Consider the following 186,353-nt stretch of genomic DNA (forward strand, 5'->3'; position numbering starts at 1 on the left):
AGTCACGCCAGTCACACTCGCGTTGTCACCGAAGGTGTCATTATCCAGCACGTTGATGCTGCCCGCGGTGTCTTCATCGGTATTGAGGACGTCGTTCTTCGCGTCATCTACAGAGCCGACCGTCACATTCACGGTCGCCGTTTCAACATTGCCCGCCGCCGTCGTCACTGTGTAAGTGAAGCTGTCGCTGCCGTGGTAGTCCTCATTTGGTGTGTAGGTCACGGTGCCATCAGCATTGAAGGTCACGGTGCCGTTCGCACCTTGAGTCACGCCAGTCACACTCGCGTTGTCACCGAAGGTGTCATTATCCAGCACGTTGATGCTGCCCGCGGTGTCTTCATCGGTATTGAGGACGTCGTTCTTCGCGTCATCTACAGAGCCGACCGTCACAATTGACCCTAAAGCACTTTGAGAATAGCTTTCTAATAGCGTTAAACTTTGTGTTTCAGAGAGGCCTAGCGCGGTGAGTGCTGACGTGGAGAATTCTGTTGCGGCTATGGTTTCCGAAGCGTCGCGAGCGATGCTGACTGAACCCGTCGGGCTTGAACCGTTCGATTCACCCGCTGCAGTTGCAAGATCTTCGCCTAGCTGTGTTGGGTCTTGGCCTTGCTCTAATGCTGCGAAAATTTCATTGATGTCATTGGTTATGTCTACGTTGCGACCATCGGCGTTAACTTTTGATATTTGTACATCATTATTATTGCCTACATCGTTTTGGGGGGCGTTACTGGCACTGATGATTATTTCACCAGGCAAGATTTTTTCTCCTGGCTGAAGCACCCGTACATTGCCATTTGCATCCACAACGATCATCTGGCCGAAAGTTAATGTTGTACCTAAAGAAAAAGAACCAAGTTCCATATAATGCCTCTAATAACTTCCGAATTCACAACGATGCGACTGTTTACATTCCTACATCTTTGCTACGTAATTTGTCATTTCTAATGGTAATAAATTAGCATTTAACACCTGTAATACAAAGGAAAAACCATTTTTACACCTTCTTATGTGACGTAGGTGGAGACTTAAGTCACACATTTATAGTTTGAATCAATATCACACTAAAGATGTACTTTATTATAAAAATAATCAACAATGTTTAATAAATGTTAATTGATGATTTGGTGTATGATTCTTTGCTAAAATCACGAATGTAATGAATATGTTACTGTTTACTGATGAGAATTTAATGTTATTTTGTTGCGTTTTTCCATCAAGCGTCTCGATAATGAAACAGCTAATGCCGTACTATTGCGGCTTAAAAGAAGTAGAAGTCCCTAGAGGAGTGCCCAAGTGAATTGGATGAATATGAAAACGTTGAGCTACGCCATCGCACTCAGCTTCCCGATCTCTGTATATAGCCAGACTCTTGAGCAAGCGGTATCAATAACGCTTGCAACCAATCCAAATATTAAAAATGCATATAACGAATATGTGAGTAAGCGCTATAATAGCGAAGCCTCTTCTGGTGCTTACCTTCCAAGGATCGATCTCGATGCTGGTATTGGCTACGAAGCGGTAGATTTAGCCTCTGGTACTGAAAATGAACTTACCCGTAAAGAAGCCACCATTACCTTGACCCAACTGATTTGGGATGGATCTTCGACTTTAAACGATATTGATCGTACTTCGGCTGATGCTGAATCGGTTCGTTTCCAACTCTTAGCTGACGCTCAAGATATCGCATTAGAGGTCACTAAGGTGTATCTCGATGCAACGAAAGCGTTTGAAATACTGACACTTTCTGAAAGCAACCTCTCAGTACATAAGAAAATATATCGTGATATACAAAAGCGTGTGGAATCAGGCATTGGTTCAACCGCTGATCTTTCTCAGGTTGAAGCTCGTTTAGCTAAAGCCCATGGCAATCTTTTAGCTGCACAGAATAATCTGTTTGATATACATACCCAGTTTAAACGGTTGGTAGGTCAACCTCCTCAAGATTTAATTTTCCCTAGAGCAGACCATTCTGCTTTGCCTTTTACCGTTGATGACGCTTTAGAAAAAGCCTACCAAGATCACCCGGTTATCAAAGTAGCGCAAGCCGATGTTGATTCCGCAAAGTTTCAATATAAACAAACTCAGGGAACAAATTACCCAACGTTATCTTTCGAAGCTGCACAAACATGGCGTGATGATGCCGGTGGGATAGAAGGTAGCAGCGATGAATTCTCGGCCATGATTAGGATGCGTTACAACCTTTACAATGGTGGTTCAGATTCTGCGCGCACCGACAGTGCTGCCTACCAAATGAACAAAGCGAAAGATTTAAGAGATCGGACTTATCGTAGTGTTGAAGAGGGGTTGCGTTTATCTTGGAGCGCTCTCGATTTGACATTACAACAAAAAGAATTTTTAGCCGACCATGTTGATTCTGCTTCAGATACGGTTATTGCTTATGAAAAACAATATAAGCTCGGCAAGCGAACACTATTGGATGTGTTGAATACTGAAAATGAGCTTTTCGAAGCAAGAAAAGGTTATCTCGATGCCAAATACGATGAACAGTATGCAAAATACCGTGTTATGAATGCAACTGGGTCATTGTTGAGTTCGTTGAGAGTGGATACACCCAAAGAGTGGCATGATGCGGTGGAGTACTAACATGTTGAAATACTTATGGCCAATGATAGCGAGCTTACTCTTTATCACCTCGACGACTTCATCTGCTAGAGATGATTATCCATATATTGATATGCCACTCGCTGATCAAATAGACGATTTACGTGACGATGATTTTGACGGCGTGATTAATGCCAGAGATTTGTGCCCCGAAACACCATTGAAGTCAGAGATCGATAATGATGGTTGTGGCACTTTCATTAAAACCGAAGAGCAACTCCAGCTTAGAATTCTGTTTGCGAATGATTCAGCGACAGTCAACCCTGTGTTTCTAAGTCAAATACGGTCAATGGCCAATTTTCTCAAGCAATACCCTTCAGCTTCGATTGAATTACAAGGTTATGCCAGTAAGGTTGGGAATCCAGGTTATAACTTAGAGTTATCGAAAAACCGAGCTTATAATGTCGAGAAGGCGCTTGTTAGTTACGGCATTAGCCATACTCGTGTCCGTATTGTTGGTTTTGGTGATACTGAACTGACAGAAAATGGTGATGATGATATTAGCCATGCGATGAATAGAAAAGTTGTCGCCACTGTCGTCGGCCACAAAGGTTCGGTGAAAGAAGAGTGGACCATTTTCACCAAACGCGAGCGTTGAAATCGATATTTATCGAGGATTGGGGCGTTTTCGCCCCTTTTTTCTGTCTAAAATTGTAATGAGTTTACTAGCACAAAATGCTATCCTTGCGCGTCATCACCTTATGAGATAAAGATAATGAGCAAATTAACTGCTGACCTTCAAGCAAACTTAGAATTGTTTATTGAACAAACAAAAGAGACCCAACTAGTATGGGGCTTAAAAAATGAAGATGGTTGGCTGGCATGCGACTCGACAGAATTTGAAAGTAGTGAAGTTATGCCCTTTTGGTCAACCAAAGAAGATGCACAAACTCACAACGTTGAAGAGTGGTCTGACTTCGAAGTGTTAGAAATCCCTCTCGATATTTTCGTAGAAGATTGGTTGATTACCCTTGATGAAGATGGTGTATTAATTGGCACCAACTGGAATGCAAGCTTAGAAGGTAAAGAAGTAGAACCTGCAGATTTGGCCAAAATGTACCTTTAGTACCTTGAACTATTTAGTACCTTGAGCTAAATAATGGGTGTTCTATTTGCACGCTATTCCATTCGCAAACACTAGAACACCCGTTTAGATTTCACTTGATCTATGCGTTGATTATTAGATACATCATAAAGTTACAGATTGCTTTTGGTGAAGCGCATTCATCACCAACGCTTTGTTTACTAAATAATCGTTTAAACCCGCTTTACGTAGCTCACATGATGGGCAATCGCCACAACCATCACCAATAATACCGTTATAACAAGTCAGTGTTTCGTGTCTTATGAGTTCGAGAGCATCATGTTGATCCGCCAATGCCCAAGTTTCTGCTTTGTTTAGCCACATTAAAGGAGTACGAATGTTGAATGGGCGATCCATCCCTTGCACCAAAGCACTGTTCATCGCTTTAACAAAATCATTTCGGCAATCCGGATAGCCAGAAAAGTCTGTTTCACAAACACCAGTAATCACCTCATCTGCACCTATTTGATACGCGTAAATACCCGCAAGGGTCAAAAACAGAATGTTACGTCCCGGCACAAACGAGTTCGGTAACCCATTCTCTTGTAACTCGTGTGATACTGGAATATCGTCACGAGTAAGTGAACTGATCGCCAACTCATTGAGTAAGCTGACATCCATGACTTTATGTGCAGCTACACCTAACTTTTTCGCTAAGGTGCTGGCAACCTCAATCTCGAGTTTATGGCGTTGGCCATAATCAAAAGTGATGGCGTGCACTTCATCAAACTCTTTTAATGCCTGAACCAAACAGGTTGTTGAATCTTGGCCACCACTAAATACCACAACGGCTTTTTTCATTTTCCTCTCCTCAGGCAATACTTAAATATTTATGCGTTTGAATCGATAAACGCCAGTTCCTCGCAATGCATGTTTCAATGCACAATTGGGTTGCCCGCTCTTTCTGACTAATAGGCTGTAAAGCAATCACTGTTGAATCAGGAACTTGCGCTCGCAGCAATAACGCATCTAGCTGTTCAATATCTTTAGCCGTTGCGACGGGGTGCTTGATCTCATTTGCTCTTAACAGAGCTGAGTCGAGTACAGGCAGTTTGCCCTTCATTGCAATTTTTGGTGACACTGTCACCCATGTATTTGCCGAGGTTTGAACCGGGAATGTGCCGCTGGTTTCAATTTGAATGTGACATCCCATTGCCTCAAATGCTTGCGCAAGTGGACGCAGATCATAAATACACGGTTCACCGCCCGTAATTACAATATGTTTAGCATGATAACCCTGTGTTTTATAGAACGACACCATCTCTTCTGCACTGACTGAGCACCAAGTTGGGCTATCTTGGGTTTTGGCTAGCACATCATTGATTGGGCGTTCATCTTGCGGCGTTGCATCCCACGTCTGCTTTGTATCGCACCAAGCGCATCCCACTGGGCATTCTTGCAAACGAATAAAAACCGCAGGAACGCCGGTATGCACGCCTTCACCTTGAATGGTCTCAAACATTTCATTAATTTTGTACAACGTAAACTCAGCCTAACTCAATATCAAAAAATGCAGGTCGCTGACCTTAATAGATGCCTTGCCTTAGGTCAAACTAAACCCATCACGTGCGTAAAAATTTGACTAAATCAGTGGCGATCACATCTCAACTTGCATAAGCTGCTGGCTTTCTTCTTCACTTAATTTAGGTAAGTCATGTATAAACTCATCGCTTTAGATATGGACGGTACTCTTCTCAATAGCCAAAAACAGATCACAGCCAGAACAAAACAGGCTATAGCCAAAGCTCGTGAAAAAGGCGTAAAAGTGGTGCTGGCGTCTGGACGTCCCATTGATGGCATGCGCGATAAGTTGCAAGAACTGCATTTAAACTCAAATGAGGATTTTGTCCTTTACTACAATGGCTCAATGGTTCAAAACATTGGCAGTGGTGAAATTATTCATCACAAAATTATCGATGGCCGCTCTGCAAAATTAGTCGCTAACCTTGCTAACCAACTTAACGTGAATACGCACGCCTTTAGCCAAGTTCATGGTCTGATCACGCCTAAAATCAGTGAATATACCGAGCTTGAAGCAAGAATCAACGGACTGCCGATCACGGAAATGGATTTTGAACAGCTTGAAGATGATCATCCCATCATCAAAGCAATGATTGTGGCAGAGCCGAGCTTGCTACAGAAAGCCATTGAACAACTTCCTCCGGAGCTCTATCAGCAGTTTACTATTGTACAAAGTGCACCATTCTTTCTTGAATTCTTAAACACACAAAGTAATAAAGGCGTCGGTGTCAAAGCGATTGCCGAGCACTTGGGGATCGAGGCTAAACACATTATTTGTATGGGAGATGCTGAAAATGATCATCACATGCTGCAATACGCAGGACTTGGAATTGCAATGGCAAATGCGATGGAACAAACGAAGCAGCTAGCCGACTATATTACACTCAGTAACGACGACGATGGTGTGGCAGTTGCTATAGAAAAATTTGTACTCGGTGAGTCTCACGAATAGGCATTAAAGACGCCTCAGTCGAGGCGTCTTTAATCGGGATGTTGACTAAACAACCAGGTTAAGCACAGCATTTTCTCATGAACCATGCAAAGATGAGCATGAGTAGTGGCAAGCGTAGCGTTTCAACCATTAAAGAGAAAATACTGCTGTATGAAACGAGCGTGGCACCAAATAACACCACTTGATTGAGTGCTAATAACAAAATGATCAGCAGCCACATTCGTTGAAGAGTGATGTGTAGTGGTTCAGTGCTCTTTGTCATAACTAAAGCCGATGCCGTCAGCAAAATGGCTAACCAAGCGGTGAAACTAGGCAAGGGCCAGATCATAACCAGCAGTGCAACAGTGATCGTTAAACCCCACCATACCCCACGCGAACCCAGCAGTGCTCTGACGTCGGTATAAGATTGTTCATCTAAACGAACAATGTGCCACGCAACCAGAGCGCCCAACAATCCACCTATCACCATATCGCTGATGAAGGCTTCCCCAATATAGAATTTGGCCAACATTAATAGCCCCATCAACACGATAAAACCCACAAACATTCGGTTGAAATCGAGATGATCAAAAGCTCGCAATAGTGATATCCCTACACCAAACCAAACTGCAATCGGTAAACTTGGAAAACCGTACCCGTAACTTTGGCAAAGTTCCAACAATGGTATATAGGCATGAGGTCTTGGTAATGCAAATCCTTGCTGAGCCACCAATGACAATAATGAACTCACGGTAACCACAAAAAATATCTTATAAACAGACTCTTTACCCAGATAACAGGCAATCACTGGAAATAAAACTATCAGCAATAAAGGATCCGTCAATTTGGTGATCCATACTGCGATTTGATAAATCGACGAACTCAGCGTATACGGCCATTCCGCGACCGTATTCTGCAATTTCATCATCCAGCCTAATTCGATTTGGTGAAACCGAGGCGCAGCAGAAACCAGATTCTCTACATAAATCACGGGTTGGCTATCCGCTTCTTGATACATGGTTTTGATCCGATCCCATTGCTCAGGGTAACGATACTGACTTGCATCAATACGATACGGATCGATCAGCATTGCGCTAGCAACCTCGACACCATAATGAGGAGCAAACCAAATAGGCAACTCATGTCCATTACGGCTATTTTTTGACTCAAAAGCAATCACATCGGAATCACTACGACAGCTGTAAACGACAGCCGTATCCGTATACCCCAACGTGCGCCCTACCGTTACAACAAGGCCCGTTTCTTCCCATGTTTCTCTTTGCGCGGCCAATTCTGGAGATTCACCGGGAGATATCGTCCCTCCTGGCAATGAAATCTGCTTGGTGATCACCTCGTTAACGAGCACGATCTTATGATCGGCTTTAACTAGGCATAGAGCACCACGAATATTATCTGGTAGCGTTACGGGTTGTTGAGCGACACCAACACTTGACCAGAACAACGACAGCAAACAGACACTCAACAATGAAAACTGTTTTAACACATTAAAAATCCATGATTATTATTATCGAATTACTTGCTATCGATTGACTTTCTTAACCAATGTATATGCGATGAAAAACCAGAACGTTGATAAAAAGATTGCGCTCCTTGGTTAAAATCCCACACTTCGACAAAGACTTGGGTAATACCGTACTCTTTTAATGTCTGCTCCATTTTTTGAAACAACTGCTGTGCGATATGCTGCTGACGATATTGTGGCTCAACGTAAAGCTCATCAATACTGCCCATTGGTACCGCTTTGCTCACGCTTGAAATTAACTCGCAAAAGTGACCCGATATAAATCCCACAATTTGACTGTCTATTTTGGCAACGTAAACCAAACATTCCGGATCATCTAAATAACGAGCAATACTTTTTTCTTGTTCAATCTCTTCTGCTGTTTTGAAATGCTCAGGGCAAGCAAGGTGATGCTCATGATGAAGGTCATACATCAACTGATTCAGTTGCGGTAAATCACGATCACAAGCAGGAGTTATGATAACTAACGACATATTTCGCGCTCTGAATGAATAAAGCTTTGGCCGTGATTCTATAAGATAGTGATTAAAAAATATATCTTCATGCGTAGTGTTTTTGGTCGATTGAGCGCTAATCTCGTCTTAGAACTAAGACAGATGAACTAAGAGAAACAAATAAAATGCGGATTGCAAATTGGCAATAAAAACGCCTCATTCATCTGAGGCGCCTCGATTAATCGTCAACTATATAGGGTAGCCGCTAGTGATGGAGCGCTTTTTCTAACTCACTCAAGCTCATTGGGTCATCAATTGTTGAAGGGACAGCATACTCTTCGCCATCGGCAATTTGTCGAATGACTCGACGCAGAATTTTACCAGAGCGCGTTTTGGGTAAACGATCAACAATTAACGCATGCTTAAAGCACGCTACCGCACCAATTTCACTACGCACTTTGTTAACAAGTTCTTGTTCCAACTCGCGCTCATCCACCTTAACGCCATCTTTAAGCACCACCAACCCTAGCGGCAACTGCCCTTTCAGCTCGTCATACACTCCAACTACAGCACATTCGGCAACCGCAGGATGAGCACCGACGATTTCTTCCATCTCCCCCGTAGATAAACGATGGCCTGCAACGTTTATCACATCATCAATTCGCCCCATGATGAAGAGATAACCTTCTCCATCCAAATAGCCACCATCACCAGAAACATAGTAACCGTCAAATTGAGCAAGGTAACTGGACTCAAATCGTTCGTGATCACGCCATACCGTCGCTAAACAACTTGGTGGTAAGGGGCGTTTCAACGCCACAAACCCTTGTTGATTGGCAGGCATCACTTCACCTAGCTCATTGAGAATCTCAACCTGATAGCCAGGAATCGGTTTCGTTGCTGACCCCGCTTTAATTGGCATAGACTCAAGCCCTATCGGATTACCAGCAATCGCCCAACCAGTTTCGGTTTGCCACCAATGGTCAACTACTGGCTTTTGAGTGTGTTGCTCTACCCATTCAAGTGTCGGCGGGTCAAGACGCTCTCCGGCCATAAAAATAGTGGTTAAAGTGGATAAATCATAATGTTTGAGTAGATCGCCATTGGGATCTTCTTTTTTGATGGCGCGAAAGGCGGTAGGCGCAGAAAAAAGTACGTCCACCTTATACTCTTGGCACACTCGCCAAAATGCAGCCGGATCGGGTGTGCGTACCGGTTTACCTTCATACAAAATAGTGGTGCAACCGTGAATCAAGGGCGCATAAACAATGTAAGAGTGACCGACTACCCACCCCACGTCCGACGCAGCCCAAAAAACACCTTGTTGAGGCATATTGTAGATGGTTGACATGGAGTACTTCATCGCGACTGCATGACCACCGTTGTCGCGCACCACCCCTTTGGGTTTGCCTGTCGTACCTGATGTGTAAAGAATATAAAGCGGATCGGTCGCCAAAACCGGCACACAATCATGCGACGGTGCTTCTTTAACGGCTCGATTCCACTCTAGATCTCGCTCATTATTTAAGTCAGCCACATGCTCCGAGCGTTGTAATACCACCACTTTTTCCGGCTTCCATTTGCTGTCTAAAATGGCACGGTCAACTAAGGGTTTGTAGGGTAAAATCTTATTGATTTCGATACCGCAAGATGCCGTCATGATCACCTTCGGTTCAGCATCTTCAATACGTACCGCTAATTCATTGGGTGCAAAACCGCCAAAAACGACAGAGTGAATCGCGCCAAGCCGTGCACAAGCGAGCATCGCCATCACTGCTTCCGGGATCATTGGCATATAAATGATCACCCGATCGCCTTTAGCAACACCTTGCATTGCCAACATTCCCGCCACTTTCGCTACCTGATCTCGTAATTGCGTATAGCTGTATTGACGCTTTCTTCCGGTTACTGGGGAATCATAAATCAGCGCGGTTTGCTCACCTCGCCCCTGTTCACAATGGAAATCTAGCGCCAACCAACAGGTATTGAGCACACCATCGGTAAACCAGCGTTCAATGCCATGCTCATCTTTTTGTAAGATAGTTTGGGGAAACTCAAACCACTCAATCTGCCGAGCTTGAGCCTGCCAAAATGATTCAGGTTCAGATTGAGCCCATTGATATTCCTTTAAATATGCCGACATAACATTTCCCTTAACATGATTTGAGGCTTAACGATGGACTCGCACCCAACCTTCCATTAACACCCGCGCGCTGCGGCTCATACTGGCTTTCTCTATTCCCCAATGACCCTCTCGTAAAACGGCTTTAGCGCCCACTTTCAGCGTACCGGATGGATGACCAAAAGTGACCGATTCTTTTGCTCCACCGCCCGCCAACATATTCACTAACGTCCCAGGGACACTGGTCGCTGAAGCGATGGCCACGGCGGCCGTTCCCATCATCGCATGATGTAGTTTTCCCATAGACAGCGCGCGCACCACAATATCGACATCGTTCGCCGATACCGCTTTACCACTGGATGACAAATAGGACTGCGCTTTTGCTACAAACGCTACTTTAGGCGTATGTTGGCGCAGTTGGGCTTGTTCAATATGCTCAATCAAACCCATTTTCACAGCGCCATAAGCGCGAATCGCTTCAAACATCGCCAAGGCATGATCATCATTGTTGATCGCCTCTTGCAGCTCAGTACCTTGATAACCGATGTCGTGAGCATCGATAAAAATCGTCGGAATGCCCGCATTAATGAGCGTTGCATTCAAGGTTCCCATGCCAGGGATTTGCAGTTGGTCGAGCACATTTCCGGTTGGGAACATCACACCGCTATCATCGGCAGGATCGAGAAAATCAACCGCAATTTCAGCAGCGGGAAAAGTCACCCCATCAAGTTCGAAATCGCCACACTCTTGCACTTCACCCTGCTCAATTGGCACATGAATAAGAATGGTTTTGCCAATGTTGGCTTGCCAAACGCGAACCGTCACTACACCGTTATTAGGGATCCGTTCTGGGTCGATAAAACCGCTGTGAATCGCAAATGGCCCTACCGCCGCAGAAAGGTTACCGCAGTTGCCGCTCCAGTCTACAAACGCTTTGTCTATCGAAACTTGGCCGAACAAGTAATCCACATCGTGATCGGCTTGCTCACTTTTGGAGAGAATCACGGCTTTGCTGGTGCTAGAACTTGCGCCGCCCATGCCATCAATTTGTTTGCCATAAGGATCGGGGCTACCAATGACTCGCAACAGCAGTTGATCTCGCGCTTCTCCCGCTTGCTGAGCCTCTTTGGGTAAATCTTCAAGCCGAAAAAACACGCCCTTACTGGTGCCGCCGCGCATATACATCGCCGGAATTTTTAATGAGTTACTCACCTGATACTCCTTTATCCTTAGCGTCATTGAGCCAGAAAATCTTGCGCAAAACGCTGCAATACGCCACCAGCCTGATACACACTGACTTCATCAGCCGTGTCTAAACGACAAGTCACCGTAACCTTCTGCTGTTCGCCCTTATTTGCGCCTTGCGTACGCGTGATCACCAAGCTTAAGTCGACGCTCGGCTTAATATCTCCCACCACATCATAAAGCTCAGTACCATCGAGTTGCAGTGTGTGGCGGTCTGTTCCCGTTTTAAATTGCAGTGGCAGAACACCCATCCCGACTAAATTCGTGCGATGGATCCGTTCAAACCCCTCGGCAACAATGGCTTCAACTCCCGCCAAACGTACACCTTTCGCCGCCCAATCACGTGACGAACCTTGCCCATAATCGGCCCCAGCAATAATGATCAATGGCTGCTTACGATCCATATAAGTCTCTATCACTTCCCACATGCGGGTAACCAAGCCTTCAGGTTCAGTACGCGCCAACGAGCCTTGCTTTACTTTGCCCTCCTCTTGCACCATCTCATTGAACAGTTTGGGGTTAGCAAAAGTGGCGCGTTGCGCGGTCAGATGGTCACCACGATGCGTGGCATAGGAGTTAAAATCTTGCTCCGGAACGCCCATTTTGAGCAAATACTCCCCAGCGGCACTGGTCGCTAAAATAGCGTTCGATGGCGATAAATGATCCGTAGTGATGTTGTCACCTAAAATCGCCAAAGGTCGCATGGCCGACAGACGACGTTCACCCGCTAACGCACCTTCCCAATAAGGCGGACGACGGATATAAGTGCTCATGGGGCGCCAATCATAAAGTGGCTTTTGTTTGGCCATGTGCTCATCTAATTTAAACATCTGAATGTAGATTTGTTTGAACTGTTCGGGCTTAACATGGCGCGCCACCACATCATCGATCTCTTCATCAGTTGGCCATAAGTCATTGAGGTAAATCGGCTTGCCTTGCGCATCTATTCCCAACGCGTCTTTTTCAATATCAAAACGAATCGTACCCGCAAGTGCATACGCCACCACCAATGGCGGAGAGGCAAGAAAAGCCTGTTTCGCATAGGGATGAATGCGGCCATCAAAGTTTCGGTTACCTGATAGCACAGCCGTCGTATAGAGATCGCGTTCAATGATTTGCTGCTCAATCATAGGATCAAGCGCGCCACTCATGCCATTACAGGTGGTGCATGCATAAGCGACGATGCCAAAACCGAGCTGTTCTAGCTCAGGCAGCAGGCCGGCTTCCTCTAAATAAAGTTTGGCTACTTTTGAGCCCGGTGCAAAAGAGGTTTTGACCCAAGGTTTGCGAACCAAACCCAATTGATTAGCCTTTTTCGCCAGCAACGCGGCGGCCACGACATTGCGCGGATTACTGGTATTGGTGCACGAAGTAATGGCGGCGATGATCACTGCGCCATCAGGTAATTCGCCTTCTTTGGTTTGCCACGCCCCCGCAATACCGCGCTCGGTCAGTTCGCTTGTCGGCAAGCGGCGATGAGGATTCGAAGGCCCGGCTAAATTACGCTGTACACTTGAGAGATCAAATTCCAGCACCCGTTCGTATTGCGCTTCAATCAAATCATCGGCCCATAAGCCGGTTTGCTTAGCGTACTGTTCAACCAAGGCTACTTGCTGTGCGTCTCGACCCGTGAGTTTGAGATAGTTGATGGTTTGCTCATCAATATAGAACATGCCTGCGGTTGCACCATATTCAGGTGTCATATTGGAAAGCGTTGCGCGATCGCCAATCGTCAATGCGCGAGCGCCTTCTCCGAAAAACTCCAGATAACAAGATACCACGCGCTGATTTCGCAAGAACTCCGTAATGGCAAGCACAATGTCGGTCGCAGTGATCCCCGCTTGGCGTTGACCGGTTAGTTTAACGCCGACAATATCGGGCAGACGCATCATCGAAGGCCGACCTAACATCACTGTTTCGGCTTCTAACCCACCGACGCCAATCGCCAACACGCCTAATGAATCGACATGAGGAGTATGGCTGTCAGTACCGACACAAGTATCTGGAAATGCTAAACCGTTTTTCACTTGGATGACGGGCGACATTTTTTCTAAGTTAATCTGGTGCATGATGCCATTGCCTGCCGGAATAACGCTGACATTTTCAAAGGCGGTTTTGCACCATTCGATGAAGTGAAAGCGATCTTCATTGCGGCGATCTTCAATCGCACGGTTTTTGTCAAACGCGTCAGCTTCGAAGCCGGCATGTTCAACCGCGAGTGAGTGATCGACAATCAGTTGCGTTTCCACCACAGGGTTTACTTTGGATGGATCACCGCCTTGCTGAGCGATCGCGTCTCTTAACCCCGCCAAGTCCACTAAAGCGGTTTGCCCTAAAATGTCGTGGCACACCACACGCGCCGGATACCACGGGAAGTCGAGCTCGCACTTACGCTCAATCAGCTGTTTCAGTGAATCAACCAATCTGTGTGGCTCACAGCGGCGGACTAAATTTTCCGCCAGTATTCGTGAGGTATAAGGTAGCCGATCATACGCTCCGGCTTGGATATCATTGACCGCTTGTCGTGCATCAAAATACTCCAGCGCGGTCGCTGGTAATACTTTTTTGTATTGGCTGTTGATCGTTTGATGACTCATCAATTCCACCCATAAAACTGTCTATTCGAAACATTGTCTATTCAAAACATCGTCTAGCGAGCTAGGTTTTACCTACCATCAAACCATACACCAAAGGAGCATGGTTTGATTCCATCCCATTAACGCTGCTCTATTGATATCCACTCTTGATGTTCAGGGCCGTCATAATCGGCACTTGGGCGAATAATTCGGTTATTAGCGCGCTGCTCAAACACATGAGCGGCCCAGCCGGTTAATCGACTCATTACAAAAATAGGGGTAAATAATGGCGTAGGAATGCCCATAAAATGGTAGGCCGAAGCGTGGAAGAAATCCGCATTACAAAATAGGCCTTTCTCACGTTTCATCACCGCTTCAACACGTTCTGATACCGCGTACAAATGCGTATCACCCACCGCTTCAGATAACGCTTTTGACCAACGTTTGATCAATGCGTTACGCGGGTCACTTTCACGATAAATAGCATGGCCAAAACCCATAATTTTGTCTTTATTAGCCAACATTTGCAGAATATTGGCCTCAGCTTCGTCCGGTGTTTGCCAGCGTTCAATCATCGCCATCGCCGCTTCATTGGCTCCACCATGCAACGGGCCACGCAGTGTGCCAATCGCCCCGGTTACGCAAGAGTGAATATCTGACAGCGTAGAAGCACAGACGCGCGCGGCAAACGTTGATGCATTAAACTCATGCTCTGCGTACAGAATCAATGAGCAATGCATCACCTGCTTGTGCAGCTCGCTCGGTGCTTTTCCTGTCAGCATTTTTAAGAAATAGCCACCAATGCATGCTTCGCTTTGATCTTCAGTGTCAATCCGGATGCCTTGGTGGCTGAAACGATACCAATAACAGATAATAGCGGGGAAAAGTGCCAACATCCGTTCGGTCGCACTCAACTGCTCAGCAAAACTGTGCTCGGTTTCAAGGTTGCCTAAAACTGAACAGCCAGTGCGCATTACGTCCATTGGATGTGTACTGGCTGGCAGCAGCTCTAGCGCGGCTTTTAACGGCTGCGGTAAACCTCGTAATCCCATTAAGCGGGTTTTGTACTGGTCAAGTTCACTTTGATTAGGTAAATGGCCAATCAATAACAGATGAGCGACCTCTTCAAACTGTGCATGGTTGGCAAGATCGGTGATGTCATAACCTCGATAAGTTAGACCCGTCCCAGTTTTTCCGACAGTACATAAAGCGGTGACTCCCGCGCTTTGACCGCGCAGACCTGCGCCGCCCAGTGGTGCGTTTGACATGTTGAACTCCTTTTCCTTTGTTTTTATTATTCCTTTGATGAAAAAAGCTCGTCGAGCTTATCTTCGTAATCGTGGTAATTGAGATAGTCATACAGCTCGCTACGGGTTTGCATGCTATCGAGCAAAGCTTGTTGGTTGCCCTGCTCTAATAAATGACGATAGACATTCTCAGCCGCTTTATTCATCGCACGAAACGCACTCAATGGGTAAAGCACCATATCCACTTTCACTTGAGCAAGTTCTGCACATGGGTAGAGCGGCGTCTGCCCAAACTCAGTAATATTGGCTAAAATCGGCACTGACTTACCACAAGCTGCGCTTAGCGCGGTGGAGAAACGATCGTACTGCTCAAGAGTGGTCATCGCTTCGGGGAAAATCATATCGGCTCCGGCCTGCACGCAAGCAATGGCACGTTCAATGGCGCTATCAATGCCTTCCACCGCTAACGCATCGGTGCGCGCCATGATCACAAACTCTGGGTTCACTCGTGCATCTACCGCGGCTTTTACGCGATCAACCATCTCTTGCTGGCTGACGATCGCTTTATTAGGGCGGTGCCCGCAGCGTTTCTGCGCAACTTGATCTTCCATATGCACGGCAGCAGCGCCCGCTTTTTCCATCGCTTTGATAGTGCGAGCAATGCTAAATGCACCGCCAAAACCGGTATCAATATCCACCAACAAAGGCAAATCACACGCATTGGTGATGCGCTCAACATCCACCAGCACGTCATTTAATGTGGTGATACCTAAATCGGGCAAACCATACGAAGCGTTAGCGATGCCACCACCCGACAGATAAATGGCTTGGTGGCCTAAACGTTTGGCCATCATTGCGCAATAGGGATTGATCGTGCCGACAATCTGCAGTGGATCATTTTGTTGAACAGCGAGTCTAAATTTCGCCCCCTGACTTAAGCTCATGAGATTCTCCTAATCAGTCGCTTGGTTATCGCCCTTATTCAAGGCCGCTCTATGCGTGGTTCTTGGTTTGCTTCATTGCAGGCATGATTATTTTCTACCCACAGCCCTGTGGCTTACTCTTTTACTATCTGCTGTTCAATCAAGATTCGACTGCCCGAAATATGGCGTCGCATCAACATCTCAGCCAGTTCTTCATCGCCGTTTTTGATCGCTTGTAGAATGTATTTGTGCTCATCCAACGCCTCCTTCGGACGTGAATGTGAGCGTGGCGATTGATAACGATACATGCGCAGTAAGTGATAGAGCTCATCACACAATAAAGTCACTAATTTATGATTACGGCTGGCTTTGATGATGCGGTAATGAAAGTCAAAATCACCGTGTTGATGAAAATAGGAAGCCCCTTCGACTTGCTCAATATGATTCGAATGTGTCGACAATAATGCCTCTAGCCCTTGTAATTCAGAGGGCGAAATGTTGCGCGCCGCTAACCTTGCCGCCATACCCTCTAACGCTTCGCGTACTGCATAAAGCTCTACCAACTTACCGGGTGACAACTCAATGACTCGCGCGCCCACATGTGAAACACGTTCGATCAACCCCAAGCCTTCCACACGCATTATCGCTTCACGCAGTGGCCCACGGCTGACTTGAAAACGTTTGGCGAGTTCGGGTTCTGAAATCTTGCTGCCCGGTGCTATACGCCCTTCAACAATCGCCTCAATCAGATACTCCGTAAGGTTTTCCGATTTGGTGTTCTCTTTTTCTCGTTCAACAGCGTGTGATTTTGTATCAGTACTGTTTAGTGTTAGTGCACTATTCATCTTGTTATCGCTCACAGGTTGGATTCATGCTGAGACGCAAAGCACTCACACACTTATATGTGTTAACAATCATTAAAACTTATTGTTAAAATAGACCATAAAACCATCGATAATCAATAAAATTGTCGACACATTAGACTAATGTATAAGAAACTTAATGATTAAATTTGAACCAGAAGAAGATAAAACTCTGTGAGCTTGAAAAGAGAAAAGTGTCGATTTCGCAGATAGAATAAGCAGTGCAACCCATTACCGATGACACGGCCGTCACTTATGAATATTTGCAAGAGAATCACGCACTCTCCTTTTGGTTACGCTCTCGCCTGCTCGTTGCTCTTATCTGGATGCATTGCTTACAACAGTAAACCGAAAAATCCGCGCAGCTACCCACTACTGAGTGAGGCGATCTATTCTGAAAATGATCTTTCATTGGCAGACAACCCAAATATTATTCGCACGGCAATAGAGCAGAATCAATCGGTTACGATCAATGACCTCAACGCGCTAACAAACCAGTTACCTATTGTTTTTCCTGAATTAAATTTACACATTGAGCAAGAGCACTCATTTGATGCTCGCTTATTTCAAAGCGCAGTACAGCAACTTGTTGCTCAATTTGCTTGTGAATTGTACAGCAGCCAGCAAATGTCCGATTCGGTTCAAATGTGTGCAAACGATGGCCGTGTAACACCGAACAACTTAGGTTATTTGCCTTTCCAGCAAGGCAAGTATTCGGGTGAGCGCTTAACGGTTCATCGATATTCTCAACCGCAAGGTTCTCAATCGCAAAGTGTAGCTGTTGATCTCTATCTTAAAAGCACATCGGAGCGACCACTGAGTTCAATATGGGGCTCGACGCATACTTTAGGGCGGTTCCATGGATCGCACTTTTCATCGGACAGTGTGGTACTCACCGTCTACTTCGAAGGGCATGTGTTAGATGAGCGTCATCAATGGCAAGCCCAATATCCCGAACCTTTGATCTTTTTCTTGCTGCTGCCCAGTATCACGACCTTACTTCAACAAGGTAATGACGCCTTAGCCGCGCAATTTGCAATGAATAACACCCGATTGCTGCTCGTAGATAGTGAGACAAGACGCTAACGAAGACTCGTCACACAACGCAGCAAAATAACGCCGTGAACTTTATGAACAAAAACGTTTTTATGCCCTATATTGTTTTTATCTACGCATTAGAGACAAACCTGTAACAGGTTATTAACTTAACGTATCTGCATTAGATCATTGATGCAGTCATGATAACAACGATAAGCACCCTATCTCCGCCTGTAGCATTCAGTAACAAACGCTCCAAGGTAAAGATGAAGATGCGCCCTACATAAGGAACGTGAATATGTTTAAGCAGTTCAAACCAACCCTCACTGCATCCATTCTGGCTGCAACCTTTTCTATTAGCAGCTTCGCCGCTGATATTGAGAAACTTCACATTTTAGTACCCGGTGGCGCGGGTGGTGGTTGGGACATGACGGCTCGTGGTACAGGTGATGTACTGATGAAAACCGACATTGTCGGCAATGTGTCTTACCAAAACTTATCCGGTGGCGGTGGTGGTAAAGCGATTGCACACTTAATTGAAACCGCAGACCGCCAAGAAGATACCTTGATGGTCAACTCTACACCGATTGTGGTTCGTTCTTTATCCGGTGTTTTTCCACAATCCTTCCGCGATTTAACACCGATTGCCGCCACCGTTTCTGATTATGGCGCTATCGTTGCTGCGGGCGATTCAAAATACAAAACGTGGGAAGATGCGGTTGCCGATTTCAAAGACAACCCGCGTAAAGTCAAAGTCGCTGGCGGTTCTGCTCGTGGCAGTATGGATCACTTAGTCGCCGCGGCCGCCTTCAAAGGGCAAGGGTTGGATCCAAAAGAAGTTCGCTACATCGCCTATGACGCGGGTGGCAAAGCCATGGCGGCACTGCTTTCTGGTGAAACACAACTGCTTTCAACAGGCTTAGGTGAAGTGCTTGAAATGTCCAAGTCTGGCCAAGTGAAAATTTTGGCGATCACCGCCCCTAAACGTTTGGAATCTGCCCCGAATATTCCAACATTAACTGACTATGGCAACCCAACCGTCTTTGCTAACTGGCGCGGCTTCTTCGCAGCCCCAGGGATCAGCCAAGAGAAGATTGATCAGTGGAACGCAGCATTAGCGAAAATGTACACCACCGATGAATGGAAAATCGTCCGCGACCGCAATGGTTGGATCGATAACTATCAAGCGGATAAAGAGTTTTACGCCTTCTTAGAAGCCCAAGAGAAAGAGATGGGTGATCTGATGCGTGAGCTCGGTTTCCTGAAGTAAGGTCGCTAAGGGGACAGTTCCTTGCCTTGTCCCCGCTAGCAACACTTTTGCCGTGTGCAGTTATGCTCAATACTCCTTTGTTTATCAGGCAAATATGGATAGGAAAACCTCCATACACCTATCCCTTTGCCCTTAGTTAATCAATTCATTAACTCGCTGCTACACGGCTCTTTTCTCCCCTATTTTTACCATGGAGTTGGATATGTCGGATCTGCCAACCAAATTTTTCAGCAAAGAATATTTACTGTGCCGCGATCGCGTTGGCGCGTTGATCTTCCTTGTTTTTAGCCTTTGCTACGGCTATCAAACGACTCAAATACCGATGTTTCCCGGTGATGAATACGAACCGTTTAACGCCCAAACCTTGCCGACTCTGCTGACTTACGCTGGAATTGGCCTCTCTTTGTTGATGCTGGTGTTAGGGCAGCCCGATAAACAAAGCGGCGCGGTATTGCACTTCAACTGGAAATTGTTGATTGATTTTTTAGTGTTGATGGCGCTGTACGGACTTGGTCTAACCTATTTAGGCTTCGTACTGGCCACCAGTTTCTTTCTACTCTCTGGCTTTTATATTTTGGGTGAAAGACGCAAATCAGTGTTATTTGGTGCTTCTTTTCCCTTTGTCATCGCGTTTTATCTGCTGCTTACTCAAGGTTTGGACATCTACCTTGAGCCCGGCGTTATTTTCACACTCTGGTAGGAACTGATTATGTTAGATGGAATTTTACAAGGGCTTTCTACCGCCATGATGCCAATGAACATCTTCATGGTGATTGTGGGCTGTTTCGTTGGTACTTTTATCGGCATGTTACCCGGGCTTGGCCCGATTTCGGCCATCGCGTTGATGATCCCGATCACCTATGGCCTTGAACCATCTTCAGGTTTGATTTTAATGGCCGGCGTTTATTACGGCGCTATTTTTGGCGGCTCCACTTCCTCCATTTTGATTAATGCTCCCGGATGCTCAGCAACCGTGGTCACCGCGTTTGATGGCTACCCCATGGCGCAAAAAGGCCAAGCTGGTAAAGCGTTAGCCATCGCCGCTTACGCCTCTTTTACAGGCGGAACCTTGTCAGCGATTATGCTCTTGGTCGCAGCGCCTGCACTGGCCAGCGTGTCACTGAGTTTTCAATCCTCTGACTATTTTGCGTTGATGCTACTCGGTCTATCGGCGGTCGCCGCCTTTGCTGGAAAAGGACAAGTCCTTAAAGCATGGATGATGGTTGTTCTTGGCTTGATGCTCTCTACCGTTGGTATTGATAAAGGAGTAGGTGTGGAACGCTTTACCTTTGGCTTAACTGATTTAATGGACGGTTTTAGCTTCCTCTTGCTGGCGATGGCGACATTCGCTTTAGGCGAGACATTAATGGGTATTTTAAAACCAGAAAACGACACGCGTACAGATGAACAGAATAAAATCAGCAATTTGGGCAGTATGAAAATCACCAAGGCAGAATTTAAAGAAGCGGCTCCCGTTTCAATTCGTGCTTCCATTTTAGGTTTTTTCACCGGCGTGTTACCCGGCGCTGGCGCAACCATCGCCGCATTTTTGAGTTATGGTATGGAGCGCAGCTTAGCGCCCAAAGATAAAAAAGAAGAGTTCGGTAAAGGCTCTTTGCGTGGGCTTGTTGCACCAGAGTCAGCCAATAACGCCGCCTCTAGCGGATCTTTTGTTCCGCTGTTGACACTCGGCATTCCCGGCTCTGGCACCACAGCGATCATGCTTGGAGCCCTGCTCTCTTACGGCATTCAACCTGGCCCTCGTTTATTTGTTGATCACCCCGATGTCTTTTGGTCTGTCATCATCTCAATGTATCTCGGTAATATTGTACTGATCATCCTTAACTTGCCGCTTATTCCTTATATTTCAAGGCTATTGGCAGTACCAAGAACCGTATTGCTGCCGATGATTTTGTTCTTCTCAATCACCGGTGTTTATTTGGTTTCGTTTAACACTATGGATGTTTACGTGATGTTGATCGTCGCGATGGGAGCGATTGCTCTGCGGTTAGCCAACTTCCCACTGGCACCGCTGCTGCTTGGTTTTATTTTGGGTGGATTAATGGAAGAGAACCTTCGCCGCGCGTTGATGATCAGCGATGGGGAGTTAAGCTTCTTGTGGGAACGTCCGATCACTTTCGTGTTTACCGTGCTTGCAGTTGTGATGTTGACTAGCCCACTTGTGGTGATGCTGGCGAACAAACTTCGCTCTTCACCAACCAAAGCAGTTGAATAACAAGAAATTGTATCAATAGAAACTCATCCAACCATACAAAGACCTAGCGAAAATGCTGGGTCTTTGCTTTACTATGCACTTCAAATTTTTCCAATGTCAGCGATTGTCATGTCGTTCATCGTACCTATCTAGGAGTCTCCATGACGGATAGACACTCTTTAATCATCGTTGAAGATGATCTAAAACTCAGAGAAATGTTAACAGAATACTTTGAAAGTCAAGATATTAGCGTCATTGCTCTTGCTGAAGGTGCCAAAGCGAGCGCGGTCATTTTAGAGCAACAACCAGATATCGTGTTACTGGATTTAATGCTACCCGGTGAAGATGGGCTGACAATTTGTAGACAGATCCGTCCTATGTACAACGGTAAGATATTGATGCTAACCGCCAGTGATGACGATTTTGATCACGTTGCAGCACTGGAAATTGGTGCCGATGATTTTGTGACAAAGCCGATTAAACCACGCGTCTTGCTTGCAAGAATGCGTATGCTACTGCGCAGAGTCGACAACGAACCAATTCAAACCGCGAAAACCGTGCTTGAATTTGGGGCCTTGTCTCTCAATCAATCTCGACATCTGTGTGAAATGAATGGTGAGGCCGTAGCGATGACCGACAGCGAATTCGACTTGCTGTGGCTACTGGCATCAACACCAGATCAAGTCCTATCACGGGATGTATTAACCAAAGCGTTACGCGGGATTGAATACGATGGGCTTGATAGAACCGTCGATAACAAGATTGTCATTTTGCGTAAAAAACTCGGTGATGATTCTTCCACACCGAAACGCATTATTACGGTCCGAGGGAAAGGATACCTTTTTGTACCAGACACGTGGTAATGACCACGTATTTTAGAAGAAACCTGTATGCGTCGTATCTACGTTGAATCTTTTGTTGGTTTATTGCTCTTTTTTTTAGCGACACTCATTACCATTGAACTGGTCGTTTACCAGCTTGGTACTGACTACGATTACGTACTTGAAGATTATCAAGCTGAAGCATTTCATGACTTGGTCACTCGTATTTATCAGCATGAAGGTGAAGCTAACACCTTAAATGTACTCAAAGAATATGCCGATAAAACGCGACAACTGATAGAGACGCATACTGAAAAGACCTTACCTTCAGATGTGCGAGCGTTTTTCTTTACTACCGCCCCCAATGCCTACACTTACTACGATGATGACCGTTTTTTATGGTTGCGCCTTACATCCACCTCACCAATTTACAGCTTTAAACCCGATGAAGAATCACCACTGAGGCAAGCCATTTTCTTCGCAGATAATCTCTCACTTTTGCTGCTTGTCGTCGGCTTTGCACTGTACTGTGTGTTGCTGATCTGGTTCATCAGTCGGCGAGTGCGTGAATTGGAAAAAGTGACCTTAGCCTTTGCCGCTGGTGATCTAACCGCTCGAGCCTCCATCAAAAGCGGCGATAAAGTCGGCTCTTTAAACAAAAGCTTTAACTACATGGCGAGCAAAATTTCCGCTTTGGTGCTCAGCAATAAAGCGCTGAGTAATGCCGTGGCTCATGAGTTACGCACCCCTATCTTTCGGATCCAATGGCAAGCAGAAATGTTGGCCGATGAATCTCTGACACCAAAACAAGCGGCGAAAGTCGCCAGTATCATCGAAGATACCGAAGAGATGGAAACGATGGTCGATGAACTTCTTTACTACGCGAAAGTTGAAAGGCCAGAAAACGAACTCAATATGCAGACAATTCAGCTCAATTACTGGCTCGAACCGATACTAGATAAATGGCGCAGCAACAGCGTAGTCGAGATCCAGTTGCTGCCATTAGCACAAGTCGCCACTTTACAGGTCGATCCATACCTTCTCAAAAGAGCTCTGGATAATTTATTGGGTAATGCTCAGAAATACGCCAAAAGCAAAATAGCCGTTGAAACCTCCGTGATCAACGCAGGTCAAGCAGTGCAAATTGATATCCATGATGATGGAGAAGGGATTGACCCGCAGCACTGGCCATTCATTTTTGATGCTTTTTACAGCGCGGATCTCTCACGTGGAGAGCGACAATCAGGCTTCGGATTAGGCTTGGCCATCGTCAAACAGATCGTTTTACGCCACAACGGCCAAGTATCGGTGGCTAAAAGTGTGTTCGGAGGCGCTTGCTTTACTCTTGTACTACCCGTGGTGGGCGTTTAATATCAGGCCACTTAAGAGAATCAGTGAACTGACGTCATTGATTCTCTTTTTTAACATGAGGGTGCGGGGCGAAGCTATTTTACGTCTACACGTAATTCACTCATGCCCATTGTCATAGTTATTCATTATTAGGTTGTTCATTTTATGAAACCAGGTCGTACGGGTATAAAGCGTCTGTTTTATGCCACAGGTTATTCAATACAAGGGCTGAAAGCCGCGTGGCTAAACGAAGCCGCTATTCGACAAGAAACTGTCACTTCAATTTTGTTGATTACCATTACTTTCTTTTTGCCTGTCACTAAAATTGAGCAAATCATGATGATTGGTTGCTTAGTCTTAGTTGTGATTGTGGAGTTGATGAATTCCGCCGTGGAAGCCGTGGTTGACCGCGTCGGTAGCGAATGGCACGAACTCAGTGGCCGCGCCAAAGACATCGGTTCAGCTGCCGTACTGATCGCGTTGATATTTTCAGCATTCACATGGATGTTTATTCTGTGGCCTTATTACCTTTAGCGTATCATTTTGGCGCGCGTTAATGGCTCATTGTTTTATAACGGCCAACCAGCTGTAAAAAAGCCAGCAGAATCATAGAACAAACGACTGCTGGCTATGTCGATTTAGGAATGGTTTGGATAATCTGTATATCCCTTAGTACCTCCACCAAATAAGCAACTTGGATCAAATGCCGATAATGTACGGTTCATTTTCAAACGCTCGACTAAGTCTGGATTCGCAATAAAGGGACGCCCAAATGCGACTAAGTCAGCGTAGCCATTTTCCAAGATTTGGTTTGCTCGCTCAACGTCATATCGGCCTGCAACAATAATGGTATTGGTGAACAGCTCACGTAAATGTCGGCGAAAATCTTCAGGGATTTGTGGAGCATCATCCCAATCAGCTTCTGACAAATGCAGATACGCAATACCGAGTTTCTGTAATTGCTCCGCCGCTTGCAAAATCGTTGGGACGATATCTGGGCAGTTCATATCTTTAAATGTGATGTAAGGCGCCAAGCGAACTCCAACTTTGTCAGCACCAACCTTATCAATGATTGCACTCACAACTTCCATAAGAAAACGTAAGCGGTTTTCTCTGCTGCCACCATATTGATCAGTGCGATGATTCGAATTGGTTCGCAAAAACTGATCGATCAAATAGCCATTACCACCATGAATTTCGACGCCATCAAAGCCAGCCGCAATCGCATTGTGTGCAGCATTAGCAAAATCGCGTACCACTTGGTTAATCTCTTGCAATGTCATTGCTCTTGGTTCAACGCATTCCATCATCTCACCGGCACTCCCCGGCTGTGCAATCCAGACTTTGGTATCGACTGGAGCAATAGCTGAAGGAGCCATCGGCTTTTGACCTTGTTGAAAAACAGGATGCGATACTCGCCCTACATGCCATAACTGATTCACTATTTTTCCTCCGCGGTCATGCACGGCTTGAGTGACCTGCTGCCAACCCACAATTTGTTCTGGCGTGTATATGCCAGGAGTAAATGAGTATCCTTGGCTATCGTCTGATATTTGTGTTGCTTCAGTAATAATCAAACCAGCACTCGCTCGCTGAGCATAATATTGCGCCATGATGTCGTTGGGAACATTACCCGGTTGACTTGTCCGAGCACGCGTCATCGGGGCCATTACCAGCCGGTTATTCAAAGAAAGTGGACCGATTTGTATCGGGAAAAATAAGCTACTCATCATTCAATCGCTCTGTATTGGGTTGTTATCCATAGGCTATAACAAAAGAATCACTAAATAATCTAGCTATAATTAAAAAGAGTATTTAGGATTACTTAACAATAACTGCGATATAGAATCTTAATGAACAAATTATTGAACATGGAGGTCTTTGTTGCCATTGTTGAGCAACAAGGGTTGGCGGCCGCCGCAAAAGCCATCAATATGTCCGCCGCTTCAGTCACACTAAAACTGCAAGAGCTTGAACGCCACTATGGCGTGAAATTGCTGCAAAGAACCACACGTAAAATTGCATTGACGGAAGCCGGCGAACGTTTCTATCCATTATGTTTACAAACCTTAGCCAACATCACTGAAGTCGAGTCTTCGCTATTCGCCGAGAAAACACACTTGGAAGGCAATATAAAAATTTCAGCACCCAAAGATCTCGGGCGACAACATTTGCTGCCACTGCTCGACTCCTTCTTAGCAAGACATCCTAAAATTGTGCCTCAGATTACCTTTAGTGACAGTGTGTTAGGGATATATGAAACAAAACTTGATTTGGTATTGCGTTACGGCACACTCAAAGATAGTCAATTGGTTTCCAGAAAATTAGCAACAAGTCGCCGCGTTCTTTGTGCCTCACCCGCATATTTAGCGTGTCATGGTCAACCGACGCACCCAGAGGATCTCAAACAGCATGCTTGCTTGGGTATGCTACGCAAAAGTGAATCATTAACGCGTTGGTCTTTTCTTAAAGGAGATGTCGTTCAAGATATTCTGATCAAACCATCACGTTTGTCTAATGATGGCGAAGTGATTCGTCAGTGGGCACTCGAAGGCGCAGGTATTGCACTCAAATCACAACTCGATATTCAACCCGACCTCAATGCTGGGAAACTCGTTCTTCTCTTGGAAGATTATCGGCAAAGTTTTAGTTCACACGCTCTGGCCACAGGATCGGACTTGCATCTGCTCTATCCCAATCGTGATCACCAACCGTCACGTATCAAAATATTGATCGAGGAGATTGTGCGCTATTTTGAAAAACGTACGCTTCCTAATGAGCAATAGTAAAAGAGCGCCGATAAAAGCGCTCTTTGTTTATTTTATTTCGACAATTTTCGGCGATTAAATGTCGAAAATTGTATTTTTGCTCTTAGGCGGTTATTTCTTATTCGCGTACTTCATTGAGTCCAACGCGACAGCGAAAATAATAATGCCGCCTTTAATGATGTACTGCCAGTAAGGGCTCACGCCAATGTAGGTCATACCATAGTTGATAACAGTGAAGATAAGCACACCCGTGACCACACCCGCAATACTTCCGACACCGCCAGCAAATGACACGCCACCCACAACACAGGCTGCAATCGCATCCAACTCGTACAGGAAGCCAAGGTTATTGGTCGCACTGCCGATACGGCCAGCTTCCAACATACCGCCAAACGCATAGAACACACCCGATAAAGCATACACTTTCAGTAGCGTCAATGGCACATTAACACCAGAAACTTTTGCAGCTTCTGGGTTACCACCGACCGCGAAAATGTTCTTACCAAAAACGGTCTTATTCCACAAAATCCATGTAAAGATAATCGCGATAATGGCGTAGAAGGTTATGTACGAAAATCTAAAATCTCCAAATCGAATAAAACCTTGAGTGAATGAAGAGAAACGCTCATCAAAACCTGCAATTGGAGATGCACCCACCGAATCGTAGTAGAGAGAGTTAATCCCGTAGACGATGATCATGGTGCCTAATGTGGCGATAAACGGCGTTACTTTTAAATAAGCAACAATCACACCGTTCACTAAGCCGATGATCGCGCCGATCGCGCACACACAAAGAATCACAGCCACAATCGGCACGTCACCAATGCTGGGGAATACTTTGTTGACGTTATCAATTGATTGTAAAAGTGTTGCCGAAATTACAGCGGCTAAACCCACTTGACGTCCAGCAGAAAGGTCGGTTCCTTGCGTTACAATCAGCCCCGCCACACCCAATGCAATAATAACGCGCACTGAAGATTGCGTTAATATATTACTAAAGTTGCGTAAACTTAAAAATGATGGCTCCTGAATAATAATAATTGCCAGAAGAATAAATAGAACCGCATAGATCGCACCTTCCTTTAGGTGCTTCATTGCAAATGTTTTAACTGAATCCATAATAATTTCCCTAGAGGTAACGAGAGGCCAGCTCTAATATTTCATTCTGTGAAGTGTCTTTAGTATTAACGATTCCCGCAGCTCGGCCATTACTCATCACCAATATTCTATCGGTAATGCCTAACAACTCTGGCATTTCGGAAGAGATAATAATAATCCCTTTATTCTTTTTCGCTAATTCCAATATCAATTGATAAATTTCAAACTTTGCTCCGACATCAATACCCCGAGTTGGCTCATCAAGCATTAATATTTCTGGCTGAGTTAACAACCAACGGCCAATAATGACTTTCTGCTGATTACCACCAGACAAAGAACCGATTGATGTTTCATGAGAAGGTGTTTTTACACTCATGGAGTCAATTACCCACTGTGTATCACTCCTCATTTTTTTATTACTCAGTAAACCTAATTTGGTTTTGTATTCATCCACATTGGCAACCAAAGAGTTAAAGGTAATATCTAAATTACTGTAAATGCCGGTTGAACGACGCTCTTCTGTCACCAACGCAAAACCACTATTGATCGCTTCATGTGCATCACGGTTTTTCATCTCTCGGCCATGTAAGATAATGTGGCCGTTACTACGCTCACGAACCCCAAAAATGGTTTCCACAATATCAGTGCGTCTTGAACCGACGAGCCCAGCCACACCTAAGATTTCACCTTCTCTGAGATCAAACGAAATATCCTGAATAGAGGGTTGGTTCAGTGCTGTTAAATTTTTGATTTCGAGGATAATTTCTTTTGGCACATTGGTCTTTGTGGGAAAGCGCTGTGTTAATTCACGGCCAACCATCATCGAAATGATTTTGTCCATATCGAGCCCTTTCAACGGCCTCGTATCAACCCATTGCCCATCACGCAAGATGGTTATCTCATCACAAATAGTAAATATTTCTTCCATTTTGTGAGAGATGTACACCACGCCACAGCCTTTTTCTTTCAACTTGTTAATGATAGTAAAAAGATGCGATACCTCTTTTTCAGTCAAAGAGGACGTGGGTTCATCCATGATCACAATGCGCGCGTTGTAAGAAAACGCTTTCGCTATTTCGACCATCTGCCTTTGTGATACCGATAATTTAGCCACTTTAATTTTCGGGTCTATATCAATATCGAGTTCATCAAAGATCTCTTTGGTATCGCGATACATTTTATCGTGATCGACAAAGAGTCCTTTCTTTGGGTAACGCCCTAGCCAAATATTATCCATTACAGAACATTGTAATACTTGGTTAAGCTCTTGGTGGACCATGGAAACACCCGCTTCCAAAGCTTGCTTAGACGATTGAAAATTCACATGTTCGCCTAAAAATATAATATCACCTTCGTTTTTATCATAAATTCCAAAAAGGCATTTTAATAGCGTCGACTTACCTGCACCATTCTCTCCCATTAACGCATGAATAGAGTGTGGTCGAACTTTCAAATTAACTTTATCTAATGCCTTAACCCCGGGAAACTCTTTACTCACTCCTGTCATTTCTAACAGAAATTCATGCTCTTGATTTACCATGGCATCACTTATTTATTCTTTGATTAATACCATTCAATATTAAATAAAATTTAATCAGCAATTATTTATTATTGATTGTATAAACACCCTATAAGTTAGGGAGTAAAGGGGGAATGACTTCCCCCTTGAACTTTAGGTTACTCGAGTGTCGATTTATCCACACCAACATAAGGAACACGAACAATCTTATTGGCCATTTCCCATTGAGTGCCTTCGGTTGCAGCTTTGCCGTTGGCTAAATTACGTGCAAGTTCAAATGTCGCTTTCGCTTGTGAATCTGCATCATTAAGCACAGTGCCTGCCATGTCGCCAGATTTAACTAATGCTAATGCTTCTGCTAACGCATCAACACCGAATACTGGTACTTTCGCACCCGCACCACGTAACGCTTCAATCGCACCCATCGCCATACCATCATTATTGGCAATCACGACTTCGATTTTGCTACCGTTGGGGCCAGATAACCAAGCATCCATTTTATCTTTCGCCATGGCGGTATCCCACATACCTGTATCCATGTGTAGCTCTTCTGTTTTGATGCCATTTTCGTTAATGGTTTTCACAGAATAAGAAGTACGAGCTTCCGCATCTGGGTGACCTGGTTCGCCTTTCAGCATTACATACTGCAGTACACCGTCACCGTTTTTATCCCAAGCAGGATTGGCTTTCCAGTGTTGCGCAATGAGATCGCCTTGGATGATGCCCGACTCTTTTGAATCTGTACCCACATAATAGGCTTTGTCATATGAAGCGAGCGCTTTAGCACTCGGTTCTTTGTTGTAAAAAACGATAGGAACATCATCCATTTTCGCTTTTTGAATAATACTTGGTGCAGCTGCAGGGTCGACAAGGTTGATCGCCAGTGCTTTCACGCCACGAGCCAACATGACATCCACTTGGTCATTTTGCATTGATTGGCTGTTTTGTGAGTCATTCATCAAAACCTTGGTGTTGCCGTCATTATTTGCCTGTTTTTCAATCGCTTGGCGAACAACTGACATAAAGTTATCATCGTACTTATAAACGGTCACACCGATCGTTGTGTCAGCCATGACTTGAGTGCCGAAACTCATACCAGCCGCAAGCATGGCTAAAGTAGTTAACTTTCTCATTGAACAAGTCCTATTTGTTAGTGTTGTTATTACGTTGTGTAGGGGGAGAAACGTTAACTCTGAGAAACAGCAGTGAAAACGTTTACCTTTCAAAGTATAGTAGTAAAACAAACAATTAATGTGAACCAGTTAAAATTTCAGTTTTGAAATCGCATTTTCATGCAGTTTCTTGTGAATAGTTTGATAACTATTGCAAAACTAAGTAATCATACGTAACGCAATGTAACATCGAGACCTATTTCTCTTTTTAAAAGTGCGATCCACCACGAAAGAGATCATACCTCTCAAAACACTAAGTGTTAACGTTTACACTTGCGAGTTTCCAATATGCAATAGATTTAATTTTCATTTGACCGCTCACAAAGTGTAGGTGAGGCTTGTTACATACGCCTGCAATTTATTCGCGTATTTTTACGCCATATCGGGTCTCGATTTACCAAACAGCACCACGACTTTTAATTAATGAACTCTTAAATTGTCATTTTTATTATTGGCATATGCCAATAATAGGATGTATTTTAAATACAAGAACCCGATAAACTTTAGGAGCCATGATGATTTATGCCATCCCTTGTGATCAAAACTCGCCTTTTAATCACTTTGCCAAAGCGCCTCAATTGATGATTGTGGACGATACCGCCGCCACTAGCCAGCGTATTGACGTTACGAAAACCGAGGGCAGTTGTGGCCACAAAAAACAGCTACTTGCACTGCTAAGAGAGAATAGAGTGGACGCTGTTATCGTCCGCAATATCGGACAAAATATGTTAGCAGCAATTTTAGAAAAGAAGATTGAGGTATATTACGCACCAAGAGGCAGCCAATTAACATCACTTCATCCAAACCATCTTCTGCCCGTCACCGACGTCTCTTTTGGCAAGCCTTCAGCCAATAAATCGAAGAAACGTTGTGCTAGTCAATGTGGATCGAAGAAAGTGGGTAAACATAACAAACTGGCACCCAGAATGCTGTCACCAACTACCATAGAAGCGTTGAAGAAAGTGCTGAAAGTAAAAGCGATTGTCGAGGGAAAATAATGACTTATGTTATAACCTTTGCGTTTTTCATTGGCATTATTGTCTTGATGGCGATCGGTGTTTTGTTTCGCCGCCGCTCGCTGCAAGGCAGTTGTGGTGGATTAGCAAATATCGATATTGAAAGAGAATGTAACTGCGTAGACGTTTGTGATGAGCATCAGAAGGTGTTGTATCAAATTCAAGAACCTGATCACGAGCGTTAGCGCTCAACCAACATCAACGCATGACCTTCCACCAAGCAAGTCGCGACTTTCGCTCTTGCTTGGTTAACGATATTACCAAAGGTTTGTCGCGATATGCCCATCTGCGTGGCCGCTTGCAATTGACTAAGCCCCTCTTTATCAGCCAAACGCAACGCTTCAAGTTCTTCTGGCAGTAAATCTACTGTGTTCAATTCAGATAATTTGACACCGTTGGGTTTGAAGCATGCATACGCCGCTTGACCACAAACACGACGAATTTTTTTGGGTCTTGCCATTTTCTTCTCCTAATCATTTAAAAACAGTTTGGTGAACTTATGAACATTCAACCTCCCATACAACATTGCCACTGCGCGGTTTGTTGTGCCCCGTTCTTTTCTGAAACGCACACACTGCAATTTAACCAAACAGAAACGGGGAGCGTATGCGCACAGATTGTAGCAACAGAAAAGATGCAAGGCTATCAAGGGGTTATGCAGGGTGGACTTATCAGCACCTTACATGACGCTGCCATGACGCATTGTCTGTTTGCACAGTGCATTTATGCGATGACGGCAGAGCTAAACGTACGTTATCTGCACCCTATTCCACTGAATGTACCGTTACAAGTCGAAGCGCATCTTATCAAACAAAAACGTCACATTTACTATCTGTGCAGCACCATTTTTTATGATGGGCTTCCCTATTCTACGGCCAGTGCAAAGTTTATGTGCAAAGCCGAGTAGCCTGAGTGCTACAGCCATTAGGGTGCTGGCTTAGCGTAAACTTCGGTTGAGTCACGCTTTCATCCTCCTTATACTCACTCATCATTTCTCTATTATCTTTCGTTATGAAAATTATCGCAGTAACCGCTTGTCCAACAGGCATCGCGCACACCTATATGGCCGCAGACGCACTCAAAAAAGAAGCGAATAAGCGTAATATCTCAATCAAAGTCGAAACCCAAGGCGCAATGGGTGTCGAGAACCCACTGACAGTGGCAGATATTGTCAACGCGGATCTGATCCTCATCGCTTCAGATATCGACATTGAACAGCGTGAACGTTTTGTTGGTTGCAAAACGGTTCAGGTGTCCATTGAAGAAGTGTTGACGAACGTGCAATCTGTTTTAGATCGTCATTTGTAACCGCCGATGATCACAACGCGCATCACGTTTGTTTTAAAAGCAGGCGGTCTAGTCAGCTGGCAATTAAATGAATTGAAAGATCTCAACCGCCATTTTCGCTCGGTGGTGGTGCTGTTTAACATCACGCGTGACAACAAGGCAATGCTTAACCATACACTGCAAGTGTTAAGCCTTGGTTCAAACCCGGGAGATGTATGCCAAATTGCCATTGAAGGGCTCGATGCCGAGTTGGCCTGTATGGTGATGACAGAGTATTTGCGCGAGCACACACTGCTTATTTCAACATCACACAAACAAAATGCTAAAGCGGAATTGGCGTTCGCCACCCACCTAGCTTTTCAACTGCCTTTTTCGCTACAGTGGCATTACGCCACATTAGGCTCAGTGGTTAGCAAATCAGAGGCACTCGACACGATTGCTAAGCAGATCATGCCCGCACATTGCCATGATATTTTGCATGCGCTGGAAAAAAGAGAAGCCATCTCCCCGACCATTATTGGCCGTGGAATAGCGCTACCCCATATCATTCACGCACGAGTTACCCAGCCAACACTGGCGGTTCACTGGTTAGCAAACCCGCTATCATGGTCAGAAAAATCCGGCGATGTGTCGCTGATCATCACCTTATTACTGCCGACATCAGCGCCGCGAACCGTGATTAAACCGGTCACGCAGTTAACTCGTTGGTTGCTGGAAGAGGAACATCGTCAATGGCTACTTACGGCAAAAAGAGAAGAAACCCTTAAAGCCATTTTGCTGCACGTGATGGCTAAGCCGTGCGACCCAATACAAAATGAATAGCTTTATTGCGACAGAGTTCGATATTCAGATGGAGTCATACCCGCTTTGCTTTTAAATACGCGGAAAAAATAATTCACATCTTGAAATCCACAGCGCGTGGCCACTTCGGCTAAACGAAAGGTGTATTTCTTCAACATAAATTTTGCCCGTTCAATTCTTACCCAAGTGATGTAATCAGCAAGAGTCATGTGTCCTTGTTGGCGAAACATGCGCGATAAATGGTTGGCAGAGATATTAAACCGCTGTGCGATGCTGTCACGGCAAATATTGCGATGAAAATTTTCTTGGATATAGATGCAGATACCTTGATATAAATCTTCACTGCGCTTTTTAGGAGAAGCGGTCGGTTGATCAAGCATTGTGGCGCTGTAACTCAACAGAGCCAACAACAAATGTTCGTCCATTGGGCTTTTCTGAGGCTCACGTGCTAATGCATTTAGCCCTTCGAGCATGTGATCAATCGCGTGCCCAGTACGCGTTGGGATACTGTGTTTCTGAACATCATAAAAACCACTCTCGCCTTTGTGTTTACTGACCAAACTAAACCCCATTTGACGACGGCCAAATAGCAAACTCAAGACCGAACAGCTCTCTTGCCAATCAGGTTTATTCCAGCAGTTCGGAGGTATATAAAGCGCATCACCAGATAAGATGTTGACCTTACTGATACCGTGTTCAATCTCTTCGATTTCGTTGCTATACACGCCGCTTAAAACCAATTCTAGACGAGGGAAATTGACTTGGTAACTGAACGCTGGCGGCGTTATTTTGTCCCCAGCAAACCATATTCGATTAAAACTTTCTCGCTCCGAGAGCAGCACTTCAATCACATTTTTAAATACTGGGATCACAAAATTCACCCTATACCCATCAATAAACGAGGCAACTATAATCCAATACCTCATGAATCACCAATCATTACGCATTCGATAACTCCGATCGAAAAAGCAAAATAATCAATTTATCTAATTGAATTAAAATAAAAAATTAATCATAAATTCAAATTATCACCCTAAAACCAAAATAAGAGCCTGATCACGTTTGCAGCCACAGGTTACAATAATCCAGTAAATGCCAGTTTCGTACACTACCACTGTTCACCCGAGGAGCTCACAATATCTCCAACAAAAAGCGCGGTGCGCAATAACAATATCCCCAAACAGTTTGAAGTTGCAGCCAACATGGCTCAGTTCTACGTGCGAAGGGGATAAAAACCATATAGGGGACGAAACATGATCACTCAACTCATTAATGAGAACTTGATCCTGCTTGATTTGAAAGCAACATCAAAAGATGGCGTTTTCTCAGAGCTGGTCGATGTACTGTTAGAACAAGGACGCATCAGCGATAAATCGCAGTTTTTAGCCGATATCTATGCTCGTGAAGAGCTTGGTAACACTGGATTTGAAGATGGTGTCGCGCTGCCTCATGCCAAAAGTTCCGCCGTTATCTCGCCTGCAGTTGTGATAGGCATCAGCAAAAGCGGTATCGAATATGGCGCGGAAGATGGCTTGCCTTCTAAATTATTTTTCATGATAGCCTCGCCTGATGGTGGTTCAAATCATCATATTGAAGTGCTGGCAGAGCTCTCTTCCAAGCTGATTGAAGAAGGGTTCATTGAACGTTTCTTAGACGCAAAAACAGAGCAAGCAGCGCTAGATTTGTTGCTACAAAAAACCGAAAAAGCAACCGATGTTGAAGCCAATAAAGGCTTTTTGATTGGCGTAACGGGCTGCCCAGCCGGTGTTGCACACACTTATCTTGCCGCTGAAGCGCTGGAAAAAGGGGCCGCCACGATGGGTTATCAAATTAAAGTCGAAACCAACGGTTCGATTGGGGTGAAAAATAGCCCAACGGATGAAGAGATCGCTAAAGCTGATGCGATCATCGTGGCTTGCGACAAGCAAGTTGACATGGTGCGCTTTGCGGGTAAAAAACTGATTGAAACTGGTGTTAAAGCGCCGATTCGTGATGCAAAAGGGTTGATTGAAAAAGCCCTCAGCGCACCAAAATATCAAGCCGATGCCAGTGCCAAGACTTTAGATGGGAAAGGCAAAGCGGCGCAAGCTCGCTCCGATTTATACCGCTATTTGATGAATGGTGTATCGCATATGATCCCATTCGTTGTTACTGGCGGTTTGTTGATTGCTTTAGCACTCGCTATTGGCGGCGAGCCAACCGAAGCTGGTATGGCCATTCCTGACGGCAGTATGTGGAATCAAGTGCTGAACGTCGGTGTGGTTGCTTTTACGTTGATGATCCCCATTCTTGCAGGTTACATCGCGTATGCGATCGCCGATCGCCCCGCTCTGACTCCTGGCTTAATTGGTGGTTGGATCGCTAACAACGGGTCATTCTACGGCGCAGATGCTGGTACAGGTTTTATCGGTGCCATTATTGCTGGCCTTTTAGTCGGTTATTTCATCAAATGGTTAACAAGCATCCATTTTCACAAGTTTATTCAACCACTTGTGCCAATCATGATTGCACCCATCGCAGGCTCACTCTTTATCTCTGGGCTCTTTATTTTTGTTATCGGCGCGCCGATTGCAAGCTTGATGGATGGCTTAACCGCACTACTTACGAGCATGAGCTCAGGTAACGTGATACTGCTCGGTATTGTGCTCGGCGGCATGGCTGGCTTTGATATGGGTGGCCCATTTAACAAAGTGGCATTCCTCTTCTCTGTTGGTATGATTGCCAGCGGTCAAACTCAATTTATGGGTGCAATGGCGTGTGCCATTCCAGTCGCGCCACTCGGCATGGCTTTAGCAACCGTTTTGGGCCGTAAACTGAACTTGTTTGAAGCCTCTGAAATTGAAGCAGGTAAAGCTTCCGGTGCAATGGGCTTGGTTGGTATCTCTGAAGGGGCAATTCCATTTGCCGCACAAGATCCGATGTCAGTCATTCCAGCAAACATCTTGGGGTCGATGGTTGCAGCGGTTATGGCGTTCACTTTTGGCATTACAAACAGTGTTGCCCACGGCGGTCCTGTAGTAGCATTGCTCGGTGCCATGAATAAGCCTTTGCTAGCTTTGCTTTGCATGGCAACCGGTGCTGTAGTGACAGGTGTTGTTTGTATCACTCTGAAAAAAATGCGCCAAGCGAAATTACAACAAGCAACGGCTTAATGATCAAGCACTCTCCCCCGAGAGTGCTTGATGTTCATCAACGCTGAGCTTCTGATTTTATGTTGTACTCCCGCTTTAACTCGGGAGTTTTTTATTTCGCTTACTCTATGTACTGCTGCTTTGTTTTTATTTTGATTTTTTGTGAGATGTACTATGACCAATAACAAACAACCTTTCTTTTTGATGGACAATGTCATCCAAAACTATGCGTGGGGAAGCACGACTTCGATTCAGCACTTGTTTGATATTGCTAACCCAAACAACGCTCCACAAGCAGAAATTTGGATGGGAGCACACCCAAATGGATGCTCACAAATTCATGTGAATGGAGAACCGGTTTCGTTGCTTGAGATGATCAACCAAGATAAAACAGCGTTTCTTTCTGCTGCTACTGCAACAACCTTTGGTGAGCTACCTTATCTTTTCAAAGTACTTGCCGCAGCGAACGCCCTTTCGATTCAAGTTCACCCAAGTAAGCAAGAAGCGGAAATTGGCTTTGAGAAAGAAAACCAAGCGGGGATCCCACTCAATGCCGGACATCGCAACTATAAAGATCCTAACCACAAGCCGGAATTGGTTTACGCCCTTACCCCTTATCAAGCGATGAATGGGTTTCGCCCAATCACAGAGATTGTTGAACACTTTCAAACGCTGAATATCAATGCGATTTCAACCCTAGTCGATGCTTTTGCACACAACCCAACATCACAAGGTTTAAAAACCTTTTTTAGTGCATTGCTATCATTAACTGGCGAGCAAAAAGAACATGCGGTGAATGCATTATTAGCGTATGCCCATCATCATTCAGGTGATGATCTTTTTGGGCTCATTTTAGAGCTGGCACAACAGTACCCCGGTGATATCGGTCTATTTTCTCCATTAATGCTCAATGTACTCACTTTAGCTCCGGGTGAGGCCATGTTTTTAGACGCCAGAACGCCACACGCCTACTTGAAAGGTACCGGGCTTGAAATCATGGCCAATTCAGACAACGTATTGCGCGCTGGCCTAACACCCAAACACATGGATATTGAAGAGCTCGCATCATGCACGCTATTTGAAGAAAAACCCGCTTCAAGCCTGTTATTGAAACCAATCGAAGAAAATGGAGCATTACTGTTCCCTGTCCCAGTCCGCGATTTTAAGTTTGCGATTTACCTCAATGCCGCGCAAGTTAACGTGAAAATCAACAGTGCCGAAATTATCTTTGCCATTGATGCTGATGCGACCTTAACCCATGACAATGGTGAGTCTCTAACCGTGAAAAAAGGTCACTCAATCTTCATCCCCGCATACGCTGAACATTATCAACTGTCATCACTTGGACGTGTCGCACGCGCGTATAATTAACAGCCGACGTGATAAACAAAAAAGCCAGCATCTGTTCTGCTGGCTTTTTATTTGGGATTATTACGAAAATTTGCGCTAATCGATTTGTGGGCAGTTAGATATTCTGCGACTGCTTCCAAACCGCCAGTTCAACCCACATTTGTTCGAGTTGTTGCAACTCTTCTTCTGTGAGCAGTGCTAAGGTCGTTTGAGATTCAGATGTCGGACCGTCTTTGAGAGAGCGAATCTGCGCATAAAAATCCTTCTTTAATTGCGATATCACAGGGTCCACAACCGATTCCTATAAAAACACTAAAATTCTCAAAAATAATACCATTTTTCATAGACATGTCTTATGTCGTGTTAAGTTATGGAATAGTTATCACATTTCTAATATCTAAGCCTAAAGTATCAAAATTACAATTTAAAATTATTCACTAGGCTATCGAGTTGCTTAGAAACTTTTTTCAAATGTTCGCTACTGACAGTGAGCTCCTCAGCCACTGTTGTTGTTTCCATGGTGAGATGATTAATATCTTCAACGGTGCGGTTGATTTCACTGACCACACTTGATTGCTCTTCCGTTGCCGTCGCCACTTGAATGTTCTGATCACTAATATTCTCTATATAAACGCGGATCTGTTTTAGCGAACTATTGGCATTTTCAGCTTGTTCAACCACCAACAAACTCTGCTCTCGGCCTTGGGACATCGCCCCAACCGCCCGTTTCGATTCTTCTTGTAAGTTATTAATGACTCTTTGAATTTCTTCGGTTGATGCAGCAGAACGGCTTGCTAAATTTCGCACCTCATCGGCAACGACCGCAAAACCTCGACCTTGCTCTCCCGCTCGCGCCGCCTCAATCGCTGCGTTCAATGCAAGTAAGTTCGTTTGCTCGGAAATGCTACGAATAGTCTCAAGTATCGAGCTGATGTTAACCACTTGACCAGCCAAAGAGCCTACGACTTGTGCAGCTTGCTCTAATTCAGTGATCAAATCTGCAATTTGCACTTGTGCTTTCTCTACTACAGTGGTGCCATTTTCCGCCTGATGAGTGGCCTGTTTCGCAACGTCGGCAGCTTGAGCTGCGTTGTTTGCAATTTCGCCTACCGTTGCGCCTAATTCATGAATGGCAGTGGCCACTTGAACTGTTCTATCACGTTGCGAAGTGCAGTTGTTTTTGGTTAATAGTGCCCGAGCTGAAACTTGGTTAGCCGTATTCGCTAATTCATAAGAACTTGAAGCCACTTGCTTGATCGCTACATGTACTTTCTCAATGAAGTCGTTAAAACTGTCGCTAATTTTCGATAACTCATCTTGACCACCTAAATCAATGCGAGCATCTAGCGCCATGTTTTCAGCTGCCAAAGCAATCGATTTTTGTAGGCTGGCCACTCGCGTTTTTAGGCCGATAACAATAAAGAATGAAGTGACAAACGAAATTAGCACGCCAATACCAATAATGATAAACATGTGATTTTGCCCTTGGGCATAACTCTTTTGGCTATTGACGTTCTGCTGTTTGGCCTGCTCTAGTAGCGAATCGAGGATCACATTGGCTTTTTTACGCAGTTCACCATAGGTAACCGCGTATTGATCTCGGTATATGTTGCGCGCCGTATCTAGATCGCCCTTTTCAAATGCTGCCAACATAGGATTAAGTTGAGTACTGACCATTTTTTCAAAGTCAGTCAACAGTTGCTGAACTTGTCTACGCTGTTCTGGATCCACTTGTGACTGAACTGCGTGCTCGACAGACTGCCTCATTTCAGGGATATCTTCGTCACGTGTCTCTTTCACGCGTATGAGGACACCCTTTTTATCTCTTAACGACGTCTCTTGAAGTAACATCATATCGATACCAACCCGCATACGGGGAATTCGAGAGGCAACTTCAGCCATTGAACGCATTGGCGCGGCCGTATTGAGATAGAGCTGTTCTGCCTGTCGTTGAATCGTCGACATGCTATTGAAGCTCGCCATTCCAACAATAATCAACGCAACGCAAGGTAATAACACCGCAAAAATTAATCGCGATTGTAAGGTAAACCGATTAGCAAACATCTTTTATATCCTTTTTAGTTGTAGCGCCATTATGTTATGGGGACAGATCTTAACCAATGAATGGTTTCTTATTTATTAAAAAGTTATCTTTTCTAGAACGTTTAAAATTAAATTAATGACTTTTATGACGTTAACTCAATAGCTAAGTATAGGCAATTTTAGGTTGAATGAGAGATGTGGAGTCAGCCGTATTTGTGGCACAGATGATCTTTTCAAAAAGACCACCACGATTTCAACGCTGAATGGAAATCCTTCACTTGTTGGATGGGCTGCTCGCTAGAAGTAAAAAGCCGAAGCAATCAATGCTCCGGCTTTTATTCTTTATCACCTTAGAATAAAGGTGGATATGTGAAACGATTACTCGTCTTCAGAATCGCTGCTCGGTTCAGAGTCAGTCTCTTCTGCGTCACTTTGTACTTCTAAAATTGCAACGCTCGCTTCACCTTCTGGCAATTCCTCACCTTCTGGTAACTCAACATCTTCAATTTCTTCAATACGTTGTAAACCTACGACGTTTTCATCTTCAGCGGTGCGAATCAAGGTCACACCTTGAGTATTGCGTCCCACTTGGCTCACTTCCGCGACGCGAGTACGAACGAGCGTACCGGCATCGGTGATCATCATGAACTCATCGCCTTCTTCAGTTTGCACTGCGCCGACAACTTGACCATTACGCTCAGACACCTTGATTGAAACAACGCCTTGAGTTGCACGACCTTTAGTTGGGTATTCCCCTAAGGTTGTACGTTTACCATAGCCGTTTTGTGTCACTGTTAAGATGTCGCCGTCATTTGAAGGAACAATCAGCGATACCACTTGGTCGCCTTCTGCTAGCTTCATACCACGAACACCAGACGCTGTGCGTCCCATGGCGCGAACACCTTTGAACTTAATTTCTGGCTGGCCATGTTCATCAAGAACAGGCTGACCATTTTCATCCAATACTGGCGTTTCTTCTGATTCTTTAAAGCGAACCACTTTACCAAATTTAGAAAACAGCATAATTTCACTGTTGCCATCGGTAATGTCCACACCAATCAAAGAGTCATCTTCACGCAAGTTAACCGCGATCAAACCGTTAGAACGCACGTTGGCAAAGCTTGAAAGTGATGTTTTCTTCACTGTACCGTCACCGGTCGCCATAAAGATAAACTTATCATCACTAAACTCAGTGACTGGCAAAATCGCAGTAATACGTTCCCCTTCTTCCAGAGGAAGAATGTTAACGATAGGTTTACCACGCGCTGTACGGCTCGCTAGCGGTAATTGATAGACTTTCAAACGGTATGTCTTACCACGAGTCGAGAAGCAAAGAATATGGTCATGAGTATTCGCCACAAGAAGACGCTCAATGTAGTCTTCTTCTTTCATCTTCGTCGCGCTCTTACCTTTACCACCACGGCGTTGTGCTTCGTAATCGCTGAGGATCTGGTATTTCACATAACCTGCATGAGAAAGTGTAACTACCACATCTTCACGAGCAATCAGCTCTTCCATGTCGATATCGTGAGTTGCCGCGGTAATTTCAGTGCGTCGTGCGTCACCAAAAGCATCACGAACAGTTTCAAGCTCTTCGCGGATCACTTCCATCAAACGTTCAGTGCTGGCAAGGATATGCATCAGTTCAGCAATTTCTTCCAGAAGAGCTTTGTACTCATCAAGAATTTTTTCGTGCTCTAAACCTGTCAATCTGTGCAGACGAAGTTCAAGAATTGCTTGGGCTTGTTGCTCAGTTAAGAAATATTTGCCATCACGGATACCGTATTCTGGTTCAAGCCATTCAGGACGAGCGGCATCGGTTCCAGCACGTTCAAGCATTGACGCTACGTTGCCAAGATCCCAACCACGAGCAATCAAGCCTTCTTTTGCTTCTGCTGGCGTTGCTGCGCGGCGAATCAATTCGATGATTTCATCAATGTTGGCTAACGCGAGAGCAAGTGCTTCTAGAATGTGGGCACGATCACGAGCTTTACGCAGTTCAAAAATAGTACGACGCGTCACCACTTCACGGCGGTGATCAACAAAGCATTTCAACATTTCTTTCAAGTTGAATAGCTTAGGTTGACCATTATCCAGCGCAACCATGTTGATGCCGAATGTTGTTTGTAACTGTGTTTGAGCGTAAAGGTTGTTCAGTACCACTTCGCCAACCGCATCACGTTTACATTCGATAACAATACGCATGCCGTCTTTATCAGACTCATCACGTAGTGCACTGATGCCTTCGACTTTTTTCTCTTTAACCAACTCAGCAATTTTTTCAATCAAGCGTGCTTTGTTCACTTGATAAGGGATTTCTCTGACGATAATGGTTTCTTTACCATTCTTCTCGACTTCGATATCCGCTTTAGAGCGCATGTAGACTTTACCGCGCCCTGTTTTATAAGCGTCGATAATTCCTTTGCGGCCACTGATTAATGCTGCTGTTGGGAAATCTGGGCCCGGAATGTAGTCCATCAACTCATCAATGGTGATGTCTTCATTATTTATATAGGCCAAGCAACCCTCGACCACTTCCGTTAGGTTATGGGGTGGAATGTTGGTTGCCATACCTACTGCAATACCGGATGAGCCATTCACCAGTAGGTTAGGAATTTTCGTAGGAAGAACCGCAGGGATCTGTTCTGTACCGTCATAGTTCGGTACATAATCGACCGTTTCTTTGTCGAGATCGGCAAGCAGTTCGTGGGCAATTTTTGACATGCGTACTTCGGTGTAACGCATTGCTGCCGCAGAGTCACCGTCGATCGAGCCAAAGTTACCTTGGCCATCGACCAACATGTAACGCAATGAGAACGGCTGCGCCATACGAACAATCGTATCGTATACAGCACTATCACCATGCGGGTGATATTTACCAATCACATCGCCCACAACACGGGCAGATTTTTTATATGGTTTATTCCAATCGTTACCAAGCACATTCATCGCGAATAGAACGCGACGGTGTACTGGTTTTAGGCCATCACGCACATCTGGAAGAGCACGACCCACGATAACGGACATCGCGTAGTCTAGGTATGAACCTCTTAGCTCATCTTCAATGTTTACGGGCGTGATCTCTCTAGCTAGATCGCTCATAGAGCCATTATCCCTCTATCTTTTGATCGTATATTCGATACGTACAAGGCCGAAAAATATAACACATAATTCACTACTTCGGCATCCCTTTCCCTTTCCTTTTATCAGGTTGTGACCTTTGTTGTGTATCAAGTGCCGAGAAATTGCACATTCATTCCATACCCGGCTGATTAATGGCCAAATTTTAGCCAAAAATTAATGAAATAAAGATAACCTGTAGCCTGTGATAATCAACTGGTTATAATACCCCACACAACTAAAGATGCCTATTTTGACAGCAAGAGCGAATCTAACATGACTAAAGCACAAAACGTTGATCTTAATGAAATTAAAAAGTTTGAAGAGATGGCGTCACGCTGGTGGGATCTGGATGGTGAATTTAAGCCACTTCATCAAATTAACCCGTTAAGATTGAACTATGTGTTAGTCAATGCCAACGGCCTATTTGGCAAGAAGGTGCTCGATGTTGGATGTGGTGGCGGAATTTTAGCCGAAAGCATGGCGCGAGAAGGTGCGCAAGTGACTGGCTTAGACATGGGCAAAGAACCGCTTGAAGTCGCTCGTTTACATGCTTTAGAAACCGGAACAAAGCTCACTTATATTCAAAGTACGATTGAAGACCACGCCGCTGACAACCCACACACATATGATGTTGTCACCTGCATGGAAATGCTTGAGCATGTTCCAGACCCATTGTCCGTTGTTCAAGCCTGCTCTGCGTTGGTCAAACCCGGCGGTCATGTTTTCTTTTCTACGCTCAATCGTAATTTTAAGTCTTACCTGTTTGCCATCGTGGGCGCAGAAAAGTTGCTACGCATTGTTCCAGAAGGTACACATGATCATGAAAAATTCATCCGCCCATCGGAACTGATTAAGATGATTGATAAAACAAACCTGCAAGAGCAAGGAATAACAGGCCTACTTTATAACCCGTTAACCGATACTTACCGTTTAGGGCGCAATGTTGATGTCAATTACATCGTTCATACTCAGCTTTTTTAAAGTCAGTGGTCATCTAATATGCCATTATCGATAGCGTATTGCTCACGTTAAAAATTAAGCCGAATAGCACATTTTTTCTCGGTTTCTAGGCTGTTTTTTGTGCTCTAGATTCCATTTTAACCACATCGAAAATCGCTCCCTTTTTTCCTCAAAGATCAAGAAGTTTTTTTTTGATTGTGGTTACATCTAAACCAAACTCAAAACGGTAATTTTCTACAATCAAATCGGCTCTTTGATCATCAGTAAGTGGGTACTAACTGTTTTTTTTATTTTTGCTAGTTATCCACAAGCTGTCCCAGATCTGTAACTTGAAATGAGCTTCAGATAGCACTATCTTGTAACTCGCAAAGCAAAGAACCCCTATATGTTGTGTTTGAACTACAATATATAGATAAATTCAGATCACAAAGCCGCGATGAAATTTACAACAATTCTACAAAAATACGGCCTTAATCAGTTTTGTTAGGGAAATGAAGCAGAATGAACCAAAAACTTACTGTCACCAAGCGTGATGGACGCAAAGAAACAATTGATCTTGAGAAAATCCACCGTGTAATCGCGTGGGCTGCGGAAGACCTGCACAATGTCTCTGTATCACAAGTAGAACTGAAAGCTCACATTCAGTTTTACGATGGTATTACGACCTCTGACATCCATGAGACTATTATCAAATCCGCTGCCGATTTGATTTCAGAAGAGACGCCAGATTACCAATATCTCGCGGCTCGTCTTTCGGTGTTCCATTTGCGTAAAAAAGCCTACGGACAATACGAGCCACCCACTTTGTACAACCATGTCTCTCGTTTGGTTGAAATGGGCAAATACGATAAGCACCTTATCGAAGATTATACTCGCGCAGAATTTGAAGAACTCGACACTTATATCGATCACGCACGTGACCTTAATTTTTCTTACGCCGCGGTAAAACAGCTTGAAGGTAAGTACTTCGTGCAAAACCGTGTGACGAAACAAATTTATGAGAGTGCCCAGTTCCTCTACATTTTGGTCGCCGCTTGCTTATTCGCGAAATATCCAAAAGAAAACCGTCTCGATTACATTAAGCGTTTTTACGACGCAACATCAATGTTCAAAATCTCGCTGCCAACGCCAATCATGTCGGGTGTGCGCACGCCTACCCGTCAATTTAGCTCATGTGTGTTGATTGAATGTGGTGACAGCTTAGATTCAATCAATGCCACAGCAAGCTCTATCGTACGTTATGTATCACAGCGTGCGGGTATTGGTATTAACGCGGGCCGCATTCGTGCATTAGGCTCGGAAATTCGCGGTGGTGAAGCATTCCACACGGGTTGTATTCCTTTTTATAAATATTTCCAAACCGCAGTGAAGTGCTGTTCTCAAGGTGGTGTTCGTGGTGGCGCAGCCACTGTCTTTTACCCTTTGTGGCACGGTGAAGTGCAGTCGCTACTGGTATTGAAAAATAACCGCGGCGTTGAAGAGAACCGTGTTCGTCATATGGACTATGGTGTTCAGCTCAATAAGTTGATGTATTCTCGCTTAGTCCAAGGCGGTAATATTACCCTATTCTCCCCTTCTGATGTGCCTGGATTGTATGACGCATTCTTCGAAAACCAAGACGAATTCGAACGTTTGTATGTTCAATATGAGAATGACACTTCGATTAAAAAAGAGACGGTGAAAGCGGTAGAACTGTTCTCCCTATTGATGCAAGAACGTGCCTCCACTGGCCGTATCTACATCCAGAACGTTGACCACTGCAATACGCACAGCCCGTTTGATGCGTCTGTAGCGCCTGTTCGCCAATCCAATCTCTGTTTGGAGATCGCACTGCCGACGAAACCGCTGTCTAATGTTGAAGATAATGAAGGTGAGATTGCGCTATGTACGCTTTCGGCATTCAACTTAGGTTCAATTCAATCTCTGGATGATTTCGAAGAGTTGTCTGATCTTGTGGTTCGTGCGCTAGATGCACTGTTGGATTATCAAGATTACCCACTGCCTGCCGCTTATAAGTCAACCATGAATCGCCGTACATTGGGTGTGGGCGTGATTAACTACGCTTACTATCTGGCGAAAAATGGCGTGAAATATTCGGACGGTAGTGCAAATGGTTTGACACACCGCACTTTTGAAGCGATGCAATATTACCTGTTGAAGGCTTCAGTCGCGTTAGCCAAAGAACAAGGCCGATGCCCTCTATTCCATGAAACAAATTATGCCAAAGGCTTGCTGCCTATAGACACCTATAAAAAAGATGTCGACCAAATTTGCGCAGAACCTTTGCATTATGATTGGGATGCGCTGCGCGCAGAGATCATGGAATTTGGCTTACGTAACTCAACGTTAACAGCGTTAATGCCTTCAGAAACCTCTTCGCAAATTTCCAATGCCACCAACGGTATTGAGCCTCCTCGCGGTTATGTTTCAGTAAAAGCCTCAAAAGATGGCATCTTGAAACAAGTCGTGCCGGATTTCATTAATTTGAAAGAGAACTATGAGTTATTGTGGAATATTGGTTCTAACAACGGCTATCTGCACCTAGTCGGCATCATGCAGAAATTTGTTGACCAAGCGATTTCTGCGAATACCAACTACGACCCCAGCGCGTATGAAAGTGGCAAAGTGCCAATGAAACAGTTGCTGCAAGATCTGCTGACGGCATATAAATTTGGTGTGAAAACCTTGTACTATCACAACACTCGTGATGGCGCGAAGGATGATCAAAAAGACGCAGTACAGGCACAAGATGATGATTGTGCGGGCGGCGGTTGTAAGATCTAACTCTATTTCACTCAACGTATTCAATAATGCTCCCCACGCAGGGGAGCTTAAAAGGGATTGAGGCATTTATGGCTTACAGTACTTTTTCTCAAAAAAAGAATGATCAACTCAAAGAACCGATGTTTCTTGGCCAATCGGTTAACGTGGCTCGTTACGACCAGCAAAAGTTTGAAATTTTTGAAAAACTGATAGAAAAACAGCTCTCGTTCTTCTGGCGTCCAGAAGAAGTTGACGTATCGAGTGATCGCATTGATTACAACAAGCTTCCAGATCATGAAAAGCACATTTTCATCTCGAACTTGAAATATCAAACGCTACTGGATTCAATCCAAGGTCGCAGCCCTAACGTGGCACTGCTACCGCTGGTTTCGCTTCCAGAAGTGGAAACATGGATTGAAACCTGGTCATTTTCAGAAACAATCCACTCACGTTCATACACTCATATTATTCGTAATATTGTGAATGATCCTGGCATTGTGTTTGATGACATCGTCGAAAATGAACACATATTGAAACGCGCAAAAGACATTGCACACTATTACGATGATCTGATCCAACTGTCTAATGACTACCACCGTTTTGGTGAAGGAACGCATCAGATTAATGGTGAGAGCGTCAAAATTAGCTTAGGTGACCTGAAACGTAAACTTTATCTTTGCTTGATGTCAGTCAATGCGTTGGAAGCGATTCGTTTCTATGTCAGCTTCGCCTGCTCATTTGCCTTTGCAGAGCGCGAATTGATGGAAGGTAACGCCAAAATCATCAAGTTGATTGCACGTGATGAAGCTTTGCACCTGACTGGTACACAGCATATGATCAACTTGCTGCGTAATGGACAAGACGATTTCGCTTTCTTACAAATCGCTGAAGAGTGCAAGCAAGAGTGTTTTGATTTGTTCAAAGCGGCTGCTGAACAAGAAAAAGAGTGGGCTGAATATCTGTTTAAAGATGGTTCGATGATTGGTTTAAACAAAGACATTCTGTGCCAATACGTTGAATACATCACCAACGTTCGTATGCAAGCGGTTGGTTTAGATATCGCCTACCCCGGCGCAACATCAAACCCAATTCCTTGGATTAATGCGTGGTTGTCTTCAGACAACGTACAAGTTGCACCTCAAGAAGCAGAAATCAGCTCCTACCTTGTAGGCCAAATTGACAATGAAGTTCGTGCCAATGACTTCGAGGACTTTGAGCTGTAATGGCGACCATTAAAATCAACAAAGTTACAACCATAGAATCAAACTCTTCCAATACTTTATTGGAAAGTATGGAGAGTGCGGGGCTAGAGCCAGAGTACAACTGTCGCGATGGTCACTGTGGTGCCTGTCGCTGCACGCTCGTTAAAGGCGAAGTGGAATACGTTGGTTTTGCGATGGCTTACACAGAGCGCAACGAAATATTGCCCTGTATTTGTAAAGCCAAAAGCCATGTGGAACTTGCTGGTGTTAATTATCGACCCAAAGCAAGGCGAGCCTAATCTCGATCTGCCAATAGTGCACTGTTAACGCATCACACATTGGCGCGTTAAAAAGGTAAAGCCAGAGCTATGCTCTGGCTTTATACATTCCTAGAAGAATGCCATCAGCTGTACCCATTGATACGGATTTGTTAGCGATTTCTCTGCCATCCCCATCAAACAATGAAAGTCTATATCCTTGATAGCTAGGCGTATCTAAGTCTGATGGAGCGTTGAGCCACAAAGAAACAACATCACTCATTTCATTACTCAATGCCTCACCTAAGATCACTTTTTGACTTGCAACTTTATACCAAACTAAAATTTTCGATTGGTTAAACATGTCAGCCTCCTGCTGAATTTCATCGAGCGGACTGACAGTGTACAGAGAAAAGATGTGTAAAAAAGACCCAATTTTGAAACAATTTTATCTGATGCGTGAAATCATGAGCTTAGTCTTTAGACGAAATAATCATAAGCTAAGCACCTCACCGAACCTACGGAATAAGCCAAAAAATCATGCAGTTACCACCCGATACAATTTAAATGTAAAGCACTTAATTATCAAAAACTTAGGTTTAAAAATACGCTAACACATTGAGTTAATTAGCCAATAACGCTCGCAGGTAAAAACATCTCTTTGACGGAGATCAATGCCCCATACTGAGCAAAAATAGGCTTATTCGATAAATAGCGGCGTAACATATCAGCCGCGATGGTCCCCATTAACTCCCTCTGCTCATCGGCGCTGTAACGACGCTTGAATTTGAGGATCTGTCCCCACTCTCCCTGCGGAGCCGATAAAGCTAGGCTAAATTGATCATCATTTAATACACCAGTCACGAGCGATAACGAAGTAGAACACTTTTCCTTCGTTGCGCCAGCAAGCGCTAATGACGCCGCGAGTGGATCTTGATCGCCTAAGCCCGATTCAACGTTGCGGCTCAAAATCCAGCAGTGACCGCTCAACGCTTCCACTTGCTCATTACTTAACAACCAACTGGCGAGCCAACCTTTGGTCGCTTGTTCTGCAATAGAGATCGATAATCCTTTGTCTTGCATTAAATGACCGATATGCGTGAGCATAGGTTCATCGACACTCACAACATGTTGTTCCAAATGCTGGTAGATGATCTGTAGTAGTTTTACTCGGCGTTCTAAATCACTTTTCGGACCAAACAATTTCACCTCAATAAAAGGCAGATAAGAACGATACCCCAGCATATACCCTTCCGGTAAGACTAATTTATCCAACTTATCTGAAATGGCCGATTCCGATGAACCCAGAGTGAATAAACGGCTGCACTCTAATCCCGTTTGTTGTGGGTATGTCGCTAGCAAGTCAGGTAAAATCTGTTCAGAGACCATCAGCTTAAACTCTTTGGGTACTCCGGGGGTGAAATAACAAACACAATCATTAATCTGAACTTTAAAGCCGCAAGCCGTCCCTATTGGGTTATCAATGATGTCAGAGAACTCAGGTAACATCGCTTGTTTGAGGTTACTTTCTGGCATCACAACACCACGCTGCGCAAAAAATTCGTCCAGTTTTTGCTTCCACAGCACAGACAACACCAACTTTTGGTCCGCCGCTTGAGCCGCCGCCGCCGCACTTAAATCATCAGACGTTGGGCCGAGCCCGCCATTTACGATCAATACATCATTATTGAAACTAAGCATCAGTAACTCTTCAACCAAGGCTTGCTCGCTATCGCCTACCGTTGATCGTTTTACTAACGAAAAACCCTGCTGGAAGAACTCACTGGATAACCAAGCAGCATTGGTATCGACAATATCGCCATGGAGCACTTCCTCACCCGTGCTTAACATTGCTATTTTCAACATATCATGGTGTCCTTTTGTGTACGCTTACAGGTGTGCTATCAATCAATACGGCAGAGAATAAAGTGCAATATATAACGCTTTGAATGCTATTTTTCTCATAAGTTTCCTTATTTACATAATTTGCTGTTTTCATCACCGCCGCTTTAATGGATAATTGTGATTCTGATCATTAAAAACAAAACTTTGGAGCCCTCCGTGTCAAAGAAAAGCATCATACCATTGATGTTATCGTTTTCGGCTTGTGCTAGTGCCACTGCATACGATTTCAACCAACACATTGAGTTTTCCTATACGGTCGACTGCAATCAAATTTCTTGTTTTAATAACGATCCGAATATTTACCAATCGAACTCTCCATTTTTAGCAAGCTTAGCAGAGTCGCAACCGCTAAACCTTGAAGAGCCCGCGCTGCCTAAATATCTTACCGTGCAAGATACAAAAGACTGGGACTATCTCAAAGGCCAAACCTATACCATCTTAGGATTAAGCGTAGCAACCGTTGGTTTAATGACATTTTTGCCTGCATCCATTACCAAATGGGATGAAGAGGATCGCAGCATAAGCGGCATAGGCAGTAAATGGAAAGATAACGTATCATCCGGCCCCACTTGGGATAGAGATGAGCATTATCTCAACTACATTATGCACCCCTACTTTGGCGGCGTTTACTACACAGCCGCAAGACATGCTGGATTTAATGAGTTTGAATCTTTTCTTTACTCCGGTGTTATGTCGACTTTCTTTTGGGAATATGGCGTAGAATCGTTTGCCGAGATACCGTCATGGCAAGACTTATTTATTACGCCCTTTTTTGGTGCGGTTGTCGGTGAGCTGATGTTTGAAGCGGAACAAGATATTGTTACCACAGGTGGTGAAGTGTTGGGTTCATCGACTCTGGGTGATGTCACACTTTTCTTCCTCAACCCTGTTGGACATATCCATGGCTGGGTATCAAATGCTTGGGGAGGCGATGCCGAAGTAGAATTTAATGGCACGCCTTGGTTTGGCAACCAAGATGCCGCAAAGTTTGCTTTGGACTCAGGCGCTAGCTATGATTCGCAATTTTATGGCCTTAACCTCAAAGTCAGTTTCTAAAAAACAGGGCTAAACACAAGGCCAATGCCTAAAGCCAAGGCTATTTTTGTGGCCCAAGTATGAATACTGACAAGCAAGAGACTGCGTAAATGTAAAAAATTGACTCTCATCAAGTCTTATCTAAGATAGGCCTCTACACTGAAGTGAAAGGAATTCAAGATCAACGATTTATCTTTCGTTAGCTTGCTATGGGAGGCCTATTATGAACAGTACTTTTATCGTCAATTTCGTCGGCAGTGCAACACCAGCCACAATTAAACATCTTGCCGCTATCACTCATGAAAATGGTGGAAAATGGTTAATAAGTAAAGTGAACTTTATTGAAAACCAAGTAGCTGCCGTCATTAAAATAGAGTTACCGACCTCAAATGCCGTTATCGTTCAACAAGCATTTAGAGAACAACCCGATCTTCTGGTGCAGATTGTTGATTCTGACGTACATCAACACGAAAAAGAAACGATTTACCAACTGCGGATTGATGCAAACGACCGTGCAGGCATCGTCAACGAAATCACCCACCTTCTTGATAATCAAGGTATCAATATTTTAGATATGGATTGCCAACGCGTTTTTATTGCGGGTGGCGGTGGTGTCAGCTCAAGTTTATTTACCGCCAACCTAGCCATCAAGCTCCCAGCTGCGATACAAATTGAAGACGTAGCCGATGAGCTTGAAGCGCTCAGTGAAGATACGCGCGTGATATTAGAAGTGTAATCTCGTTTACGACCCCGAAAAAAGGAAGCTGATGCTTCCTTTTTTATCGATCTCACTATCTATTAAGTAAGATTAAAGTTGTGATTCAGTTAACAAAATCAACTAATTGCATTCGCGAAATGACGACCATATTCCAATATTAGAGAGCGGGTAACCATAATTAATCTAAGCCTGCAAATCCTAGATGCCGAATAACTTGAAGACGCCGTCAGATGGATAAACGGATGATTACTAATGAGTATTAACAAACCTTGTGACTCTGGCAATCAAACGTAACCAACATCACGGTAACCTCAAGTACAACAGGTAAACCAATATGCCCAGCAATAAGGTTGGGTTGTTTTAATGGTGGTAACGTCATGTTGAAGCTTGAAAATATTAAGGTCAGCTACAAGCTGACCGCTATTATCGCGGTTGCAATTGTTGGCTTATTGAGCTTACTGTTCATTGCAACTAGCGCGCTGAGAAGTAACTTAGTCGTAGAGCGTGAAGCGAGGTTGAACGCAGTTATCGATACTCTCCTCTCACAAATCTCACACCTTCAGAAAACACTCCCCGAAGACGAAGCTAAATCACAGGCGAAGATACTCATCAACAACACACGTTTTGACAGCAACAACTATCTTTTTGCTATCGATGAGTCTCGTTACACCATTGCCCATCCGATTCGCACTGATTTGGTTGGCAAACAGATGGGAAGCCCAGGAAAAGATACACAAGGCGAGTTTTGGTTCACTATGGTTGAACTTGGCAAAAATGGTCAACAAGGCACGTTGACATATCCTTGGCAGACTAACAGTGGAACACCCGCAGAGAAATTATCGGCAGTCCACGGGTTTGCGCCGTGGCATTGGATTATCGGCTCAGGCATGCTCATCAATGACATTGAAGAGGCGATCAACAAACAGATCCTCAAGATGGGAGGAGCGACATTGGCAGTTGTGTTTGTGATGGCAACGCTTGGGGTGGTCATCAGCCGAGCCATCATTATGCCGTTAGAGTCAATTAAAGAAGTCATGAAAAAAGTGGCAAGCGGCGATTTAACCGCACGGGTCCCCGTAATGGGAGAAGATGAGATTGGCATTGTGGCATGTCGTATCAATGACAGTGTAAGCGCAGTGCGTTTAGCATTAATCGAGTCGGTCACCTCAGCAAACCTGCTTGCAGAGGCCGCCATTCGCATCGCTTCTTCTGCGGAAGAAACTAGCCAAGCGGTGACCAGTCAACGTGACCAATTAAGTCAGCTCGCAACCGCGATGAATGAAATGAGTGCGACAGTTGCCGATGTTGCAAGCCATGCAGAAGAGACAGCAAGAGACACATTGGATGCCAGCAAAGAAGCCGGCTTAGGCGATAAAGACGTACATTCCAGTGTGGACAGCATTAAAGCGCTCTCAAAAGAGCTGGAAGTGGCTACTGAGCAAGTGCACAAACTCAAAGAAGGCGTGATGCAAATCAGTGAAGTTACCACAGTGATCAGCGGCATTTCTGAACAAACCAATTTACTTGCACTAAATGCAGCGATTGAAGCCGCACGTGCTGGAGAACAAGGTAGAGGATTCGCAGTGGTCGCCGACGAGGTCAGAAATTTAGCTAGCCGTACCCATCATTCCACTGACCAAATCCAAACCACCATTAACCGCTTACAGCAACTGGCCGTTAGTACATCAAACGCGATGCAAAAAAGCCAAGATCTCGCTTATAACAGTGTGGAGCGGGCAGAAAATGCAGGCAGCGATCTTTCCTTGATCGTCAGTCATATTCAGCATGTGAGTGATAAAGCAATTCAAATCGCCACTGCGGCAGAAGAACAAAGTGCAGTGGCCGAAGAAATGAACCGTAACGTCAGTGGCATTAACGATTCAGCATTGGAGATGTCACAATCGGCAAACTATTTGGCAGAAGAGAGTGAAACCTTGGCCGCTCTTTCACGCCAATTAGACGAAAGAATGAAAAGCTTTAAACTCTAAGGTGTGATTTTACAAAAATAGGCCTCACCCACTGTATGGTGAGGCCTATTGTCATCAGTTTACCGACCATTGAGATAATGAACGTTTAAAGTCTTCATAGCCAAATTCATTCAGTTTCTGAAGCTCTCCTGTACTGCGTTGACAATACACGGAAGGCATTTTAAGGCCATTAAACCAATTCAATTTCACCATGGTATAGCCCGCGCTATCCATGATATGCAACCGCTGACCAATCGATAATGGCTGTTCAAATGAAGCCACACAAAATTGATCACCCGCTAAGCAAGAACACGAGCCAATGACATACTCATGTTCACCGTTCGCACTCGCTTCTAAGATAGCCGCTGGCTCTTTGTAAATCAGTGTGTCTAAACGATGCGCTTCAGTTGCCGAATCAACAATCGCTGTTTTCATGCCATTTTCAACGATATCGACGACAGTCACCACTAAATCAGCCGTTTTCGTGATGATCGCCTCACCCGGTTCAAGATAAAGCTGAACCTGATGCTTTTCTGAAAAGGCCTTAAGCGCTAATGCTAATTTTTCTAGCGGATAACCAGGCCAAGTGAAGAACACACCACCGCCTAGGCTGACCCAATCTAACTTATCCAGATATTGACCAAAACGCTCAGAGATCGAATCTAATAACGCAATGAACGCATCAGCATCTTTGTTCTCACAGTTCATATGGAACATCACGCCATTGATAGTATCGAACACTGAGTTATCAATATGGTCTGTTTGAACACCTAAACGAGAAAACTGACGTGCGGGATTGGCAAGATCTTGCCCAGCGTAACTCACGCCGGGGTTTAAACGTAAACCCAATGACGCCTTGCCTTCAACTAAATGACGGTAAGCGGCCAACTGGGATTGCGAATTAAAAATCATTTTGTCGCAAATATCGGCCACTTCTTTAACATCAGCTTCACTGTAGCCAACGCTATAGGCATGTGTTTCACCACCAAACGTTTCGTAACCTAATTTTACTTCAAATGGGCCACTGCTGGTGGTGCCATCTAAGTAAGGTTTGATGATGTCAAACACTCCCCAAGTAGAGAAGCATTTTAAAGCTAAGACGAGTTTGACGCCCGACATCTCTTTGAGCTGCTTCGCGATTTCTAGGTTCGCGATCAACTGTGATTCATCAATCATAAAATATGGCGTTTGGAGTTCGCTTTTTTGCATCTATTTATCACTCTCAAATTGAAGAAAGCCGACACATCTGCATCGGCTTAACTATCGAAAACTCTTATTTTAGAATTTTAATCTCTGGTTGCCCGATATCGAGCTCTTGAACATGCCAATCCAAACCTAATTTCGGCATCGTTTCTAAAAACAGATCAGGGTCAAGCTGCTCTAAGTTAAACACGCCCGCTTGTGCCCAATGCCCTTGGAAATACTGCAATGCCGCAGTAATGGCAGGAACGCCCGTGGTGTAAGCGATGGCTTGGTGCTCTACATCATGGTATGCCACTTCATGGTCTGCATTATTGTAGATAAAGACACTGCGCTGTTTACCATCCTTCCAACCTTGCACCCAAGTACCAATACAAGTCAGGCCTTTGTAGCCAGGAGCCAAAGAGGTTGGGTCTGGCAGCATTGCTTTAAGCACTTGAAGTGGTTGAACCACAGTACCATCTTGCAGCGTCAATGGGTTTGGACTCAATAAACCAATATCACGCATACAATTGAAATAGTTGAGATAACGATCGCCAAAACCCATCCAAAATTCAATACGTTTGGCCGGAATAAACTCTTTCATCGAACGCACTTCATCGTGCGACATGGAGTACACCTTGTGCTGGCCGCACTGAGGAAAATCAAATTCTAGCATTCGTGAATGGCAAGGAACACGCTGCCACTGCCCTTCTTCCCAATAGAAAGAGTCACCTTGAATCTCTAACATATTGGTTTCTGGATCAAAGTTAGTCGCAAATTTTTTGCCGTGATCGCCTGCATTAATGTCCATCACATCAATACTGTCGATTTCGTCAAAGAGGTGTTTCACCGCATACGCGGCAAACACACTAACCACGCCCGGATCAAAACCAGCACCGAGAATAGCGGTAATGCCTGCTTGCTTAAATTTTTCACGAAATGCCCATTGAGGATCATACGCTTCAGGCACTTGTTGACCTTCAGAGCAAAGGTCAACAGCAACCGATGTATCTAGATAGGAAACCTTGGCTTGATAACATGCTTCCATGATTGGCACGTTTACCCAAGGAGGGCCAGCGTTGATCACAAGATCAGGCTGGACTTCTTTAATTAATGCAACTAACGAGGCTACGTCATCCGCCTTGACGGTGCGTGCCTCAAGTTTTTTAGTTGGATCTTTAAGGTTATTTTTTCCTTTGATCGATTCAATGATCTTCTCGCACTTTTCAAGAGTACGAGAAGCAAGAACAATATCACCGAGTATGTCGTTGTTTTGGGCCGCCTTATGTGCGACAACCCAGCCAACGCCTCCCGCGCCAATTTGTAAAATAGACATGGTTGTTTGTATTCCTTTATGCCTTGGCTAGCTCAGAGGCTAGTACTTCAATATTATTAAGTAATGCTTTGAAATCTGACAGTTGTAAGCATGGGTTTAAAATGGTGAATTTAAGCGCTGTTTTGCCATCCACAATCGTCTCGCCCAACACCGCGACACCACGTGTCAATGCTTCTAAACGCAACGCTTTGTTCAACTCGTCAAAATCTACCGCTTGTTTATCCACGGAACGGAATAACACGGTGGAGAGAGCAGGCTCAGCCAAGAGTTCAAAAGCATCGTGATGCTGAACTAAATCTGCCACTTGCAGTGTTTGTTCTAGCAGATGATCGTACATTTCACCCAAAGCCTTAGGGCCTACGTTTTGCATTGTCATAAACACTTTCAATGCATCAAAACGCTTGGTCGTAGAAATAGATTTATCCACCAAGTTTGGCAGTTCATCATGTTCACGGTTAAGGTAATCCGCATGATGCAGTAGATACTTGAAGTGACTTTTATCTTTGAGCAACACCGCGCCACAACTGATCGTTTGGAAGAACAATTTATGGAAGTCGACGCTGACCGAGTGCGCACGCTCAACGCCCTGCAAACGTGCTTTATGGCTACTTAGAACCAATGCGCCGCCGTATGCTCCATCCACATGCATCCATAGATCATGTTGCTGTGCTACATCCGCGATCGTCGACAGATCATCAATCGCACCGTGATCCGTTGTGCCTGCCGTTCCAACAATAGCAAAAGGAATAAGACCTTCCGCTTTCGCTTGTGCAACAACCGCTTCCAGTTTGGTGACATCCATTGTGCCGTTTGGATTCGCATCAACCGCCAAAATGGCTTTCTCGCCCAACCCCATCCAAGAGGCCGATTTTTGCACGGTGAAATGCGATTTTTTCGAGCACACAATACGCAGCTTATCGGCATACTCAGGTAAGCCCAGCTTTTGAATAGAATGACCACTTAATTTATCGGCAATCCAGTCACGAGCTAACATTAAACCCATTTGGTTACTTTGCGTGCCACCACTGGTGAAAATACCATCCGACTGAGCGCCGAGTTCGTATTTCTCACACATCCAATCAATCACTTTCTGTTCAACATAGGTAGCAGAAGACGATTGATCCCATGAGTCCATAGACTGGTTTAATGCACCAATCATCGCTTCAGCCACTACTGATGGCATCAAGGGTGGCGTGTGCAGGTGAGCAATACAATCTGGGTGTTGAACGATAATGGAATTTTTGGCTACCAGATCTGCCATTTCAGAGATCACATCCTTCAATGGCGCATTTTTGTTATCCAAATCTACTGCGTAAATCGCTTCTTCAAGCTGCTTTGGATCCAAACCTGAATAAGGCGCTTTGGCTTGTTCAAAAACAGCTTTCATCGCAGAAGTGGCATGGTTCATCACATCGGCAAATTCATTGCTGCCCATTTCACCGGTTTGGATAAAATGCTTCTTCCAGGCTTGATTTTCTGGCTCTGGATCTTTCTCGCCGCCACCTGCGGCTAAAATCGCCGCTTCAAGAGTGCGCAGAGCAAAATCGATCTGCTCGAATGAGATGATAATCGGTGGTAAGAAACGAATAACGGATCCTTCACGGCCACCTTTTTCAACCATCAACCCACGCTCAAGTGCTGCGCGTTGGATAGCGAGTGTTAATTGACCATCGGCCATTGGCTCGCCAAATTTGTTCATTTCACCGTTTGGTTTACGAATCTCGACGCCGAGCATCAAACCTTTGCCACGAACTTCCGCAATACAATTCACGCGGCGTTGAATCGCTTCAAGACCTTGGCGTAGGTACTGACCCGCGACATTAGCGTGTTCAACGAGGTTATCACGTAAAATAATTTCTAACGCTTTCGCACCAGAAACCATGGCCAATTGGTTACCACGGAACGTGCCTGTGTGCTCACCCGGTTTCCAAGTATCGATCTCTTTCTTGAACACAAGAATAGACATTGGTAGACCACCACCAATGGCTTTAGATAAGCAAAGAATATCAGGACAAATACCAGACTCTTCAAATGCAAAGCGGTAACCCGATTTACCCACGCCACACTGAATTTCATCGAAAATTAATAAAATACCGTGTTCATCGCAGATACGGCGTAGTTCACGCAACCAGAATGCTGGAGCGGGAATGACGCCTCCTTCACCTTGAACAGGTTCAACAATAATGGCCGCCGGTTTCATGATACCAGCTTCGTCATCGTTCAGCAGACGTTCGATGTAGCGAATGCTCGCTTTGGCACCTTCATCGCCCCCTAAACCAAACGGGCAGCGCAAGTTGTATGGGAATGGCATAAAATGCACATCCGACATTAATCCTGTGCGACGAGCTTTAGTATTCAGGTTGCCCATCATGCCCATCGTTCCGTTGGTCATGCCGTGGTAAGCACCGCGAAACGCAAACATGGTGTTACGACCCGTTGTCTGCTTCACCAGCTTGATAGCCGCTTCAACGGCATCCGCACCAGAAGGTCCACAAAATTGAATCGCGGAATTTTTTGCAAACTCTTCAGGCAAAAATGCTTTTACTTGCTTGATGAATTTGTCTTTAGCGTGCGTTGTCATATCCAATGTCTGATATGGCAGACCTGAATCTAACTGCTCTTTCAGTGCTTGATTGATCTCAGGATGGTTATACCCAAGCGCCAACGTTCCCGCGCCCGCTAAGCAGTCGAGGAAAATTTGTCCGCGCGTATCTTCTACTAACGCACCATAAGCTTGCTTGATGGCAATCGGTAGACGGCGTGGGTATGAACGAACTTCAGATTCATGCTCAATTTGATCGAGTAGAATTTGGTCCGGTGTGAGATCATAAATACCTTCAACAACAGGTACCTGAGATGAAAAAATGTTTGCGATAGTGTTATCGACTTCAAAGGCTGTGCTCATTTCCCTTCCCCTTGAATGTGAAAATTTCCGCCTATTTCCTTGGTTTGGTTTGAATATAAGGAAATATGACATAGCAATAAGCTCCGTATTAGCCAAAAGGCAAAAACGGAAATTGGTTCATCGTCTTCGATGAAAGATTACTAAATCAGAGAATCAAGGTTCGGTGATAGAACTGTCTTCAAGCACAGGGCATAGAGGAAGTACAAAGCTGATTAACGTCAGTGTGTTAAGTGATGATGAGTTCAATGTTGGGTTTCCCATTCACATGCAGCTCCCGCTGCAAGAGTATCCCGTCTATCAACAAAAGGACTTGCTGATACCTACCCTACGTAATGTCACAATCAGCCTGAATGGTCATTACGCGTGTCCCCCAGAAGCTACTGTCCGAGATTGGTGCGAAAAATATCAAAAAATAATTACGCTGGCAATAATTTTCAATAAATCGATAAAAACTTAAATTTTCTATTGATTAAGAATATTGATAAATCAAATGGTTAGTTTATAAAATGAATCAGCCCTCGTATTACGGAGGGCTGATTATATTCTTATGCGTTTTTTGGCAAAGATAAATGAAGCAATATATAGCCTACAATCGCGGCAGTGGTTGAGCCCATTAATATACCGAGCCTTGCAAACGTATCAAATTCAGCATTGGTCGGTCCAAAAGCCAATGACGAGATAAAAATCGACATTGTAAAGCCAATACCACATAGCACTGACACGGCAAAAATATGCTTGAAATTGATCCCCTCAGGCAATTTAGCAACACCGAGTTTCACCGCAGCCCAACTGAAGGTAAAAATACCCAATGGCTTACCAATAAATAGGCCAAGAGCCACGCCCAAAGGCAACATTGACGTGAGGCTAGATACGGAGATCCCTTCCAGTGAAATCCCGGCATTGGCAAATGCGAACAATGGCAGAATACCAAAAGCGACATACGGGTGTAGCGCATGCTCAAGATGCTTTAACGGAGAATATTCGCCTTTATCACCTTTCAGCGGAATAGCAAAACCAATCACTACACCAGCCAAGGTTGCATGAACACCAGATTTAAGTACGGCAAACCATAAAATCGCACCGACAATTAAGTAAAGGCTGATTTTGGTAACATGCTTGTTGTTTAGTATAAAAAGCACACCAGTCATTAAGAAACCGACGGTTAACGCAATGGTAGAAAGATCACCGCTATAAAATAGCGCAATAATGACCACAACCCCTAAGTCATCAATAATCGCAAGCGCCAGCAAGAACACTTTTAAGCTGATCGGAACACGTTTACCCAATAGCGCCATAATACCTAGCGCAAACGCAATATCAGTGGCCGCTGGGATCGCCCAACCTTGAATCGCTTGTGCATCACCAGCCGTAAACAGCACGTAAATTAATGCTGGAGCAAGCATGCCGCCGACGGCAGCAATGGCTGGAAAAATAGCCGTTTCTTTGGATTTAAGAGCACCTTCCAACAATTCACGTTTGACTTCTAAACCAATCAACAAAAAGAATACGGCCATTAAGCCATCATTGATCCAATGCGACACTGACATTCCAAACACGTAGGAATGTAAAAAAGATTGGTAAACATCATTTAGCGGTGAGTTAGCAATCATCATTGCAATTGCAGCAGCAATAACCAGCAAAATACCACCTGCTGATTCCATCTTGAAAAAGTCGCGAATCACATCACTCATGATATCGTCCTTATAGTTATGCATGTTAATAAACCATTAACAAATGAATATGACAGAGTTTATACAGTAGCTGATAGAAGTAAAAATCGCTTGTTCAGATATTAAGAATCGGAATTTCCGAGTCAAGCATAACAATACAACGTATATTCCTTGGTTTTCACTATTTTCCCATTGTTGATTAGTTTTCATGCATAACAATTTTACAACAAAATAAAAAAGGTTCACAAAAACACAAAAGGCCAAGAACAACTTGACCTTTAGATTCCGCAAATATTTGAACTTAGTTGCTCGTTAGTTGCATGAAACCCGTCACCTTATGACTACCATCGGTGATAATGGGGCCTTCCCAATAAGGGATCAGAAAGGGTGACCACAGATCGCGATTCACCGCTTTCGTCACCAGATGAATATTATATTTAGGGATGTTTACCACCCATTGTAACGGGATGTCACGCTCATTCTCCGACGCGGCAGAAACGACAGGAACTAAATCAATTTCATCAGCAGATAGTGCGATCGTGGTGCCCGAATCTTTCACAATTGCCCCAAACAAATAGGGCTCTTGCTGAAAATAACGATAGCGATTAACCAATAAGGTTGTTTTGCTATCGAGTTTAACGAACAACTTATCCCATCCCTGTTTAGCGTTAGGCAGTAGATTATTACCCCACTCCTTGCTCAGCCATGCATTACCTGTGACTTGAATGGGTTGAGAGTTAACACCTAAGTTGAGCACACCTTTGACCTGCAAAAACGGTGCTTGGAGACTATATGAGGCTAAAGAGAGTGAATCATGCTTTTTTTGGTATCCCTGCTGACCAGGTAATACAAATGGCCCGGAAAGGTTATTTTTTAATGAGAGTGAAAACGTGTCCGTCGCTACATCTAATACTCCAGGAAATGGAGTCGTCCCCGGTGCACGCCAGTCCCAATTATCAATCCACATTTTAAACGGCTTTAATTCTAAGCCGGCTTGACCAATTCCGCCCCGCGCAATCCGCTGTTCACGCCAGACTTCATTCTTTGAAGAGATCACCACATAAGCAAGATAAAGCTGAGGACTAAGCCATCCATTAGCATCTCGAGCTTCGTTAGCGAGACGAAAATAGCTCCACTGGATCCCATATTGCTGCCCATGTTCATCACTGACATTCGCAAAGTAATGCCACCACTCATGTTCAAAACCTTGATGAAAATTGAAATCTTGAGGAAGTCGTACCGGGCGATTAGGAAGCACGAACTCGAATGGGTGCTCCTTCGATATTGATGATGTATCCATTTGCTTAGAAGCTGTTTCAGAAACGGCATATTCTGAAATCGTTTGCTGTGCCTGCCAATACTGGTGCCACGAATAGAGGCAGAACAATACAGCAATCAACAAAGAGCACAAAAGTACGAGGTATCGTTTCATCATTTATAACGCGTCTCTAAATGAGCTGATCGGTGGCCTTCTGACCAAACGAATAACCGGGATTGCACCTGCGCACATCAAGGTCACCATCGCCCATGCTGCCGTTTTCAAATACTCCCCGGGGATCAACTGCAGTTGGATTGTCCAACCAAAGGATTGTTTAATCACGATGTCCACCACAAGACGAGCGAGTGCAAGCCCTAACGGCATTGCAATCACGAGCGCTATCGCCCCAAAAACACACAACTGCAAGCTGCCAATCACCACCAGCTCTTTACCAGAAACACCCAAACAACGCAGTAGCGAAACATGTCGCTGGCGGGAAACCTCTCCGGCTAACGTAGCAAAGAAAATACCACACACGGCAATCAACAAAGTAATACGCCCGAGCGTATCGGCGATGGCAAAGGTTCGGTCAAACACCCGCATCGCTTGAGTGTGGATGTGATTGTTATCAAAAATCCGCTCAGGGCCCAACCTAAATACCGATTCTAGTCGCTTCTTTAATCCTTGGTCATTCACACCTTCGTGCAAAACCACTCCTAGCGCCACATTTCCCGTACTGGCAAACGCAAATAACCAATTTTGGTGTGACAATAAGACTTGGTGGTAAGGGTTACCATAATCGTAATACACCCCCACGACTTGCCACTTTTGGCCCAAAGGCTCAGAAAGGTCAATAAAATCACCAGGCTTAATGCCTAATTTAAGCGCCATGGATTCACTGATCATCAAACTCTTTGAATGGTGTAAATCATACCAATAGTTAGGAACAGCGAGTTTAACCGTCAACGAGTCTAACTCACCATCGGAGATACCTGTGCTGACCACTTGCAATGCACCTTTGTCAGTGGCGAAATCTTTTTCCCAACGCCACCAAACATCATTGACCTCAGGCTGCGCTTTCAACCAACTGCTCATTCTTGATGCCGAACTGTTGGTAGGATAGACATAAATATCGGCCGCTAAACGTTGGTTTAACCATTTTTCAGTAGTGTCTCTAAAGCTACCAACCATGGTTTCAATGCCAATATTCGCCGCCATAGCAATCATAAATGCCATAGTTGCGACACCGCGATAGCTCATACTAGCGGCTGCATCGGCAAAGAACCAACGCGCTTTTACCCAAGCGAGTGAGTAGGAAAAACTGTTGAACAGCGTCCAAATAAGATAAGGCGTAAACAGCGCAACACTGAGTAACATCAACGCAATAATTGCAAAACCAGAAAGTTGCGTTTGTGGAACTTGATACACGGCAATCGCCGCGACAGTCAATGCGCAAGCAACAAGGGCTTGCAGGCGAAATTCTGTGCCAGCAAATCGAAGCAAAGAGAGACGAGCCGAAAGACGAATAGGCTGCGATTTTAGCAACCGGACGAGGGGCCAAGCGCACGCCGCGAATGCACCAATCAACGCCATGGCTAAACTGTAACTACTCCACTGCCAATTCCAGCTAATCGATAAACCGACATTAGCATCATACAAGTCACCCAAACTGGCTGAAACCGCTGGAATAAGTTGATTGGCCAATAATAACCCCAATCCGTTACCGCATATCCAGCTAAGCAGGACCATGCCAAACAACTCAATCACCAATGCTTGGGTAAGCTGCCAGCCAGAAACGCCCGCTTGCCGTAATAACCCGACTAAAGGTTGACGCTGGATTAAAGATAAAGACATGGCTTGGTAGAATATGAATAGCCCGACCAAAAATGCCAACATACCCATTGCATTGAGATTGAGATGAAAAGCACGCGTGAGTGATTCCAGCTCAGTGCGAGAACTACGGACTAGCGTCAAACCATTAGGTAAATTATCTTTTAGTCTTTTCAGTTTCTCTGGCGGCATATCACCACAAGCAATAACAGATAAGCCCGAACTTTTCTTGAGCATACGCACCAAGGATAGATCCGCAATAACGCGTGTGCCGTTGATGAGATCTTGTTGATCGATCTGAATAGGACCTAACTTTGATTCATCATCAAGCACGATAAAATCACCCGTTTGCCAACCTTGGAGACGAGCGAGATCAACACTCACCAAAATAGGATACGGCGGATTCATCAATGATAATGTCGAAAATTCCGATAAAGGAAGGCCGCTATTGGTTGGCAACATCGCGACGGGATCAAGCCCAATCAGCGAAATATCCGTGCCATTTTTTGTCGTCAAACGATGGTTTTCAAAAGGAGCGCACTGAGAAAATCCATCACGGCGCAACTGAATATAGAAACCTTGGGGGATTTTATTGGCAATATGCTTGGAACGAATACGATAAGGTAATGGATTAGAAAACAGCTTTTCGCCATGTTCATAACTTTGACGAGCATGCTGGTTGATGGCCGTCACTCCCACCAACAATGAAACGCCAAGCGTTAAACCCAGCCATACTAGGATGATTTGTAAAGGATAACGCCGATAATGACCAAGTAGCGCCTTAACTACGGGCCATAACATGCAACAACCCTCCTTGTAAACGTACGCGACCATCCATATGCTGCGCGACTTTTTCACTGTGCGTCACCAATAATAACGTGCAATCCAACTGGCGAGTTAAGGTCGTCAATAAACGCATCACCGCCTCGGCATTACGCTCATCAAGACTACCGGTTGGTTCATCTGCTAATAAAATCTTAGGCTCCATGTACAAGGAGCGCGCGATCGCAGCACGCTGCTGCTGCCCACCAGAAACCTCTTCAGGGTATCGGCCTAGCAACGGCATTAAATCAAGCGAAGAAAGAATTTGACGCAGTAAACCTTGGTCTTCCGGCATTCCTTTCAACTGACGACAAAAGCGAATATTATCCGCGAGATTGAGGGTGGGAAGAAGATTAAACTGCTGAAAGATATGACCAATGTTATTTCGGCGATAAGCGGTACGCTTATTTTCTGACGTGTCATGCATGGCAAAACTTGGAAACCAAATTTCGCCAGAATCGACAATATCTAATCCGGCAATAAGGTTGAGTAATGTACTCTTACCCGAACCACTTTCACCCATCAATGCGATTTGGTCGCCTCGGTTTAATGTTAACTCTGCCCCCTGTAGCACGGGATGAAATTCATCGCCATCTAGATAGCCTTTACACAGGTTGGTCAGCTGTAACATCAAATCGCTCGCAATCGACTAAAATTGGATTGTGAATCTACACTAATTCTCCTGCAGTAGAAAGCATTTTGGATACCGGATCACATTATGTGCATCAAATTGCACCACCTAACTGCGTTGTGTCTAATTTTCAATCAAATTTCGCATCCACTTCTTGCTTTTCATTCGATAAAGAGAACCGCCCCATTTAATCAACTCTTCAACGAGAAACAATAAATAGATGGCTTCAGGCTTAGCTCCAAGCACAATCGCACAAAATGCGGCTAACGGAATACCGATCAGCCACTGCGCGACTAAATCTTGATAAAGACAAAACTTTACGTCACCGCCAGCTCGCAACACGCCAACAATCACCGTCATTGGAATGGAACGTAAAATGATGCCAAGGCTAAGTATCACGATAAACTCTTCAGATAAAGCACGGGTTTCATCCGTCAAGGCGGTGAAAGAGTTCAGGATAGGGATCTGCACCACATACAAGGCGGCAGCGACGATCACGCCTACAAGAAGGCTGATGATAGTTAAACCCAAGGCTTGATAATAAACAGCATCGTACTGCTTAGCGCCAAGTTGGTTACCGACTAAAACCGCAGCCGCATTCGACATCCCAATCAGTAAACTCAATGAAATCGATTCTACTGGCGTCATCACCGATAGCGCCGCTAAGCCTTGCACACCACTTTGCCCCATGATGGCATGGTAGACAAATAAACCGCCTGCCCATGCAAGGAAATTAAAGGTGGTTGGCAACGAAAGCTTCAAAAAACGAGAAATGGTAGGCCATTCAATGATGGCTCGGATATCGTCAATTCCAAACGCTAACAGATGTTTCTTGGCATAGAGGTAACCGTATAAACACGCGACTTCAATAAAACCACTGAGCACGGTAGCAATCGCTGCACCTTCGATTCCCATTGCGGGAAAACCCAATTTGCCGAAAATCAGCACCCAGTTTAAAAACACGTTTGAAACAATACCAATACCGCTAAAAAACGTGCTGAGCCCCGGTTTATGCATCGCTCGCAGCCCTACAGCCATACTACTGACGCAAGCTACAGCAAACATACTGAGTGAGGTAATAATCAAATATTGGCTACCTAGCGCATTAACGGTCTCGGAATCCGTGGTTAGTGCCATGATTTGACTTGGAAACAGTAAAAATAGTGCCACCGTCATTACAGCAAATAGGTTAGCGACTAACCACGTAAGTGCCGTACTTTCTCGCACGCCCTGTTTGTTTCCTGCGCCCCAATACTGAGCTGTTAACAGTGCGCCTCCGGTTGTCACGCCCACTAGCATGATGGTGGTGACAAAAGTTGCTCTAGCGGCAACGCCTACCGCAGCAATTTCAGCCTCACCTAATTGCCCTAGCATCAAAACATCCACTAGACCACGGCTAGAAAACATAATACTTTGCAAGGTGATCGGCAGAGCGATAGCCATTAAGCGACGGAAAAAATCGCCTCTTGTATGTAGCATGATTTGCGAAAAAACAGACAACCGATCACCTCAAATTCAACACATTGATAGCACAGAAAAAATGAAGTCGCTATTATACGTCTGTGAGCATAATCTAACCATCTTATTTGAAGGGACCGTCATGAAAAAAGTGTTAGTACTCGGCGCATCAGGCTATGTCGGCTCACAACTGTTACCTTTGCTATTAGCGCAAGGTTTTCAAGTAACGGCCGCAGCTAGGCACATTGACTACTTAACCTCACGTGCCATATCTCATCCCAACCTTACCTTGCGTTATTTAGACCTTACCGATAAAGAGGCGACACTTGCACTTATCCCACAATTTGAACTGGTTTATTTTTTAGTGCACGGTATGGCGCAAGGACATGATTTCGTCGACTATGAATTGTCGTTGGCGGAAAACGTTAAACAAGCCCTTGAGGTTAGCCAGGTCAAACACCTGATCTACTTAAGTGCGATTCAGCCACAAACCGGAAACTCAGAGCACCTCAAAGCACGGAAAATGACCGGCGATCTACTTAGGAAAAGTCCTGTACCAGTGACCGAATTAAGAGCCGGTGTCATTCTTGGACCGGGATCAGCCGCATTTGAAATCATGCGTGATTTTGTTTACAACTTACCGATGCTCATCACTCCCAAATGGGTTGATTCCAAAGCAAATCCGATAGCGCTGGAAAACCTCAATCATTATCTACTTGAATTAGCTAATGAGCAGCCCGTTGCACACCAATTGTTTGAAGTCGGTGGGCCTGACACCCTCTCCTACCGCGAACAATTTGCCATTATTTGTCAGGCAACGCAGAAACCTTTTCGGTTATGGTCTACCCCACTATTAACCCCCAAAATGGCTTCTTACTGGCTAGGTCTTGTCACCTCCGTCCCTTCTAATATTGGCAGAGCACTACTTGCCGGTTTAGATCATGATTACATTGCCGACTCACAAGCCATTGAAGCACGCTATCCCCAAAAACTGACCCCCTATCGTGACGTTGTCACCAAAATAATCGAGCATGAAGGGGAATTTACACGCTCGCAGGTGTGGGGATTTGATCCAAGTGCCCTACAGCGTTGGCAACCCGGTTTTGGCTACTATCCTAAACAGGCAGGAGCAACGATTCAGACCAGCGCTTCTGCTGAGGCTTTATGGGATGTTATCCGAACCATAGGAAGCCGCCAAGAAGGCTATTTTTTTGCCAATGTACTATGGCGTACACGCGAATGGCTCGATCTTTTATTCGGTGGTGGCAAACCTGTGCGCCGCTCCCCTTGTGGCCCGGAACTGCAAGTTGGCGATTTTATTGATTCGTGGAAAGTGATCCGCTGCCAACCTCAACAGTTTTTGTCTCTTCTTTTTGGGATGAAAGGCCCAGGGTTAGGGCGATTGGAATTTACCATTAAAGATCTAGGCGAAACGCGAGAACTCAATGTGACCGCATGGTGGCACCCCAAAGGATTCTTAGGGTTACTTTACTGGTTCGCGATGATGCCTGCCCACCTTTTTATTTTTAATGGCATGGTCAAAGCCATCGTCAAAAAGGCACAAAAAAAGAGCTAGCGAAATCGCTAGCTCTGCAACTTATTGGGTTTCAATTCCATACTAATCAATAGGAAAGCCTAATGGAATTTCAGCCAATTGCACGCCATGGTTGCTTGGGTATATCAAATACTCACCATGATATTTCACATTCGACTTATAATCGGTACGTTTATGCACCATAAAGCCAGCACTGCTGGCCTTTTCGACGAAATCAGCATGATGGCCCCGTACAAACCAGTTCATCGGCTTCACGAGCAGTTCACCATCAAAGCATGATTCACACTGATTTGCGCACAAAGCCAATGAGTTTTGCCCATCGGTAAAAAGCTGTAATTTGCCTTCATTCACCAATGGATCACATGTTGTCACTTCCCAGTGAGCCGCTTCCATGAATTCCAAAAACGCGTCAATTTTCTTATCGGTAATGATGTTATCCGCGTCTTGCGCAAAAAACTGACCGTAAAATGCTGAGATGCGTTTGAAGATAAACAGTAATTCAGATTGGTTGCCTTTCGAACGTCCAGCTTTCTGCCAACGATTTAAATCATCCACCACACAGCGATGAAATCGTTGTGCTTTCAATGCCTTACTCACCCAACGCACCAAAAAGTGATTATTAGCTAAAGGCGCATTCACCAGCTTATTCGCTTGGTGTTCTGCTGTTAACTCTTGCAGCGCTGTATTCACTACACGTTGAATTTCGAGGTAATACTCTGACATTACGCCTTTCTTCCTAATGTCCAATAAAAAAGAGATGAAAGTACCGAGCACGCCGTCATGACCACAATCATCGGCCACTCAACATCACTAGGCATCATCGCGACAATCGCCGCAACCACTGAGCCTGTGCCAAAACGCAACGTTCCAGCCAGTGAAGAAGCGGTACCCGCCATTTTCGGATAACCACTTAACAATAATCCCATTGAATTACTGCCTATCGTTGACAATGTACCAATAAAAAGCACCACAAAAGGCACAATACCCCATAAACCAAGGTTGAGTAACCACGCGATAAATAGCCCGATACCTGCGCACAACTGAATCAATAAACCAAAGCGTAGCATGGCGTGGGAACCGACTCGTTTCACCATTCGACCATTCAAGCTGGTCATGATAATCATCGCGACGATATTGAGGCCAAACAGGTAACCAAATTGATCAGGATCGACTCCATAAATATCAATATAGACAAAAGAGCCTGCGGTCAAAAAGGCAAACATACCAGCGAACGAGAAAGCACCAGAAAAAACAAGCCCCATCGCGACTGGGTTACGGCTTAACTGCACATAGTTGCGAATGGTATTTCGAAAGCGCAGCGGTTGACGATTTTCTGCACTGAGTGTTTCTGGAATTTTCCAAACCACGAGAGCAATCACCACCGCGGCAAAAATAGCTAACACCCAAAATATCGAACGCCAACCAAACCAAATGGCCAAGTGTCCGCCAATCATCGGCGCAGCTAACGGGGCAACGGTCATCACTAAAGTGACAAAAGACATGGCGCGGGCAAAATCTTCGCGATCAAACATATCACGCACCACCGCTTGGATAACCACAGCCGCCGCTGCTCCAGCAAAACCTTGCGCAGCGCGAACATACGTTAACGCTTCAATACCCTGCGTAGTCGCACTCACAGTGGCAGCAATACCAAACAGTAATACGCCGATCAGCAACACTGGGCGACGGCCATAACTGTCGGCCAGCGGGCCATGCAATAGTTGGCCTATCGCAAAACCAGCGGTATAAGCAGTCAGCGTCATTTGTACCGCTCCAGCACTCACACCGAGATCTTTAGCAATCGCTGGCATGGCTGGCAGATACATATCAATCGCCAGCGGCGTTAATGCGCCAATCGCGCCTAATACTAAGAAAAGTAAAAAACTAATGTGCGGCGTATTATTCGCTGTAACAGGTTGAGATGAAGTCATAGTTCTCCAGATAAATAAGGAATGAAGTTGCAGTAAAGCTAGGCCGTTCAAGCCCCAATAGAAGCCACTTCTTGGTCAGTCAAATAACGGTATTCACCGGGCTCTAGTGCCTCATCTAGCACAATATGACCAATGCGCTCACGGTGAAGGCCAACCACTTTATTGCCTAAAGCAGCAAACATGCGTTTAACTTGATGGTATTTGCCTTCATGAATGGTCAGTAAACATTCATTCTCACCGACGACTTCCAATTGCGCAGGCAAGGTTGGCTCACGCTCATTACGCAGTTCAATACCCGTTAAGAATTGTTCGACATAATTCGCTTCAATAGGGTCTGCAAGCCAGACACGGTAGGTTTTGTCGCATTTGTGTTTTGGCGAGGTAATGCGATGAGACCATTGACCGTCATCGGTGATCAGAACCAAACCTGTGGTATCGACATCCAAACGTCCTGCAAAATGCAAGTCTTGAACATTCACTTCATCGAGCAAAATAAATGCCGTATGATTGAAGCCGTCTTCATGTGAGCAAACGTAGCCAGCGGGTTTGTGTAACATGATATAGCGCGGGCCATGCAAGATTAACTCACGGCCTTGCCACTCCACCTCACACTCCTGCGTCACCTGCAATGAACCACTTTTCTGCGTCTTACCATTTACTGTGACATCACCACTTTTGATGATCTTGGTGGCTTCTTTACGTGTCGCACCTAACGCATCACACAAAAATTTATCTAACCGCATGATTACCTCATCTAAATCAAGTCAGGTATTATACGCAGCTAAAATGAAATAGTTGATCTATTTCACTGTTTTTATCCAGCGTTCAACAAGAGACAACGCGAGTTATGTACACACTTCGCCCTTATCAATCGGACTCGGTCAAAGCCGTGATCCACTATTTTCGTCATCACACTACGCCCGCCGTAATTGTACTACCGACGGGGGCAGGAAAAAGCTTGGTTATTGCTGAGCTGGCAAGGCTTGCCAAAGGACGAGTCTTAGTACTAGCGCACGTGAAAGAACTGGTAGAGCAAAACCATGCCAAATACGAGGGCTACGGTTTGCAAGGCGCGGTATTTGCGGCAGGTTTAGGACGAAAAGAGACCGATCAACAAGTCGTCTTTGCTTCGGTACAATCCGTGGTGCGCAATTTAGGTGCCTTTAAAAATCAATTTTCATTACTGGTGATTGATGAATGCCACCGCGTACCGGATGAGAAAAGTAGTAGCTATCAAAAGGTGATCACCCATTTAAGCGAGCTCAACCCGGGGATTAAAGTGTTGGGGTTAACCGCTACGCCTTATCGTTTAGGCATGGGCTGGATTTATCAATACCATACTCGCGGCCAAGTGCGCAGTGAGGAGCCTCGCTTCTTCCGTGACTGTATTTTTGAGCTACCGATCCGTTATCTGCTTGATGAAGCTTTTTTAACGCCAGCGCGAATGGTTGATGCCCCCGTGCTCAGTTACGATTTTTCGCAGCTAAAACCAGCCAATACCGGGCGCTACAAAGAAGCCGAACTCGACATGGTGATTGAGCAATCGAAACGTGCCACACCACAGATTGTTCAACAAATCATCCAACTAGCACAGCAAAAACAGGGAGTAATGATCTTTGCGGCCACCGTTCGCCACGCCCAAGAAATTGTGCAATTACTGCCCAATAACGAAACTGCCATCGTCATTGGTGACACGCCGACCACTGAACGCGACACCATCATCAAGCAGTTTAAACAGCGCAAAATCAAATTCTTAGTTAACGTGTCGGTATTAACCACAGGTTTTGATGCTCCGCATGTTGACCTGATTGCGATTTTACGCCCCACCGAGTCCATCAGTTTATATCAGCAAATTGTCGGACGTGGTCTACGCTTATCCGCAGGAAAAACCGAATGTTTGGTATTGGATTATGCGGGCAATAACTATGATCTTTATCAACCAGAAGTCGGTGAGCCAAAGCCCGATCCCAACAGTGAAATTATTACCATTCCCTGTCCGGCCTGCGGTTTTAATAACAACTTTTGGGGTAAACTCGATGCCGCTGGTTTTTTGCTTGAACACTATGGTCGACGTTGCCAAGGCTATTTTACAGACGAAGAAGACGAAGAAAGTGGCGAACGAGAACACTGTGGTTACCGTTTTAGAGCAAAATATTGCGGTGAGTGTGGGGCTGACAACGATATCGCCGCACGTATCTGCCATGAATGTGACGCAACACTGGTTGACCCTGATAAAAAGCTCAAAGAGGCACTCAACCTCAAAGATGCATTGGTTTTTGAATGTATCGAAATGGATTTGAATGTACATAAAGATGCAAGTGGAAAAGCGCAACTGCGCGTTACCTATCGTGGTGAGAACGATGCGCAAGTCCACGAATTTTGGCCACTAACCACCAAGAAACAGAAACAGGTGTTCCACGACCAATTTGTGCGACCACACCTAGCCGATAAGCATCGCCCTTTTGATCAATCTTCACCAAGCAAAGTGGTGGCTCATCAACACCGTTTTCGTCCACCACAATTTGTCATTGCGCGAAAAGTGGGACGATTTTGGAAAATGCGCGATAAGATCTTTGAAGATGAGCTACAAAACCGATGATTCACTTTCTATTCATGTAAGGTCATTTATACTCTGTTCATCTTATTACAGGGGGGCGCAACATGTTGTTCAAAAAGGGTAAAGCTTTCGCACGCTTACTGCTGCTCTCATCATTATCCTTACCCACTTTAGCTGCAAGCAGTGATGTACACGATTGGGTTCAAGACACTTATAAGCCAGGAACCAAGGTAGAGATTGATGAGGATCAAGACGAGGTCTACGCGGCAGTTCAAAAAGGTTTAATTCATCCATTGTCTGAGCTTTATGCCACGATAGATAAAGAACTCAATGGCCGAGTTATCAAAGTAGAGTTAGATGAAGATGATGGTGAATGGGTCTACGAATTAAAACTGATGCATGACAACCGAGTTATCCGCGTAGAATATAATGCAAGCACATTAGAACTAATGGCTATTCGTGGCAGGAACCTACGCGACATCATCAAAAAATAGAGAATAACCATGAAAATATTGGTAGTCGAAGACGATCCTCGTCTTGGGGAACAAATTGTAGAAGCGCTTGAACAGACCGGCTGGGTACCTGAATTATCACAAGATGGCATTGATGCACTCTATCGCGCTACATCAGAAGAGTGGGATGTGATTGTGCTCGACCTCGGTTTACCCAAGCTCGATGGGCTCACCGTATTGAAAGGCATTCGAGATGAAAACATCAATACGCCCATTGTGATCCTCAGTGCAAGAGACGGTTTGACTCAACGAGTCGAGGGCTTAAATGCAGGAGCGGATGATTACCTCACCAAACCATTTGAGATGGTGGAATTAACCGCTCGTATCCGCGCACAACTGCGCCGAGCATCAGGTAACGCTTCCCCTGTGATGCAAATCGGTGACTTAAGCCTTGATACTCGAACCTCTAAAGTGATGTGGCAAGGTCAAGCGGTGAGCTTGACGGCACTGGAATACAAAGTGGTTGCCTACTTCATGCACAATGCCGACAAAGTCATTTCACGGACTGAACTGGTGGAACACATCTACAAACAAGATTTCGATAGAGACTCCAACACCATCGAAGTGTTTATTGGCCGCATCCGTAAAAAAATCAATAACAACATTATCAAAACCGTGAGAGGACTGGGATACCAGCTTAATGCAAAATAAAACCTCGGCCTTAAAGCGCCTCAGTTTAAAAAGTCGTTTACTGCTCGCGGCAACGTTTTGGTTAGGTACCATGATTTTAGCGGCGGGAATTGGCATTCCCACACTGATCAAAGACTACCTAGTCAATGATGTGCAAAGTCAGCTACGCTTAGCGATGGATGAAATCACGGCGAACTTGGAAGCGACACCGCAAGGAAATCTAGTACTGTCGTCGCGCCTTTCAGACCCTCGTTTTAGCCAACCCTACAGCGGCCTTTATTGGACGGCCTCAAGCCATGATCAATCGCTTCGTTCTCGCTCATTGTGGGATAAGCGCCTTATCAGCGAAAAACATGGCTTGAAAAGCATCGTCAAAGGCGCAAGAGATGAAAAACTGATCGTCATTGAACAAATCATCTACTTACCAGATTTCCCTTCTCCTATCACCATTACCATCGGTCTTGATGAAGCGCCATTACAAGACACTTTAAACAGCGTAATTAGCCAATTGTGGATGATACTAGGCCTACTCTTCAGTGGTGTATTGGTGCTGATTGGCTTGCAAGTCAGTTGGTCATTACGGCCGTTAGGGAAAATGCAAAAAGAGCTGGCCGCATTGCGCAAAGGTCAACAAGCCAGTCTCAGTGACGAGTACCCAAAAGAAGTCTTTCCGTTAGTCAATGATTTGAATGCACTGTTATTCCACTATCAAGAATTGCTTGAACGTGCACGTAATCATGCAGGCAATCTCTCTCACGCTTTAAAAACACCGATTTCTGTACTGCGCAATGAGATCGATCATCTTGATTTCGCACAACAGCAGAAACTCAGAACACCGATTGAACAGTTACAAAAGCAGATTGACTACCATCTAGGCCGCGCGCGCATGGCTGGCTCAATGAATATTCTTGCGGTAAAAGCCAATCCAAGCGAACGGGTAGATGCTATTTCTATGGCATTTGACAAAATTTACGCACAGCGTGAAATCACGTTAGTTAATGAGTTGGATTCTGATCTAGAGGTTGCCGTTGACCCAACCGATCTCGACGAGATGCTCGGCAACCTACTGGAAAATAGCTACAAATGGGCAGCTTCTTTGGTTCGAGTTCATGCAAAAAATCGAGAAGAAGGCTGGGTAGAAATCCACATTGAAGACGATGGCCCAGGTATTGCTGAGCAAGATCTGGCTAAAGCGGTACAACGTGGCGTGCGCTTAGACGAAACAACCTCTGGATCTGGGCTTGGGTTGAATATTGTCAGTGAAATGGCGCACAGTTATCGCGGTACGCTAACCCTATCGACTAGCACCATGGGGGGGTTAAAAGCGGTGCTAACTTTTCGTTCGGTTTAATGGACGAAATCGAACTCGACATTAAGCAATAAAGACTGTCACGGTCCTTCGTAACACTGCAATAAATCGATGCTGCAAGGGATTTTCTATTGCCCCATCTTAGATAGAGTGCTAGTATCCGCGCTCGTTTTGTTAGTAATCATTGATTCACTATCAAAGCTATACCACATCAGCAAGGTCGCATTGCAGATGTGAAGTTTATTTTTACTAATTTGAGTGTAAAAACTATGAAATTCGAAGCAGTAGTACGTACTGAACTAGGTAAAGGTGCGAGCCGCCGCCTACGTCACGCGGGCCAATTCCCAGCAGTTGTTTACGGTGGTGAAGCAGCGCCAGTTGCTATCGCACTGGATCATTCTGACGTGATCAACCAAATGGACAAACCAGAATTCTACGAAGCAATTACTCTAGTAATTGATGGCGCAGAAGTAAAAGTTAAGCCACAAGACGTTCAACGTCACGTGTTCAAGCCAAAAGTTGAGCACATGGACTTCATCCGCATCTAATTTCCTACCAAGGAATTAGTTGGATAAAATCCAACCTTTTGCATAAAGACTATCGGCCTTACCATCCGAGAAATCTAAAAATTCGAAACCCCGATAGCTACCAACTATCGGGGTTTCACCGTTTTATAAGACCGTGTTATAACGGAAAGTCATCCAAACAAGAACATGGCTATTATGATCATCACGATTTCCCTCCCCTCATTGATTCATCGGCTTGGTGGAGAAAATGCGAAAAAAGCAAAAATGCTGGCGAGAGAATATCAGTGCGACCTGAAACGAATACGACGTTCCAGAAATTGGCAAATCAGTGGTGAGATAACGCAACTTGAATTATTGGCAAATCGGCTCAGAGAACTTGATTCACTGGTCATGCAATTTTTAATAACGAGACTCAAAGACAAACTGGCAGAATATCAGGAACAGCTTGAACCCAAATCAGCCAAGTTGGTAAGGCTTGTTAAACAAAACCCATCAATCACTCTCGCCGAACTTATGCACATCACGCACTGCACAATCGCAGAAGCACGCACCGCTCGTTTCAACGCAGACAGTTTTTGATTTAAGCAGAACGTAAAGACGAGAAGTAAGACGGGTATCTTTGGCGAATATAACGCTGTTCTTCAACCATGTGCTTAAAAGCAGGACCATTGGATAGTTGAACCACGACTTCATCTTGTTGAAAGCGCAGTACTTGACCTGCAATTTTGACTGTATTATTGCTGCGTAGCTGCACCGTACCAGACATCGATAGACCACAATATAAGGTAGTCACTCTCGGCATTGAAATACGAATGCCTTGCTCTGATATTTCACAGACATGGAATAGCTGATCATCAATTTTTACGGTAGGTCTTGCCCGCTTTGGATACTTTAAGCGGTAATATTGCCGTTTCTGTACAAAATCTGCATTGTCCATGGCGTCTATGCATCCTTTATCAAGGTTAATTACTTCTGCGTCATCATGATGCTACGCAAGTGTTGAGAGTCTACCATTTATTATCGGCTTCTGAAGTAAAAACATAATAGAAAGATAGGCAACCGCTATGAATCACCAATTCATCTCATTTGTGAACTCAAATACAATTGGTCAATAATGTAGGAAATTTATCACTGATCACGATAAACGTGAGATAAATCACTCTAAATCCTATATAGTGCACGGCTAAAATTAAGAACTGTAGGCTGTCTGCTTAAGGAACCCGTTAAATGTCATTTTCATCTCAAGGTTTTGCACCTGAACTTGTTAAAGCGCTTACTGAATGCGGCTATGAAAAACTTACCCCCATTCAGCGACAAGCCATTCCCGAGGCTCGTAAAGGGCATGATATTTTTGCAACGGCGCAAACTGGCACAGGCAAAACCGCAGCATTCGCACTGCCCGTTATTCAACATCTGTTAGATAGCGGCAAGCAACCTTCGCCTAAAACAGCGCGAGGCTTAATTTTGGCACCCACGCGTGAATTAGTGGCGCAAATTGCCCAGAACATTAAAGACTACGTCAAGTACACCAAACTCAGTGTCGCTGCTGTTTACGGTGGAAATAAAATGTCTTCTCAAGTTCGTCAGCTTGAAATGGGTGTGGACATTTTGGTCGCGACCCCTGGCCGATTAGAAGAGCATTTAAGTGAAGGTAATGTTTCACTCGCCAACCTTGAGTTTTTGGTTTTCGACGAAGCAGATCGAATTTTAGATATGGGGTTCATCAATCCCGTGCGTAAAATCATGCTGGAAGTGGAAACCTCACCACAAATCATGATGTTCTCGGCCACTACATCCACTCAGCTTAACCAACTGGCGGGCGATATTTTACGCAAACCCAAGCGCATTAATGCCGATCGTGCCAATACCACGGCCGCAACAGTGGCGCATGTGGTTTACCCTGTCGATCAAGAGCGTAAAACGGAACTGCTGTCTGAGCTGATTGGCCGCAAAAATTGGCAACAAGTCTTAGTGTTTGTGAACTATAAAGAGACGGCTAATGAAGTGGTGAAAGAGCTGAAACTGGATGGCATCAAGGCCGTGCTATGTCATGGCGATAAAGCACAAAGTGCACGTCGACGCGCTCTTGAAGAATTTAAAGAAGGCAAAGTGCGTGTCATGGTTGCGACCGATGTGGCTGCACGTGGTTTAGATATCGTCGACCTGCCACACGTGGTTAACTATGACATGCCATTTCTCGCCGAAGATTATGTACACCGCATAGGTCGTACTGGTCGTGCTGGCAAACAGGGACATGCTGTCTCATTTGTCAGCCGCGAAGAAGAGTTGACTGTTGTTCAGGTTGAAAACCTTATCCAGCAACGCATCCGCCGTGTTGAACAGCCAGGTTATGAACCTAAACAGCGTGATGCCTACATTGAAAAACTTCACACAAAAGCGGCGTACAAAGATCGCCAAGGCCGTCGTAACAACCCAAATGACGAAAAGCCGGATCAAGCCTCAGCAGAACGTCGTTTGAACATGATGAATCGACTAAAAAATCGTAAGAAGTAAGCCATAACAACGAAAGAGCTGCAGCAATGCGGCTTTTTTCATCTCTGTGCATCCTATCTATGCTTCATCATCCCAAACGGTCATCTTTATTGGTTTCAATCCGTAAGTAGCACTGTCGTCAATTGCACAGCAAAGTGAAATAGTGAAGATTGTAATTAATGTGTATGCTAGAGCTCTTGTCTCTCAACACGGATTGATTAATGAGCAGTACTTTACTTCTGGCATTTATACCAACATTCTTTTTTGTTTCGATTACTCCAGGTATGTGCATGACATTGGCACTGAGTCTTGGGATGAGTATTGGTTATCGCCGAACTTTATGGATGATGATGGGAGAGATCGTCGGTGTGGCGTTCGTTTCCATCGCAGCCGTTTTGGGGATGGCTTCGATTATGCTCAATTACCCTTGGCTCTTTACCGGATTCAAAACCATCGGTGCCATCTATCTTGGCTATATAGGCATTCAGATGTGGCGCTCAAAAGGCAAGCTTGCCCTCAGTAGCGACTCACAAGTCACTCCCCATAACAAAGACTGGGATCTTGTCATGCAAGGTTTTGTGACCGCGATTGCCAACCCTAAAGGTTGGGCGTTTATGATCTCCCTACTTCCGCCTTTTATTAATAGTGAAGCACCACTTGCACCTCAACTGTTACTGCTGGTATCCATTATTATGGTCTCAGAATTTGTCTGTATGACACTTTACGCAACAGGTGGCAAGGGGTTAAAACGAGCTCTAGGGCATTCAAAAAATGTGCGTCTAATGAACCGTATTTCAGGCTCATTGATGATAGGTGTTGGATTCTGGTTATTGATGAGTTAGTCGTTAAAGTAGTAGGCTCTGACTTTTGGCAAGAGCCTTAACCGTTAATTTAAAACTTTAGCTAATCTAAAACATTAGCATTCAATGCCTTGAGCAATACAATCTCTCGATTGATACGCTGTTTTTCAGCATCAGAAGCTTGGCTACTTTGCAAAATACGCGCATTGATCGCCTCTTCAGCCGCGGCCTTATTGGTAAAAAGTAGTGCTTTAACATTGATCGAGGCGATATTGCTATAACGCCCATCATCACTACTTGGTACATCAATTTGGCCACTATTAATTAGAGCTTTCACGATGGCACGTTCCGATTCATACCCTTGCAAACCTTCTAGCTTCCAACGTTGCATTGGTTTCCCTTCGTAGCGGCCTTGCTTCTCTTGGGTGAGATAGCGGATCGTTAGGTTTCTAATAGTTCCTTCCTCTTCGCCATATTCCGCTTCCGAGTCAAAAATAATCGGGAATGACCGCCCTTCAAGGCTACCCCCTTTCTGCGTCAAATGCCCCATTCGGTAACTATTCATACCCAACCGAATATCACTAGTATCATCAATCGGTTGTCCACCAGCAAAACGCAGATCTTTAATTCGCTTACCCGCAGGTTGAGTAAGATCAATGGTGTAAGTGACACCCGCAAAAAAATCATTGGTTGAGTATTTCGATGCGCGCCGCTTTGGATCAAAGCTATAAGTCACATCGCCTGGCAAGACGGAATTAAAATACCCAGCGGCCCATTCCATGTAGGTGCGCAGCTCTTTACCCGTCATTTGGTAAACCGTAATTTCACCACCAGCATATTGATAGTTAAACGCGATATCTTTTGCTTTGATTGGGCCAGTATCAAGTTGAGCTTGGTCATTATCAATTTGCAATGCGATCACGTTTGCTTTTGGCGCGTAGAAAAAACTGGCTTCCTGAAACAGCGCACTGATGCCGGTATCTTGAATATGCACTTGAGGGATACCGCGTATTTCATCATCAGGAACCAAGTCGACTCCGTCAAGTATCGCAATTTCGCGATTGGCATTTTCTCGTAAGCGTTGATGATAAGGTGCGTACAGCGTTTCCATTTTCGAATCAGAATCAACACCTTTTATAGGGTAAGTGAAGCTGTCTTTATGAACGAGCGTGTATTTGCCATCCTTTTCTTCAAATTGGAAATCGATTCGAGATAAAACGCGTCCATATTTGTCAGGCTCGGTAATGATGACACCGTTTACCGTCGCTTTATCAATTTTAGTGTGCATGTGGCCAGCAACAATGGCATCGATTTCCGGGTTAGCATTGGCAATATCAGATACGCCCGTATCTTTGATGTCGTTTTCGTTATCCAGCCCCATGTGCGCAACCAAAACGATCGCATCGACATCATTTTTTATCTGCCCAATCACTTTTTTCACTTCAAGTGTTGGGTTAGTGAAGCTCATGCCTTCAAGGCGATTCGTGCCTTCAGCAAACACTTGTGTCATCGGAGTATCCATTCCAATGATACCGATCTTGACGCCATTTTTTTCAATAATTGTTGCGGCGGGTAAGAATGGATTGCCATCGGGCCTCTGAATATTCCCGGCTAACGCTCGGCCTTTAAATTGAGTCAGGGAGCGATTTAATACCGATAAACCAAAATCAAACTCATGGTTACCCAGCACCCAAACATCGTAGTTCATCTCATTAAAACCGAGCATCATAGGGTCTACGGCTTCATGCTTAAACGTTTCAACAAAGTTTCCCTGAATCGTATCTCCCGCATCCACTAAAATAACATTTTTATCTTGCTCTCGTATCTGTTTAACCTTGGTGGCGATTTGACTTAGGCTCCCCTGCATATTCAGTTTGTCAGCAGCATAATCCCATGGCATAAAATGCCCGTGAATATCGGAAGTACCAAGAATGGTAACCTGATGAATATCGCCATCAGCAGCGAAAGAAGAAGCGGCAATAGAAGCAAGTATTGCGCTAGTAACAATTTTTAGTTTCATAACATACTCATACGTATAAACAGGCTCTCATTAAAACAGAGTGGATATTATTGATTTTATAAATATGTTTATGTGATGGGGTCGCTCATTCGGTTGCAACACTGAAAAGCAATCACAAAATTTCGAGAGCGATCTCTCTTTAAATAGATTCTATGGCTTAAAAAGCTTTAATCGAGCCAAATCAGGTGGTTAATTTTTAATCATAAAATTGAGCAAATTTTAAGCAGATCTTTGATTGACGCTGTACTGGATCGCTTCTATTTTTTCTATTGGTTACCACAACAATGGAGGTCATAGAAATGAAACGCGCAAGTTCCACTTATCGATTACAACTGATAAAAGATGTTGTAACGCGGCACCGACGTACGGATCCAATGGCGAACTATATTCAACAGCTTCTGACAGAAAAACCCAACATGGAACAACCCGATGTGAATAAACGTTTTCACGGTAATCATTTTGATGAACATGCTGGTGGTTGGGTCAGTGATTTTTGGGGAATGAAGTAATTGATTAAAACAGATCGCGCTGTGGGTTCGTTTCTGGCTCGGAATCTGCTTTGTTTTGCGCTTGTTGTTTCTGTTTTTTCCGCTTATAGCGCTGTTGGCATAATTTTATGACATGCAGTTGCTGCGCAGCAGTCATTGAGAGCCAGTTAAAACGCTCTTCCCTTTTACGCATACAGCCTTGGCAATAACCTTTGTCATCAACTGAACATACACCGATACAAGGGCTCAGCACTTTAAAAAATTCGAGTTGCTCCATGGTTACTCAATTATTTTTCCAATTTAATGTCCGCCACATAAGAGTAACGTGTGTCACTTTCTGATTGCAAACTGTGACGCATATAAAACAATCACCTTATACTGACAAAAACAGTACTCAATTTTATATACTGTGCGCGTTTTCCAAATTCTGGGGTCTAATACGATGAAGTTTAGTTCAAAAAAATGGCTAGCCGCAATTTCTCTACCTGTATTGGTGAGTGCCTGTGCAAGTAATGGTGATGTAGAAAGCATCACCGCTCAAGATTTGCAGCATCACAATTGGCAACTGGTGCAAATTGATGGCAAGGACGTGGTCAATAATGACAAACAAAAAGCACCGCGATTAGAAATCGGCGAAAAGATGATGGCTAGCGGTAACGCAGGTTGCAATAACTTTTTTGGGCAAGCCGAGCTAAAAGACAACCAATTCCGCATCGAAAAAATGGGCATGACCATGATGATGTGTATCGGTGATGTCATGGATACCGAGCAGGCGTTTTCTCAAACATTGTCAGATTGGAGCGAGATCAACCTGACTAAAGATAGCCTAACGCTTAAAAATGAGGTTCACACGCTCACCTTTACTTTGCGTGATTGGGTAAATTAATTTCAGTCATTCTTCTCATGGCAGTCTTTTCCATCAGGCTGCCATTTCCGTAGACCACCTCACACATCATTCACCTATCTGCGACTTCTGCTTTTTCTTACCAATTCAGATCTTTTGTTTTTTTTCGTTCATAATGAATGAACATGGAAATATCTCCGGTCTATTCACTAAGTCACTGAATAAAGCGATCTTTAAGGATAATTATGAAAAAGCTCATCACCTTACTCTGCACGTGTGCCTTCGCACTTTCCGCGTCAGCGCAAACTTGGCAACAAACCACAGATGCAGCTAAAGGACAAACCGTTTACTTTCACGCGTGGGGAGGAAGCCAAGAGATTAATGAGTACATCCGCTGGGCAGGCAACGAGCTTCAAGATCGCTACGGTATCGAGTTAAAACAGGTGAAAGTGACCGATATTGCCGAGACAACAACACGGCTTATTGCAGAAAAGGCGGCCGCTAAAAATAATAATGGCAGTGTCGATCTAGTATGGATTAATGGTGAAAACTTTAAGTCCATGAAAAATAATGGTTTATTGTATGGTCCATTTACGGAGCGTTTACCTAGCTGGCAATATGTTGATTCCTCACTGCCGATCGATCAAGATTTTTCAGAGCCGACTCTTGGCCTTGAAGCGCCTTGGGGTGTAGGACAACTGGTGTTTATTTACGATCAGGAAAAGCTCAATAACCCACCCCGTTCATTTTCAGAAATGTTGAGCTACGCAAAGGCGTTTCCGAATCGTGTTAGTTACCCTCGTCCTCCTGAGTTTCATGGCACCAGTTTCCTTAAAGCCTTATTGATTGAACTAACAGAGAACGATGTTGCCCTGTCTAAGCCTGTGGATGAACAAAATTTTGCCATAGTGACAGCACCTCTTTGGCGCTATCTTGATGAATTTCATCCTGTGGCCTGGCGTCAAGGCAAGCAGTTTCCCAGCGGTTCCGCTCAAATGCTGCAATTGCTTGATGATGGTCAGCTTGATCTTTCCATCAACTTTAACCCCAATGCTGTTTTTTCCGCTCAAGCAAATGGAACGCTAGCGGCCTCTACCCGCTCCTACGCGTTTGAAACAGGGGCTCTTTCTAACATTCATTTTCTCGCCATCCCTTGGAATGCGAGCGCCAAAGAAGGCGCATTGGTTGCGATCAATTTCTTACTCAGTCCGGAAGCACAATCTCGTAAAGGAGATCTTTCCATTTGGGGAGATCCATCGGTATTACAAAATGAGTTCTTAAGTGGCAGCGCTAAGAAAACTCAGCTGTTTAAATCAATCGCCGAGCCACATCCAAGTTGGCAAACGGCGCTTGAAGCCGAATGGCAACAACGCTACGGCCACTAAAGAGACTGAGATAAAGCCCGATGTTTAGAGCAAGCTATTTGCTGATTATTGTCATCTGTATTGCACCAGTTGTTCCCGGCCTACTTGGGGTCATACTCTCCTCATTGGGCTATATTCCTCCCGTTGGCTTGCACCACTTTTCTCTAGATGGCTACATCGCCATCTTACAATGGTCGGGAGTCGGGCAATCTCTACTACTTAGCATAGGTTCTGCGTTAATCAGTACCTATCTCGCCGCAGCGATCTGCTTTGTGATATTGCAATCATTATGGCACAGCCGCCACTGGTCAAAAGTAGAGAACGCTTTGTCACCGCTACTGGCTATGCCTCACGTCGCTTTTGCTATTGGTTTTGCTTTTTTATTCTCGCCAAGCGGCATGACGGATCGCCTTTTGTATCATCTGTTTGGAACCTCATTCATGGGAGATGGCGCTTCACTTTTAGTACGCAACCCTTACGCAGTCGGATTAACCTTAGCGTTAGCACTTAAAGAAGTTCCTTTTTTACTGCTGATGAGCATCCCCATTTTGCAGCAATTAAACATTGATAAACTGCAACAAGCAGCGGCTTCGCTGGGTTATTCTCAACCCCAACTATGGCTAAAAGTGATCTTCCCACAGTGGTTAAATAAACTGCGGTTTGCCCTCTTTGCCGTGATTGCCTACGGCGTATCCGTTGTCGATTTGGCGCTCATTTTAGGCCCCAATAATCCACCAACGTTTGCAGTATTGGTATGGCAGTGGTTTAGTGACCCTAACTTAGCCTTAATTCCTCGCGCCGCCGCTGGCGCCGTTCTGTTGTTTATACTTGCCAGCGCCATGTTATTGATCGTTCTCTTCATCGAAAAGTGTTCCACGCAACACTACAAACGCTGGCAATACTCAGGCCGCTATGCGCTTTCCTTGCCAGGAAAATCACTGTTTTTATTCATCATTACCTTATCTCTGCTGATGTTGCCTTTAATGGTGGTTTGGAGTTTTGCACAACGTTGGCGCTTTCCAGATTTATGGCCCAGCCAGTTCAGTACCCGTTTTTGGGACAACGAATGGTTGAATATCGCACCAACCATTTATCAAAGCGTACAATTAGCGCTATTCAGCACTGTGATTGCGCTGGTGTTATCTCTACTCGCTCATGAGTATAAGCTTAAATATCAGCGCCATTTACCCAGTTATTTGATCGCCTTGCCGATGCTCATTCCTCAGCTTTCACTGTTATTTGGCATGCAGATCGCCACACTCTTTTTAGCCAGCGATCAGTATTGGCTTTGGGTTACATGGTCACATGTATTTTTCGCCTTTCCTTTTGTCTATCTTGCTTTGGATGGTCCATGGAAAAGCTACAATCAAAACCTGACTAAAGCAGCGTTAAGTTTAGGAAAAACGCCGTGGCAAGTATTTTGGCAAATTAAAACGCCGCAACTCTTGCCAGCCATCGTTTACGCGGCAGCGGTTGGAATGAGTGTGAGCTTAGCGCAATATTTGCCGACTTTGATGCTCGGCGCAGGAAGGATCGCTACTATTACTACCGAAGCCGTTGCGCTCTCGAGTGGCTTTGACCGCAGAGTCACCGCTATCTATGCCATTTGGCAAGCCCTACTTCCTTTAATTTTTTTCACCTTGGCGATTGTGATCAGCCGCCTACAAACTCATCGCCGTACCATGAACCCTATCGTTAAAAAAACTGCCCGTAAGGAAGCCATTACTCATGACGTTCTGCCTCGAAAACCTCGCCATCCATAAACAAAATGGTGAAGCTCTCTTATCGGATTTAAATATCACCATCTCCCCAGGTGAAATTGTTAGCTTAATGGGGCCGAGCGGCTGCGGAAAATCAACGCTACTTAATGTAATTGCGGGTCATTTGGGGAGGGATTTTAGCTTCCAAGGCAGAGTTATACTGGACGATGTCGACATCACTTTGCGGCCTGCACATCAGCGGCAAGTCGGTATTTTATTTCAAGATGATCTGCTCTTCCCACATCTGACGGTTTGGCAAAATTTGGCTTTTGCCTTACCCAACTCGGTAAAAGGCCATGAACGGCAGTCTCAAGCAGAAAAAGCATTACAGAAAATTTCTCTCGAACCTCTTGCCAATGCTTACCCAGAACAGATATCTGGGGGGCAGCGAGCACGTATTAGCTTGGCTCGCATGCTACTGGCTCAACCTAAACTGGCACTATTGGATGAACCATTTAGTAAGTTAGATAAAGCACTGCGGATCCAATTTAGGGATTGGGTCTTCAATCAACTGGTCGCCGAAGGCATTCCGACCTTGATGGTCACGCACGATAAAGACGATGTTCCGCCTAACAGCCGCATTTTAACCTGCTCATGGGAGAGCGCACATGCTTGATCGATTTAGTGTCAAAATCATTCGTTGGCCACTAGAGAAAACAGCTCAAGGGCTTCATCGCTTAGGCATTACAGCGAACCAAACGACACTCTGGGGTTTTGCTTTAGGTTGCTGTGCACTTCCTGCACTTGCTTTCTCGCAGTACACGCTGGCATTAATTTTCATCATACTAAACCGAATAGCAGATGGCCTTGATGGTGCGTTGGCAAGAATTCAAGGGGTCAGCGATGCGGGAGGATTTCTCGATATCAGTTTAGATTTTCTGTTTTACTCGCTCATCCCGTTTGGTTTTGTGCTGGCTTCACCTGAGCACAATGCGGTAGCTGGCGCCTTTTTGATCTTTTCTTTTATCGGTACGGGAAGCAGCTTTCTTGCCTTCGCCGTGATGGCCAGCAAGCGAAACATCCACAGCCCTATCTACAAGCATAAATCACTGTATTACATGTCAGGCTTGACTGAGGGTACGGAAACGATTGCTTGTTTCGTCCTGTTTTGTCTTTTTCCTCAACATTTTGCCTTAATAGCTTATCTATTCGGCGGCGCATGCTGGTTCACCACCATTACCCGCATTTATTCTGGATTTCAAACACTCTCTAACACTCACTCACGTCAAGAATACAACCATGATTAACGGTATCACTTTTGGCTTCGAACTACGGCTTCAAATCCAGATAATGTAATACATTGGGTAATCGTATAACTCTTCGAAATTCTCATCAATTGAACCAGTGGCATGCTAAACTGCGCACTTACTAACGCAGTGGCATAACGATGCCTAAGGTTGCATTTATGACTTTGACCAGACCCGTTAAAATAGCGATCTTACTCTTTCTGATCCCGACTCTTATTTTTTCGTTAGCCATCCCGATATTAATCAATCCGTTGACACGCTATGTGCTGGAAAGCAAACTCGATACCGTCAATCTTTACTTGGCCAATAGAGCTCAGAGCTTAAATGATATGATTTTAGATCAAGTCGCTCAGATAAATTATGAATGCCAAGCAAGCGATATGTCATTAATTCGTGATTCCAAGTACTACAACCGATTTATTAGAATGATCGCAGTTGTCAACAAAGACGGGCGTAGCTGCTCGACTGTCGGTTTCCCATTACAACTTTCGGATGAGTTGAAAGCCTATGACCTCTCTTCAGGGTTTTACATGTCCACCACTCCCGCACTTTTTAATACAGAAAAAGAGCTACTTATTTATTATCAAAAAGAAGGTAATCGAATTTTTTGGATATTAGACAGTAGCTGGCAAGAAGAGATATTAAAAGGTGATTGTATAAATTGATTTTTATTAAATTTTCATTATTTATCGCCTAGTTTAAATGGATTGAGAATGAGTCGAGGCAATAAAGAGATTGCTTACCAAGACCACATCACAACCATTAGTTACACCATAAAAGAGTTTGATATTCAAGAAACACTCTCTGTTGGTAAAGAATTCAACCAATATCTTTACTACCAATTAATATATTGGGGTTATCCCATTGCGCTAGCAATTGGTATCTTATTATCTATTTTTTATTTAAAGTTCAGAAATTATAAAAACTCAATTCAAGGATTAATTCTTAAAGGCATTAAAGATAAACAATTCATCCCTTACTACCAAGCCATTCTTGATAGCCGAGAAGAGAGAGTTATTGGCTATGAGATCTTAGTTCGTTGGTGCAAAGGCAAGGAGATGGTTCCACCAAATGAGTTCGTTGGTCCGGCGGAAATATCCGGTTTAATCATCCAGATAACGAATCAAATCATAAGAAAAGTAATTGATGATTTAGAACAATTCGATGTGCAGCAATGGGTGAGTATCAATATCGTGCCTGCCCATATTGAAAGTGGTGGCTTAGCAGAAACACTAGAAGAACTCAATTGGCCGACCACCAAACAGATTCATTTTGAAATAACAGAAAGAACGCCATTTATTAATATTGAAAATGCAGGTAGGGCACTATCTCATCTTATGGCAAAAGGCTATAAATTCAAAATTGATGATTTTGGTACAGGCTACGGTGGTTACTCATATATACAAAATCTTGGTATTTCTTGTATTAAAATAGACAAAATGTTTATTGATACGATTGGAACTGACGACTTAAAAATAAAGGTACTCAATTCCATTATTCTCTCAGCACAAGAAGCTAATATTGAAATTATTGCTGAAGGCGTTGAACGCGGAGACCAAGTTGATTATCTTGCTACTCGTGCTGTGTATCTTATCCAAGGATTCATCTATTCTAAACCCTCACCGATTGAACATATTTTGCAAAATTAATAATTCCTGAAGTCGGGAGATATCACACCATAACCAACTTTATTATGGCGTGATCTTACCTAGTCTCCATTCTACTTAGGAGAAAATCAGTGCTTTCAGGCTGGCTTGCGGATCAATATCTTCAAACTCTGGTGGGTTTTCTAGGCGAGCTTGAAAAGTAAGTGATGGCGCTTCCACCTTCATCCCTTCGATTAAAAAGTCGCAGGTTACGGCTGGTGAATTAACGCATGCAAGCACTTCGCCGCCTTGTTCTAACAGCTCAGGTAAACGGCGTAAGATACGTTGATAATCTTTAGTCAGCGCAAAGCTGCCTTTTTGAAACGAAGGAGGATCAATAATAATCAGATCATATGGCCCTGATTTTTTGATTTTTCCCCAAGACTTGAAAATATCATGTCCAAGAAACTTCACTGAATTGAGATTGTGGCCATTCAATTGATGGTTTTCACGACCTTTAGCCAGTGATGCTTTGGCCATATCGACATTCACAACTTGGTCAGCACCACCAGCAATAGCTGCTACTGAAAAACCGCAAGTATAGGCAAATAGATTCAGTACATTTTTATGTTTAGCGTGAGATGAAACCCACTCACGGCCGTAGCGCATATCCAAAAACAGCCCGAAATTCTGGTTACGCCCAATGCTCAATTGGTACTTTAAGCCATTTTCGACCACCACAGGGAAAGGCTCTAATTCTCCCCATACTGTTTCTGAAGGCGCGCCATCGGCATATCGATGCTGAAGTAAAACACAACGACCTTGCTTTTCTAGCCATAACGGACGGGTTGTTAGGTGCGACAAACCCGCTTTTAACTCCGCGAGAAAATCTTCTTCGACATTTTTAAATAAGTTGACGACTAACTGCCCTTGCAACCAGTCACAGGTGAGCTGTTCTAGACCTGGCCACTGACGACCTCGGCCATGAAATAAGCGGCGAATTTCACCTGTATTACAAGAGAGCTGCTGCTCAATATGGGTAAAAAAGTGAGAAAGCGCTGAACGTTGCATTGTTTGTTCTGTCATTTGTTTACTTTCGGCCAAACTAGATTCCAAGGTGTTAACCAAGATTCAATCCCTTGGCTAACAATGTCTGAGTTCCATTTCTGCCCCATCGCTACTTGATTGCGTGGGTCGCAGATAAATTGATACCACAGATCCTGATAGCAAAAACGTAACGCAAAAGCGTGTAGATAGCCTCTATCAGAATCATCATGAGAATGATAAATCGGGTCACCGACAATCGCAGAGCCGAGTGATTTCAAAGCAACCCTAATTTGGTGGGTTTTCCCGGTAAAAGGTTTACATAAAAAGAAACGTTCACCCGGCTCAGCAGAGCAGGAAAAAAACTGCGTTACTGCAGGGTTATTTTGTGTCGCTACTAACTTCCATGACGAACGTCGAGAGCGTTCCATATCACCGCTTATCAAGCCCTGTTTCTTTTTAGGCTTTTTACTGCCAATGGCAAGATAGAATTTCTCGACTTCCCTTGCTGCAAAGTTTTTAGACAACTCACTGGCCGCAGCTTGGTGGCGGGCAAGCAATAAAATGCCGGACGTCATTTTATCCAACCGATGAACTAAGTAGAGCTGGCCATCACCTGAAACCTTACCCACTTCTTGCAGCAGCATTGTATCCCCGTCATCTTTGTGCACAGAAATATTGGGATGCTTGTTGATGATGAGAAAATCGTTGTGAGTATAAAGAATATCAAACATGTGAATCACTAACTGCAGAATAGGCGGCTGAGTATAGCGTTAAACAACACAGATACCAATAAATGCAAGGTTCAAGGCCGTAGGATGATAAAAAGGCTCTCGGATGAGAGCCTTAGGAATGCGCTAAATTAATGAATAAGCAAACACCATTAAAATCGCCACGGGGCAAACAAAACGCACGTACCATGGCCAAATTTTCCAGAATAGGCTTTGTGCAATGTCTGGGTTACCTTGTTTGATCTCATCAAGCAATTTATTACGATGCCAAACCCAACCCACCACAATAGCCCAAACCACACCTAATAAAGGTTGCATATAGACGGTCGAGACGTTAGCCACTAGGTTAAATAACGCCCCAAAGTTAAGGGAAATGATGATGCTCAGCAGCGCAATAGCTCCACCGATCATCCATGTTGCTTGGCTACGAGTCATTTTTAGTTCATCTTGCGCGCAAGATACTGGTACTTCTAGCATAGAAATTGAAGAAGTTAGCGCTGCGATAACCATCAAAATAAAGAAACCAAAGCCGAGCAACACCCCTGCACTGCCCATATTATCAAACATCGCAGGCAGCACGGTGAAGACTAAATCGCCCGAACTCATCAAGTTGCCTGCATCATCAAAAATTTCGACACCATGATTTTTAGCCACAAACATTGCTGGGAGAATCAAAAGGCCTGCTGCAAACGCCACTCCTGTATCAATCGCCGCGACTTGCGCCGCTGTTTTTGGCAAATTAACATCTTTCTTAAGATATGAGCCATAAACGATCATCGCTCCAACGCCTAAAGAGAGAGAGAAGAAAGCTTGCCCCATTGCGTCTACTAATAAACTGGGAGTGATGTGCGCAATATCAGGGATCAAATACATCTTCAATCCTTCCATTGCCCCATCTTGGGTAAAGATATAAGCAATCATGGCGCCGAATAGAATAAAAAGCACTGGCATCAAACGGGTAGACCATTTTTCAATGCCGTCCGCGACACCTTTTCGCACAACATAAATAGTAAGCAAAGAAAATGCGAGAGCCAGTAAAACATTGCGTAAGCCGCTAAAATTCACTAACCAATCGGCCGCCGTCTGTAAACCCAACAGGCCTAATATAGGGGATGCCGCAAAACCCATAAGCCATCCGGCAAGAATGGAGTAAAAACTGAGGATCATCGATGAGGCAATCATCGCGATAATGCCAAACAGTGCCGCCGCCGCACGATTTTTGGTCCAGATACTTCTTAAAGAAGCGATGGGGTTAGATTGTCCATGTCGCCCGATCGTCAATTCCGCAACCAGCATTGGAAACGCCAGCAAGAATACCATCGCCAAATAAATCACTAAAAATGCCGCGCCACCATTACTTGCCGCTTTGGTCGGAAAACCCCACACATTCCCTAGGCCAACCGCAGAACCTGCAGCCGCCATAATAAAACCAAGTCTCGATGAGAAATGACCTCTTGAACTACTTGCCATAAACTATTTACCAATGTTGTGTTTGTTAGGCAGTGCTAAAAGTGAGTGTAAACTTTTAATTACACAAGTTATAATTTTTAGTCGCACTGAGATGGTGGCAAGTAAAACAGTTTGAGATTAAAATTGGAAGTCCGAACGATATAAATTATGGATTAGACCGTAGTTTTATAGTTCAATTGTTGCTTTTTTATCCTCAGATCATTTTTTTAACTGCCATGATCACTTTAGTAACACAATTCATCTGTTACTATTTTCATATTATTCACGCGATAAACTTCCTTACTTTTCCCTTTCCCTTTACTATCGTGACTTATTCTATCGACAAGATTAATGGCATGGACAAGGTTTACCACGTTCTTACTTTAGCAGGCATCGCACTCTATTGGTTTTTGGTCGCCGCAGTCACGCTACGCGTTGTATTGAAACGCCGAGCTGTGAGTGTTTCTCTGGCTTGGCTGATGGTGATTTATATCATTCCGATTGTGGGAGTGATCTGCTACTTTCTTTTTGGTGAGCTAAATTTAGGGCGCAAGCGTGCAGAGCGTGCGAAGGAAATGTTTGCTCCATTTGGTGATTGGTTTAGACAGCTTAACGATTGCCAGGCTCATGCCCCTGAGGGAATGGGTGCTCAAATTTATAAAATTGATGAACTGTGTAACCACCGTATGGGGATTCCGGCCTTAAGTGGTAATACGTTATCACTGCAAACCTCCCCTAACGAAATTCTGCATTCCATCATTGCCGACATCGAACAAGCTCACACCAGTATTCAAATGGTATTTTATATTTGGCACCCAGGTGGATTGGCGGATTCGGTTGCGTCGGCTCTGATCCAAGCGGCCAAACGGGATGTGCACGTTAAGCTGCTGCTTGATTCCGCAGGGAGCCCCCGCTTCTTCAAAAGTCATTGGTATACCATGATGAAAGACGCAGGAGTTGAAGTCGTCCAAGCGTTAGAAGTGAGCCCGTGGCGGATGTTCTTACGCCGCTTAGACCTACGCCAACATCGTAAAATCATTGTTATCGACGATAAAATTGCCTACACAGGCTCGATGAATTTGGTTGACCCAGCCTATTTCAAGCAAAACTCCGGTGTGGGTCAATGGGTCGATATTATGGTTCGTATTACCGGGCCTGCGGTCAATGTGCTGTCCGCAGTACATTGCTGGGATTGGGAGGTGGAAACGGGAACACGTATGTTACCAGCACAACCAGAATGTACAATTGGCCCGGATCAACCCCATCATCCAGTACAGGTTGTCCCCTCAGGCCCTGGTATGCCAGAAAACTTAATCTCCCAAGTGTTAACACTGGCGATTAATCAGTCAAACCAATCCGTTAGGATCACTACCCCTTACTTTGTGCCTAGTGCAGACCTATTAGCAACGCTAAAAATGACCGCTCAGCGCGGTATCAATGTTGAGATCATTATTCCACATAAAAATGACTCATTGATGGTCAAATGGGCATCTCGCGCATTCTATGGTGAGCTACTGGAAGCCGGGGTGAAAATATACGAATTCTACGGTGGTTTGCTGCACACTAAATCCGTCGTGATCGATAACCAGTTCTGTCTTGTCGGTACAGTGAATATCGATATGCGCAGCCTATGGCTCAATTTTGAAGTCACGCTCGCGATTGAAGACCAATCCTTCACTCAGGAAATGAACTGGCTACAGCAACACTATATAGAACAATCTCACTTGGTTGAGCTACCAATATGGGAGCAACGCCCGCTGTATCATAGGTTTTTTGAACGATTGTTCTATCTGTTTAATCCGCTGCTGTAAACTTTTTATCTGATTGGGGTTGCCAAGCTAGGCAACTCCATGTTTTAAATAACGAACTCTCTCCCAGACAAGGATTTCGGATGTCAGAAGGTAAAAAAACACTGTTGGTCAATGCGGGTCGTAGTAAAAAGTGGACCAATGGCGTTGTCAACCCACCTATTCAGCGCGCCTCTACCGTTGTATTTGATAGTGTGGCTGAAAAAAATCAGGCCACTGTCAATCGGGCTAATAAAACACTCTTTTATGGACGCCGTGGTACTCATACGCACTTTGCGTTCCAAGAAGCAATGGTGGAAATTGAAGGTGGCGTCGGTTGCGCGCTTTTCCCTTGCGGTGCGGCCGCCATTGCCAATAGTATTCTTTCCTTTGTGCAAACGGGTGACCATATTCTGATGGTCGACACTTGCTATGAACCTACTCGTGATTTTTGTGAAAAAATCATGAAAAAAATGGGCATAGAAACGACCTACTACCCACCGACCATAGGTGAAGGGATCCGTACTTTGATCCAACCCAATACCAAAGTGTTGTTCACTGAATCACCCGGTTCGATCACGATGGAAGTGCAAGATATCCCAACCTTAGCGCAGGTTGCACATGAACATGACATCATTGTCATGCTGGATAACACTTGGGCGGCGGGCGTTAACTTTTCACCTTTTGAACATGGTGTTGATATTTCGATCCAAGCGGCGACAAAATACATTGTTGGCCACTCAGACGTGATGTTAGGAACAGCGATTGCCAATGAAAAATGCTGGGATCAATTGCGAGAGCAAAGCTATTTAATGGGGCAATGTGTCTCACCTGATGACGCTTATTTAGGGCTACGAGGGCTAAGAACGTTAGATGTTCGCTTACGTCAGCATGCTCAAAATAGCTTAACCATTGCGCACTGGTTAGCAGAGCAACCTGAAGTGGATCATGTTCGCCATCCTGCGCTAGAGACTTGTCCTGGACATGAGTTTTATCAGCGTGATTTCACTGGTGGTAACGGGCTGTTTTCATTTGTATTAAAGAGCAGTGATACAAAAGCTACGACGGCTTTGCTCGATGGCATGCAACATTTTAGTATGGGCTTTTCATGGGGTGGATTTGAAAGCTTGATTTTAGCTAATGAACCCAAAAGCTTTGATAATTTAAGAACCGTCGCACACCCGCACTTTGCAGGTACACTGATTCGAGTACATATTGGTCTTGAAGATGTAGACGATCTGATCGCTGATCTAAAAGCGGGATTAGAACGCTACAGTGCACAGCTTGCTCTGCGTGCATAATATGAGCGGAAGACCAAAAGGCCGCTGAATCTTAAGCGGCCTTTTGCATATTAGGTTACCCTGAAAAATTAACGCTTGGGGCAATCAGCCAAATGATCGTTCACCATACCCACCGCCTGCATAAAAGCATAACAAATCGTTTCACCAATAAACTTGAAGCCTTTTTTCTTTAGAAATTGGCTCATCGCCTTAGACGTGGGCGTCGATGTAGGGATATCACTCATCTGCTGCCAATGATTGAGCACTGGTTGACCATCCACAAACTGCCACAATGCTTTGGATAAGGAACCATACTCTTGCTGCAACAGTAAAGCCGCTCGTGCATTGGAATAGACAGAGGCAATTTTGCCTTTGTGCTTCACCACATCGAAATGTTCGATAATATAAGGTGCCCGCGTTTCGTCGTACTGAGCAAGTTTTTCAAGATCATAGCCGTCAAAGGCTAAGCGATAACCTTCGCGCTTTTTCAAAATCGTAATCCAGCTCAGCCCAGCTTGCGCACCTTCTAACGTCAAAAATTCAAACAACTTGACATCATCGTAAACGGGAATGCCCCACTCATTATCGTGATAATCGCGCTCTAAAGGGTGATTCATCGCCCATGCACAAGTCATTTCTGTATGATGCTTCATTTTTTGTTTCCTTACCCTTACCTTCATTTGCGGTGTCAGTTGAACAATGACACTGCAAATCTACGTGCCTAGCTTTACTTTTTAAAGCTGATTAAACTCACGATTGACTTTAAATGCTTCAGAGGTGACATAAGCCTCCATTTTACGGATTTTCTGATCCACTCGAGTTAAATCTTGATCCAATGTCGCCAGCAAAGCTTCGGCGGTTTGTCCTTGCTCCCAAGGCTTATTCTTCAATGTATGTTCGCGTTGGGCTTTTAGCGTTTCAACATACTGAGTAGGCTGCTTTTCTAACATCAGCATCAAAGCCATATAAGCTAAAAGCACTAAAAAACCACCACCGAGTAGTGCAGCCGAGATGACCAATATACGCACCAACCAAACTTCTAACCCAAGATAATTAGCAAGCCCAGCGCATACGCCAGCTATTTTGCCATTGACCGGATCTTTATAGAGTTCTCGGCTAGCCATGATTTTGCCTCCAAGTCGGTGATTCAGCATCTAAGATGCGTTCAAGGGTTTCAACACGGCTTTGCAGTTTTTCCGCTTTTTCAGATAACGCTTTAATCCGCTCTAAATCCTCTTGTGACAATGAGTTGCTGCTATGTCGTTTACCTCTGTAATGCAGAAAAAGCCATATCGGTGCAACAAAAATCAAAAAGACAATCAGTGGACCTGCGATAAAAAATGATGACATATATGCCACTCCTCGTTATTGGTTTTTGTCCATTTGCTGTTTCAGTTTTGCTAGCTCTTGTTCAATTTCATCTTGCGCTTGAAGTTCAGCAAATTCTTGGTCGAGTGACTTAGCGTTACCAGACATAGCGTAGAGATCGGCTTCAGCTTCAAGTTCATCGACTTTACGCGAGTACTGCTCAAACTTCGCCATCGCTTCATCAGTACGGCTAGTATGCAAATGATGTTGCACATCACGACGGTTGTGCGCAGTTTGGCTACGAAGTGCCAAAGCTTGTTGCTTCACCCGTGTTTCGGCAATTTTGGCCTCTAACTTACCGATTTCCCCAGTCAATTTATCGATAGTTTCTTCTACCAAGGTTTGTTCAGTGTGCAAGCCTTTCTGCATTTCTTGCAATTTCTTTTTTTCAATTAAAGCAGCGCGAGCGAGATCTTCACGCTGTTTAGCAAGCGCCAAGGTCGCTTTCTGTTGCCAATCTTCAATATGAGAGGCCATAGAATCTACTTTACGCGCGAGCTCTTTCTTATCCGCAATAGCTTTGGCCGAATTGGTGCGTACTTCCACCAAGGTGTCTTCCATCTCTTGGATGATTAAGCGGATCATCTTTTCAGGATCTTCCGCTTTATCTAACAGTGCACTGATATTCGAGTTTACGATATCGGCAAAACGAGAAAAAATACCCATGTTCAATCTCCTGATTAGTTGTTCATGACGATGTAGTTATTGGTGAGCCATTTTGAATCGCTCAAAACGTTTAAGACGAGAAGAGATAACCAAGTTTCATGCCATATATAAATCTATTGATAATCAATAAATTAGATAATGTCTCATAGAATGAGATTACTGTGCTATGATGATTTTCGCCAAGAGTTGGTGAATTTAACCACCCTTTCAATCACAGTGTGGAGAGTGAACATGCAACAAAACTTACTGGGTGAAGCGCCTCAATTTTTATCGGTACTGGATAAAGTCTCTAAGCTTGCACCGATTGATAGGCCGGTATTAATTATTGGCGAGCGAGGAACGGGCAAAGAGTTAATCGCTCAGCGCTTACACTATCTTTCCAAACGTTGGGACCAACCACTGGTTTCGTTAAACTGTTCAACCTTGAGTGAAGGGTTAATTGACTCTGAGCTCTTTGGCCATGAATCAGGCTCGTTTACCGGAGCCAAAGGACGTCACCAAGGACGATTTGAACGGGCAGAAGGTGGAACTCTTTTTTTGGACGAGCTCGCCACTGCGCCGCTTGCTGTACAAGAGAAACTACTTCGAGTGATTGAATATGGACATTACGAACGTGTCGGCGGTAGCCAACGGCTTAATGCGAATGTCCGTATCGTCTGCGCAACCAACGCCAATCTTCCACAATTAGCTGAAATTGGAAAGTTTCGAGCTGACTTACTCGACCGACTGGCCTTTGATGTGATCCAGCTTCCACCGCTAAGAGAGCGAAAAGAAGATATTATGCCACTTGCTGAGTATTACGCTATTAAGATGTGCCGTGAACTGAACTTAGCGCTCTTTGTCGGGTTTAGTGCAGAAGCGGCAGATCAGCTTCAACACTACTTGTGGCCGGGAAATGTGCGTGAACTTAAAAATGTCGTGGAGCGTGCTGTCTATCAACACGGAACGGCCTCCCATCCGATTGAAAACTTGGTTTTTAACCCTTTTGCTAATGAGTGGCACAAACCAGATGACCTTACTGGCAATCTCTCCACAGATCGCCATACTTACACCACTGGCTTTGAATTTCCGATGGATTACAAAATATGGCAGGAGGATCAGGACAGACAACTACTGAGTGCCGCGCTCAATGCCAGTAAGTTTAATCAAAGACAAGCTGCAGAATTACTCGGCTTGAGCTACCACCAATTGAGAGGTATGGTGAGAAAATATCAACTCGTCGGCAGCAATGATGATTAACCCTAGGTTTAGATCAACAAAAAATGGTAGATTATCAGGATTTTGAGGCATAATGATTAGCTTTGTTTGCCTTACTTCTCACAGTTATTTCTCTTTATGAAAACATTGATACGATTCGCACTAGGAATATGCAGCTTTAGCCTACTGATAGGCTGTAGCGAACAAATTGACCATAGTAAAATTCGCCAGAGCGGATTCGTATATTGTGGTCACGGCAATCCCACCACTTTTAACCCACAATTGGTTGAGAGCGGCATTACGTCTGAAGCTCTCAGCCCACAGATTTACGACACGCTGTTGCAATTGGATTCAGAAACCTTACAACCGATACCAAGTCTGGCCACGAGTTGGACAGTGAATCCACAGGGTACAGAGTATACATTCAAGCTAAACGATGGCGTTCAATTTCAATCAACCGCTTGGTTTACACCGACTCGCGCTCTTAATGCCGATGATGTGGTCTTCAGCTTTCGCCGAATCATTGACCCAACCAACCCGTTTCATTACGTCAATAGTGGCGTCTACCCATGGTTTGCGGGTATTGATTTCAAAAACTTGCTGATCGATGTTCAAGCTCTGGATGAACTCACGGTTAAATTTACCCTCAGCCGTCCCGACAACTCCTTTTTATCCAATATCGCCACCAGTCACGCTGTCATACTCTCCTATGAGTATGCTAATCAATTAGTGATTGAAGATGAAAAAAGCATGATCGACAGCCATCCTGTTGGATCCGGACCATTTTATCTAGACGAATTTAAAGTGAATGACCTTATCCGCCTCCGTCGTCATGGCGCTTATTGGAATGGCGTGGCGAAGATGGAACAAGTCGTATTTGATGTCTCCAACCGAGGTACAGGGACACTCGCCAAACTACTACGCCATGAATGCGATGTGCTCAGCTCGCCTATTTCAAGCCAAATCCCTATTATCAAGCAGCAATCGGAAATAGAGCTTGATGCCAAGCCTGCGATGAACGTGTCTTATATTGCTGTGAATACCTCTCACCCTGCGCTCAGTGATGTTCGCGTGCGTAAAGCGCTTAATTTTGCGATCAACCGCCAAAATATTTTGGACTCGGTCTATTACGGTACAGGAAGTATTGCTTATAACATTCTTCCCCCCTCCTCTTGGGCCTATCAAAAGGACAATATTCAAATTCGCTATGATCGTAACTACGCGATCGCATTACTTAAAGAGGCTGGCTATTACGCCAACTTGGAATTGACGATGTCTGTTCCTGCAGAGTCTCATGCCTATAATCCAAGCCCACGTAAAACCGCCGAGTTAATTAACGCTAACCTTGCCGACATTGGTATTACATTGCATATCATCACGGAAGACCGCCTCGATCGCTCAAATTTGACCCAGCATGCCAACGTTGATCTGATTTTAACCGGTTGGAATGGCGATACCGCAGACCCAGATAACTTTTTGCGTCCACTGCTCTCATGTAATTCAGATCGCTCAGGGCTCAATGCCTCGATGTGGTGCAATAGTGATTTCGATTTTCTACTCGATTTGGCCTTGGAAGTAGACAAGTCGCGCTATCGCCTTAACTTATACAAACAAGCACAAAATATTTTAAACGAAGAGTTCCCGGTTATCCCATTGGCACACGGCATGCAATTTAAAGCGTACAGCAAAACATTAACGGGCTTTAAACTCAGCCCATTTAATGTACAACCATTCAATACGGTTGAGAGGATCGAATAGTGTTTTTATATACGGTACGCAGACTCAACTTATTTATTATCACGTTACTCATTTTGACTATGGTCGGATTTGCGCTGCTGCGCTTAGATCCACAGTCGCCTCTAACTGCTCATGGATTTTGGTCAGGTTGGTCAACCTATTTAGGGCAACTACTGCAACTGAATTTTGGCGTCAATCACAGTGGTGTCCCGATTGTGGACGAACTGGCGATGGTCTTTCCAGCAACGCTGGAGTTATGCCTCATTGCTTTTACTCTCTCTTTGTTAATTGGTCTCCCTATTGGTACGCTCGCAGGAATGAAGCAAGGTAAATGGATTGATACCGTCATCTCCTTCACGTCAATGTCCGGCTATTCAGCACCGCTATTTTGGGTAGCTTTGCTAATGATCATGGTCTTTTCACTGCATTATGAGCTGTTTCCTGTTTCAGGACGTTATGATCTGCTCTACCAAGTGGAACACGTGACAGGTTTCGCTCTGATCGATGCTTTTTTCGCTGAAGGCAACTACCGTGCTCATGCTTTGCAAAGTGTTATTGAACATATGATTTTACCCTGCTTGGTACTGGCTCTAGCACCGACGACACAAGTGGTGAGCCTGATGCGTTCTTCGGTGGCCGATGTAATGGCTCAAAACTATATACGCGCCGCTCGAATTAAGGGTTTAAGTGATTACGAAATTGTCACCGAGCATGTGCTGAGAAATGCAATTCCACCTATTATTCCTAAATTCGGGGTTCAGTTATCGAGTATGTTAACGCTAGCAATTATTACTGAATCCATCTTCAACTGGCCGGGAATCGGCCGTTGGCTGCTCGATGCATTATCTAACCAAGATTATGTCTCCATTCAAGCCGGCGTGATCGTAGTTGGTACGCTCGTTCTCACAGCAAACATTCTGTCTGATTTGATTGGCGCTATGGTTAACCCGCTGGTAAGAAAGGAATGGTATGCTAACAAATAACATTTATCAGGAAGAGCATATTCCGACTCAGTTTGAGCGGTTTTGGCGCAGCTATCGCAATAACAGTTTGGCGATGTTTGGCTTGTGGTGCTTAGGACTCATTGTGTTGATTACCCTCACCTCTCCTTGGATAGCCCCTCATGATCCGCAGTTGCAAACGAGCAACCTATTAATACCGCCTTCTTGGGATCCTGCAGGCACTGTCGAATTTTTCTTAGGTACCGATGATTTAGGCCGAGACATCTTGTCACGGTTGATTGATGGTACCCAATACACCTTCGCTGCCGCTATTTTAATCACCGCTATCGCGGCTGTGATCGGCTGTTTTATCGGTATCATGGCAGGCATGACCAAAGGATTACTGTCCAGTACATTGAACCACTTACTCGACACAGTCATGTCGATTCCATCATTGCTGCTTGCCATTATTTTTGTGGCACTGCTCGGTTTTGGCGAGTTTAATATTTTGCTTGCGATTGGTTTGGCACTCATTCCTCGCTTTGTTCGCTCGGTGTATATTGCCGTACACAACGAAGTAGAAAAAGACTATATCCTCGCCGCACGTTTAGATGGTGCCAATGACTTTTATCTGTTGTGGAACTCCATTTTACCCAATGTACTTGCTGTCATCGCCAACGAAATAACACTCGCGTTATCCATTGCCATCTTAGACATCACCGCTTTGGGCTTTCTTGGTTTGGGTGCTCAAGCACCAAGCACCGAATGGGGCACCATCTTAGGTGATTCAGTTGAGCTGATTTACCTCGCACCGTGGACAGTCACTCTCCCCGGTTTAGCGATTATGTTTACGGTGATCATCATCAACTTAGTCGGTGAAGGTGTACGACAAGCTCTGAATGCAGGGGTGGAATAATGCCATTATTAGATATTCGCCATCTCACCATCGAAATTGATACGCCACAAGGCATGGTAAAAGCAGTCGATCGCATGAGCTTAACCATGAACGAAGGCGAAATTCGCGGATTGGTGGGAGAATCCGGATCAGGAAAAAGCTTGGTGGCTAAAGCCATCGTAGGAATATGCAAAGATAATTGGACCATCACCGCCGACCGCATGCGCTTAGGTAACATTGATCTACTTCAGCTGACGCCGCGCGAACGCCGGCGAGTGATTGCCCGCGACATCGCGATGATTTTTCAAGAACCATCAACCTGCTTAGACCCTTCAGATGAAGTGGGAAAACAGCTGATTGAATCAATTCCATCGCGCACATTTGAAGGCAAATGGTGGCAGCGTTTTACATGGCGTAAAAAACAAGCCATTGCCCTTTTACATAAAGTAGGAATCAAAGAGCACGCTCGCATCATGAGTAGCTACCCCTATGAGCTAACTGATGGTGAGTGTCAGAAAGTGATGATTGCGATGGCTATCGCAACCAAACCAAAAATTTTGATTGCTGATGAACCAACGAACGATTTGGACCCCATTACCCAATCACAGATATTGCGCCTGCTCAGCCGGATGAATCAGGTTAATAACACCACGATTCTATTGATTGGCCACGACTTAACCACCATTACCCAATGGGCTAACCGTATTACAGTGATGTACTGCGGTCAGTCTGTTGAGTCAGCCGATACCCAGAAAATATTGAGTGAACCCAAACACCCTTATACGGCTGCACTACTGAAAGCGATGCCTGATTTTAGTGATTGGATCCCGCATAAAGAAAAATTGCAATCCTTACCGGGTTCCATTCCACCCTTGCAACATTTACCGATTGGTTGCCGGTTGGGGCCTCGCTGTCCCTATGCTCAGCGCCAATGCGTTGAAATACCGTATCCACAACGTATTAAAAATCATAAGTTTGCCTGTCATTTCCCACTCAATATGGAACAACAGTCATGAGTGCATCATTATTAGAAGTGAACGGGTTAACTAAAGATTTCATTACCCGTTCAGGCCTGTTTCGCAAGAAAATTCAACATGCGGTCAAACCGGTCAGCTTTACGTTAGAAGCGGGACAAACCATTGGTTTTATTGGCCAAAATGGTTCTGGCAAATCGACATTGGCACGAATGCTTGCGGGGATGGTTGAACCCTCGGCTGGCGAGATACGCGTTAATGGAGAGTTATTGGAACACAAGGATTACTCCACGCGCTGTAAGCTGATTCGAATGATTTTTCAAGATCCGAACACATCGCTCAACCCAAGAATTCAAATTGGTCGTATTCTAGAAGGGCCGCTCAAAAGAAACACCAATATGCCACCGGAAGCGCGCATGAAGCGCGTGAAAGATACGCTATTGCGCGTTGGGTTATTGCCAGAGCACGCCTACTTCTACCCGCAAATGCTCGCCACCGGGCAAAAACAGCGGATTTGCTTGGCACGAGCACTGATTCTACAACCGTCGATCATTGTGGCTGATGAAGCATTAAACGGGTTAGACATGGCAATGCGATCACAGATGATTAACTTGTTTCTAGAACTGCAAGAAGAGATGGGTGTCTCGTTTGTGTATGTCTCTCAACACCTTGGTATTGTAAAACACATTACTGATAAAATTATGGTGATGCACGAAGGCGAAGTAGTCGAATCGGGTGACACACAAGAAGTATTGTCTAATCCAACTCATCCCATCACTCAAAGAATGATTGAGAGCCACTTCAACAAAGCGCCCAGCTTTAAATAGCCGCTCTGTATTTAATGTCGGAAGACAATATCGTGTGAACGATTCAGATACAGTACTGTTCCTCCTCCTTTTAGGGGGAGGTTAGGAGGGGGTGTTCAGACCCTAGCCCTCCTCTTGAAGGGGAGGATTGACAGTGTTCACCCCACCCTAACCCTCCCCTAAAAGGGGAGGGAATTAGTTTCGTTAGCGTTGAGAGTATTTCATTTATGATGATAGATGCGTGTTGCTAAAATAGTTTTGCTCCAAAATCGTTTAGTACAAATGTGAAGGCATATGTTTCCATACTAAAAGTTATACGAAGCCTGAATATAGAAAAGTATTGCGTAGTAGGCTGCCACCTCATTTCTGACATAACTATTGACTGATTTTGTATTGAAAATCAGAGTGAAAAAACTGTATTTTTTAGATCAAAAAGTGATTTTTTACTAAAGAGAAATCATAAGCTCTGACTAACGAACCTTTGTATCGAGTAACTTAAATTAGGATATGATATTTTGAATACTGCCCCAATACGACGCCTAAGACGCCTCCGAAGTTCCGAAGCTATGCGAGACTTATTAAGAGAAAATCATGTGCAGCTAGGTGATTTAATTCATCCTATATTTGTCGAGGAGCATATAGAGCAACCTGTGCCAATTTCTACTCTACCTGGCATAAGCAGAATCCCAGAGTTTCATTTAGCGGATGAGGTCCGAGAACTTCATGCTTTAGGTATACGCTATGTGATGCCTTTTGGAATATCTCATACTAAAGATGCGCAAGGAAGCGACACATGGAATGATCATGGTTTACTTGCACGTATGATTAAAATAATAAAGTCTGCTGTGCCTGATATGATGGTTATTCCAGATATTTGTTTCTGTGAATATACTGATCATGGGCATTGTGGAGTAATAAAGAGTAGTAAAGTGTGTAACGACCTTACGGTTGAAAACTTGGTCAAGCAAGCTTTAACAGCAGCTCAAGCGGGTGCAGACATGTTAGCTCCTTCAGCAATGATGGATGGTCAAGTAAAAGCGATTCGTCTGGTTCTTGATGCCGCCGGTTATCATGACGTGGCAATTTTGGCACATTCAGCAAAGTTTGCTTCTTCCTTTTACGGGCCATTTAGAACGGCAGTAGATTGTGAACTCAATGGTGATAGGAAAGGCTATCAACTTGACTATGCCAACGGTCGACAAGCTTTACTCGAAGCTTCTCTTGATGAAGCTGAAGGTGCTGATATCCTTATGGTCAAACCAGGCACACCTTATTTAGATGTGCTTTCCCGCTTAAGGCAAGAGACTCATTTACCGTTAGCCGCTTATCAAGTAGGTGGAGAGTATGCGAGTATTAAATTTGCGGCTCTAGCTGGTGCTCTCGATGAAAAGTTAGTGGTGAACGAAACTTTTATTGGGCTAAAACGAGCTGGAGCAGATTTAATTGTCAGCTACTACACTAAGCAGTATGCGACATGGTTAAGTGAAGAAATTTAGCTGAGTATTTGGCTATGAATTTCAATAATTAACATAAGTTCTCTGCTGTACCAAGACTGTGGACTAAAGGAATGCTCTTTGTCCACATTATTCAATTTTCAGAGTTGGCATATTCGCGTTCAAGTGTTTAAAGCTTTAAGGTTTCAGCCCGTTCTGGCTGAAACACTTCTGCCCCATTTCGTGCTGGTGAAAGTAAACCACCTTGTTCTCATACTAATAGCTTTCCATAGGTTACCTAATACAAAACGTGAGGTGGAGACAGCATAGGGGACAGTCAGAAAAAGAGAAGTACTGTTAGCAGTCCCAGCCTGCCACTGACGTCTTCTATTCAGGTAAAAGACAGTGAGTACCTTGCGCTGCACTTCATTGTCAAACTAAGCCAGTAATGCCACTTTTGGGTACACATCAAAACTGTCTGAAAATACATTCACCCATCCCACTGTGTCATGCGGTTTGTAACGGCAAAACGAGCGTTACAAACTGGAATTCAGGGTATTTGGAAAGCGTTGAGGCCTAGACTGGAGTAAGGCCTATGGCAGGGCTGTCAAGAGCATTGTGAAGTACTTTGTCTGACAGCCGGAGAGTGCCATCTAACATTTAATCGTGTTGGAAAAAGAGCTTCTATCAGAAGCTCTTTGAGTTAGCGCGTTTTACTGGCTTGCTTTTTCAATTCAAAATCAAACTCGTCGGGAAATAACACAACGCCTTCTTCATTCTCATTGGGGAACACCACCACCGACAATTCATCTTCTTCCAAGCCTGAAGTCCAACGGCTGTGCCATTTGTTCAAAGAGATCGCTTCCGCTTCACACGCTTGCCACTCGCCTGTTGCCCATGCCTTGGCAAACTCTTGGTTAGGCCACACAGGAACACAATCATCTTCTTCTGTGTTGAGCATGACACAACCGTGCTCATCTTTTAGTATCCAAACTTCACGGTTTGCAACAATGGCTTTAATGCAGTATTTAAAACGTTCTTCTTCATTATAGCGATTGATTGCTTCTATCTGTTCTGTGGTTAATGCGTCTGCCATAGCCCGGCTCCATGCGAAAGTTGGGGAATATAAAAACGCCTACAGTGTAGCACTGCAGGCGTTACATTTAGAATCTTAAACAATAAGATGATAAAAAGGATTAAGCCAATTCAGCTTGCAGCCAAGGCCAACCTTGTTTCTTACGGCTTAAGGTATTTTCCATCATCAACATGCCATCTTGTTCGTGTTTAGTCAGTTTTTCAGCCCATTCACCGGTGTATAGAAGACGAGTCTGCGCGGTGGTAATGTCGGTCAACATCACGGCGGCAAACGCAAGGCCTTCCTCTTCGCAGCGACGAACTAGGTCTGCTTGAATGGCGTCAATCATGCCATCGACTTGTTCAAGCGTTGCCAATTCCACTTGACCAACCACCACATCACGGCCGTTGAATGGGTAAGCTTTCAAATCTTTCTCAACAAGTTGAGCGGCAGATAAACCTTCAATGTCTGTTTTCGCAATCAAAAGCGCTTTAATAAAGGCATCAAGGTCTTCAACCTCAGCAATTTCAGCCAGTGCCAGCACAGCTTCTTTATCTTTTGGTGTGCACGTTGGAGACGCAAAACCGACCGTGTCAGACAAAATCGCAGACATCATCAATATGGCTAAAGGACGTGTGATTGGCGCATTTTCCATCTTGAATAGGTTGAACAAGATAGTACAGGTACAGCCAACTGGCCAAATCCACGCTTCTAGCGGATTCACTGTCATTACGTCGCCTAGGCGATGATGGTCAACAATACCGAGAATTTCCGCTTGGTTGATATCATCAGGTGCTTGCGCAAGATCGGTATAGTCCACAAGCCATACTTTTTCGCCCGCTACACTAGTGCGAAGTTCAGGTTGATCAACACCGGCTGTTGCAAGAATGTGTTGAGTTTCACGGTTAATTTCACCTTGACGAACAGGCGTCGCTTCTAGACCACGTGCTTTAAGTAATTCAGCAGCAACTAATGCACCACAAATGCTATCACTATCTGGGTTTTTATGACCGACAACGAAAATCATCTTTCTTCCTATTTTAATGCTATTTGATGGCCTATCGAAGGTGATAGGCGAGATTGCTCACAAAGGCCGATACTTTACCTGATTTTCAGAATTTGTCATGACTTGTGGTTAAGAAATTATGGCTAATTTAGCGCAGCATTCCGCTACCCCGAATCATTCAGTTAACCTGAGCACTCTTAACAAGAGCACTCTGTTAACAAGGGCACTCCACTAACAAGAGGTAATCACTGCTCGGCTGGTTAAGCCACTTGCCAAGGAGACTTCAAATACTTTGACTGGCTCTGGCGAAAGCTTATCTCCTGTCCAGTAGTCGTACCAATCCACTGGCTGGCTCGCTGTTAAGGTATAGTCACACGCCTCACCTTGGTAATTGAATAAGCAGTGCAGATCATTGCGTTCTGTTAACTTTAAAAATAGGTGATTGAGAGCCAATGAAGTTGGCTTAGCCGCATCTTGGTTGTGTTTGCGCCTAATCATTAACTTATTTAGGCTCTGCTTAGCAAAAGAGGTCAATTCTGGGAGTGGATCACCTGAAAGCAATAAACCACCACACGCAAGCAATACATTGCGATGAAATTCATAGCTGACGCGATCGGTCGATTGATTCGCAAGCGACGTCAGTGTTGCGCAATCAGGATCAATTTGCCATAACTTGCGGTGCTGCCAACTGCGATAAAAGGTCTCTTTAGCGATTTGTTCAAAGCGCTGTGGCGAACGCTCGACATCGTCCGAAACACGCATGGCATCCACCAGCCCCAGTGACGGCCACATCGGCGCGTTACATCCAAGTAACCATGCCTCTCCCGCGCCTTCGGCGATCGCCTGCATCCCTAAACGGTACGCTTCAACCCCCGTCACTCCCGACTGATAACGCCGTCCTTTAAGTGCTCCCCAATAGTTCGCATCTAACTTAAACAGCTCAACCCCCCACTCTTCTTTCATGGTTTTAATCACATGGGTTAAGTATTCCTGCACGTCAGGATGAGAGCCATCCAGCACATACCAAGGTGTACAGCGCCAGCCACCGTAGGTTATTTCTTCGGCTTTCAGTGGTTGTCTTTGAGCATTTTGTACAAACCAATCTGGATGTTGCTTAAACAATTGAGATTCAGCTTGTGCGATAAAGGGAGCGAGCCAAATTGCGGGTTTTTTGCCCGCTTGTTTAATCTCTTGGATCAGCGCTTTAACACCACGAGAAAACTTATCGGACGGCGTCAACCAATCGCCCATAAACGCCTGATAGCCATCATCCAGCAACACCCATTCTAGCCCCGAAAGTTCTCCTTGCATTGCCGCAAGGTTGGTTAGGATGTGCTGTTCATTAACATCGGCATAATAGGCATACCATGAACACCATCCAACGGGCGCAGGTTGTGCCACACCAGCACGCGGCGTATGGTGACAACTAATATATTGCGCATACTGTTGATACAAACCTGATAATGAATCACCTTGCAAAATAACGACGGATTCTAAACTGTTATTTGTCCAATCTTGTGGATGGGTCTGCTCGCCGTCAATGGAAGCGACTAAATAGGTGCCCGTCCTTTCCTCAAGAATTTCAAAATAGCCAGCAAAACGGTGGCAAGAGGTAAAACCAAACAGTTGGTATCCGGTGGATTGTTCAATCACCAGCGTGTTGTAATAACGTTGGCTGTCTTGCAGCGGGTAAATCCGGTAGCTCAAGCTATTGTCAGGGCAACGCCCCACATCCACCGGATGATGCGGCGAACCTGCAGTTTGCGCTAGCATTTGAAAACCGTCACCAATCACTCGTGCGTCCGATTCAACGTCAAATAGAGTGCGAAACAGCGAGTAGTGATCGGAAATGGGCGAGTTATGTATTCCTGAATAGGAAAAACTGATCTCATCGCCTTGCAATTGGGCAATCAAATCCGGTTGAAGTAACTCAACTTCTCGATGACATGGCAGAGTGATCGTTGTCATAACACCTCAGTACAAAGTACAAATTGTTGTTCTGGCAGTGTCTAATGAATTCGCGTTGCATGTAAGTTGTTTTGATCACGTTTTCTCTTTGACGTGGCTCCGTATGCTATTTTATTCAACAATGAGAACGCCCAAGGTACAAGTTTGGATGTGACAAGTAAAACGCCAGCATGTTTGCTGGCGTTTCGTTGAGCTCATGACGGAATTACGCCACTTCGATTGGTCCACCGAATGACGTCACTGGTGGTACTTTACCAGTAAATTTCTCGAAATCGACAATGCAAGTATTGGCTGAAGTGGCTTGCGCCAGCTCAGATGAGCCGACATCGAGTGTGAGTGTATTTGGATCGCCATAGGTGCAAATAGCTCCCTCTTTTTCATTCAACGGGCCATACCACGCCCCCTCTTCGATGCGGATCACGCCGCGCGGGTAGCCATCGCTTAAAACGGCACCAGCTAATAGCTGGCCGCGATCATTAAATACGCGAACTAAATCCCCAGCTTTAATGCCTTTTTGTTTCGCATCGATTGGGTTGATATACACGGGCTCACGGCCATTGACAGCATAGGTCGCGCGATACTCTTCTGACTCACACATTTGTGAGTGCAAACGCTTATCTGGGTGACAAGATTGTAACCAATATGGATGCTTATCTGAACCCGGACCGCCGTGCGAACGCTCGGTTTTTTCAAACCACATCGGGTGATCTTGGCAATGTTCATAGCCATAACGCCCAATCTTACGTGACGTAATCTCGATAAAGCCAGACGGTGTACCCAATGCGTTTATCTCAGGGTCTTTACGGAAATCGGCGTGGCGAACCCAAGGTTGGCCTTCACCAAAATCCAGTACGCTCTGCTGCCAAAACTGTTCAAATTCTGGTAAATCAAACTTACCCGCGTTGGCTTTTTTACACTCGTCATAGAGCGAACGGACCCACTCCATCTCATCCATGCCGCGTGTGAACTCTTCATGGCGGCCAAAGCGACGCGTCAATTCAGTGAAAATCTCAAAGTCAGTACGCGATTGGAACAGAGGGTCAACCAAGCGGTGCATGGCAATCAAACCCTTGCCCGAATAAGAACCGTATACATCGATATCATTGCGCTCAAACTGAGTACAGGCAGGAAGAACGATGTCGGAGAAACGGCAAGTCGCCGTCCAAGCAAAATCGATCGTGACGACGGTTTGAAGCTTGCGGAACGCCTTCTTCATTCGGTTACGATCTTGGTGATGATGCCACGGGTTGTTGCCTGAAATAACCATCATTTTGTAATCGGGTAGTTTTACGCTCGAACCGTTGTAGCGGATCTCTTTACCCGGTTCCAGCAAACAATCGACCCAACGGGCAACAGGAATCGTTTTACTGTAGCCGTTGTAGTTTTCGTTGTCCCATTTCGGTTTTGAACCCGTATCTAGGTTACGTGGAAAACCGCCGGGCGAGGCAAAACCGGTTGATGGGACCCCAATACCAGAATAGTGATGTCCGTAGGAGATCCCCCCGCCTGGCAGGCCAATTTGACCAACCATCGCCGCCACAACCGCACCAGCCCAGTAAGGCTGTTCGCCATGCTCTTGACGCTGAATACACCAACCAAACAGTAACTGAGTTCGGCCATTAACGAGCATACGTGCAAATTCGCGGATCTTATCGGCTGTTACGCCACAAATCTCGGCGGCCCATTCTGGCGACTTAACAATCTTATCTTTCGTTTCGCCTTGAACGTACTGAATAAAAGGTTCAAATCCTAAGCAATAGGTTTTGATGAACGCCTTGTCATACAGATCTTCGTTATACAACACATGCGCCACCGCCAACATAAACGCCACATCGGTCTGTGGGTTAATGTACCAATGGTCACTGTTTAAGAAGCGCTGGGTTTTATTCTTGACTGGATCAACCGAAATAACGTTAATCTCTCCTTTCGCCACTTTTTCTTTCAACTGATCAAGATAAGGAAAGGATTGGTGCGTTTCACAGTTCCAGCCAACTTGCAGGTTTTTTACCGGGTCGGTCGCCCACAAAACAATGTTGTCTGAATGCTCAAGAATTTCAGACCAAGAGGTTCCTTGGGCATACACTTCTGTCGAACCTAACACGTAAGGAAGAATGGTTTGGCCTGCACCTGTTGAGTAATCGCCCACTTTGGTGATGAAGTTACCGTGCATACCTACAGCGCGTTGCATCATCGCTGTACAGTTGTGAAATGACCCCGTTTGGTTCCAACCCGTTTGTCCTGCATGCAGCGCCCAAGGGCCGTACTCTTTTTGTACACGCTCAAGTTCACGATAAAACAGATCCAACGCTTCATCCCAAGTGACGCGGATAAAACGGTTGTTGCCACGTGTTTCGCCGCTGTATTTATGTTTTTTGAGCCAATCAAGGCGAACCATTGGGTAACGCACTCGTGATGGGCTATAGATAATGCCTTTGATTCCGTTGAGCATATCAGTGGGGTGCGTGTCTGACTCTAGCGGCTTGACCGATTGTACTTTTCCGCCATACACATGTGCGCGAAATGCACCCCAATGAGAGCCTGATACTTTCCAACTGCCTGTTGTTTCTGCCGCGTTAGCCGATGTCGAGACCAATAAACTTGGCCCAATAACCGACGCCGCACTGGTGGTTGCTACACCTTTAAGAAAACTTCTTCGTGTAATCGCCATATTTAAAACTCCGTTTGACGTGGATTAATGGTGACCTTCAGCAAAATCTGAAGAGTGTTTTTGTAGATACTTCAAGACTAACGCTTCGCTGTCTGTGTCGAAGTTGACGAATGCCATCATGCCGTTAAACATGCCCGGCCAAGTATTCGCATCAAAATGCGCTTCATCCGGTTGGCTATGACAGACAGAGCAGTTCGTTTTATAGGCCTCACCCGCTTTTTCCCAAATAGGATCCACGCTATCGAGCATGGCTTGTTTTTTCATCCACACTTTCGCGTTTACTTTTTCCCAAGGTAGACCGGTGAGATCATCGACACGCTTTTCACCAACAGTGACGATTGCATCATTTTGTGCCGCTTCTTTCATCAAGGAGCCCACAGCGATGTTCATACCAAAATCTTCTTGGATTACACGACCAAAGCCTTTTGCTTTACGCCAGCCATCAATTTCGATTTGAATCATCTCTCCTTTCTCATCCAATACCGTGACTGCCGATGCTGGGTTCAGAAGGCCTGCTTCGACTTTGGCTTGCGCATCTTCATAAATAGGTAAGAAGCGAACGCTCACCACTTGCTTGCCGACCGAGTAATCGGTTTTAGATGCCAACTGCTCTAGTTCGCCAATCAGTCCGCCTGAGCTATCCATATTTTTAGGCAGGTTGTGGGCGATCCCTTTATGGCAATCTAGACAACTTTGATCTTTTTCCGCTGCTTGTTTCATCTGAATACGCGCGGTTGCCGACATCTGTTCGAAATCCATCGAATCGTAATTGTGGCAATTTTTACATTCCAATGAGTTGTTGGCTGAAAAGCGCTCCCACTCATGCTTGGCCAATTCAATACGGCGCTCTTCGAATTTTTCAGGGGTACCTAAATCACCAAAAACTTGCGCAAATACCTCCTTAGAGGCTTGCATCTTACGCGCAATTTTAGCGGTCCATTCGTGTGGTACGTGGCAGTCTGGGCAAGTGGCACGCACGCCTGAATGGTTTTTCCAGTGCACGGTTTCTTGCAGCTCAACATAAACGTTGTCGCGCATTGTGTGGCAGCTGATACAGAATGCTTCTGTGTTGGTGGCTTCCAGTGCAGTATTAAAACCGCCCCAGAAAATCACACCGGCGATAAAACCGCCCATCGTGAGCACACCAAGGCTGATGTGCACGGCTGGACGAGTCATAGTGCGCCAAATTTTGACTAACAATGATTTCATGATTCGCTCTCTTAAATTTTCGATCAAAAGGATTACGGGTGAACCGTGGAATTAACCGTGCGCACCAGGAGGACCAAAGAGGAACACTTGCAGCATCCAAACAATAAATCCATAACCGCCGACAAAGGCGATACTTAAGATCGGAAAGAGAACCACTGTGATTAAGAGGAAAGACTTCCACTCAAGCGAACGTTTCTCATTACTCTCTATTTTATTAACATCACTCATACATTTGCCTGTTTTGTATTTCAGTCATTTTGAGCAGCTCGACGACAGAGCTCAGCTTATTACCATTTCTGATACGAAATGTTAGACCATACTCTTTGTAGGGTTCAATCGATTCCTAGCTTATATAGCAAGGAATCCACTACTTTTTTGAGCTCGCACGGAGTTGTGTTTGATTAAGAATTTATGTATAGAAATGTGAGTAGTTGTGTCAATTTAATTTCTTTTCATAAACGTTAAACAAGAAACAAAAAAGAAACAAAATGAATTGCAAGATAGGATTGAGGTGCGAATTTCTTCCCGCAAAACGCTCAAATGGCAACCGAAATGTAACATTATTATTAACAAAATGAGGCATAGTAGATGTTGATCACCGCTCAGGAATCGGTGTTATATTCGCCCTACTTCAGTGCATAATGCACTGCCCACTGCTGGGTTTTTGTGCACTTCTTGATAGAATTGATCTTACACACTGGCTTTAAAACAGCTTATCCACAGAAAATGTGGATAAGCTGTTTTAAAGGTATAAATAGTGAACAAACACTAGCAGAAGCAGTCAACACCACCTAAGGCGATGGTTTAGAGATGGCAACAAAAAGCGGCCCTTAAAGCCGCTTCTAAAATCATCTCTTCAATAAGGAATTATTCGTGAGATCCATCTCGAAGGTAAATTAACCAGTACCAAATGCCAACAAAAACACCCCCACCGATGATATTGCCAATCGTCACGGGTAATAGGTTATTGATCAAAAAACCCATTAAGTTAAGGTCTGCGTAGTCGGCAATATTGGCACCCGTCATCTGCCAAAACTCAGCGGGTGCAAAATATTTGATACCAATTGCCATCGGAACTTGGAACATATTAGCGATGCAGTGCTCAAAACCCGCGGCGACAAACATGGCGACAGGTAAAATCATCACCATAATTTTGTCAGTCAAGGTACGACCACTGAAAGTCATCCAGACCGCCACACACACCAACACATTACACATAATGCCAAGCGCTACTGCCTGCATAAACTCGTGGTGCAACTTATGCTGAGAAATGGCCATCGCATTGAGGCCAACTTGTCCACCATCAAACATATATTGTTTGGAAACGAGCATACAGGCGACAAGCATCAGCGCACCAGCAAGGTTGCCAAAATAGACGATGACCCAGTTTTTAATCAGCATGCTCCAAGAAATTTTGCCACTCGCACGTGCAACCAAAGTCAGCACTGAACTAGTGAATAACTCACCACCGGTGACCACCACCAGAATAAGACCTAAGCTAAACGCAAAGCCGCCGATAAAACGGCTCAGACCCCAAGCCATATCGCCCGTGCCTGTCGTCACTGTAGTGTAAAAAACGAAAGCAATACCGATATGAATGCCAGCAGAAATGGCAAGAAGGAAAGACTTCATCGGATCTTTCGTCGCTTTTCCAACGCCAGTTTCTGCGGCGCGCTCTGCCATTTGCGGTGGCAATAGGGAATCAAATTGGTTTAAGTTCATGGCAAGTAACATTTTGAAACAAGTTATATAAGGCGCGGATAATCGCTCCATTCCTATGACAATTCAAGAGCTATTTTCCATGTTTACAAAAAATGTGTTTAGCGTGATGAAAATCATAAAAATTTATTGATAGCCCATATCCAGCGTCTATGGATAGCCACTCTCTTGCAAGCCAATGATGAATATAACTGTGTGAAATATCCCCAATTTGGTTGCAGATAACATTTCTTACAACAACTGATTGCAGCCAACAGCGCCGCCATCTATGGTGACAAAAAATCATTCACTATATAGGTGTCGAGATGAAATTTACTCAACAAAATATCGCCGAGCTCAATCTACTCCTCCAATTTGATTTAAGCAGCGCTGCGACTGGCATTAAAGTCCGCAATGATGCGTCTGACGACATGCAATCCGCCGTTCAACGTCTTTACGAAAAAGGTCTATGTACATTACCTGATGGTGGCTATTTGACGGATGAAGGCATCGAAGTGGCCGAGCATGCAGAGCGCGTGCTGCGCGTTTTGAACTCTTAATCTAGCCTGCAAAGGCAGCCGAGACTCTGCTGGCTGCCTTGCCCCTTTAAAAAACCGCCTTTCTTTATTTGGCCATTCGCTCAATCCAACGTTGATAGGGCTGAATTCGATCATATCCCCAGTTAAACAGTGTGGTGTAGATAAAGAAAAAGGTCAGAAACCCAGCTTCCAAAATCAATGCATCCCACATCGATACGTCTAAAACCCAAGCGATCACCGGAATAGAAATAAAGACGAGCCCACCTTCAAAACCGGTCGTGTGTAACAAACGTAAGCTAACCGTACGCGCTAATCGGTTGGTACCAAACACTCGGTCGAACAAAACGTTGTATAGATAGTTCCACGCTACGGCAAATAGGCTCAAACCAATACCTATCATGGCTAAATCCCCCGTTCCCTGCCCTGTCACCAATGCGGAGATTGGAATAATTAACGCTAATGCGGTCACTTCAAACGTTATTGCATGGAAAAGGCGCTCTTTCATCGACAGCTCTCTCATTGACATCATTTTTCTCCTCTTTATTCTTCGTCTGAGGTGTTGAATGGACTCATTTTCATCTATATTGAAGATACTAAAAAGTTAGATAGTATCGGTAAATGAGATATGTTGAGTATTGATCAGTTGCAAGCCTTCACCGCAACCGTTGAGAGTGGCTCTTTCTCCGGCGCGGCAAGACAGTTGGGCAAAGTTCAATCGGCCGTTAGCCAACACATCATCAATTTAGAAATTGATTGCGGTGTAGAACTGTTTGATCGCTCCGGCCGTTATCCACGATTAACCGCGCAAGGCGAACGACTTCTACCGTATGCGCAAGCGACGTTGCAGCAACATCAACGCTTAGCGCAACAAGCACAACTGCTTGCTTCATCACCCAATCAACAGCTTTCGCTCGCGATGGATGAAGGGATCCCGTTACAAGGGTTAACCCATTTATTCAAACAGTTAGCCACACAGTTTCCACACATTGAAATTGAATGTTTAAGTGCATCAAGTACCGATGTGATTGAGATGGTGGAACAAGGTCGCGCTAGCTGTGGGATCATCTTCAGTGAATTGGCCTTACCGAATAACCTTGATTTTGAAAATGTCGGTTCAATCCGTTTTGATGTTTATGTGGCCGCAGAGCATGAATTGGCTCAGCATCAAGCGCCCCATATCGATATGCTAAGATTGCATCGCCAACTCGTTATCCGCTCACGCAGCCATAAAACCAGCAGTTTCCATCAAGCCTTTAGCCCCGAGATATGGTACGCCGATAACTACTATCTATTATTAGAGATGGCGTTAAGCGGTTTAGGATGGTGTTTGCTGCCAAGCTATTTAGCCGAAAGTGAACAAGCGATGGGGAAATTAGTGCGTGTCCCTGTTGAGTTTGAACAGCTGGCTTGGTATACCAACATTGATGTCATTCAGCACCAGCGCATGAGCGCCGATCCTATCCATAAAATGGTCAGGCAGTTGTTGCGCCAGCTTAGTCCACTCACCGATGCCTGATCGGCATACAATCAATACAGGATGTACATTTTATGAACACCATTACCCTCATTGGCGCTGGTTGGCTAGGCCTTCCTCTAGCGCAAGCTCTTACCGAAAACCACCAAGTCTACGCCAGCCGCACCCAAACGGCAGGAATGCTTGAGTTAACGCAACATGGCATCACAGGCTTTGTATGCGATCTTTCTCTGCGCGACCAAAGCTTATCGCAGCACTTTATTGCTCAAAAAAGTGAGATTGTGATAGGCAGCTTTCCACCCGGTTTTCGCAAGGGAAGAGGGCAAGAGTATGCGCAGCAGTGGCAGCATTTAGTCAAGCAAGCAAAGCTGACTAATGTCCGTAAAATAGTCATGGTCAGCTCAACCAGCGTCTATCCTGACATTGCACAACCAATGAGTGAACAGGATGCCTCCTTGTCACTGGCGCAAAATGACTCAAACTTCAGTGAAGGAGCACGAATTATGTTGCAAGCCGAGCAACACGTTATCGATTCAGGGCTAGATTATGTCATTGTACGCTGTAGTGGCTTGATCGGACCAAACCGCCATCCCTCAAGATTTGCAGCGCGTTTGGCGCAAGTCAGCCGGCTTGCACCAGCTAATATGTTGCATCAAAAAGACGCCATTGGTGCACTGATTTTTGCCAGCGAAAAACTCTCCAACCAGGTCGTTAACGCCACCACACCACAAACCGTGAGTAAAGCTGAGTTTTATCAAGCCGCGTTGGCGGCCGCCGAGCTAGACTCACCATTGCCGCCAATTGTCGATATTGCAGACAAGCGTATCTTAAGCGACAAGCTGAGCCAATTGGGCTATCAATTTCATTATTCACACACGTTAGAGGCACTGGCACTGAATGAGTAAACATCTCTACCAACACATTGAAACCTTGTGGCAGTACATGCAGATGAAGCATGAGCTCGTCGCGGCCGATATCATTATGGTGTTTTGCAGCAATGATTTGCGCGTGGCTGAGTATGCTGCACATTTGTACCAACAAAATTTGGCCCCCTACCTTCTTTTCTCTGGCGGACAAGGGCGTTTTACTGAGGGTAAATTTGCTAAAAGCGAAGCAGAAACCTTTGCTGACATAGCCAAAGATTGTGGCGTCCCAACCCACGCGATTTTACTGGAAAAAGAGGCGACTCACTCTGGAGAAAATGTACGATTTAGTCACCATCTATTGGCAGAAAAATCGATCACTGCGCAACGTATTATTGTGGTTCAAAAACCCTTCATGGAACGTCGTGCCTACGCCACATTTGTTAAGCAGTGGCCCGCCCCATTTGAGTCATTGATGGTGACCTCTGGCGGAGAGACATTTTTCGATTATCTTGATGAGGATTTCACCGTTGATGTTGTACTGAGTGCGCTATTAGACGATTTTGTGCGAGTCCGCGACTACCCAGCACAAGGATTTCAGATTGAGCAACCGATCCTAGACGATGTGACACTTGCTTACCAAGTTCTGAGTCAATTTGAGTGGTAACACAAGTTGTGGGGCATACAAAGTTGTGGAGCATATAAAATAGATAGGGAGGCTTAAACCTCCCTATCGAACAATTTGTTCAAGGCGCAGAAGTAATGAATTTACTTACCCAAGGCTTCTTTATAGTGCTGACGACATACCGACACGTATTTATCGTTACCACCAATAGAGACTTGATCACCTTCGGCAATCGCCACACCATGTTCATCGGTGCGAATGACCATGTTCGCTTTACGGCCACAATGACAAATTGTTTTCAATTCCACCAGCTTATCGGCCCAAGAAAGTAGATATTTACTCCCTTCAAATAGCTCACCTAAGAAATCGGTACGCAAGCCATAGCACAGTACCGGAATGCCGATTTTATCGACCACTTCAGTCAATTGATAGACTTGATCTTTGGTTAAGAATTGGCACTCATCAACCAAAATGCAGTGACGCTTTTGTTGCTCGTGCAGTGCGTTGATCTCATCATACAAATTCGTTTCAGCGGTAAAAAGCTGGGCGTCTGATTCCAATCCTATTCTTGAACTTACTTTACCAACACCATAGCGGTCGTCGATGGCAGCGGTATAGATCACGGGCGTCATACCACGCTCTTGGTAGTTGAAAGAAGATTGTAGAAGAGTGGTTGATTTACCTGCATTCATCGCAGAGTAATAGAAATACATTTGAGCCAAAAGAGAGATTCCTGTCACTAAGTCAATTGGCGAGAGAACAAGGTTCACTCAAATAAAAAAGGATAACCCTACGCGGGGGCAAAAAAGAGGGTGACTTTCGCCACCCTGTTACCGTTGCGTTTATTGCGCTTTTTCTTTTGCGACCGTCACCGCAATCGCCAACTCTTCGAGCGACGCTGGGTTAGCCAGACTCGGTGCATCCGTTAGCAAACAAGCGGCTGCGGTTGTTTTAGGGAAGGCAATCACATCGCGAATATTTTCCGTACCACACAACAGCATCACCAAACGGTCAAGACCAAATGCAAGACCTGCGTGTGGTGGCGTACCAAATTTCAGCGCATCCAATAGGAAGCCGAATTTCAGTTGTTGCTCTTGCGCATCAATACCTAAAATATCAAACACCACAGATTGCATTTCAGCATTGTGAATACGCACCGAGCCACCGCCCACTTCATAGCCGTTTAATACCATGTCGTAAGCATTTGAATTTGCAACCGCTGGGTTGGCTTGCAGCTCTTGCGCGGTTAAATTAAGTGGCGCGGTAAATGGGTGATGCATAGCATGCAAGTTACCTTCGTCATCTTCCTCAAACATCGGGAAATCAACAACCCATAGTGGAGCCCATGAATTTTCATTGGTGATCGCAAGATCTTTACCCAATTTCAAACGCAGCGCACCTAAGGCTTCAGTCACCACTTTTATTTTATCGGCACCAAACAAAATGATGTCGCCAGACTTAGCGTGAGTGCGTTGTAAAATACCTTCCACAATGTCAGCCGAAAGGAATTTCGCGACCGGAGATTGAACGCCCTCTAAGCCAGCAGCGCGGTCATTGACTTTCATCCACGCCAAACCTTTCGCGCCATAAATACCAACAAACTCAGCGTAGCTATCAATTTGCTTACGAGTTAATGCCGCGCCACCCGGTACACAAATAACCGCAACGCGTCCTTTAGCATCATTAGCTGGGCCAGAGAAAACATTGAAATCCACATCTTTTACAAGGTCTGCAACATCAACCAATTCCAGTGGGTTACGCAGATCCGGCTTGTCGCTACCATAGCGACGCATCGCTTCGCTGTATGGCATCACAGGGAAATCGCCTAGATCAACGTTTAGTAGTTCTAGCCACATGTTGCGAACCATTTTTTCGGTCACTTCACGCACTTGATCTGCCGTCATAAATGACGTTTCAATATCGATTTGAGTAAATTCTGGTTGACGGTCAGCACGTAAATCTTCATCACGGAAACATTTTACGATTTGATAGTAACGGTCAAAACCTGACATCATCAGCAACTGTTTAAACAGTTGTGGCGATTGAGGAAGAGCATAGAAACTGCCTTTGTGCACACGACTTGGTACTAAGTAATCACGCGCACCTTCTGGCGTTGCTTTCGTCAAAACTGGCGTTTCAATATCGAGGAAACCGTGTTCGTCAAGGAAGCGGCGTACAAAGCTAGACGCTTTAGCGCGCAGCTTAATACGATCACTCATTTCTGGACGGCGTAGATCTAAGTAACGATATTTTAGACGTTGCTCTTCTGAGTTCTTTTGGTTGAAATCCAGTGGTAAAACATCACTGCGGTTGATAATAGAAATCCCACTCGCGAGAATTTCTACTTCGCCAGTCGCCATCTCTTTATTGATTTGACTTTCTGGACGCGCGCGTACTTCACCAGTTAGCTTAATGCAGAATTCATTACGCAGTTGGTTAGCTACTGCAAATACATCCGCCATATCTGGATCAACCACCACCTGAACGATGCCTTCACGATCTCGCATATCAATAAAGATAAGACCGCCTAAATCACGACGGCGATTAACCCAGCCGCACAACTCCACAGTTTGTCCTGCGAGGGACTTGTTCAGGTGACCACAATAATGGCTACGCATAATGAATTTCCCAATCTCTAATTAGTTATCAATTCTAAGCCGCTCAGCGTCATTATCTGAGCAGCGCAAAGTTCCATTTATACGCTGAAAGATGTGCAAAATCGACCTTCCAGAATACAATTTGTTGTGTTTTATCAAGGGTTGCTGCTTTTTAAATCAATAATCAACCAAAATAGCAACACCGCTGAGAAATTGCGGCTGATTATAGCGTTAAAATACCAAAATCATCAAAACTCTCGTAGAGTATTTATTTTTAGTAATGGATAAAAGGTCAGTATGATGAATTTACCACTGCGACTCGGCCTTACCATGTGGTCACATGCAGGCTGGCAAAGTACGTTTTACGGCGCGGGAACGCCTGCTGCGCAGCGTCTTGAAAAGTATGCGAGGGTTTTTCATACCGTAGAAGGCAACACTACTTTCTATGCGTCACCTTCCATGAACACAGTGCAGAACTGGCGCGCCGCCACTCATGATGATTTTCGGTTTACGTTCAAACTGCCCAAAGCTATTACCCACGAACATAAGCTCACTGGCTGCCAAGATCAGTTAAAAGATTTTATGATGCTGATGGAGCCTCTACACTCTCGTGTTGGATTATGGACCATCCAACTGCCAGCTACTTTTGGCCCACAGCACTTAGAGCAGTTGAAAAAATTCTGCGCCTATTTTCCCGCGGGTTTTCCACTGAGTGTTGAAGTGCGGCACCTTGAGTTTTTTGCTAAGGGAGAAGCTGAAAAAGCGCTCAATCAATGGTTAGTTGAATCGTCGATTGATCGAATCATTATGGATAGTCGTCCTATCTTTTCGGCCAAACCGACGACCGACGTCATCATTGATGCACAGAAAAAGAAACCTAAAGTCCCTGTTCACGCCATTGCCACGGCACAAACGCCGATGATCCGTTTTATCGGCCACCCAGAATTAGAGGCCAATTACCCCTTTTTTGAAGCGTGGATGACCAAACTGCCACATTGGATCGAACAAGGAAAACAACCTTATCTTATGGTCCACACGCCAGACAATATTGAAGCCCCATTATTAGCCGCCGAACTATACCAACAGCTGCAACAACGACTCACATTACCTACATTGACAACATTTCCAGCCCAAGATGACCAGCACCAAATCACCCTATTTTGATGATCGCGTGCGAGGTTAATGACACGCGCACACTTTTCTCTTAGAATGTGCGCCTTTTTTAAGGTAGCGCGACGGTCAGCATTGCTTTTTACGCATCGCCATGAGGTACATTATGAGCCATCATAAAGACATCATTTTTTCTGCTCCAATCGATAAAATTGGTGATTTTACGTTTGATGAACGAGTTGCTGAAGTCTTCCCTGATATGATTCAGCGCTCTGTGCCGGGGTACAGCAATATTATCTCTGCAATCGGCATGTTAGCTGAGCGCTTTGTTAAGCCACACTCTACTATTTATGATCTGGGTTGCTCTTTAGGGGCGGCTACGCTTTCGATGCGTCGTCATATTCACCAAGAAGGTTGTAAAATTGTAGCGGTTGATAATTCGCCTGCTATGGTTGAGCGTTGTAAATTGCACATTAACGCCTATCGTTCGGATACGCCTGTCGAGGTAATTGAAGCCGACATCCGTGAGATTGAAATTCATGATGCCTCAGTGGTGGTGCTCAATTTTACGCTGCAATTTCTATCGCCAGAAGATAGGCTCGCACTGCTTGAAAAAATCTACGTGGGTCTTCGCCCCGGTGGCATACTGATTTTATCTGAAAAGTACATTTTTGAAGATGAAACGGCGCATGATCTGCTAATTGACCTTCACCATGATTTCAAGCGAGCCAATGGTTACAGCGAATTAGAGATCAGTCAAAAACGCAGTGCGATTGAAAATGTGATGCGCCCAGACTCCATCACAACACATAAAGCTCGCTTTAAAAAAATTGGCTTTTCAAGTTATGAAGTGTGGTTCCAGTGTTTCAACTTTGGTTCAATGTTCGCCATTAAATAATAGAATGCCGTTTTGGCTTTTTTCCCTAGAAGGCCCAAAACCTGACCAGCCATTTATCTAGGATCTTTTTACCTCATCTAGGAATACGCTTTGCATGTTTAACTTTGCCAATTTTTATCAACTGATCGCTCAAGATACCCGTCTCCAACCTTGGCTAAACGTTTTGCCACAACAGTTGACGGACTGGCAAAATACAGAGCATGGCGACTTTGACCGCTGGGTTCGTGCGTTAAATAAAATTCCCTCGGGTACACCTGAGCTGATCGAGCTCAAGCAGTCAGTCACTCTCTCAAATAGCACACCGCTGACGTTAGGCGAACAGAAGAAATTAGAAAGTTTGCTTAAAACCTTTCATCCTTGGCGCAAAGGCCCCTATCACTTACACGGTATCCATATCGACACTGAGTGGCGATCCGATTGGAAATGGGACCGCGTATTGCCCCACATTTCACCGCTGAAAGACCGTTCCGTGCTGGATGTTGGCTGTGGTAATGGTTATCACATGTGGCGTATGCTTGGCGAAGGTGCTCGCCTGTGTGTGGGTATCGACCCTTCGCACCTGTTTTTAGTGCAGTTTGAAGCGGTGCGTAAACTATTGGGTGATGACCAACGTGCTCATCTTCTGCCACTAGGCATTGAACAGTTACCCGAATTGAACGCCTTTGACACTGTATTTAGCATGGGTGTCCTATATCATCGCCGCTCTCCGCTAGATCATCTGATCCAATTGAAAAATCAGTTGGTCACAGGGGGCGAATTGATTCTTGAGACGCTGGTTATTGAAGGCGACGAAAATGCGGTGTTGGTCCCTGTCGACCGCTACGCACAAATGCGTAACGTCTACTTTTTCCCTTCCGCCAAAGCGCTCAAAGTGTGGCTTGAGAAATGTGGTTTTGGTGACGTGCGTATCGTTGATGAGAGCGTCACCTCCGTTGATGAACAACGGACAACTCAATGGATGACGCACAACTCATTACCCGACTATCTTGACCCAAACGACCCAAGCAAAACCGTAGAAGGGTATCCCGCACCACGACGCGCTATTTTGGTAGCAAAAAAACTATAATTGACACAGTTTTAACGCTTGGCTATGCGTATAATACTACCCTTGTCAAAGGATGCCGTACGCATCCTTTTTTATCAGCTAAATTTTGTTAGCTAAACTTCGGTTTATCCGTATTCATTACAAACACATAAGGTCGCAAATGTTTAAGTCTGTAGCCCCCGTCATTGCCATTGCCTTACTGTCAGGTTGCACTCTAACCAATGGTGAACAATACCACCAAGCTACCCTCGCAGCGATTCAAGCTTCCGAATCGAACCTCAGCAACACAATGACCAACCTTGAGCTTCAGCTAAGTAACCAGAATGATTACATTGAAAGCCTTGAAAACCAAATATCAAAACTCGATCGAAAACTAACAAAACTTAAGCAGATCACGACCAATACACAACAAAAACGTGTAGAAGCAACCAGTAATGATGATGTGATAATTCCAGTCGCTACACCCTCTATTCAAAAATCACGCTATGACGTCATTTTAGGTGAAGTCGAAAAAGTCACGATTGATTCGATCAAACAAACCTTTGATGCTCGAGTTGATACAGGGGCCGCCACCTCTTCACTCAATGCGATTGATATTGAAGAGTTTGAACGTAATGGGAAAAACTGGGTGCGCTTTCATCTTTCCGATGGTGATAGAGCAACAGACGAGAGTAACTGGATTGAATCACCCATTATTCGCTACGTTAAAATTCGCCAATCGACCAACGATGAGATGGAACGCAGAGCCGTTGTTGAGCTGTGGGTAAAATTAGGCAGTATTCACGAAAAAGCACAGTTCACCTTAGCTGATCGCTCTCAAATGAGCCATGCTATTCTTCTAGGCCGCGAGTTTATTCGTGATATCGCGTTAGTCGATGTCAGTCGCAAGTACATCCAAACCGAAACTAAATAGTAGCAAGGACATTTATGACGTCACGAGTTCCATTTTATCTATCCGTTTTATTGCTGATAGTGGCAGGAATTACACTGAGTGTAGTTCGCCACCAAACTTACGGGGTGCCATGGACACCCGGGGAAACTCGCCAAATTTGGGATATTGAAGCACGTGTTGAATTCAATGCGTTAGGCAAAGAAGCCAAAGTCTCTTTAGCTGCGCCTCATACTCAAGATGGGTATACCTTAATCAATGAATCGTCATCGTCGCCGGGTTATGGCGTCGCTTACGTTACGACTGACACAGGCAAACGTGTTGAATGGTCAATCCGCAAAGCAACTGGCCCACAAACTATTTACTATAAAAGCCAATTTTTAGTTGATCCCCAAGCGAAAGCAACACCTATCCCGCCGGTGGGTGATGTAGTTCAACCGACCTTTAACGGTCCAGAAGAAGCAGCAGCTATCGCATTAATTGAACGAGCGAATCAACGCTCGGCGGATAACATCACTTTTACCCGCGAACTGATTAAAAACCTCAATGACGCCGATAGCCAAAACGCCTCTTTGCTGCTTAATAAAATGAGCAAAGTGGACGCCACACAAAAACTGCTGTCATACTCTCAAATTCCCAATAAGGTCGTTGGTGTTATTCAGCTCGAAGATGGTCGCCGCCGTCAAACGATTCAACACATGAACGAAATATGGAATGGCGATCAGTGGGTGCTTTTTAACCCTGAAACGGGCACGCAGCCCAACCACCCTAACCTACTGGTTTGGGATGAATCCAACGTTTCACTGCTGGATGTCACGGGTGGACAAAATAGCCAAGTTCACTTCACTATGCTGTCTCAAGATGTTTCACCTCAAACGGCAACCAATAATAAAATTGAGGCCGACAAACTCTTAAACTTCTCTATTCACAGCTTACCGCTTGAAGAGCAAGCAATGTTCAAGACCATTATGTTGATCCCTATCGGCGCATTAATTGTGGTGTTCTTACGGGTGATTATTGGGCTAAAGACCTCAGGTACTTTCATGCCTGTACTGATCGCCGTAGCCTTTGTTCAAACTCAATTACTGACAGGTATCGTGGGCTTTCTGCTTATCGTCGGAACGGGTTTAATCATTCGTAGCTATTTATCGAAATTAAACCTGCTGCTGGTGGCACGAATATCGGCGGTGATCATCACTGTAATACTCATTATCTCTGTCTTCACGGTTGTTGCCTTTAAGATCGGCCTCACCGAAGGGTTATCCATTACTTTCTTCCCGATGATCATTCTATCTTGGACCATCGAACGCATGTCGATTCTGTGGGAAGAAGAAGGAGCAAAAGAGGTTATCTTACAAGGTGGCGGCTCACTGTTTACCTCAGTATTGATCTATTTAGGTATGACTAACTCTTATGTGCAACACCTAACCTTTAATTTTATTGGCTTACAGCTGATCGTATTGGCTGCCATTCTGCTATTGGGAACCTATACGGGCTACCGTTTAACTGAACTTCGCCGCTTTAAACCGTTAGCCGAGGAGTAAAGATGTTTTCATTATCCGAATACACTTCTCCATTTAAGCTACGCCGTAAAGGCATTATGGGCATGAACAAGCGTAACCATAGCTACATTGGTCGCTATAACGATCGCTCAAAATACCCATTGGTTGATGATAAGTTACAAACCAAATTGATTGCGCAGCGTGCGGGTTGTACTGTGCCAAAACTGATTGGTGTGATCAGTAATCAAGCGGATGTGAAGTCGATCCATGCCATGGTTAAAGAGTGGCCGGGCTTTGTGATAAAACCTGCACGCGGAAGCGGTGGTAAAGGAATTTTAGTGATTATGTCGCACAAGGATGGTGTGTACACTAAACCTTCTGGTGCGACCATCAACCAGCAAGATGTTGAGCGCCACATCAGTAATGCCTTGGCCGGACTATTTTCACTAGGCGGTAAAAATGATGTGGCGGTGGTTGAAAACCTAATTAAGTTTGACGATTGTTTCGAAGGCTTTAGCTATGAGGGTGTGCCTGATGTACGCATTATTGTCTTCAAAGGTTACCCCGTCATGGCGATGATGCGCCTTTCGACTTCGGCTTCTGATGGTAAAGCCAACTTACACCAAGGCGCTGTTGGCGTAGGTCTTGATATTGCGACAGGAAAAGCAGTACGAGCCGTGCAGTTTAATTTACCCATCACTGAGCACCCAGATACCGGCAAAGAGCTCTCAACGCTGCAAGTACCACATTGGAAAAAGCTACTCACCTTAGCCTCTAGCGCTTGGGAAATGACCGGCCTTGGTTATATGGGAACCGACATGGTGTTGGATAAAGAAGAAGGACCAATGGTACTTGAGCTTAACGCTCGCCCAGGGCTTGCTATCCAGATAGCCAATGGCGCAGGGCTGTTGCCACGCTTGCAGCATATTGAAAGTTTAGGTACGCAACTTATCTATCCCAGCCCCGAAGAACGCGTGGCTTATGCCGCAAAGCAATTCGGTTCAGGTGAGGTAAGCGAGTAACTCTCACCAAATTTAATCACTAAAAAGCCCAATCTCTATCAGGAGTATTGGGCTTTTTTATTAGCGATGGAGGCGATGCTTATAGCATTTCGGCCATCTGCTGTGCTTCTGATTTTGGTTTTTCAGTTTGACCAAAACCTCGCAGACCGACCACATGAACGTGTTCGTGATCTTTAAACACTTTGCGCACTAATTTATAGGTCGTGCCTTTCTCAGGGCTAATGTTCTCTGGCGCAGCAATTAAAAGTTGCATATCCAGACGCTCGCACAGTTCAAACAGGGTTGAAATGGATTTAGCATCCAAACGCGCCGCTTCATCTAAAAACAGTAAACGACATGGGACGATGTCTTTACTGCGTAGACGACGAGATTCCTCTTCCCAACTTTGAATCACCATCAATAAAATAGACTGCCCAGTACCAATCGCTTCACCAGTCGATAACGCGCCCGATTCCGCTTGCAACCAGCCATCGGATCCGCGATTTACTTCAACACTCAACTCTAAGTAGTTACGGTAATCCAATAGCTCTTCACCCAATACTTGCGGTGAACGTTGCCCCATATCGATATGCGGGTTAACACGCTGGAACAATTTCGCCATCGCTTCAGAGAAGGTATAACGAGTACTCTCAAACAGATCTTTATGCTGACTCTGTTTTTCAGATAATCCCGCGAGTAGGATTTCATGGCTCTCGCGTACTTTCACGTTAAGGCGAACGCCTTTCACTTGACCAAAGTTAATGTTAGACAAACCTTGGTTGAGCATCCGAATACGATTTTGCTCACGTTGAATGGTTTTTTTGATGATGCTGGCCACCGATTCAGAGCTTATCGCTAAACGGTTTTCACGTTGAGTCAACTCTTCAGTTAGACGCGCAAGCTCCACTTCCATCTCTTCAATCGCTTCAACAGGATCATCAGTGCGAATGATGTCTTGGCGAATACGCTCACGCAGATGTTGATACACGGCGATGTAGAACAAGACTTTGCGTTCTGGATGTGCGTTATCTTCCGACAAACGCAGTGCATCGCGTAGGTCGTCATTGCTTGCGACGGCTAAACGCAGCGCGCCCAACGATTTATCCGACATGGAACGCAGTTCATCGGCCGATAGATACGCTAGCTCACGTTTATGCAAGCGGCGCTCAACATCGTGATCACGCGCCAAACGTAATACAGAGCACCACCCTGCTTTTGCATTCACCACAAATGTGCGCAGATCTTGATAATCTTTCTGCACCTTTTTCAACCGTTTAACTAATGCTTTCATTTCAAGATCAGTTGCGGTTAGTGTACGTTCATACTCGCTCTTACGGGTACGTGAGGCATGCAGACGCTGTTGCAATTCATCACGACGACGTTCAGCACGCTCTTGTGCACCTTCATCGGCATGCACACCAAACTCTTGTAGCTCCTGCTTGAACTCTTGAACCGTTTCCAACTTAGCTTGATGCGAGCTTTTTAAGGCCGCTAACACTTGGTTATATTGGTTCATTTGGCTTTGAGCCTGTTTGAGCTCATCACGAGTACAGGTACGGGCGCTTTCTGCCTCAACCAATTTGTTTTTGAGCTGCTCACTTAGCTCGCTGCTTTTACTGAGCAGAGCAACCGAATCGGAATAGCTAAAATAGTGGCGGCGTTCAATCACATCTGAAAGTGCAAAGATCTGCACTTTCAATGTCTGAAGAGCTTGATCCGCTTGCTGATATTGTGCAGTGAGTGCATCAAATTGCTGCGGGTCAACCTCAAGCGCTAAAGCAAGCTGCTCTAACTCCGCGATGGCTTTACCGTGCGAGCTTAAAAACGCTTTCGCTTCCGCCAGTTGATTAATGTTCAGCTCAGCTTCATCGAAACGTGCTTGCAATGCCTCATCTTCAATGAGCAACATGTTAGGAGCCAGCTTATCGAGCATCGTTAACGCGTGTTTGCTCAGCTGTAACTGGTTGCGCTGCTGCTGTTCTTTTGCGTCCAATTCAGCCAATACACGGACCAGTTGATTGCGTTGCTCACGTGCAGCTTGCAACGCTTGTTCTGGATCGGCTTCAAAAGCAACTTGGATGTATGAAGCAACAAATTGGTTAAAGCTGTGGTATAGACGTTGCAGTTTTTGTGAATCAAATGCCGCTTTTGCGTGCTCTTCCACCACTTCTTCGCGCTCGTTACGCAGTAACTCTAAACGTTGTTCGCGCGCAGCTCGGCCAAAGAGTGGGATCTCAGGTAAACGAGAATAACGCATTTGGCGGTTATTGAGCTGTACACATACTGCTCCTTCCAATTCGTCAGCATTGAACGAGCTGTCATCAAAGGCATCGACATCCCCTTCAATGATGTACAGATCTTCTGGGCAGTCATCAAGCTCGACCAGCTTCTCTTTGATGCCAGATAAATCCGAAACTACAATCGCATGGCGAGCTGGGCCGTACATGGCACTGAAATAAGGTGCATCGTCAATCGTGATGTCATCGTAAATTTCAGACAGTAAAACGCCGCCTAAGCTATCCGCTAATCCTTTCAAGCGAGGATCATTTGAACCACCAGGAGACGCCAAGCGCTCGATTTCATTTTCAAGCTGCGCGCGACGTTCTGCCAGTTTATCTTTAGCGATTGATTGTGCTTTTTCTTGCTCAAGCACTTGTTGCATCTGCGCCATCACAGCTTGGCTATTTTCTAATGTTGCACCACTTTGTTCGCGTAAGGTATGCAATGCATCGTTGGCAGCAATCCAAGTAGGAGCGATCGATTCCAGTCGTTGAATTTCAGCCTGTTTATCTTGCTCGGTACGGCGCTGCTCACTGCGCTGTTCACGCAGCGCTTCTTGTTCATATTCCAGCGATTCAATCAGAGCGGCGTGGCGCTCGCGCTCTTGCTCTAGTGCTAGCTCATCGTGCAAGTCAATATGGTGTTGCTTTTGGTATTCAGCCACGGACTGACGCGCCACTTGCTGCTGATTTAAGCGACGTTCCAGATCTCGCTGCTGCGCATACCACTGTGCTTCATTTTGGCTAATTTGCTGGGCGTTACGCGCTTGCTGCATGATGGCTTTTGCATGCTGAGCGGCATCGTGACGAGGCACCTCACCCACTACACTACGCACCAGTTGCAGTGCCTGCTCAAACTGTTCGACTGCGGCCGAAGACATGTCCAATTTATGCTTTAACGCTAATAAGGTGGTAGTGTTAGCGTCTTGCTGATGCTTGAGATCAGAAACCTGCGCTTGGGCACGCTCTGGTGATAACTGATCATCATTTAGCAACTGTTTGGCTTTATCGAGCGCCTGTACGGCTTGTTGATATTGCAAGGCTCGCGTTTGTTGAACATCTAATGCTTGTTGGTAATCGGCCAGTTGACTCTTTAAGCTATCGACCTCATCTTCAGAGATAATCGCTTGCTCTTCAGCCATCATGACGCGCTCTTGTGCCTCTTCCACCACCATCATCTGCTCTTCAAGGCGAATAGTGAGCTCTTGTAAATCCTCTTGATAGCGCTCAATTTTCTCTTGCTGACGCAGTGCGTTTTGCACCAGTTGCAAGTGATCAGAAGCGGCTTGGTGATCTTGCTCTAAGGTAGATTCTTGCTCTAACAGCAGTTCAAGCTCTTCTTGAACTTGATTGAGTAATCGATTTTGCTCAATCAATGTATGGCGAGAGCCGAACAACTCATTACGCAACGCGAGCGTTTGCTCTAGCTTATTGTGGCGATCGTTGGCGTGGCGCATGTAATCAGCGGCCACGTAATTTGTCGATTCGGTAATCAGGTGCTTGAAGAGATCGCGATCCGCTTGCGTGGTTTTGATCGCTTCTAACGTCATGCGGTTTTCACGCAACGCCGATTCCATATCTTGGAATGCTTTCTTCACACCACCATTTTGTGGCAACAGATAATCACGCAACGAGCGAGTAATGGCACTGGAAATACCGCCGTATAAAGAAGCCTCAATCAAGCGATAGAATTTTGAACGGTCACTACTGTTACGCAGTTTTTTAGGCACCACGCCAAATTCAAACATTTGCGCGTGATAATCGACAATGGAGCTAAACGCTTTAAAATGCGCCCCTTCAATTTTCGCGACAATCTCTTTCACTTCATTGAGTTGACGCACGCGCGCGTGGTTGTCTGAGACGTTTTCAATCAGCACATCGGTTGGTTTGATATGGCTTGGCAAGCCTTGAATCACAAACGGTTTGATATCAACTTTTTTATCGCGCCCCGCCACCTGTTGTAGCTTAACGCCAAACAGTAAACGCTGTTTGCGTGAATTCACTACATCCAACGCGGCGTAACATGCGCCCGCTTGCAGTTTACCGTATAAGCCTTTATCTCGAGACGCTTGTGAGCTGCCCGCTTCGGTGGTGTTTCTAAAATGGAGCAAACTTTGATCTGGGATCAAGGTGGTGATAAATGCCGCCATGGTGGTCGATTTGCCCGCACCGTTACCGCCTGACAAGGTGGTAACTAATCCATCAATATCAAAAGTACGAGCAAAAAAGCCGTTCCAATTGATCATGGTTAGCGATTGATATTTACCTCTCTCAATCATGCTTCACCTTCCCATTCTGTTTGCTCGTTAACATTTTGTTCTTCAATCTCGTCTTCGTTATCCAGCAAGCTGCCTTGATTCGGCTCTTGGGCGTGGACAACCGCTTCACCATCGCGGATCAAACGCAGTTGTGCTTCACGCATGTCGTCACCAATACGCACATCGGCACCAAAACGAAATACGGCTTCGCTAATGCGGAATTTATTGGTATCACCTAAATGGATGATCATCCCCAAACGACGTAAACGACGCAATGAGGTACGCACTTTTTCAAACAGCTTTTCTTTGTCTAAGTCTGAACCGCTGGCTCGGTTGGTGACGAGCTTCATCAGTTTTTTTTCATCGGCCAGAGACAGTAGCTCTTCGTACAATTCTTGATTAGTAAAGATGCCTTCGTGCGCAAGGCGTTCCGGACTCAAATAAAGAAAACAGAGCACTTTGCCGACCAGCATATCCAACTCAGACAGCACGCTACGATTGATTAAAGCAGTAGAGCGAGGACGCAGGTAAAAAAAGCCTTCCGGCGCTTTGACTAATTCGGTGTTATAGCGTTGGTAAAACAGCGCTAAATCGGGCTCAAAATCCAATAAAAAGGTGTGATTATCCAAATCATCACTAGAAACATGACGCCCAGCTCGAAGCTGGCTATCTAGCGCAGGAAATAAAGGATTTGAAATCGCTTTAGCCAGATTTTCTGGCATGTATTCATTAATATCTGTCGATGACATTTGCTTGTACCTTTGCACCAAAATCGTTGATCGCTTGCCAGTCAGGTTGGATGGCTTGGTAATCTTGCTCTGAGTAGCCAAGCCTCACCGCTTGATCAACAATAATTCGGGCTAAATCAAAATGATGTGTATGGGGATGAGTGGCGAGGTAGTCTCTCAGTACTCGTCCTAAATCAATTGGCATCCCTTGATCTTTATGACCTTTGAGCATGCTGCCGATACGCAAGGAGAGCTCATCATTGACTTGCTGGAACTCTTCGTACTCCACTTCTGGAGGCACTTGCCCCATCACCTCATCATCTCTTAACACGAGAGCTTCATCACGCAGGTCGGTTAAACGCTCAGCATCGGCATAAGTGAGATACCAAGGCGCGTCAAAATAGTCGCTGAGTGATTGACGTAAACGCTGGCTAAACGCTCGGTTTTGGTCCATATCAATGGCGGTACGAATGAATTTATGGACATGGCGGTCGTAGCCAATCCAGAGATCGATCGCCTGTTGTCCCCAACTGGTGATGCGATCAAGTTTCATCTGTAATCCAAACAGGATTTCTTCAATAAATTCGAGTTCGGCTTCGCCATAAACCAATTCTTGAATATCCAAAATTTGCGTTTGCAGCTCATCCCCCGCCGCTTGTAAAGTGTCTTGCAGTTCACGCAGCGTTGAAGAGGTTTCAGACAATAACGATTCACAGTTGTTGATCGCTTCACGCCAATCTTTATTCAGCAACTCTGCGATTTGCAGTTTGACCGATTGCTGCTGCTCGTCCATCACACGTTGGTTTAAATCGATACGATCAAAAATTTCCCCTACCGAGTATTTTAATACGCCGTAGACGTTCTTTTTCCAATGCCCGGGAGTACCACCTTTATTCGCAGCTTCAATCGCCTTGGCCATTTCATCGGCGACCATAGAAAGCTGAATTGAGAGCTTCAGCTTGGAAAACTCTCTATGGCGGACGTAGTAGTCCGTAATGCCAATAGCCAACGGTGACAAACGGTAAATGCTAACGCCATCAGTCATCTCGCTGGTGAAGCGGCTCATTAAGCGCTGTTTTACCAACTCATTGATCGCATTATTGGCACGAAACGCGGAGGCTTCACCGGTTTCTTCAAATAAGCGAGTTACGATGGCAAACGCATCGTGTAACTCACCTTCACATAATTCTTCATCAAACCTTTCGTTACTCAATACTGCGATGGCAATAAGGAACGCCAGTCGTTCTGTCGTCAGGTTCAATGAGAAATCATGCTGCTTTACCCAACCAACCAATTCATCAATAGGTTGCTGTGCAGCGTTCTGAGTCATCTCACTCATTGTTATTCCTGCTCTATTTTCTTTTTCGCCCATACATGAATGTATCGACCTAGCGAGAGGTACGGCTCTTGTCTACATAATTGTTGTTCTAGTGCCAGTACATCTTCATATTGGTAGTCACCCATATTTTTCACATTCCCAATATAGTCACTGAATGATCGGATGCCCGATTTTCCACAAATCTCAAATCCTGATTCTTCGATCCATTGATACACTTCTTCAGGTTTTAGCCCTTGCTGAGGCTGGAGCTTAAACCGCTTGCGATGTGGCATGCCCTCCAATACATGGGGAATGTTGCCACAGACAACGTTTTTGTACACCAAGCCATGATGGTTATAGAACATGATTGATGCCATACCACCTGCCCTAACTTGCTCTAACAAATTCTGCAATGCGGGTTTTGGCTCGGCTAACCATTCCATCACCGCGTGAAACAACAACACATCCACTGGCGCACTAAGGTGCGATTGGATGGATTGCACGGAGGAATGTACCAACCGATACTGCTCAAGCAGACCATTTTTGCGGATCTCTTGTTCCGCAAGTTGAAGCATTTCCGAGGATAAATCACACAGCGTGATTTGGTGTCCCAGCTTGGCTATTTTTTGTGACATTTGTGCCAAACCGCCGCCAGCATCAAGCACTTGCAAAGGTTTTGGGTGGTTGCTCAACAAAGCGAGCAGTTGCTCAAGATCTTGCCAAACAATGACTTGACGAATTTCACCTTTGTCAGAGCCGTATATGTTTTTTGCAAATTTGTGGGCAATATCGTCGAAATTCCGGTCTTCAGTCACAGTGGCTTGAGTTATGATAGCGAATCGTGCTGCTATTCTGTCATAGGAATGGCAGGAATAAAGGGGCTTTGTTCCTTTTTATTATCAAGTGGTGTTTTTTCGGACTATTTTGTATATGTTTGAGCTGAAAAAAGTTATTTCCTCATTATTAATGCCTCTTCCGGCAATGCTAATCCTCGGTTTTGTCGGATTAATGCTCATAATGTTCACCGTCAGACGTAAGACTGGCTGTATGTTTGTCCTCTTCTCTTTAGTGGGGATATTTCTTATCTCTTTCCAACCCTTTACAACGCGCATGCTAATGCCTTTGGAAAGACAATACTCGGCTTTTCTCCCCGTTGATGGCACCATCGATTATGTGATGGTTTTAGGCAGCAGCCACGTGGTGGACGACCAAATCCCGCCGACCTCGGAACTCAGCCGCACTGCGTTGGTACGCTTAAACGAAGGCATACGTGTCATGCGTATGTACCCCGGCTCAAAATTGATTTTATCAGGCTACTCTGGCGGGTCAGAATTTAGCCATGCGCGTATGCTAGCCGTGGTGGCCCTAGCGCTTGGAGTGAGTAAATCCGATATTATTTTGCTAGAAACAGCTAAAGATACTTGGGAAGAAGCACGACAAGCCGCCGCCTTTGTCCAACAGCGTAGGCTTGTTTTGGTAACATCAGCCAGTCATATGGAAAGAGCGTTAAAAGAGTTTAATTCTGCAGGTATTGACCCAATACCTGCGCCAACCAATTTCTTAGCGCAAACGAATATTGAGCAACCTTGGGAAAAATACGCTCCTCGAGCACGTTATTTAGAACAAACCGAGCGTTACTGGTATGAAACGTTAGGGCTGCTGTGGCAAGACTTACGTGATTGGGCCTCCGGGCATGGCGATACAGAATTGGACATCAATAGCAATTAGCAATTGTATTCAACCCAAAACGGAGCCACTTATGTGCTCCGTTTTTCTTGATAATCGCGGCTACAAAAAATCATGGGAATAAAAAGGCACGGCCCAACGCCAATTTTACACACGCGACCACTCAGCTAATCACCAGCGAACATATAACCTTCACCGTGCACAGTCACAAAGATTTGCGGATTCTTGGGATCAAACTCCATCTTCGCCCTCATGCGTCGAATCAGTACATCAATCGTTCGATCGTTAGGTGCATCCACACGATGGCTGATCATATTTAAAATACGTTCACGGCTAAGGACTTGATTCGGATATGACGACAAGGCAACTAATAGCTCATATTCCGCTTTGGTCAGTTTTACGGGCTCACCATTACGGCTCAGCGCTCGGCGCTGGATATCAAAGGTCCACTCGCTAAAGCGCACTAAATTCGCATTGTGAGATACACCGCTCTCTTCGTTCAGTTTGTTTTTTGCGGTCGAGATCCGCCACAGCAAGTTTTTCACTCTCACCAGCAACTCGCGCAATTCAAAAGGTTTCGTTACGTAATCATCGGCCCCCATTTCAAGACCAACAATCTTATCAATGCTATCCGTGCGCCCTGTCACTAATATGATGCCAATATCAGATTGGCTGCGTAGCTCACGCGTTAACATTAAACCATCTTCACCGGGTAAATTAATGTCTAGCATAATCAGATCTATCGCGCTGTTTTTCAAAGCATCTCTCATCTGAGTACCGCTTTCCGCTTGCGTTACCATATAACCTTCGCTTTGAAAGTATCCAGCTAGCTTGCTGCGAGTGACTGCATCATCTTCAACTACTAATACGTGATAGCTCATTTACACCACTTTACTCTATAGAAATGTTCAAACCTCGGCTCGAGATTCTGTACAAAGCCATTCTATTCATAAATAGTCATAATTCTAGTCGTATCACTTTTAAAATTAAGAAAGATGAGAGTTTATTGATTCAAAACAACCTTCCAGACATCCATTAACTTAATGAAAAAATCACTCATATTTTTTCATTTTCTTAGCGACTGCTATTCATTTTTATTGGTTACACTTAGATCAATTACTTTTTAAAAACGATTTTCGCAAAACCACCCCCTTGGAGAGCCAATACCATGCAAGACATCAAAGCTTTTAATGAACAGCGTGCCGAGATTTATTGGTGGCTTTCGAGCTTATTTGTGAAAGAACTTTCGGAGCATGAATTAGAGCAATACTATACGCCCGCTATTCGCACATTTCTTTCAGGATTAGCAGAAAACGCGACACTTAAACCTGCCATTGATAAATTAGTTGATGCACTGAACCGATTGCAAGACAAAGAAGACGCACAGCTTGAGCTCGCAGCCGATTTCTGTGATCTTTTTTTAAAATCCAATAAGGAGTCCGCGCTACCCTATGCCTCAATTTACATTGGAAAATCAGGGTTGCTCAATGACGAACCAGCCAGAGCAATGTCGGATTTGATGGCAGCCCATCACATTGCAGTCAACGATACACTCAACGAACCCGCCGACCACATTGCGATTGAACTGGATTTCTTAGGTAACTTGATCATTCGCTCCAATGAGCTTGAACAAGAGACACACCTTGAACAAGCCTTTACGCAGCAGTGTGATTTTATTGAACAACATTTGCTCTCTTGGATCCCACAATTCCATCTTCGCTGCCAACAAATTGATCAATTTGGTTTTTACGGTGCCGCAAGCGAATTGTTGGTCGCGTTTCTTCACTTAGACCGCGACTATTTATCAAACCAGTGAGATAACTTGGTTAATACCAATTACTAAATCGGTCAATTGTGACTGTTGACCGATTTATTCGGTGGATTTTTCGTTGCTTGATGGACATTTGCGGACTAGAATCTTGACCGCAAACGATAAAAAATGAATTTAAGATGCAACCGCTGATTAGAGGCGGTTTTTGTGTTTTTACTACTTTTAGGCTTCAATATAACACCGATAGGCCTAATACCGCTGAATTGCTCTTCGTGACTATCACTTTCAGCAGTTATCGACAGGACAGAGAATTTATGGCTACGATTAAAGACGTTGCACGCTTAGCGGGCGTATCAACCACCACGGTATCGCATGTAATCAATAAAACTCGCTTTGTGGCTGAAGCAACCCAAGAACGAGTGATGGAAGCGGTATCAGAGCTTAACTATGCACCAAGTGCAGTCGCTCGCAGCTTAAAATGCAACACCACCCGTACCATTGGTATGTTAGTGACCCAATCGACAAACTTATTTTTTTCTGAGGTTATCGATGGTGTTGAAAGCTACTGCTACCGCCAAGGCTACACACTTATTTTGTGCAATACCGGCGGTATTTACGAGAAGCAACGCGACTACATCCGCATGCTAGCGGAAAAACGTGTCGATGGTATGTTGGTCATGTGCTCGGACCTCACCCAAGAACTGCTTGAGATGCTTGATCGTCATTCAGACATTCCGAAAGTTATCATGGACTGGGGCCCTGAAAGTTCTCAAGCCGATAAAATTATTGATAACTCAGAGGAAGGCGGATATCTCGCCACCAAATACCTTATTGATCATGGCCATACTGACATTGCTTGCTTAAGTGGACACTTCGAAAAAGCGGCGTGCCAAGAGCGTATTCAAGGGTTTAAGCGTGCTCTTGCCGAAGCAAGCCTAACCGTTCATGAAGATTGGATTTTGGAAGGTAACTTCGAGTGTGATACTGCGGTGCTCGCCGCCGACAAGATCGCCGCCATGGACAAGCGCCCAACGGCTGTTTTCTGCTTTAACGATACAATGGCTCTCGGTTTAATGAGTCGCTTGCAACAAAAAGGCATCCGTATTCCTGATGACATGTCTGTTATTGGTTATGACAATATTGAACTTGCTGAGTATTTCTCGCCACCATTAACCACGGTTCACCAGCCAAAACGACGAGTAGGGAAAAACGCCTTTGAAATCCTATTGGAACGCATTAAAGACAAAGAGCATGAACGTCGTGTGTTTGAGATGCACCCTGAGATTGTTGAGCGCAACACAGTAAAAAACATAACGAAATAGTGTCATTATTTAAAGCAAGCGACAAATGTCAATTTTAGGGATTTTCCTATATTCGAGACAGAACGCCGTATTAAATAATAGTAAATTTGGAATGAGCATCACGCAAATAATAAATAAACGTGATGCTCATCCAAAAAATTATATATTCTTATTATTAGAAGTCACGCACAGGGCAAACCATTTGAAAAGATGGGACGCAAAGCCTCCGGCCTAAACCGACTATTCGGTAGGTAGCGGGGTTGCCGATGGCAAATATGCAAACGTTAAGTTTACCCCTTACTGACACTCTTTCTGCATAAGTTTGCTAATCTCTCGGACCTGATTTTGGTGGCGTTTTTCCCATACACCGAGAATTTACAGCATGGATAAACCAGTACTTAAAGATTCAATGCGACTCTTCGAACAACTTGGACGCGTTAAGTCTCGTTCAATGTTTGGCGGCTTCGGCATTTTTGTCGATGACACCATGTTTGCTTTGGTCGTAAACGATAAACTTCATATTCGCGCAGACGATCTATCAACCTCTCGCTTTAAAGAGCAAGGCTATGAGCCCTATATCTATAAAAAACGTGGGTTCCCTGTCGTCACAAAATACTTCGCATTACCTGACAATTGTTGGGAAAACCCTTCGCTTATTTTACGAGATGCTGCTGTCGCACTCGAAATCGCCAAACAAGAACGAGAAGTTCAAGCCCAAACGAAGCCAGAACGCCTAAAAGATCTCCCGAACCTTCGACTCGCCACCGAACGTATGCTTAAGAAAGCAGGGATAGAATCTGTAACGGATTTGCATACAAAGGGGGCTTTGGAAGCCTATAAAGCGATTCAGCAAACCCATTCTTCTTCAATCAGTCTTGAATTGCTATGGGCCCTTGAAGGTGCTATTGAAGGCAAGCATTGGTCGGTTATCCCACAATCTCGACGCGATGAATTAGCTAAAAGCCTTTAACTTCAGAGTAAATAAATATCTCGATTAAATAATCAAATACGCTCGCATCACCATGCGGGCGTTTTTTTCATCCCGTTTTGAAATATAAATTCGACTTCCTCTGTCTTCTTCACTATATCTAGTAAAATATGTCGTTTTGAGGAATACCATGAATAAAAAACTTTTCTTAGGCTTGGCTTTATTTGCCTTTATTGTCTTTTTGATTGTAAATTTTGGCCACTATCTAACGTTAGATAATGCCAAAGCACAGCAAATGCTATTAAACAAATACATTAGCCAAAACGTGATCAGCGCTGCTTTGATCTATTTCTCACTCTATATTGTGCTCACCGCTTTCTCCATCCCAGGAGCGGCGGTCGTCACGTTACTGGGCGCTGCGCTGTTTGGTTTTTGGACTAGCTTACTGCTTGTCTCCTTTGCCAGCACCATAGGCGCAACTATCGCCTTTTTGAGTAGCCGTTTCTTACTGCGTGAATGGATTCAAACAAAATTTGGTCAAAAGCTGCAAACGATTAATCAAGGCGTTGCAAAAGATGGGGCATTTTATCTATTCTCACTGCGCTTAATTCCGGTTTTCCCTTTTTTCTTGATTAATTTATTAATGGGCCTAACACCCATATCAACCGCTCGCTTTTACCTGATTAGCCAACTCGGTATGTTGCCCGGCACTGCCGTTTATCTGAATGCTGGTACTCAACTAGCTGAAATTGAAAGCTTATCCGGTATTGTATCTCCTTCGGTTTTGCTTTCATTTGCTCTATTAGGTCTTTTCCCTATTCTCACCAAGTGGATTATGGCCAGATTGAACAAAAACCCAACTTCCGCCTGAAGTGAATAATGATGAAAATTTGTGTTTCAAACCACCCGATAGAGGCATATATAGTTTGTCAGTATTTACAGCAATTCAATATTCGCTGTGAAGTGAGAGGCGATAACTTATACGGCTTAGGTGGAGAGCTCCCTTTTTCAGAAGAAACCTTGCCCTATATATGGCTGTTGGATGAAGCTCAAATCGTCGAGGCTCAAGCACAATTATTGGCCTATCAGATAGAAGAGATAAACGAAGAACCTAACTGGGTTTGTGGACAGTGCAACGAGGAAAATGGGCCGCAGTTTGCAGCCTGCTGGTACTGCGGTTGTTTAGATTCAGACTAACGAGTCTGATGCTGGCGGATGAACTCAATTGAGTGGTGGTTAAACATCTCAGACTGTTCAACATTACACACGTGGCCGCAATCTGGGATCTCTAATAACACACTTTGTCTATGCATTGCCACCATGTCTTTAACGGGTTGAATGAACATATAGTCTCTCTCTCCCATAAGATAAAGAGTGGGAATGGGTAGCTCTTTCTCTTTGAAGCATTTCATCAGAGGATTGACTTCGGAAGTCAGCATAAACCAGCGTTTAAACTCTTTTTGGCACAGCTTCTTCGCTTCTCGAATAAAAAGATGCCGTGACTCTTTTTGGTTGCGTTGTGGCATCACAATGTAAGCAAACAAACGATAAAGCCACATGTAAGGAATGATGTGTTTACTCAAATTACCCAACTTTACGAGCACTTGAGAGCGCACATTCAAACGGGTTATCGCTCCACCCAAAACCATAGAGCAAACTCGCCCAGTCGCCATTTCAGCAAGATTACGTACAATAATGGTACCGAGTGACATTCCAACAAAATGGGCAGACTGAATTTTCAAATGATCGAGCACTTTGAGAATATCAAGAGTGACGGATTTAAACGTGTAACGATTTGCCATCAACTCTTTAAACAGTTGGTTTGACTTGCCATGACCTCGTAAATCAACTAATAACAGGTTGAAATGCTCACGGTACGCTTTGATTTGCTTAAACCAGATGGATGAACTTCCACCTGCGCCATGCACAAAAACAACCCATTCATCACTGGTGGGATGCAGGTAGGTCTTATGGAAAAGTAGGCTATGAGACATACAAAACCGTTAATCAGCTTCAATTTGAGAAACGCAAGACTACCACAAAACGGGGGCTGAATAGCAAAAAATCATGCGGGCTCGTTCGGCTCAACAAGTAAGGCGCCAAAGCGCCTTACTTGTTATAAAAACATCAGTCATGAAACGCGAGATGATACATCTTGATGTACTCTTTCGCTGAATCCTGCCAGCTAAAATTTTGTCGCATCGCCCTCTGCTGAACCTCCAACATAGTTTCGGGATGTTGAAGATAAAACAGCATCGCTCGCTGCATTGCAATAAGCAGTGCTTCTGGAGAAGGATCATGAAAACCAAAGCCGGTCGCTTCTTCAGGAAACTTATCATAATCACGCACGGTGTCTTTTAAACCACCAACTTCACGAACGATGGGCAGCGTGCCATAAGCCATGCTGTAGATCTGATTCAAACCGCAAGCTTCAAATTCTGAAGGCATTAAGAAGAAATCAGAACCGGCTTCAACCAAATGTGCAAAACGATTGCTATAAGCTTCAACAAACGCAAATTTATCAGCATGCTTCGCCGCCATTTTATGTAGCTGAACAGCAACTTCAGGCTCTCCTGTGCCAACAATAATGAGCTGAGCATCATTGCGTAAGAACGACTCTAGTATAGGTAAAATATAGTGGAAACCTTTTTGGTGGGTGAGTCGACAAACCATCCCAAACAAAGGCAAGTCACGCTGAGGTAATTGCAGCTCCTCTTGCAACATGCGCTTACTCGCCCGTTTGCCCGCTTGAAGTGATTCAGCTTCATCACAGTAGCCAAGAGGAAGAAATTCATCGTTTTGTGGATCCCACTCGCTATAATCACACCCATTAACGATGCCGTGCAAATCTCTAGCTCGGTGAACAAAATCATCTACTAACCCATGAGAGCCAAGCGGTGTTAGCAGCTCGGAAGCATAATTAGGGCTAACGGCATTGATTTTGTCAGCAAAGGCAATCCCTGCTCTTAGCATACTGACGTGATCGTGTCCGTAGCGTAAAAATTCCATGCCAGATAAGTTCAATTCTGGGATGATCTCTAATTGATGATAAGAAAAAATACCTTTAAAAATCGCGTTGTGAACGGTCAATACGCTTTTCATATCAGAAAAATAAGCGTCATGCTGGTAACGCGTTTTCAACAAAAATGGAACCAACCCTGTATGCCAATCATTTGCATGGATAATCTGTGGTTTTTTACCGAGCTTAGGTAAAACATCTAGGCTAGCTGCTGAAAAGAAACCAAAACGCTCGCCATTATCAGCATACGCTTGGTTATTCTCGCCATACATTTGTGCTCGGCCAAAATATTGTTCACATTCAATTAAGTACACGGCCACTCCATCTAGCTCCATCTGGCGGACCAGATATGAAGTATGAGGCCAATGGGTAAGCTCAGTTTCTAGCACAACAGGAGCATCTGAAATGCCCAATATAGAACGATAAGCAGGTAGCACAATAGCTACCTGATGACCTAACTCTTGCAGTGCTTTAGGCAGTGCTTTGGCCACATCGGCCAAACCACCACTTTTGATCAAACCTTGAGCTTCTGAAACGGTAAACCAAACATCGATTTTTTCCATTCTAGAATCCAACTTTTGTTCCTTTTGCGATAACAACGATGCCCTCATCAGAAACATGGAAACGTTGTCTATCGAGTTCTAAATCTTCACCAATGATAGTACCTGGCGCTATTTCGACATTTTTATCAATAATCGTACGCTTAATTGTACATCCTTCGCCAATTTTAACATCACCGAGGATCACGGATTCACTCACTAAAGTGTTGGCTCCGATGTTACTGCGATAGCCTAGTACCGATTTATAAATCTTCGCACCTTGAATGTAGCTTCCGCCGGAGATCAAGCTGTCGGTGATCTGTACTTTACGATCGTGTGAATCAACAAAGGTTGCAGGTGGTAACGGTGGATAATAAGTGTGGAGAGGCCAGCTACGGTTATACAACGAAAAATCGGCATCATGCTCTAATAGATCCATGTGCGCTGCCCAGTAGGCCTCAATCGTACCAACATCACGCCAGTAAGTTGTGTCTTTTTCGCCTTTGATTTTATTGGTTGAAAAATCATAGACATAAACCTCTCCTTCTGGGAAAAGTTTAGGAATAATATCTTTGCCAAAATCATGGCTGGAGTGATTATCTTCAGCATCACGACGCAGTTCTGCACAGAGTTTATCTGTATCGAATATGTAGTTACCCATAGAAACAAGTGCAAGGTCTGGGTGCCCAGGGATCGCTTTAGGGTTGCAAGGTTTTTCTTCAAAACCGACCATTTTTCCGGCTTCATCAACTTCAATCACACCAAACTGAGACGCTTCTTCCAGCGGCATTCTCAGCGCAGAAACGGTCAGTTTTGCGTCTACACGTTTATGGAAATCGAGCATCTGGCGGATATCCATTTTATAGATATGATCAGAGCCAAAAATACATACTTGGTCTGGGGTAGAGAGTTCAATAAAACGAATGTTCTGGTAGATAGCATCCGCAGTACCTTCGTACCAGCGCTTGCCATCACGCATCTGTGCGGGGATTGAATCGATAAACCGATCAGTGATGCCCGAAAGGTTCCAGCCTTTCTTCATATGTAAATACAACGATTGTGATTTAAATTGTGTAAGCACGTAGATACGCATCAAATCCGCGTTTACAAAATTATTCAAAGCAAAATCGATTAAACGATAACTGCCACCAAATGGCACTGCAGGTTTACTACGAGATTCCGTTAAAGGCATCAAGCGCGAGCCTTCGCCACCAGCAAGGATCATTCCTAAAACACCAGCCATTTTAATTCTCCTTATTTCATTCTTATATTTGCATTCCATACCTTAATTTACAGGGGATGTATGGATGCTATCCTTATTGACCACTTGCAGTGGGCTGTATGAAACTCCCTCACCACCCTAAATGCAATCGGTTGTTTATACGTTATCGAATTAAAGAAATAATACAATTTTAAATACGCTGTTCTGACTTGTCTGAACCCTTTAGTTTGCTAACTCCTAACCTAGCTCACATTTACAGCTCGGTGTAACATATAAACATAACAATGTATTAACTAATCATTTTTATTCACTTTATTGATGCATTCTTAATTTTATATACACTCTCTTTTTATTAAAAATACAACGAATTTATGACGCTATGTTTACTAGGTTAAAGACATAAATATTAATTACACCAAATAGCTCCATTTTAGTTGTTGAACCGACTGAACAATTCACAACATGCTGGTGCAATAGGGCTATCTCCTGTGCACAAGACTCTGAACATCCGACACCCCGCCCGCTCACGGATAGTTAATCAATACTGCCTTACACATGGAATGTCAAAATATTGGCGACACATTCTCCATGAATAGTATGAATAGTTGAACTTGCTCAAACTCCAGCCAAAAAAAAGGTAGCCCGAAGGCTACCTTTTCGCATTGATCACATTAAAGGCTATTTTTTAGCGTTTTTACGCTTATCGGTAATTTCCCACCGCCCATTATCGTACAACGCCGTCCAACCTGAGGGTTTACCCTCTATCTCAGTGCGTACATAGTGTTCTTTTGACTTACGACTAAAGCGTACAACCGCCGCCACACCATCAGGATCATGTGCAGGCGCATCCGCTAAGTATTGATACTTTGGTGCTAGGCGCTCTTTGAAACGAGCCAATTCTTCAACCAATGGCGCACGTGTCTCACGAGATTTAGGGAAATTGCTCGCCGCAAGAAACAGACCTGAAGCGCCATCACGCAGTACAAAATACGCATCCGAGTTTTCACAAGGCAATTCTGGGAAATGGATAGGATCTTCTTTTGGTGGAGCAACTTCGCCGCTTCTTAAGATCTTACGCGTATTTTTACAGTCATCGCTGGTGCAATCCATGTACTTACCAAAACGGCCATTTTTCAGCACCATGTTTGACCCACACTTGTCACACTCGACAACTGGGCCATCATAGCCTTTAACTTTAAACTCACCGAATTCTACAACGTAACCTTCGCAGTTCGGATTGTTCCCGCACACATGCATTTTACGTGTGTCATCGATTAGGTACGCATCCATCGCCGTTTCACAGATAGGACAACGTTTTTTAGCGCGCAGTGCAGCCGTTTCAACATCTTCTTCCAAGACATTGATGACGCCTTCTTCGTCACCTAGGTTAATGGTGGTTTTACAACGCTCTTTAGGCGGCAGTGCATAACCAGAACAACCGAGGAACACCCCTGTAGAGGCTGTACGAATTCCCATTGGACGTGAACATGTCGGACATTGAATGTCGGTCATCACGATGTGGTTGGGTTTCATACCACCTTGTTCTTCATCCAGTTCAGCCGTTTCTAAATCTGCAGTGAAATCTTTAAAGAAATCGTCCAAGACTCCTTTCCAATTTGCAGATCCTGCTGCAATTTGGTCCAGCTTTTCTTCCATTCGCGCGGTGAAGTCATAGTTCATCAAATCATTGAAGCTGTCATCCAGACGATCGGTGACGATTTCACCCATTTTCTCAGCATAAAAACGTCGCTGATCCACTTTCACATAGCCGCGATCTTGAATGGTAGAGATGATAGAAGCATACGTCGATGGTCGGCCTATACCACGCTTTTCAAGCTCTTTTACCAGCGCAGCTTCCGTATAACGTGCCGGTGGCTTAGTGAAATGTTGTTTTGGATCTAACGTTTGCAATAACAACGTTTCGCCCACTTTCACTGGTGGTAAAATTTGGTCTTCATTTTTACCCATTGGACGTTGAACTCGTGTCCAACCATCAAATTTAAGGATGCGACCTTTCGCCTTAAGGGTGAATTCTGCCGCTTTCACGCTCACAGTGGTCGAATCGTATTGAGCTGGCGTCATTTGGCAAGCAACAAACTGATTCCAGATTAGCGCGTATAACTTATGAGCATCCGCTTCCATACCTTGTAAATCATCGGCTTTAACATCCACACTGGATGGACGAATCGCTTCGTGCGCTTCTTGAGCGCCCTGCTTACTTCCATAAGCTAACGGATTCTCAGGTAAGTAGGCTTGTCCAAACTCACTACCAATATAGCTGCGAACCGCTTCAACCGCTTCAGCACTTAAGTTGGTTGAATCGGTACGCATATAAGTGATGTAACCTGCCTCATACAAGCGCTGAGCTAGCATCATCGTTTTCTTCACTCCGTAACCCAAGCGAGTACTGGCTGCTTGCTGTAACGTCGAGGTGATAAAAGGAGCGGAAGGTTTACTGCTGGTTGGGCGGTCTTCACGTTTACACACTTCGTAAGAAGCTTTTTCTAAAATCGAAACCGCTGATTTAGCTTCCGCTTCGTTGACAGGTTTAAACGCTACATCATTTTTTTGCGCAACCAACAGACGGAAATCCGTTTTATCTTGCGTTTTCGTATCAGCATGGATATCCCAGAACTCTTCAGGGACAAACGCGTTAATTTCACGCTCACGCTCAACAAGTAATTTCACCGCCACCGATTGGACGCGACCCGCAGACAAGCCACGCGCCACTTTTTTCCAAAGTAATGGAGAGACCATAAAACCCACCACACGGTCCATGAAACGACGCGCTTGTTGGGCGTTTACACCGTCGATATTCAATTCACCCGGTGTTTGGAAGGCTTGTTGGATTGCATTTTTAGTAATTTCGTTAAATACAACTCGTTTGTATCGCTGTTCATCGCCACCGATGATCTCACGAAGGTGCCAAGCGATGGCCTCTCCTTCGCGGTCCAAATCGGTTGCGAGATAAATGCAGTCGGCATCTTTGGCAAGCTTTTGCAATTCCGCCACTACTTTTTCTTTACCCGGCAAAATTTGGTAATTCGCTTCCCAGCCGTGATAAGGGTCGATGCCCATCTTCTTAATTAACGAACTGCGGTCTTTCTCGCTTTTCAAGCGTGCTTTCTCTTCAGCGCTAAGGTTCTTTGAAGAAGAACTAGGCGTTGCTTTTTTAGCGGTACTTTGACCTGCGGTTGGAAGATCACGAACATGCCCTACGCTCGACTTAACAATAAAATCTTTACCAAGATATTTATTGATCGTTTTAGCCTTGGCTGGCGATTCCACTATAACGAGTGATTTACCCATAATTGACTCAAATGCCCTTAATCATTACGCGAAAGTAAATCGCATGACGTTCTAAATTATTGCTTCTTTTTTTACTATCGAGCCAGTTAACAAGAAGATCAACATGTTTTTTAAAAATAAAATTCAACCACTCAATAATTGGTCAAAATGCAACCAGAGCTCAGTGGCCTATTCTCCGCCAGCCTTCCAACCTAAATTGAAAAGTTTAAAATCGAGTCCTGTGGCGCTTGTGAGCTTGACTTTCATTGCTGCAGCACTCTACTAAACGTGCTTTGGCGCTCATACTAAAGTGAGTATTATCAGTTCGCGAAATAAATCCAATGAAATATGCCGTAAGTCACACATTCTCATTGCATAAAAAATCGGCTTTCTTGACTAAGCTTAGACGTGACTTCTCTCTTTGGTCAAAGCTTGAGAATCCACTCCATCGAATTTTGCGCCGAATTCTATTTGAAATCATTGAAATTACCTACCCTTTTACGGCACTATCCTCGCACATCTACTCATAGGACCGTAAAAGATGAGCGAAAAACAATCTATTACTGAATTTGATTTGTTACTTATTGCAAACCAAATCATTCAAGAACATGACGCTTATATCGTTGGCATGCGCGCCGATAGCGTTGAAGAAAAAGAGGATGTATTAGTTTTTAAAGGCAACTACTTTTTAGACGACAAGGGGCTGCCAACACCTAATACCACTGCGGTATTTAACATGTTCAAGTACCTTGCCTTGCATTTATCAAAGCAATTTACTCTCGTTCAATCGTAATTCTTGATGAAAAAAAGCCTCATTCGAGGCTTTTCATTATTGGGTTTAAACGCTCAATGCCTAGTGGCTTAGTTGCGCAAGCTGTTCAAAATAATCAGGAAACGTTTTCGAAGTACATTTAGGATCATTAATCGTCACTGCGGTATCGCTCAGTGCAACCAGCGAAAAACACATCGCCATTCGATGATCGTCATAAGTGTCGATTGCCGCATGCTGTAATGACGTTGGTGGTGTAATGATAATGTAATCATCCCCTTCCTCAACCTCTGCACCCACTTTACGCAGCTCCGTCGCCATTGCGGCTAAACGATCGGTTTCTTTAACACGCCAATTATATACGTTGCGAATGGCTGTGGTGCCTTTGGCAAATAATGCGGTCGTCGCAATGGTCATAGCCGCATCAGGAATGTGATTAAAATCGAGATCAACCGCATTAAGCTCTCCACGACGAGCGATGACATAATCATTCCCCCATTCGATGACTGCGCCCATTTTTTCTAGCGCATCGGCAAATTGAATATCTCCTTGGATACTGTTTTTACCAATACCAGTAACTTTTACTTCGCCACCTTTGATAGCCGCCGCCGCGAGGAAGTAAGAAGCAGAGGATGCATCTCCTTCCACCAAAAACTGCCCAGGAGAAACATACGATTGCCCAGCTGGGATCACAAATTGAGTGTAGTTATGGTTGATCACTTTTACACCAAACTGCGCCATGATGTGTAACGTGATGTCAATGTAGGGCTTTGAGACCAAGTCACCAACGATGTTTATCGTCATTTCACCATCAGACAGTGGCGCAGCCATTAAAAAGGCGGTCAAAAATTGACTCGAGATTGAACCGTCAATCGCCACGGTTCCAGCTTTAAGGCCGGTTGCCGTAATTTTTAACGGCGGGAAGTCTTCGTTTTCAAGGTACTCAATATCAGCGCCCGCTTCACGTAACGCCGTAACGAGATGACCGATTGGACGTTCTTTCATCCTCGGCTCACCAGTCAAAATGAATTCACCCTGTCCAAGAACTAATGCTGCCGCAAGTGGACGCATTGCCGTCCCTGCATTACCTAAAAACAGCTCAACGGATTGCTCGATGCTAAAAGGCCGACCCAAACCTTTTATCTCACACACCGTTTTGTCGTCTGACAAACGATACTCCACACCAAGTTTTGCTAGTGCGTTGAGCATGTGGCGAATGTCGTCACTGTCTAACAAGTTCGTTAGCTTAGTCGTACCACTTGCCAAAGCGGCAAGCAGTAGCGCTCGGTTTGAGACACTTTTGGAACCGGGTAAATTGACTTGCCCATTAATTTTTTTTATTGGTTGTAACGTGAGGCTTTCCATTCGAGTTGTGTTTCCTTGCATCTTCCAAAGAGCTCCTGTTTGCTCTGGGAAAATGAAAATTCTTCGTACTTGCAGCCTATCTAAAAATAAAAGCGAACTCCAGTACAAATATGGCCTGATAGTAATGATTGGCAAACTATTGAAAAATCCCTACTATCCTCATTCCGTGGCCTTATCTTGATGGTTAACCCAGATCGGATCGAACATGACTATTTACCTTCCTCAACTTGCGCTTGATGATTTCTCTTTTCCTTCCGCTGATGAGGCGCTAGAAGAGCCAAATGGACTGCTCGCGTTTGGTGGAGATTTACAACCAGAACGTATTTATAATGCTTATCGACACGGAATTTTTCCTTGGTATGGCCCACAAGAGCCTATTCTTTGGTGGAGCCCCGCTCCACGAGCTGTGTTTAACCCACAAACTTTTTCTCCAGCTAAAAGCGTTAAAAAATTCCAGCGAAAACATCAATATAAAATAAGCCTTAACCATGCAACTAAAGAGGTAATTACCAGTTGTGCCAACGTAAGACCCGCAGATCAAACTTGGCTAAATGAAGAGATGCGCAGCGCCTACCTCGCCCTTGCGGCTTCTGGCCGTTGTCATTCGGTTGAGGTGTGGCAGGAAGATAAATTGATCGGCGGGCTCTATGGCATACAAATGGGCCAAATGTTTTGCGGTGAGTCGATGTTTAGTACCAAAGCCAATGCATCAAAAATTGCGCTTTGGTATTTTTGCCAGCATTTTCAATCACACGGTGGACAGTTGATTGATTGTCAGGTGATGAATCCGCATCTGGCATCATTGGGAGCTTTCGAATTAGAGCGCGACGATTTTCTCAAATCCTTGCTATCTTTTAGAGATAGCTCTGTCGATGAGCGCTGCTTTACACCCCAGTGGATCACCTTGCCTAATGAAGGATAACCATGAGCTCAGATTTACAGCAAATACGCATCGGTTTAACCAATAACCACCCTTGTAGCTATTTAAAAGATAGGCAAGAACGTGTCGCTGTGACTTTAGACTCCGCCATGCAATCGCCTGAGAATTATGAAATTCTACTCGCAAATGGTTTTCGACGCAGTGGGGATACCATTTACAAACCTCACTGTGACAATTGTAACTCCTGCCAAGCATTGCGTGTTTTTGTTGACCAAGTCAAGCTATCAACCAGCCAAAAGCGGTTACTCAAAAAGGCACACGCTTTTCAGTGGCAGCTGAAACCGACCATGGATTCGGGTTGGTTTGCACTCTATGCCCGCTATATTGAAGCGCGACATAAAGAGGGCAGCATGTACCCTCCCAACGAGCAGGAGTTTGAAACCTTTTCCGCTTGTCGTTGGCTAGATACTCAATACCTGCATATTTATCAAAATGGACAGCTGGTCGCGATTGCGGTGACGGATATTTTACAAAACAGTGCCAGCGCCTTTTATACCTTTTATGATCCAGAGTCAGATCTGTCACTCGGGACACTTGGCGTTTTATTTCAACTGCAATATTGCCAAGCCACACAGAAACAATGGTTATATTTGGGTTATCAAATTGATGAATGCCCAGCAATGAACTACAAAGTACGCTTTGAGCGCCATCAAAAGCTAGTAAATCAACGTTGGCAAGGGTAGAATACGCCCCAACTTTACATATTTATCTTTTAGCGGCAGAATGCGTCCGTTAAAAATCGCCAAGTTTCTAAAGAGGATTAAATGGCTAAAGAAGACGTAATTGAGATGCAAGGCACTGTCCTTGATACTCTTCCAAACACAATGTTCCGTGTTGAGCTAGAAAACGGCCACGTAGTAACAGCTCACATCTCTGGTAAAATGCGTAAGAACTACATTCGTATTCTTACTGGTGACAAAGTAACTGTAGAGATGACTCCATACGACCTAACTAAAGGCCGCATCGTCTTCCGTGCTCGTTAATCTCTGATTTTCGAACGCAACAAAAAACGGAGCTAAATGCTCCGTTTTTTGTTACTTATGGAACTGGATTAAATGCAATGCATAGAAGAAAGCACGCCTCAGCGTGCTTTTGTTATTAGGTGATAAGCATCGGGATTACCGATTAGTGAACCGCTTCTTCACGAGAACCAATGTACTTAAACTTAAGCTCTTCACCATCTAAATCCACTTTCACTGTGCCACCATCGACCAACGAGCCAAACAACAACTCATTCGCTAATGGCTTTTTCAGCTTATCCTGAATCACGCGGCCCATAGGACGAGCGCCCATCTCAATATCGTAGCCTTTCACAGCAAGCCAATGACGAGCATCCTCAGAAACCTCTAGCGATACACCTCTCGCATCGAGTTGAGCTTGTAGTTCAACAATAAACTTATCAACCACTTGATGGATTACACGCTCATCCAAACGATTAAACCAGATGATGTTATCTAAACGGTTACGAAATTCGGGTGTGAATACTTTCTTAATCTCCGACATCGCATCAAAACTATTGTCTTGTTGGATAAGACCAATCGATTTTTTCACTGTCTCTGCAACACCTGCGTTGGTTGTCATCACCAAAATGATGTTACGGAAATCCGCTTTTCGTCCATTGTTGTCCGTTAAAGTGCCGTTATCCATGACTTGAAGTAGCAAGTTGAAAATATCAGGGTGCGCTTTCTCAATCTCATCAAGTAGCACCACTGAATGTGGATGTTTAATCACAGCATCAGTTAGCAAGCCACCTTGGTCATACCCAACATAACCAGGAGGAGCACCAATTAAACGACTCACTGAATGGCGTTCACCATATTCAGACATATCAAAACGTAGCAGCTCAATGCCAAGTAGCTTCGACAACTGCACTGTCACTTCTGTTTTACCCACGCCTGTTGGCCCAGCAAACAAGAATGAGCCCACCGGTTTGTTGTCGGCACCTAAGCCAGCGCGTGAGAGTTTGATCGCCTCACTCAATACATCGATAGCGTCATCTTGTCCAAATACCAACATTTTCATTTTTCTATCAAGGTGCTGCAAAATGTCTTTATCGGAAGAAGAGACCGATTTTTCTGGAATACGCGCCATTTTAGCAACCATCGCTTCAATATCGGCCACTCCAACGGTTTTCTTGCGGCGACTTGCAGGTGCCAACCTTGAACGTGCTCCCGCTTCATCAATCACATCAATCGCTTTATCTGGCAAATGACGTTCATTGATGTATTTTGCAGAAAGCTCTACGGCCGCACGTAACGCTTTATTGGTATAACGTACATCATGGTGCGCCTCGTATTTTGTTTTCAGACCCATAAGTATTTTAGTGGTGTCATCCAACGATGGCTCGACCACATCAATTTTTTGAAAACGGCGAGCCAGCGCGCGCTCTTTTTCAAAGATGTTGTTGTACTCTTGATAAGTCGTTGAGCCGATGCAGCGCAATTTACCGCTGCTAAGCAGAGGTTTGATTAAGTTAGCCGCATCCACCTGACCACCAGAAGCGGCACCCGCACCGATAATGGTATGAATTTCATCAATAAATAGAATCGCGTCCTGCTCTTTTTCAAGCTGTTTCAAAATGGTTTTAAAACGCTTTTCAAAATCGCCACGATACTTAGTTCCAGCGAGCAATGAGCCAATATCCAGTGAATAAATAACGCTATTTTGAATGATTTCAGGCACTTGACCTTCCACAATACGCCACGCTAGCCCTTCCGCAATCGCCGTTTTACCGACTCCCGCTTCTCCCACTAACAGCGGATTATTTTTACGGCGACGACACAACACTTGAATGGTTCGTTCTAGCTCTTTATCACGCCCAATTAGAGGATCAATCAACCCTTGCTTTGCCAATTGGTTGAGGTTGCTGGCAAAGCTTTCCAAACGTTCATCAGAACTGACTTCATCAGCTGATTCGCTGCTAAAAGAGTCGGAAGAGGCTGAATTATCACTTGCGCTGGAAGCTTTAGTGATGCCGTGCGAAATGTAGTTGACGATATCTAAGCGACTGATGTCATTTTTTTTCAGTAGGTAAGCCGCGTGTGACTCCTGCTCACTAAAGATTGCAACCAGTACATTCGCTCCTGTGACTTCATTGCGGCCAGAGGATTGCACATGAAATACAGCACGTTGCAGCACACGTTGAAAACTCAATGTAGGTTGCGTTTCACGTGTTTCGTCACTTTCAGGAATAAGAGGTGTGGTTTGATCAATAAAAATATCAAGCTCTTGGCGTAAGGCATCCAAATCTGCTTGGCAGGCTAATAAGGCCTCTCTGGCTGCATCATTTTCTAATAACGCAAGTAGGAGGTGCTCGACGGTCATGAATTCATGTCTTTTGTCTCGCGCTCGAGCGAACGCGCCGTTTAGACTCGACTCTAGTTCTTTATTAAGCATAAGTACCTCCTTAAGGAACCACTTTGTTGCTCCAGCAAGCGACTACGCTTGCTCCATAGTACAAAGCAGTGGATGCTCATTTTCCCTTGAGTACAAAGTAACTTGAGCTACTTTGGTCTCTGCAATCTCGGCACTGAACGTGCCACAAATTGCTTTCCCTTCATAATGCACCTTGAGCATTATCTGTGTTGCTTTGTCGATATCCATCGAGAAAAATCGCTCAAGGATTTCAATCACAAACTCCATCGGCGTGTAGTCATCGTTATTGAGAACTACGTTGTACATCGCTGGTGGTTTAATTGCTGTCTTCTCTTTCTCCAGAAGATCTGAGTCTGGAGTCACCCATTCAAAATGTTTACTCATGATGACCGTATTTAGAGTGCTTCTCTACCTAGTGGAACCGTGTGCCTCTCAGTAACCATTGTGTCGTTGGAATCTATTAATGTTATTAGTGCTACCGACACAGTTGAAAAACAACCCTTACTTAGAGACTAATGCAGCAATTGTATCGCTGCAAATAAAACATTGCTATTCCGAACTATCAACGGCGTAGTTGATTAAAAAGAAAACAAAAGCAACTGCTTTCTTTAACTATTTCATTCTTAACGCCCTATTTAATCGTTACAACAATGTAAACCTTAAAAGTGATTTATTTGCAAATATGTCGAGTATCATACCTTTTGCCTATTGACTGCGCTGAATCATTGACTACATTGGTCAATTAGTGACTAAAAATTTGGCAGCGGCTGAATTGATATTCACATTCGGGTAACGTTTTTAGGATAAGTTTCTCGATAACAACATCAGTAACTAAAATGCAATGAGGGATGTAAAGCATGGCTACAGGTACAGTAAAATGGTTTAACAACGCCAAAGGATTTGGGTTTATTTGTCCAGAAGGTGAGGATACCGATATTTTTGCTCACTATTCAACCATTCAAATGGAAGGCTACCGCACACTCAAAGCGGGCCAACAAGTTTCCTACGAGATTGAACAGGGGCCGAAAGGTTATCACGCTAGCGCTGTTGTTCCAATCGAAGGTCAACTTGCAAAATAATCGCTGCCAAACGTGTATTTGATGAAAAACCCGCCGAACTGGCGGGTTTTTTTATTGCTTAGATGTGAATAACTGAAGGTTAAGCGCCAATGATCGCGTTCAAGGTTTGGCTTGGACGCATTAATGCCGATGCTTTTTCAAACACTGGCGCATAGTAACCACCCAAATCACCCGGAGTACCTTGTGCCTGATTCAGCTCAGAGACGATAACCTGTTCATTTTCTTGCAGCTGTTTCGCAATCGGTGCGAATTCCGCCGCTAAATCAGCATCCGCCGTCTGCTCTGCTAAGGCCTCAGCCCAATAGGTTGCAAGATAGTAGTGACTGCCACGGTTATCAAGCTCACCAACTCTGCGCGATGGTGATTTATTGAGATCAAGGAACTTACCAGTGGCTTTATCAAGCGCATCGGCTAGTACTTTCGCTTTCGCATTTCCAGTGACAACACTCAAATGTTCCAAAGACGCCGCCAGCGCCAAAAACTCGCCTAACGAATCCCAACGCAAGTGGTTTTCTTTCTCAACCTGCTGAACGTGTTTTGGCGCAGAGCCACCAGCACCTGTTTCAAACAAGCCACCGCCATTCATCAAGGGAACAATCGACAACATTTTAGCCGAAGTACCGAGCTCAAGAATGGGGAATAGATCCGTGAGGTAATCACGCAGTACGTTACCCGTAACTGAGATGGTATCTTTACCCGCTTTGAGACGCTCAAGTGTGAACAGAGTCGCTTCAACGGGTGATAGGATCTGAATATCTAAGCCGGCCGTATCATGATCAGCAAGGTAGACGTTGACTTTTTTGATCAATTCGCGGTCATGCGCACGCTGATCGTCTAACCAGAAAATCGCAGGAACACCAGTAGCTCTGGCACGAGTCACGGCCAGTTTCACCCAGTCTTGGATCGGTGCATCTTTCACTTGGCACATGCGGAAAATATCACCAGCTTCAACAGCTTGCTCTAGCAATACTTTGCCGGAGGTATCCACAACACGTACCGAACCCGCTGCATCGAGGATAAAGGTTTTATCGTGCGATCCATATTCTTCAGCTTTTTGCGCCATAAGGCCCACGTTTGGCACACTGCCCATCGTGGTGGGATCAAATGCGCCGTGCTTTTTACAAAAATCAATCACCGCTTGATAAACGCCAGCGTAGCAGCGATCTGGGATCAGTGCTTTGGTGTCTTGTTGCTTGCCATCTGGCCCCCACATTTGACCAGAAGCGCGCAGCATTGCTGGCATTGACGCATCAACAATGATATCGCTCGGGACATGTAGGTTAGTAATACCTCGGTCAGAATCGACCATAGCAAGCGGTGGTTGCGTGTTATAAACCGCTTGAATCGCGGCTTCAATTTCTTCTTTTTGTGCTTGTGGCAATGCTTGAATTTTCGCGTAAACATCGCCTAGGCCATTGTTGACATCAACACCTAATGAGTCAAACAACGCGCCATACTTCGCAAATACGTCTTTGTAGTACACTTTAACGGCATGGCCGAAAATGACTGGGTCAGACACTTTCATCATGGTTGCTTTCATGTGCAAGGAAAGCAGCACATCTTGCTGTTTCGCTGCTGCGATTTGTTGCTCGAAAAACTCAACTAACGCTTTTTTGCTTAAAACTGAAGCATCGATAATTTCTTTATCAAGCAGCGCAAACTCTTTCTTTAAGACTTTAGTCGAGCCATCATGGCCGACAAACTCAATTTTGACCTTAGTGTCACCTTCAATGGTGACTGACTTTTCTGTTCCATAGAAATCTTTGTCTTGCATGCTGGCAACATGTGAACGGGATTGCGGTGACCATGCGCCCATTGAATGTGGGTTTTTCTTCGCATAATTCTTGACTGATAATGGTGCGCGGCGATCGGAGTTTCCTTCTCGCAACACTGGGTTAACCGCACTGCCTTTGATTTTATCGTAAGTCGCTTTAATCGCTTCTTCTTCGTAGGCACTTGGTTCTTCAGGATAATTTGGTAGGTCGTAACCTTTTTCCTGCAACTCTTTAATCGCGGCTTTCAATTGTGGGACCGATGCCGAAACGTTAGGCAGTTTAATAATATTCGCTTCTGGTTTGGTCGCCAGTTCACCTAATTCGGCAAGCGCATCACTTACACGTTGATTTTCTTTTAAATGTTCTGGGAAGCTGGCAAGGATACGCGCAGCCAGTGAAATATCGCGGGTTTCAACGCTAATGCCTGACGAGGCGGTAAAGGATTGGATAATCGGCAATAAAGAATAAGTGGCCAGTGCTGGTGCTTCGTCTGTGATGGTATAAATAATTGTAGGTTTTTCTGTAGGCATGAAAAATTTCCCTATTTGTTCTAGCAGCACCATTGGATGAAACAGCGCTGTGTGATTGTCCGTGTCAAGTGGGTTAGCATCCTCGCGACTTGAACACGATAGCGTCACTCTTTCAAAAACTGAATCGAATGTCGTTGAGCGTTATCCGATTTTAGTCATTGAGTGAAAATACGTATACACCCAAACCCTTTATTGATACTGAATCCAAATAGCATGGGTTGAGTATAATTAAACAAAACTAGGATAATAGTCTATTATCTTGTGCGTCAATCCTGTTTCTGGGCGCGCAAATCATAGCTTAAATCCAAAGTTCAGAAAACTTTCAAACACACTTCATTTACATTTTTGCAAGGTAGTTAACATGTCATCCCGCTTGCGTCGTGATTCTTCATCAGTATCAAAACCCTCAGGCTCTTCTCATTTTAAACGGCGCGATCCACATCAGCGTTCAACCGCCCGTTCCTCTTCATCTGCAGAAGAGGTAAAAAAACGAGTATCGCTTGCTGATCGAAAAGTCATCATCTTTAATAAGCCTTTTGATACGCTAAGCCAGTTTACCGATGGTGATGGGCGCAAAACTCTCGCTGATTTTATTCCCGTAAAAGAGGTGTATGCCGCAGGTCGCTTGGACAGAGACAGCGAAGGTTTAATGGTGCTCACCAATGACGGCATCTTGCAAGCGAGACTAACGCAGCCGCAGTCAAAATTACCAAAAACGTATTGGGTTCAAGTAGAAGGAGAACCCGCTCAAAACGATTTAGATAAATTGCGCCAAGGTGTAGCGCTAAAAGATGGCATGACGCTGCCTGCCAAGGTTGAGATTTTGCAACCGCCTACCTTGTGGGAACGTAATCCACCGGTTCGTTTTCGCGCACAAATCCCAACCACATGGCTTGCGATTACCATTACTGAAGGTAAAAACCGGCAAGTACGACGTATGACAGCGCATATTGGCTTTCCAACACTGCGCTTAGTGCGCTACGCGATGGGCGACATTGTTTTAGGCGATCTACAACCCGGTGAGTGGAAAGAAATTACCCTCTAACACCGCTCTCAAAAACGGAAGCCTCTTTATTTAAGAGGCTTCACTGTGTTTATTTATGGCGTTCTTTAAGCTTATCAATCACATCACTCAACGCTAATCCTTGGTCTTGCAATAGCACCAATAAGTGATAAATCAAATCAGCAGACTCACACACTAACTCCGCCTTATCGCCCGACGTCGCCGCAAGCGCAACTTCAACGCCCTCTTCGCCCACTTTCTGCGAAATACGCTTTGTTCCACGGGCATAAAGGCTAGCGGTGTAAGAGGAATCAGGGTCGGCACTCTTGCGGGCAGCCAATAGCTGCTCAAGCTGATGAAGCCACACCATTTGAGACTCTTCTTGTGCATCGTTATCCCAACAGGTTGTGGTTCCAGTATGGCACGTTGGCCCAATGGGATTCACTTTGACCAATAAAGTGTCATTATCACAATCGAGCGCCATGTTTTTCAACTGTAACACATGACCAGAGGTCTCTCCTTTGGTCCAAAGGCGCTGTTTGCTGCGAGAAAAGAACGTCACTTGGCCTGTTTGCGCGGTTTTTTGCAACGCATCTTGGTTCATGTAACCCATCATAAGCACTTGACTTGATTGAAAATCTTGCACTATCGCCGGAACAAGGCCATCAACTTTGTTCCAATCAATACGCTCAGAAAGTGCAACCGCACTCGATACTTGAAAACTCATCGTCTTACCTCTACACCTTCTGCTTGTAAATATTGTTTTAATTCGCCGATATTGATGATCTGCTTGTGAAAAACCGATGCCGCCAACGCGCCATCGACATGAGCTTGTTGGTAAGCTTGCGCAAAGTGCTCCATCGTTCCCGCCCCGCCAGAAGCGATAAGTGGCACGCGACACACAGCACGTACCTTCTGGAGTTGCTGTAGATCATAACCATTACGCACGCCGTCTTGGTTCATCATATTCAATACGATTTCACCCGCACCACGTTTTTGTACCTCTTGTACCCAATCGCAAGTTTGCCACTGTGTTGCTTTGGTGCGCGTCTCATCGCCAGTAAATTGATAGACCTGATACTGACCCGTTTCTTGATCGAAGTAAGAGTCAATTCCGACCACAATACATTGCACGCCAAATTTATCCGCCAAGTCAGTAATCAACTGTGGGTTAGCGAGTGCTGGAGAGTTAATGGAGACTTTATCTGCACCAAATTCTAAAATTCGTGCAGCATCTTCGGCAGATTTAATACCGCCCGCGACGCAAAATGGAATATCAATCACTGCCGCGACACGCGCAACCCAACTTTTATCCACCACTCGGCCATCACTCGACGCGGTAATGTCATAAAATACCAACTCATCCGCACCCTCTTCGGCGTAGCGTTTTGCAAGCGGTACGATATCACCAATGATTTCGTGATTGCGAAACTGCACCCCTTTCACTACTTGTCCATCGCGGACATCCAAACAAGGAATTATGCGTTTTGCCAACATTCGAATGCCTCCTGAGCGGTGAACTTACCATCTAATAAGGCACGACCGACAATCACGCCTGCGACGCCACTGCCTGTTAAGGCTTTGATGTCCGCTAAGCTACCGATACCACCTGAGGATTGAAACTGTACTTGTGGGTACTGTTTGCATAAATCGATATACAATTCAACGTTAGAACCGGCTAGTGTGCCATCGCGGGAAATATCAGTGCACAATACGTGCGTCAAACCAACCGTTAGGTAATCATCAATCAAGGCTTCTATCGTTACACCTGAATCTTCTTGCCAACCTGAAATGGCCACTTTACGTGTGCCGTCTTGATCAATGTTGATGTCTAGCGCTAGCACAATTTTTTCTGCGCCATACTTTTCCATCCATCCTTTGACTAATTCAGGCTGTTTTACGGCCGTAGAACCGACAACCACGCGCTGCGCACCCGCATTTAATAAATCCACCACATCTTGCTCACTACGCACACCGCCACCAATTTGAATATTGGCAGGGGTACTGGCAAGCAGTTTGGCAATCAGATCAAGCTGTCGGGCTGAGGTATCTTTTGCACCCGTTAAATCGACAAGGTGCAACCAGTTAGCTCCAGCCTGATGATAGAGGCGAAACTGCTCTGCAGGGTCCACTTTGTATTCGGTAACTTGACCATAATCGCCTTGAAATAAGCGAACCACTTGGCCATCAATTAAATCTAATGCTGGAATAATCATTGCTAATTCCCTTTTATAATTCCAAGAAGTTCTTGATCAGTGCCGAGCCGGCTTTGGATGAGCGCTCTGGGTGAAATTGGACACCATAGTAATTACCGCTTTGCAGCGCCGCGGTGAAAGGCTTGCCGTATTCACATTCAGCAATCGTGTATTCACCGACGGGCATGGCGTAGCTATGGACAAAATAGAAATATTCGCCTTGCTCAATGCCTTTAAACAGAGGATGGCCTCTTTCGGCATTGACCGTATTCCAACCCATATGTGGCAGTGGTAAATCGCCTGTATCCATCAGGCGAACCTCGCCGTCACATAACCCCAAGCATTCAACAATGTCATTAGCTTGATCGTTAGCTTGCTGTCCTTTTTCTTCTGACAGCTGACCTAACAGTTGCATGCCTAAGCAGATGCCGAGCAGTGGCTTTTCAACCTGTTTCACCAAGGTGATTAAATCGCGCTGTTGCAGATTTTTCATCGCCTCACTTGCCGTACCGACACCGGGTAAAAACAGCTTATCTGCCGTCAACACCACATCAGGATCTTTTGAAATAGTGACTGGGTAACCCAAGCGTTCGATGGCAAATTTCACGGAAGACACATTAGCGCAGCCTGTATCAATGATGACGACCTTTTGCGGCTGGCTGCTGTTATCACTCATCGCTTCGCGGACTGACGACATTACAGTACTCCTTTGCTGCTAGGTAGTTCATTGCCTTCCACTTTAATGGCTTGGCGCAATGTGCGGCCAAAAGCCTTAAACAAACTTTCAATAATATGGTGATCATTCTCACCACTGGATGAGAGATGCAGCGTACAGGCCAAAGTGTCGGTTAATGAACGGAAGAAGTGATATACCATTTCAGTGGAGAGATCGCCCACTTGCTCACGTGTAAAGGTGGCCTCAAATTTCAGATAAGGGCGACCCGATAGATCGAGCGCGCATTGTGCTAAACACTCATCCATCGGCAACGAAAAACCAAAACGACCAATGCCACGCTTATCGCCTAATGCCTCTTTTAAGGCTTGCCCGAGTGCTAATGCGGTATCTTCAATGGTGTGGTGATCATCAATGTGCAGATCACCATTGACGCTCAACTTCAATTGAAAACCACCATGGGTTGCGATTTGGTCAAGCATGTGGTCAAAAAAACCTAACCCCGTTGTAATTTGATTACCACCCGTTTCATCCAAATTGACCGCAACTTTAATGTCGGTTTCTTTAGTGGTTCTTACCACTTCGGCGCTGCGCGCTTTCACGGTTAAGTCTTTAACTATTTCACGCCATCCCATACTTTTCGGATGATATTGAATACCACGGATCGCCATATTTTCAGCCAGTTGCAGGTCGGTCATTCGATCGCCAATCACCACTGATTGCTGAAAATCGACTTTGCCTCCTTGCAGATACTCTTTAACCATCCCCAGTTTGGGTTTGCGGCAAGAGCAATTATCTTTTTCAAAGTGCGGGCAAATCAGCACATCATCAAAGATCACTCCTTGGGACTGAAAAATGTCCATCATCATCGCATGAGGGGCATCGAAATCCGCTTGAGGATAACTATCCGTCCCCAGCCCATCTTGGTTGGTGACCATTACCAGCCGATAACCCGCAGCCTGCAAAGCCAGTAGGCTTGGGATCACATACGGCTCTAGTTTCAGTTTGTCTAAACGATCAACTTGGAAATCGACCGGAGGCTCAACAATTAAGGTTCCGTCACGATCAATAAAGAGAATTTTTTGCTGTTTGCTCACTGGAATATCCTTTTCTATTGGCCAGTAACGTCACTTAAACGACTGGCTCTTATTCATTTTGGGCTATTTATGGTGCTTGATTACTGATAATAATTGCGAATAAAAGCGAGTGTTTTTTCACACTCTTCGCGATTACCGATACTGATCCTCACGCAATTTTCAATCGGAGAATTGCGTAAAATAATGCCGTGATCCCAAGCGGCTTTAAACAGCGCATCACCATCGGGAAATTTCACTAATAGGTAGTTTCCCCACCCTTCAAACACAGTTAAATTGGGCACCATATACAGCCCTGCTTGTAAGTAAGCACGGTTTGCATTGAGATCCAACACTTGGAATTTGGTACGAGCAAGCCCAGCTTCCGATAACGCTTGCACGGCAATGTCTGCTACCGGAATTGGCACGGGATAAGGTGCAATTACCTTCTGCAGCACATCAATCAGCTCTTTACTGGCCAAGGTAAAACCGCAGCGCAAACCTGCAAGCGCAAACGCTTTGGATAAGGTGCGTAAAATCGCCAGATTCGAGTATTGCGCTAATAAATCAACGGTTGAGGCTTCTGGACAGAAATCAATGTAGGCTTCATCCATCACGACAATAGCGCGGTCTTTAGTCATTTCCAGCAAAGCAATAATATCTTGGCGCTTAACCAAATTGCCGGTTGGATTATTAGGACTACAAACGAAGATCAACTTCACGCTGTCTAAATTGGCACGAATGGCTGACAGATCGAGCTGCCAATCCGCTGTTAATGGCACAACTTTACGCTCGACACCGAACGTTTCAGCGCTAATCGCGTACATACCATAAGTCGGCGGACAGTATAAAATAGCGTCTTGATTGGGCTCACAAAATGCGCGGATCAAAAGTTCAATCCCTTCATCAGCACCGCGTGAGGTCAACACCTGCTCTGGCTGTACCTTGGCATAAGCCGCATACGCATCGATCATAGCTTTGGGTTGGCAATCACTGTAACGGTTCAAACGTACAAAATCGGTTTTGTACTCATTATTGAATGGCGATTCGTTGGCATTGAGCCACACATCACCACTGCCGCCAATACGGCGAGCCGATAAGTAAGGTTTTAGTGCTTGAATTTGCTTACGAGCCAGTTTTTCCATCATTTTTTCGCCTTTTGCAATTTTTCGACTCGAATGGTGACCGCACGTTTGTGTGCATCCAATCCTTCAGCTTCTGCCATTGTGACCACGGTTGGCGCTAACCCTTGTAAGCCCTCTGCGCTGAGTTCTTGCACCGTCATGCGCTTACTAAAATCAGCTAAACCAAGGCTAGAATAAGTACGCGTGTAACCGTATGTTGGCAAAACGTGGTTGGTACCCGAAGCGTAGTCACCGGCTGATTCTGGTGACCACTCACCTAAGAAAATTGAGCCAGCGTTATCAAGTAACGGCAACAGCTCACGAGGGTTCCGCGTTTGCACAATTAAGTGCTCAGGACCGTAGTAGTTCGAGATAGAAACCGCTTGGGTCAAAGACTCAGCAATGATAATCAAACTAGAAGCCAAGGCTTTTTCTGCAATGGCGGCGCGAGATAAGCTTTTTAGCTGCTTTTGCACTGCATCTGTTACTTGATCGGCAATCACCGCTGAAGGGGTCACTAACACAACTTGTGAATCAGGTCCGTGCTCAGCTTGGCTAAGCAGATCAGCCGCGATGAAATCGGCATCGGCCGTATCATCAGCAATCACCAACACTTCCGAAGGACCCGCTGGCATATCAATCGCTGCACCGCGAAAATCATTGCTCACTTGACGTTTTGCTTCTGTCACGTAGGCATTACCGGGGCCGAAGATTTTGTCTACTTTAGCAACGGATTTAGTCCCATAAGCCATTGCTGCAACCGCTTGACCACCACCAATGTTGTACACCTCATCAATGTTACACAGCTTGGCCACGTAGAGGATTTCGTCCGCAATCGGTGGCGGTGAGCAGAGCACCACTTTACGACACCCTGCAATTTGTGCAGGAACACCCAACATTAATACGGTAGAAGGTAAAGGCGCACTGCCTCCGGGAATGTACAAGCCCACCGTATTAATTGGACGCGTGACTTGTTCACACACCACTCCCGGCTGCGTTTCCACTTTGATCGGTTGCAGCTTTTGTGCTTTATGGAACTTAGTAATGTTCTCATAAGCTTGTTGAAGCGCTCGTTTCATCTTGTCAGAAAGACGCTCACACGCCGCATCAATCTCACCACTTGAGACGCGAATTGAATCCGGTTTCACGCGGTCAAATTTTTCAGTTAACTCAATTAACGCTTGGTCACCTTGCGCTTTTACCTGCGCAATCACGGCGCTCACGGCAGCAGTGACATTGGCTCCTTCAGTAATGGCCGGGCGTTCTAAAATTGAATCTTGCTGAGTTTCACTCAACGATTGCCAAACGACAGTTCTCATCGCCGTTACTCCATCATTTTATCGATAGGTAAAACCAAAATAGAACTCGCCCCTAATGCTTTTAGGCGCTCCATGGTTTCCCAAAATAGGTTCTCGGTACTGACCACATGTACTGCAACGCGATTTTTCTCCGCCGATAAAGGCAGCACTGTTGGGTCTTCCGCTCCCGGAAGTAAGTCTTTAATCGCTTCTAATTGATCAACCGGGGCATGCAGCATGATGTATTTGGACTCTTTGGCTTGAATCACGCCTTGCATACGCGTCAATAAACGAGCAATCAATGCTTGCTTATCTTCACTGAATTCACCTTGACGCTGAATGAGTGTTGCTTTGGATTGGAAGATAACTTCAGCCTCTTTGAGACCATTCGCTTCTAATGTTGCGCCGGTAGAAACAAGGTCAGCAATCGCATCGGCTAGGCCAGCTCGTGGCGCAACCTCAACAGAACCTGTGAGCACACAAGTGCTAAAATCAATGCCCTTTTCATCCATGTACGCTTTGAGTAGCTGCGGATAAGTTGTGGCGATGCGTTTACCCGCCAAATCTTGAGGACCGTTGTATTGCTGATCTTTATTGATCGCGATGGATAAGCGGCAACCACCAAAATCAAGACGGCGCAGTGAAACAAACTCACTTTTCTTATTTTGCGACAAGCGTTCTAAACGCACCTCTTCCAGTTCATTCTCACCAATGAAACCGAGATCAACCACACCGTCCATCACCAGCCCGGGTATGTCGTCATCACGCACTAGCAGTAGGTCGATCGGCATATTGAGAGAGTGAACGACAAGACGCTCACCCATGATATTGAATTTCACGCCGCATTTTTTAAGTAAGTCTTGGCACTCTGAGCTCAAGCGGCCTTTCTTCTGGATGGCAATTCTTAGGCGTTGTGTTTGCATGACAATTTCCCTGTGCAATGTATTGAATGTATTTGGAATTGAGTTAAAGCAAAATGAAAAAACCCTCGGGAGATTTGCGTTCTCCCGAGGGTTTTAATCTAAATGCTTTGACTTAACCACCGGGAGTTTCCTGCCTCCCGGGTATGCGTACATCTCCCCGAAAGATTATTTAGGGTGATGGTGATGATGAATGTTCATTACAAAATTACGCATACTTATCAGCTCTTATTGGTTTGCTGTCTTGACTCCACACTAACCAAGCTGATGTTCTTTTTCAACTAAAAATTTTGCTTTTTTAAAATCTTTTTTCGCCGTCGTGCACCAGTAATAAAAAAGGGAAACTTTCGTTTCCCTTTTATCAACTCCATTTAACCAAAATACGGCTACAACGTCTCGCAATGTGTCATTTTTGATTTCGCCATAGCGGCCATAATCATGCACACAATGATAAATGCAACAGAAGCACAAGCCAACGAGATCAGCACTGACGCTGTCATGCCTAAAACAACAAAACCGACACTCGAAACCAAGGCCGTAGCCAGTGCATACGGCAATTGTGTCGCAACGTGATCGATATGGTTACAACGCGCGCCTGTCGACGATAAAATGGTGGTGTCAGAAATAGGAGAACAGTGGTCACCAAAAACGGAACCGGCGAGCACCGCGCTCAGCATCGGGAGTATTAGAGCGATATCGGTCGCCGCAGCCATATCTCCAGCAATGGGCAACATGATGCCAAACGTTCCCCAAGAAGTGCCGGTTGAAAATGCCATCACACCCGATAGTAAGAATAAGATGACTGGTAGCCAATGCGGATCAATATTACCTTGAACCAAAGATGACATATACGCACCGGTTTTCATGTCCCCAATAACAGAGCCAATTGTCCAGGCAAAAATCAGGATCAAAATCGCACCAAACATCGATTTAGCACCGATCCACAATGTATTACTGATGTCATTCATTGGCAGCTTTTGCTTAAACACGGTAAACAGAGCCATCGCCAAGCCAACTAGCCCGCCGTAAATCAATGAAGCGCCGACATTGGTGTTTTCAAACGCACCCAGTAGATCAAATGCTTTACCGTCTGCGGCTAAAGATTGACCACCCGTAAATAACATGGCTGAAACCGTTGCAATGATGAGTAATACGATAGGCAGAACCAGATCCAACACTTTGCCATGTTCGCTCTCTTTGATATCAAGCTCTTCATTTAACTCATGTGCGTCTTGGCTATCGTTTTCATTTGCGTCGTCAAATCCACGGCCTTGGGAGGCATTAATTTCATGCTGGCGCATTTGACCAATATCTAATTGGAACCACACCACCGCAAACACCATCAGTAATGCAAAAATGGCATAAAAATTCATTGGTACTAAACGCATGTACGCGCCCAATGCCGAATATTCGGTAATCCCGTGAGAAACGAGAATACCGCCAATAATCGTCATAATGTACGCGCCCCAGCTAGAAGCTGGCATCACAACGCACATTGGTGCTGCAGTTGAATCAAGGATATAGGCAAGTTTAGCGCGAGATACATAAAAGCGGTCAGTCACAGGGCGAGAAATAGAACCTACGGCTAGACTGTTAAAATAATCATCAACGAAAATAAACACACCCAAAAATGCCGCCAGCAGTTTTGAGCCACGTTTACTTTTTACGCGGACTTGTGCCCATTCGGCAAAAGCACGAGTACCGCCAGACAAAGTTAATAGCGCGGTCATCATACCTAATAAAAGCAAAAACCCGACGATACTCATATTCCAAGTGTTAATGCCGCCATCAGCAACAAAGACGCTTGATACCTTAGTAGCAACATAACTGAATGCACTACCAAAAGAATAATCCGCGAGTAATACCGCGCCTAATACAATACCGACACCTAATGAAACAAGCACTCTGCGTGTAAGAACAGCCAAACTTAATGCTACCAGAGGCGGTAACAGCGACAGAGGAGATGATGCAAAATCGATTAAATTCATGATCTTCAAAAACCAGTAAGTAAATGGTTAGAGATCTACTGCAGACAAATTACAGGCTAAGGTAACCATGTAATTCATGTTGAACTAAGCGAAAGGGAAGCGAACACTTCACCCAACCCTACAGTAGCGCTCCATAGTTTAAAAAAAGAATAGACTATGGCAGTGTTGTTCCTATTCGAATACAACCCCAGCAAGCTGCTTTAATGTGCATACTTACTTCGGCGATAAAACCTTTCACTTTTGTTCATTGGCATTACCCCAACAGAAGTTACTATTTTCTACCGCACCTCTACGTCAAAGAAAGTACAATAAATCACCGTTATTAAGTCATTTTAACAATGATAAATGTCTTACTTCGCTTTAGGTAAATGACATTGTACTTAACAACGAATGCATTGCAACCGATCATGTCATCAAAGTGCATCAATTATTGGTCACATTCATTAAGAAACATTGAGACTTCTTTCATAATGTGGTGCAATGAATATCACGAAGATTATAATAAAAAACATTAATTATAAGTCTATCTAAAAATCATTGATGATCTTCTTGATACTACTACTTATGTATGAAATTAGCTCATCATTAACAAGTTCATATTTTTTTGATTTTTATTTATCTATTAAATTTTCATTAATATTTGAATCTAATATTGTAAGTACCAATTCAGCAGTTTATTATTGCTGTGTCGACTAAATTAAATCAAATAGGAATAGTCATGTCTGAATTAACAAAAACTCTACTTAATATTCGTAGCCTACGCGCTTTTTCCCGTGAACTCACTCTAGAGCAGCTTGAAGAAGCACTAGATAAATTAACGATCGTTGTTCAAGAACGCAGAGAAGCGGAAGAAGAAGAACGCTCTGCTCGCGCAGAACAAGAAGCGAAGCTGGCTGCGATTGCAGAACAGATTGCCAAAGACGGTATTGATGTAAGCGCATTAATTTCTGCACTTTCTGGTGAAACTAAGAACAAAGTTAAAGTTCAAGGCAAACGCGCACCTCGTCCAGCAAAATACAAATATCTTGATGCCAATGGCCAAGAAAAAACATGGACAGGTCAAGGTCGCACACCTTCTGCAATTCAAGAGCAACTTGATGCAGGTAAATCTCTAGAAGAATTCGAGATTTAATAACTCTTTAGCAAATAAAAAGGCTCCTAACGGAGCCTTTTTATTATTTTAATCTTTTATCTTTCCCAATACGCTTCTTCTAAGCTGTCTTCACGTTCAGGTAAACCACGTGACAGACGAGGTGAATGCTGGGCTAGCACCTCATAACTGGCACGGTTGGAATATTTGCAAACTTGCGAGAAGGATGAATAGGTTAAAAAGTTATTCTGATGCTTGCTCGAATTAGGGACGTTCTCTTTATGATATTTATTGGCTGCCATATCATGCAGCAATGCCGACAACGCCGCATCTCCCGCACCATTAGTATTTTTAATTTTCTCAGGCCCACCCATATACGGTGAAATATGAGAATAAACACGTATCGGATTTTCACAACTTATTTTTGATGCTGGGCGACTAAATTCATAACGATTGAATTCAGCAATAGAACCAGGTAATAGTGGCAACGATGTTTCACGTTTCGCTGCATCTTCAGTATATCCTGCCATAAATAAACCGACTGGTCCTGCGGTGCATAATACAAGATCGACCCAATCTAAAGCTTTATTTGACGCTGCAAGAGGATCACTTTCCCCGGTTAATGCTTCGGCTTCATCTTCATTCATGGCAACAACAGTGACATGATCACGCAAAAAATTTTGCCAAAATTGAGGGTCATCTTGAATAACAAATTTAGTACCTAAGGTTAAAACAACAGGTACATCATATTTCTTAGCATATTCAATCGCTCTCATTGTTGCCTCTGGCATTGGATCACCAGTTTTGCAGCGAATTAAATAAGCAGTCAATACTAAGGCTGAAGCACTTTTAAATATTTTTTCTGGAACACTTTCTGCGCGAAGTTGGTTCATTTGCCCTTCACTAATAGCAAAGGTTCTTTCTCCATCCTCTGTGATCAAGGCAAAGCAGCGCCCAATCGCTCCATCGACCGCTTGTAAATAATTCAGATCCATCCGACTTGATGTATTACATAAATAACGATAACCGTAGCTACCAATTTTTATATCTTGACTCATCACACCTAACAACGTTGAGCGATCATCTGCCAGCACCGAATAATTGTGTAATGTGTTGCCAATCGTTCCCCCAGCATATTCGTTAGTAATCAGACCATTTTGTTTGAGCTCAGTGTACAACGCTTCGGCCTTCTGATCGTCAATCACTAACGAATGGCCTTTACTAAGCTCATATTTTTCGATGAGGTCAGTATTTACTTTCGCTTCTATATCCACCAAGGTCTGGTCAATACCAATAATATGTGTACGTGACATTTTTTTATTTTCTTGTGCTTGGATAACAAGTGGGTCACGTGCATGAACAGGAAAGTAATGCTTTGATTTGCGTTGGCCAGGAAATTTCATAACGTCAGTCTGAGTAGAGGAGAAAAAGATGCGCGATTCTACCGCGCACCCATTAGCGCGGCAACTAAGGCAACTATAGCAAACGTTTGCTCTTAATTATTTTTATTCACCTTCCATAAAGCTGAGATCAGGTAACCTATCTAAATGCTCTGAATAGCGTTTTAGGTCAAATTGCCCTTCGTTTTTCATCACATCAAAAATCTCAATTGCAAGCGCACAAGCAATAGAGGCAACGGCATCCTCCCTTGAGTGACCTGTCATCATCAAGCGCATCAAGGTTTCTTTGACCTTTAACGGATTTCCGTCCGCGAGTTGATTCTCTACTGTTTCGATGAGGAACGCGTCATCCATAATCTGATTGTCATCTTGCATTTTGTGGCCTTTTATTACGCTTTAAAATGGCACGCACTATGCCATAAGCCATTGTAGAATTCTAAAACTAATTTCGGCTGACATTGACAGATACGACGCCAATTAAACCAGATAGAAGTGTGATTGCTGTCTCGGATCTGTCGCGACGAAAATCTTTCTGCTAGAATCTGCGACCAAGTCAATTGAGTGGTATTAAGTAATGTCAGACAACCGCAGCGCAAACAGCCAAAAGAAAGTCATCGTCGGCATGTCCGGTGGCGTTGACTCCTCCGTTTCGGCGTATCTTCTCAAAGAGCAAGGTTATCAAGTCGAAGGCCTGTTCATGAAGAACTGGGAAGAAGATGATAACGAGGAATATTGTACAGCGGCGGAAGATTTAGCCGATGCACAAGCCGTGTGCGATAAGTTAGACATCCCTCTTCATACCATTAATTTTGCCGCCGAATATTGGGACAACGTATTTGAATATTTCCTTGAGGAATATAAAGCAGGGCGAACTCCCAACCCAGACATTCTTTGTAACAAAGAAATCAAGTTTAAAGCCTTTTTAGAGTTTGCAGATGAAGTGCTAGATGCCGATTATATCGCCATGGGCCACTATGTTCGACGCACCTTCCCTGAAGGTAATGACAAACCACAAATGCTGCGCGGCTTGGACAACAACAAAGACCAAAGCTACTTCCTCTATACATTAAGCCATGAACAAGTGGCTCGTAGCTTATTTCCTGTCGGTGATTTAGAAAAACCCGAAGTTCGACGCATTGCGGAAGAACAAGGTTTGGTGACGGCGAAGAAAAAAGATTCAACTGGTATCTGTTTCATCGGCGAGCGCAAATTTACCGACTTCTTGTCTCGCTATTTACCAGCACAACCGGGTAAAATTGAAACACCAGAAGGTCTCGTTATTGGTGAACATCAAGGCCTGATGTACCACACTTTAGGTCAACGCAAAGGGTTACACATTGGTGGCCAAAAAGGCGGTGGCGGTAACGAAGACCCATGGTATGTCGCTGATAAAGATCTTAAACGTAACGTTTTGATTGCAGTCCAAGGCGCTGATCACCCATTATTGAAATCTCATGGCTTGATCGCTTCCCAATTACACTGGGTTGATCGTACACCAATCCAAGCAACGCTAAGCTGCACGGTAAAAACACGTTACCGTCAAACGGATATAGCGTGTACCATCATCCCTATTGATGATGAAAACATTAAAGTCATTTTTGATGAGCCACAAGTGGCCGTCACGCCTGGTCAATCCGCGGTTTTCTATCAAGGCGATGTGTGTCTTGGCGGTGGAATTATTGAGCAGCGAATTTAAACAACTTAGGAGTAATAAACGTGGCTAACACCCTTTATGACCGTACCATCGCTTTTGCGGGTATCTGCCAAGCTGTCGCTTTAGTGCAACACGTAGCAAAAAATGGTCACTGTGATTCAGACGCGTTTGAAACTTCTCTAACGGCTATCTTAAGTACTAATCCAAACAATACACTTGATGTCTTCGGCTCTGAGGCCAACTTAAAAATTGGCCTCGAATGTTTGGTGAAAGGTATTGATAGCACGCCATCAGGGAGTGAAATCACTCGCTATATCATTAGCCTGATGGCATTAGAGCGTAAATTAAGCGCTCGTCGTGATGCGATGTCACTGCTGGGCGATCGTATTCAAACGATTGAACGTCAAGTCAACCATTTTGACTTGCTTGATGATCAGATGATCAGCAACCTTGCCAGTATCTACTTGGATGTTATCAGCCCTATTGGCCCGAGAATCCAAGTCACTGGAACCCCTACCATACTTCAACAAACTTCAACCCAGCACAAAGTGCGCGCCTTACTCCTTTCAGGAATTCGTTGCGCTGTCTTGTGGCGTCAGGTTGGAGGAAAGCGTCGCCATCTGATCTTCGGTCGTAAGAAAATGATCGAACAAGCTCAGATTTTATTAGCTCGAGTCTAATATTGACGCAAAGAATTCACTCTCACACTTAACCTCAAAATTCAGGAGAAAAACATGGAACTGTCAGCCTTGACTGCTGTTTCACCGGTAGACGGCCGCTACGGAAGTAAAACGATTGCGTTACGCAGTATCTTTAGTGAGTTTGGTCTCCTCAAGTATCGGACCATTGTTGAAATTCGTTGGTTACAGAAGCTTTCAGCCACTGCTGGAATTGCCGAAGTTCCAGCATTCAGTGATGAAGCCAATCAATTTCTTAATGCGATAGCAGACAATTTTAGCGAAGAAGATGCCGCTCGTATTAAAGAAATTGAACGCACAACGAACCATGATGTTAAGGCTGTAGAGTATTTCTTAAAAGAAAAAGTAGCGGGTGTTCCTGAGCTGCACGCCGTTAATGAATTCATTCACTTTGCTTGTACTTCAGAAGACATCAACAACACATCTCACGCGCTAATGCTCAAAGAAGCGCGCGATACCGTGCTTCTTCCTGAAATGCGCAACATTATTGATGCGATTCGTCACTTAGCAGAAGAGTATCGCGATATTCCGTTATTGTCTCGTACCCACGGACAGCCAGCATCACCAAGTACTATGGGTAAAGAGATGGCTAACGTAGCGTACCGTATGGAACGCCAATATAAGCAGATTGCCAATATCGAGATTCTCGCAAAAGTAAACGGCGCAGTAGGTAACTACAACGCTCACCTTTCAGCCTATCCAGAACTCGACTGGCATACCTTTAGTGAAGAGTTTATCACTGAATCGCTAGGTGTGGCGTGGAACCCTTATACCACACAAATTGAGCCACATGATTACATCGCAGAGCTATTTGATGCCGTTGCCCGCTTCAATACTATTCTGATCGACTTCGATCGTGACATTTGGGGCTATATCGCTTTGGGCCACTTCAGACAAAGAACCATTGCAGGTGAAATTGGTTCATCGACAATGCCACATAAAGTCAACCCGATCGATTTTGAAAACTCAGAAGGCAACCTAGGCCTTGCTAATGCCGTGTTCAATCACCTAGCACAAAAGCTGCCTATTTCTCGCTGGCAACGTGACTTGACAGATTCAACCGTGCTGCGTAACCTTGGTGTGGGTGTTGGTTATGCGATCATCGCCTACACTTCAACGCTAAAAGGGATCAGTAAACTGGAAGTGAACCGTGATGCGCTGCTTGCTGAGCTCGATAAAAACTGGGAAGTCCTTGCTGAACCAGTGCAAACAGTTATGCGCCGCTACGGCATCGAAAAACCGTACGAAAAATTGAAAGAACTCACGCGCGGTAAGCGAGTCGATGGTGAAGCAATGCGCCACTTTATTGATGGCCTTGCGCTACCTGAAGCTGAAAAAGCACGCTTGAAAGAGATGACACCAGCCAACTATATTGGCCAAGCAATTGAGTTAACCGACAAATTGTAATGCTCTTCAATCTAGCCGATTAATGACAAAGCCCACTTAGTGGGCTTTGTTTTTTAAGGTCGTATTTTATGTTATATCGTTTTTGATACCATCAAAAAACGTTAGGCGTACTGCTGTTCAAACTCTTGCATAAAATCAACTAAGGCTTGAACGCCTTCCAGTGTCATCGCATTGTAAATCGAGGCACGCATACCACCCGCGACTCGGTGACCTTGCAGCGAGACTAAACCACGCGCTTCAGCCAACTCTAAAAACGTACTATCCAACTCTGGTTTCACTAATTGGAAAGGCACATTCATCAGTGAACGGTTGTCTGGGTGAATGGTATTGCGATAGAAAGGTGACTCATCAATTGCGTTATAAAGCAGCGCTGCTTTCTCGCGGTTGATTTTCTCAATCGCCGCGACACCACCCTGCCCTTTTAGCCACTTGAACACGAGACCCGACAAATACCACGCAAACGTAGGCGGCGTGTTGAACATAGAATCTTGTTCAGCTTGCACTTTATAATTCAATATAGTCGGTAGCACATCACTGGCTAAATCAAGCAAATCATCACGAACAATCGCAATACAGATCCCCGCTGGCCCAATGTTTTTCTGCGCTCCCGCATAAATGACTCCGTACTTTGAGACGTCTATTTGGCGCGACAAAATCGTAGATGACATATCAGCTACAATCGGTTTGTCTGTATCTGGTAAATCATTAATCTCAATACCATCTATCGTTTCATTCGGACAAAAATGCACGTAAGCCGACTCAGGATCGATTTTCCATTCGCTAGCTGGTAATACCGCTGTTTTGCCCTCTTTGGTCACTTTGGCGTTGAAAACATCGATTTCACAATATTTCTTCGCTTCTTTGACCGCACTTTCAGCCCAGTAACCCGCATCAATATAGGTCGCTTTAGTCGCATCGCCTAATAAGTTTAAAGGCACCGCCGCAAACTGAGCGCGCGCTCCACCCTGACAAAATAATACTTTGTAATTACTCGGGATATTAAGCAAATCTCGCAGATCTTGCTCCGCTTCTTGAGCAACGCGAATAAAAGGTTTACTGCGATGACTAATTTCCATAACGGACGTGCCAAGCTCGTGCCAGTTAATAAACTCGGCTTGCGCTTTTTCCATCACGGCTTTAGGTAAGGCTGCAGGGCCTGCGCTGAAATTATAGACTGGGCCCGCTTGATTTGATTCCATGAGTTCCTTGCTCCTGCTATCGACAATTAATGTGATTAATACCACTTTTTGATGTGGATAAAAAGCGAGAAAAGAGCTTCTATCGGCTCTTTTCTCTTACTGATTGCTAAAACTCGCGAAATCGTTTGCTTGAGCGCCGTTCGCTATCGCATCAATGCCGGAAGTAATAGTGTCAATAGCGGCATTTGGTTGCCATTTTCAAATTCCAAGTTGCCCTCTTTCAGTTCAGCTTGGAGTCGATATCCTTGATCGGTTTGCTGCATAATTTCCATCACAACAAGCTCATCAATACCTTGCTGGATAAAAGGAAAATCTTCAACCAGCTGGTCAGAAATGAAGGTATCAATGTGGCCGGTTAAGGCTGGTAAAATGGTACTCGGATCTTGCACCACATTATTTGTCCCTTCAGGAACCGCTATCTTCCAGTTTGATTCAAACTCACCTTGGCCAACTTTTAGCGCCATTTTATTCATCGATAGATAAAAACCTTTCTCGAATAATGATTGCACATAAGGTAGTGCTTGCTGAATGTCCTCATCAGAAAGTTCTGGGCTGTTTTGGTAAAGCGTTGAGAGCTTCTCAAAAGCGTCACCATCTAAATCACCCAAGGTAAAATCAAGATTGAGGTCCTTCACCTCGCCTTCGCTATAAGTTAATTTATCCATCTCAATCAAGTGATTACTATCAAAACGAGAAGGCTCTCCTTTTAATACCGAATCAAAGGAATAACGCATGTTGTCCATACTCAGCGTATTTTCACCTAGGCCATCAACAAGATTAATTTTTGCTAACGCCAATGACTGTTGTCCTAGCCAGAAGCCTTTATCTTGTTTACCTATACCTTGACCAGTTAGCTGTGAAAGCATCATTTTTTCACCACTGGTAAAATCCAACTCAACAGAAGGAACATTCAGTTGATAAGTGATTTCACCTAGCACCGAAATATCACCTTTCAATGTGGCGGGCGTTGTCGAGAACGTCATCTCGCCATCTTCACTTTGGTAGTGCCAACTGTCTAGCGCCACAGTGTATTGAGTATTGCCATTCAACTGCGTGATACTGGTCATCGTCAATGGTAGATTTTCTTGATCAGCAATAACGGATGTTGCTGTTAAACTCAACAGGCCATGCTTAACCTCGCTATTGACTAGAACTTGGGTCGGTAAACCATCGGCAACAAACTGTTGTTTGAGCGTTTTATCTGCAATCTGATAGCGGGTTTGCACGGTTGATGAAAGGTAACCGCGCTTATAACTGACAATATCCGCCTCGATTGAACCTGAAGAGATATTTGCAATACCGTTAGTGATCACCTTTTCACCGATTTGCCCGACAGCCAACGGCCAGCATGCCGCTAAGACGATAGCACCACCAACCGCACCAATGATTTTTAACTGTTTCATAGTGTTCCATTCCTGAAGATTTTACCCAGTCTACCGTAAACAATTGAAAACCAAAACATGGAGTTAGGTCAGAGTATTGCTAAGATGTGATGAGAAATTCTAAAACCTAGCTCTCAAACCCACTGCGTAATACTTGCTACAGTAGTCAAAACAGCGATGACAGTAGAGGCTTGTGTGAACCATTACGCACTACTTTGTTTAGACAATAACCCAATCAGCACAGAACAGTTGCGAGCTGAGTTAGCTCCATTCGCCACTAAATTTGATCTTCATACAGCGGACACCATAGATGAAGCTGAGCAAGCCCTAGAATATTTGCACGAACAGCAACAAACGATTGCATTGGTCATTGCCAGTCACCATGAGCAGTTTGATGGTGCGGATTTTTTGACTCAACTCGATAAATCAATCCACACGCGTTCAGCGCGGAAAGTGCTGATAAGCTGCGGACAAGATATTCAAGCCATTCTCACCGCCGTCAATGAGGGGCGATTAGATTACTGTCTCACTAAACCACTACAAAATAACGTGCTCTATAAAACCGTCCAAAAAGAGCTCACGACCTACATCTTAGATCATGATAAAGACAACATTCTCAACTACAGCACAATACTTGATCAACAGCGCATCTTACGCGCGCACATCGATAATAAAATGCGCAGTTATCGAGATGGTTTTATCTCCGATTACCACAAGCTTTCTGATACAGAACTGGCTGAGCAAGTAATTGGTGCTTTACACCAATTTTTTGAAAATGAAGATGAAACTCGCGCCTGCCGTACATACTCCACTAATCACTTTCTTACCAAAGAGGGAGAAGAGAACCGCTTTCTTTGGTTCATCACTGAAGGTGAAGTGGCCCTGTATAAAAAAGATGATTTAGGGCAACAAAGAGAAGTGGTTCGCCACAAAAAAGGCAACATTGTCGGTGGTATGTCTTTTGTGACTGGTGAGAAATCTTTTTCTACTGCCGTCACCCTGACTAAAACCGATGTGATTAAACTAGACCGAGATGTGTTTGCAAAAGTCATGCATTCGGATACTCGGCTATTACCCCTATTTACTAACTTGCTGCTCCGCCATTTTAACCGCCGCTTACAACGCAGTATTAACACTAAATTGCAACTACAAAAAACGCTCGAATCACTTGAGTCAGCTCATCAGCAATTAATCGAGCGGGAAAAAATGGCCATGCTCGGTCAGCTTGTTGCAGGCGTCGCTCATGAACTAAACAATCCTGTCGCCGCAATTTTACGTGGAACCGAAACATTGTCAGACAAGATTGAGCACTTAGTCCAAGAGACTGAACATAAAAATCTGCAACATAAAGGCAGCCAACTATTAAGGAATGCACTTTCAGCCAAACCTACTTCTACATCAGAAGAGCGGGCACGCGCTAAAGCCATAGAAAATGAAATTCATCATCGTTTGATCGCAAAAAAATTGGTCAAACTCAATCTAGATGATGATCTTGCGCTCCGACAATCGGCTAAGCACGATCCCGAAAAAACGTTAGAAACACTGGAACAATTAGAAAACTATTTCCTAACTGGTAGTACACTTCGTTCTATCAATGTTTGTGCACAACGCATCGCCGATATGGTACGAAGCCTTAAAGGGTATGCTCGCCCTGATGATGAAGCGCTGCACAAGGTCAATATTCATGAAGGTATTGAAGACACTCTGGTTATTTTCGAAAATCGTCTTAAGCGCCACAAAGTCGAGAAAGAGTATGCCGACTTACCTTTGATTACCTGTCAGCCGATTGCATTACAACAAGTATGGACAAACCTCATTTCCAACGCTATTGATGCCTTCCCAGCCAATGGCGTACTGCACATTGCAACCACATTAGCAAAACAGGGTAATCAATCTTTTGTGACCATCAGTTTCACGGATAATGGTCGTGGGATCCCGTACGAGCAGAAAGAGCGTATCTTCACATTAAATTACACGACGAAAAAAGAAGGTAACTTTGGACTCGGTATTGGGCTTTCTGTCTGCCAACAAATAGTCCACCAGCATCAAGGTTGGATCGATGTTCAATCTGAACAGGATAAATACACGACAATGACGGTATGGCTGCCAGTTAGTCGATAACTTGTCGTGCTGATGATTAAGGAGAATATCATGAACAAATTTTTGATCTTATGCGTGGACGATGAACGTGAAGTATTGGACAGCGTCATACAAGACCTCGACGAATTTGAAGAGTTTTTTATCTTAGAAGCCGCAGAATCTGTTGCAGAGGCAAAAGAAGTGATTGCCGATCACCAAGCTCAAAATATCAAGCTGGCTTTAATTTTGTGCGATCACATTATGCCCGAACAAACAGGCATTAGTTTCTTAATTGAATTAAGCCACAATGAAGAGACGCAACATACACGCAAAGTACTACTAACAGGCCAAGCAGGGCTAGAAGACACCGTAGAAGCGGTGAATCATGCCAGCCTACATTTTTATGTAGCCAAACCTTGGGATGGGAACAAACTTCGCGATGTTATCAAAGATCAATTAACACAATATATGATTGAAAACGAATCAGATTTAATGCCTTGGGCTAGAGTCTTGGATGCCGAGAAAATCTTCAATGCGATCGCACAAAACCGCATCAGTTTTGGTGAATAAAATATCCTAACGAAGAAATGGCACTGTCTTTGCTTATTTTTTGCGAAGACAACAAAAGAATGACACTTTTTAATGGCGACAATGTCAATCTATGCACTATGATGTCTAAATTCTTTAATGTCACCGCGGGCATTCCGCGACTGACCATGGAAATAAACTAAAAATATAGGTTTATAGTGACTATGCGTAAAACAATCATTGCAGCCGCTTTGCTGCTAGCCTCAGGCCAAACACTGGCAGAAATAGACCGAAATAGCCCATCCGTCATGAGCAATTTTAGTTACGACTATATCGAAGCTCGTATTGGAGCAAGTCCAGTCACCTTTGGTGCTGCGATGAGCAAATCAATTCACCCAAATGCACATGTTATTGGTCGTATAGACTCTGAGTTTGAAGGTGATTTTGACGCAGCCGCAGGTTTTGGCTTTCATGCTCCTATTAACAACTGGGCTGACTTCACGGGTGAAATGCTATTACGCCTCGTAGATACCCGCGATAATAAAAGCGCCGATACAGGAATGGAATTAAACCTTGGCGTACGTCAATGGCTTGGACCACAGTTGGAAGTTGGTGGCAAAGGTGGCTTTGTTTCTATCGATGACAATGATGACTGGATTGCGTCTGTTTATGCCCGTTTTCATTCTACAGAACTTTTCTCTCTCGGTGCCGAGGCTCGCATCAATGATGCTTACGGCGATCAACTGATGTTTACGACTCGTTTTAAGTTCTAGATGTAAGCTAAATACAATAAAAAGCCGAGACGTAAGACTCGGCTTTTTATTTGATAACTATCTTTATTTATTTGATAACAGTGCTACAAAACTGTTAGCGTAATGAGCAGCTTTCTAATAATTGACGCTTGCGAGGCTCTTGCAGCAATTTCCAATGAATACCTTCGATCGCACCAGCAAACTTCCACAGTAGTTTTACATCGACGTCACTACCGTACGTTTTTCTCACTTTAGAAAATATCGTAGGAGCACCTAAGCGCATGAACGTTTCCACATCATTGATGCCCGCTTTTTTAACCATACGCTCTAACGTTAACTGCATGTTTGGTAAATCACGTAGTCGACGGCTTGCAGAGGATTTTTGAAAGCTACGTTGCTCAACAGAATAGCGAATGGAACGTTCAATGATCGAATCTAGGCTCTCATGATTGCTCACAAAAAGCTCAGTAATATCATAATAATTAACGGTTGCTGTGGTCTGCTTTTTAACGTGTTTGTATTTTTCGCAGCCTAATTTTGTAAGTGCATCATCGAGCTCTTCACCTCCACGAATAAAAACAGACTCTTCACTAATCAGTGAATACATCGCTTCTTTTTGGAAAAGCCCAACACCGCCAAACATTGAACGCTTTTGAAATGCGCCAAATTTAATAACGTAATTGAAAAATGCATGCTCAATCATATCCATTGATCCTTAATCAAGTTCCCCGATTAATAGTGATCACCAGATAGCAGCGTATTTTTGCGAATAAAAAGAGTAAGTTAGTAACAAGCTTGTAGTAGTTTAGTATTAGCTTGCTTAATATGGGTACTATCATAGTTAACGATACAAAATAAGTCTGGGCATACATCACATCAATAGACATATCTGCGCAGAGTTATGAGATAGAAATCACATCATTGTGTTTATGAATAAATTTTTTTGACACATACGCTTTCCATTAACGTATTAAGATTAATGCATCAAGAAAACAAATTAATGCGATTGATGGTGAATTGATTGCTTATTTGGGTTAGCAGACGGTAAAATGCCTTCAGTACAGATTGAGCACAAATTTATGAATCATCTATCTTTTTACTGGCTTCCAGATCATCATCAAATGCTCATCCAAGGGTTAGAAAGTGAATTTTCTCAATTGGTTGAACACTCACTCAGCACAGGAAAAATTTCACTTCCTCCTATTCCTGATGTTGTTCTAAAAATACAGCGCTTATGCACATTAGAATCTACTGAAATTTCAGATGTCGCCGATTGTCTACTTGAAGATCCCGGACTGACTGCAATTGTAGTACGCGTAGCAAACTCTGTTGTCTTTAATCGTCGAAATATTACCTGTACGGATTTAGTCACGGCTGTATCACGCTTAGGCATACTACGAGTACGCGACATTGTAACAGCCCAAGCGATTGAGCAGTTAAAGCACTCCGTAAACTTAAGTAAAGAATGCAATAAAATATTGGTTAATAGCGCCGCCATATCGCGAGAGCTTGGCGCAACCATGGTGATGGTAACTAACGCATTTAAACAACTAGAACCAAGCCGATATCAACATTTAGAGCAAGAAAAAGCCTTACTTGTCGGTCTACTTGCGGATATTGGCTTGTTTTGTCTTGTACACGAATATCATTTATATCTTGAGAAAGGCAACTATCTCGATCAAGACATCGCCCTACAGATTTTTCAGTCGCGATGTTCAAAAACCAGTCAGCTTGTGTTAAGAAGTTGGGGGTTCGACTCAGATTTCCTTGAAGTAGCAGGAAATCAATCTTTAGTCGCATCTTCTCACGAAGTCAGTTACCTTGATGTGGCACGTATTGCTCACCATCTTTTACTGTTTCGTCGTCAAGATGAAGAGATTGAAGAGCATGACGTCGAAATTAATGCGACCGGAGCTGAGGTGCTATACAACTTAAGTAACCTTAGTGAGCTTGAATTCAAATCAAAACTCAATGATGTGATCAACGCAAGCGGCTTCTAAACCCAAAATAATCAGAGGATGAGATGTTCTCAGGGATGTTATTTATTTTTGCCCCACTAATAGTGGGGTATCTATTTTCTATTGCCAATCAACAGTGGCTAGCAGCATTAAATAAAGCCACGTCTTGGTTAGTTTACGTCATTCTGTTTCTGATGGGTTTAAGCTTGGCAGCCCTCGATAACTTGGGCAGTAACCTACAGTTGATACTCAAATTTACCACCGTATTTTTCTTGATGATTGGTGCTTGCAACTTATTGGTCTTGCCTTTTATTGACAAATTTCTACCCATAAAAACCGATGCGAACCATTCAAAACTGCCACTATCTAGCATGGCGTTAGAATCCGTAAAGCTGATTGTGGTTGTCGGTGGAGGATTGGCGCTTGGGGTTGTATTAGGATTCGATTTAAGTTGGGTGAGCACCGCCAGTGAATGGATCTTGTTCGTATTACTTTTCTTTATTGGTATTCAGTTGAGAAATAGTGGTTTAACCCTACGACAAATTTTGCTCAATAAATACGGAATGGTCATCGCATTAGTCATTATATTGACCTCTTGGATTGGGGGGATCATTGCGGCCATGATTCTTGATATCCCAATTTATCGAGGACTAGCCATGGCTTCCGGTTTTGGATGGTATTCACTTGCCGGGATTTTAATGGGTGATGCTTTCGGCCCAGTCTATGGTGGTGCCTCTTTCATGATAGAGCTACTTAGAGAACTGGTTGCTTTAGTGATGATCCCCATGCTAATCCGAACCAAACCTTGCTCTGCCATCGGCTATGCTGGTGCAACCGCGATGGATTTCACCTTGCCCGTGATCCAGACAACTGGCGGGGTTCGTTGCGTACCGATCGCGATTGTCAGTGGGTTTATTCTCAGCCTACTGGTGCCTATTCTTATGCTGTTCTTTGTATCACTTGCAGGCTAGATCTCAGGAATCACTCTAGCCTTCATTTAAACTAACAATAGGGAGTAGAAAACTCCCACACAATAACAAAGCCCAAAGGAAGATTTATGAAACGTGTTCTCGTTGCCCTACTGCTCTCAACTTCAGCGAATGTTGCTCTCGCTGCTGATAACCAATGCTTATCCGAAAAATATGACGCTTATGTCGACGCGTCTCTCCATTGGTATAGTGATCTCGCAGACTTAACGACCGCGCAATATCCTGAACTTACTGAAGTTAGCCAATGGTTTCTGCAAGGACGCCAGCATCACTTTGAATTAAGCCGTGCGGCAGTCCACTATTACCTAAGCAACGATCCTTCTAAAGTCGCCACCTCGCAACCTGTAGAAGCTTGGTTAAAACTAGAACAGCACGACATTAAAGTATTGGCCTCACGCAGTGATGATCTCGGCCACATTGCTAAAATCACCTATGAAGATCGCCAAGCAAAGCCTAACGAAAAAAACTATGAATTACGTTCAGCTTTAGCCGAATTGCTCAGTCATCCGAAGCAGATCGAAGCTGCCTTGAATAAATATAACGATGCCATCGCCTTGATCGAAAAGAAAGTCTGTAACTAGTCGCCGCCTCTACTCTAGCCGAATTAAGACGGGACAACTGTCCCGTTTTCGTTTAGATTGTGCCGCTCGCATTCCATAAAATCAAAATAACGAAGCTGTATGGTATCAGAACAAAAAACTGCAAATGTGAGTTTCGAGAGCTTGTTACGGATCTTCACTGTGCCCGAAGGCCCCGATTCAACACTGACAAAAATAGACCAAGAGCTATCGCGCAATTTGAACCTCTTCTTGCGTGAACATATTGTCGCTGAAGAAAAACCACTCAAAGAGATCGAAAAAGATTTCTCTAATCCGCAAATTCCAGAGTCACCGGAGTTCGTTTCAGAACATACTCAGCATTTGTTGGATAATTTAGTCGCTCATTCAGTGCATACCTCGGCTCCTAGCTTTATTGGTCATATGACATCTGCACTGCCATATTTTTTGATGCCGTTATCAAAGATCATGATTGCGCTGAATCAAAACTTAGTCAAAATTGAAACGTCAAAAGCGTTTACACCGCTAGAACGGCAGGTTTTGGGTATGTTGCATCGTTTGATCTATCAAAAAAACGACGCTTTTTACAGCCAATGGATGCATAGCGCTAATCATTCGCTCGGTGCATTTTGCTCTGGCGGAACAATTGCCAATATCACGGCATTGTGGGTGGCTCGTAATAATGCTTTGAAAGCCGATGGTGATTTCCAAGGCGTCGAAAAAGAGGGGCTGTTTAAAGCCATGCGTCATTATGGTTACCACGGGTTAGCCATTTTAGTGTCTGATCGTGGCCATTACTCTTTAAAGAAAGCCGCTGACGTATTGGGTATCGGCCAAGAAGGCTTGGTTTGTGTAAAAACCGACCACAACAACCGCTTATGCCCACAAGATTTGAAAGCCAAAATGGCACACCTAAAAAGCCAGAAAATTAAACCTTTTGCGGTTGTTGGCGTCGCCGGAACAACAGAAACGGGCAACATTGATCCCTTAAGAGATATCGCCAATATTTGCCAGCAAGAAGGTTGTCATTTTCACGTAGACGCCGCTTGGGGCGGTGCAACATTAATGTCGAATAATCACCGACACTTACTCAATGGTATTGAGTTGGCTGACTCCGTCACGATTGATGCACATAAACAGCTCTACATCCCTATGGGTGCAGGCATGGTACTATTCAAAAAGCCTGATGCTATGCATTCAATTGAGCACCATGCGCAGTATATTTTGCGGAAAGGTTCAAAAGATCTAGGCAGCCATACGTTAGAAGGTTCTCGTTCAGGTATGGCCATGTTGGTGTACGCTAGCATGCACATTATTAGTCGCCCTGGCTACGAATTATTGATTGACCAAAGCCTAGCTAAAGCTCGCTATTTCGCCGATCTAATTAAAGAACAAGACGATTTTGAGCTGATTTCTGAACCCGAACTGTGTCTTTTAACCTATCGCTATATTCCTGCTTTCGTTCGCCAAGCACTGCAACAAGCCTTGCCCAATCAAAAAGCAGAACTGAACGCGTTGCTAAATGAAATCACCCAGTTTGTGCAGAAAAAACAAAGGGAAACGGGGCGTTCATTTGTCTCTCGAACCCGTTTAAACCCAGAACGCTGGGACAAGCTTGATACCATCGTATTCCGCGTGGTACTAGCCAACCCGCTAACGACACATGCTATCTTGCACTCGATATTAGATGAGCAGCGACATATTGCCACGCTAGCCCCTAATTTGATGGCCAAAATTGAGCGACTTGCTCAAAGAATCATCAGCTAGAATCCCTGTAAGTTACAGCGAATTGAAAATTTATTTCTTTTTGCTGTAACTAATACATCATTAATGAGCTGGAAATTTCCATTAATCATCGATTTAAATCTAAATTCTGTAGTTTTCATGAAATTTTGTTTGAGGCTTGTCATGTTCTCATCAATTGTTAACTTGAATTGTTACGGAAATCTACATCCTAGGTTTATACTCATTGCATGGCGTTGGTTTAACTTACCTTTTTGGAAATGTGTTATTTCCAATCCCCCCAAAGGGCGACCGGGTAAAACCAACGAGTTGTTCTCTTCGCCCGCGTGAACACTATGAATACATTAGAAAAAATTCAAAAAAATCTGGAAAACTTTAGCAAGTCGGAACGTAAAGTCGCCGAAGTAATTATGGCTTCGCCCCAAACCGCGATTCACTCAAGTATTGCGACGCTCGCCAAAATGGCCGATGTCAGTGAACCAACGGTAAACCGCTTTTGTCGACGACTCGACACCAAAGGCTTTCCCGACTTTAAGCTTCATTTAGCGCAAAGCCTTGCTAACGGAACTCCGTATGTAAACCGAAATGTTGAAGAAGATGATGGCCCAGACGCCTACACCCATAAGATTTTCGAATCGACTATGGCTTGTTTGGATGTGGCTAAAAACAGCTTGGATCCAATGCAAATTAACCGTGCAGTTGACTTACTCACACAAGCAAAACGGATCTCTTTCTTCGGTTTAGGAGCCTCTTCTGCTGTAGCAAAAGATGCCCAAAACAAATTTATTCGCTTTAACATTCCGATCACTTGTTTTGAAGATATCGTGATGCAACGCATGAGTTGTATCAACTGTACCGATAATGACGTAATTGTTTTGATTTCGCATACAGGTCGTACTAAAAGCCAAGTGGAAATCGCCAATCTTGCGCGCGAAAATGGCGCGACTGTCATTGCTATTACGGCAAAAGATTCACCGCTGGACAAAGCAAGCTCATTGTCGATCTCTCTTGACGTACCTGAAGATACTGACGTCTATATGCCCATGGCAAGCCGTGTGGTGCAAATGACGGTAATTGATGTACTGGCTACTGGTTTCACCCTGCGCCGTGGCTCTGGTTTTCGTGAAAATCTTAAACGCGTCAAGGATGTACTAAAAGACTCGCGCTACGATAAGCTGTCACAGTTCTAAGATAATCGCGATCCTAAAATAATCGTTAGAACGGAGCTCAATTGCTCTAATGCCGTTCACTTAAGGTGAGCGGCATTGTATTTTCTAGAGTATCGGCTTGGCTTTTTCTTCACGACTCTAGGGAAGGCTCTTTCTCGTCTTGGCTCAAGTATTAAACTCCCACTCATTGCATA

General features: G+C 44.5%; 166 protein-coding genes, 2 riboswitches and 1 other annotated feature. Of the genes, 86 read left to right on the top strand and 80 right to left on the bottom strand.

Annotated features, from left to right (window positions below; all coding sequences use genetic code 11):
- The coding region (locus tag AACV20_RS15410; protein WP_249929763.1) for a retention module-containing protein at positions 1-861 on the bottom strand (861 nt) is incomplete at its 3' end.
- 432 nt (positions 862-1,293) lie between these two features.
- On the opposite strand from AACV20_RS15410, the gene AACV20_RS15415 reads away from it, so the two are divergent.
- From AACV20_RS15415 to AACV20_RS15425, 3 genes are all read left to right on the top strand, one after another.
- Positions 1,294-2,604 (top strand): TolC family outer membrane protein, encoded by a 1,311-nt coding sequence (locus AACV20_RS15415; protein WP_170907593.1) that lies wholly within the window; start codon positions 1,294-1,296, stop codon positions 2,602-2,604.
- Positions 2,585-3,220, top strand: coding sequence for an OmpA family protein (locus tag AACV20_RS15420; protein WP_047691416.1), 636 nt, complete (start codon positions 2,585-2,587; stop codon positions 3,218-3,220). Before AACV20_RS15415 ends, AACV20_RS15420 begins: the two co-directional genes overlap by 20 nt.
- 117 nt (positions 3,221-3,337) lie before the next feature.
- Positions 3,338-3,688: a DUF2750 domain-containing protein gene (locus AACV20_RS15425; protein ID WP_013856942.1), complete on the top strand. Its 351-nt coding sequence runs from the start codon at positions 3,338-3,340 to the stop codon at positions 3,686-3,688.
- Between the two features lie 123 nt (positions 3,689-3,811).
- On the opposite strand, the gene queC is transcribed toward AACV20_RS15425, so the two are convergent.
- The gene (gene queC / locus AACV20_RS15430) at positions 3,812-4,507 is read right to left on the bottom strand and encodes a 7-cyano-7-deazaguanine synthase QueC (protein WP_170899192.1); all 696 of its coding nucleotides are present in this window, start codon (positions 4,505-4,507) and stop codon (positions 3,812-3,814) included.
- A gap of 10 nt (positions 4,508-4,517) precedes the next feature.
- Positions 4,518-5,168, bottom strand: a complete 651-nt coding sequence (queE, locus tag AACV20_RS15435; RefSeq protein WP_170907594.1) for a 7-carboxy-7-deazaguanine synthase QueE — start codon at positions 5,166-5,168, stop codon at positions 4,518-4,520.
- A gap of 192 nt (positions 5,169-5,360) precedes the next feature.
- On the opposite strand from queE, the gene yidA reads away from it, so the two are divergent.
- The gene (gene yidA / locus AACV20_RS15440) at positions 5,361-6,179 is read left to right on the top strand and encodes a sugar-phosphatase (protein ID WP_017046142.1); all 819 of its coding nucleotides are present in this window, start codon (positions 5,361-5,363) and stop codon (positions 6,177-6,179) included.
- Positions 6,180-6,237: 58 nt separating this feature from the next.
- On the opposite strand, the gene AACV20_RS15445 is transcribed toward yidA, so the two are convergent.
- The 8 genes from AACV20_RS15445 to AACV20_RS15480 all read right to left on the bottom strand — a co-directional run bounded on the left by AACV20_RS15445 (position 6,238) and on the right by AACV20_RS15480 (position 17,093).
- Positions 6,238-7,662 (bottom strand): bifunctional NUDIX hydrolase/phosphatase PAP2 family protein, encoded by a 1,425-nt coding sequence (locus AACV20_RS15445; protein ID WP_170907595.1) that lies wholly within the window; start codon positions 7,660-7,662, stop codon positions 6,238-6,240.
- Positions 7,663-7,691: 29 nt separating this feature from the next.
- The gene (locus AACV20_RS15450; RefSeq protein ID WP_017046144.1) at positions 7,692-8,174 is read right to left on the bottom strand and encodes a GNAT family N-acetyltransferase; all 483 of its coding nucleotides are present in this window, start codon (positions 8,172-8,174) and stop codon (positions 7,692-7,694) included.
- 226 nt (positions 8,175-8,400) lie between these two features.
- Positions 8,401-10,278, bottom strand: a complete 1,878-nt coding sequence (locus tag AACV20_RS15455; protein WP_170907596.1) for a propionyl-CoA synthetase — start codon at positions 10,276-10,278, stop codon at positions 8,401-8,403.
- A gap of 27 nt (positions 10,279-10,305) precedes the next feature.
- Positions 10,306-11,496, bottom strand: a complete 1,191-nt coding sequence (gene prpF, locus AACV20_RS15460; RefSeq protein ID WP_170907597.1) for a 2-methylaconitate cis-trans isomerase PrpF — start codon at positions 11,494-11,496, stop codon at positions 10,306-10,308.
- Positions 11,493-14,099 (bottom strand): Fe/S-dependent 2-methylisocitrate dehydratase AcnD, encoded by a 2,607-nt coding sequence (acnD, locus tag AACV20_RS15465; RefSeq protein ID WP_170907598.1) that lies wholly within the window; start codon positions 14,097-14,099, stop codon positions 11,493-11,495. The genes prpF and acnD overlap by 4 nt, the downstream gene beginning before the upstream one ends.
- Positions 14,100-14,218: 119 nt before the next feature.
- On the bottom strand, positions 14,219-15,346 hold the full coding sequence (gene prpC / locus AACV20_RS15470) for a bifunctional 2-methylcitrate synthase/citrate synthase (protein ID WP_170907599.1): 1,128 nt from the start codon (positions 15,344-15,346) through the stop codon (positions 14,219-14,221).
- Between the two features lie 26 nt (positions 15,347-15,372).
- Positions 15,373-16,269, bottom strand: coding sequence for a methylisocitrate lyase (gene prpB / locus AACV20_RS15475; protein ID WP_017046149.1), 897 nt, complete (start codon positions 16,267-16,269; stop codon positions 15,373-15,375).
- A gap of 113 nt (positions 16,270-16,382) precedes the next feature.
- Positions 16,383-17,093 (bottom strand): GntR family transcriptional regulator, encoded by a 711-nt coding sequence (locus AACV20_RS15480; protein WP_026028009.1) that lies wholly within the window; start codon positions 17,091-17,093, stop codon positions 16,383-16,385.
- Positions 17,094-17,366: 273 nt separating this feature from the next.
- On the opposite strand from AACV20_RS15480, the gene AACV20_RS15485 reads away from it, so the two are divergent.
- From AACV20_RS15485 to AACV20_RS15515, 7 genes are all read left to right on the top strand, one after another.
- Complete coding sequence (locus AACV20_RS15485; RefSeq protein WP_170907600.1) at positions 17,367-18,197, top strand: hypothetical protein; 831 nt, start codon at positions 17,367-17,369, stop codon at positions 18,195-18,197.
- Positions 18,198-18,447: 250 nt separating this feature from the next.
- A complete protein-coding gene (locus AACV20_RS15490) occupies positions 18,448-19,419 on the top strand; it encodes a tripartite tricarboxylate transporter substrate binding protein (protein WP_017047673.1) in 972 nt (323 codons plus the stop codon).
- 202 nt (positions 19,420-19,621) lie between these two features.
- Positions 19,622-20,119, top strand: coding sequence for a tripartite tricarboxylate transporter TctB family protein (locus AACV20_RS15495; RefSeq protein WP_170907601.1), 498 nt, complete (start codon positions 19,622-19,624; stop codon positions 20,117-20,119).
- 9 nt (positions 20,120-20,128) lie between these two features.
- Positions 20,129-21,655 carry a tripartite tricarboxylate transporter permease gene (locus AACV20_RS15500; RefSeq protein ID WP_017046152.1) on the top strand — a complete coding sequence of 509 codons (1,527 nt, stop codon included), beginning with the start codon at positions 20,129-20,131 and terminating at the stop codon, positions 21,653-21,655.
- 140 nt (positions 21,656-21,795) lie between these two features.
- Positions 21,796-22,497 carry a response regulator gene (locus tag AACV20_RS15505; protein WP_013856957.1) on the top strand — a complete coding sequence of 234 codons (702 nt, stop codon included), beginning with the start codon at positions 21,796-21,798 and terminating at the stop codon, positions 22,495-22,497.
- Positions 22,498-22,524: 27 nt separating this feature from the next.
- The gene (locus tag AACV20_RS15510) at positions 22,525-23,826 is read left to right on the top strand and encodes an ATP-binding protein (RefSeq protein WP_013856958.1); all 1,302 of its coding nucleotides are present in this window, start codon (positions 22,525-22,527) and stop codon (positions 23,824-23,826) included.
- A gap of 144 nt (positions 23,827-23,970) precedes the next feature.
- On the top strand, positions 23,971-24,339 hold the full coding sequence (locus AACV20_RS15515; protein ID WP_017047676.1) for a diacylglycerol kinase: 369 nt from the start codon (positions 23,971-23,973) through the stop codon (positions 24,337-24,339).
- 104 nt (positions 24,340-24,443) lie between these two features.
- On the opposite strand, the gene AACV20_RS15520 is transcribed toward AACV20_RS15515, so the two are convergent.
- Positions 24,444-25,535 carry an alkene reductase gene (locus tag AACV20_RS15520; protein ID WP_212752622.1) on the bottom strand — a complete coding sequence of 364 codons (1,092 nt, stop codon included), beginning with the start codon at positions 25,533-25,535 and terminating at the stop codon, positions 24,444-24,446.
- A gap of 123 nt (positions 25,536-25,658) precedes the next feature.
- Between AACV20_RS15520 and AACV20_RS15525 the strand changes: the two genes are divergently transcribed.
- Complete coding sequence (locus AACV20_RS15525; RefSeq protein WP_105976889.1) at positions 25,659-26,591, top strand: LysR family transcriptional regulator; 933 nt, start codon at positions 25,659-25,661, stop codon at positions 26,589-26,591.
- A 93-nt stretch (positions 26,592-26,684) separates the two neighbouring features.
- On the opposite strand, the gene mglC is transcribed toward AACV20_RS15525, so the two are convergent.
- From mglC to mglB, 3 genes are all read right to left on the bottom strand, one after another.
- Positions 26,685-27,692: a galactose/methyl galactoside ABC transporter permease MglC gene (gene mglC / locus AACV20_RS15530; protein ID WP_013856962.1), complete on the bottom strand. Its 1,008-nt coding sequence runs from the start codon at positions 27,690-27,692 to the stop codon at positions 26,685-26,687.
- Positions 27,693-27,702: 10 nt separating this feature from the next.
- On the bottom strand, positions 27,703-29,211 hold the full coding sequence (gene mglA / locus AACV20_RS15535; protein WP_017046157.1) for a galactose/methyl galactoside ABC transporter ATP-binding protein MglA: 1,509 nt from the start codon (positions 29,209-29,211) through the stop codon (positions 27,703-27,705).
- 137 nt (positions 29,212-29,348) lie between these two features.
- A complete protein-coding gene (gene mglB / locus AACV20_RS15540) occupies positions 29,349-30,323 on the bottom strand; it encodes a galactose/glucose ABC transporter substrate-binding protein MglB (RefSeq protein WP_026027227.1) in 975 nt (324 codons plus the stop codon).
- A 551-nt stretch (positions 30,324-30,874) separates the two neighbouring features.
- Here mglB and AACV20_RS15545 point away from each other — a divergent pair.
- Both AACV20_RS15545 and nqrM read left to right on the top strand, forming a co-directional pair.
- On the top strand, positions 30,875-31,360 hold the full coding sequence (locus AACV20_RS15545; protein ID WP_249929764.1) for a NifB/NifX family molybdenum-iron cluster-binding protein: 486 nt from the start codon (positions 30,875-30,877) through the stop codon (positions 31,358-31,360).
- Positions 31,360-31,563, top strand: coding sequence for a (Na+)-NQR maturation NqrM (gene nqrM, locus AACV20_RS15550; protein WP_013856966.1), 204 nt, complete (start codon positions 31,360-31,362; stop codon positions 31,561-31,563). Before AACV20_RS15545 ends, nqrM begins: the two co-directional genes overlap by 1 nt.
- Here nqrM and AACV20_RS15555 read toward each other — a convergent pair.
- Positions 31,560-31,838 carry a DUF134 domain-containing protein gene (locus AACV20_RS15555; protein ID WP_026027228.1) on the bottom strand — a complete coding sequence of 93 codons (279 nt, stop codon included), beginning with the start codon at positions 31,836-31,838 and terminating at the stop codon, positions 31,560-31,562. The genes nqrM and AACV20_RS15555 overlap by 4 nt on opposite strands.
- A 39-nt stretch (positions 31,839-31,877) precedes the next feature.
- Between AACV20_RS15555 and AACV20_RS15560 the strand changes: the two genes are divergently transcribed.
- The 3 genes from AACV20_RS15560 to AACV20_RS15570 all read left to right on the top strand — a co-directional run bounded on the left by AACV20_RS15560 (position 31,878) and on the right by AACV20_RS15570 (position 33,487).
- Positions 31,878-32,285 (top strand): PaaI family thioesterase, encoded by a 408-nt coding sequence (locus AACV20_RS15560; RefSeq protein ID WP_017046160.1) that lies wholly within the window; start codon positions 31,878-31,880, stop codon positions 32,283-32,285.
- Positions 32,286-32,389: 104 nt separating this feature from the next.
- Positions 32,390-32,686 carry a PTS fructose transporter subunit IIB gene (locus tag AACV20_RS15565; RefSeq protein WP_013856969.1) on the top strand — a complete coding sequence of 99 codons (297 nt, stop codon included), beginning with the start codon at positions 32,390-32,392 and terminating at the stop codon, positions 32,684-32,686.
- 6 nt (positions 32,687-32,692) lie between these two features.
- On the top strand, positions 32,693-33,487 hold the full coding sequence (locus AACV20_RS15570) for a PTS sugar transporter subunit IIA (RefSeq protein WP_170907603.1): 795 nt from the start codon (positions 32,693-32,695) through the stop codon (positions 33,485-33,487).
- 2 nt (positions 33,488-33,489) lie between these two features.
- Here AACV20_RS15570 and AACV20_RS15575 read toward each other — a convergent pair whose 3' ends face one another.
- The gene (locus AACV20_RS15575; RefSeq protein ID WP_017049831.1) at positions 33,490-34,392 is read right to left on the bottom strand and encodes a helix-turn-helix transcriptional regulator; all 903 of its coding nucleotides are present in this window, start codon (positions 34,390-34,392) and stop codon (positions 33,490-33,492) included.
- A gap of 327 nt (positions 34,393-34,719) precedes the next feature.
- On the opposite strand from AACV20_RS15575, the gene AACV20_RS15580 reads away from it, so the two are divergent.
- Both AACV20_RS15580 and manA read left to right on the top strand, forming a co-directional pair.
- The gene (locus AACV20_RS15580; RefSeq protein ID WP_017049832.1) at positions 34,720-36,618 is read left to right on the top strand and encodes a PTS fructose transporter subunit IIABC; all 1,899 of its coding nucleotides are present in this window, start codon (positions 34,720-34,722) and stop codon (positions 36,616-36,618) included.
- A gap of 153 nt (positions 36,619-36,771) precedes the next feature.
- Entirely contained in the window at positions 36,772-37,968 is a 1,197-nt protein-coding gene (manA, locus tag AACV20_RS15585; protein WP_170907604.1) for a mannose-6-phosphate isomerase, class I, read from the top strand.
- A 94-nt stretch (positions 37,969-38,062) separates the two neighbouring features.
- Here manA and AACV20_RS15590 read toward each other — a convergent pair whose 3' ends face one another.
- From AACV20_RS15590 to gyrA, 3 genes are all read right to left on the bottom strand, one after another.
- On the bottom strand, positions 38,063-38,239 hold the full coding sequence (locus AACV20_RS15590; RefSeq protein WP_017042466.1) for a hypothetical protein: 177 nt from the start codon (positions 38,237-38,239) through the stop codon (positions 38,063-38,065).
- A gap of 125 nt (positions 38,240-38,364) precedes the next feature.
- Positions 38,365-40,011, bottom strand: a complete 1,647-nt coding sequence (locus AACV20_RS15595) for a methyl-accepting chemotaxis protein (protein ID WP_170907605.1) — start codon at positions 40,009-40,011, stop codon at positions 38,365-38,367.
- Positions 40,012-40,368: 357 nt separating this feature from the next.
- Positions 40,369-43,092 carry a DNA topoisomerase (ATP-hydrolyzing) subunit A gene (gene gyrA, locus AACV20_RS15600; protein ID WP_017049834.1) on the bottom strand — a complete coding sequence of 908 codons (2,724 nt, stop codon included), beginning with the start codon at positions 43,090-43,092 and terminating at the stop codon, positions 40,369-40,371.
- Between the two features lie 294 nt (positions 43,093-43,386).
- Between gyrA and ubiG the strand changes: the two genes are divergently transcribed.
- From ubiG to yfaE, 4 genes are all read left to right on the top strand, one after another.
- Positions 43,387-44,094 carry a bifunctional 2-polyprenyl-6-hydroxyphenol methylase/3-demethylubiquinol 3-O-methyltransferase UbiG gene (gene ubiG, locus AACV20_RS15605; RefSeq protein ID WP_017044298.1) on the top strand — a complete coding sequence of 236 codons (708 nt, stop codon included), beginning with the start codon at positions 43,387-43,389 and terminating at the stop codon, positions 44,092-44,094.
- Between the two features lie 480 nt (positions 44,095-44,574).
- Positions 44,575-46,857 carry a class 1a ribonucleoside-diphosphate reductase subunit alpha gene (gene nrdA / locus AACV20_RS15610; RefSeq protein WP_017046168.1) on the top strand — a complete coding sequence of 761 codons (2,283 nt, stop codon included), beginning with the start codon at positions 44,575-44,577 and terminating at the stop codon, positions 46,855-46,857.
- Positions 46,858-46,925: 68 nt separating this feature from the next.
- Positions 46,926-48,059, top strand: coding sequence for a class Ia ribonucleoside-diphosphate reductase subunit beta (gene nrdB / locus AACV20_RS15615; protein WP_010318364.1), 1,134 nt, complete (start codon positions 46,926-46,928; stop codon positions 48,057-48,059).
- Positions 48,059-48,337, top strand: a complete 279-nt coding sequence (gene yfaE / locus AACV20_RS15620) for a class I ribonucleotide reductase maintenance protein YfaE (RefSeq protein WP_013857000.1) — start codon at positions 48,059-48,061, stop codon at positions 48,335-48,337. The genes nrdB and yfaE overlap by 1 nt, the downstream gene beginning before the upstream one ends.
- Before the next feature lie 67 nt (positions 48,338-48,404).
- Here the strand turns inward: yfaE and AACV20_RS15625 are convergent, their stop codons facing one another.
- Both AACV20_RS15625 and AACV20_RS15630 read right to left on the bottom strand, forming a co-directional pair.
- A complete protein-coding gene (locus tag AACV20_RS15625; protein ID WP_013857001.1) occupies positions 48,405-48,659 on the bottom strand; it encodes a hypothetical protein in 255 nt (84 codons plus the stop codon).
- 263 nt (positions 48,660-48,922) lie between these two features.
- Positions 48,923-50,161: a CinA family nicotinamide mononucleotide deamidase-related protein gene (locus AACV20_RS15630; RefSeq protein ID WP_170907606.1), complete on the bottom strand. Its 1,239-nt coding sequence runs from the start codon at positions 50,159-50,161 to the stop codon at positions 48,923-48,925.
- Between the two features lie 156 nt (positions 50,162-50,317).
- Between AACV20_RS15630 and AACV20_RS15635 the strand changes: the two genes are divergently transcribed.
- From AACV20_RS15635 to AACV20_RS15645, 3 genes are all read left to right on the top strand, one after another.
- The gene (locus AACV20_RS15635; protein ID WP_306685499.1) at positions 50,318-51,256 is read left to right on the top strand and encodes a DUF3943 domain-containing protein; all 939 of its coding nucleotides are present in this window, start codon (positions 50,318-50,320) and stop codon (positions 51,254-51,256) included.
- Positions 51,257-51,458: 202 nt separating this feature from the next.
- On the top strand, positions 51,459-51,971 hold the full coding sequence (locus AACV20_RS15640) for a glycine cleavage system protein R (RefSeq protein ID WP_013857004.1): 513 nt from the start codon (positions 51,459-51,461) through the stop codon (positions 51,969-51,971).
- A 359-nt stretch (positions 51,972-52,330) separates the two neighbouring features.
- Positions 52,331-53,941, top strand: coding sequence for a methyl-accepting chemotaxis protein (locus AACV20_RS15645; protein ID WP_170907608.1), 1,611 nt, complete (start codon positions 52,331-52,333; stop codon positions 53,939-53,941).
- Between the two features lie 54 nt (positions 53,942-53,995).
- Here the strand turns inward: AACV20_RS15645 and nspC are convergent, their stop codons facing one another.
- From nspC to AACV20_RS15685, 8 genes are all read right to left on the bottom strand, one after another.
- Positions 53,996-55,129, bottom strand: a complete 1,134-nt coding sequence (nspC, locus tag AACV20_RS15650) for a carboxynorspermidine decarboxylase (protein ID WP_017046172.1) — start codon at positions 55,127-55,129, stop codon at positions 53,996-53,998.
- 64 nt (positions 55,130-55,193) lie between these two features.
- Positions 55,194-56,438 carry a carboxynorspermidine synthase gene (locus AACV20_RS15655; protein WP_017044304.1) on the bottom strand — a complete coding sequence of 415 codons (1,245 nt, stop codon included), beginning with the start codon at positions 56,436-56,438 and terminating at the stop codon, positions 55,194-55,196.
- Positions 56,439-56,454: 16 nt separating this feature from the next.
- The gene (locus AACV20_RS15660) at positions 56,455-59,343 is read right to left on the bottom strand and encodes a pyridoxal phosphate-dependent class III aminotransferase (protein WP_170907609.1); all 2,889 of its coding nucleotides are present in this window, start codon (positions 59,341-59,343) and stop codon (positions 56,455-56,457) included.
- A gap of 545 nt (positions 59,344-59,888) precedes the next feature.
- On the bottom strand, positions 59,889-61,034 hold the full coding sequence (nhaA, locus tag AACV20_RS15665) for a Na+/H+ antiporter NhaA (RefSeq protein WP_170907637.1): 1,146 nt from the start codon (positions 61,032-61,034) through the stop codon (positions 59,889-59,891).
- A gap of 280 nt (positions 61,035-61,314) precedes the next feature.
- The gene (locus tag AACV20_RS15670; protein WP_170907610.1) at positions 61,315-62,448 is read right to left on the bottom strand and encodes a lipocalin-like domain-containing protein; all 1,134 of its coding nucleotides are present in this window, start codon (positions 62,446-62,448) and stop codon (positions 61,315-61,317) included.
- Positions 62,449-64,902 carry an FtsX-like permease family protein gene (locus AACV20_RS15675; protein ID WP_013857012.1) on the bottom strand — a complete coding sequence of 818 codons (2,454 nt, stop codon included), beginning with the start codon at positions 64,900-64,902 and terminating at the stop codon, positions 62,449-62,451.
- The gene (locus AACV20_RS15680) at positions 64,883-65,554 is read right to left on the bottom strand and encodes an ABC transporter ATP-binding protein (protein WP_013857013.1); all 672 of its coding nucleotides are present in this window, start codon (positions 65,552-65,554) and stop codon (positions 64,883-64,885) included. The genes AACV20_RS15675 and AACV20_RS15680 overlap by 20 nt, the downstream gene beginning before the upstream one ends.
- Before the next feature lie 123 nt (positions 65,555-65,677).
- Positions 65,678-67,054, bottom strand: a complete 1,377-nt coding sequence (locus AACV20_RS15685) for an MATE family efflux transporter (protein WP_088732321.1) — start codon at positions 67,052-67,054, stop codon at positions 65,678-65,680.
- Between the two features lie 40 nt (positions 67,055-67,094).
- Between AACV20_RS15685 and AACV20_RS15690 the strand changes: the two genes are divergently transcribed.
- Positions 67,095-68,588, top strand: coding sequence for a DUF2867 domain-containing protein (locus AACV20_RS15690; RefSeq protein WP_170907611.1), 1,494 nt, complete (start codon positions 67,095-67,097; stop codon positions 68,586-68,588).
- A gap of 42 nt (positions 68,589-68,630) precedes the next feature.
- Here AACV20_RS15690 and AACV20_RS15695 read toward each other — a convergent pair whose 3' ends face one another.
- From AACV20_RS15695 to rsuA, 3 genes are read right to left on the bottom strand one after another with little or no spacing between them, the layout of a single operon-like run.
- Complete coding sequence (locus AACV20_RS15695) at positions 68,631-69,290, bottom strand: DUF2913 family protein (RefSeq protein WP_170907612.1); 660 nt, start codon at positions 69,288-69,290, stop codon at positions 68,631-68,633.
- Positions 69,290-70,498: a Bcr/CflA family multidrug efflux MFS transporter gene (locus AACV20_RS15700; protein ID WP_013857017.1), complete on the bottom strand. Its 1,209-nt coding sequence runs from the start codon at positions 70,496-70,498 to the stop codon at positions 69,290-69,292. The genes AACV20_RS15695 and AACV20_RS15700 overlap by 1 nt, the downstream gene beginning before the upstream one ends.
- Positions 70,499-70,545: 47 nt before the next feature.
- Positions 70,546-71,241: a 16S rRNA pseudouridine(516) synthase RsuA gene (rsuA, locus tag AACV20_RS15705; RefSeq protein ID WP_017044313.1), complete on the bottom strand. Its 696-nt coding sequence runs from the start codon at positions 71,239-71,241 to the stop codon at positions 70,546-70,548.
- A 104-nt stretch (positions 71,242-71,345) separates the two neighbouring features.
- Between rsuA and AACV20_RS15710 the strand changes: the two genes are divergently transcribed.
- The 6 genes from AACV20_RS15710 (at position 71,346) to AACV20_RS15735 (ending at position 76,612) form a co-directional block, all read left to right on the top strand.
- Complete coding sequence (locus AACV20_RS15710; protein WP_170907613.1) at positions 71,346-73,097, top strand: DEAD/DEAH box helicase; 1,752 nt, start codon at positions 71,346-71,348, stop codon at positions 73,095-73,097.
- Between the two features lie 62 nt (positions 73,098-73,159).
- Complete coding sequence (locus tag AACV20_RS15715; protein ID WP_010318383.1) at positions 73,160-73,549, top strand: PepSY domain-containing protein; 390 nt, start codon at positions 73,160-73,162, stop codon at positions 73,547-73,549.
- Positions 73,550-73,558: 9 nt separating this feature from the next.
- A complete protein-coding gene (locus tag AACV20_RS15720; protein ID WP_010318384.1) occupies positions 73,559-74,218 on the top strand; it encodes a response regulator transcription factor in 660 nt (219 codons plus the stop codon).
- The gene (locus AACV20_RS15725; protein WP_013857021.1) at positions 74,208-75,548 is read left to right on the top strand and encodes an ATP-binding protein; all 1,341 of its coding nucleotides are present in this window, start codon (positions 74,208-74,210) and stop codon (positions 75,546-75,548) included. Before AACV20_RS15720 ends, AACV20_RS15725 begins: the two co-directional genes overlap by 11 nt.
- Positions 75,549-75,775: 227 nt before the next feature.
- Complete coding sequence (gene rplY, locus AACV20_RS15730; protein WP_010318386.1) at positions 75,776-76,054, top strand: 50S ribosomal protein L25; 279 nt, start codon at positions 75,776-75,778, stop codon at positions 76,052-76,054.
- A gap of 165 nt (positions 76,055-76,219) precedes the next feature.
- On the top strand, positions 76,220-76,612 hold the full coding sequence (locus AACV20_RS15735) for a ribosome recycling factor family protein (RefSeq protein WP_017047699.1): 393 nt from the start codon (positions 76,220-76,222) through the stop codon (positions 76,610-76,612).
- A gap of 1 nt (position 76,613) precedes the next feature.
- Here AACV20_RS15735 and AACV20_RS15740 read toward each other — a convergent pair whose 3' ends face one another.
- Positions 76,614-76,970, bottom strand: a complete 357-nt coding sequence (locus tag AACV20_RS15740) for a PilZ domain-containing protein (protein ID WP_017046184.1) — start codon at positions 76,968-76,970, stop codon at positions 76,614-76,616.
- A gap of 290 nt (positions 76,971-77,260) precedes the next feature.
- Between AACV20_RS15740 and AACV20_RS15745 the strand changes: the two genes are divergently transcribed.
- Both AACV20_RS15745 and AACV20_RS15750 read left to right on the top strand, forming a co-directional pair.
- Positions 77,261-78,547 (top strand): DEAD/DEAH box helicase, encoded by a 1,287-nt coding sequence (locus tag AACV20_RS15745; protein WP_026027722.1) that lies wholly within the window; start codon positions 77,261-77,263, stop codon positions 78,545-78,547.
- Positions 78,548-78,747: 200 nt separating this feature from the next.
- Positions 78,748-79,368: a LysE family translocator gene (locus tag AACV20_RS15750; RefSeq protein WP_013857026.1), complete on the top strand. Its 621-nt coding sequence runs from the start codon at positions 78,748-78,750 to the stop codon at positions 79,366-79,368.
- Between the two features lie 61 nt (positions 79,369-79,429).
- Here AACV20_RS15750 and AACV20_RS15755 read toward each other — a convergent pair whose 3' ends face one another.
- Positions 79,430-81,346, bottom strand: a complete 1,917-nt coding sequence (locus tag AACV20_RS15755; protein ID WP_170907614.1) for a bifunctional metallophosphatase/5'-nucleotidase — start codon at positions 81,344-81,346, stop codon at positions 79,430-79,432.
- A gap of 299 nt (positions 81,347-81,645) precedes the next feature.
- Here AACV20_RS15755 and AACV20_RS15760 point away from each other — a divergent pair, with 299 nt between their 5' ends.
- Positions 81,646-81,855 (top strand): hypothetical protein, encoded by a 210-nt coding sequence (locus AACV20_RS15760; protein ID WP_170907615.1) that lies wholly within the window; start codon positions 81,646-81,648, stop codon positions 81,853-81,855.
- Positions 81,856-81,859: 4 nt separating this feature from the next.
- On the opposite strand, the gene AACV20_RS15765 is transcribed toward AACV20_RS15760, so the two are convergent.
- Positions 81,860-82,111, bottom strand: a complete 252-nt coding sequence (locus tag AACV20_RS15765) for a DUF1289 domain-containing protein (RefSeq protein ID WP_013857474.1) — start codon at positions 82,109-82,111, stop codon at positions 81,860-81,862.
- 165 nt (positions 82,112-82,276) lie between these two features.
- Between AACV20_RS15765 and AACV20_RS15770 the strand changes: the two genes are divergently transcribed.
- The 7 genes from AACV20_RS15770 to AACV20_RS15800 all read left to right on the top strand — a co-directional run bounded on the left by AACV20_RS15770 (position 82,277) and on the right by AACV20_RS15800 (position 88,698).
- On the top strand, positions 82,277-82,720 hold the full coding sequence (locus AACV20_RS15770; protein WP_026028018.1) for an META domain-containing protein: 444 nt from the start codon (positions 82,277-82,279) through the stop codon (positions 82,718-82,720).
- A gap of 203 nt (positions 82,721-82,923) precedes the next feature.
- Entirely contained in the window at positions 82,924-84,063 is a 1,140-nt protein-coding gene (locus tag AACV20_RS15775) for an ABC transporter substrate-binding protein (protein WP_105976542.1), read from the top strand.
- 20 nt (positions 84,064-84,083) lie between these two features.
- Positions 84,084-85,805, top strand: coding sequence for an ABC transporter permease (locus AACV20_RS15780; protein WP_170907616.1), 1,722 nt, complete (start codon positions 84,084-84,086; stop codon positions 85,803-85,805).
- A complete protein-coding gene (locus AACV20_RS15785) occupies positions 85,771-86,418 on the top strand; it encodes an ATP-binding cassette domain-containing protein (RefSeq protein WP_170907617.1) in 648 nt (215 codons plus the stop codon). The genes AACV20_RS15780 and AACV20_RS15785 overlap by 35 nt, the downstream gene beginning before the upstream one ends.
- A complete protein-coding gene (locus AACV20_RS15790) occupies positions 86,411-87,049 on the top strand; it encodes a CDP-alcohol phosphatidyltransferase family protein (RefSeq protein WP_013857469.1) in 639 nt (212 codons plus the stop codon). Before AACV20_RS15785 ends, AACV20_RS15790 begins: the two co-directional genes overlap by 8 nt.
- A 158-nt stretch (positions 87,050-87,207) precedes the next feature.
- Positions 87,208-87,714, top strand: a complete 507-nt coding sequence (locus AACV20_RS15795) for a hypothetical protein (protein ID WP_249929765.1) — start codon at positions 87,208-87,210, stop codon at positions 87,712-87,714.
- Positions 87,715-87,762: 48 nt separating this feature from the next.
- Positions 87,763-88,698 carry an EAL domain-containing protein gene (locus AACV20_RS15800; protein ID WP_249929766.1) on the top strand — a complete coding sequence of 312 codons (936 nt, stop codon included), beginning with the start codon at positions 87,763-87,765 and terminating at the stop codon, positions 88,696-88,698.
- Between the two features lie 75 nt (positions 88,699-88,773).
- Here the strand turns inward: AACV20_RS15800 and AACV20_RS15805 are convergent, their stop codons facing one another.
- From AACV20_RS15805 to AACV20_RS15815, 3 genes are all read right to left on the bottom strand, one after another.
- Positions 88,774-89,706, bottom strand: coding sequence for a class I SAM-dependent methyltransferase (locus AACV20_RS15805; protein ID WP_029388307.1), 933 nt, complete (start codon positions 89,704-89,706; stop codon positions 88,774-88,776).
- An 11-nt stretch (positions 89,707-89,717) separates the two neighbouring features.
- On the bottom strand, positions 89,718-90,413 hold the full coding sequence (locus AACV20_RS15810; protein ID WP_170907618.1) for a TIGR01621 family pseudouridine synthase: 696 nt from the start codon (positions 90,411-90,413) through the stop codon (positions 89,718-89,720).
- A 123-nt stretch (positions 90,414-90,536) separates the two neighbouring features.
- Positions 90,537-91,880, bottom strand: a complete 1,344-nt coding sequence (locus AACV20_RS15815) for a sodium-dependent transporter (protein WP_013857032.1) — start codon at positions 91,878-91,880, stop codon at positions 90,537-90,539.
- A 335-nt stretch (positions 91,881-92,215) separates the two neighbouring features.
- Here AACV20_RS15815 and cls point away from each other — a divergent pair, with 335 nt between their 5' ends.
- A complete protein-coding gene (cls, locus tag AACV20_RS15820) occupies positions 92,216-93,670 on the top strand; it encodes a cardiolipin synthase (protein WP_026028020.1) in 1,455 nt (484 codons plus the stop codon).
- Positions 93,671-93,750: 80 nt separating this feature from the next.
- Positions 93,751-94,947 (top strand): cystathionine beta-lyase, encoded by a 1,197-nt coding sequence (locus tag AACV20_RS15825; RefSeq protein ID WP_094133856.1) that lies wholly within the window; start codon positions 93,751-93,753, stop codon positions 94,945-94,947.
- Positions 94,948-95,015: 68 nt separating this feature from the next.
- Here the strand turns inward: AACV20_RS15825 and AACV20_RS15830 are convergent, their stop codons facing one another.
- Genes AACV20_RS15830 through pspA form a run of 4 tightly spaced genes read right to left on the bottom strand, consistent with a single transcriptional unit; the run spans position 95,016 to position 96,960 of the window.
- Positions 95,016-95,606 (bottom strand): DNA-3-methyladenine glycosylase I, encoded by a 591-nt coding sequence (locus AACV20_RS15830; protein ID WP_013857035.1) that lies wholly within the window; start codon positions 95,604-95,606, stop codon positions 95,016-95,018.
- A 54-nt stretch (positions 95,607-95,660) separates the two neighbouring features.
- The gene (pspC, locus tag AACV20_RS15835; RefSeq protein WP_013857036.1) at positions 95,661-96,050 is read right to left on the bottom strand and encodes an envelope stress response membrane protein PspC; all 390 of its coding nucleotides are present in this window, start codon (positions 96,048-96,050) and stop codon (positions 95,661-95,663) included.
- Positions 96,043-96,276 (bottom strand): envelope stress response membrane protein PspB, encoded by a 234-nt coding sequence (pspB, locus tag AACV20_RS15840; RefSeq protein ID WP_026027627.1) that lies wholly within the window; start codon positions 96,274-96,276, stop codon positions 96,043-96,045. Before pspB ends, pspC begins: the two co-directional genes overlap by 8 nt.
- A gap of 15 nt (positions 96,277-96,291) precedes the next feature.
- Complete coding sequence (pspA, locus tag AACV20_RS15845; RefSeq protein ID WP_170907619.1) at positions 96,292-96,960, bottom strand: phage shock protein PspA; 669 nt, start codon at positions 96,958-96,960, stop codon at positions 96,292-96,294.
- A gap of 231 nt (positions 96,961-97,191) precedes the next feature.
- Here pspA and pspF point away from each other — a divergent pair, with 231 nt between their 5' ends.
- From pspF to hemB, 7 genes are all read left to right on the top strand, one after another.
- The gene (gene pspF / locus AACV20_RS15850) at positions 97,192-98,199 is read left to right on the top strand and encodes a phage shock protein operon transcriptional activator (RefSeq protein ID WP_170907620.1); all 1,008 of its coding nucleotides are present in this window, start codon (positions 97,192-97,194) and stop codon (positions 98,197-98,199) included.
- Between the two features lie 96 nt (positions 98,200-98,295).
- Complete coding sequence (sapA, locus tag AACV20_RS15855) at positions 98,296-99,915, top strand: ABC transporter substrate-binding protein SapA (protein WP_170907621.1); 1,620 nt, start codon at positions 98,296-98,298, stop codon at positions 99,913-99,915.
- Positions 99,915-100,877 (top strand): ABC transporter permease, encoded by a 963-nt coding sequence (locus AACV20_RS15860; protein ID WP_013857041.1) that lies wholly within the window; start codon positions 99,915-99,917, stop codon positions 100,875-100,877. The genes sapA and AACV20_RS15860 overlap by 1 nt, the downstream gene beginning before the upstream one ends.
- Entirely contained in the window at positions 100,864-101,751 is an 888-nt protein-coding gene (locus AACV20_RS15865) for an ABC transporter permease subunit (RefSeq protein WP_013857042.1), read from the top strand. Before AACV20_RS15860 ends, AACV20_RS15865 begins: the two co-directional genes overlap by 14 nt.
- A complete protein-coding gene (locus AACV20_RS15870; RefSeq protein WP_010320232.1) occupies positions 101,751-102,746 on the top strand; it encodes a peptide ABC transporter ATP-binding protein in 996 nt (331 codons plus the stop codon). The genes AACV20_RS15865 and AACV20_RS15870 overlap by 1 nt, the downstream gene beginning before the upstream one ends.
- Positions 102,743-103,531: a peptide ABC transporter ATP-binding protein gene (locus AACV20_RS15875; protein ID WP_013857043.1), complete on the top strand. Its 789-nt coding sequence runs from the start codon at positions 102,743-102,745 to the stop codon at positions 103,529-103,531. Before AACV20_RS15870 ends, AACV20_RS15875 begins: the two co-directional genes overlap by 4 nt.
- 494 nt (positions 103,532-104,025) lie before the next feature.
- The gene (gene hemB / locus AACV20_RS15880; protein WP_212752616.1) at positions 104,026-105,006 is read left to right on the top strand and encodes a porphobilinogen synthase; all 981 of its coding nucleotides are present in this window, start codon (positions 104,026-104,028) and stop codon (positions 105,004-105,006) included.
- A 640-nt stretch (positions 105,007-105,646) separates the two neighbouring features.
- Here hemB and AACV20_RS15885 read toward each other — a convergent pair.
- From AACV20_RS15885 to focA, 7 genes are all read right to left on the bottom strand, one after another.
- The gene (locus tag AACV20_RS15885; RefSeq protein WP_017047713.1) at positions 105,647-106,039 is read right to left on the bottom strand and encodes a DUF2750 domain-containing protein; all 393 of its coding nucleotides are present in this window, start codon (positions 106,037-106,039) and stop codon (positions 105,647-105,649) included.
- 100 nt (positions 106,040-106,139) lie between these two features.
- A complete protein-coding gene (locus AACV20_RS15890) occupies positions 106,140-107,045 on the bottom strand; it encodes a manganese-dependent inorganic pyrophosphatase (RefSeq protein WP_010320151.1) in 906 nt (301 codons plus the stop codon).
- A gap of 210 nt (positions 107,046-107,255) precedes the next feature.
- On the bottom strand, positions 107,256-108,992 hold the full coding sequence (locus AACV20_RS15895; RefSeq protein ID WP_094127052.1) for a glycoside hydrolase family 36 protein: 1,737 nt from the start codon (positions 108,990-108,992) through the stop codon (positions 107,256-107,258).
- Positions 108,993-109,197: 205 nt separating this feature from the next.
- Entirely contained in the window at positions 109,198-111,660 is a 2,463-nt protein-coding gene (torA, locus tag AACV20_RS15900; protein WP_017044673.1) for a trimethylamine-N-oxide reductase TorA, read from the bottom strand.
- 24 nt (positions 111,661-111,684) lie between these two features.
- Positions 111,685-112,869, bottom strand: a complete 1,185-nt coding sequence (gene torC / locus AACV20_RS15905) for a pentaheme c-type cytochrome TorC (RefSeq protein WP_026028567.1) — start codon at positions 112,867-112,869, stop codon at positions 111,685-111,687.
- 51 nt (positions 112,870-112,920) lie between these two features.
- Entirely contained in the window at positions 112,921-113,097 is a 177-nt protein-coding gene (gene torE / locus AACV20_RS15910; RefSeq protein WP_010318622.1) for a trimethylamine N-oxide reductase system protein TorE, read from the bottom strand.
- 639 nt (positions 113,098-113,736) lie between these two features.
- Positions 113,737-114,591 (bottom strand): formate transporter FocA, encoded by an 855-nt coding sequence (gene focA, locus AACV20_RS15915; RefSeq protein ID WP_026028023.1) that lies wholly within the window; start codon positions 114,589-114,591, stop codon positions 113,737-113,739.
- Positions 114,592-114,893: 302 nt separating this feature from the next.
- Between focA and AACV20_RS15920 the strand changes: the two genes are divergently transcribed.
- A complete protein-coding gene (locus AACV20_RS15920) occupies positions 114,894-115,127 on the top strand; it encodes a TIGR02647 family protein (protein WP_010318620.1) in 234 nt (77 codons plus the stop codon).
- Between the two features lie 64 nt (positions 115,128-115,191).
- Here AACV20_RS15920 and AACV20_RS15925 read toward each other — a convergent pair whose 3' ends face one another.
- A complete protein-coding gene (locus AACV20_RS15925) occupies positions 115,192-115,635 on the bottom strand; it encodes a PACE efflux transporter (RefSeq protein ID WP_013857051.1) in 444 nt (147 codons plus the stop codon).
- Between the two features lie 96 nt (positions 115,636-115,731).
- Between AACV20_RS15925 and AACV20_RS15930 the strand changes: the two genes are divergently transcribed.
- The 3 genes from AACV20_RS15930 to AACV20_RS15940 are packed head-to-tail and all read left to right on the top strand — an operon-like array spanning position 115,732 to position 118,110.
- A complete protein-coding gene (locus tag AACV20_RS15930; RefSeq protein ID WP_010318618.1) occupies positions 115,732-116,622 on the top strand; it encodes a LysR family transcriptional regulator in 891 nt (296 codons plus the stop codon).
- Between the two features lie 32 nt (positions 116,623-116,654).
- Positions 116,655-117,485, top strand: a complete 831-nt coding sequence (locus AACV20_RS15935; RefSeq protein WP_170907622.1) for an NAD(P)H-binding protein — start codon at positions 116,655-116,657, stop codon at positions 117,483-117,485.
- Positions 117,478-118,110: a YdcF family protein gene (locus AACV20_RS15940; RefSeq protein WP_170907623.1), complete on the top strand. Its 633-nt coding sequence runs from the start codon at positions 117,478-117,480 to the stop codon at positions 118,108-118,110. Before AACV20_RS15935 ends, AACV20_RS15940 begins: the two co-directional genes overlap by 8 nt.
- Positions 118,111-118,211: 101 nt before the next feature.
- Here the strand turns inward: AACV20_RS15940 and AACV20_RS15945 are convergent, their stop codons facing one another.
- Positions 118,212-118,790: a thymidine kinase gene (locus AACV20_RS15945; protein WP_026028832.1), complete on the bottom strand. Its 579-nt coding sequence runs from the start codon at positions 118,788-118,790 to the stop codon at positions 118,212-118,214.
- Between the two features lie 120 nt (positions 118,791-118,910).
- A complete protein-coding gene (aspS, locus tag AACV20_RS15950) occupies positions 118,911-120,686 on the bottom strand; it encodes an aspartate--tRNA ligase (protein ID WP_013857056.1) in 1,776 nt (591 codons plus the stop codon).
- Between the two features lie 276 nt (positions 120,687-120,962).
- On the opposite strand from aspS, the gene AACV20_RS15955 reads away from it, so the two are divergent.
- The 6 genes from AACV20_RS15955 to AACV20_RS15980 all read left to right on the top strand — a co-directional run bounded on the left by AACV20_RS15955 (position 120,963) and on the right by AACV20_RS15980 (position 127,131).
- Positions 120,963-121,829 carry a DUF72 domain-containing protein gene (locus tag AACV20_RS15955; RefSeq protein ID WP_064625032.1) on the top strand — a complete coding sequence of 289 codons (867 nt, stop codon included), beginning with the start codon at positions 120,963-120,965 and terminating at the stop codon, positions 121,827-121,829.
- A 100-nt stretch (positions 121,830-121,929) separates the two neighbouring features.
- Positions 121,930-122,673, top strand: coding sequence for a carboxy-S-adenosyl-L-methionine synthase CmoA (gene cmoA / locus AACV20_RS15960; protein ID WP_017044667.1), 744 nt, complete (start codon positions 121,930-121,932; stop codon positions 122,671-122,673).
- 94 nt (positions 122,674-122,767) lie between these two features.
- Complete coding sequence (cmoB, locus tag AACV20_RS15965) at positions 122,768-123,739, top strand: tRNA 5-methoxyuridine(34)/uridine 5-oxyacetic acid(34) synthase CmoB (RefSeq protein WP_017047721.1); 972 nt, start codon at positions 122,768-122,770, stop codon at positions 123,737-123,739.
- A 139-nt stretch (positions 123,740-123,878) separates the two neighbouring features.
- Positions 123,879-124,631 carry an ATP-dependent zinc protease family protein gene (locus AACV20_RS15970; protein WP_170907624.1) on the top strand — a complete coding sequence of 251 codons (753 nt, stop codon included), beginning with the start codon at positions 123,879-123,881 and terminating at the stop codon, positions 124,629-124,631.
- A gap of 14 nt (positions 124,632-124,645) precedes the next feature.
- A complete protein-coding gene (locus AACV20_RS15975) occupies positions 124,646-126,151 on the top strand; it encodes an inactive transglutaminase family protein (RefSeq protein ID WP_064625026.1) in 1,506 nt (501 codons plus the stop codon).
- A gap of 2 nt (positions 126,152-126,153) precedes the next feature.
- Positions 126,154-127,131: an alpha-L-glutamate ligase-like protein gene (locus AACV20_RS15980; RefSeq protein WP_019280854.1), complete on the top strand. Its 978-nt coding sequence runs from the start codon at positions 126,154-126,156 to the stop codon at positions 127,129-127,131.
- Positions 127,132-127,210: 79 nt separating this feature from the next.
- On the opposite strand, the gene mukB is transcribed toward AACV20_RS15980, so the two are convergent.
- Genes mukB through cmoM form a run of 4 tightly spaced genes read right to left on the bottom strand, consistent with a single transcriptional unit; the run spans position 127,211 to position 134,508 of the window.
- Positions 127,211-131,668, bottom strand: a complete 4,458-nt coding sequence (gene mukB / locus AACV20_RS15985) for a chromosome partition protein MukB (protein ID WP_170907625.1) — start codon at positions 131,666-131,668, stop codon at positions 127,211-127,213.
- Positions 131,665-132,396, bottom strand: a complete 732-nt coding sequence (mukE, locus tag AACV20_RS15990) for a chromosome partition protein MukE (RefSeq protein WP_017044662.1) — start codon at positions 132,394-132,396, stop codon at positions 131,665-131,667. The genes mukB and mukE overlap by 4 nt, the downstream gene beginning before the upstream one ends.
- Positions 132,377-133,714, bottom strand: a complete 1,338-nt coding sequence (gene mukF, locus AACV20_RS15995) for a chromosome partition protein MukF (RefSeq protein WP_170907626.1) — start codon at positions 133,712-133,714, stop codon at positions 132,377-132,379. The genes mukE and mukF overlap by 20 nt, the downstream gene beginning before the upstream one ends.
- 2 nt (positions 133,715-133,716) lie before the next feature.
- Positions 133,717-134,508, bottom strand: coding sequence for a tRNA uridine 5-oxyacetic acid(34) methyltransferase CmoM (cmoM, locus tag AACV20_RS16000; protein ID WP_170907627.1), 792 nt, complete (start codon positions 134,506-134,508; stop codon positions 133,717-133,719).
- Between the two features lie 88 nt (positions 134,509-134,596).
- Between cmoM and elyC the strand changes: the two genes are divergently transcribed.
- Positions 134,597-135,421 carry an envelope biogenesis factor ElyC gene (gene elyC, locus AACV20_RS16005; protein ID WP_170907628.1) on the top strand — a complete coding sequence of 275 codons (825 nt, stop codon included), beginning with the start codon at positions 134,597-134,599 and terminating at the stop codon, positions 135,419-135,421.
- 125 nt (positions 135,422-135,546) lie between these two features.
- Here elyC and torR read toward each other — a convergent pair whose 3' ends face one another.
- Positions 135,547-136,260: a two-component system response regulator TorR gene (gene torR, locus AACV20_RS16010; RefSeq protein WP_013857070.1), complete on the bottom strand. Its 714-nt coding sequence runs from the start codon at positions 136,258-136,260 to the stop codon at positions 135,547-135,549.
- 287 nt (positions 136,261-136,547) lie between these two features.
- Between torR and torD the strand changes: the two genes are divergently transcribed.
- From torD to AACV20_RS16035, 5 genes are all read left to right on the top strand, one after another.
- Complete coding sequence (torD, locus tag AACV20_RS16015) at positions 136,548-137,195, top strand: molecular chaperone TorD (RefSeq protein WP_094147356.1); 648 nt, start codon at positions 136,548-136,550, stop codon at positions 137,193-137,195.
- Between the two features lie 269 nt (positions 137,196-137,464).
- Positions 137,465-138,472 carry an HTH-type transcriptional repressor PurR gene (gene purR, locus AACV20_RS16020; protein WP_026028025.1) on the top strand — a complete coding sequence of 336 codons (1,008 nt, stop codon included), beginning with the start codon at positions 137,465-137,467 and terminating at the stop codon, positions 138,470-138,472.
- Between the two features lie 161 nt (positions 138,473-138,633).
- Positions 138,634-138,719, top strand: a riboswitch (cyclic di-GMP riboswitch).
- A gap of 114 nt (positions 138,720-138,833) precedes the next feature.
- Positions 138,834-139,421, top strand: coding sequence for a TfoX/Sxy family DNA transformation protein (locus AACV20_RS16025; RefSeq protein ID WP_013857073.1), 588 nt, complete (start codon positions 138,834-138,836; stop codon positions 139,419-139,421).
- 148 nt (positions 139,422-139,569) lie between these two features.
- On the top strand, positions 139,570-140,250 hold the full coding sequence (locus AACV20_RS16030) for a TVP38/TMEM64 family protein (protein WP_170907629.1): 681 nt from the start codon (positions 139,570-139,572) through the stop codon (positions 140,248-140,250).
- An 8-nt stretch (positions 140,251-140,258) separates the two neighbouring features.
- Complete coding sequence (locus tag AACV20_RS16035) at positions 140,259-140,576, top strand: hypothetical protein (protein ID WP_081265479.1); 318 nt, start codon at positions 140,259-140,261, stop codon at positions 140,574-140,576.
- On the opposite strand, the gene AACV20_RS16040 is transcribed toward AACV20_RS16035, so the two are convergent.
- From AACV20_RS16040 to topA, 4 genes are all read right to left on the bottom strand, one after another.
- Positions 140,573-141,373, bottom strand: a complete 801-nt coding sequence (locus AACV20_RS16040) for an alpha/beta fold hydrolase (protein WP_017049877.1) — start codon at positions 141,371-141,373, stop codon at positions 140,573-140,575. The two genes, AACV20_RS16035 and AACV20_RS16040, sit on opposite strands and share 4 nt — an antisense overlap.
- Before the next feature lie 133 nt (positions 141,374-141,506).
- The gene (gene glgA / locus AACV20_RS16045; protein ID WP_013857077.1) at positions 141,507-142,961 is read right to left on the bottom strand and encodes a glycogen synthase GlgA; all 1,455 of its coding nucleotides are present in this window, start codon (positions 142,959-142,961) and stop codon (positions 141,507-141,509) included.
- Between the two features lies 1 nt (position 142,962).
- A complete protein-coding gene (glgC, locus tag AACV20_RS16050; RefSeq protein ID WP_170907630.1) occupies positions 142,963-144,180 on the bottom strand; it encodes a glucose-1-phosphate adenylyltransferase in 1,218 nt (405 codons plus the stop codon).
- Positions 144,181-144,837: 657 nt separating this feature from the next.
- Positions 144,838-147,468 carry a type I DNA topoisomerase gene (gene topA, locus AACV20_RS16055; protein WP_094150576.1) on the bottom strand — a complete coding sequence of 877 codons (2,631 nt, stop codon included), beginning with the start codon at positions 147,466-147,468 and terminating at the stop codon, positions 144,838-144,840.
- A 520-nt stretch (positions 147,469-147,988) separates the two neighbouring features.
- On the opposite strand from topA, the gene AACV20_RS16060 reads away from it, so the two are divergent.
- Complete coding sequence (locus AACV20_RS16060) at positions 147,989-148,240, top strand: YciN family protein (protein ID WP_013857082.1); 252 nt, start codon at positions 147,989-147,991, stop codon at positions 148,238-148,240.
- Between the two features lie 60 nt (positions 148,241-148,300).
- Here AACV20_RS16060 and aroA read toward each other — a convergent pair whose 3' ends face one another.
- On the bottom strand, positions 148,301-149,581 hold the full coding sequence (aroA, locus tag AACV20_RS16065) for a 3-phosphoshikimate 1-carboxyvinyltransferase (protein WP_026027611.1): 1,281 nt from the start codon (positions 149,579-149,581) through the stop codon (positions 148,301-148,303).
- A 205-nt stretch (positions 149,582-149,786) separates the two neighbouring features.
- Between aroA and aat the strand changes: the two genes are divergently transcribed.
- The 3 genes from aat (at position 149,787) to infA (ending at position 151,504) form a co-directional block, all read left to right on the top strand.
- Positions 149,787-150,503 (top strand): leucyl/phenylalanyl-tRNA--protein transferase, encoded by a 717-nt coding sequence (gene aat, locus AACV20_RS16070; RefSeq protein WP_094124384.1) that lies wholly within the window; start codon positions 149,787-149,789, stop codon positions 150,501-150,503.
- Positions 150,504-150,505: 2 nt separating this feature from the next.
- Positions 150,506-151,204: an arginyltransferase gene (locus AACV20_RS16075; protein WP_013857085.1), complete on the top strand. Its 699-nt coding sequence runs from the start codon at positions 150,506-150,508 to the stop codon at positions 151,202-151,204.
- Between the two features lie 81 nt (positions 151,205-151,285).
- A complete protein-coding gene (gene infA, locus AACV20_RS16080; protein ID WP_006075347.1) occupies positions 151,286-151,504 on the top strand; it encodes a translation initiation factor IF-1 in 219 nt (72 codons plus the stop codon).
- 142 nt (positions 151,505-151,646) lie between these two features.
- On the opposite strand, the gene clpA is transcribed toward infA, so the two are convergent.
- A complete protein-coding gene (gene clpA, locus AACV20_RS16085; RefSeq protein ID WP_013857086.1) occupies positions 151,647-153,917 on the bottom strand; it encodes an ATP-dependent Clp protease ATP-binding subunit ClpA in 2,271 nt (756 codons plus the stop codon).
- A 42-nt stretch (positions 153,918-153,959) separates the two neighbouring features.
- Complete coding sequence (gene clpS / locus AACV20_RS16090; protein WP_010319243.1) at positions 153,960-154,280, bottom strand: ATP-dependent Clp protease adapter ClpS; 321 nt, start codon at positions 154,278-154,280, stop codon at positions 153,960-153,962.
- A gap of 473 nt (positions 154,281-154,753) precedes the next feature.
- Between clpS and cspD the strand changes: the two genes are divergently transcribed.
- The gene (gene cspD, locus AACV20_RS16095; protein WP_013857087.1) at positions 154,754-154,975 is read left to right on the top strand and encodes a cold shock domain-containing protein CspD; all 222 of its coding nucleotides are present in this window, start codon (positions 154,754-154,756) and stop codon (positions 154,973-154,975) included.
- Positions 154,976-155,054: 79 nt separating this feature from the next.
- On the opposite strand, the gene AACV20_RS16100 is transcribed toward cspD, so the two are convergent.
- Positions 155,055-157,280, bottom strand: coding sequence for an NADP-dependent isocitrate dehydrogenase (locus AACV20_RS16100; protein WP_029189738.1), 2,226 nt, complete (start codon positions 157,278-157,280; stop codon positions 155,055-155,057).
- A 361-nt stretch (positions 157,281-157,641) separates the two neighbouring features.
- On the opposite strand from AACV20_RS16100, the gene AACV20_RS16105 reads away from it, so the two are divergent.
- Positions 157,642-158,325: a pseudouridine synthase gene (locus AACV20_RS16105; RefSeq protein WP_212752618.1), complete on the top strand. Its 684-nt coding sequence runs from the start codon at positions 157,642-157,644 to the stop codon at positions 158,323-158,325.
- A 49-nt stretch (positions 158,326-158,374) separates the two neighbouring features.
- On the opposite strand, the gene hisIE is transcribed toward AACV20_RS16105, so the two are convergent.
- The 9 genes from hisIE to AACV20_RS16150 form a co-directional block, all read right to left on the bottom strand.
- Positions 158,375-159,010 carry a bifunctional phosphoribosyl-AMP cyclohydrolase/phosphoribosyl-ATP diphosphatase HisIE gene (gene hisIE / locus AACV20_RS16110; RefSeq protein WP_017043909.1) on the bottom strand — a complete coding sequence of 212 codons (636 nt, stop codon included), beginning with the start codon at positions 159,008-159,010 and terminating at the stop codon, positions 158,375-158,377.
- Positions 159,007-159,780, bottom strand: a complete 774-nt coding sequence (hisF, locus tag AACV20_RS16115; protein WP_017044649.1) for an imidazole glycerol phosphate synthase subunit HisF — start codon at positions 159,778-159,780, stop codon at positions 159,007-159,009. The genes hisIE and hisF overlap by 4 nt, the downstream gene beginning before the upstream one ends.
- Positions 159,762-160,499 (bottom strand): 1-(5-phosphoribosyl)-5-[(5-phosphoribosylamino)methylideneamino]imidazole-4-carboxamide isomerase, encoded by a 738-nt coding sequence (hisA, locus tag AACV20_RS16120; protein ID WP_013857092.1) that lies wholly within the window; start codon positions 160,497-160,499, stop codon positions 159,762-159,764. The genes hisF and hisA overlap by 19 nt, the downstream gene beginning before the upstream one ends.
- A 13-nt stretch (positions 160,500-160,512) precedes the next feature.
- Complete coding sequence (hisH, locus tag AACV20_RS16125) at positions 160,513-161,175, bottom strand: imidazole glycerol phosphate synthase subunit HisH (protein WP_013857093.1); 663 nt, start codon at positions 161,173-161,175, stop codon at positions 160,513-160,515.
- Positions 161,175-162,248, bottom strand: coding sequence for a bifunctional histidinol-phosphatase/imidazoleglycerol-phosphate dehydratase HisB (gene hisB, locus AACV20_RS16130; RefSeq protein WP_013857094.1), 1,074 nt, complete (start codon positions 162,246-162,248; stop codon positions 161,175-161,177). Before hisB ends, hisH begins: the two co-directional genes overlap by 1 nt.
- Before the next feature lie 80 nt (positions 162,249-162,328).
- Entirely contained in the window at positions 162,329-163,369 is a 1,041-nt protein-coding gene (gene hisC, locus AACV20_RS16135) for a histidinol-phosphate transaminase (RefSeq protein ID WP_026028030.1), read from the bottom strand.
- Positions 163,369-164,667, bottom strand: a complete 1,299-nt coding sequence (hisD, locus tag AACV20_RS16140; protein ID WP_017047736.1) for a histidinol dehydrogenase — start codon at positions 164,665-164,667, stop codon at positions 163,369-163,371. The genes hisC and hisD overlap by 1 nt, the downstream gene beginning before the upstream one ends.
- A gap of 5 nt (positions 164,668-164,672) precedes the next feature.
- On the bottom strand, positions 164,673-165,569 hold the full coding sequence (gene hisG / locus AACV20_RS16145) for an ATP phosphoribosyltransferase (protein WP_026027608.1): 897 nt from the start codon (positions 165,567-165,569) through the stop codon (positions 164,673-164,675).
- A 53-nt stretch (positions 165,570-165,622) separates the two neighbouring features.
- Positions 165,623-165,759 (bottom strand) — a sequence feature (His leader region).
- Between the two features lie 193 nt (positions 165,760-165,952).
- The gene (locus tag AACV20_RS16150) at positions 165,953-167,554 is read right to left on the bottom strand and encodes a Na+/H+ antiporter NhaC family protein (RefSeq protein ID WP_026028031.1); all 1,602 of its coding nucleotides are present in this window, start codon (positions 167,552-167,554) and stop codon (positions 165,953-165,955) included.
- A gap of 116 nt (positions 167,555-167,670) precedes the next feature.
- A riboswitch (Lysine riboswitch) is annotated at positions 167,671-167,854 on the bottom strand.
- A 418-nt stretch (positions 167,855-168,272) separates the two neighbouring features.
- Here AACV20_RS16150 and AACV20_RS16155 point away from each other — a divergent pair.
- Positions 168,273-168,686 (top strand): H-NS histone family protein, encoded by a 414-nt coding sequence (locus tag AACV20_RS16155; protein WP_017043902.1) that lies wholly within the window; start codon positions 168,273-168,275, stop codon positions 168,684-168,686.
- Between the two features lie 56 nt (positions 168,687-168,742).
- Here AACV20_RS16155 and AACV20_RS16160 read toward each other — a convergent pair whose 3' ends face one another.
- The gene (locus tag AACV20_RS16160) at positions 168,743-170,047 is read right to left on the bottom strand and encodes an inosine/guanosine kinase (RefSeq protein WP_013857102.1); all 1,305 of its coding nucleotides are present in this window, start codon (positions 170,045-170,047) and stop codon (positions 168,743-168,745) included.
- A gap of 102 nt (positions 170,048-170,149) precedes the next feature.
- Entirely contained in the window at positions 170,150-170,419 is a 270-nt protein-coding gene (locus AACV20_RS16165) for a hypothetical protein (RefSeq protein ID WP_013857103.1), read from the bottom strand.
- Positions 170,420-170,618: 199 nt separating this feature from the next.
- On the opposite strand from AACV20_RS16165, the gene mnmA reads away from it, so the two are divergent.
- The 3 genes from mnmA to purB are packed head-to-tail and all read left to right on the top strand — an operon-like array spanning position 170,619 to position 173,803.
- A complete protein-coding gene (gene mnmA, locus AACV20_RS16170; protein WP_013857104.1) occupies positions 170,619-171,740 on the top strand; it encodes a tRNA 2-thiouridine(34) synthase MnmA in 1,122 nt (373 codons plus the stop codon).
- Between the two features lie 20 nt (positions 171,741-171,760).
- Complete coding sequence (gene hflD / locus AACV20_RS16175) at positions 171,761-172,378, top strand: high frequency lysogenization protein HflD (RefSeq protein WP_170907632.1); 618 nt, start codon at positions 171,761-171,763, stop codon at positions 172,376-172,378.
- A 54-nt stretch (positions 172,379-172,432) separates the two neighbouring features.
- Positions 172,433-173,803, top strand: coding sequence for an adenylosuccinate lyase (gene purB, locus AACV20_RS16180; RefSeq protein ID WP_013857106.1), 1,371 nt, complete (start codon positions 172,433-172,435; stop codon positions 173,801-173,803).
- Between the two features lie 101 nt (positions 173,804-173,904).
- On the opposite strand, the gene serC is transcribed toward purB, so the two are convergent.
- A complete protein-coding gene (gene serC / locus AACV20_RS16185; protein ID WP_026027606.1) occupies positions 173,905-175,002 on the bottom strand; it encodes a 3-phosphoserine/phosphohydroxythreonine transaminase in 1,098 nt (365 codons plus the stop codon).
- Between the two features lie 143 nt (positions 175,003-175,145).
- On the bottom strand, positions 175,146-176,405 hold the full coding sequence (locus tag AACV20_RS16190; protein ID WP_064624993.1) for a DUF945 family protein: 1,260 nt from the start codon (positions 176,403-176,405) through the stop codon (positions 175,146-175,148).
- A 174-nt stretch (positions 176,406-176,579) separates the two neighbouring features.
- Between AACV20_RS16190 and AACV20_RS16195 the strand changes: the two genes are divergently transcribed.
- From AACV20_RS16195 to AACV20_RS16205, 3 genes are all read left to right on the top strand, one after another.
- Positions 176,580-178,505, top strand: a complete 1,926-nt coding sequence (locus AACV20_RS16195) for an ATP-binding protein (protein ID WP_170907633.1) — start codon at positions 176,580-176,582, stop codon at positions 178,503-178,505.
- Between the two features lie 30 nt (positions 178,506-178,535).
- Positions 178,536-179,033, top strand: a complete 498-nt coding sequence (locus AACV20_RS16200; RefSeq protein ID WP_026027604.1) for a response regulator — start codon at positions 178,536-178,538, stop codon at positions 179,031-179,033.
- 182 nt (positions 179,034-179,215) lie between these two features.
- Complete coding sequence (locus tag AACV20_RS16205; RefSeq protein ID WP_026028575.1) at positions 179,216-179,764, top strand: hypothetical protein; 549 nt, start codon at positions 179,216-179,218, stop codon at positions 179,762-179,764.
- 94 nt (positions 179,765-179,858) lie between these two features.
- Here AACV20_RS16205 and AACV20_RS16210 read toward each other — a convergent pair whose 3' ends face one another.
- Positions 179,859-180,452, bottom strand: coding sequence for a TfoX/Sxy family DNA transformation protein (locus AACV20_RS16210; protein ID WP_017049891.1), 594 nt, complete (start codon positions 180,450-180,452; stop codon positions 179,859-179,861).
- A gap of 370 nt (positions 180,453-180,822) precedes the next feature.
- Here AACV20_RS16210 and AACV20_RS16215 point away from each other — a divergent pair, with 370 nt between their 5' ends.
- From AACV20_RS16215 to AACV20_RS16235, 5 genes are all read left to right on the top strand, one after another.
- Complete coding sequence (locus AACV20_RS16215) at positions 180,823-181,743, top strand: HDOD domain-containing protein (RefSeq protein WP_170907634.1); 921 nt, start codon at positions 180,823-180,825, stop codon at positions 181,741-181,743.
- A gap of 23 nt (positions 181,744-181,766) precedes the next feature.
- Positions 181,767-182,672, top strand: coding sequence for a lysine exporter LysO family protein (locus AACV20_RS16220; protein WP_017047741.1), 906 nt, complete (start codon positions 181,767-181,769; stop codon positions 182,670-182,672).
- Between the two features lie 86 nt (positions 182,673-182,758).
- Positions 182,759-183,271 carry a hypothetical protein gene (locus tag AACV20_RS16225; RefSeq protein ID WP_013857115.1) on the top strand — a complete coding sequence of 171 codons (513 nt, stop codon included), beginning with the start codon at positions 182,759-182,761 and terminating at the stop codon, positions 183,269-183,271.
- Between the two features lie 99 nt (positions 183,272-183,370).
- Positions 183,371-185,014, top strand: coding sequence for a pyridoxal-dependent aspartate 1-decarboxylase PanP (panP, locus tag AACV20_RS16230; RefSeq protein WP_170907635.1), 1,644 nt, complete (start codon positions 183,371-183,373; stop codon positions 185,012-185,014).
- Between the two features lie 311 nt (positions 185,015-185,325).
- Positions 185,326-186,180, top strand: a complete 855-nt coding sequence (locus tag AACV20_RS16235) for a MurR/RpiR family transcriptional regulator (protein ID WP_010320194.1) — start codon at positions 185,326-185,328, stop codon at positions 186,178-186,180.
- The last annotated feature ends 173 nt before the right edge of the window (positions 186,181-186,353 follow it).

The sequence above is a fragment of the Vibrio sp. B4-6 genome (assembly GCF_963888245.1).
GTDB lineage: Bacteria > Pseudomonadota > Gammaproteobacteria > Enterobacterales > Vibrionaceae > Vibrio > Vibrio anguillarum.

What these genes read in the sequence shown, in the direction of transcription:
- AACV20_RS16150 (WP_026028031.1), bottom strand. Translation starts at nt 167,554, where the DNA reads ATGAATTTAATCGATTTTGCATCATCTCCTCTGTCGCTGTTACCGCCT.
- nrdA (WP_017046168.1), top strand. Translation starts at nt 44,575, where the DNA reads ATGAACCAAAAACTTACTGTCACCAAGCGTGATGGACGCAAAGAAACA.
- hisIE (WP_017043909.1), bottom strand. Translation starts at nt 159,010, where the DNA reads ATGAGTTTTCAAGTATCGAGTGCGGTTGCACTTTCTGAGCGTATTGAT.
- AACV20_RS15875 (WP_013857043.1), top strand. Translation starts at nt 102,743, where the DNA reads ATGAGTGCATCATTATTAGAAGTGAACGGGTTAACTAAAGATTTCATT.
- purB (WP_013857106.1), top strand. Translation starts at nt 172,433, where the DNA reads ATGGAACTGTCAGCCTTGACTGCTGTTTCACCGGTAGACGGCCGCTAC.
- AACV20_RS15815 (WP_013857032.1), bottom strand. Translation starts at nt 91,880, where the DNA reads ATGGCAAGTAGTTCAAGAGGTCATTTCTCATCGAGACTTGGTTTTATT.
- AACV20_RS15690 (WP_170907611.1), top strand. Translation starts at nt 67,095, where the DNA reads ATGAAGTCGCTATTATACGTCTGTGAGCATAATCTAACCATCTTATTT.
- glgA (WP_013857077.1), bottom strand. Translation starts at nt 142,961, where the DNA reads ATGGAAAAAATCGATGTTTGGTTTACCGTTTCAGAAGCTCAAGGTTTG.
- prpC (WP_170907599.1), bottom strand. Translation starts at nt 15,346, where the DNA reads ATGTCAAACGCACCACTGGGCGGCGCAGGTCTGCGCGGTCAAAGCGCG.
- torR (WP_013857070.1), bottom strand. Translation starts at nt 136,260, where the DNA reads ATGAGCTATCACGTATTAGTAGTTGAAGATGATGCAGTCACTCGCAGC.
- pspA (WP_170907619.1), bottom strand. Translation starts at nt 96,960, where the DNA reads ATGGGTATTTTTTCTCGTTTTGCCGATATCGTAAACTCGAATATCAGT.
- aat (WP_094124384.1), top strand. Translation starts at nt 149,787, where the DNA reads ATGACTATTTACCTTCCTCAACTTGCGCTTGATGATTTCTCTTTTCCT.
- AACV20_RS16235 (WP_010320194.1), top strand. Translation starts at nt 185,326, where the DNA reads ATGAATACATTAGAAAAAATTCAAAAAAATCTGGAAAACTTTAGCAAG.
- cls (WP_026028020.1), top strand. Translation starts at nt 92,216, where the DNA reads ATGGACAAGGTTTACCACGTTCTTACTTTAGCAGGCATCGCACTCTAT.
- AACV20_RS16210 (WP_017049891.1), bottom strand. Translation starts at nt 180,452, where the DNA reads ATGGATATGATTGAGCATGCATTTTTCAATTACGTTATTAAATTTGGC.
- infA (WP_006075347.1), top strand. Translation starts at nt 151,286, where the DNA reads ATGGCTAAAGAAGACGTAATTGAGATGCAAGGCACTGTCCTTGATACT.
- AACV20_RS15710 (WP_170907613.1), top strand. Translation starts at nt 71,346, where the DNA reads ATGTACACACTTCGCCCTTATCAATCGGACTCGGTCAAAGCCGTGATC.
- AACV20_RS15760 (WP_170907615.1), top strand. Translation starts at nt 81,646, where the DNA reads ATGAAACGCGCAAGTTCCACTTATCGATTACAACTGATAAAAGATGTT.
- AACV20_RS15890 (WP_010320151.1), bottom strand. Translation starts at nt 107,045, where the DNA reads ATGATTTTCGTTGTCGGTCATAAAAACCCAGATAGTGATAGCATTTGT.
- AACV20_RS15565 (WP_013856969.1), top strand. Translation starts at nt 32,390, where the DNA reads ATGAAAATTATCGCAGTAACCGCTTGTCCAACAGGCATCGCGCACACC.
- AACV20_RS15720 (WP_010318384.1), top strand. Translation starts at nt 73,559, where the DNA reads ATGAAAATATTGGTAGTCGAAGACGATCCTCGTCTTGGGGAACAAATT.
- nqrM (WP_013856966.1), top strand. Translation starts at nt 31,360, where the DNA reads ATGACTTATGTTATAACCTTTGCGTTTTTCATTGGCATTATTGTCTTG.
- pspB (WP_026027627.1), bottom strand. Translation starts at nt 96,276, where the DNA reads ATGTCATCATTTTTTATCGCAGGTCCACTGATTGTCTTTTTGATTTTT.
- AACV20_RS15955 (WP_064625032.1), top strand. Translation starts at nt 120,963, where the DNA reads ATGATGAATTTACCACTGCGACTCGGCCTTACCATGTGGTCACATGCA.
- gyrA (WP_017049834.1), bottom strand. Translation starts at nt 43,092, where the DNA reads ATGAGCGATCTAGCTAGAGAGATCACGCCCGTAAACATTGAAGATGAG.
- hisF (WP_017044649.1), bottom strand. Translation starts at nt 159,780, where the DNA reads ATGTTGGCAAAACGCATAATTCCTTGTTTGGATGTCCGCGATGGACAA.
- AACV20_RS15745 (WP_026027722.1), top strand. Translation starts at nt 77,261, where the DNA reads ATGTCATTTTCATCTCAAGGTTTTGCACCTGAACTTGTTAAAGCGCTT.
- AACV20_RS15780 (WP_170907616.1), top strand. Translation starts at nt 84,084, where the DNA reads ATGTTTAGAGCAAGCTATTTGCTGATTATTGTCATCTGTATTGCACCA.
- cmoA (WP_017044667.1), top strand. Translation starts at nt 121,930, where the DNA reads ATGAGGTACATTATGAGCCATCATAAAGACATCATTTTTTCTGCTCCA.
- AACV20_RS15810 (WP_170907618.1), bottom strand. Translation starts at nt 90,413, where the DNA reads ATGTTTGATATTCTTTATACTCACAACGATTTTCTCATCATCAACAAG.
- AACV20_RS16060 (WP_013857082.1), top strand. Translation starts at nt 147,989, where the DNA reads ATGAGCGAAAAACAATCTATTACTGAATTTGATTTGTTACTTATTGCA.
- queC (WP_170899192.1), bottom strand. Translation starts at nt 4,507, where the DNA reads ATGAAAAAAGCCGTTGTGGTATTTAGTGGTGGCCAAGATTCAACAACC.
- hisD (WP_017047736.1), bottom strand. Translation starts at nt 164,667, where the DNA reads ATGAGAACTGTCGTTTGGCAATCGTTGAGTGAAACTCAGCAAGATTCA.
- focA (WP_026028023.1), bottom strand. Translation starts at nt 114,591, where the DNA reads ATGAACTTAAACCAATTTGATTCCCTATTGCCACCGCAAATGGCAGAG.
- mukE (WP_017044662.1), bottom strand. Translation starts at nt 132,396, where the DNA reads ATGTCATCGACAGATATTAATGAATACATGCCAGAAAATCTGGCTAAA.
- AACV20_RS16190 (WP_064624993.1), bottom strand. Translation starts at nt 176,405, where the DNA reads ATGAAACAGTTAAAAATCATTGGTGCGGTTGGTGGTGCTATCGTCTTA.
- manA (WP_170907604.1), top strand. Translation starts at nt 36,772, where the DNA reads ATGACCAATAACAAACAACCTTTCTTTTTGATGGACAATGTCATCCAA.
- mglB (WP_026027227.1), bottom strand. Translation starts at nt 30,323, where the DNA reads ATGAGAAAGTTAACTACTTTAGCCATGCTTGCGGCTGGTATGAGTTTC.
- clpA (WP_013857086.1), bottom strand. Translation starts at nt 153,917, where the DNA reads ATGCTTAATAAAGAACTAGAGTCGAGTCTAAACGGCGCGTTCGCTCGA.
- AACV20_RS15680 (WP_013857013.1), bottom strand. Translation starts at nt 65,554, where the DNA reads ATGTTACAGCTGACCAACCTGTGTAAAGGCTATCTAGATGGCGATGAA.
- AACV20_RS16075 (WP_013857085.1), top strand. Translation starts at nt 150,506, where the DNA reads ATGAGCTCAGATTTACAGCAAATACGCATCGGTTTAACCAATAACCAC.
- yidA (WP_017046142.1), top strand. Translation starts at nt 5,361, where the DNA reads ATGTATAAACTCATCGCTTTAGATATGGACGGTACTCTTCTCAATAGC.
- AACV20_RS16200 (WP_026027604.1), top strand. Translation starts at nt 178,536, where the DNA reads ATGAACAAATTTTTGATCTTATGCGTGGACGATGAACGTGAAGTATTG.
- torC (WP_026028567.1), bottom strand. Translation starts at nt 112,869, where the DNA reads ATGAAATCATTGTTAGTCAAAATTTGGCGCACTATGACTCGTCCAGCC.
- clpS (WP_010319243.1), bottom strand. Translation starts at nt 154,280, where the DNA reads ATGAGTAAACATTTTGAATGGGTGACTCCAGACTCAGATCTTCTGGAG.
- nspC (WP_017046172.1), bottom strand. Translation starts at nt 55,129, where the DNA reads ATGCAAAAAAGCGAACTCCAAACGCCATATTTTATGATTGATGAATCA.
- AACV20_RS15895 (WP_094127052.1), bottom strand. Translation starts at nt 108,992, where the DNA reads ATGACAACGATCACTCTGCCATGTCATCGAGAAGTTGAGTTACTTCAA.
- topA (WP_094150576.1), bottom strand. Translation starts at nt 147,468, where the DNA reads ATGGGTAAATCACTCGTTATAGTGGAATCGCCAGCCAAGGCTAAAACG.
- glgC (WP_170907630.1), bottom strand. Translation starts at nt 144,180, where the DNA reads ATGGCTGGTGTTTTAGGAATGATCCTTGCTGGTGGCGAAGGCTCGCGC.
- AACV20_RS15645 (WP_170907608.1), top strand. Translation starts at nt 52,331, where the DNA reads ATGTTGAAGCTTGAAAATATTAAGGTCAGCTACAAGCTGACCGCTATT.
- AACV20_RS16165 (WP_013857103.1), bottom strand. Translation starts at nt 170,419, where the DNA reads ATGCAAGATGACAATCAGATTATGGATGACGCGTTCCTCATCGAAACA.
- nrdB (WP_010318364.1), top strand. Translation starts at nt 46,926, where the DNA reads ATGGCTTACAGTACTTTTTCTCAAAAAAAGAATGATCAACTCAAAGAA.
- AACV20_RS15450 (WP_017046144.1), bottom strand. Translation starts at nt 8,174, where the DNA reads ATGTCGTTAGTTATCATAACTCCTGCTTGTGATCGTGATTTACCGCAA.
- AACV20_RS15830 (WP_013857035.1), bottom strand. Translation starts at nt 95,606, where the DNA reads ATGAAGGTAAGGGTAAGGAAACAAAAAATGAAGCATCATACAGAAATG.
- hisC (WP_026028030.1), bottom strand. Translation starts at nt 163,369, where the DNA reads ATGGAAAAACTGGCTCGTAAGCAAATTCAAGCACTAAAACCTTACTTA.
- AACV20_RS15795 (WP_249929765.1), top strand. Translation starts at nt 87,208, where the DNA reads ATGACTTTGACCAGACCCGTTAAAATAGCGATCTTACTCTTTCTGATC.
- aroA (WP_026027611.1), bottom strand. Translation starts at nt 149,581, where the DNA reads ATGGAAAGCCTCACGTTACAACCAATAAAAAAAATTAATGGGCAAGTC.
- purR (WP_026028025.1), top strand. Translation starts at nt 137,465, where the DNA reads ATGGCTACGATTAAAGACGTTGCACGCTTAGCGGGCGTATCAACCACC.
- AACV20_RS16035 (WP_081265479.1), top strand. Translation starts at nt 140,259, where the DNA reads ATGATGAAAATTTGTGTTTCAAACCACCCGATAGAGGCATATATAGTT.
- cspD (WP_013857087.1), top strand. Translation starts at nt 154,754, where the DNA reads ATGGCTACAGGTACAGTAAAATGGTTTAACAACGCCAAAGGATTTGGG.
- AACV20_RS16025 (WP_013857073.1), top strand. Translation starts at nt 138,834, where the DNA reads ATGGATAAACCAGTACTTAAAGATTCAATGCGACTCTTCGAACAACTT.
- AACV20_RS16160 (WP_013857102.1), bottom strand. Translation starts at nt 170,047, where the DNA reads ATGAAATTTCCTGGCCAACGCAAATCAAAGCATTACTTTCCTGTTCAT.
- AACV20_RS15640 (WP_013857004.1), top strand. Translation starts at nt 51,459, where the DNA reads ATGAACAGTACTTTTATCGTCAATTTCGTCGGCAGTGCAACACCAGCC.
- AACV20_RS15800 (WP_249929766.1), top strand. Translation starts at nt 87,763, where the DNA reads ATGAGTCGAGGCAATAAAGAGATTGCTTACCAAGACCACATCACAACC.
- AACV20_RS16225 (WP_013857115.1), top strand. Translation starts at nt 182,759, where the DNA reads ATGAAACGTGTTCTCGTTGCCCTACTGCTCTCAACTTCAGCGAATGTT.
- AACV20_RS15775 (WP_105976542.1), top strand. Translation starts at nt 82,924, where the DNA reads ATGAAAAAGCTCATCACCTTACTCTGCACGTGTGCCTTCGCACTTTCC.
- AACV20_RS15495 (WP_170907601.1), top strand. Translation starts at nt 19,622, where the DNA reads ATGTCGGATCTGCCAACCAAATTTTTCAGCAAAGAATATTTACTGTGC.
- AACV20_RS15630 (WP_170907606.1), bottom strand. Translation starts at nt 50,161, where the DNA reads ATGTTGAAAATAGCAATGTTAAGCACGGGTGAGGAAGTGCTCCATGGC.
- yfaE (WP_013857000.1), top strand. Translation starts at nt 48,059, where the DNA reads ATGGCGACCATTAAAATCAACAAAGTTACAACCATAGAATCAAACTCT.
- prpF (WP_170907597.1), bottom strand. Translation starts at nt 11,496, where the DNA reads ATGACGCTAAGGATAAAGGAGTATCAGGTGAGTAACTCATTAAAAATT.
- AACV20_RS15655 (WP_017044304.1), bottom strand. Translation starts at nt 56,438, where the DNA reads ATGTCTATTTTACAAATTGGCGCGGGAGGCGTTGGCTGGGTTGTCGCA.
- AACV20_RS15925 (WP_013857051.1), bottom strand. Translation starts at nt 115,635, where the DNA reads ATGATGTCAATGAGAGAGCTGTCGATGAAAGAGCGCCTTTTCCATGCA.
- AACV20_RS15725 (WP_013857021.1), top strand. Translation starts at nt 74,208, where the DNA reads ATGCAAAATAAAACCTCGGCCTTAAAGCGCCTCAGTTTAAAAAGTCGT.
- acnD (WP_170907598.1), bottom strand. Translation starts at nt 14,099, where the DNA reads ATGAGTCATCAAACGATCAACAGCCAATACAAAAAAGTATTACCAGCG.
- nhaA (WP_170907637.1), bottom strand. Translation starts at nt 61,034, where the DNA reads ATGAGTGATGTGATTCGCGACTTTTTCAAGATGGAATCAGCAGGTGGT.
- AACV20_RS15715 (WP_010318383.1), top strand. Translation starts at nt 73,160, where the DNA reads ATGTTGTTCAAAAAGGGTAAAGCTTTCGCACGCTTACTGCTGCTCTCA.
- AACV20_RS15885 (WP_017047713.1), bottom strand. Translation starts at nt 106,039, where the DNA reads ATGGCAGACGCATTAACCACAGAACAGATAGAAGCAATCAATCGCTAT.
- mnmA (WP_013857104.1), top strand. Translation starts at nt 170,619, where the DNA reads ATGTCAGACAACCGCAGCGCAAACAGCCAAAAGAAAGTCATCGTCGGC.
- hisA (WP_013857092.1), bottom strand. Translation starts at nt 160,499, where the DNA reads ATGATTATTCCAGCATTAGATTTAATTGATGGCCAAGTGGTTCGCTTA.
- AACV20_RS15455 (WP_170907596.1), bottom strand. Translation starts at nt 10,278, where the DNA reads ATGTCGGCATATTTAAAGGAATATCAATGGGCTCAATCTGAACCTGAA.
- AACV20_RS15510 (WP_013856958.1), top strand. Translation starts at nt 22,525, where the DNA reads ATGCGTCGTATCTACGTTGAATCTTTTGTTGGTTTATTGCTCTTTTTT.
- AACV20_RS16155 (WP_017043902.1), top strand. Translation starts at nt 168,273, where the DNA reads ATGTCTGAATTAACAAAAACTCTACTTAATATTCGTAGCCTACGCGCT.
- AACV20_RS15520 (WP_212752622.1), bottom strand. Translation starts at nt 25,535, where the DNA reads ATGAGTAGCTTATTTTTCCCGATACAAATCGGTCCACTTTCTTTGAAT.
- AACV20_RS15570 (WP_170907603.1), top strand. Translation starts at nt 32,693, where the DNA reads ATGATCACAACGCGCATCACGTTTGTTTTAAAAGCAGGCGGTCTAGTC.
- AACV20_RS15480 (WP_026028009.1), bottom strand. Translation starts at nt 17,093, where the DNA reads ATGAATAGTGCACTAACACTAAACAGTACTGATACAAAATCACACGCT.
- AACV20_RS15735 (WP_017047699.1), top strand. Translation starts at nt 76,220, where the DNA reads ATGGCTATTATGATCATCACGATTTCCCTCCCCTCATTGATTCATCGG.
- AACV20_RS15425 (WP_013856942.1), top strand. Translation starts at nt 3,338, where the DNA reads ATGAGCAAATTAACTGCTGACCTTCAAGCAAACTTAGAATTGTTTATT.
- AACV20_RS15975 (WP_064625026.1), top strand. Translation starts at nt 124,646, where the DNA reads ATGACGTCACGAGTTCCATTTTATCTATCCGTTTTATTGCTGATAGTG.
- pspF (WP_170907620.1), top strand. Translation starts at nt 97,192, where the DNA reads ATGCAACAAAACTTACTGGGTGAAGCGCCTCAATTTTTATCGGTACTG.
- AACV20_RS15490 (WP_017047673.1), top strand. Translation starts at nt 18,448, where the DNA reads ATGTTTAAGCAGTTCAAACCAACCCTCACTGCATCCATTCTGGCTGCA.
- AACV20_RS15580 (WP_017049832.1), top strand. Translation starts at nt 34,720, where the DNA reads ATGATCACTCAACTCATTAATGAGAACTTGATCCTGCTTGATTTGAAA.
- AACV20_RS16215 (WP_170907634.1), top strand. Translation starts at nt 180,823, where the DNA reads ATGAATCATCTATCTTTTTACTGGCTTCCAGATCATCATCAAATGCTC.
- queE (WP_170907594.1), bottom strand. Translation starts at nt 5,168, where the DNA reads ATGTTTGAGACCATTCAAGGTGAAGGCGTGCATACCGGCGTTCCTGCG.
- rsuA (WP_017044313.1), bottom strand. Translation starts at nt 71,241, where the DNA reads ATGCGGTTAGATAAATTTTTGTGTGATGCGTTAGGTGCGACACGTAAA.
- AACV20_RS16030 (WP_170907629.1), top strand. Translation starts at nt 139,570, where the DNA reads ATGAATAAAAAACTTTTCTTAGGCTTGGCTTTATTTGCCTTTATTGTC.
- AACV20_RS15560 (WP_017046160.1), top strand. Translation starts at nt 31,878, where the DNA reads ATGAACATTCAACCTCCCATACAACATTGCCACTGCGCGGTTTGTTGT.
- AACV20_RS15980 (WP_019280854.1), top strand. Translation starts at nt 126,154, where the DNA reads ATGTTTTCATTATCCGAATACACTTCTCCATTTAAGCTACGCCGTAAA.
- AACV20_RS15970 (WP_170907624.1), top strand. Translation starts at nt 123,879, where the DNA reads ATGTTTAAGTCTGTAGCCCCCGTCATTGCCATTGCCTTACTGTCAGGT.
- AACV20_RS15755 (WP_170907614.1), bottom strand. Translation starts at nt 81,346, where the DNA reads ATGAAACTAAAAATTGTTACTAGCGCAATACTTGCTTCTATTGCCGCT.
- AACV20_RS15805 (WP_029388307.1), bottom strand. Translation starts at nt 89,706, where the DNA reads ATGCAACGTTCAGCGCTTTCTCACTTTTTTACCCATATTGAGCAGCAG.
- mglA (WP_017046157.1), bottom strand. Translation starts at nt 29,211, where the DNA reads ATGGTAAATCAAGAGCATGAATTTCTGTTAGAAATGACAGGAGTGAGT.
- AACV20_RS15750 (WP_013857026.1), top strand. Translation starts at nt 78,748, where the DNA reads ATGAGCAGTACTTTACTTCTGGCATTTATACCAACATTCTTTTTTGTT.
- AACV20_RS16205 (WP_026028575.1), top strand. Translation starts at nt 179,216, where the DNA reads ATGCGTAAAACAATCATTGCAGCCGCTTTGCTGCTAGCCTCAGGCCAA.
- cmoB (WP_017047721.1), top strand. Translation starts at nt 122,768, where the DNA reads ATGTTTAACTTTGCCAATTTTTATCAACTGATCGCTCAAGATACCCGT.
- AACV20_RS15825 (WP_094133856.1), top strand. Translation starts at nt 93,751, where the DNA reads ATGTCAGAAGGTAAAAAAACACTGTTGGTCAATGCGGGTCGTAGTAAA.
- AACV20_RS15555 (WP_026027228.1), bottom strand. Translation starts at nt 31,838, where the DNA reads ATGGCAAGACCCAAAAAAATTCGTCGTGTTTGTGGTCAAGCGGCGTAT.
- hisH (WP_013857093.1), bottom strand. Translation starts at nt 161,175, where the DNA reads ATGTCGTCAGTCCGCGAAGCGATGAGTGATAACAGCAGCCAGCCGCAA.
- AACV20_RS16220 (WP_017047741.1), top strand. Translation starts at nt 181,767, where the DNA reads ATGTTCTCAGGGATGTTATTTATTTTTGCCCCACTAATAGTGGGGTAT.
- AACV20_RS15420 (WP_047691416.1), top strand. Translation starts at nt 2,585, where the DNA reads ATGATGCGGTGGAGTACTAACATGTTGAAATACTTATGGCCAATGATA.
- rplY (WP_010318386.1), top strand. Translation starts at nt 75,776, where the DNA reads ATGAAATTCGAAGCAGTAGTACGTACTGAACTAGGTAAAGGTGCGAGC.
- AACV20_RS15870 (WP_010320232.1), top strand. Translation starts at nt 101,751, where the DNA reads ATGCCATTATTAGATATTCGCCATCTCACCATCGAAATTGATACGCCA.
- AACV20_RS15500 (WP_017046152.1), top strand. Translation starts at nt 20,129, where the DNA reads ATGTTAGATGGAATTTTACAAGGGCTTTCTACCGCCATGATGCCAATG.
- AACV20_RS15545 (WP_249929764.1), top strand. Translation starts at nt 30,875, where the DNA reads ATGATGATTTATGCCATCCCTTGTGATCAAAACTCGCCTTTTAATCAC.
- hisG (WP_026027608.1), bottom strand. Translation starts at nt 165,569, where the DNA reads ATGCAAACACAACGCCTAAGAATTGCCATCCAGAAGAAAGGCCGCTTG.
- mukB (WP_170907625.1), bottom strand. Translation starts at nt 131,668, where the DNA reads ATGATTGAGAGAGGTAAATATCAATCGCTAACCATGATCAATTGGAAC.
- mglC (WP_013856962.1), bottom strand. Translation starts at nt 27,692, where the DNA reads ATGGATTCAGTTAAAACATTTGCAATGAAGCACCTAAAGGAAGGTGCG.
- AACV20_RS15770 (WP_026028018.1), top strand. Translation starts at nt 82,277, where the DNA reads ATGAAGTTTAGTTCAAAAAAATGGCTAGCCGCAATTTCTCTACCTGTA.
- serC (WP_026027606.1), bottom strand. Translation starts at nt 175,002, where the DNA reads ATGGAATCAAATCAAGCGGGCCCAGTCTATAATTTCAGCGCAGGCCCT.
- AACV20_RS16100 (WP_029189738.1), bottom strand. Translation starts at nt 157,280, where the DNA reads ATGCCTACAGAAAAACCTACAATTATTTATACCATCACAGACGAAGCA.
- AACV20_RS15740 (WP_017046184.1), bottom strand. Translation starts at nt 76,970, where the DNA reads ATGGACAATGCAGATTTTGTACAGAAACGGCAATATTACCGCTTAAAG.
- AACV20_RS15865 (WP_013857042.1), top strand. Translation starts at nt 100,864, where the DNA reads ATGCTAACAAATAACATTTATCAGGAAGAGCATATTCCGACTCAGTTT.
- mukF (WP_170907626.1), bottom strand. Translation starts at nt 133,714, where the DNA reads ATGAGTGAGATGACTCAGAACGCTGCACAGCAACCTATTGATGAATTG.
- AACV20_RS15625 (WP_013857001.1), bottom strand. Translation starts at nt 48,659, where the DNA reads ATGTTTAACCAATCGAAAATTTTAGTTTGGTATAAAGTTGCAAGTCAA.
- AACV20_RS15940 (WP_170907623.1), top strand. Translation starts at nt 117,478, where the DNA reads ATGAGTAAACATCTCTACCAACACATTGAAACCTTGTGGCAGTACATG.
- torE (WP_010318622.1), bottom strand. Translation starts at nt 113,097, where the DNA reads ATGAGTGATGTTAATAAAATAGAGAGTAATGAGAAACGTTCGCTTGAG.
- AACV20_RS15695 (WP_170907612.1), bottom strand. Translation starts at nt 69,290, where the DNA reads ATGTCAGAGTATTACCTCGAAATTCAACGTGTAGTGAATACAGCGCTG.
- AACV20_RS15660 (WP_170907609.1), bottom strand. Translation starts at nt 59,343, where the DNA reads ATGAGCACAGCCTTTGAAGTCGATAACACTATCGCAAACATTTTTTCA.
- AACV20_RS15765 (WP_013857474.1), bottom strand. Translation starts at nt 82,111, where the DNA reads ATGGAGCAACTCGAATTTTTTAAAGTGCTGAGCCCTTGTATCGGTGTA.
- AACV20_RS16040 (WP_017049877.1), bottom strand. Translation starts at nt 141,373, where the DNA reads ATGTCTCATAGCCTACTTTTCCATAAGACCTACCTGCATCCCACCAGT.
- AACV20_RS15790 (WP_013857469.1), top strand. Translation starts at nt 86,411, where the DNA reads ATGCTTGATCGATTTAGTGTCAAAATCATTCGTTGGCCACTAGAGAAA.
- prpB (WP_017046149.1), bottom strand. Translation starts at nt 16,269, where the DNA reads ATGAGCTTAAGTCAGGGGGCGAAATTTAGACTCGCTGTTCAACAAAAT.
- AACV20_RS15785 (WP_170907617.1), top strand. Translation starts at nt 85,771, where the DNA reads ATGACGTTCTGCCTCGAAAACCTCGCCATCCATAAACAAAATGGTGAA.
- AACV20_RS15485 (WP_170907600.1), top strand. Translation starts at nt 17,367, where the DNA reads ATGAATATTTGCAAGAGAATCACGCACTCTCCTTTTGGTTACGCTCTC.
- pspC (WP_013857036.1), bottom strand. Translation starts at nt 96,050, where the DNA reads ATGGCTAGCCGAGAACTCTATAAAGATCCGGTCAATGGCAAAATAGCT.
- torD (WP_094147356.1), top strand. Translation starts at nt 136,548, where the DNA reads ATGCAAGACATCAAAGCTTTTAATGAACAGCGTGCCGAGATTTATTGG.
- AACV20_RS15575 (WP_017049831.1), bottom strand. Translation starts at nt 34,392, where the DNA reads ATGAGGTATTGGATTATAGTTGCCTCGTTTATTGATGGGTATAGGGTG.
- AACV20_RS15515 (WP_017047676.1), top strand. Translation starts at nt 23,971, where the DNA reads ATGAAACCAGGTCGTACGGGTATAAAGCGTCTGTTTTATGCCACAGGT.
- AACV20_RS15920 (WP_010318620.1), top strand. Translation starts at nt 114,894, where the DNA reads ATGAAATTTACTCAACAAAATATCGCCGAGCTCAATCTACTCCTCCAA.
- sapA (WP_170907621.1), top strand. Translation starts at nt 98,296, where the DNA reads ATGAAAACATTGATACGATTCGCACTAGGAATATGCAGCTTTAGCCTA.
- AACV20_RS15670 (WP_170907610.1), bottom strand. Translation starts at nt 62,448, where the DNA reads ATGATGAAACGATACCTCGTACTTTTGTGCTCTTTGTTGATTGCTGTA.
- AACV20_RS15675 (WP_013857012.1), bottom strand. Translation starts at nt 64,902, where the DNA reads ATGTTATGGCCCGTAGTTAAGGCGCTACTTGGTCATTATCGGCGTTAT.
- AACV20_RS15930 (WP_010318618.1), top strand. Translation starts at nt 115,732, where the DNA reads ATGTTGAGTATTGATCAGTTGCAAGCCTTCACCGCAACCGTTGAGAGT.
- AACV20_RS15505 (WP_013856957.1), top strand. Translation starts at nt 21,796, where the DNA reads ATGACGGATAGACACTCTTTAATCATCGTTGAAGATGATCTAAAACTC.
- AACV20_RS15935 (WP_170907622.1), top strand. Translation starts at nt 116,655, where the DNA reads ATGAACACCATTACCCTCATTGGCGCTGGTTGGCTAGGCCTTCCTCTA.
- aspS (WP_013857056.1), bottom strand. Translation starts at nt 120,686, where the DNA reads ATGCGTAGCCATTATTGTGGTCACCTGAACAAGTCCCTCGCAGGACAA.
- ubiG (WP_017044298.1), top strand. Translation starts at nt 43,387, where the DNA reads ATGACTAAAGCACAAAACGTTGATCTTAATGAAATTAAAAAGTTTGAA.
- panP (WP_170907635.1), top strand. Translation starts at nt 183,371, where the DNA reads ATGGTATCAGAACAAAAAACTGCAAATGTGAGTTTCGAGAGCTTGTTA.
- AACV20_RS15700 (WP_013857017.1), bottom strand. Translation starts at nt 70,498, where the DNA reads ATGACTTCATCTCAACCTGTTACAGCGAATAATACGCCGCACATTAGT.
- AACV20_RS15595 (WP_170907605.1), bottom strand. Translation starts at nt 40,011, where the DNA reads ATGTTTGCTAATCGGTTTACCTTACAATCGCGATTAATTTTTGCGGTG.
- AACV20_RS16105 (WP_212752618.1), top strand. Translation starts at nt 157,642, where the DNA reads ATGTCATCCCGCTTGCGTCGTGATTCTTCATCAGTATCAAAACCCTCA.
- torA (WP_017044673.1), bottom strand. Translation starts at nt 111,660, where the DNA reads ATGGCGATTACACGAAGAAGTTTTCTTAAAGGTGTAGCAACCACCAGT.
- AACV20_RS15525 (WP_105976889.1), top strand. Translation starts at nt 25,659, where the DNA reads ATGAACAAATTATTGAACATGGAGGTCTTTGTTGCCATTGTTGAGCAA.